Origin of the sequence: Shewanella morhuae (genome assembly GCF_900156405.1) — a bacterium.
GTDB lineage: Bacteria > Pseudomonadota > Gammaproteobacteria > Enterobacterales > Shewanellaceae > Shewanella > Shewanella morhuae.
The window spans coordinates 1-230686 of record NZ_FTNN01000007.1 but is presented as its reverse complement, the minus strand read 5'-3'; the positions used below and the strand labels follow the sequence as shown (position 1 = coordinate 230686).

The following is a 230686-nucleotide window of genomic DNA, read 5'->3' as shown; positions in this document are numbered from 1 at the left end:
TTTGCGCTTCAGTCACTGTATTGCCAAGGGCCGTTGCGCACAGGACGCGGCCACCGTTAGTGACCACGTGGCCGTCTTTTATTTCAGTACCGGCATGGAAGACTTTGCCGTTATTGTCACCAAGGCTTAGACCGTCAATCACATCAAACTTACGGTACTCATCAGGGTAACCGCCTGCGGCTAACACCACACCCACGGCGGCGCGCTCGTCGTACTCGGCTGTGACTTTATTTAACTCGCCGCGGGTGGCGGCTAAGCACAGTTCAACGATATCAGACTGTAAACGCATCATGATAGGCTGCGTTTCTGGATCGCCAAAGCGGCAGTTATATTCAAGCACTTTAGCGCTGCCATCTGGCGAGATCATTAAACCGGCATACAAAAAGCCAGTGTAGACATTGCCTTCGGCGGCCATACCATCAACCGTTGGGCGAATAACGTTATTAATCGTCCAGTCGTGCACTGCTTGAGTGACTACGGGGGCAGGCGAGTAAGCGCCCATGCCTCCGGTATTTGGGCCGTAGTCGCCGTTATCACGCGCTTTATGATCTTGGCTAGTGGCCATTGGCAAAATATTTTTGCCATCGACCATTACGATAAAGCTGGCTTCTTCGCCTTTAAGAAACTCTTCAATTACCACGCGCGAACCCGCATCACCGAACTTGTTACCGGCGAGCATGTCATCAATCGCAGCATCGGCCTCTGCTTGATTTAACGCGATGATAACGCCCTTACCCGCGGCTAAACCGTCGGCTTTAATCACAACTGGATAACCTGTGGTCGCGGTTAATTCGCGCACAAATGCTTTGGCATCGTTAATGTCAGTACAGTTTTTATAACCCGCCGTTGGAATATTGTGGCGTGCTAAAAAGTCTTTGGTGAAAGCCTTTGAACCTTCAAGTTGCGCTGCGGCTTTAGTGGGGCCAAATATCGCTAAACCTGCGGCATTGAATGCATCAACCACGCCCATCACTAATGGCGCTTCTGGGCCAACGATAGTTAATTCGATGTTGTTGGTTTGGGCAAATGCGAGCAGAGCAGGAATGTCGGTGGCGCTGATCGCCAGATTTTCAACATTAGGCTCTAAGGCGGTGCCGGCATTGCCTGGCGCCACATAGACAGTTTCAACTTGAGCCGATTGAGCGGCTTTCCACGCTAGGGCATGTTCGCGGCCACCGCCACCAATGATTAACACTTTCATGGTTAAAACTCCCACACATCGTAAAAGAAAACGCCCTAAATCATTAGGGCTAAGTTTGATTTAATTAGTGATTAATGACGGAAGTGGCGCATGCCAGTCATTACCATCGCCATACCGTGCTCGTCGGCTGCGGCAATGATTTCAGCATCGCGCATTGAGCCACCCGGTTGGATGATGCAGCTAATACCCGCAGCAGCTGCGGCATCGATACCGTCACGGAATGGGAAAAAGGCATCGGAGGCCATCACAGAGTTCACCACTTCTAAACCTTCGTCAGCAGCCTTGATACCGGCGATTTTAGCGCTGTAAACGCGGCTCATTTGACCAGCACCAACGCCGATAGTCATGCCGTCTTTGGCATAAACGATGGCGTTAGATTTAACGAATTTCGCCACTTTCCAGCAGAACATTAAGTCTTTCAACTCGCTTGCTGTCGGTTGACGTTTAGAAACGACTTTGATGTCTTCTAAACCAACCATACCCTGATCGCGATCTTGTACTAATAGGCCACCGTTAACGCGTTTGTAATCTAGGCTTTGAGTTTTCGTTGCCCACTGACCGCATTCTAATAGGCGCACATTGGTTTTTTTGGCAATCACATCTCGCGCCGCTTGGCTTACGCTTGGGGCAATAATGACTTCAACGAATTGGCGTTCCACGATAGCGCTGGCAGTCGCGGCATCTAACTCGCCGTTAAAGGCTATGATGCCACCAAAGGCTGATGTGGGGTCAGTTTGATAGGCACGGTTATAGGCATCGAGTAAATCTTTACCTAATGCAACGCCACATGGGTTAGCGTGTTTAACGATAACACACGCTGGCTCACTGAATTCTTTTACGCACTCAAGAGCGGAGTCAGTATCGGCAATGTTGTTGTAAGACAAAGCTTTGCCTTGTAATTGAATCGCGGTAGCCACAGAGGCTTCATCAATTTTGGTGTCAACGTAAAATGCCGCCGTTTGATGGCTATTTTCGCCATAGCGCAAATCTTGTTTTTTGATTAATTGGGTATTGAAGGTGCGTGGGAATTTTGAGCTTTCAACGGATAGGGAGTCTTCAGCGCATTCGTCAGTGCTATGGGCTGGAGCCCTATGCATTGGAACCATAGTACCGAAGTAGTTGGCAATCATGCCATCGTAACCCGCAGTATGCTCAAAGGCCGCAATAGCTAAGTCGAAACGAGTCGCATGGGTGGTGCTACCATTATTCGCTGCCATTTCCGCTAGTACACGGTTGTAATCGGCTGCATTAACCACAATGGTGACATCTTTATGGTTTTTTGCTGCTGCGCGTACCATAGTCGGGCCGCCAATATCGATATTTTCGATAGCGTCTTCTAAGGTGCAACCGGTTTTAGCCACAGTGTCGGCGAAGGGATAAAGATTAACCACAACTAGATCGATAGCATTGATGTTGTTATCGGCCATTACACTTTCATCAAGACCACGGCGCGCCAAAATGCCGCCGTGCACTTTGGGGTGCAGCGTCTTAACACGACCGTCCATGATCTCAGGGTGTCCTGTATAATCAGATACTTCGATAACAGGCACGCCGTTATCGGCTAACAGGCGCGCAGTACCGCCCGTTGATAGTAACTCGATACCTTGAGCGTGCAGGGCTTGGGCGAACTCGAGCATTCCGTTTTTATCTGAAACGCTAAGCAGCGCGCGACGAATGGGTCTGGCATTATTGGCAGCAGTCATTTGGGTACAGGGTCCAGTTATTTTAGTTTCAAGGATCTTTCGGAAAACAGAACGAGCTCTGTATTATTCTGCTTTCCAAAAGTCCCTTGGTTCTACTGTTTGACTTTTATCCCACCGTCAGGCGCGCACATTCTAGCGTAAAACTGCTTTTGCGGGTGTTTTTTCTATGTGATTTCACAATATTCATATCAGAACAAAGCCGCACTAATAAAGGAGTGCTGAGTAATGTATTAATTACCTCTTGACCTTGGAGTAGGCTCCAAGGTTTATACTTGCTAACATTGAACGTTGTGCTAGAAATATTCCTTACGTTACGGCGTATTTCGCAAAGGATAAACACATGTACCGTATTGGTGAATTGGCAGATTTGTGTGAGGTGAAAGCCGACACATTGAGATTCTATGAGAAGCACGGCTTACTTACGCCCTCGAGTCGTACTGAGTCTGGTTATCGGGTATATACCCAGGATGATGCTGCGCGCCTGCGTTTTATTTTACGGGCTAAAGCAGTGGGTTTTACCCTAAATGAAATCAGTGATTTACTCTCGATTGAACTCGATAAATCTAACCGGGTCTGCGCCGATGTAAAGGGCATGGTGGATATTAAATTGGCACAAGTTCAGGCCAAAATGGCGGAGTTAACGCATTTTCAAACCAGTTTACAAAGCCTGTCTGATGCCTGTTGTGGTGGGCCACGTAGTGCTGAACATTGCTCCATTTTAGAGGCGTTAGAGTCAAGTACCGAGCGAGTACGGGCAGAGTATCATTCTCATCGACATGAACATCACCATGCCCACAGTAAAGCAACCTATAAAGAGTCAGGGAATTAATTATGTTACTGAAAAATTTTATTGATCTATTTTTAGAGTCTGCTCCGTGGTTATTACTGGGCTTAATACTGGCAGGGTTATTAAAAGTATTTGTGCCCATGGCGTGGATGCAAAAACAACTGGGTGGACACGGCTTTAAAACCGTGGTTAAGGCAGCAATGTTAGGCGCTCCTTTACCCTTATGTTCTTGCGGGGTGATCCCCGCCGCCGTAGGGCTGCGACGTGCAGGGGCATCGAAGGCCGCGACTACGTCATTTCTGGTATCCACCCCTGAAACGGGCGTTGACTCGATTGCCGTTTCCTACGTGTTGCTTGGCCCTTTTATGGCAATTATCAGGCCGATTGCAGCTATTTGTAGCGCGATTGTGGCGGGATTATTGGTTGGCCGCGATGACGACGATGGTAAACCTACCACGGCTAAGTCTGCAGCTAAGATAGATAATGAAGTACCGACAGCATCTTGCTGTGGGCCTAAGGCTGAGCCTAAAGAGGTTACGGCAGAGCCAATTCAAAGTTGTTGCTCATCACCAGTAAAAGAACCCATTAAAGCGGACTCTTGTTGTAGTAGTGAGAAAAAGGCCACAATCAAAATGACGCCAATGGCGACATCTAGCTTGATGAACAGCAATGCCAGTGCTTACACCAATGTAAGTCATGTTAGCGTGATAAAAACTGAGAAAACCGGAAGCTGTTGCAGCACTGCTGCACCAGTCATGCCTGAAAAAATCGTAGTGGTGAAAAAGGGCGCGTGTTGCGACACCTCAACTAAGGTTAGTGCAGATGCGAGTGCGGTTCATCATCAAGGTGAGGCCGATAGTTGCTGTGCATCAACCCAAGATATTGCCACTGAGTTAAAGTCTGAATCGGTATTAACACGCGTTGGGATTGGTCTTAAATATGCTGCCACGGATTTAGTACGTGATACGACTCTGTGGTTGCTGGTGGGGCTATTCTTTGCCGCATTAGTACAAACCTATGTTCCTAGTGACTTTTTAGCAAAATGGGGTGATGGTATTCTGGCGATGTTGGTCATGGTGCTAATCTCGGTGCCTATGTATATTTGTGCTACGGCATCAACGCCTATTGCGGCAGGATTGTTACTTGCAGGCGTATCACCCGGCGCTGTATTGGTATTTATGATGACGGGCCCAGCAACCAATATTGCGACCTTAGGCATAGTTGCCAAAGAACTGGGTAAGCGTGCGTTATGGGGATATCTTGGTGGTGTTGTCGGCGTAGCGTTAGTCGCAGGTATGTTGGTCAATTATCTGGTGGTAACGTTTGGATTTGTAGTGATGCCACAAATAGGCGAGCACCACGAAATATTACCGGAATGGTTAGTGGCGACCTCTGGAATATTGCTCGCGTTACTAATGGCTAAAGTGATATTTGAGAAGATCCCAAGAAGCTGGCTACGCCGCAGTGATTGTTGCTCTTAGTCGACCCAATACATTCAATATTAGCGCTCAACATAGTCACAAAATTTAACGACTAAATAAAAATCCCCAGTGTTAGCGCTAACACTGGGGATTTTTATATCTAAGATTAATCTGGATGTCAGCTTATAAGAATCGATTATAAATTAGGTATATGCCAGCATTCTCACGTAATACTTTTATCGGTTCTGTGCAGAAATCCTAAGCTTAAATCAAAGCCCTTAAGTGAGTACGACTCACGGCGCCGATAAACGGGGTCTAGTGTTAACTAGTAATTTGCCGCCGAGATAAATGCTGGTCAACATGAAGCTTGCGCCTAAATACAACAATAAACCGTGCTCTATTTGCTCAAAACTTATCGCCACTAAGGGACCTATCACCGAGCCGACAGAATAACTCAGTAACATCATTTGCGCCGCCGAAACCATCTGGTTACTTGGTAAGTTGTCACAGGCTAAGCTAATTGCAATCGGGTAGAGGGCAAATGCACAGGCGCCAAGTAATATAAAACCTATGCTAAGACTCACTATTGAGTGTTGCGTTAGCAAAAATATTGCGGCAGTGCCGAGTAAACAAAAAATGGCCATTAAACCATTCTTAAGTACACGTGGAGACAAATAACTCACTAAAGGTTGTACTAACATACCGCCCATGATGATAAGGGCCATAAATAAGCCCGTTTGCTGATCCAGCCCCATATCTTGGGATACATAGATAGGTAATAAACCATAAATAGGACCTAGTAAAAAACCTGAGACTAGGCAGCCTAAGATAGCTGACTTACTCAAAGTTTTTAATGCCGACAACGAAATAGAATGCTGTTCACTGGCCTGTGGTTGTCCACGTTTTACCAGTAAAGCTGGTAAACTTGCAGCGGCTAACAAACCCATTATAACAAGATAGGGTAAATGCCCTGTAGTACCTAAGTAATCTATGGCTAATTGGCCTATGGCTGTTCCGCCGTAAAGCGCAGTCATATAAAGGCCCAATCGTTTAGCGCGTTGCTTTTGGGTATCTGCCATTAATAGCCAAGATTCAACCACGACAAAGACCCCTGCAACGGCAAACCCTGCAATAAACCTCGACAACAACCACATCCAACTTTGTGGCACTAATATCATAGCCACAACACTGCAAAGCAGGATATTAAGAAAGAGGATAAAAGCTTTACTATGACCGATTCGCGTCACGATAGATGCAATACAAGGTGCACCAAGTAGTAGGCCGAAATAGAAAATACTCGCCAGTAAAGGTGCGAGTGAGGCGTTTAGTTCGAAAAAGGTAAGCGATAACGGGATCAGGCTCATTAAATAACCAGAGGCCAATGCAAATAAACTTAAGCCAACGACGGGGACGAATATGCTGGTTTTGTGAGTAGATTGACTTAACGCGATGTTTTCCACTGTATGCCCTAAAACGGATAAAAATAAAGCGAAAGGTGCTTAGGGGCGCGACTTTAGGACTAATTTAGAACAGGGTAAAGTGAGTTAGATTGACTGTATCGGTGAATAATATTTGTGTTTGTTTTTCAGGGGGATATTGCGTTTTAAATGTGTATATTTTGAAGCGTAACTGTAACGTAGCTAGTGCTTTAGCTTATCAGCTTAGACGTGAATAAAATACATGTTGCTTGGTAGACTGCCAGCAACAAGCGTTTGATTAAAGCTTAATTTGGTCATTATCACTTTGGTGAAGATTGAAATTAGATCGAGTTCACAATTTTAAACAGTCATTCTATTACAGGTTTAGTCTGGTTTTGCTCATTCTTTATCCGTTTGAAAGTTAAAAACATAACTTTAGACCGAAAATAGGTAAACTAAGCCGCTAATTGTGAGTTTATGTGCGCTACAGCAGTAAAGAGTGTCGTTGCTCTGTAGTAAAAACACAAAATAAAGCGCTTTGCTCGGTGTGATCTATGCCCTAAATTTGCACCAAAATTAAATGGTATTAAGGTTGTAACCATGTCTGTAACACATTCAAGTACAGTTCCCCCTAATAAGTCCCCTACCAGTGATGAACTTGATAAGAAAAAAATGCTGATCCTAGCGGCAGATATTGTGCTGTTATTTGCACTACATTATGGTCTGCCCTTTGATCAAGGAGTGAATACCGGATTAGCTATTCTGGTTTTCTCTGCCATTCTTTGGCTTTCCGAAGCCATCCATATCAGTATTACTGCGATTTTAGTGCCTATTCTTGGCGTATTCTTTGGCGTATTTGAAACCAAAGAGGCGATGAGTAATTTTGCCAATCCGGTTATTTATCTCTTTTTTGGTGGCTTTGTACTGGCGGCGGCTTTGCATCATCAAAAGATTGATACTTTAATTGCGCAAAAGCTGTTGGTGGCCTCTAAAGGTAGATTAAGCGTTGCCTGCTTTATGTTGTTTGGCGTCACCGCACTGTTGTCTATGTGGATAAGTAACACGGCGACCGCAGCCATGATGCTACCGCTAGCTTTAGGTATTTTGTTGCAACTAGATAAAGCTAAATACCACAGGACCTATGTATTTTTACTGCTAGGGATTGCTTACTCGGCCAATATTGGCGGCATGGGTACTCTCGTCGGTAGCCCGCCTAATGCGATTGCTGCTGCGCAGGTAGGCCTAACATTTAGTGATTGGCTTAAGTTTGGGATCCCAACCGTTATTGTGATGCTGCCGCTAATGTGGCTAGCCTTATACTGGTATTTTAAGCCGGATCTATCTGCCAAAATTGAGATTAAGCGAGAAAATAACGCATTGACTAATCAAGGTAAATTAACCTTGATGATATTTTTTATCACAGTGTGTTGTTGGATATTTAGTGTTCCGCTAGCGGAGGCTCTAGGTGGCATTTCTCAGTTTGATACCGTGGTCGCGCTAAGCGCTGTGGTGGTATTAGCTGGCCTAGGTTTAGTCGGTTGGAAGAAAATTGAATCGACCACTGACTGGGGTGTATTAATCTTGTTTGGCGGTGGCTTAACTTTAAGTGCCATCTTAAAAAGCACCGGTACGAGCGTATTTTTAGCTCACTTTATGACAGACATTTTTGGTAGCACACATATGTCGTTATTTGTGTTTGCTGTGATTGCGTTTGTCGTAATGCTCACCGAGTTTGCCAGTAATACCGCCAGCGCTGCGTTGTTAGTACCTGTGTTTGCCGCCATTGCCGAAGCATTGGGTGTGTCACCTGTGATGTTATCTGTGATGATAGGTTTAGCGGCATCCTGTGCTTTTATGCTGCCAGTGGCAACGCCGCCCAATGCAATTGTTTATGGCTCTGGCTATATTAAGCAGTCTGAAATGGTGCGAGTTGGTATGATTATCAATATTATCAGCATGGTAGTGCTGAGTATTATTGCTCATGCATTTTGGGATATCTAAACTTACCTATTTATACGTTTATTTATTGTGCGTGCATAAAAAGTACCCCGCGAGGAGGTACTTTTTATGGCGATAGGGTGGCAACGTAGCATTAACAATAATTTTTTAGCCATTGATCGAAAGCCGATTTAGGTAAAGCCCCCGCTTGTTGCGCGAGTAACTGACCTTGTTTAAAAATCATTAATGTCGGAATCGACCGTATATTGAATTGAGCAGCCAGTGCTTGCTGCTCCTCGGTATTGAGTTTGCCAAAGCGAAATTGATGTTCCCAAGTTTTAGCCGCTTCATAAAATATAGGGGCAAAACTTTTACAGGGCCCACACCAGCTGGCCCAAAAATCGACCACTAGAGGTAACTCAGACTTATTGGCGTGGTTAGCAAAGTTTGTACTCGTGAGTTCAATCGGCGCTGGCGTAAACACACTGAGCTTACATTTACCGCATGTGGGCTGCTGCTTTAAACGTTCATCGGGAACCCGGTTTAGCGTATCGCAATGCGGGCAGGCAATAATCATGATAAAACTCCAATAACGGGATTTAAGAAGATATTGGGTTGTGTGAGCGTTATTTAAAGGGGCTAGATATTAAGCTTATTGTAAAAGTTTATTGAAAGCACCGACAAGGTTGAATGCAGCTGATACAATTCTACGCATTAATATATCGCAAATGTACTCAGTGCGATTTACAAAGAGTTCAAATAAATGACTGAATTAGAGGTTATTGACCTCACCATAGGTGAAGGTAAGGTAGCTGTTAAAGGTGCGCTCATCACCACCCAATATCGCGGTTTCTTGCAGGATGGAACGCAATTTGATTCATCTTACGACCGAGGTCAAGCGTTTCAGTGTGTGATTGGCACTGGGCGTGTGATCAAAGGCTGGGATCAAGGTATTATGGGCATGAAAGTCGGCGGTAAACGTAAATTGCTGGTCCCAGCTCATTTAGCTTATGGTGAGCGTCAAATTGGAGCGCATATCGCACCACACTCCGATCTGACTTTTGAAATCGAGTTGTTAGCAGTGCTGACGCGCGACGAGTAATACCAGTTTTTATGGATTACGCTGGATAAGCGTGAGTGTGGCAGTTGAATCAGGTTAAAATGTTACTTTGATAACGAGTGTTTTACACTGATTTAAAATCCTCCATCTTAGGGAAAGAGGTTTCTAGTGGCTTTGGATAACTCAGCAGAAAACGCGGCAGAACTCATTGAGCAGCTGCAAGCTGAAATAGCTCTGCTCAAACGTGAGAACGCGACTTTAACTGCGTTGAATCGTCGCGCCGAAGAAAAACTTTTTGCCGCGCTTGATGGCAATGGATTGTGCTTGTGGGAGCAGCATATCCCCAGCGGGAATTTAACGATATTTAATATGCGCTGGGGTGAGCTATTAGGTTTTAGTCGCGAAGAACTCGCCGCGCATATTGATAGCTGGAAAAGTAAATTACACCCTGATGATAAAGATTGGGTGATAAAAGCCTTTGATGATCATGTGAGTGGTAAAGCGGATTACTACCAAGTCATACACCGAATGCTGCACAAAGATGGTAGTGTCAGTTGGGTGTCAGATCGTGGTCGTATTGTTGAGCGCCTAGCCGATGGTACGCCGCTGCGAATGATGGGTAGTCATATCGATATTACTCAAGAAAAGCGCTATGAAATTGATTTAGCGCTTTTAGCACATAGCGATCCATTAACCAATCTTATGAATCGCCAAGCGATTTCCCAAGCATTCGATGGATGTTTGCAATCAGGGGGGCGCGGTGGATTATTCTTTATCGACCTTGATGGTTTTAAAGCATTAAATGATCACTATGGCCATAAGCTTGGTGATACTTTACTGATGCATATTGCCGATACACTTGTACTCCATGCTGGCGAATTAGCGCATATCGCCAGATTAGGCGGCGACGAGTTTGTGATATTAATGCCTACATCCAAAGTTGCAGAATTAGAAACACTCGCGCAGTCTCTACTCGAGGCTTATCGGCAGAGTTTTATATTAGAAGGCTGTGAAGTTGAGATAGGCCTGAGTATCGGTATCGATATTTTTGGCGCTAATGATAGTTTTGCTGAAAGCTGCGATCGTGCTGATGCCGCCATGTATCGCGTGAAACACCAAGGAAAACATGGATATTGTTTTTATCAATCGTCAGAATAATGATTTAAGCCTATTGATCTTGATATTACTTAACCTGAATTCGGGGATAACGAGTATCGAGCAATCTAAATTTAACAAACTAAATCAATGCTATAAATGATTAGTTTGAAAAGAAAAATCTATTTTCTGACTGAATGCGGCAAATAGGCTCGAAAAGATGCTTATTCAGCGGCTCTGCTTATCCCGAGCTCAGGTTACTTAGTTTAGATTTGATTACAGTATCTTACTCGAACAAAAAACCACCATCAAGGTGGTTTTTTGTTTTTTGTTTTTAGCTTTTCAAGCGTAGTTTCATCTGCTTATGGAGTTACAAAATTAAATGGTTGATGGCAACTGACACAATAGTTTTCAGATTTTTTGTGTACATGGTGGCACTTACTGCAATCAGTTTCGGTGTCGAAGTGGCGATTTTTATGGGGATTGGTTGGTTTTACATCCGCCGTTTTTTCCGCTAACTTCTTCGTGTTGTGGCATTGTACACATTTGAGCATCGGTACTGCTTGTCGTTCTTCGACACCATGGCAGCTGGCACATTTTAGCCCTTTCGCCATATGAGTTTGGTCGAGTAAATTGCTCTCTTTCGCGAACGCGCTGCCAGCGAAAATACCTAAAATAATAGCCAATATAATCGTTAAGTTTTTCATTTTCTGATCCCATTATTCATTTCACAGGATACCAAAATGTGAGGCATCCATTCTTGATGACTATGTGTTCTATAGTTTTGCTACATATTTACCAGCTAAATAGCCGAAGGTGTAGCAACGACCTAAAGACAAGCCAAATACCGTTAATGGGTAGTCAACGCCACCATAGAAACCTGCGCCTAGGTTACCAACAATGAATAAACCTGGAATTTCCTTACCATCAGCATCAAGTACTTGGTGGTTGTCGTTAACGAGAATACCTGAGCATATAGTGGAAATACGCATACGACGGTGAATACCGTAAAACGGTGGTTTGAGCACTGGTGCCATTTTGCTTTTAGGTTTACCGAAGTCCTCATCTTTACCTTTTTTGCACAGCTCGTTATAACGGTTAATGCTGGCAACAAAGGTTTTTGGATCACACTCTAACTTCACCGCCAATTCTTCTAATGTGTTAGCTGAATGGGTGTTGATCAAAGAGGGAAACACCCCTTTTTTCTCACCTGGAGCTTCAGGCATGTAGATTTTAAGCTCTTCAGGAGAATAGAGGTGGCCAGGCCAATCCTTTGCTTGTGTCATATAATCAGAATCAAATACTTGAGAGTAATGCCCAGCATTCTGTTCATCTTTCAAGTAGTTATTCATTAGTGACATCTCAACCTTCTCATTCACAAAGCGCTCACCTTTACGGTTTACCGCTAAGAATGGCATGTCGCACATGGAAGCCGGGCCAGCATCGAAGTCGTGTAACATTTTGGTATGCCCAACAGGTTCGATAACGCCGCCAGCCCAATAAGCCATAGCAAAACCGTCACCAGTGCGATCCATTTGTTTTCGTTCAAAGTTTTTCAGTTCGGGTATGAAGAAGTCACACATGGCTTGGTTATTTTGATAGTCACCCGAAGAGAGAATGACACCTTTCTTCGCCATGTATTTGTGATACTTACCATCACGAGTCTGAGCAATGACGCCGATGACTTTTCCTGACTCATCCTGGATTAATTGTTGTGCAGGAGTATTAAAGAAAAACTTAACGCCTGCTTTTTCCGCTGTTTTAGCTAATGCGCGGATAGCATCACCTGTGGTGTAGGGTTTAGGGCCGCAGAAAGAAGTGATAAAACTTAAACGGTCATCAGTATCAGCAATTCCGCGAATACCGTGCTGCACTTTAGTTCCTTGGTCAACAATCTGGCCGCCACCTTGTTTAACTCTATCGATAACCCAAGTGACGGCTTCACCTGAATTGTAAGCCCATTGCTTAAGAAGGCCGGGATGTGAACGGTGCGCGTTATCCGCCATCAAACGGCTGACCAAAGCTTCAATTGCAGATTTATCACTGTTTTTCAGGTCAATCCCTGAACCAGTATTTCCTTGAGATACTGGGATGGCTTGCTTTTGCAAACACGCAACGGTTGCACCACTTTCTCTGGCTGATAGAGCCGCAGGTACACCAGAAGCTCCAGCACCGACGACAACAACATCAAAGGTTTGGGTTGTTGCAATATCTTTATCAGCAATAGGTTTTGGCTTAGGTAGAAAATTGAGCGTTGCGCCGCCAATTTCGCCATATTCAGTGCCAACTTGAAGTGGTGCTGCACTCGCTGAAGCAATACCAAAACTTGCAAAGGCTAAGCCACCACTTCCAACCGCTGCTCGAGTCAGAAAACTTCTTCGAGATATACCATTTTGAAGGACGCTAGCGGTGTATTGATCGATTTCTTTTGGTTTCTGTGAATGCTCTTTACTCATATTTGATACTCCTTTGGTCCCCATTGCTAAGGTGGATATGACACCGTTAGCAATGACACTGGTTCTGGCCATAACCGCATGTGATTTGTTTGCTTTAAAAGCTAAACGTGCAGTTGTGTGAAAGTGATTAAATTCTCACTCATTAACAACATACGTTTAAATGTATGACATATGACAATAAACAAAAAGTGTTATTAATTACATCTTTGCAGTGCTTCACAAAATGCTGGAGTTTTGAGCTGTGAATATGATTCTTCTTTTTGAAACAAGCTAATGTAGGACTTCTTTATTAAATGACGCAGTGAGTTTTTCTCAGTGGGATAACTTTCTTAAATATATTGAACAAAATGAAAGATGGGTTATTAAGCTGTTTCATCGCTACATATATTTAGTGTTCCTGATTTCACTGTAGATAATTTCGGTAGCGATATCTCCGAATTATCGTAATTTCCGCATCCACTAAATAAGATACATGAAATGGCCATGGCAGGAATAAATTATAATTTATAAATTATTTTTAATCTCAGTAATTAAATCAATGTATATTTACCGCAACTTGTCATTGGAGATGGGTATTCAGCGGTGTAAAAGCTGGGTGTATCCAACAAAGCTGATACACCCGCATTAATTTTTGGTGCAGGGGGAGTTGAGACTGATGAAACTATTTACCTAAAACAAACTTATAAGTGATATATAAACGGAGATCGTCAAAGTCTTCACCTTGATCAATATCAACTAGGGCATAACGAGCTCTAAGGCCTAAGCCTGATAATGCGCCTGCAAACTTATAGGTGATTGAAAAGTTAGTTTCATTAAAGTCTTTTTCTGTACCCGTTGGAACATCATATTGAGCATAAAATGCATAAGCTTCTAATCCACTTAAGCCGATTTTTTCAAAGTCATAGGCGACTCTTAAGGCATTAACTTCTTCACCGGCTCTTGCTGATTGGTACACTTGCTGAATGACTATTTTTTCATCCCCCCAAGGTGTGAGTACAGTGTCATCTCCAGTTTTTGCATACATATAGGTGATATCCGTTCCCGCAAGTTTTGCACCTAAATGGAAACCATATTGATAGGTATCTAGCGAGCCGCCAGTTTCTTCACCAGTGGCTTGTTGAGTTAAATAAGAGGGGGTTAAGTACAGATTAGTCGCACCTAACTGAGTGGATAATTTTACTCTGGCATAGGTTTGATTAAACACATCTTCCATACGGTAATGCCAAAGTTCAACCTCAGTTTTGAGTGTTTCAAAGGGAAGTTTATACTTGGCTCCGAGAGCGTAAACTGGATTGTCTGCTACATTGGCAATAACCCCCGCTCGTGCTAATTCGCTTTGCACCGCCTCTTTTACGGATACGAAGTTATTGTCAGACCATCCCATGGAATCTGTAATATAGAGTGCTGATAAAGTTAGATTATCAACACTCTTATTTTCTGCTGAAAAGCCGCGAAAAGTTCGTGGGATCGCACGAATATCATGGGGATTCATCATTGGTGTGCGCAGTTCTTGTGCACCTAATTTGAATTGAGTATCCCACCAATTACCTTGGACAAAATACTCCTGTAAACGGTTGACATTGTCATGGTCGCCAGCGGCATCGCGAGCAACTAGGCCGTAGACATCATCTGAATCATTGGTCCAAATGGGATTTGCAGATGCGAAGCTGGTCCCAAAACTGAGACCATTCACTTTTGCGGTATTATAATAAAACAGTCCGCCAAATGACGTATCGTGTTTAGTGTTGGTCGTATTATCATAGTCACGGGTAAAATCGAATAAGCGTAATTCCCCTTTTAACGTACCTTGGCTAAACATTTGATCAATGCTGGTATCTGCTGTAGCTGGAATCGCTAGCGTAGATAGCACAAGCAAAGATAAATAAGATTTTTTCATCATCATCTTCCCTATTATTAGTAAGCCCTGATCAGAATTGCCCGATCTATTTAAAGAATTATGTTTAACGTTATTAGGTTAAATGTATGACGTATAACCAATGTCGACAACGAAGTTAGGATGAATATGAGAAACTAGTTACGAAATTCGCACAGATGTTACATGGATCAACAAATATGAATGTTTTTTAATCACTAATGTAGGAAAGAGTAGAGTACTTTTTCTGCGTTAATGCGGTTTTATGCTAGTATGGCGACACTAAGCATATTTGGAATAATCAAGTGCATATCTTCAAGCCAATTAAGCAGATAAGAGCATCGAGTGAAGTCGGGCAGCAACTGAAAAATGCTATTTTAGACGGCGGATATAAGGCTGGCGATAAACTCCCCTCTGAGCGCGAATTAATAGAATTATTTCAAGTTAGTCGCACCGTGGTGAGAGAAGCGATCAAAAGCCTTGAGGCGGGTGGATTAGTTGAGATTCGCCAAGGTGCAACAGGTGGCGCATTTGTTAAGCACTTAACCTTTGAACGCTTAAGTGATGCTTGCCAAGATTTATTTCTAATGGGGAAACTTTCCCTTCCTGAATTGTGTCAGGCACGCATGCTGATTGAGCCGCAAGTGGCTAGAATGGCTGCTAAAAATTGCACTCCAGAGCAAGCTAAAGCTTTGCAAGAGGCGAACAGTCATGAAAATGATTCATTTGCTTATCCCGAAACTGTCATGTTGCGATCTCAAGTACATTATTTGATCGCTGAAATGTCAGGAAATCGCTTTTTAGAAGCAATCGTAAAATCTTTGTTGGTTTTATTAGGTAATCAAACGACCAAGTTTCAGCCTCCGACCGATGAAATTCATCCTTTAGGCTTGCATGATGTCATTGTCGAAGCGGTTATTGCAAAAGATGGGGCGAAAGCTGAGGCCGAAATGTTTGCACACCTTGAGGATTTTAATCAGCGCCTAATTGAAGTTGAGTGTAAATATATGGATAAACACGCTTAAAGCAAAGAGCCACAACCCCAAACTTCAACTGCTGCGACTTGCTTATTTGGTGGGCCAATCCAATGACTCATAGCTTTGCATTGAATATCGCCAGATATTTGCGTGAAACACAGTTCAAAATCTCCCGCCTCAGGTGTACGGCCTAAACGTAATACCGGTAAAATGGGCAGCTTAGGCTGATAATGCCAGCTGCCATCTTTAAGATAAGCATCATCTGGGATCTCCATACCCGCGCCAGTGCCTTTAACTCTTGCTTCGACTAGCACTAAACCCAGTGGCGTGACGTTATAGTCCTCCTCCCAACGAATTTTTTCTATAGTGTGGCTCCACGCCAAAGTGAAGTGCGCTGTGGGCACTTGCGCCCACAGCGTACCTGCTAGGCCTAAACATAGACCTAGCACTGACTTACCGCTGATTTGTTAAAGACTGCTAATCTCAAAGGATTACCCTTGCTCTGCGAGACGTTTGAGTTTGCGTGCCCGTAAGCTGTGCTGCACGATGAAGAGTAACGCCAGCCCAAAGCCTATTTCATCGCTTAATGGTGTAGCAAGAATCAAACTCGCCCCTGCAAGGAAGCCAATAACCCGTTCCCACCAGTAGAGTTTTTGTAATAGATATCCGGTAAAAATCACGCCCCAAATACCGATACCGACAGTTGCCTTAAGCACAACAAACACTGTGGCTAACCAACTATCACCTTGCAGCATTAATGCGGGATCGTAAACCGCCATAAAGGGGATCACAAAACCCGCAATCGCGATGCGAATCGCCCACAGGCTGATTTTAAGTCCAGACTCCCTTGCAATCGGCGCCGCAGCAAAACAAGCTAATGCAACGGGCGGCGTGAGATCGGCCATAATGCCAAAATAGAATACAAACATATGTGACACAATCAGCGGCACACCTAAGTCAAGTAACGCGGGCGCTGCAATTGAGCTGGTAATAATGTAGTTGGGAATGGTGGGTATGCCCATACCAAGCACTAGGCAAGTGACCATAGTTAACACGAGTGATAAGAACAAGTTATCTTGGCCTACCGCCAGAATATAACTCGCGAAAGTTGAGGCAATCCCCGTAAGGGAAACGATGCCGATAATTACGCCCACTAGAGCACAAGCAATACCCACAGGCACGGCATGGCGAGCACCTTCAACCAGCGCATGTAAGCAAATAGTGAGTGTTTCTTTACCGCCTTGAATAAACCAACAAATCGCAACTAACAGTGCAATAACCCCGAATACGACTGCAATACCGAGTTGGAAAAAGCCAGCGCATAACACTCCAAGGGCGATCCAAAAAGCGATACGCATCGCCATTGATGAAAGCCGCAGCACAATGGCTGAGCCTAAAATCACTATCGATGTCAGTGCTAAACCTACCATGCCTGAGAACAGGGGTGTTCTGCCCGAAAACAGCAAATAAACCAAAATAAATAAGGGGATCAGCAGATACCAGCGTTCTTTAATCGCTGCCCAAGGGTTAGGACATTGATCTTTGGGTAAGCCACAGAGATTGGCGCGTTTAGCCTCTAAATGTACCATCCAAAATACTGAGCAGAAATAAAGCAGGGCGGGAATCAACGCCGCTTTGGCAATTTCGATAAAGGGCACGTTAATGGTTTCGGCCATGATAAAAGCCACCGCGCCCATAATTGGCGGCATGATCTGGCTGCCCATACTGGATGTCGCCTCCACGCCACCGGCAAAGGCTGAGCGATAGCCAAATCGTTTCATCAACGGAATAGTAAATTGCCCCGTTGTGACTACGTTAGCAACGCCTGAGCCCGTAATGGTTCCCATCAGTGCTGACGATACCACTGCAACTTTCGCTGGGCCGCCGAGTTTGTGGCCGAATAAGCCCATGGCAAAGTCGGTGAATAAACGGATCATTCCGGCTTGCTCTAAAAAGGAGCCAAAAAGAATAAATAAGAAAATATACGTCGCCGATACATAGGTTGGGGTGCCGTATAACCCTTCAGTGCCAAAGGCTAACTGGTTGATTATTTGATCAAACCCATAACCGCGGTGCATTAATTCACCGGGTAGGTATTGGCCAAATAAACCATAGGCCAAAAAGATGCTACAGATTATCGGGAGCGCCCAACCCATCACCCGTCTTGCGGCTTCAAACACTAATGCGATCAGTATGATACCAATCACCATGTCTGCGTCGGTCAAGTCGCCTGAGCGTTGAATTAAGTCAGCTTCGAAATACCACTGATAAGCTGCGGTTGCCATGCCTGCTAAACCGAGTAGCCAAGCCAATGGTTGCCAAGGTTGTGTTTTGCCTCTTGCGGGATAACTCAAAAAAACCACTAATAGTAAAAAGCCCACGTGGGTTGCACGTAACACTTGAGTAGACACGGGATGGAAAGCAGCGGTAATAATCTGAAAAATAGAAAAAACTAAAGCGGTATAAAACAGCGCTTTGGGCCAGTCGCCGGTATTTGCGCTGAGACCTTGTTGTGGATCACTCATATTATGCCTCACAGCATTAGACTACAGAGGCGAAAATAAGATGCCGTTAATCAACGGCATCTTAATCGCTTGGTTCGGGAATTTGTGCGCTCATTTAACGTTAAGCAAACTTACAGTGCGCCCACTTCTTTGTAATAACGCTCTGCACCTGGATGTAGTGGTATCGGCAGATTTTTTGTCGCGTTATCTAAGCTAATAGCTTTAGCGGCTGAGTGCGCGTTACCTAAGCGATCTAAGTGCTCGAACATCAGCTTAGTCATTTGATAGGCTAAATCATCTGATACGCCGCTCTGAGTCACCAGCAGGTTTTGAATCGCAACGGTAGAGACATCAGTGGTTTGGCCTTCATAGGTTGAAGCGGGGATCACGCCGTGTTGATAGGCGGGATTATTGATCTTCGCGATAACATCTTCAGGGATTTCAACAAAATTGATTGCCATCGTCGCCGCTAAATCACGAATAGCAGCCATACCTAAGCCAGAAGATTGCAATGTCGCGTCTAACTGACGGTTTTTGATTAACTCAACAGATTCGGCATAGGGTAAAAACTCGACTTTACCCATGTCTTCGTAGCTTAAACCTGCCGCTTTAAAAATTGATCTAGCATTGAGTTCAGTACCCGATTTAGGCGCGCCAACGGAGATACGTTTGCCCTTTAAATCGGCTAAGGTTTTAATGCCAGATTCTTTATTGGCGACGATTTGAATGTAGTTAGGGTAGGCCGCTGCAATAATACGGATTTTATCTAGTGGTTTTTTAAAGCCAGCATCAATATCGCCTTGATATGCAGCGGCAACAGAATCACCTAGAGCCAGTGCTAATTCTCCTCGGCCAGATTGCAGTAAATTAAGGTTTTCTACTGAGGCTTTCGTCGCCTGAACTGAGGTTTTAGAGCCTTCAATACCATTATCATAGAGTTGCGATAAGGCTACGCCAATCGGGTAATACACGCCACTGGTGCCACCAGTGAGAATATTGATAAAAGCGGGGGCAGCGGCCATAGCAGCTGCGCTGAGGGTGAATGTTACTGCGGCGCCTGCGGCTACCCATTTTTTATTAATTTTCATGATGAAATATCCTGATTTTTTATAATGTTATATAGGGTCTTTCAAGCTCGGAATATCACGGCCTGCTAAGTATAACCTCATAAATTTTGGCAAAGGTCAATTAGCCTATGGTCGATACTGATATTTTTTACGCGATTAAACGGAGGGTTCTTAGCGTTGTGATGCCAAACCATGGGGAGAAAGATGAGCACGTGGATTACATATGACTAATATTATTAACCCATAAAATAAGCTAATAAAAAGGGCTAACCTGAGGTTAACCCTATTTGTGTTACTTAAGAAAAATATCAAAAATAACAGGACACTACTTATAACAGGACACTATTTAGTGTTATCTAAGAAACCTTTAGTCACATTTTTAGCGTGTTTGGCTGCCTTTTTTTCTTTAGCAGACAGGAGTGGCTGTTTCTTCGATTCTTTACGGTTTTTTTGCTCTTTACTCATAATAAAACTCCATGTACTTTGTGGTTATTCATCAGGCTAATCATGTAAGCCGTACTCAAGTGAACCTATTCCATGATGTCCTGATTGAAGCGAAATTCTTTATGTCGAATGACCAGATTAAAAAATTACAAACATTTAAAATCATTGATAATTATCTGTGAACTATTTGCCTCAATGAGCGATTACAGCAAAATAATCTTATCACTGAATTCCGCATCTTGATCCACTCATCGCTTAGAATAATTAACGCTAATGGTAGCGCTAACTTGTATAAGAAATATGCGATCTGTAACGCTGTGCGTTTGCGTTTATCAATGTTGGCTATTTATGTATCACGCTATACCCGTGCATGATTTATCTCTCTAGGTGGTTATTCCTATTATTGAAATCTGTTTATCGGCGGCTCGATTTACCTAAAATACCGCCCAAGATACCGCGTAAGATTTGTTTACCTAATTGACTGCCGACAGTGCGCGCGGCTTGTTTTGATAGCGTTTGCGCTAAACCTTGGCGGCGTTTATTACCAAAAATCAGTTCACTGAACCAACCTTGGTCCTCTATTTTTTGGCCCGTTTGGGCGTCATTTGCTGTCGCAGTAGTATTGCTGGTGGCGTTACCTGATCGTCTTTGGTTGAGTAATTCGTAGGCCGATTCGCGGTTGATGGCGTTATCGTATTTGCCACCAATCGGACTCTGTGCGCGTACTTGTTGTAGTTCTTCATTTGTGGCGGGGCCCATGCGGCAACGCGGCGGTGCGATGAGTGCGCGTTCAACCATAGTTGGTACGCCTTTATCTGCGAGCATAGATACCAGCGCTTCGCCTACCGCGAGTTGAGATATAACCTCACTCACAACCAATTTTGGATTGGGTACAAAGGTTTCGGCCGCCGTTTTAACTGCCTTTTGATCCCGAGGAGTATAGGCTCTTAAAGCGTGCTGAATGCGATTACCTAATTGTCCGAGAATTTCGCTCGGGATATCGTCAGGAAATTGCGAACAAAAATAAACGCCTACGCCCTTTGAGCGTATAAGCCGCATAATTTGCTCAACGCGTTTTAATAAACTCGGTGGACAGCCCTCAAACAGTAAATGTGCCTCATCGATAAAAAATACCAGTTTAGGTTTTTCGGGATCGCCAACTTCGGGTAGGTTTTCAAATAACTCCGAAAGGAGCCAGAGTAAAAAACTCGAATATAAACGTGGTGTTAAAATTAATTTATTCGCCGCTAATAAATTAATGATGCCGCGACCCTGTAAATTGGTCCGCATTAAATCTTCAAGTTGCAGCGCGGGTTCGCCAAAAAAGTCTTTACCACCATCGCGCTCTAGCCCCAGTACCGAGCGCTGAATCGCCGCGAGAGATTGGGCGCTAATTAGGCCATATTTGGCGGAGATCTCTTTACGTTCTTCGGCAACTAAGGCCAACATAGCGCGTAGGTCGTCTAAATCGAGCAGTAATAATCCTTGGTCGTCTGCAAGTTGAAACACGATATCTAGAATGCTGCTTTGGGTGTCATTAAGTTCGAGGATTCGGCCTAGTAATGTCGGGCCCATTTCGCTGATGGTCGTTCGTAGCGGGTGGCCCTGAATACCCGCTAAATCCCATAGCACCACAGGGTTGGCTTCGTTTTGATAACCCTCAATACCAATTTGAGCCACCCTTTGTAACAGCTTTTCATTGGCAGTGCCCGCCATCGCAAGGCCGGAGATATCGCCTTTAACATCGGTGATAAATACTGGCACACCTTGGCGCGAAAAGCCTTCGGCTATGCTCATCAATGACACGGTTTTTCCTGTGCCTGTCGCGCCAGCAATTAACCCATGACGATTGGCATACTTAAGATTTAAGTGAGCTTGCTGCTCACCTTTTCCAATTAATAGCGTATTCAAGGGCATTCCTTATATTAACGATAGGGCTTTACGGTAGTGACTAGGGGATCTCTATTTAAGCCACTGTTGTGTGGTCAGTTATTTATATAAATATTTATCATTGAGTGTTGGCCTTAGCCTAGTTTATGTCAACATAATGAGTGAGTAAGCTTGATATCACTTGGCTAAAACCTATCACTGGTAATATGCTCGTTGCAGATACGTAATACCAATCGTATTGGCTATGTTCACGTTAACTGTGTCTGCATAGCCAATATACTATTTTCATTTGGATTATCATGGGCTTCAAAGAATCTAAACCAGCCTAAGTAGTTCGGAAGATATTTAGTTGCTACGCCCCGAAAGGTATTTATCCATAAATGCAGTCGGCTATGGTAAGCATTGACATTTTGAATATGAAAAACACCCTCTTTGACTCGCCTGCCATGACTTGCATTGAGTATCTTATGCTCTACTTTCATATCCTGAGTCATTTTTAGGTAGGAAAGAAAGCCATCGCTACACACCACTGAATCTGCAGCTATTTTATTTTCTAGCAACCCTAATAATGTGACACTATCGGCGCTATCGAGGCATTCATCGAATACCTGTTTATTTCTATCTCTGGCCACAAGGACCGCGACCCAATCGCCTTTTTTGCGTCCGCGACCAGCACAATCTCCACCTCTTTTATGGGCTTTACGTGAGAGTGTACGACTGCCTTTCTCTGAATAGCGAAATAAGGTCTCATCGATTTCAACGATACCAGATAACCTTTGCGCTTTGACTTTATTGGGTAAGGAAAGAAATTGGTGGCGCCATTTAAAGGCTGTTTTAACTGATATATTACAGCGCTTTGCGCTCTTTCTTATAGGAAGGCTGTCTAGCATGCATGTGAAGTATGGCAGCCATTTTTCTAAGAACCGCATTCGATAGAAGGGTGTGTTAATGGTGCACATGAACGTTTTATGACAAGCATGACAGCGATATCGCTGACGGCCATTAGGTTTTCCATGGCGTTTAATGTGACAGGCGTGACAATGAGGGCACTGGGGTTTGATGGTGAAATTCGCCTCAAGCATATTAATGCATGAACCACTATCAAGTTGTTGCTGTAAAAAAGAAATGAGTAAACGTTGCTGTTCAAAGGGTAACTCTGCCGCTTGTTGCTCGAGGTCTAACAAACATGAAGTCATGTCTGGAACTCCTATAGAGAGCTGCACATAATTATAGTGTAGCAACACTTAACTAAAACATAGCCAATCGTATTAAATATCTGTTCATTCAGCGGGAGTTCAACGCGCTTTAGACAAGGCGAAGGCTTGAAGGCATAGTGGTGCTCTGTCGAAAGCCTTAAATGCAGTATAAAGCGCGTTGAAACCCGCCCTTTGGGAGCCTCACAGGTATCCCACTCCCGTGTTGCATTAACTTAAAAGGGAATAACCATTTCTGCGTCAATGCGCCTCGGATTGAAATACCTGTGAGGCTCTGAACTGATTAGATATTTAATGTGACTGGTATAAGGTGTGTTATTTTACATTCACTAACGCCGCATTCACGCACCATACTGCAGCGACATAATGCGATCGTCCGTGATAAGTGCTTGAAGGTAATATATAAGCGGTTTAAAGAGTGATTTAACTAACGGTGCCATTAACTGTTTAATAAGTAACGAGAGTAAGGAGTGCTATGCGCTGGCGTGATATTGAAAGAAGCTCCAATGTGGAAGATAGACGCGGCCAGCAAATGGCGTCAGCGGGTATGCCTGTTGTTTTGTTAATGCGTTTTTTACCTTTTTTATTAAGAACTAAAATCGGCCGAGTAGTGCTACTGATTGGTGGCATTTATTTTGCTTTTCAATATTTTACTGGCGGCCTGTCACTTGACCCGAGCACTCAATCCAACTTAAGCCAAGCGCAATCAGCCTCAACAACCGCTGCCCAAGATGAAAATGCTCAGTTTGTCGCGGCCATTTTAGGCACCACCGAAACGGTTTGGGGTCAATTATTAAAAGGACAGTATAAAGAGCCCAAGTTAGTGCTTTATCGCAATATGACCTCCACAGGCTGCGGTATGGGACAAGCGCAGTCAGGGCCTTTTTATTGCCCAGCCGACAGCAAGGTTTATATTGATTTGAGTTTTCTTGATGAGCTTAAAACTTTAGGCGCCCCCGGTGATTTCGCCTTTGCTTACGTGATTGCCCATGAAGTTGGCCACCATGTGCAAAATCTGCTGGGTACTAACGCTAAGGTGCGCCAAGCACAGCAAGGTGCAAGTAAAGTGCAGGCGAATCAATTGAGTGTCGCACTTGAATTACAGGCGGATTGCTATGCGGGTATTTGGGGGCATTACGTTAACCAACAACTTAATTTACTTGAAGCGGGCGATGTCGCCGAAGGCATTGCCGCTGCCAGCGCTGTGGGTGACGATCGCTTACAAAAAATGGCGGGTCGCGCTGTACAGCCCGATGCTTTTACCCACGGCAGCTCCGCACAAAGGGTTAAATGGTTTAAGACAGGGTTTGAGTCGGGTAATCTCGCCAGTTGTAATACGTTTGCGGCGAAGTGATTTTATTTGGTATTTCAAATGTATATCAAACATAAATGCTCTGAGCTTACCTGCACGTACTTAAATACACAGCACTTAAATACACGGCATTTAAATACACTGCAGAAGGATAACTGAGTGGCCTTTAACGATACCTTTAGACTGAGTAGCCACGCGGTGATCACTAATCAACAAGGACAAGTGCTGTTGCTTAAGGCTAATTACGGTAACTTTGCTTGGGGCTTACCCGGCGGTGCACTCGAGCCTGGTGAAACTATTCATGAGGCCTTAGTGCGCGAATGCCAAGAAGAGTTAGGCTTAAGTGTGCAGGTCAACTATTTGAGCGGCGTGTATTATCACAGTGCTTATCAATCCCAAGCCTTTATCTTTCGTTGTGAACTGGTGTTGCCTGAGTTGCCTGAGTTGCCTGAGTTGCCTGATGGGCCTGAGGTAGCAAAAAATGGGGCAGAAGGCGCGCCACTGCCAATCCATTTAAGCCACGAACATTCAGAGTTTGCCTTCCACGATATCGATACCCTCAGCGCGGTTCAGCAGCAAAGAATTAACGATTGCCTCAATTTCAACGGGGCTGTTATGAGTGCAAAATTTTAATGCTTTGCCAGTAAACCGCCGGCCGTTAATCGGCTTGGGTTTGCGCGAGTAAGGTTTCTAAGCAATGTTCAGTAATACCGTAATAGGCTTTAATGTCAGCAATTTGCGCGAGGATTGCGGCGCTGTCTTTCTGATTATGTTGTGGCTTTTTCACCGCCAAAATCATCTTATTTTTATTGGTATGTTCTAGGCTGATAAATTCAAACACCTTAGTCGCATAACCATTGGCTTCTAAAAATAGCGCACGTAATGAATCCGTCACCATTTCAGCCTGTTGGCCCATGTGTACCCCATATTGCAGCATAGGTTTGAACAACTCTGGGCTGTGCATCTGCGGGCGAATTTGTTTATGGCAGCAAGGCGAACACATGATGATGTCGGCATTGGCGCGAATACCATAATGAATCGCATAGTCAGTAGCGATATCGCAGGCATGCAGGGCGATCATCACATCGGTTTGCTTTGGCGCATGGGTTCTCACATCGCCGCAAACAAACGACAATCCTTGATGATCCAGTGTTGCCGCCGTTTCATTACATAAATCGGCCAGGGCTTGGCGCAATTCTACCCCAGTCACCTGCGCATCATTGTGTAGGCTGTGGCGCAGGTAATCATGGATTGCAAAAGTGAGATAGCCTTTGCCTGAGCCAAAATCGACCACATTGATCGGTTGGTCATTCTTGTGGGGCGAGGCTTCGAGTGCTTGGCTGAAAACCTCAATAAATTTATTGATTTGTTTCCATTTGCGCGACATCGCAGGGATAAGATTATGTTGGCTGTCAGTCACACCGAGCTGAGTCAGGAAGGGGCGCTGGATATCCACAAAACGCTTTTTCTCACGGTCATGTTCTAACGGCGCCGCGACGGCTTGTTTAAGGTTATGTGTGCTGATTTGGACTTTGCCTTTTTTGCTGATCTCAAGCTGAACTTCTGCCTGTGTCGTAGCTAAGTGGGCGCTCTTAAAATCGTTACCGAGTAACAGTTTTATGTTGGCTAAGCCTTCGTCATAACTCAGGTTTTTAGTGATGTGATTCGTCTGGTGTTGATACACAAATGACAGCATAGGTTCATTTTGCAAACTAATTGGTCGAATCGTAATGCGCTGCAAGCTTTTATCTGCCCCTCGATACTTACTCAACAATAGTTTGATCAGGCTATTCTTCGCCAAGCTGTCAGCCAAAAGCTGGTAAAAATCATCAAAAGAATTAAGCGCTGAATGGGACATTATTGTTTCCGAAAAAGTAACCAAGAAAAACAGGGTGAGTATTCTAACCGCGATCCGCCGCTACCTAAAGTTATTCTCATCGAGAAGGGGGCTTGGGCAGAGCTCCGCTGCTGATTTATCTGTTGAAGTTGTAGTGATTAAGCATAGTCATTCTAGTGATGCGCTTAATTGAAGATGTAGCTTGATAGTAGGTGAGTCTGATCCATAAGTTGAAATTCGCCATTCTGCGTTGGTTATTTGCTAATGGAATTTTACCTAGACTTTTTTGAGTTTTTTAATAAAAATCAAAGTCAACGTCGTGGGGCTTCACCCCACACCCGACCAAGGAGGACTGCTCGTCCTATCCTCCTTGGATGCTCCATGACGCCCCCAACGGAGTTGAAAGCCCCTTGTGCTCATTGCCAAATTTGCTATCGCTTCCGAAGGATGCATCCCTGCACCTGCGAAAGCTAGCTCGCCATCCATGGCGAGACTCACGCAATTTGTCTATTCGCCCTGCGGCAACTCCGAGGGGATGCGTATTCCGTCGATTTTTGAGTTGTCTGATTGGTCACTTAAAGCATTAAATAGAGTTGTGGATATTCTGTTTCACGAAGAAAATCAAAAATTTTCATTCGCGCCTTGTATCCGTAAAAATTAGCAATCGGCAGTTTTGATAAACTGCTTACAAGTTCGTAGATTCAAGGATATATTGTTGATTGTTTTCATTATAAACTTCGAGAAGTCCATCCCTGTGTGTATCTTCCAAAGAGCCAATTACCTCAATGCGCTTATTTATTAACTCAGATAAACGGCAGCATTCCGCCTTCAGTACATTCAAAGCATCTGTGTAATAACGATATTCCTTGGACTCCCAAACGCTATACCTTTCCTGATGATCATGAACACATAGTATGAGAACAGCTTTTGAATATGAGGCTTCAATACCTTCAATAAACGTTGTTTTATCTCCGGACATAACGATACCTTCTATCTTGAATGCATCACTGAACTTTGGATGCCGAGCTAACGTTCCTTCAATCGAAAGATAATTTATCAGCCATTTGGTTAGCATGATATCTCCATTCGTATAATGCCTGACTAAGGGGCTGGCAACGCCACGCGTTGACAGTCCCTTTTTAGGCATATTTTATGCGTACTAAATTTTTTGTTTTAATTTACAATAATAAACAACCACTTCTTTCATATTGGCCGGTAAGTTTTTCATATTATCAATGACACATTTCAACAACTTTAGTCTTTCCTGATCGTTAGCTGTACGTTGTAACTCCTCGAGATTTTGTACATTAATGACCTTATCAAGTTCACGACTAATGACTTTGGAATTACGTTCATCAGCATACGCTTTGGCTATATCAGAGTTTAACTTACCAGCTTTGAATTTAGACAAGGTTTGCTCAAAGGGCATGGACTGTTTTGATGCGATTTCTGATAAATAAGACATCAATATGCTACGCAATTCGTCGAGTTTATCTGCATTGCCCCATTCATCTGAGGCTAATATTCTATCAACTTGTTGGAATATTGGTCTTATAACTTCTTTATTTTCCGGGGTTACAAGTTCTGAGTAAGCAACATTTTCAAAAAATATCCGATTGAAAAAGCTCTCGCTATCTGCAAACACTGAAGACGACACCAACAGTAAAATTAGGATGATCTTGTTCATTTTACCCCTAGGCACATAACGTCTTGGTATTTATGCGCTGTTTGCTGGGCATAAATCGCTTGTTGGACTTGGTCGCTGCCACATCAATGTCAATTGGTATAAATGATGCTATAGGAATCTGCTATTTTGCGTAGCGGTTTTTTTTATACAGTTTGATGGGTAATCACTTGATATCGTTTTAGCTTTATTATTCTTTGCTGGCTAGCAGAGATACGCAAAGGTTACTAGGATTAAGCACTGTCATGTAAGTGACCGTTGACGGCATGGATGCCGTCGTCGAGCCTATAGGGACATATTCACGGCGAGTCACTGGAATGACAGTGCTTAATCTTTATTTGAAGGTTATAAAGAATCTTGCTTTTTATCTAAAAGATTTAATAAGCCCCCAATTCTTTAGTTTTCTTTATCTAGCAAAGAGTTAGGCAGCCAAGCTACTCATATCTGCGTAAGCGAGATTAGGCATTGCGGCACTCTTGCAACACCAGTGCAAAGCAAGATGCGGCAACTTATCATTAGTCTTGTGGCCTCGTCTTGTGGCTCTTGTCTTGAGGATCAAACGCGCAGGCTGGTTTTCTTCTGTTATAATACCCCCTCGATTTTTTGGAGGCGAGAATGGACGTATCTTCTTTACTAGACGGCCTGAATGATAAGCAGCGTGAGGCTGTCGCGGCACCGCAATCTAGCATGTTAGTGTTGGCGGGCGCGGGCAGTGGTAAAACTCGGGTGTTGACCCACCGCATTGCGTGGCTGATGCAGGTTGAACAGCAGAGTCCGTACTCGATTCTTGCGGTGACGTTTACCAATAAAGCTGCGGCTGAGATGCGCGAGCGAGTTGAAAAAGTCGCTGGCACCAATATGGGCCGCATGTGGATTGGCACGTTCCACGGCTTGGCGCATCGCTTGTTACGCACTCATTTCCAAGATGCGGGTTTACCGCAAAGCTTCCAAATCCTCGATTCTGACGATCAAGTGCGCTTGATCAAACGTATTCTTAAAAGCCTGAATTTGGATGAGAAACAATATCCTCCACGCCAAGCTCAGGGTTATATCAATGGTAAAAAAGACCAAGGATTACGCCCTAAACATATCGATGCGGGCGGTTTTCCGCTTGAGCAGAATCTGCTAAAAATCTATCAGGTTTATCAAGAGTCTTGCGATCGTGCAGGTTTAGTCGATTTTGCTGAAATCCTACTACGTGCCCATGAGTTATGGCTCAATAAGCCGCATTTGTTGGCCCATTATCAAGACAGATTTAAGCATATTTTGGTGGACGAGTTCCAAGATACCAACGCCATTCAATATGCGTGGATCCGTGTGCTCGCCGGTCAAACTGCCAATGTGATGATAGTCGGTGATGACGACCAATCGATTTACGGCTGGCGCGGCGCTCAGGTTGAAAACTTACATAGATTCTTAAAAGATTTCCCGACGGCGACCACGATTCGCCTTGAGCAAAACTATCGCTCTAAAGGCAATATTCTTAAAGCTTCCAACGCCTTAATCGCCAATAACCCAGAGCGTATGGGTAAAGAGTTGTGGACGGATGAAGCCGATGGCGATCCGATTTCGCTCTATTGCGCCTTTAATGAAATGGACGAGGCGCGCTTTATTGTCGGCCGGATTAATGATTGGCACGAAAAGGGCGGCAATCTTGGTGATTGTGCGATTTTATATCGTTCAAACGCTCAGTCGCGGGTATTAGAAGAAGCCTTATTACACAAAGGTTTAGCTTATCGTATCTATGGCGGTTTACGCTTCTTCGAGCGCCAAGAAATTAAAGATGCCATGGGTTACCTGCGGCTGATTAATAACAAAGATGACGATGCGGCGTTCGAGCGTGTGGTTAACACGCCGCCCCGTGGTATTGGCGATCGCACTTTGGATATTTTGCGCACTACGGCGCGTCAGCATGAGTTAACCCTGTGGCAGGCGAGCGTGCGCTTGCTCGACGAAAAAGTGCTTGCGGGTCGCGCGGCAAATTCTGTACGTGGTTTCATGGACTTAATTATGACACTGCGTGAAGACACCCAAGATATGGTGCTGTATCGCATGGCCGATACAGTGATTCAAGCGTCGGGTCTTAAGGCCATGTATGAAGCTGAAAAGGGCGAAAAAGCCCACGCCAGAATCGAAAACTTAGAAGAATTAGTCACGGCGGCACGTACTTTTGAGATGCCCGAAGAGCTGGAGGACATGGGTGAACTTAATGGTTTTCTCTCCCACGCGGCGCTCGAAGCGGGCGAAGGCCAAGCCGATGCCTTTACCGATGCGGTGCAGCTAATGACGCTGCATTCTGCCAAAGGACTAGAGTTCACTATGGTGTTTATGGCGGGTGTTGAAGAAGGCATTTTCCCGAGTAAAATGGCGCTCGAAGAGGGCGATAGACTCGATGAAGAACGCCGTCTTTGCTATGTGGGCATGACCCGCGCCATGGAAAAGCTCTACATTACCTATGCAGAATCACGGCGCATTTATGGCCGCGAAGATTACGCTCGGCCATCGCGTTTTATCAAAGAAATCCCGCCAGAATATGTGGATGAAATTCGCCTTAAGGCGCAGGTTTCAACACCAATGGCAAATAATCGTTTTAGCGCCCCAAAGTCAGCGGCGACTAACGACACCGGCTTTAACGTTGGCCAACGAGTCAATCACCCTAAATTTGGCGAAGGCAAAGTGACTAACTTTGAAGGCAGCGGCGCCCAAGGGCGAGTACAAGTGAGCTTTACTGACTTTGGCAGCAAGTGGTTAGTGGTGGCTTACGCTCGTTTAGAAGCGCTTTAATGCCTGTCGTAGCCGTGATAAATACTGTTTTTGGTTACAGTCTTTTTGGCGCATATTCGCATCGGGAGAAGCATAGGTATATGATGCTACACCTGAAAATCGAGTGTAAACTTGAGCCGATATTAGGAATGGGAGTACCTAGTTAATGAATTTAAAGCAGAAGTGGGATGTGTATTCCCGTCTTACTCGAATCGACCGCCCTATCGGTACGCTGTTATTGCTGTGGCCATGTTTGATGGCACTGATGTTAGCTGCTGGAGGGATGCCCGATCTTAAGGTATTAATCATCTTTATTTTGGGTGTAGTAATTATGCGTGCCTGTGGCTGCATTATTAATGATTATGCCGATCGCGATCTGGACTCCTTTGTTGAACGCACTCGATCTCGCCCGTTAGCCAGTGGTGAAATCAGCAGCAAAGAAGCCTTGTTACTGTTTGCCATATTAGGCCTAGTGGCGTTTGGTTTAGTATTATTACTCAATGGCTTAGTCGTTAAGTTATCCGTTATTGGCATTATTCTCACCATTATTTACCCCTTCACTAAACGTATCACCAATATGCCGCAAATGTTTTTGGGCATAGTGTGGAGTTGGTCTATCCCTATGGCATACGCGGCGCAAACGGGTACGGTGCCGATGGAAGCTTGGTGGTTATTTGCCGCCAATTGGTGTTGGACTGTCGCCTACGACACTATGTACGCCATGGTCGATAGGGACGATGATTTAAAAGTAGGCATAAAGTCCACTGCGATTTTGTTTGGTAAATATGACCGCCAAATTATCGGCTTATTTCAGCTTGGCGCATTAATCTGCTTTATTGCCGCCGGTTGGAGCGCCGATCGTGGTTTGGTATATGGCCTAGGAATACTGACTTTTATCGGCTTTAGCACCTACCAACAGCTATTGATTTTTGGCCGCGAGCGCGCACCGTGTTTTAAGGCATTCCTCAATAATAATTGGGCGGGGTTGGTATTATTCACCACCTTAGCCGCCGATTATTTATTAGCTTAAGTACATAGTGGCTGTTGGGCTGTAGCTCAACAGCCACTATGTAACATCTGTCACTCTGCCGCATCAATCACTCACGCCAGATATCCCCACAGCTTTACTTGCATCAACAACTAATAATATGTGCTACTCAATGCGTGCCACTGAATGAATTGGGTGGGGCACATGATTGGCATTCATGCTTAAAAAGAGTTAAACACATCTGATATTTTGCATGTGTTGTTGACGCGATGGCTTAATTGAGTATGATTTTACTCTCTATTGAGGGAATGTTTATGGCGCAGCTAATACCATTACAATTGTTTAAGTTACTTTCAGATGAAACGCGGTTAAGTATTATGCTCTTGCTTCGTGAGGCCGGTGAACTGTGCGTGTGTGATATCACAGTTGCTATGCAACAAACTCAACCTAAGATATCGCGCCACCTTGCTATGTTAAGAGCATCAGGCTTATTACTGGATCGCCGTGACGGTAAATGGATCCATTATCGCCTCTCGCCGCATATTCCCGTGTGGGCTGCTTATATTCTTGAGCAAGCTGGCCTGTGTCAGTTGATTGAAACCAACCAACTCATTAAGCGGCTGCAACAAGGTCATTTATCTTGTCAGTAATACGCTAAAAAATTTTACAGGTACACATTCGAAAATTCATATGTGTATTCGGGTACGTTTCAAATGTATGTATAGCGGGGAAGACCATGCTACTGGCGATAACGATTTTTACGCTGACCTTAATCTTGGTGATTTGGCAACCTAAGGGCTTAGGGATTGGCTGGAGCGCCTCGATTGGTGCTGCCATGGCGCTTGCCACAGGCGCCGTGCAATTGAGTGATATTGCTGTGGTATGGCAGATAGTCTGGAATGCGACGGCCACCTTTATCGCAGTGATTATTATCAGTTTATTATTAGATAAAGCGGGTTTTTTCGAGTGGGCGGCATTGCATGTGGCCCGCTTTGGCAATGGTAAAGGGCGTTGGCTGTTTAGTTATATCATTTTGCTCGGTGCCTGCGTGGCGGCATTATTTGCTAACGATGGCGCGGCGTTAATCCTCACGCCTATCGTTATTGCGATGTTATTGGCGCTCGGTTTTAGCCGCGGTGCGACTCTAGCCTTTGTAATGGCGGCGGGTTTTATTGCCGATACCGCTAGCTTGCCGCTGATTGTCTCTAATCTGGTGAACATTGTCTCGGCAGACTTTTTTAACCTGGGTTTTATGGACTATGCCGCCGTGATGCTGCCAGTTGATCTGGTGGCAATTGTGGCGACCTTAGGTATGTTGCACTGGTTTTTCCGTAAAGATATTCCAGTTACTTACGATATTGCTAAGCTAAAGTCGCCCAATGAGGCAATTAGCGATCCGCAAACCTTCAAGGTTGGTTGGCTGGTGTTGGCGTTACTCTTGATTGGATTTTTCGCCCTAGAGCCTTTAGGTGTCCCCGTGAGTGTGGTTGCCGCTGTTGGCGCTTTGATTCTTTGGGGCGTTGCCCGTCGCGGTAAGGTTATCGATACAACTGAGGTGCTCAAGCAAGCGCCGTGGCAAATCGTTATTTTTTCGCTCGGCATGTATCTGGTGGTATACGGTTTACGCAATGCGGGCCTGACGGATTTACTGGCGAATATACTCAATACCTTCGCACAATACGGTATCTGGGGCGCGACTTTAGGCACGGGCTTTTTGACGGCATTTTTATCTTCGGTGATGAATAATATGCCGACTGTACTGATTGGCGCCCTGTCGATTGAGGCCAGCGAAGCCAGCGGTGTGATTAAAGACGCTATGGTGTACGCCAATATTATTGGTAGCGATCTTGGGCCTAAAATTACTCCAATTGGTAGTTTAGCCACCTTGTTATGGTTGCATGTGCTATCACAAAAAAATATCACTATTACATGGGGTTACTATTTTAGAGTCGGTATTGTGATGACGTTACCGATACTGTTAGTGACCCTTGTTGCTCTGGCGGTTCGTCTGTCTTTTTAACGCGGCTTTTATTGAGCATGTGACGGACTATTGTAGGCGCGCAATATTAGGTGCTGATTACAGATAGTTAACTAAATTTTGGTGAATAGAGAGAAAATCATGCAAGCAGCCAGCGTTATTCGTATTTTTCATAATCCAGACTGTGGCACCTCGCGCAATACGCTAGCGCTTATTCGTAATAGCGGTGTTGAGCCTGACATTATTCATTATCTTCAAACCCCGCCATCGCGGCCCGAGTTACTTACCTTGATTACTGCTATGGGCATAACGACAAGGGCGCTGCTGCGCGCCAATGTGGCACCTTTTGAAGAATTAGGGCTTGCCAATGACCGTTTTAGCGACGATGAATTGGTCGATTTTATGTTGGCCCATCCGATTTTAATTAATCGCCCTATTGTGGTGACTCCACTTGGCACAAGGTTATGCCGCCCCTCTGAGTTGGTGCTGGATATATTACCTAACGTACAGCAAGGTGCTTTTAGCAAAGAAGATGGTGACGCTGTGATTGATATAAAGGGAAAAAGGTTAACATAATGAATCTATTAGATAACACGCTTTCTTTAGATAACGTGTCAGCTTCAGATAACGCATCAAATAACGTGCCAGAGCCCATGCCAGCACTGAAGTCTGAGTTGTTAGACCGTCGCATTCAGGCGGCGCAATTTATGCTGTTGCCAGATGCGCATCCGCCTCGAGTGCTCATGCTATATGGCTCAGTGCGTGAACGCTCTTACAGTCGCTTAACTACCGAGGAAGCCGCACGGTTACTTACCCGCATGGGTGCTGAGGTACGGATTTTTAATCCATCAGGCTTGCCGTTAGCTGATGACGCCCCCGATACGCACCCTAAAGTGCAAGAGTTACGGGAAATGGTGCGCTGGAGTGAGGCTATGGTGTGGTGCTCACCCGAGCGTCATGGTGCTATGACCGGCATAATGAAAACCCAAATTGATTGGATCCCGCTGAGTGAGGGGGCAATTCGTCCTTCACAGGGTAAAACCTTGGCCATTATGCAGGTGAGTGGCGGCTCGCAATCTTTTAATGCCCTCAATCAAATGCGGATATTAGGTCGCTGGATGCGGATGTTCACGATCCCAAATCAGTCCTCGGTGGCGAAGGCGTGGCAAGAATTTGATGAAGCAGGGCGGATGAAACCTTCAGCCTATTACGATCGCATTGTGGATGTGATGGAAGAGTTAATGAAATTTACTCTGTTACTGCGGGGAAATGTGGATTACTTAACCGACAGATACAGTGAGCGTAAAGAAAGCCACGCAGAACTTACCGCCAGAGTGGAGCAAAAGCGCATTTAGGCTTGCGTCTACCAATACCAAATGGTTACATTTTAATATCACGATAGTATTTTTATAGCGGTGGCAACGTATTCAATGTTGTATTTGATGTAAGTCGCTAAGTTTAAACTGCGAATATTAGAATTAATCGCCAAAGGAATAAACCACCAAAGGAGGTGATATATGTCGTGTCAGTTAACCCGATTGCTAGGGATAAAATTACCGATTATTCAAGCGCCTATGGCGGGTGTTCAGGGCAGTGCCTTAACGATAGCCGTGTCGCAAACGGGCGCTTTAGGGTCGTTGCCCTGCGCCATGTTATCCCCTGAGGCTTTGCACACTGAATTAACGCATATTCGTACCCAAACGACTAAGCCCATCAATGTAAACTTCTTTTGTCATCAAGAGCCCGCACCACAAGCGGTAAAACAAGCCATGTGGCTCAAGCAACTCGCGCCTTATTTTGCTGAGCTGGGTATCCATCCTGATACGCAAGCTGCGGGAGCACAACGCGCGCCCTACACCAGTGCTCAGGCTGAAGTGTTAGCCAAATTTAAACCTGAAGTTGTGAGTTTTCACTTTGGTTTACCCAATGATGATTTGCTGCTAGAGATTAAATCTTGGGGCTCTAAAGTGATTTCTACCGCAACCACAGTGGCAGAAGCCTTGTGGCTAGAGGCGCATGGCGTGGATGCTATTATTGCTCAAGGTTTAGAGGCTGGTGGCCATAGAGGGCATTTTTTATCCGATGATTTAACTGCGCAGCTCGGCACTTTTAGCTTATTGCCGCAAATCATCGCCGCCGTTGCTGTGCCCGTTATCGCCGCAGGTGGCATAGTTGATGCCAAAACCGTGCGCGCTGCGATGGCTATGGGCGCTTCGGCGGTGCAAGTTGGGACGGCCTATTTACTTTGCCCTGAATGCACCACCAGTAAGCTTCACCGCGCCGCGCTGCAAAGTGAGGCAGCGCAGCATACTGCGCTGACTAACTTATATTCTGGTCGCCCCGCACGCGGCATAGTGAATCGCTTTATGGCTGAACTAGGGCCTATTAACCAAGCCGTACCCGATTTCCCTCTTGCAGCAAGTGCTGTTGCCGTATTGCGAAGCGTGGCAGAAGAGCAAGGATTGGATGATTTTAGCCCACTGTGGTGTGGCCAAAATGCTTCAGGCTGTCAAGCTATTCCCGCTGCAGAGCTCACAAAGTTGTTAGCTTTAGGCTTGATGGTTTAACCATCTACTTGAGTGTTTTTAAGCCAGCCTTGTATTCATTCTTGTTGCCCCAATGTATTTGATAAGTCAAGCAACTTTATTGGTTATCACTATTATGGTTTTGGCAGTTATGTATAGCTGTCATTTGTTGTATAGCTCAACTTACAGGGATGTTAAATGCTAAAAATACGCCTAAGACGCCCAGTTAAATATCGAATAGCCTTCCTCATATTGATGGTTACTGTGTATTTTATTGGGTTTAATATCGTGCCAGAACAGTTAACGCAAACAAGTGACCAGTTGTTTTTGGCTGTCGTCAGTGCACTATATTTTGTGTTGTTACCTCTGCTTTATTGGTATTGGGTTATCAAAATTGGTAAGCAAAAAAGCTGGAAAATATTAGTCATTCTAAGTTTGAGCAGCCTCATGGCTCGCCTCAGTTATCCTCCTCAAATTGCAGAGTATTTCGAGTTTGTCGCTTGGTTACGTTTCCCTATTATCGCGGTATTACTGATCATCGAATTGTACTTGATGGTGAGCATTATTAAGGGGTTGTGGCAGGCGAGAAAGGCTTCTGATGACCCAAGATTAGCGATAATTGCTCAGTATGCTGCCACAGTGGAGCAAGATCAGAGCAATGCGGTGAAACAACTAAGAGCACTTAATACTGAGGGCGCATCAAACACTGATTTACCAAAGAATCAAATGCCTGATGATAAGAAGCTGACCTTAGGTTTAATACTGGCTACAGAGCCCGCGAGTTGGTATTACGCTATCCCTTATTTTTCCCGTCGCCACCCAGTATCTATCACGCAGCTTAAGTTACTGAGTGGCCAACCTTGGCATGCTTTAGTCATCATAATGTGTTTAATCGCGGCCTCCACACTGAGTTACATGCTACTGGATGATGTGAGTCATATTGCTGCCGTATTCGTTTCTGGTTTGATCTTGTATTCAGTGGTATTAATCGCTGCCAATTACCGCATCAGTCGTTATTACTCCCTGTACCAAAAGGAAGGTAAGCTGATGATCAATAATGGTATCTGGGGTTTTATGTCGATTGATTTAACCCAGATAAATGAACTGAAATTAGGGATGTTTACGACTCATATGCAGCAACAGCAAGTGGGCGGTGCTTCAGAAATATTGACAATAGGCCGTGGCGATACCGCGAATGTGCAGCTGATTTTTAAGCAGCCCCAAACTTATTATGGTGGCATGGGCCAATTGCCAGAGTCGTTCAGTGTGGTCAACCTTATTGTGGATGATCCTCAAGTATTCGCTAATGCGCTTGGCCAAATCCACGAGTTACGAAAAGCATGCTAGGTTGGATTTATATAATAAAGGTTGCTTTGTAAGGTTTTGATTTTAAATAATTATTTTTAATATCTTATATTTAATATCTTGCACTTGATGATTTAGGTATCACAGAGTGCCATTGTGATAAGTTGCGATATCTTTGCCATTATCTACTCTCCAATACTTGTATTTTACATAGCTAAATTAGCGGTATATTGGTTTATACTCGTCGTCTAATGATTTACCGCGAGTTAAGCTCAACGGCTTAATTCAGCCGTTCCTTCAGCCTGTGCATGAGCCTATAGCACGGCTTCAAATGATTAATATCGATGGTCATAGATGTTGCTGACCTCTATAGATTTAAGGATAACGTTATGTTGTTACGTCAAATCATTGTTATGTGTCTTGCCGTTGTGAGTTTTACTGCATTTGCGGGCGATAAAGCCTATCAACAAATCACACTTAAAACCTATCCAGATCAGCAGCAAGTGACCTTAGCCAGTGTGGCGGGTGACAAGCCGATATACCTAAAGTTTTGGGCTACTTGGTGCCAGCCTTGTATGGAGCAAATGCCACATTTTGAAGCCCTGCAGAAGAAGTATCAGGACAAGATTAATATCGTCGCAGTGAACATCAATATTAATGAAGAGCAGCCTAAGATTGCTGAGGTTATCGCGCGTTTTGGGCTGACTATGCCCGTGTGGTTAGATAATGAAGGCGAGTTAGGTGTGGCTTTAGGCTTGGTCGGCACGCCCTATAGCGTATTAATTAATCGTGCGGGTGATGTGGTTTACACTAGCCATGAGTCAGACGCTAATTTAGATAAATTTATTGATATGTTAGCCAGTGGCCAAGAGTTAACGGCGCAAACAACCGATGCGCCTAATGCGGAGCAAACGGCTAAGTTACTCAAACCTTGGGTTCAGGGTGAGCATTTACTGTTTTTTACCGCAACATGGTGCGATTGGTACTTAGCCAAGAGCCGTCCTGAGATGTCTAAACAGTGTGTTGCTGTGCAAAATGGTTTAAATGATCTCGTGCAAAAACTACCCAATAAAGCCTGGCATGGCGTGGTAAATCACCTGTGGACTGACGATAAAGCACTGGCGGATTTTAAGCAGCTGTATAAAACACAAATAGACTTTAGTATCGATGAGTTAGGCGTGTTGTTTAATCATTTTAACATTCGAAATATTCCGACTTTACTCTGGGTCAAGGACGGTAAAGTGATGCAGCGTATTACTGATTTTAGCCAGCCCGAGAAAGTTGTCGAGCAGTTGTCAGTTCAATAACTCCTTTATAACGTTAGGACTTTGGCGTAATGCCGAGTATTTTCTACTTTATCATTCGTTTTTATTGTGGGAAATTTTAGCCCTATGACGCCAATTTTTAGTAATGCCGCGATTGGTCGTACCCTATTGATTTTGCTGTTGTGTGCTGGCGTGTTCTTTTTTATCGACTTTTTAGTGCCCGCCTTAGCCGCTTTGATCGTGTGTTTTTCGAGTTGGCCCCTGTATCAAAAACTATTGGTAAAATGCGGGAATCGCACTGCATTGGCGGCGACCATTGCGTTGTGTTGTATCGTGCTTGGGCTGATTATCCCGCTGGTGTTGGTATTTTCCTATGCGTTACAAGAGATTAAAACCTGGGTTGATTGGTTGGTATTTACTAACCAACACGGCTCGCCTGTGCCTGTGTGGATCAAAGATTTACCTTGGATGGGTGAGTGGCTGACCCTGCAATGGCAGCAATTTATTGGTGAGCCCCACGAATTAGGCAAAATCATCAGCGCCATCAGCGGTCAGAACTTAAGTGGCATTTCCCGTTGGGTATTGCAGTTGGGCTGGAACACGTTGGGCTTATTATTGACGTTGATTTTTATGCTGATCACCTTATTTTTTCTTTATAAAGACGGTGAACAAGTGGCGAAACAATTGGATGTTATCGGTGAGCGAGTGCTACCCGCCCGTTGGCATAGCTTTTCTCGAGTGGTGCCTGCTACGGTCAGTTCGACTGTTATTGGCATGACGCTTATCGCCATTGGTGAAGGCATAGTGTTAGGGATTGCCTATTGGATTGCCGGTGTGCCATCGGCCGTAGCATTTGGGGTATTTACCGCCTTTATGGCTTTGGTTCCCGGCGGCGCGCCCACCATGTTTACCTTAATTTCACTTTATTTGGTCGGCACTGGCGATACGACTGCGGGTGTCGGTTTGTTCCTCTGGGGTAGCATAGAGCTATTTATTGTCGATAAAACCCTGCGGCCTAATTTGGTTGGTGGGCCAATTAAATTACCTTTTTTACCGACATTTTTTGGCTTGATTGGCGGCGTAAAAACCATGGGTTTTGTCGGTTTGTTTGTCGGCCCAGTGTTGATGGCCTTGCTGGTGGCGATTTGGCGGGAATGGTTAAGGGATGAGCCTGAAATTATACAAAGTGATAAATAGGCGTGAAGCTAAAAGCTAAGGCTTAGTCTGCCATAAGGTATTTTTGCGCTCTTCGGTGTAAAACCACCAAGGTTTAGCATCTTCACCCGCCATAAAACGGGTAATGGAGATAAACACATCGATCATGCACGGGTCATGTCTCTGGCCCGTTTTGTTACACAGAGTTTGATATAGGTCGTAGGGATTTTGCCCCAGCAGTTGCTCTGGTTTATCTATACCAAGCAAACGTAAATCCGCCGCACAGGCTTTACCAATATTCGGCAAATCAGTTAATTGCTTCACCTCAGCACGCACTACTTTCGCAGGATTCATACGGATTGCCTCGTTAAAACACACGCTGAAAAGTCATTACTGCTGGATAATCGCTTGAGCGAAATAAGAGCCTGTAAATAACAGGCCCTAAACAAAGTTATAAAACTTAGGCTTTAACCAGCTTAGTGAGATCCGCTGGGCGGTAGTATACCGATTTTAGTACCTTGCCTTGGCGAACCACTTTACCGGCCATTTGCACATCTTTAGCGCATTTCGCAATAATGAAGTCGCCCTGTTGGCTGCCGACAATGTCTACACCTTGCTTGGCATAAAAGGCAATCGTCTCAGCCAGTTCTTGTTCGTTGCGGCACACTTTGCTCATATTGCTCGAATGGATTTCATCCCAGCAGCTTATAAAATCAATTTCACGGTTTTTAGCCACGCAAAGCAACAAGTCAATCAGGTAGCTGATTTCGAGCCTGTCAGTTACTGCCTTGGCACCTAAATGTACTAAACGTCCCATTAATACATAAACAGAATCGACGATGGCATCGGCTTGCTCGATACGGCTATCGGCTTCAGTTAACTCAGTGAGTTCTTCAATAATCAAGGACGTATGTAAGGTATCGGCCTTGTCATCTAATGAATTAACATCATTAACGGGCAAGTCGAAGGTGCTACGAAACTCACTGATATCACGATATAAGTGGTCATAAATAGGTTGTGTTAAGCGGGTGAGTTTCATCTGATTTGCCTTGATATAAAGAGTTTGGCGGCAATTTTAAAGAAATGCGCCGCGAAATACAAAGTTCCGCGATGGGGTCAAGCGTATAAAAAGACCCGCTGCTAATATTAGTGCAGCGGGCTTCGGTTAATTACGGGTGGTGTGTACCGAAGGAGATTTTAGTGATTAACTTACTGATTAACCTGTTGGTTATTGGCCGTACTTGGCAATCAACTGGTCTAGGTAAGGTGCTACGTCTTTATCACCCCAGTCTAAATATCCGCGAACAAAGCCCACCAGATTACCCTTAGCATCAAAAAAATACGTCGCGGGAACCACGTTTGCAGGAATGATTTGTTCTATGTTTTGCGTTGGGTCAAACCAAGTTTGGTAGTCTTTAAAATTGTGTTTAGTGAGGAACGGACGAACTTCTTTAAGATCCTCATCGATAGAGATTGGCACTATGGCAATATTTTTGTCCTGATATTGTTGCTTAAGCTGCTGCAGTTGTGGAATTTCACGTAAACAAGGTACACACCAAGTTGCCCAAAGATTGACTAACACCAGTTTGCCTTGGTGCTGCTTTAGGGTTTGAGTTTGTCCTGCCTCATCGAGGAAGGGGACATTTGGCACCCCGCGCGCGTGCTGCATTTCAACAAAGCCAGTCATTACCCTAGGTTTAGGAATGGCTTCACCGGTATCGTAAAGTTTATTTTGTAAAGAGTGGGCTTGGACTATGGTGCTTAATAGAGCAAAACCACACAGCAGCGTGAGCCTAACCAAATATCGTTTCATAGATTAATCCTCTATTTTTTAAAGAGTAGGGCGTGGTGCACTACGTTTAGTGAGCGCAAGGCAAATCCCTACACCGAGTAATAGGAACAGGAATGGCCCAAACCACAACGCCAAGGTTGAGTCTTTAAGTTCAGGCTGATAACGGATTTTTTCACCATAGCGTTGCACCATAAAATGAATAATCTCGTCTTGGCTTTGTCCTTGTTCCAGCATGGTAAATATCTGCGCTTTAAGCTCATGGGCGATAGGTGCTTGAGACTCAAATAGGCTTTGGTTGGTTGCCATAGGGCAGCGCAGCACTTTACTGATATCCATAGCCTGTTGTTGATTAGACACTTTAGCGATTGGTCGCTCTTGCGCCATAAAGAAAAATATCGCGGCTCCCAAAAATAGTGTGATAACAAGTAACCCCATTAAAAAACTGAGGTAAGGTGAGCGAAATGATGGGGTCATTAGGCAATACTCTCCTGCGGTAGTGGATTTGATGGGTTATGTAAGTTTTCGATATCTAAGGTTTTAACATCTAAAGCTTCAACATCAGATAGATAGCCAAGGCGGCAAGCGGGCCACGCCGCGATAGCACCACCTAATATCATGAATAAGGCACCAAGCCATATCCAACTCGCCAGAGGTTTATAGCTGATGCGGATAAGGTATTCGTTATCACTCAGTTGTAGGCCCATTGAAACGTAAATATCCCGCCATAGACCGTGGTCAATACCAGCATGGGACATTTCCATACCATTACTTTTAAAGGTTTGCCGTTGGGGCGTAACATAGGCTAATACTCGCTCATCTTGGGCGGCATCGCGAATACTGATATTGGCTTGGATAGCGGTAAAACTATTGGTATCAACATTTTCTGTGCTTTCATAAACCAGTACATAACCCGCTAGTGGTTTACCTTGCCCAGGTCCCATTCGAAGCAGGGCTTCTTGTTCAAAAAATGATACAGCCGTAGCGCCAGTAATCGTAATCGCCACCCCAAAATGGGCGATTAGCATCGCCACCAAGCGGCGTTTAGAAAGAGGGGTTACTGCATTGTGAGCATCAACGCTTACGGGATTATTTTTGCTGGTTTGCTTATAGCATCCTAATGCCGTCATCAGCGTGAGTAATAAACAAACCAGTAACCAAAGCGCTGCTGCAGTGCCAAGCATTAAAAATAAATGGTCCCCCTTGGCGGCTTGAAAGCTTATCCATAAGGTTAAGGCTAATACCAATATACCCGGAATGAGCAAGGGCTTAAGTTGTGCTTTTGATGCCTTTTGCCACTGGGCTAAGGGAGCGATACCCATTAACAACACGAGTAAAAAGGTGAGCGGTACAAAGATCGCATTGAAGTAAGGCGCGCCAACGGAAAGTGTTCCTAAACCGAGTAGTTCGTAGAGTAAGGGATAAAAAGTCCCCAGTAACACTGAGAATGCAGCCACCACTAAAAGAATAATGCCGAGCAACAAGAGGGTTTCTTTACTGAAAAGCGCAAAGTTGACATCTTGCCTGAAGGTATGGGCTTTGAGCGCAAAAATAAGTAAAGCGGCGCTGACAAAAAGCACGAGTAAACAAAGGATTGACATACCACGGGTGGGGTCAGAGGCAAAAGCATGCACCGACTGCACTATGCCAGAACGGACTAAGAAACTGCCGAGTAAACACAGCGAGAAAGCTAATAGACACAAGAGTAAAGTGGTGATCTTAAAGCCCTGACTGCGTTTGGTTAATATGACGGAATGCACTAACGCTGTCGCGACCAGCCAAGGAATAAAAGACGCGTTTTCTACCGGATCCCAAAACCACCATCCGCCCCAACCTAATTCGTTATAGGCCCACCATGAGCCGAAGGCATTACCCGCCGTTAAAAAAATCCACGCGAATAGTACCCAAGGTTGTAAATGCTTGACTTGGCTAGCATTAAAGTTCCCCCCTAGTAGTGATGCTAAGGCCGCTGCAAAACAAACGGTCAGCCCAACATAGCCAAGAAAGAGCATAGGTGGATGCAGTATCAACCCTATGTCCTGCAATATGGGGTTTAGATCGCGCCCTTCAATCGGAAAATCAGGTAATAAACGAGCAAAAGGATTAGAGGTAAACAGTAAAAACAGGTTAAAGCCGAGGATCACTAAGGATAAAATCGCCAGTAACCTGGCAAAATACAACGCATCCTGGTAGCGGTCACTGCTGTTAGCGTGGGTACAATCGGTTATCGATAGACGATAACTGATAATGGCGCCCCAGAGCGCAATGGCAAATACCCAAAATAACATTGAACCTTCATGGCTACCCCAAACGGCTGCGATTTTATATCCCAGCGCTAATTGACTATTAGAATGGTTGGCAACATAAGCAACAGAAAAATCATCGGTGACAAAGCAATAAACTAGGCAGAGGAGTGATGTGAATACTGCGAGAAATAATGCCCGAAATAGAATAGGACTGCATCCTAATAGGTAAGCATTATTTCGATAAATGCCGACGAATGCTATTGATGCTGATAATAGTGCAATAACAGTGCTAATAATTAGCAAAACATGTCCTATTTCTGGCAGCATTACGGTCATTTATTTATTTCCTTTGGGTTATTACACTATTTAATGGCTATAGGGCGTAAGTATTAAGTTATTGGAAAGTGTTAAGTTATTATTAATTATTAAGTCGTTATAAAGTGTAAAATATTAAGCTATTAGTAATGAATTGATGGTTGGTTAAATTGATTTTTATATTTTATGTTGGCGATTCGCTATTTTGTTGATCAAGGTTATTCGAATGCTGTTTAAAAAAATGTGATCTATTCCTTTATTAATTCCTTTATTTGTCTCGTTGAATATTTTTTAAAGTTAAAAGTTATTTTTAGATTGTTTTAGAACTAAAAATGGTGTTTTTTGTTCTAAAAAACTAACAAGTTAATTTAATTATGTTATTGATTTTTTTGATTTAAATGTGGTGCTTGTTATCTTGATTTGTTTATAAGAATTTAATGTGCTCTAGCTCTGATTTTTCATCACCGTCGTTCTTCATCATGCAGTCACTGATCAATTGTTTGTGTCGTTCCGAGAACAATTATGTTCAGTGAAAAATATAAAACTAATGATAATTAGGAGTGAATGATGAAACGATGGAAATCCAAGGCAGCATTAAGTGTGCTGTTTTGTTTAGGCACTGTCGTCAGTGCGGTAGGGTTAGCGTCTGACGCTAAGTCTGCAGGAGACGTCAAGCCCGGTTATGGCAATAAACAGCAAAGTGCCGAGGCGCAAGCTATTATGGCCAATCCCGATGTAACATTTGAATCTCGGGGTGTGAGAACCCTTCAGGATTATATCGTTCAAGAAAAAGAGTTATTTGATTTTCTGTTTGAAAATCATCCGGTATTTAAATATGCAGAAGCTGGCCGCCTAAAGGGTACTTATAAAGTCAGTGACCGTGGGGAAGAATATTTACACGGTGGTGACAGTCAAAAATATAGCCAACACCAAGAGGGTAATCGCCCTATGGCACTGCAATATCGACTTGGCGCTAAGTCGATATTGGATTTCCCTAATAAGTTTGTTGGGCCTGAAAAATGTGGTGAATGCCATGGCCCACAGTATGAAAAATGGAAACGTTCACGCCATTCTAAAACCTTACGCTTCCCTGGTAACCACCCAGAAGTCGATAACGATTTAGAAAAAACAATGTATGGCACTAAAGATACGTCGATTCTGCCAGATGGTATTACGCCAGACGCCATTTACGCCACAGTGGGAACACCAAGAACCAAATATGGCTTTATTGATGGCTATTTAGTTCGCGGTACTTACCATATTCGCGATGGTCTGCTTAAAGACGGTACCGGTACTATGGTGGCCGGTGGTAACCAATTCTCCCGTGGTTGGGCTGAATGGTTAACGCCTGAAATGGCAAAGAAAATCCAAAAAGTCGTCCCTGATTTCCCAACAACGATGGAAGGATTTGGTACCAGTGGTTCACACCAGTGGGGCATGAGCTCATACGGCGCTAAGTATGAAAAGGAGTTTTTATTCCAACCAGCTAGCTCCTATTGCGAAATGTGCCATAGCTTCAAATTTGACTTTAAAACCAAAGAAGAGTTCTTTGCTGCGTTAGGCAACCCTAAAGAACTGCAAAAACACACTGTTTCACTGGGTATTACCTGTGAAGAGTGTCATGGCGCAGGGGGTCACTTAGATGGCGGTATTGGCGGCGGCATGCCTTCAAACTGTGAGCGTTGTCACCAGCGATTCAACTTTGTTGAAGAGCTAGCCCAGACACCTCAAGGTAAAGAAAAGCTGGAATATGCCTTCAACGTGAAGATGAAGTCATCATGCCCATCTTGTGGTACTGAAGGCTCGCAAATGTTTGCCTCTGCTCACTACGACAAAGGTATGCGTTGCTCGACATGTCATGATCCGCATGAAGTCACCGATGGCGATTGGAAGGCTGGTATCACGAAACCTAAGTTAGTCAAAGAGTGTACCGACTGCCATGCTGCACAGGCTGAAATTGCTAAAAACACTAAGACGCATGGTAAGCAAACCTGTCAAAGCTGCCACATGCCAAACATGGGAAGCTGTGAAAACTTTACCGCTATTCAGGTGCCTGACATGGCGGGCTTTGATAACGTACGTAAATCCCACATGTGGAAAATTGATGTGGATCCATTACGTAAAACACTCAACCCACCAGCAGGCAAGTCACGCGAATCTTCTACTAAAGGTTGGACTGTAGCGAAAGATGAGCAGGGCCATAACTACCTCGATTTAATGTGGACTTGTGCCCGTACCTCAGTGTCAGACCACGATGTGGTTGACAACAAAGGTTGTCATAGCCAATTCCAATCAGAGTTGCCAGCCGGTCTGCATTTCAAAGACCAAATGGAAATCTACGGCAAAGTTCAGAAGTGGCAAAAGCCAGTGAAAGAAACCTTTGCACAAGTAGAGGAAGCACTCGATCGTATCGATAAGTCAATGTCAAAGGCTAAGTTATCGACAGAAGACAAAGCGCAGGTGTTGATGTTTACCGATAAAGCCGAAGAAGTCATCAAGCTCATTCGAGATGATGGTTCATGGGGTGCACACGGTGCTCGTTACTCACTCAAACGTTTAGACGCAGCTTTGACCTATGTTACTCAAGCCCAAGCCATTATTGATGCTAAAGGCCTAAGTGCAAAAAAAGCCTAGTTTAATGTAAGCCCTAGTTATCCCCGACACCTCTGGGTGTCGGGGAATTTGAGAACCAGATTATGAATACATTACTGCGTCGCAGCCTTACTCAAACCTTAGTGATCTTAGCTATGGGTATTATGGCAATGCCTGTGGTGGCGGGTGGTGGCTCTGAGATGTCCGAAGTGCCTTATAACGAAATCGAACTTAACCCAATTTCAATGATGGAAGCCGAAACATTAGTCGGGCAGCAGGAGGTTTATTTTTTTGACGTAAATACGCTGGAAATATGGGCGGATGGTTTTATCCCCGGGGCGGTTTTTTTCAATGTGCAGAATTGGAGAGAGTTACTTCCAAAGAATAAAGATGCGGTGATGGTGTTTTATTGCGCCAATCGCCTGTGTACCACCAGCAATATGGCCGCCAGAGAAACCATGAAATTAGGTTACACCGGTGTGCGGCATATGGCTGACGGCATTTTTGGCTGGCGCATGTCAGGCCGAGTCATTGAAAAGCCATAGTTAAGACAAGATTTATCGTCAGTTTAGTTTGCGGGTCAAAAAGTGAAACTCACAGGGTTAATTACTAAAGAGAACATAATATGAAAACACGTATGCCAACTTCTTTTATTCCAAAAACCGTCACAGTGGCGACCTGTGCGGCACTCTTTATTTCTATGGCAAGTTTTGCAGCGCCCAGTTTGCAAACCGATGCCGATAAAACCTCATACAGCATGGGGGCATCCATCGGTAATTACATTTCTGGTCAAGTCTATAACCAAGTTGAGTTGGGTTCAGCGGTGAATGTTGATTTGGTGGTGCAAGGTTTTATCGATGCACTCAAAGATAAACAACAACTGACCGATGAAGAAGTGTTGACCTACCTTAATCAGCGGGCTGAAGAACTGAACGCCGCTAGAACGCTAGTCGCTGAAAAACAAATGGTAGAAACCAAAAAAGCCGGCGCCGCATTTTTAGCGGAAAACCAGAAAAAGTCTGGCGTTAAGGTCACAGCATCGGGTTTGCAATATGAAGTCCTCAACCAAGGTTCAGGTAATAAACCTAAAGCAGAAGATGTTGTGACAGTGGAATACGTGGGCAAACTGATTGATGGCACTGAGTTTGAAAACACCGTTGGTCGTAAAGAGCCGACGCGTTTTGCCTTGATGTCAGTGATCCCCGGATGGGAAGAGGGGATCAAACTGATGCCTAAGGGCGCTAAATATCGCTTTGTGATCCCGGCCAGTCTTGCTTACGGCGCAGAGTCAGTCGGGGTGATCCCGCCTGAATCCACTTTGGTGTTTGATGTTGAGCTTAAAAATATTGAAACTCCAAGCGAAATGAAAGAGATAAAAAACAAAAGCATGATGCCAGGTCACAGTTAATAGTGGCTATTCGCGGTATTGATGACGATAACAGGCGCTCAGTTTAGGGGATAAAACCGTGGATCTAGGGTTAGGAATTAGCATGTGTTTGGGGCTGTTTGTTGCTTATATTTATTGGCAACACCGCCGCTTAAATCTTGCACAAGATATGGCGCAATTACCTGCCGTATCCGCTAAAGCACCTTTGTTAATGGGCGCGCTACTGGTGCTACTGACCCTAGCTATTTACAGCCAAACTGGCCGTTTTCACGATTGGAACCAAGGTAAAGTTGATGAAAATATTGACTATTTAGTCGCGGCCGATATTACCAAGGGGATTCGTTTGGTTGAAAAAGAGCCGCAAAATACCTTGGCGTTGATGTCTCTGGCACAGGCCTATAGTGCTGGTGGTTTGTATGCTGATGCGGTGCAAACCTTAGACAAACTATTACTGCTGACGGGTGAAGATGCCGAGGTGCTCGGCAGTAAAGCTAATGCGCTTTACTACCGCGATCAACGCCAAATTAGCCCTGAAACCACACAAGTGATCAATCAAGCGCTGGCTTTATGGTCTACAGAACCTCAAACACGCTTGCTACTCGCCACCGATGCCTATTTAAACGCTCGCTATAGTGAGGCCATTAGTCATTGGCAGCAATTGTTGGCAGAGCCAAGTGCTGATATCAATCGCGATACGATTTATACCGCTATAGAAAAAGCGCAAATAAAATTGAATGAAAGTGGTAGTGCATCGAGTCATTAATCACTTTGAGTAAGTGAATCATGTTTCATATTAGACCGCTAGATAGAGTTTTTTAAGTCAATATTTAACGAGGTGTGATTACCTTAAAACGTAATTATGTACAGTTTAATTCTGCATAAAGCTGTGGGATTTAAAAACTTCAGTTAGTTGGCGGCCGGATGTCATTTTTTATCAACCCTCGTCGTACAGGACTGTCCCTGCAAGGTGCCTTGACGAGGTGTTGATTCTTTATTCAACAGGAGCAATAAGATGAAGATGTACTATGGGTTACTACTGTTAATACCTTTGCTATTTAGTGGCAATAAAAGTGAGGCGACCGAGCAAATCCACCAAGCCGAGATGATCCATGAACATGACCGATGTCATTTGTGCGGCATGGTGATCACTAAATATCCTGGCCCCAAAGGGCAAGTACACCTCAAAGCCGACAAAATGGTGCCTAAATTTTGTTCTAGTCGCGATATGTTTAACTTTGCTTTGCAAAGCGAAAACAAGCGCCAGATTGATTATATGATGGTGCATGACGCCGCCACGACCCATTGGGAGCAGCCAGACGATAGTGCGTTTATCGATGCAAAAAGTGCATTTTATGTGTATGGCACGACTAAAAAAGCCGTGATGGGACCCGCGGTTGCTCCTTTTAGTACTCAGGCCGCCGCCGAAGCCTTTGCCAAAGAATATGGCGGTCGCGTGTTGACCTTCAACGACATTACATTAGAACTGTTGGCGGGTGATAAGTAGGGCTATAAAGATGAAGCTGCATCGACTCTTTATTGGGCTGTTGTGCTTTGCCTCTTGCAGTAGCTGGGCAGCGCTCACTCGGGTGACAGATACTGATTCACTGACGCTGGCGCTCGGTAAGGCTCAAGATGGTGACACTATTGTACTGGCGACAGCGGTATACAACGGATCATTTAGTGTGACGCAATCTATTCATTTAAAAGGTGAAGCTGGCGCTACTTTAGATGCACAGCGCCAAGGTAGTGCGTTAATTGTTGAAGCCGCCAAGGTGACTATTGAAGGGCTCAATATCCGTCATTGGGGGCGAGATCTCTATTATCGTGATGCGGGGATCTTGCTACAGCAAGGGGCGGATAACGTGCTGATCACCGCCAATCGCCTCGAAGGTGAGGGTTTTGGTATTTATGGCGAACACATAAATGCGCCCGAAATCCTTGCTAACAGCATTAGTGGTAATGGCGCTATTTATGTATTGGATAGGGGCGATGGTATTTACCTTAAGCATGTTACTGCTCCGAAAATTCATAATAACCAGCTTATTTTTGTCCGTGATGGCGTGTATCTGGAGTCTGTTAACCACAGCCGCATTTCTGAAAATCAATTTACCAAGCTGCAATACGGTATCCATTACATGTACACCCAAACTGACGAAGCGTGGCAAAACCAAGCCATTGCCGTTGATGGGGGTTATGCCTTAATGAGCTCAACCGATATTTATCTACACCATAATCGCGTAACTCAGGCGCGTGACTTTGGCATTTTGCTCAATATCACTGAGTCCTGCCATGTACAAGCTAACAGCGTTAGTAATATTCATAATCCTAAGGGAACCGTGGAATTAGGTAATGAGGGCAAAGGTATTTTTATCTACGCAGCGCAAAATAATCGCATTGAAGATAATGAGTTTAGTCATAGCGATACGGGGATCAGTATGGCGATGGGCGGTGAGAAAAATCGTCTGTGGCGTAATCGTATTGTGGCAAATCAAACCCAAGTAAAATACGTGGGCGACGCACAACTGGAGTGGAGTTATCAGGGGCAGGGTAACTATTGGTCGCAATATCAAGGCTGGGATTTAGATTCCGATGGCATTGGCGATCTTGTGCATCGGCCTAACGACAGTTTAGATAAACTATTTTGGCTTTATCCAGAGGCAAAATTATTAATGGAAAGTCCGGTAGTGTTGCTACTACGTTGGGTCGAGCGACAATTTCAGCCCCAAGCAACAAGTGGTATTAGTGACAGCTTCCCCTTAATGCGTTGGGGCGAGCCTGCGCAAGTTGATGGAGTTTCGCGATGAATCATCAAGCGGTTACACACTCTGCGAATAAAGCTATCTTGCATAGCGACATTGCCGTTAAAGCCATTAATGTCGTTAAGTCTTATAACCAATTTAAGGCACTGCAAAATGTGAGTTTTGATGTGTTAAAAGGCGAAGTCATCGCCCTCATTGGGCATAATGGCGCAGGTAAATCAACGTTACTTAAATTGATTTTAGGGCTTATTGCCCCCACCAGCGGCCAGATCTTCGTGCAAGGTCACAATATCGGAGCCATGAATGCACAGCAGCGTTTATCTTTAGGTTACTTACCTGAAAATGTAAGCTTTTATGACAACATGACCGCTTTGGAACTGCTGCAGTATTTCGCAAAACTTAAGGGCATCGCCCCTGCAAAAGCCAATACATTACTTGCCGAGTTTGGTTTAGAGGCCGCTAAAAATCAGCGTTTAAATACCTTTTCAAAGGGAATGCGTCAGCGCCTTGGGCTCGCACAGGCGATATTAGCCAACCCCAAAATATTATTACTCGATGAGCCAACCGTGGGTTTAGATCCCTTAGCGTCGGCATTTTTATATCAAAAAATCGCGCAACTTAAAGCCCAAGGCTGCGCCATTATCATTAGCACCCATGAGTTAGGATTAGTGCAAGATCAAATGGAAAGAGCCTTGATCTTAGGTCAAGGCCGCATGCTTGCTGGCGGAAGCTTAGCCTCTCTTAGGGCGGCAACTGAGTTACCCAGCCAAATTTTTTTACACTCGTTATCCCAAACACAGAAGCAAGAGGTGCTCAGCGAGCCTATTTTAAGTGCATGTGTGAACACATCTTCGCAGCAGGGCTTAAAGCTGACCATAGCGCCCAGCCAAAAAGCCGCGGTATTACATCATTTATTACAAAAAATGAAGCTAGTGGACTTTTCTGTAGAGCCGCCGAGCTTGCAGGATATATTTCATCACTATATGGAAAGTATTATGGGCAGCGTTTGCGATATTCCAGCGCCTATTTTATCCCCTACGGCCTTTCAAGCGGTGAGTATGACTAATGACCTTAAGCGGGAGTCGATGACATGAGTCAAACCGAGGTTTTATCGGGGGGAGGCCATTTAAGCGCCCTGAGCATTATTAGCACTATCGCCGCGAAAGAATTTAAGGATAACCTGCGTAACCGTTGGTTATGGATGATGACGGCAATATTGCTACTGCTTTCATTGAGCGTGAGTTTTATGGGCAGCGCTATATCTGGCAGCTTAACCATGTTTGAGCCTGCACAAACCCTCTCTGGATTAGTCACATTATCGGTATTTATTCTTCCGTTAGGTGCGATTTTGTTGAGTTATGACAGCTTTGTGGGGGAGAAAGAGGCCGGTACTTTACTGTTATTGTTGACCTATCCTTTAGCGCGCTGGCATCTGCTGTGTGGTAAGTTTTTAGGCCATGGTTGCGTGATGGCGATTGCCTGTATTTTAGGCTTTGGCGTGACAGGGCTAATGCTGATTTTATTAGGTGATGCTAAGGTTCAGTTAACCATAGTCAGCGGATTTACTCATTTAATCCTCAGCAGTATTTTACTATCATTAATCTTTATTTTATTAGGCTATTGGGTCAGTTTGTGTGTGCGAGAAAAAGCTAAGGCATTAGGAATATTACTTATTTTATGGTTTGTACTGGCGCTAATATATGATCTGGTATTACTTACTGTATTAGTCGCGATGGCCGACATACTTAATCGCGAGTTATTTAACATAGTGATTTTATTCAATCCTACCGATTTATTTCGCGCCTTAAATTTGATTGCTAATCCCGCTGATACGCTCGTTGCGAAAAGTAGCCTTACGCTAATAGCGCAAACAGGCCTTGGATTACCCTTAATGTATTGTTTATTTGCTGGCTGGATTATCGGCTTACTCTTTTGCTGTCATTGGGTCTTTAAACAGCAAAAAATTTAATTAGCACCTGCTACATTAGGTGGAATTAGCGCTTATTAAACAATAACTAAACTGAGTATGCAGTCACAGTATTTTATGTTGTTAAAACGTAACGTAAACCCTATTAGCTTGGTGATGCTTTGTCACTCCAGCTTATGGATAAAAACGTTGTCCTAATATGGTTGCCAATGGTTAGTGCAATCATACCTTATCAGTTTTTACTGATTTATCGGGCGCTTAACATGCATAAAATTACTGCTTATTTATTGTTAGATGAACAGGCTAAACAATTAGTCGATCAAGTGCATGGTACATCCATCAGTTTGACCTTTTCTGAAGCGGCGGTGTTGGCTTTATTGTTATCATCCCCTAATGCGATTTTTACCAAGGAAGCGCTTTTAGAGGCTGGCTGGCCTGATCGCGTTGTTGCGCCAACATCGTTAACTCAGTGCATTAGTACCCTGCGTAAAAAGTTAGAACCCTATACAGAAGTGCAGTTAAAAACCATCGCCCGCCGTGGTTATCAACTGCATGTTTCAGAGCAATCCCATGTAAAAATGTTAGCAATAAATGATGCAGACGCTATCCGTGATGCCATTGTTGGGGTATCTGCTTGGACTAAATTTGCGGGCATTGCCTTACTGTGCGTTATCTTGGCGATCGTCTGGTATGTGAGTGACCGCCATGCCATGGTTAAAAATTTGGTTAAGTGGCATGCCGATAAATTTATCAGTCTCAATATCGGTGGCACTGTTGGAACCGCGCAAATGTTCTACATTGGTGATGAGGAACATTTGCACCCGTCATTGTGGCAAAAACATTTAGCGCCTGAAGGTAATCTTGTTGACAGCATTAAGCATTTCAGTGCCTTTGTGGCAACGGATGGGCATAATTATTCGATGGCAATTTGCCCTGAGTTAGATGCCGATGCCTGTAATGGTAGCGGTATCATTAATATCACCGCGTTAGATGCAAAACCGGCAGGTTTGAATATGGCCGAGTTTATTCCGCTCAGTCAGCAAATGGAGCAACGCATTCGTTACAATCGTATTGTGTTGCCAACGGGTGATACTGCCATGGGTGAACTGCTTGAGCATAATTACCATGCGGATATTTATTTCCCTGTTGCGGGCGAGCTGTTAGTGCGTAACGATCTCAGTATGTCTCTAGTGTACGAGGGCAAAAATAAGGGTAAGTTTTATTCGACCTCATGTATCACAGATCAAGATTGCTTAACGACACCGATTAAATACACCATCCGCGGCGAGTTTGAACAGTATCAAACTGAAATCAGTAACCTTAAAGTGGATGTATTCCACGTTAAGGTGCAGCAAAAAGAGCTGACAAAGCCGGATGAAGTTAGCGCTTCTGCGATGCAGTTTTATCGTGAAATCCGTAAACACGATATCCGCGATGAAGACTTATTTTATTATCGTATCTATCAAAATGAGCAAACCGCGGTGTGGATCATTCCTCAAATGGGACAAGTGGTTGCATGGGCTCAGTACTCACAAATTAAGCTGTAACCCAGCTATAAATAATATTAAGCCGGCATCACGTCGGCTTTTTCGTCTTCATCGTTTTATTGCTGGTCATGCTAGCGTGCCTTTTTAAACGGCTAGATTAGATAAAAATCGCTATTTTATATTAATTTTTTATCATAAAAAGTGGCTTTATTTTACATCTGCGCCCACAGCCAGTTACACTGCCAAGCCATTGGGTCAAGTGATTGAGCTTAGCCAAAAGGGTGACGAGCGCTGAGCTAAATAAACTAGCTGTACAGTTAAATTAACGTGCTGTTGCCACGACCAAAATATAATAATAAAACAGAGGAGTTATTCATGTCTGATCGTCTTATTCCCGTGCTGTTACTGTCTACATCAGTACTGACAGGGCTCACAGCTTGCAATGATAGCAGCCAAGAAAATACTGCAAAAACCAGTGAAACTGCGCCTAAAAGCCAAGCCGTTGCGACTCAAATGCCTATCGGTATTAATTTGGCAGCCATGATGCCAAGCGTAAAACCTGGGGATGATTTTTATGCTTACGCCAATGGCGAGTGGATGAAAACGACGGCGATCCCGGCCGATCGTTCCAGCACGGGTGCTTTTCTGGTGGCCTTTGAAGCGACCGAAAAACATAATACTAGCCTGATTGCTAAACTGGTTAACGCGCAGCACGCCGCGGGCAGCGATGAGGCGCGTATAGCAGATTTCTACAAGGCTTACATCGATACCGCCGCGATTGACGCCGCAGGAATGAAACCTGCCGAGGCTGATATTGCCCGTTTTGAGGCCATTAGCAGCAAACAAGATTTATCTGCGATATTAGGCGCAAATTTACGCGCTGATGTTGATCCACTTAATGCAACCGACTTTTCTACCGAAAACCTGTTCGGGATTTTTGTAACCCAAGGACTCGCCACACCGGGCGAAGTATTACCCTATATTTTACAGGGCGGTTTAGGCTTACCTGAGCGCGAATATTACCTATCTGCCGATCCTAAAATGTCTGAGATTCGCACTGCTTATCGTGCCTATATTGAAACACTCCTTAAAGACGCAGGTGTGAGTGATGCTGCAGCCCGCGCCGATCGGATTTTTGCCCTTGAACACAAGATTGCCGCCGCCCATGCTAGCCGTGAAGAAAGTGAAGATTTTGCTAAATCTTCGGGCGTGTGGAGCCGCGCTGATTTTGATACTAAAGCGCCGGGCATAGATTGGGCTGCTTTTTGGGATGCCGCGCAGTTGGGTAATCAACCAAAATTTGCTGCTTACCATGCCACTGCAATTAGCGGCCTTTCTGCATTAGTGGCTTCAGAGCCGCTAAATGCATGGAAAGATTGGTTGGTGTTTCATCACATTAATAGCCATGCCGATGTGTTGCCATCAAATATTGATCAAGCTGCATTTGCCTTTAATGGCACTAAGCTTTCTGGCACGCCAGAGCAGCGAAGCCGCGACAAACTCGCCCTAAGCGCCCTTGACCAATACTTAGGGGATGCCGTAGGTCATGCCTATGTTGAGCAATATTTCCCAGCATCTGCCAAGGCAGAAGTGAGCACTATGGTGGATAACATAGTGGCAGCTTTTGGTCAGCGAGTTGAAAAATTAGATTGGATGGACCCTTCCACTAAAAAAGAGGCCTTAGCGAAAGTAGCAACTATCGCAGTGGGCGTCGGTTATCCCGATAAATGGCGCAACTACGACAGCTACGCAGTTTCTGCAACCAATGCCTACGCAAATGCCGTTAACGGCGAAAAAGTCGAATATGCCCATCAGTTAGCCAAAATTGGTAAGCCAATGGATAAAGGCGAGTGGTGGATGACCCCGCAAGTGGTGAATGCAGTGAACTTGCCGGTGCAAAATGCGCTTAACTTCCCTGCGGGTATTTTGCAGCCGCCATTTTTTGATGCTAAGGCCGATGCGGCTTACAACTATGGCGCAATAGGCGCTGTGATTGGCCATGAAATCAGCCACAGTTTTGACAACAATGGTGCAGCGTTTGACTCAACTGGCGCTATGCGTAATTGGTGGACTCCCGCTGACTTTGCCCAGTTTGCTAAACAAGGCGATGCGTTAGCCCAGCAGTTTGATGCCTATGCTCCATTCCCTGATTTGCATGTGAATGGCAAGCTCACCTTAGGTGAAAACATTGCCGATGTGGCAGGTTTAGCTGCGGCTTATGATGCTTACCATGCTTCACTCAAAGGGGTAGACGCGCCTGTGATTGAAGGCTTTAGCGGCGATCAACGCTTCTTTATTGGCTTTGCACAAACTTGGGCCACTAAAATGCGCGATGAAGCGCTGCGTGCTCGCGTTGCTACCGATGGCCATGCGCCCGGCATGTACCGCGCACTGACCGTGCGTAACTTAGATGCTTGGTATCGCGCATTTGATGTTAAGCCAGGTGATAAGCTGTATTTAGCCCCAGAAGATCGGGTTAAGATTTGGTAAGTTTACTCGGTTGATTTAAAAAATGGGAACGCTAGCGTTCCCCTTTTTTACTCAATAAGATTATTAGCGATTTTCTAGGCGGTTATAATCCAACCAGCCACTCGTTATTGGGTGGCTATCAAAAAATACTTGATTGAGTTTGTCGCTAAAGGCCCAAAATTGAGGATTAGTGCGGCGAATACCGACAAAATCGAGCAAGGCCTCGTAGTTCTTTTCGGTTTGCATTTGCTCTACTGTCGCGACAACTTTGGCTAAGTCCTGCTCTTTCACCAGCCAAAATGCCTCTGGATAACTGCCTAATAAACCATACACTAAGGTGACATCATCCTTCGCGGGTTCGCGATTATTCGCCTCATTAAAAAGACTCGAAATATTACGATGAGCGCTATTGCGAACTAAGCTGAAAACCTCGGCTTTACCTGCGTTTTCTGGCTCGACCATGATCATAGTCAGCTCAGGTAATAAGGTCGCTTGTGTGCCCTTTATTCGGCTTAGTGCCTGCAGTAATGCTTTACTATTGGCCTGTAACTGGTTGTTTTTTAACTCGTATTTATGTGGCTGAACCTTAGCGACTTTCCCCCCAAGCTTTTGATACAACTCGCCTTTTAGGTCATCGCTATAGTAGAGCACGCCAGTAGGTTGATTAAAGGTGTTGATATCGCCTGTGATAAACGCCGAAAGTTGAGTACCAGAGCCTTGATACCAATCACTTAATTGTTTACGTCTTTCTTCTTGTGGCAGTAAGGTTAAGAAGTTTGACTCTCCCTCCATGCGCAAAAAATCCATATACAGGCGAGTGAGCAGCTGGTGGCCATAGTTACCATAAACATCAAATCCTGCTACCAGTAAATAATGGATACGCTCTAACAAAGCGTAATCAATGACCCAAGCGGTTTTGGGCGTCTCGCCCACTAAACCTTTAACGACAGTCGCATTATCAAAGTGACGTAATACCGTGAGGCTAGCATTGTCATTATTACCGTCTCCATCCCAGATACTGTCAATTGTAAGGTGTTGGCCATTCTTTAATTTGTTATTTAAAAATTGATTACGTGCTCGAAGATATCTGCCTTGCTTGGCGGCATATTTGACCCAAGTGACGGCCATTGCAGAGCTTTCTTCCTCAGCAGGCATACGTAGATTTTCTAGCTGTGATTGTTGAAATGCGATGACATCGGCGCCATCGATATAATCAGGTGTAACAAAGTACACCCAAAATCTATCGTTAATCACATTGAGCGCGACCTGACCACGACACACTGGGCCTTTAATAAAGCCCATAATGGTGTCTTGGGCACGGGTTAACATAAATCGATAGCGCGCCCCAGCTGGCAGTTGAATAAAGGCCTCGAAGGGGTTAGCCGCGACACTTGGCGCGTAGCTTGGTAGTACAGTCACTTGATAATCGGCATCGATAAACCATTGTTGCCAGTTATTCAGTAAGCTGGCGTTTAAGGCGTAAGGAATATGGGTTTTATCGACAATGGTGGCTCGATAAGGCCGAAAACGATAATAGACTCGCTGCACCTTAGGATCGTCAAATGGGCGCCTGGAGGCAATAATATCAAGGGCTTGCCCTGGTGGTGTACTGGATCGCACTAGCTCGAAAAATAGCGGTTGTGCGCTTGGCTCTGTCAAAGACTCAAAATATAAATGAAAGGCAAATAAATGCTCATAGATATAACGGGCGCTTAATTGGCTTTTTAAACTATCGCCGTTTAAGAAAGTCTCCCACTGGGTGATTTCAGTTGTAAATTCAGGGCTTAGCGATGGCGAAAATGGCAGTGGTGCGCCTTGTTCGAGCCAGTGCATCAGCACTTGGTGTTCATTAGCATTCAGCGCAGGCAAGCCATAGGGCATACCTGCATACGGTTGGCTTTGTTGATATTGGTCCATTTCTTCTAGGTTGGCACACTGCTGCACTCTGTCTAGGCTGAAATCAAAACGCTTATCTAAAATCTTGTCTTCGGGTAGTGGATGCATTTGTTTAAGTGTGAGCATTCTGGCCAGTACCGAAGCTTGGGTATTCGCCTCTGGGGTTTGGTTGCGCTCGTTTAGTACGGGGTAAAAACCATGTTGGCGCCAAGTTTCGGTAGTAAAGGCATCGACAAATAGTCGGTTAGGTGTAGCTGCCACAAGGCGAGAACCTTGATAAACCTTTTCTTTACTTGCGCCGCGTTCTATACCTTCGCTTGAGGTCATTTTGAGCTGGCAAGGGGCGTCATAACAGGCATGGCAAACCACGCAGCGGCTGTTGAGAATCGGCTCAACCTCTTTTTGCACAAACTCGGCTTGTGTAATAAAGTTTTGATTTAGCTCGGCATTCTCGAGGCGTTTTTGCGGTGAGCTAGTGCCAAAAAGGCGATCAAAGTCGACTTGCGCTACGCTGGCACACCCCGCGACCAGTAGCACTGTCACCAGTAACAGCTGTTTCCATATACCTTGTATTGCAGCCATTCATTACTCCTTTGATTCACTATTACATTACCTCGCAGGCAATAATATCTCACCCGCTAATGGGCATTACTTTAGCAGAAGAGTCGCCTGAATTTAAAATCTATCATGTATTCAAGCTAATAAGCTCGGTTTACTGACGTTATACTGTTTGGCGCACTAACCTAAATTAAGTAATATAGCAGGCTATAACAGAGTGCCAGTGATGGCGGTTTTAATCGCTCAAGTATGGTTGTGGTAATAATAAAAGGGTGAAGTATGACTGCAGATAACCGCTATTTTTACCAGCCGAGTAAAGGTCATGGTCTGGCGCACGATCCTTTAAATGCCATTATAGGCCCACGGCCTATTGGCTGGATTTCATCGCGTAATGCTCAGGGACAACGCAATCTTGCGCCTTATAGTTTTTTCAATTGTTTTAATTACAAACCGCCGATTATTGGTTTTGCCAGCATAGGTTGGAAAGATAGTGTCGCCAATATTGTTGAAACAGGGGAGTTTGTGTGGAACCTCGCCACCCGCAGTCTCGCTGAGCAGATGAACCAAACCTCAGCTACATTGGCACACGGCCAAGATGAGTTCAGCTTTGCCGGACTCAATGCTAAAGCAGGCACGATTGTTAAGGCCGATTTAGTGGCTGAAAGCCCAGTGAATTTTGAATGTAGGCTGTCCCAATGTATCCAGTTAACTGCCGCCAATGGCGATAATATTGATACTTGGTTAGTGCTAGGTGAAGTGGTGGCCGTGCATATTGCCAAGCACTTACTCAGCAGCGAGGGGATTTATCAAACTGCACTCGCCGAGCCAATATTACGTGCCGGCGGTCCATCGGCGTACTATGGGATCTCTGAAGATTTGCGTTTTGAGCTACATAGACCATAAGTGTGGCGGTTTGCTTAGGTGCCGCAGGGTTTGGGGGCTAGCGTAGTTCGAGTTTTCACTCATGAGTGTTGTTATCTCATGGCTGAGCAATCCAAGGTTGAAGCTTTTTTTTAAAAGAAAATCTAAGTCGTGGGGCTTCCCCACGACTTTAAGACGTTAAATAATATTACATTTTTAAGTTAACGCTGTGCTTAATGATTAGATTAATAAATTGAAAATTACTGTTAGCTGTAGTGCCACTTATATTTAGCAAGTCACCAATTGTGTTAATTACACAATTAGGCGTCCACTTATCTAACGTATTAGTTGTACTTTATATTCATCGCAATCAGCGGTTCGCGTGAGGCTTTTTCGGCACGTAGGCGGGCAAGGTATTTTTCCCATAGATCCACTTGATGGGTGGCGAGATCGTAGAGCACTTTCCACGAGAATAAACCGGTGTCGTGGCCATCATCAAAGACGATTTTCACTGCGTAGTTGCCGACGGGTTCTATGGCACTGATGTTGACGTTTTTCTTGCGGGTGACCAGCTTTGGATTGCCGTGACCATGTACTTCAGCCGAGGGCGAGTAGACTCTGAGCATCTCGCAGCTGAGTTGATGTTGCTCACCATTGTCGAAACTGACTTCTAGAATGCGCGATTTACGTTTCAGTTTTAGATCGGTGACATTGGGCGTTGCTGTGGTCATAGGTTGGCTACCAGAAAGTGCTAGAAATAAGATAACGAATGCCTGATTACTGTAACCATTAACGGCTAAGGATACAAAGAGTATGCCTTAGCCGTGATCACAGTTTTGCCATTAGGTGGGGAGTTTGGTATTAATGGCATACTAAACTTTTACCTAAGTTCAAGTTTTACCAGTCTTACCGCTTAAAGGATAAAGCGGCTGAGATCTTCATCTTGGACTAAGTTATCTAAATGAGCGCTAACATAGTCGGCGTCGATAACAAAAGCAGAGCCTGATTTTTCCGATGCATCGTAAGAGATGTCTTCCATCAGTTTTTCCATCACAGTGTGTAAACGGCGAGCACCAATATTTTCAGTGCGCTCATTCACTTGCCATGCGGCTTTGGCAATGCTGTCGATACCCGATTCGGTGAACTCGATTTTCACGCCCTCAGTGCCCATTAACGCGACATATTGCTCGGTCAGTGATGCATGGGGTTCTGTAAGAATACGTTTAAAATCATTGGCTGATAACGCATCTAACTCAACACGTATGGGTAAACGACCCTGTAACTCAGGAATTAAATCTGACGGTTTAGACATCTGGAATGCACCAGAGGCGATAAACAAAATATGGTCGGTTTTCACCATGCCGTGCTTAGTGGTTACCGTGCAGCCTTCAATCAGTGGCAGTAAATCACGTTGCACACCTTCACGGGAAACGTCTGGGCCTGAGGTTTCGCCGCGTTTACAGATTTTATCGATTTCGTCGATAAAAACGATACCGTTTTGCTCAACCATCTCAATGGCTTGCTCTTTTAAATCTTCTTGGTTAACCAGCTTCGCCGCTTCTTCCTCTATGAGTAACTTAAAGGCTTCTTTGATTTTCATCTTGCGGCGTTTAGCAGGGGCTTGGCCCATATTTTTAAACAGGCTTTGCAGTTGATTGGTCATTTCTTCCATGCCTGGAGGCGACATGATTTCGACGCCATTTTGCGGCTGGGCAACATCAATATCAATTTCTTTATCGTCTAATTGACCTTCGCGGAGTTTTTTACGAAACACTTGGCGGGTATTTGAGTTTGAGTCGGTTTCTGCACTTTCCCAGTCATTTTTTGGCTTAGGCAACAGCGCATCGAGGATACGTTCTTCGGCGTGTTCTTCTGCAAGTTGGCGACACTTACCCATTTGCTGTTCGCGGGTAAGCTTGATGGCGATATCGGTTAAATCGCGGATGATTTGCTCGACTTCTTTACCGACATAACCGACTTCGGTGTATTTAGTCGCTTCGACTTTAATAAATGGCGCGTTAGCTAACTTAGCTAAACGGCGGGCAATTTCAGTCTTACCTACGCCAGTTGGGCCAATCATTAAAATATTTTTTGGGGTAACTTCTTGACGGAAATCAGCATCCAATTGCATCCGGCGCCAGCGGTTACGCAGGGCGACAGCAACAGAACGTTTGGCTTTTTGTTGGCCAATAATGTGTGCATCCAGCTCGTGGACAATCTCACGGGGGGTCATTTCAGACATATATTCCTCACGGGCTGTTTAGTAATTGAGTTCTTCAATTGTTTTGAATTGATTGGTAAATACGCAAATGTCACCCGCTATAGTCAGGGATTTTTCAGCGATTTCTAAGGCCGACAATTCAGTGTTTTGCAATAAGGCCAACGCCGCAGCTTGGGCATAATTGCCGCCTGAACCGATAGCGACTAAATCGTATTCTGGCTGCACTACATCACCATTACCTGTGATGATAAGCGAGGTTTCGGCATCGGCGACAACGAGTAAAGCTTCGAGTTTTCGCAGCATACGGTCGGTACGCCAATCTTTGGCAAGCTCAACGGCCGAGCGTAATAAATGGCCTTGGTGCATTTCGAGTTTGGCCTCAAAACGTTCAAATAAGGTGAAGGCATCGGCGGTGCCGCCAGCAAAACCTGCCAGTACCTTGTTGTGATATAAGCGACGCACTTTTTTGGCGTTACCTTTCATCACGGTATTGCCTAGGGAGACTTGGCCATCGCCGGCGATGACAACTTGATTATTACGGCGTACTGATACGATAGTGGTCACAATGAATCCTCTTCTGGCCCGTATGACAAATCATACGGTGGATGATGGATTAGATATGGGGATAGATGACCGTAATTCAAGTAATAGCCGCAAATGTGAAAAGAGTTTGCTTACTTTTGCATGCCTTTGATTGCAAAAGTAAGCACTTAAAACGTTATGCTTGAATTTTTAATAGGCAAATTGCAGCAGGTACACTGTCTATACCGCATTCTTGTAATGTTGCACTCATACTTTTTACAAACTCAGTTTTATGTTGCCTAACGACTTGATAAATCTGGAAACACATCACAATATCACTTTCTGATAGTCCTTTATTTTTAAAGGCAATCGCAGATAAATAGCAACGGATCATAAAACAATCGAGCACGAGTAAGCGGAATGCTTCCCAAGAGGGTTGTTGTGAGTCTAATAAAGGGAAATGGTTGTGATAAATAGAATACAAAATATAGCGTTCAAACAGTTCGGCATGGCCAGTAAGCGCCGGCGCCGCATGTTCTGTCCAAGCTTGATTTAGCGCATCAATGTGATATTCGTTTTCTTCATTACACAATGCTCTAACTGCATCATTTAGCGTGGTAAATCTTGCGCGTAACCCTCTAGAGTGCGACTGACATAATTCATTATGAACCGTGATAAACGCATGCATTTGTGGCTGAGGTGTATAAGGTAGCTTTTCATATTGCTCCGCCAACGCTCCTGATTCAGCATACAATTTTAGTTGTTGTAAACGCTTATCGAGTTCTTCAATTGGCAGAGTATTTTGACGAACTTGGTCACATACTTTGATTAATAGTCCAATTGCTAGCAATGCATGTTGCCAGCCTCCTTTCATATTCACCAATAGATCGATGCAAGATTCATGGGTTTTTTCTAACCATAGCGGGCTGGGTGATGACGACTGTTTTGTGCCACTTCTATTAGTATCAAATTGGAACGCATCAGGGTTGAATAGCACTAAACGAGCGACTTCTGGGCAAGATAAATAGAGGCTTTCATGCTTATTACCACCAATGACCTTGTGGATCCGTGGATAAGTTTTACATGTGTGGCTCAGCGCCTGCACCCCCGCTTTTGCATGGGCATCACATAGCTTTTGTTCATTAACGAATGGGCATGCACCTTGTTCATTGAGTCTTATATCGGCCCAATCATTAGCGCTTTTTTTTGTTTCAATAAAGGCCGTTTTTGCCGTTGTGGCGAGTAATGGATGTTTGATGGTGTTTTTATAGCTTTTTTTATCAAAAGATATGCGCCAATCGTTACAACAGCTGTCTTCACATTCTGGCCCAATACATTGGAATAATGTGACATAGCCTGGTTTTATGATGAGATTGTCCATCAGTAATTTCTTTATTTTTACAGTGAGTTAGATGAAATATAACAAATAAAACGGACTAATGCCAGTTTAGTCAAACAGTGTTAAACAAAGTTAAATAGCTAAGCTACAACCGTTTGTTATTGCTAAACGGATGACTTACTTATGGTTTAACGCCCTGTTTTATACACAACTGATTCGGCGCCGCGAGGTTGAGTAGAGAGTAATTATGACTTATAGGATTGAGTTCAGATTACCTAAGTGCTGCACCAGTTCTGCCATATTATTGACTTCGAGCTTTTTGATGATTTTTGCGCGGTGCACTTCAATTGTGCGTAGCGATAAAAACATCACCTCCGAGATTTGTTTGTTAGTCATACCTTGGATGAGATGAGCTAACACTTGTTGTTCTCGCTCGGTGAGTCTTTCAAACTTTTGCTGCAAGCTTTGTTGTTCGAAGTTGGTCAGACTTTCTCGCTGTGCCTTTTCAATCGCTTGGACTAATGATTTACCCGATACCGGCTTTTGAAAAAAATCGCAGGCACCTTTGCGAAATGCACTTAATGCCATCGGTAAATCACCGTGACCCGTAAGAAAGATCACTCCCAGTGGGCTTTTAGTCTCCAGTAGTTTTTGTTGTATTTCCTGCCCTGTAATTTCGGGCATACGGCTATCTAAAATAACGCAACCTGCTTGTGATAATGCACAGCGCTTGAGAAAGTCGTGGCCATTACTGAAGGTTTGCACTTGATAACCAAATTGTCTGAGCATAAACCCCAATGAATCGAGGATCGCGGCATCGTCATCAACTAAATACAATGGCAATTTGGTAAACATAGCTTTCCTGCTGGAGTTAAAGGGCATGAATAGCTTAAGCCGCAGAGGGACTTAGCTCAATTTTAAGCCTAGGTCTTGAGAGATACATCACTAAATCAGCCTTATCCTATGATCTTAATGTCGGAGTTTGGTGGCATTTCACAGCAGCAATAATGGCGGTAAGTTATGATCTTGATATGTATGACTAGGCTCTGAAAGACAAGCAACACCTATGAAAAAACATGAGCTATCGCAGCGGGTTTCACTGTTTAGCACATTGGGCTACTGGTTACTGCTGTGTTTGAGTGGGCTGGCCTTATACCATCCTAGCGTTAGCATCGCTGACGAAGCATTGAAAGAGCATCAATTTAGAGTCGGTGTGTTAGCAAATCATGGTGTACTGCAGGCCAAGCAGCGTTGGCAACCCATGATGGAATATCTATCTGAGCAGGTGCCTAATAGTCATTTTGAGGTTGTGCCCGTTGATTTTAATGGCATGCGCAGCCAGTTACTCAGTAACGATCTGCAGTTTATTGTCACCAATCCTGGGCAGTATCTGCACTTAAGTAATCATTTTCCGCTGTCTTGGCTTGCGACGATGAAAAGCCGTAAACATCAGGGCAGCACTTTTACTATCGGCGCGACGATTATCGTGCGTGCTGATAGTCCTATCCGCACTCTGCAAGATTTACGTGGACGCAATGTCGTCGCCAGCGATCCGCAAGCTTTAGGTGGATACCAAGCCGCCATGGGCTTGTTGTATAAAATGGGCTTTCTTTCTGAAGAGTTTTTTGGGCAAGTGCGCTTTCTTGGGTTTCCACTTGAACCATTGGTCTATCAAGTACGTGATGGTAACGCCGATGCCGCGATTGTGCCTTTTTGTACCTTAGAGGAAATGATCGAAACGGGTTTGGTTAATCAAGCTGATTACCGAGTCATCCATCCGAATACTCCCGCTGGATATGATTGCGAGGTCAGCACCCAGTTATACCCTAATTGGTCATTTGCGGCGGCGGATACCGTTCCTCCTTAGCTCACAATGGCAATTACCCGCGCCTTATTTGATTTGCCTGTTGACCATGTGGCCGCGATTACGGCTGACACTTTGGGCTGGACTGCACCGATAAGCCAGCTAAAAGTTATTGAATTATTTAAGGAACTGCAGCTACAGCGCGGATCGCCGCCACTTTATCAAACGGTGCATAAATGGATGGCAAAAAACAAAGAATGGGGCATTGCACTACTGTTAATTTTTATCATATCTACGATTTACCACTTGTGGCTTGAGTATAAGTTTCGCCAAAAAAGTGAATTTTTACTCAACACAGAACGACAATTAAAAGATAAAGCGCTGCAGCTTGAGCGCTTACAGAGTGCGGCGATTTTGGGGGAGATTGGCGCAGGTCTTGCCCATGAACTTAATCAACCCATTGCAGCCATCACTCAATACAGCGAAGGCGCTATGTTGCAGTTGGAGCGATTGGGGCAGGATAATCCAGAACTCTACGATGTGTTGGGTAAGATTAATGTGCAGTCTATTCGTGCGGGCGCTGTTGTACACCGCATTCGCGGTTTACTGAAACGCCGTCAGGCAAAGGCTGAACCTTTAAATATTGTACTGGTAGTGAAAGAAGCCTTAGTTTTACTGCGGCGCGAGCTAGATCGTGCTCAAATACATGCTCATGTAAACGTTCATGGAGAACCCTTTGAATTAATGGGCGATAGCGTTGGTTTGAGCCAGATGTGGGTTAACTTGATCAAAAATAGTTTAGATGCGCTAGAGCTCTGCAGTGATCATCGTGTGCGTCAATTGTGGATCGAAATTTATTATCAGCCGCATAAAATCAAAGTGTTAGTGATTGATAATGGTGAAGGACTACAAGGGCAGGCGAGCGAGTTAATGGCTTCTTTCGCATCGACTAAAGATGAAGGTTTAGGGCTCGGCTTAGCTATCTGTAAAGATGTTGTCACTCGACACCACGGCAGCATTCAAATCGAAAACTGCCAAGATTGCAGTAGTGAGGTCACCTTACCTTGGCAGCAAGGTTGCGTCGTCACGGTAGTATTGCCCAAGGGGTAAGATACTCAGATAACTTAAACCTAACGCATGGCTAACATGGTTCTGCGGCGGGCTTGCTCTAGAATAATGCCCACGGCGAGTCCGGCGGCGGCGTTGATTGCAAGGCAAGTGATAGCGGTTGATAAAATCACTAAGATACAAAAAGGTCTACCATCAATTAAGCGTTTCGACCATGCCAGTTGTAACCCCGCTATCGTCAATAAGCTGCCGAGGATAGCCATTGGAATTAAGCTTAACAACCAAGCAATATTACTGCCCCAGCAGAGGGCGATAATTAAACAACTACTGCCAAAAATTAACGGTGCAAGATAAGTACGTGCACCAAAATGATATTGCACTGTGAGACCCCCTGCGCCGTGGCACATGGCCGAGGCGCCAAAGGGCGCGAGTAATAAATTGGCTAGGCCTGAGGTTATCGCAAAGTTTTTTGGTGTGAGTTTAGCGGCATCTTCGGGGAATTTTTCCTGCGCCATCGCTGAAATCGCAATAACGGCATTGGTTAGGGTCAATGCCAGTTGCGGTAACACCAGTAAAAGGGCAGCGGAAGTCCATTCGACGGCTGTCGGCCAAGTTAACTGAAATGGTGTTGTCATTGCTTGAATATCAAGATTATTACTGATTAAGCCTGTTTGCGTGCTTGCCTGCCAAATCATCCCTGCCGCAATCACTAAAGGCATAGCAAGGTAACGTAACGGTAAAAATTTACTGACAAAGAGTAGTCCAAAAGCCCCAAAACCTAACAGCCAAAACTCACTCATCATCTTCGCGCCCATCCACATTAGCTGTAGACCGATTGCGAGTTGGATACCGACACTTACGGCTTGAGAGAGTTGTTTAGCTAACCAAGTAATCGCACCGCTAAAGGCAAGAATAAGCAGTATTATCCCCATTAACATGGCACTTGCTTGTAACATTCCAGGTGATAACCCTTGGGCAATAACCAGTGCCGCGATGACTTTCATCGGTTGTACGGGAATTGGGCGGCGGTAAAATAACGCGCTTAGGATAGCGAATAGCCCAAAACCCAAAAAGATTCCTTGGGCTGAAAATTGATTGAGGGCAATAAGCCCGAGTACCAAAGGTAAAAAAGTACCGAGATCGGCAAACGCACCGCTGGTTTCTCCAAGTAAACGGTTAAATGACTGGTTACACACTTTTTTAGGGGAATTGCCTGAGGTCATACACATTGCCGTAATTGAACACACTATAACTACGCAAAATAAGTGCCAGAAAAATAAGGTTATTCTGCTGGTAAACTGAGTGAAACTACCGCGTGGCGTCACACAGCGAGACAAACTGGGGCAGGGTAAAAATTGGCTGGGTCGAAATGTCTGTGTTTGTGTCTATTACTGCTGGGATTAACGATTAATTCAAACTCAGTTATTAGTGGTAATTCAACCACAGCAGTGACAGTTAGTGCCGTGGCGGGTTCTCTTTATTATATAACCTAAACTCGGAATAACGAGTGTCGAAAAATCTAAATTTAATAAACTAAATCAATGCTATAAATGATTAGTTTGAAACGAAAAATCTATTTAGGCTAACCAGCAATCAGATTAGTGAGTGATGGCGGGTGATTCGGTGAGATTAAGTGGTGGCTCGATGCCATAGGATTCAAATAGCCGAGTGATTTCACCTGAGGTGCGCATGTCGTCGACTATTTGGTGAACTTGTTTAGCATATTGATGCAGCGGTGACATGATCGGAATGCTGAAATAGCGGCCGTTATTGCTTATGTCGACATATTTCACCTGCTTAAATCGGGGCTCTTTAGCAAAAATTGACATTTCATGTTGTTCGGAGGTAATGACTAAATCGATGCGCTTCGCCTTCAACATATTGATTAATTGGTCATTATTATTAACAAAAGACACTTTGAGTTGTTTTTGATTATCATTGAACTGCGAACAGTAAAAAGTACCTCTAAGTGCGCCAATGATATAAGGCTTTAATTCATCGAAATGTTTAACCTCAAACTGTCGATTTTCAAGAGCAAAGTAATAGACGTAGCGCTTGTCGTATCCCAGTAGCATAGGGTCTAGGAAATCGTTGCGTTCGGGTGTCATCGAATGGACGGGAATTAGGTCGACTTGTCCTATTTCGGCTATTTTAATCGTGCGTGCCCATGGCACATTACTCCAATTTACCTTGTAACCTAGACGGGTGATGACTTCATTGATCACTGCGGCACCAGGGCCTTTGCATTCACCATTTTCGAAATAAATAACTGGGTGCCTATCGCGACAGTGTGCTTGCCAAACAACAGCAGAGGTTTCTGCCATCGCTTGGGGCAGAAATAAGCATGAAATAATAACTATCAGTATTAGCCTCATTCATCTTGCCTATTAAATGGTCAGTTTTAATTATTTGGCTGGGCAGTTAATCCGACTATCTTTTATTTCTAGTCATTGAGCCGCACCGATTCGGTTAATACAATGATTGTAGTGTTTACACATCCACTGTGCATTTTAAGTAATTATAAATACACTCTATCTTGTCGCGAAAAGATTTAGTTTTTTAATTTGGCCAAACTTTTTCCGGGACTCATTAGTTGCTGGGAAACTTATCTATCCGACTCAAGATAGGGCATTAATTGGGTTTAAGTAGCTTCAATTTTGGTTTCGGCTTAGGCAGGCTCGAATTCCGTGAGGCAAGATTTAGTGCTGGTTTGATAGAGCAGCTGATCGCTATTCATATCGTATTTGCTAAAATGACGCAGCAATAAGCTAGACGTATGGACACTATTTAATAATTGAGTTCTCTATGTTATCGGTGCCCGAAAAGAAATCGTCGTGCCCCTCGATTGGGCTGATTTAAATGCCGATGACTATGCCAGTATTGTATTGAGTATGCAGGTAAACCATGGAGGGAATGTACCTATACTGTAAAAAATCTGCGAACATAGAGGCTTAAATGCAGCTGTAAGGCTCATGAAGGCGAGCTGCTATTTTCAGGAGCTGCAATTAGTGCCTGATCATGGTTTTAGCGATTGTGCTTTATTTGATTTCATTGAACATGAGCTGAAATCTCCATTACCTCATCTGCATTAAGTCGAATATCCACGTGAAAGACATTGAAGGTAAGTTGTTTCTGGTTAAGAAATGTTAACTGCTAAGCGACCGCATTAGTACGTTAAAGCACGTTCAAATTCCCAAAAACCGTCAATCAGTTGTTCGAGTCATATGCTGTAAAAAGAAAGACATAAAAGAAGCGTGGTATCTGGCAACAAGTCGGGACGATTTATCTAGCCCTAAGTTACTGATGCAGCATGGGAAGTGTTAGGGTATTGAAACAACCTCTAGGGATATCAAGGGCTATCTCGATATTTGGGTGGCATTGAGCTAGGTTGAGCGACTGCGCCGTTCAACCCCATGATCACTAGCGTTATTGATGTTGAATATGGATCTCTTTTATCGGGCACGCAATCTCTATTCCAGCTTGTTTAAGTGCGTTGTAGAGCGCCAAGTTCACTTTGTATTTATGTTGAAAATAGTTTTGTGTCGGTACCCAGTAACGCACACCCATTTCAATCCCGACAGCATTAAAACCATTGATGCCAATATTGGGTGTGGTCTCTTGATAAACATAGGAATTGTTACTCAATAACTCAGTGATCACACTAATGGCATGTTCGGGATTTGTGCTGTAACTGAGATTAAATTGGGTTTCTACTAATTTATTACTGAAGGAATTATGTAAAATCTCGCCAACAATGTGCTTGTTAGGAATATTAATTTGTTCGCCTTCCTCATTGGTGAGAATGGTCATACCTAAATTAATACGTTTAACAACACCGCTTTCTCCTTTTATTTCAATGGTGTTACCCACGAGGAAAGGGCACGTTACTATAATCGTCACACCAGCGGCATAGTTAGCCAACATGCCTTGCAGCGCTAAACCTGCACCCAAAGAGATAGCACCAATTGCAGCAACCATAGGGGTTACGCTGATGCCGATTTTACTCAGGGCGATAATTCCGACCATAACGATGATGAGAATACGGATAAGGTTACTGACAAAATTGCTGAGAGTGATATCGACATTGTGTTTTTTGAACTGTTTAGCAACTAAGCGCGATACTTTACTAGCAACCCATAGACCGAGTAAAAAAATCAGTAAGGCGCCCACGAGTTGGAAGCTGTAGGTGACTAAAAACTCTGTGACCAGTTGATAAACACCCTGCAACTGTTGTAATTCTTGATTGATTCCTGGTGTTATCATTATGATATCCCTGTAATAAATTTAACTGTACCAGTATAGCGTACAACCCAGTACAAATACTTATTTGCCTTCATCTGTGAAGCGTATCATGTAATCGTGGTTGGTTTAATGAGCGAATAGGGTGAGTCAGGTATGCTGGCAGCTTATCCAATATAGGGAGTTGAGTGTTTATGAAAACGCTGTTGTTATGTCTATCTTGTCTATTAACCCCAATATGGGCGTTTGCTGCAAGTTATGTTGCCGGTGATGCGATTAATTCTATTACACTGCTCGATCAACATGATAAAACCGTTACAGTGACAGATGAAACCCAAGTGTTACTTTTTAGCCGTAGCATGAAAGGTGGCGATATTATTAAAGAAGCACTCACTCCTTTGAGTGATACTCAAATGCCTACTGGCTTGGTTTATGTTGCAGATATTAGCGGCATGCCTTCTTTGATTGCTAAGTTTGTTGCTGTACCACAAATGAAAGATTTACCTTTTGTGATTGGCTTAGATAGGGAGGGTGAGATCAGCCGTTTATTACCTGACACTAAAGATATGGCCACTATGATATTGCTCAATCAGCGTAAGATTGTAGACATTGCTTATTTTGACTCTAGTGAAGCCTTGAGCCAAGCGCTTGCCAAACTTAACCAATCGCAGTAATAACTCAGTTAAATTGATGCAGTGTTAGATCATCATATGTAAAATATTACAGATATAAGGCATTACATTGGCATTATTGGGCAGTGTGATGCCATCTCAAATCAGTGGCTTTATGGTGAATATTTGGGCCCGTCAGTCTACCTACCTTTCTTTCGATAATGTCATAAAAGTTAACTTCGTATTCAGTAAATCTACACAAATTTATCTAAGGGTTTATGTAGATAATTATTTGTTTTATCTTAACTTTTTTTAAAATCAAAGTTCGTCAGTATGAGTTGGAATAAAAAATTATTAATTCAGCATAAAAATTCATTGCGTAAAGCAGGGAAATATCGTTTACTGCGCACGTTTTTAAGATATTACACTCACTTTTATTTATTTGACCCCAAGGAGACTCTGGCCCAATGAGCCAATTTCAATCTATTGATGTTGCTGACTATTATGATATGGATACCTTCAAGCGTATTGAAGCGTTTGCCAAAGATAAAGCAACCCCATTCGTTGTGATCGATACTAGTATCATAGCGAAACAATACGATGACATGGTTAATAGTTTTCCTTACGCTAACGTTTATTATGCAGTTAAAGCAAATCCTGCGGCCGAGGTTTTATCTTTACTAAAAGATAAGGGATCAAATTTTGATATCGCCTCAATTTATGAGCTTGATATGGTGATGAATGTAGGTGTAACAGCCGATCGCGTTAGCTACGGCAACACCATCAAAAAACGTCAAGATGTACGTGCATTTTATGAACGCGGTGTGCGTATGTATGCATCTGACTCAGAAGCCGATCTGCGTATGATCGCCGAAGAAGCACCGGGATCGCGTGTTTATGTGCGTATTCTGACCGAAGGCACCGATACTGCTGATTGGCCGTTATCGCGTAAATTTGGTTGCCAAAACGAAATGGTTTATGACCTATTAGTGTTGGCGCAAGAATTAGGTTTAGAACCCTTTGGGATTTCGTTCCATGTAGGCTCTCAACAGCGTGATATCGGTGCTTGGGATGCTGCGATTGGTAAAGTTAAAAGCATTTTCGACCGTCTGCGTGATGAGCACAATATTACCTTGAAGATGATCAATATGGGTGGCGGTTTTCCTGCTAACTACATTGATAAAACCAACCAATTGGGTGTATATGCTGAGCAGATCACTCATTTCCTAAAAGAAGATTTTGGTGACGATTTACCGCAAATTATTTTGGAGCCGGGTCGTTCATTGATTTCTAACGCAGGAATTTTAGTCTCTGAAGTGGTACTGGTCAGCAAAAAATCCTACACAGCGTTAGAGCGTTGGGTGTTTACTGATGTGGGTAAATTTTCTGGTTTGATTGAAACCATGGACGAAGCGATTAAGTTTCCAATTTATACCGACCGTAAAGGTGAGCTAGATAAGTGCGTCATTGCCGGCCCAACCTGTGATAGTGCCGATATTATGTATGAACACTACAGTTATGGTTTACCGAATGATCTAGCGATTGGTGACCGTATGTACTGGTTAACTGCTGGCGCTTACACCACGACCTATTCGGCAGTATGTTTTAATGGTTTTCCCCCGCTGAAAGATTACTACCTGTAAGCGATTTAAATTACGATAATAAGGGCGCTTAGGCGCCCTTATTGCTATTTAGAATTGTTGTCTAGACAATAGCGGATTATTGGTGGGACTTAAGGATTTGATAAATTTCTTCTTTTAGGCGTAACTTCTTGCTTTTAAGCTCTTTCACCGCGGGATTAAAATCACTAGCAACCCGTTTTTCTAGCTGTTTAATTTCTTCATCTAAATGATTATGTTCATCGAATTTACGTTGAAAATGAGCATCCTTGGTCTTCAGGGTAGAAATTAATTCTCTGTATTCTGCAAACATCGGTATTCTCCTTGTCGTCACTATTCCACGTTAGTTGAATTTTAACCCTAGCCTTTATACTGGCTGATAAGAAGTTATTTTGCTCGAATTCTGCTCGGCATTAGATTAATACTAAAGGCTGAATTATTTAAAGTAACTATAAATCAATGGATTAGATATTATTTATCATAGGGGATGGCAGTTGAGCCTGATCTAGCTCACACTTTATCTGGCATACATTAAACTGATATCCGCAACACGAGTAAATTTGCTATCTTATGATCAGATTTATGTGTAATTAGTAATTTCATTACGATTAGACAATTACTTCTTGCCGATAATTCTGTGATCAAGTTAACCTTCACCGCTTCGATACTAGGTTAAAGTCGATTTAATAAGAATTTAATTATCAAAAATGAAAGGGGTTTTCACAATGGCTGATGTATTTCATTTAGGTTTGACCAAAGCAATGCTCGATGGTGCTACCTTGGCAATCGTGCCTGGTGATCCAGAGCGTGTAAAGCGTATTGCTGAATTAATGGACAATGCGACGTTTCTTGCTAGCCACCGCGAATATACCAGCTATTTAGCGTATGCCGATGGCAAGCCGGTTGTCGTGTGTTCAACCGGTATCGGTGGTCCATCGACGTCTATTGCGGTAGAAGAATTGGCACAATTGGGTGTGAATACCTTTTTGCGTATTGGTACCACAGGCGCTATCCAACCTCATGTGAATGTAGGTGATGTGATTGTGACTCAAGCTTCAGTGCGTTTAGATGGCGCAAGTTTGCATTTTGCACCTATGGAGTTTCCTGCGGTTGCCAACTTTGAATGTACTACCGCTATGGTTGCAGCGTGTCGTGATGCTGGCGTAGAACCACACATTGGTATTACAGCATCTTCTGATACTTTCTACCCAGGTCAAGAGCGTTACGATACTGTCAGTGGCCGTATAACACGTCGCTTTGCTGGGTCGATGAAAGAGTGGCAAGACATGGGCGTGTTGAACTATGAGATGGAGTCTTCTACTTTATTCACTATGTGTGCGACTCAAGGTTGGCGTGCAGCCTGTGTTGCGGGTGTGATTGTTAACCGCACTCAGCAAGAAATTCCTAATGAAACCACAATGAAGAAAACTGAAGTGAACGCGATTGCTATCGTGATTGCTGCGGCAAAAAAACTGCTTGCTTAAGGTTAATTAGGCCAAGCGGTGCTTCTCTGTATAGGGACAGCTCAATAAAAAAGGTGCCTCAGGCACCTTTTTTATTACTTTAAAACCGTATTGATATCGATTAAAAGTGATACTTGGCAATCACAGAGTAAGTGTCTTGATCTACGCCTTTCACGCCGTATTTATTTGTCCACAGATCGTACTCAATACCCACCAATAACTTATTGGCCTGATGATCGCCGAATAGACTCTTACCAAGGTCGTATTTTAGCTGTGGATTAAAGTGGAAGTTCTCTTCGTAGCCGTTATCATCGCTGGCAAATACCCAGTCGATAAAGCCATCGAGTACTATGTTGGCTGAACCAATAGGAATATCGATACGGAAAGCCGGGCTAAACTGCCAGCCATCGCTATTATTGCCTGTGCTCATACCCTCACGACGGTAAGTATTCAAGTTTAGGTAGGTGAAATAAGGCACGGCAACATCAATACCTAGGCCGTAAAGTAAACTGTGGACAGGACCTTCGCCTTCTTCATAGGTTAATGCCAGAGATAGATCGGTCACCGGGCCAAAGGCTATTTTTTCACCAAGAATTTTACTGGCACTGAAGCGTGGCGAAATTTCACCATAGGTTGTACTGTCCATAGAAGCGTTGTTACCTTTGAAATAGATAAAATCTTGGAAGGCAAACCAATCACCGTATTTCCATGCTCCAGCCGTTTCTAGAGTAATAGTCGCTTGTTTATCTGATGGTGCTAAATCGTAGTCTTCACCATATAACGCGGTGGCACTGAAATCCCACCACTGTACTAAATCATCGGCAAATACTTGAGGCGAAAGCATTAATGCTAGGCATAGACATGTTTTTTTCATTGTTATTTCCTGTTGTAGAGGTCGACGTCAATTCGTGTCTTATTCAATCTATTCTTTGCTCTAATGGCATGGCTTGATGGGTAAGTTCAAACCTAGCGCGATAGTACGGCAAAGTATGGCTAAAAATTGAGGGCAATATATGCAAAATCGTAGCGTTATTCAAAGTTTTTATTGAGTGTTGTTGTCAAAATCACATAATAGGCGCATGAGTTTTTTATAGTTATATTATTGATTTAAAGGTTTTTATTGTTTTTTACTTTTATAGCAAGTCTAAATTATTTTCATTTTAAAAATTGATTGTGCTGAATATTAAAACAAAATAATGACTTAGATGCGCGCGCGCGTAAGAACAGTGTTTAGCTGATAGTAGATTGTGGATTGTAAATATCGACATATTATGTCGATTACCTATAACGCTGCTGCTATAGTTGCTACATAGTGCGCTTTCATTTCAGGGGGAAATATGGCGTTTTCAAATCCGATTTTAGTGTGGGCAGTGGTAGGTTTAGTATTAATGCTGGCTGAACTGGTGGTTCCTGGTGGCGTGATTGTCTTGTTGGGAGCGGCGTGTTTAGTTGTGGCTGGCGCGTTAAGCATAGGGCTGGTCGAAGGCGTAGTGCAGAGCCTGACTTTGTGGTTTATTGCTGCAATTGTATTGTTATTGGCTTTTAGGCAAGTGACACAAAGGCTTGTTGGCGGGGATTCCCATGTGGATAACACGGATGAGGCAATCGACTTATATAATCAAATTGCACATGTAAAACAAACCATTGGTCCGGGGCAAACTACTGGGCGGGTTGAGTTCCAAGGTATTGAATGGCCAGCGCTTGGCGATGGCAGTATCATAGTTGCAGGAACTGATGTCAGAATTATTTGCCGTGAAAATATTGCTCTAGTTGTTGAGCCTGTTGCTGTAGAAACTGCCAAAAATTAAAGGATGGGAGCTATGTTTGTATTTACTTTAGTTATTTTATTTATCTTTTTTATTCTCTATAAATTAATGCTCATTGTACCGATGCGAGAAGTGCATGTTATTGAGCGTCTTGGTAAATTTCGTACAGTATTACAACCCGGATTTCACTTTCTTATTCCCTTCTTCGATCGCGTCTCCTACCGTCATGATACCCGTGAACAAGTATTAGATGTGCCGCCACAGAGCTGCATTTCTAAAGATAACACTCAACTAGAGGTAGATGGCCTTGTCTATCTGAAAGTGATGGATGGTAAATTGGCAAGTTATGGCATTGAGAACTATCGTAAAGCGGCGGTGAACTTAGCCCAAACTACCATGCGTTCTGAAATTGGTAAGCTGAGTTTGAGTGAGACTTTTTCTGAGCGTGATAGCCTAAATGAATCCATAGTACGTGAAATAGATAAAGCATCTGAGCCTTGGGGTATTAAGGTGCTGCGTTATGAGATCCGAAATATCACGCCTTCACGTCATGTTATCCACACCCTTGAAAAGCAAATGGAAGCTGAGCGCCGCAAGCGAGCAGAGATCACCTTGGCCAATGCTGAGAAAGCGGCGATGATCAATATGTCAGAAGGCGAACGCCAAGAGGCTATTAATCTTTCAGAAGGTCAAAAACAAAAACGTATAAACGAAGCTAAAGGTACCGGGCAAGAGATAGCGATTATTGCCAAAGCGAAATCCGAAGGCATGGCGATGATCTCACAGGCTCTAGCCGTTAATGGCGGTACTGATGCAATGAATATGCTGCTAAAAGAGCAGTTTATTGCTCAAGTCGGTAAAATTCTTAATGATGCACAAGTTTCAGTGGTTCCTGCGGAAATGGCAAAACTCGAAGGTTTCTTTGAGGGTATGGATCAAGTCACTCAAACAATGAGCGGCCATAATAATCTTGGCAAAGGAGCGCGATAATGAATATTCCCTTAGATACTGATTTAATTGTTATGGCAATTTGGGGACTTATCTTTGCCATTTTCGTGATTAAGTTATTTCAATCTATTCGCCTAGTACCGACGAAGTCTGCTCATATTGTGGAACGATTAGGCAAGTATCACAGTACCTTAGATGCGGGTTTCCATGCTCTGATTCCTTTTGTGGATAAAGTCGCTTTTATTCATGATTTGAAAGAAGAGACTATTGATGTACCGCCGCAGGAATGTTTTTCGAGTGATGAAGTGAATGTTGAAGTCGATGGCGTTATTTATATCTCTGTGACCGACCCTATCAAAGCCAGTTACGGCATTACTGATTATCGCTATGCCGCAATCCAGTTAGCACAAACGACAACGCGTTCAGTTATTGGGACGCTCGATCTTGACCGTACATTCGAAGAGCGTGATGTGATTTCTGCCAAAGTTGTAGAAGTTTTAGATCAAGCGGGCGCTACGTGGGGAATACGCGTACACCGTTATGAAATTAAAAATATTACCCCACCTGAAACCGTTAAAAATGCCATGGAAATGCAAGTGAATGCTGAGCGTGAACGTCGTGCATTATTAGCTAAGAGTGAAGGCGACAAACAGAGCAAAATTAACCGTTCTGAAGGTGTTAAAGCTGAAACGGTAAACCGTTCTGAAGGTGAGATGCAACGCCGAATTAACGAGGCTGAGGGTAAGGCTGAGGAGATTTTAACGATTTCTCGTGCAACGGCAGAATCGATTGAACGCCTCGCCTCTGTGATTGCCGCGCCTGGTGGTCACAATGCTTTGCGGCTGCAGCTCGGCCAGCAGTACTTTAAGCAACTCGATGGCTTAAGTCAGAAGAGTAGCCGTATTGTATTACCGGGTAATATGGTGGATTTCGATTATTGGATGAATAGCATCAGCTTAACCGAAGAAAAACCCACTTAAGATTGTTGTCTAACCGGTAATGTAGGTTTTAGTCTGGTGTAAAATAAGGTCAAACATTCTGTGTTTGACCTTATTTTTTGGTAGTAATTTGATGATTTAGTTGAGGACTAGAATTGATGATGCAGCTTCTGTTGAGTGAATAAGTAGAAGCTGCTGTCAGGGTTAGATGATTCATTAAAAATGATGTCAATAAGCTAAGCGTTCATGAATTTGAGAATGCGTGTGGGTTTCTATCAGATCTGCTATTTGGTTTTGTTCTAATTGCTTCAGTGCAGATATTTCGTCATAAATCTTATCTTGAACATCCAGTGGCATGCGGACATGCTCCATAAACATCCTAATACCTAGCATGTCGCCATTCTTAAAAAGTTGGCTAAATTCGGTGGCTTCTATCTCGATTAATGCATTCATAATACGTCACCCTGAGGTTGGATTTGTTATCGATACAGCTGTTTTGCTGTCGATTAAGAAATACGCCTTAGTTTGATCTAGGTCAATTAAACTGTATGTTAATCTTTATTAATAAATATTTTTATTGTTTATTAACAGCTATTTATATTTTTTGATGCCGAGACTATTAAAAATAGAAAATGTTTAAAACAAAGGTTGTTAAGAAGTGATTGAATGAATGGTGAGTGATGTAGGCGGCAATTGAAGTGAGATCACATTATTATTTTTCGGATAAAAAATAGCGGCAAGCGATAAATTGCTGGCCGCTATTTTTTTGAGTCATTAGCCTATGACAGTAAGCCAATATGGCATGTAAATATTATTTGGGAACGGCCAAAATCTGACAACCATTGATTCCCGCTTTTTGTAGCGTATGACGTTTACGCTCGGCATCACGTTTGCGCTCGTAGGGGCCTAAAGCGACTTTGTACCAAATACCAGTCGTGCCTTCGATTTGCCTCACCTGTGCTTCTAAACCTTGAAACGCGATCACGGCCTTCATCTCGTTCGCCTGTGACTCTTGGCGGAAAGACGCACACTGCAACTGATATAGCACGGGTGTACGGCTTGCCACAACATCAGGAATATCTACTTCAACATGTTTGTTTTCGAGTTCCTTGAGATAAGTCCATTCTTCCTTGGGTTGTGGTGGTAAGGCATGAGGATCTTTCTTCAATGGGACTACTACGGGCTCAACTACAGGCTCAGCGGTTTTCACTGGGATCGCAACTGCTTGGCGCGCGGCTTCCTTCACTTTAGGCGTAAGTAAGGTGGTTTCTTGCGGCTTAACCTTGATTTGAGCTTTCTTGACCACAGCGGGTTGTGGCTTCTCCTCTTGCGGAGCAGTATTTTTAATACTCCAGAGAAAATAGATGAAACCACCTACAGCGAGTATGGCAACAGCTATCAGCGTTAGCGGCAGCTTATTACGCTGCGCTGATTTAGATTGTGAAGGCTTGGCTCTCGATGGGCGTGTTGCGCGCACTGGGCGCGGTTTAGCGCCCGATTGCGGCCTTCTATTGGCATAATCGCGATGACTCATGACTTACATCCGCTCTAATGTTTCTATACCGAGTAGATTTAGGCCTTTTTGTAAGGTGCGGGCTGTCAGCTGTGCTAACAGTAAACGGCTATTCTTTTGCGCGTCGTTATCGGCTGCAAGTACAGGGCAAGCTTCGTAGAAGCTAGAAAAAGCCCCTGCGAGTTCATATAAGTACCCACACAATACATGCGGTTGACCTTTGTCTACAACGCGATTGAGGATTTCACCGAACTGTGCCAGCTTGTTACCGAGATCTTTTTCTTTCTCATGCTCAAGCACGATTTTAGCTTGGCTGAGATCCAAATCAGTTACACGCTTGAAGATGCCTGCAACACGGGTATAAGCGTATAGCAGGTAAGGCGCGGTATTGCCTTCAAAGCTAAGCATTTGTTCAAAGCTAAAGATGTAATCACTGGTACGATTTTTCGATAAGTCTGCATATTTGACGGCACCAATCCCAACAACGCGGGCGATTTCAGCCAAGGTTGCCTCATCCATATCAGGATTTTTACTGCGCACAAGTTCGAGCGCTCGCACGTTAGCTTCATCTAATAAATCAACTAATTTAACCACACCACCGCTGCGGGTTTTGAATGGACGGCCATCTTCGCCGTTCATGGTGCCAAACCCTAAGTGTTCTAATGACATATCTTCACGAACAAATTTAGCCAGTTTAGCGAGGCTAAAAACTTGCTGGAAATGCAGTGCCTGACGTAGGTCAACAAAATACAGTACGCGATCAGCTTTCAACACGCTTGAGCGATAACGCATTGCCGCAAGATCTGAGGTGGCATACAAGTAGCCGCCATCGGCCTTTTGGATGATAACTGGCAGCGGTTCGCCTTCTTTATTGCGAAAAGCCTCTTGGAATACGACTTTGGCGCCGTTACTTTCAGTTAATAAACCTTGGGCGTCTAAATCTTTAACCACTTGTTCAAGGTCGGCATTATAAGCACTTTCACCGTGAACATCAGCGCGGGTTAAACTCACGCCTAAACGGGCGTAAACATCATGACAATGGCTTAACGAAATATCATTAAATTCGCGCCACAGTTTATTGCAATATTCGTCGCCCGATTGCAGCTCAACGACTAATTGACGAGCGCGAGTGGCAAACTCCGCCGATTCGTCAAAACGTAATTTAGCAGCGCGATAAAAGTTTTCTAAATCAGACAGCTCTAGCTGGGCTTGCTCACCATTTTTGGCGCGGAGTTCTTCCATGTAGGCCAGTAACATACCAAATTGAGTGCCCCAGTCGCCCACATGGTTTTGGCGAATGACGTTATGGCCTAAAAATTCTAGTGCGCGCACCACACTGTCACCAATGATGGTTGAACGTAGGTGGCCGACGTGCATTTCTTTGGCAAGGTTTGGCGAAGAGTAATCGACGACAACGGTTTGCGGCGTTGGCAGTTTGATACCGAAATGCTCATCATTAAGTGCATTTTGCAATTGGTCTGCTAAGGCGCTGTCATTGATGAAAAAGTTGATAAAACCTGGGCCTGCAATTTCAACCTTAGCCACAAAAGTAGAGGCGGGTAAGGTATCAATGATCAGCTGAGCTAATTCGCGTGGGTTCTTGCCCGCGACTTTGGTCAGCATCATGGCTAAGTTAGTTGCCAAGTCGCCATGACTCTTATCCTTGGTTCGATCTACCTGAATGCGTGCTTCAAAGTCAGCAGGCACAATACCTTGTTGTTTAAAGGATTCGAGTGTTTGTTCAAGTAATGATTGGATATGTGATTTCATGGGTTCTAATCGGCACTAACTTTAAGAGTGAATACAGGGAATAACCGCATATTTTAGCCGTTTGTGGTTAGTAATTGCTATCTTCCCGATGATTTTTTATTAAATGATGCTTAAATTTTTATTAAATACGCGACTTAGAGGAGATCCTGCGGATCTCTATCTAAGCTCCAGCGACAGCGTTTAGCTTCAATGAGTTGCTCTACAAGCGGATGAATACGTTCAAACTCTTGTTGCAGTCGGTTGCGGTTCTTCGCTTGAAATAACAATTGACGCCGAAACTTACCGGCTTTTTTATCTAAAGGCGCAGGCATAGGGCCAATCACCTCAAACTCTTTATCTTGGGGTAAAAGCGCTGCAAAGGCGTTGAGGAAGTTATCGGCATCACTGGCTAAATGAGCTTCAGCGCGCACTAATACCATGTGCCATGCTGGTGGCAATAGCGCCTGCTGACGTTCTTTTAGTTGGCTACGGGCAAACTCGCCATAACCACGGTGCAGTAAATCGCGCAAAATAGGGTTATCGCTCTGGTGAGTTTGCAATAATACTGTTCCGGGTTTACTGGCGCGTCCCGCACGGCCTGCGACTTGAGTATAAAGTTGCCCAAAACGTTCAGGCGCCCGAAAATCAGCACTAAACAAGGCACCATCAACATCGAGTAGTCCCACAAGTGTGACATCGGGAAAGTGGTGGCCTTTGGCGAGCATTTGCGTACCCACTAAGATTTTATATTCACCCTTATGAATTGCAGTTAAATGGGTTTCGAGTGAACCTTTAAGGCGAGTGGTATCACGGTCGATACGCACCACCGGATGTTTAGGGAACTCTAGTTGCAGTGCCTCTGCGAGTTGTTCTGTGCCTATGCCTTGGCCCATTAGCATAGTACTACCGCATTTGTGACATTGTTTGGGGATGGCATATTGATTGCCACAATGGTGACAACAAATTTCGCCAAGGGATTGATGCACTGTGAAAAATGCATCACAACGGTCACATTCATGTAAGTGCCCACACTCGTGACACAGCAGCGCTGGTGCAAAACCGCGGCGATTCAGAAACAGTAATACTTGATTGCCTGCATCTAAATGCAGACGAATTTCGTTTAGTAATGGCACCGACATACCCGCCTTTAGTGGCAGGTTTTTAATATCGATAATGCCTTGGCGCACTTTTTTAGCCGCGCCAGCGCGTTCACCCAGTTGTAAATGATGATAACGACCGCTTAAGGCATTTTGTAGACTTTCGAGTGAGGGAGTAGCCGTACCCAATATCACTGGAATCGACTCTAAATGGCCGCGCATGACGGCTAAATCGCGGGCATGGTAACCCACGCCTTCCTGTTGTTTAAAGCTACTGTCGTGCTCTTCATCCAAAATGATAATGCCGGGATAGGCCATAGGCGTGAACAAGGCCGATCGCGTGCCAATGATGATTGCCGCTTGGCCACAGCGGGCTTGACGCCATGCTTCGAGTCTTTGATTGTCGGTTAACCCTGAGTGCAAGATGGCAACATTGACTTTAAAGCGGCGTTTGAAACGATTGATCGTTTGTGGCGTTAAGCCGATTTCGGGCACCAAAATTAACGCTTGCTTACCTTGCTTGAGGATTTCTTCAAGTACAGCTAAATAGACTTCCGTTTTACCCGAACCGGTAATGCCCTCTAATAAAGTACAGTGATATCCTTGCTGTAAGTTTAAGGTCGCAACCGCGACGGCCTGTTCTTTATTGAGTTTGTGTGGCGTTTCGTCCATTTCAAGTGTGGTACGCCAGTCCAGATTAAGCTCGGCGATTTTCTCATGGCGTGCCACCCAGCCTTTATCTTCGAGGGCTTTAAGTGCCGCTTTACTGATGTCTAAACTAATGACATCTTCTTGGGTTAAGTTGGCTGATTTTAGCAACTCGAGTAATTTTTTTTGAGCGGGTGCGCGTTTAACCGCTTCAGGCGCAATATTTTGGCCTATTTCGGTTAACTGCCAAAATTGGATTTTTTGCGGCGCCGCATCTAACCCTTTACGAAGAGCGACTGGCAATGCTTGGGTTAGCATTTGCCCTTGGCTGCAAAAATAGTATCTCGCAGCCCAGAGAGTGAGTTTATAGAGTGATTCTGGGAGTAAAGGTTTATCGTCGATAAACTCAAGCACGGACTTAATTTGCTTAGGCGCTAAGCTACATGTATCTGTGATCCCTGTAACTAGGCCGATCAATTGTTGTCGACCAAAGGGGACTTTAACGCGCACACCGATGTGCGGTGTATTAGGATAAGATTCGGGTACGCGGTAGCTAAAGGTTTGCCGCATAGGCACAGGTAACGCAACTTCGACAAACAATGACATATGCAGGCAAGTCTTAGGCAAGAATGTGGTTTAGTGTACTCAGCGCAGCAGGCTAGGGCTAGCCCTAATGATGGTTTACCAAGGATAGTTGAGAGTAAATAAATGGCTAATATCGTGAAATCATTAGGTCTACTGGCTTTAGTGTGCAGTGCGCCGAGCATGGCACAAGTTTCCCATGTGAGCATTAACAGTCGCATGTTTGAATTAGGGGGTTACCCTAAACTCAGGATGAATGTGATAGCCGATAATCAGGACATGTCGCGTTTAGAATTTGTGGTACAGCAAGCAAGCGGTGAAGAAAAGCTAATGGTTGAGGGGCTTAATCGCTTTTTAGTGTTGCTTACGGGTGTTGAGGATGTGAAGGATGACAAAGCTAGACTTTTAATCAGGGAATACCGGCTCGATCGCTGGCATGATGTCAAAAGTATCAGTTTATTTGATGGCGCTAAATCTACCTCGCTCGCCAAAACAGCAATAGTGGCAACGGGGGCTAAAACAATCACCATCGCAACAATTGCCGAAAGTACCGCCACTGTGGTTGAGCCGCCCGCCAAAGTGGAGGCTGAGGCGAGTTTACTCGCCGATAAAAGTATCATCGTTTTAAACCATCAATCTAATGAGCCCGTAGTGCCAGCCGCAGCAGGGTTTAACTTCTCTGATACTGCGCGTGGGCAAAATTCTCCCCTTGCTGCTGATAACACGCCTAAAGCTGCAACCGTTAAAACAATATCTGTAGAAACCTTGGCGACAGAGAGTATTGAGCCTAAACGAGCCGAAGTGGACAATGTGCAAACTGCGTCGCAAGCACTTGAACCTTGTCAGTTAACTTATCTTGCCGGTGAGACGCTATGGCGCACAGCCAATCGCTATGCAAGCAATTGGAACGTGAGCGTGTATGGAGCAATGCTGGCTATTTATGAGGCAAATTCTACGGCTTTCTCGAAGAATAAAATCAGCGCACTTAAGAGTAATGCGGTGCTATTTTGCCCTTCGAAAATAATTTTAGCGAAGTATTCCAATCCGCAAGAAGCAAAAGCGCTATTTGCAACGAAAGCTGCCGAAAAATAAAGCGGAAAATCGGCATAAAAAATAGACGAGTTTTAACCTCTAAACGCTCAGATAATCTACTTGTATCCGGTGTGGCTATGCTGTAATATCCTGCGCCCTAAACATATTGTTATTAACATGCATGTGGTGTCCGACTACGGGTTGGAAGAGCGACATGGCCTTACACTTTTGAGGTAACCCCAATGAAACCAGGTATTCACCCAACATACGCTATCATCACTGCAAACTGTACTTGTGGTAACGTTATCAAAGTAAACTCTACTGCTGGTAAAGATCTGCACTTAGACGTATGTGGTGCTTGTCACCCATTCTATACTGGTACACAAAAAGTTGTTGATACTGGCGGTCGTATCGACAAGTTCAACAAGCGCTTTGGTGCACTTGCTAAGAAATAATTACAATTGTAATTTTTCTAAAAAAAGGCGCCTTCGGCGCCTTTTTGCTTTTTGTCATTGGCTATTTACTATCGTTTAGTACTATTTCAAATTTGTATCAGCTATGACTCCATTCAATAAATCGCCAACTTATCAAATATCTATAATTCAAATTGTTTATTCGTCTTATTTATAACCTTTAATCGTAAAATAATCCCACTAGCGACTAAATATTGTAATTTAGCCAAAATTACAGCGATAAACATGCTGTAACCAGCATTTAATTGATGAAATATCTGTTTTTTTTCTACAAAAAAATATGAAAAATGTCACTTTATTAGAGAGGATAAGCTTATAAAACTGAGCTTAGAGGAACAATCTGAATGCTAAGGTAAAAATGACGAATATTTTATTTAAAAAGTCGCTTTATTGGCGTATCTTACCCTGACCAACAAGACTATTTATATCGCCCTTACAGAGGCGAATTAGGTGTTGGTCGACCTCACTCTCATAAATTATAAATGCCGTATTTCAGGATTTTAAAATGTTAGATATTCGTCAACAAGCACTCGATTATCATGAATTTCCCGTTCCAGGAAAAACCGCAGTTTGTTTAACTAAACCAGCCGAAACGAGTCATGATCTTGCCCTAGCTTATAGTCCTGGAGTGGCTGAGCCAGTACGTGAAATAGCGATTAATCCTGACAACGCCTATCGTTATACCAATAAAGGTAATACGGTCGCCGTGATTACTAATGGCACTGCTATCTTAGGCCTAGGTAATTTAGGTCCATTAGCATCTAAACCTGTTATGGAAGGTAAAGCATTATTATTCAAGCATTTTGCTAATATTGATTCGACCGATATTGAAATTACGCATAATACGCCTGAAGAGTTTATTAATACCGTCGCTGCAATTGCAGATACTTTTGGTGGTATTAATTTGGAAGATATTAAAGCACCAGAATGCTTTGTTATTGAACGCGAGTTGATTGCCCGTTGTAAAATTCCGGTATTTCACGACGACCAACACGGCACTGCTATTGTGACAGCGGCGGGAATGATCAATGCGTTAGAGATTCAAGGCAAGTTGATTAGCGATGCGATCTTTGTGTGTATGGGCGCAGGTGCTGCTGCGATCGCTTGTATGACTATGTTGGTAAAGTGTGGTGCTAATCGCGCTAACATTTACATGCTAGATACTAAAGGCGTTATTCATTCTGGCCGTACAGATCTTAATGAATACAAAGCACTATTTGCTAATCATACCGATAAACGCACCTTGCTTGATGTAATCAAGGGCGCAGATGCATTTTTAGGTTTATCTGGACCTGACGTGATTGGCGCTGAAGAAGTCGCGTTAATGGCTGACAAACCGGTGATTTTTGCCTGTTCCAACCCCGATCCTGAAATTAAACCAGCACTTGCCCACGCAACACGTAGTGATTTAATTATGGGTACTGGTCGTAGTGATTATCCAAACCAAGTTAATAACGTGCTGTGTTTTCCATTTATTTTCCGTGGTGCATTAGATGTGCGTGCATCATGTATTAATGATGAGATGAAAATTGCCGCCGTCTACGCGCTTGCAGGATTGGCAAAAGAAGTCGTACCAGCAAGCGTATTAAAGGCTTATCCTCAGGTGACATCATTAAGTTTTGGTGCTGAGTATGTGTTGCCCAAACCGATGGATCCACGCTTACTGCCTGTTGTCGCGCGTGCGGTTGCACAAGCAGCTATTGACTCTGGCGTTGCTGTTATTACGACTTTGCCGCAATACGCTGACTAGACAAAATGCGGCTTAAAATACAAAAAGAGACTAATTAGTCTCTTTTTTGTATTTAAGCCAACGTTAAAGTTACCGTGACTTGGTTGCCTTTTGGGTTAGGCTACTGACATAATCAACAGATAGCCTTGTTGGTTTTATGTTAAAATTGTTCAGATAATAATTATAATCCTGCAGGATAGCGGATAGATGAAATTCACTCGAATGTTAACTACAAAATTAACCAGCTTTTGGTTAATGTCTTTGGCTGCAGTTGCCTTCGTATTTATATTGAGCGCAGTGATGAGCTTTGTGCAGCTGACTTATAAGTTTCAGCAGCAAAAAGTTGCCGGACTCGAAACTATGCTGGTGGAGCATTATCAGCATCGACCAGATTGGGAGTTGGAGGCTTGGTTGCCACCAATGCTACTCGCCTATAATGCTGTAGATTTTCGTCTGAGTCGAAACGGTGAAGTGTTATTGGCTTATCAAGGTAATCTTTCTACTCAAAATGCGGTTATATATGACCATGTGCTGGAGCCTAAATCTGGCTTACATATGCTATTAACCTTGCCGCAACCCTTCGAACACTTCACGTTCAGTTGGTATGAGACGTTCATTCTATTAATCGGTATTTTTGCGGTTATCGCATTAGTACGCTTTGGCTATTTGTGGTTTTCACAGCAATTGGATGGTATTGAGGAATTAGCTTTACGCAGTCGATTAATTTTACAAGGCAAGCATGAAGAAGCACTGGCAACACCTGGAAAGGGTAAGCCAAGGCTGATTAACCGTGCGTTAACTAAATTACTGGAAGAGTTACAAGACGCACAAAAAGAGCGGGGCCGTTTTGATAAGTTTATCCGCTCTAATACCTTTCTTGATGCAGAAACCCATATAGGTAATCGATTATTTTTAACTAATCGTCTCGATGCGCTGAGCCACAATCAGTCAATGCTTGCCCATGGCGTTATTTATTTATTAGAAATGGATGATTTGGATTTATTACAACAATCACAAGGTGAAACTGCAGCGAGAGAGCTATTAAATTCGACCGTTAGTGCCATTAGTTTACTGTTACAAAGCCAAGCAAATAGCATGTTTGCTCGCCGCTCCCATAACCAATTTGCCATTGTAGTACCACAAATATCGCTTATTGAAGCCGATCAATTGGCCAGCAAGCTACTCAAAATATGTTTGAGTCAGCCTTTGCCCGAGGTCGATAATCGTGACAATTTTTTCCATCTTGGTTGCGCTTACTTTACCGCAGGGGACAATGCAACGCAGTTAATTGAAGAAGCAGATATGGCCTTAAGGGCGGCACAATTACAAGGCAATAGTAATTGGTTTATGTACGATAAAGGCGCTATTGATGAAGAATTTGCTAAAGGCTCTGTGCGTTGGCGGAGTTTTTTAGAGAATGCATTAGTACAAAAGCGTTTTTATCCCTTTAGCCAGCCGATAATCGATTCTGATGGTAATGAACATCATAAGGAGATATTTACACGGGCTCGGGATAATCAAGGGGCATTAATTCGTGCCACTTTATTTATTCCTATGGCCAATAAATGTGGCTTAATGCCGCAAATTGAAAGGCAAATTATTGAACGCGTTTTGCTGTTGTTATCGAATGAAACAAGCGTTGAAGGCGCGAATTTACCTACGAATAAAAAATCGGCACCGCAGCGTTACAGTATCAATTTAAGCTTGGATTCGTTAATGAGCCGCGCATTTTCACAATGGCTAAAAACAACACTATTAGAATATCGACATCTAACCTCGCGGTTAATCTTCGAAGTATCAGAAGATATTGTGATCCAACATCAACAAAAGTTACTTCCTAAGTTAGATATGATCCGCAAAATGGGCGCAAGGCTTTGTGTTGATCATGTTGGTGAGCAGGTTGTTGGAACTTATTACATTCGTGAATGCCATTTTGATTTAATTAAGCTACATCGATCAATTGTACGGCATATCCACATGCGCCCTGAAAACCAATTATTTATCCGTAGTTTAATTGGCGGCTTGTATCGTACTGAGGTGCAAGTTTGTGCCGAAGGCGTTGAAGTATTTGAAGAATGGCAAACATTGCAAATCCTTGGTGTCAGCGCAGCGCAGGGAATGTATTTTAGTGAACCGATAGAAGCTAAGTAAAATATCGAATTATGCGGGCTAGTTGCTACGAACGAATAGAAATAGTACATATAATTCACGTGTTTATCTATAATATATGCTAATAAGCGGCTAGACTAATCAGTATAGAAATGACACAGCTGGAAGTATTAATAGAATAATTAATACAGGGCTATAAAACATTGGATACAAGATAACAGGATGTTTAAGTAGAGGGCAAAGTTAAACCTTCAAATTCAGTTTGTTATAGGCATTTTATGGAAAAGAGTTTCATTGATCGATTCGCCTTTTGGCAGCAAAAAATGTTTCCGATCAATATTGGGGTCTATGTCTGCACCGATAAATTATGGGTATATGCGCCCGCACAAGATACTAAGATCGAGCAATGGCAATCCTTTGAGCTTAAAAGTGAGAACTGGTCTGCAGGATTTAGTGCCGTGGCTAAATCTTTTCCCAATGCACAGTTACAACTGATTTTAGCTTCAGGTCTGTATCAATTACTGTTGACCGATAAACCCAATGTCGATGTGGCTGAGTTGCCCCAGGCTTTACTGTGGTCAGTTAAAGACATGGTAACGTTACCTGTTCCGCAAATTCATTTGGATTATTTTGAGCCCCCCTTAGTCAGTAATAAAATTAACGTAGTCGTGGTGGATAAAACCAAGCTTATCAGTATGGTTCAAGCTATTCACGAACAAAATCTACAACTTATTGGGATCAGTATCGAAGAATTAGCAACGACAAATCTCTTTGATGATAATCAAGCTCGGCTAGTCGTGAGCCATAATCCCGGTCAGGAGTTGTTATTAACTGTGGTTAAGCAAGGCCAACTTTATATGCAGCGCCGAGTGCGAGGATTCACTCATTTAGATAAGGCTCTAGCAGAAGAACTTGCTTATGGTATGGCAGATAATCTCAGCTTAGAAATCCAGCGTTCGATGGATTATTTTGAGAGTCAGTTAAGGCAAGATCCCGTTTCTTCTATCGAATTACTGACTGACGGCGCAGTGGATGTATTGGCTACATTGATTTCGGAAAACTTTAATCAAAGCGTAAATGTGATCGATAAGAGCTGTGTTGGCGCTCGCATGGCGCAGCTCGCATTTGCCGAATGTTCAAGAGGTGCAGAGTGATTAAATACCGAGTTAACCTCTATACTCCCTCGTTATTACCGCCAAAACAAAAGCTGACTTTTGCTCGCTTAGGGACTTATGCCTTAAGTGTTTTACTCCTTTTGGTCGTTTGTATGAGTTATAGCTACTGGCAAGTGAGCTCTTTACGACAAGAATTGCAATTGGTAACGCAGAAAAAGCAGCAGCTTGATACTCAAAAACAAACATTAGAGGCTGAACTCGCTGCACGCAAAGCCGATCCTGCGCTGGTTGAAAGAGTAGATTTAGTGACCCAGCAATTAGAATTAAAGCAGCTGCTTATGCAAGAATTAAGCTTAAGGGCTTCCTTGACGAGTCGCGGTTTTGCTCCAGTACTTAACGATCTTGCCGTTGTAGCGGATGGCAGCGTATGGCTAAGTCATATCGTAATCAATGAACAGGACTTTATGTTTGAAGGTTTTGCTGAACATCCACAGAGTATTCCGCTGTGGGTAGATAAGCTTAAGACAACACATACCTTAAAAGGGCAGGCTTTCTCGTCGATGAGTATGGATCGTGGTGAGGATAAACCTTTGGCTTTTACCTTGAAAAGTAATAGCAAGGAGGCCACACAATGAAGCGCAAGTTAGCGCAATTAGGTCAACAGTTTGATGCGTTAAGTCGCCGAGAGCGAGTATTGATCGCGACTGCGGTGTTAGCCGTGCTGGGCATGCTGAGTTACCTGCCGCTCGAATCGATTTGGAAAACCCATGCATCGATTTCGCAGCAGCTTAAAACCTTACAGCAAGATAATGCCATTTCTACTCAACAAATTGACTTATATCAGCAGCGCATAGCCTTAGATCCTAATTTAGATTACCAACAGCGCTTAGCTTTTGTTGAACAACAAAACCAAGATTTAGATAGCCAACTCAATGAACAAATGGTGGCTATGGTACCGGCAGATTATATGCCTGAGCTACTGAGTAACTTACTTGGACAAGTGCAAGGGATTAAATTAATTAAGTTTATGTCGATAGCGCCCGTCCCCTTATTAGTGGTAGGTGAAGATAAAAAACTTAACCTCTATAGCCATGGAATTCGCTTGAGTTTAGAAGGCGATTATTTCTCTGTGCTGCGTTTTGTTGAAGCGGTTGAGGCTATGCCAGATAAGCTGTATTGGAAGCGCCTTGATTATAACGTCACGCAATACCCGCTGGCGGCTATTGAGATCGAACTATATACCCTAAGTATTAATAAGGACTTTATCAGTGTGTCTAAATAAGTCTTATATTATTAGCATGTTACTTTGCTTGAACTCTACAGCTGTTTTGGCTGAGTCGCTGCGAGATCCTACTTTGCCCGGAAAAGGCTTCACTGCGGTTACGACTACGAGTCAAACACAGGATCAGGCAATCGTCCTCAATAGCATTGTCAGTTCAGGCAACACAGCTTACGCTGTGATAAATAACCAGATATTGTCTGTGGGTGACAGTATTCAGGGGCTAAAAATCGTCAACATCACCCCCGCTTATGTGTCACTGTCCGATGGACGTAAACTGACATTGTTTCAAGCAATAATAGAGAGATAGGGAATACACCTCAGATGAAAGCGATTAAATACTTCACACCTCTACTCTCACTTTGCCTTGTGGCGTGTCAGACCACAAATAGGCCGCAACCCGAGGCGAGTAAAAATGAACTAGCCACTTCAATGGCGACAGCCACGGCATTAACAACGCCACCGCCAGCGACTATGCCAGATGCGGTGCAGCGAGAGTTGAATACCGGAGCCTTATTGTCTGGTTTAACCCCAGCCCTAGAAGCAGAGCGCCGTTTCGATGTGTCAGCCCGAGATGTGGATGCAAAGGTCTTTTTTCCAAGCTTAGTCCAAGGTACGCCCCTGAGCGTCGCAGTGCATCCCGATGTACAAGGTACGATTTCGCTCTCTTTAAAAGGCGTAACGTTAACTGAAGCGATTCAAGTGGTTGAAGATATTTATGGCTACGAAGTGAGCCGAGAAGGTCGCATTTTACGCGTATTTCCTGCTGGAATGCGCACAGAAACTTTTCCGCTGAACTATCTCTATATGGAGCGTGACGGTTTGTCGCTCACCTCGGTGAGTTCGGGCCGCCTGTCGGATAACAATAATTCAAACAGTAATAACTCAAACAGCGATAATTCAAATAATAGCAATTCGAACAATAATTCGAATAGTAATAACGGTAACAACTCCAGTAACAACGGCAGTAGTGACAGCTCTAACGGCACCTTTATTCGTTCGCGTACCAAGACTGATTTTTGGGGCGAGTTAAAAGAAACGCTAACCTCTATTATTGGTGAAACCGGAGGCGGGCGTCAGGTGGTTGTCACGCCGCAGGCGGGTTTAGTCACCATTCGTGCTTTTCCGAGTGAATTACGCCAAGTGCGTACTTTCTTAAATACAGCAGAAAGCCATTTACAGCGCCAAGTGATCCTTGAAGCTAAAATCCTCGAAGTGACCTTATCCGATGGCTACCAGCAAGGCATTCAGTGGGACAACGTGCTGGGGCATGTTGGTAATACTAACGTGAATTTTGGCACCTCAGCGGGCCCAGGTCTAAGCGATAAAATTACCTCTGCAATAGGTGGCGTTACCTCGCTTAGCATCAAAGGCTCTGATTTTACGACTATGATCAATTTCTTAGATACCCAAGGCGATGTCGATGTGCTGTCTAGCCCAAGGGTCACGGCATCGAATAACCAAAAAGCGGTGATTAAAGTGGGGACTGATGAATATTTTGTGACTGACGTTTCATCGACCACAGTGGCGAGTACAACACCCGTGACAACGCCGCAGGTAGAACTTACGCCATTTTTCTCTGGTATTGCTTTAGATGTTACTCCGCAAATTGATCGTGATGGTAACGTGCTGTTACATGTGCATCCGTCGGTGATTGATGTGAAAGAACAAACTAAAAATATTAGGATCAGTGATGCCTCTTTAGAGTTGCCTCTGGCTCAGAGTGAAATTCGTGAATCGGATACCGTTATTCGTGCAGCTTCAGGTGATGTAGTAGTGATTGGCGGCCTGATGAAGAGTGAAAATATTGAAGTGGTATCGCAAGTGCCTTTGCTGGGCGATATTCCTTTGTTAGGTGAGCTGTTTAAAAATCGCAGTAAACAAAAGAAGAAAACCGAATTAATCATTTTGCTTAAACCTACGGTTGTAGGTGTTGATACGTGGAAAACCGAGTTACAACGTTCTAAGACCTTATTAGATCGTTGGTATCCGGAAACAAATTAAGCTTCTATGTATCAGAAGCATTTTGGCCTTAGCCAAGCACCATTTTCACTGACACCCAATACCGGATTTTTTTTCGGACTATCGCCGCACGTAGAAGCTTTGCAAGTATTGCAAACCGCCCTACAAACGGGTGAAGGTTTTATTAAGGTTACTGGGGAAGTGGGAACGGGTAAAACATTGATTTGTCGTAAACTCATCAATGAATTACCGAGTAAGTTCCATTGCGCTTATTTGCCGAATCCTTACCTTACCCCAGCAGAGTTACGCTGGGCAGTGGCGAGTGAGCTGGGCCTTAAATATGCCAGTAATATCGATCAACAACAGCTCACAGGGCTTATTCAACAACAGCTTTTAGCCTTAAGTGCCCACGGGCACGCCATTGTATTAGTGCTCGATGAGGCACAGGCATTACCGGATGATAGCCTAGAGGCGCTGCGTTTATTCACGAATCTTGAAACCGAGACGCGTAAATTATTGCAAGTCGTGTTATTTGCACAGCCAGAGCTTGATGAGCGGCTTAAACGCCAAGAATTTAGACAATTAAGGCAGCGTATTACTTTTAGTTATAATCTGCGTCCATTAACACTAGACGAAACCGATGCTTATATTCGCCACCGACTAGCTATAGCTGGGCGCGCTGGCGAAGCTTTATTTACATCAAGAGAAACACGCCAAATTGCCCATGCGTCCAGAGGGATCCCCCGATTGATCAATATTCTTGCCCACAAAGCTTTGTTGTTAAGTTTTGGTGAAGGTGCTGCTTGTGTGCAAAACTCCCATATTAACGCAGCAATTCAAGATACCGAAGATGCCAGTAGCCGCAGATTATGGTCGTGGAAGTGGTTACCGTTTTTAGCGCTAATGACCCTAGTGTTTGGCCTTGGATTACAGCATTTTTTTAAGGATGTTGTATGAGCGTAATCAACAAGATGCTGCAGGATCTTGATAAGCGCCAACAAGGGCATGAACTTAGTAATGTTACCCAACCACAGGTACAGTATTTAGCCCGTTCTAACTCCTATTTTAACGGATTATTGTTCTGCGTTTTTTCACTGCTGCTAGGCGGTGGTGTTGTTTATGGCTGGCAAACCTTTATGGCAACATCAGCTGAAGCGTCGCCGACTCTTACAAATGAACACAATCCATTAATATCGATTCCAACTGCTTCTGTGCCAGTCGACAGCGTAGCTTGGAACGCCACCTCGGCAAGCCTTGATACTGTGGCGACACCGGTCAAGGTAACGACAGCTGACCGTGCTAAAATTGGCTCTAATGTTCAAATCACGACTCCAGTTATAGTCGCTGAATTAACAGCTAAACAACTTGCTGTGCCCGTGACTGATTTAGAACCTGAGACTGATTTAGAGCCTGAGCATGAACAAGAGTCAGAATCAGACATGAGCCTTGAATTTGTTGACGACATACCTGCCAAAGATAGTCGTAATCAGCCAGATAGCATATCTGCCGTAGCTGCTAATGCTGCTCCCAAAACACAGGGGAAAATGGCGGTAACAGAAGTGACGTTAACGCCACAGCAATTGGCAAATAAGCGTTTTGCGTTAGCGAACGAGGCGCAGAAGGACGGTCAACTCAACCGTGCTATTGATTATTATGAGCAAACGCTCGTGCTAGACCCTGGCATGCATGAAGCGCGTAAGCAATTGGCTGCGCTGCATTATGGACAGAATCAATTAGCTCAAGCCAGCGATCTGCTACAACAAGGCCTTATCTTATATCCGCAAGAAGTCGACTTTGCGCTGCTCCTCGCAAGGGTTCAGCAAGCTTCTGAACAGCCTAGTTTGGCACTGGTGACGTTAACGCACATACCTGATACGCACCCGCTGGCGAGACAAAAGTGGATGGCGCAGTCGGATATCGCACAAAAATCAGGCCAGTTTCCGTTGGCAGAACAAGCTTATAGGCAGTTATTACAACAAGAACCTCTACAGGCTAAATGGTGGATGGGATTGGCTTATGCGCTTGATTCGCAGCAACAATTTACCCAAGCACGCCAAGCTTATCGCACAGCACTAGGCCATAGAGGCTTATCAGCGCAGGCGAGTGCCTTTATTGAACAACGTTTAACTCAGCTAGGAGATAGCCAATGAAACCCAGATTAAAAATGCGTTTGGGCGATCTGTTAGTTCAAGAATCGATTATTACTGAAACGCAGTTGCAACAGGCGTTGGCTGAACAGCGTAATACCGGCAAAAAGTTAGGCCGTACTTTGATCGATCTACAATCGATTACAGAGCATCAATTACTGCAGTTTTTATCCCAGCAATTAAATGTGCCCTTTCTTGATATCAGCAAACTGCCAATTTCTGCAGAGGTGGTGCACTTAATTCCTGAAGTGCAGGCACGACGTTTTCGAGCTTTAGCGATTGAAGATAGAGGCGACAGTGTGCTCGTGGCGATGAGCGATCCGGCTGATTTGCAGGCACTTGATAACCTTGAAGCCCTTATTGCCCCTAAACGTTTAAAGTTAGCCGTGGCGCCCGAGCAGCAATTGCTGCAAGCCTTTGATAACTTATATCGTCGTACCGACCAAATTGCTCAGATCGCCGGTAAGCTTGAAGAGGAATACGCCGCCGATCAGATGTTCGATTTAGCCAGCCTCACCTCTGGCGACAGTGATAATGAAACCACAGTCGTTAAGTTACTACAGTCGATTTTTGAGGATGCGGTGCAAATGCGTGCCTCGGATATTCATATTGAGCCCGGTGATAAAGCCCTGCGTATTCGTCAGCGTATCGATGGTCAGTTACACGAAACGATTCTGAATGAAGTTAACATTGCTGCCGCATTAGTGTTGCGGCTTAAGTTAATGGCCGGACTCGATATTTCTGAAAAACGCTTACCGCAGGACGGTCGCTTTCAAATGGACATTAAAGGGCATCATATTGATGTGCGGATGTCGACCATGCCGATTTATCACGGTGAATCAGTAGTAATGCGTTTACTGGATCAATCGGCGGGTTTATTAACCTTGAACGAAACAGGTATGCCACCGGCTATTTTGGCGCGTATTCGTAAACAAATTAAACGTCCTCACGGCATGCTATTGGTGACGGGGCCGACTGGTAGCGGTAAAACCACCACTTTATATGGCATTCTGAGCGAGCTTAATACCGCTGATCGTAAGATTATTACCGTAGAAGATCCTATCGAATATCAATTGCCACGAATAAACCAAGTACAAGTTAACCATAAGATAGGTTTAGATTTTGCGAACGTTTTACGTACCACGTTACGCCAAGACCCCGACATCATCATGGTTGGTGAGATGCGTGACCAAGAAACCGTTGAGATTGGTCTTAGGGGCGCATTAACCGGTCACTTTGTGTTATCGACTTTGCACACTAACGATGCGGTCACCAGTGCGCTGCGTTTACTGGACATGGGCGCGGCCAGTTATTTAGTGGCCAGCGCCCTAAGAGTCATTATTGCCCAGCGTTTAGTGCGACGGGTATGTCATAACTGTGGGGTTGACTATCAACCGACCGCGCAGGAAAAGGCGTGGCTAAGTAGTGTGAGTCGTAAAGATTTCACCCATGCGAACTTTAAAATAGGCACCGGTTGCCAGAGTTGCAACGGCAGTGGTTATCGCGGCCGTATTGGTATTTTTGAGATTCTTGAGCTGGACGATAAGATGGTTGATGCCATGCGTACCAGTAATCCGCAGGAATTTGCCAGAGCGGCATTAAATAGCCCGAACTTTACCCCGCTTGCCGAGTCAGCGCTACAATATTTAAGTGAAGGCATGACGACGATTGAAGAGGTGGCTAAATTGGTTGAGGACGTGAGCGAATCACATATTCCCTTATCTAGGGATATTGTTAGTCAACAAGGCATTGAGGCGTAATTATGCCAATTTATCAATACCGTGGGCGCAGTGGTCAAGGTCAACCCGTGACGGGGCAATTAGATGCAGCATCGGAAAGTGCTGCCGCTGATATATTGCTGTCGCGAGGTATTATTCCCCTTGAGGTCAACGTGGCCAAAGTGACTAAACCCTTCTCATTGACTCAGCTTTTTGGCGGCAAAGTCGCGCTAGATGAATTACAAATATTTACTCGACAAATGTACTCGCTGACGCGTTCTGGCATCCCTATTTTACGGGCGATTGCGGGCTTATCTGAAACGGCACGTTCTCAGCGAATGAAAGATGCGTTAAATAGTATCTCTGAGCAGTTAACGGCTGGCCGACCATTATCATCATCAATGAATCAACATCCTGATGTTTTTGATTCTTTGTTTGTTTCTATGGTGCATGTGGGGGAGAACACCGGCAAGTTAGAAGACGCATTTATTCAGCTTTCGGGCTATATCGAACGTGAGCAAGAAACGCGGCGACGTATTAAAGCGGCCATGCGTTACCCCATGTTCGTATTGATTGCGATCGCGATTGCGATGGTGATCCTAAACATTATGGTGATCCCTAAATTTGCCGAGATGTTCTCACGTTTTGGCGCCGACTTACCTTGGGCGACAAAAGTGCTGATTGGTACATCGAATCTATTTGTGAATTATTGGGGACTAATGCTGGTGGCGCTTATTGGGACTATTATCGGCATTCGCTATTGGCACCATACCGAAAAGGGCGAGAAACAGTGGGATAAATGGAAATTACATATTCCTGCCGTAGGGTCGATTATTGAACGGTCAACGTTAGCGCGTTATTGCCGTAGCTTCTCTATGATGCTGAGCGCTGGGGTGCCGATGACACAGGCGTTAAGCTTAGTGGCTGATGCCGTAGACAATGCCTATATGCACGACAAAATAGTCGGTATGCGCCGTGGAATTGAGTCTGGTGATTCGGTGCTTAGAGTGTCTAATCAGAGTAAGTTATTTACGCCTTTAGTACTGCAAATGGTGGCAGTAGGTGAAGAAACCGGCCAAATAGATCAATTGCTTAATGATGCTGCTGATTTTTATGAAGGTGAAGTGGATTATGATCTAAAGAATCTCACTGCTAAATTAGAACCTATTTTAATCGGTTTTGTCGCCGTGATTGTCTTAATATTAGCACTAGGAATATATCTGCCAATGTGGGATATGCTCAATGTTGTTAAAGGTGGAAAGTAGCCCTAATGCAGAGCCAGCAAAAGGCCGATAATGATCTATTAAATATCTATGGGCGTATGATCGTTGTAGGGCTAGTGTTAGTCATTGTGGCCATTGTCGGCGCTAAGTATTTTTTGACGTTACCGCAAATTGCGACGCGTGGATTAGAGGTCGAGCATAATCGCTTTGTGAATGTGCTGGTTATGGTGCGCTCACAGTGGCTATCCTTAGGTAAGCCGCAGCAGATGCAGTTGAATTGGGAAGCGTTGGACAATATATCTAACAAAGCCGAATCCAGTGTCGTTAATATGAATGATCTCGGTTGGCCACAGCCTAAGTTATTTACTGCTCAAGGTTGTCAAGATTTATGGTGGCAGTTAATGGGGGCAGAACTTGATAATACGGACTTGGTCGCTAATTATTCGGCTCAAGATAATAGCTGTAGCTATTTGTCGTCCAATGGCGATAGTTTAGGTTATCAACTGGATTCTGGCAGCGTTACATTTTTGGCCGCACCGTAAAATATTGTTATCTCAATAGCTTTTTAAAATTGATTTAACTGTTAGAATAAAATGATTAAGCAGAGGGGCATATATGAAAACTGTGAAAACGAAACAAACAGGATTCTCACTAATTGAGCTTGTCATTGTCATCGTTATTTTGGGGTTACTTGCCGCAACCGCTATCCCTCGGTTTCTAAATGTCACCGATAGTGCTGAAGATGCCAGTGTTGGCGGTGTGGCAGGCGGTTTATCTACCGCAGTGAGTTTTGTTCGTTCACAGTGGGAAGTTGACGGACGCCAAAATAACAGTGTTATTCTTGACGGCACAGCAGTGTCTCTCGACCCGCGCTTTGGTTATCCGACGGGTATCGCAACGACAGATGCCACTGCCATGACGGATGCTAGCTGCCAAGAAGTGTTTAATACTGTGTTGCAGAGCGCACCGCGTAATGTGCTCTACACCCAAGATGCTCGCAATCAACGTTACACTGTACGTGTTATCAATGGTGCCGGTGGCAGTGCTAATGCAATTACAGGTACTACCGTTACGGGTTTAGATTTATGCGTTTATCACCAAGTGGCCTCACTTGTGCTAAACCAAACCACCGGTGTGCCAAACCCTGCGCCCAATTTATCAACAGCAGGTGTTAAAGGGGTCGTTTATAACCCTGGTACAGGTAAAGTGCTAAGCTTTACCCAAACGCCATTTACACCTTAAGCTGTAATATATAGTTTCATTTTGTATATGTTTTAAATAGCTTGATTTGAAATAAGTTAGTTTGAAATGATTTTAGTTTTAAGCGAATTAGCTTAAAAGTGGTTTAATTTAATTAGTACTCACATGAGTTCTCACTTATAAAGAAAGGTAGTTTTATATGAAAAGACAACAAGGTTTTACCTTAATCGAATTAGTTGTAGTGATCATTATCTTAGGTATTCTTGCTGTCACAGCGGCACCTAAGTTTATTAACTTGCAAGGTGATGCGCGTGCTTCTGCAATTCAAGGTATGAAGGGCGCCATTCAAGGTGCAAATAGCTTAGTTTATTCAAAAGCTGCATTAAAAGGTGAAGAGAAAAAAGCGTTTAATGATACTGTTGCCCCATCTGTAGATATTGGCACAGGAACTCCGGCTGTGACACATTACGGCTACCTACAATCCACTGCTGCAGAGTTAAAAAATGCGATGGACTTGAACATTAGTAATACAACTACTGATAAAGTAGATTGGTTTATTGTAGAGGGAGCCGATGGTTCAGCAATGGCAACTATATACCAGGCTGGATCGCCTTATGCTACAGATAGTACTAAAGAGTGTTATGTAACATATACACCAGCAACATCTACAGAAACACCTAAGTATGAAGTTAAGTCAGAAGATTGCTAATTAAATTAATACTAGAATGGCCTGCCTAGCAGGCCTTTTTTTTAGGTGAAATGCGGTTCTTATATGATTTTAAAGAAATGAGTCCGCTAAGAATTTACCGACATTTATTTGCGTTAATCATATAGTTGGCAGAAACTGAACCTAGCACTTGAAATCAGTAATTAACCCGAGTAATGCTTAAATTTCCTATGTCAAAACAGGCTGGATTTACCTTAGTAGAGTTAGTGACGACTATCATCCTGATTTCAATTCTGGCTGTGGTGGTATTGCCACGTCTATTTACCCAGTCATCCTACAGTGCCTATAGTTTACGTAATGAGTTTATAAGTGAGCTGCGTCAAGTGCAGCAAAAGGCGCTTAATAATACCGATAGATGTTTTCGTGTAATGGTTTCTAATACTGGTTATCAAGTGAGTCAATTCCCCACTCGCGCTGAAGCGGTTTGTACGGGTACTGCATTGTCACCCAATCCGCTTTATAGCCAAGCCTTTCAAGGTGGAGCTCAATTAGTACTGGTGAGCACGAATAGCACTAACTTCACTCTCGATTTTGACAGTCGCGGCCGACTCTTTCCCGTGTGTGATGGTAGCTGCATTAGCGTGACCGCCAATGATACTGTGCTGATTAATGTATCCTCTGAGGGATATATTTATGCCAACTAATTCTCGCTTATTTCTTCGCAAACAATCATCGAGTAAGGGCTTCACCTTAATTGAATTGGTGGTAGGCATGTTAGTGATTGGCATTGCGATAGTGATGCTCACCAGCATGTTATTCCCACAGGCTGATCGCGCTGCAAAAACCTTACAGAGAGTACGCAGTGCTGAACTCGCCCATTCATTGATGAATGAAATCTGGGGTAAACGCTATGACCAAAACACCAATGCCAATGGTGGTGTGCCTGCGTGTGGTAGTCCTACGGGTAAAACTTGTACCTTGGCGACTGAGTTAGGCAAAGATAACATTTCTGGAGTCGTAGAGAGTCGTAACAACTTTAATGATGTGGATGATTACAACGGCTTAAATGAAACTACAACTATGTTGAATTCGACTCAAACCTATGTTGATGCTTATCCTAACTATCGTTTAAGTGTCAGTGTGGTTTATGGCAGTGTGGCAAATACTAAGCTAGTCACCATTAATGTGACGACGCCCGACAGCGAAGTGATTACTTACAATATGGTGAGGAGTAATTACTGATGAACTCTTTATCAGCAAAGCGCATGCAAACATCCACGCGAGGCTTTACCTTGGTCGAGATGGTCACAGTTATCTTGATTCTGGGGATTCTTGTGGTTGGCGTGAGTAGTTTTATACTTTTTGGCACCCGAATTTTTGTTGAATCGAGTTCTGTTGACCAAGTGCTCAGTCAAAGCCGTTTTGCTGTGGAGCGTATGACCCGTGAATTACGCAGTGCTTTGCCCAATAGCCTGCGAGTTAATACCGATTCGCTGACCTATCAATGCATTGAATTTGTGCCTATCGAGGCCAGCACGACTTATCTCACTATGCCAATCATCCCCGCAGCTGCCGCGAGTACTGGGATAGTTATTCTAGATAATACTGCGAGTGCGATTCGCGTGAATCAATTCGCTTGGATCTATCCCTTGGTTGATGCCGATGTGTATAGCAGTGCGAGACAAAAACGATCACAGGTTAAAACGATTGCGATCTCGGATCCCTCTTTTGAGCATCAAGTGACGCTGACTTTTACTGCGCCAACACGTTTTGCCGAAGGCTCACCGCGGCAGCGAATTTATTTTGGCACTAATCCGGTAAGTTACTGTTTTGAAAAAGTCGCAGCGAGTAATGAATTACAACTACAGCGTTATAGCAGCTATAACTTCAGCACTATTCAGCCTAAACCTAATATGATGGGAGTTGGCGTGTTGATGGCGCAAAGTGTGGCAAATAGTTTAACAAATAATACCGATCAGCCTCTGACATTGACGCCATCAACCTTGGTTAATAATGCCATGGTGCACTTACAACCTAGATTTAATGTTAATGGTGAGACGTTTCAATACAGACATCAAGTGCAGGTGATTAATGTCCCTTAACTCTGGTCGTAAAACGGCATATAAACGCTCATTATCCAGACCACCGCTATCAAGAGCGTCATTACCTGCGCAGCAACGAGGTAGTGCGCTTATCATCGGTGTGTTTGTAATTACAGTGATGTTTCTATTAGCTTCTGCTCTCATTAATATTGTGCAGGACAGCGATACCGCACTCACCCAAGAAGTATGGGGCACTCGAGCCTTTGCCGCTGCCAATAGTGGCGCCGATGCGGCATTAGCTCAGTTATTTCCATTGAATGGTTCCGTTGGCATTTGCCTAGCAACCAGCACTTGGAATCCCCCTAATGTAACCGGTTTTCATGCCTGTAGTGTGACGTTGACTTGTACAGCATATGCGGTAGACGCAGTGACTCAATATCGGATCAACAGTAAAGCAATATGTGAAAGCGGCGAGACTCGTGTTAGCCGACAAGTAGAGGTAGAAGCCCGTGGTTAGATTTATAACAGTATGTTGTATTCTGCTATTTAGCTGCTCGATTCAAGCCTTTGAGAATATAGACTATGGCAAATATTTCCCCGCAGTGGTTCAAGGCCATCATGGCACAGCTAATGGCTGCGCAAATCCCGCATCCAATTTAACAATTTATAAAGGCTTTATCGATGGAACCAATGGGCAAAATCTTGCTTACTGTTCCAGTAATAAAAGCAGTAATAGTATGAGTAATAATGTCTGTGATGATGGTGCTGGTGGTACTCGTTATTGTGATATTACTGGTCAAGATATTGCTGGATTAGATTTAACGGCAGCCACAAATTTATTCCAGACAAGTAGTGGCACTACAGGCATCAGCTATGGAGAATGCCAAGCCAACGCAATACTTGGTGCAGATAATACGACTGAATTTGGCTCGGTAGTCTTAGATAAAAATAGCTGTAATTTGACATTTTCATCTTCGCACCAAACTTATAAAATAAAGAATTTAATTTTAGATGCATCTACAGTGCTTAATTTATCTGCTGGAGATTATTGGGTTGAAAACTTCACGATTACAGGTGGCACACCAGTTATCAATACCGCTGGCAATGTACGTTTTTTCGTTAAAAACCCAATTAACATATCTGGTGCACTGAAATTTAATCCTAATCGTGCCGGTGAGTTATTATTCTTTGGTTACAGTAATATTGCTTTAAATACTTCAAACATTGTAATTAATGGTTATATCTATAGCGATGCAGACGTCATTGTTAATGGGCGAAATACCATAATCGGGCGTATTACATCACGTAAACTAACGATTAATGAAGATACGGAAATAGTTAACGGGGTAAGCCTTCAACTTAATTACGGTAAGGCGACTACCGCTTCCGTCACCTTCGAACGCGCTTTTCCTACTGGTGTAAAACCTTTAGTCTTTTTAATGCCGACAATATCTACTGCAAATACTAATAATGATGTTCCATCTTCTACTTTCATCACGTCAATATCATCCACAGGCTTTACATGGCGTCAGGCCCAGCCTTCTGGAACAAATAATCCTGCATCAAATATGCAAGAAGTGCACTGGATAGCCGTTACGCCGGGGAATTATACTTTATCAGATGGTACCCCTTTGCGAGCTGGAAGTATTAATATTAATAGCGCCTTTGGCATGAATAATAATGGTTGGGCAAATATTAGCTTAGATAATAACTATTCAGTGGTACTTAATCAGATTCAGACCAATAATAATAATTGTTGGTTGACGAGTGTTACTGAGCCAGCATCCAGAGGGTTAAAGATTAATATGGATGTTTCTCAAGTGTACAAAAAATCAAATAGCCCACAATGCCAGCCTGCAAATATAAAGGATTTGGTAAATGAGTCTGTTGCTTATTTAGCTTTACCCATTGCCAAAGGTATTATTAATTTAAATGGTGCGGATGTTCGTTATCAATTCGGTACAGCAATGACCCATTCAGGGGGGGAGCAGTACCAAAACGTTAGCCGAACAATGTGCCTATAACACTGGGTTGATTGGATTTACTAATCCGCCAACGTTAGTTGCAGGCAAAAACTCTCATAATGGTAGCGACGGTGGCTGGTTAAGGCGCTGTAATCTAAGTGCAACTCAGGTCAGTATGGTCAATGACGAAGATACCTATGGCGATAATGATCGTTCTCATGCATCTGAAAATTACGGTTTTGTTGCTTTCGAGAAAGCTGCCCCCGTTTTACAATGCTTTAATGATCAATTTTCCCAAAGTCCTTTAAGTAGTGATTGGGTGGTATCGACAAGCAGTGGTACTTTCACACCATCGATTGTAGGTAATCGTTTACGCTTAACAGAAGCTAAATCCAACCAATCGACGGCATCGACTTATCAACGATTATTTCCTGCAGCCAATAACCTAGTCGAAATTCAGTTTGACCATTATGCCTACGGTGGTAATGGCGCTGACGGTATGAGTGTAGTGCTATCTGATGCTGCCATAACGCCGCAGCCGGGCGCTTTTGGTGGGCCTTTAGGTTACGGTTATAAACCTGGTATTAGTGGGTTTGCGGGTGGTTGGCTTGGTGTTGGAATTGACGAGTACGGCAATTTCTCCGGTGAAGGTGGTAGCACTAATATCGGGCAGCGCCGACAGTCAGTTGCGGTGCGTGGCTCGGGTGTAGGAACGAGTGGGTATCGTTATTTACGTGGCACTTGCAGTAACGGTACGACGAATACGGGAAGTAACTGTTTATCGCCAGCGGTGGATGGTAATAATGTGTCGCCAGCGCACAGATATAAAATCACTATCGACTCGCAGTTATCTAGCCAGTCAGTGGTCAAAATTGAACGTAATACAGGTTCGGGATTTGTGACCTTAATCCCAGCGTTCAACGCGGTGGCTGAATCTGAACAAGCGGCTGTCCCCAGTGATTTTTTATTGTCTTTAACGGGCTCTACTGGTGGTTCAAATAACAATCACGAAATTGATAATGTGCAAATATGTGCTTTAAAATCAAATCCTATAGGCACTCAAATTGATCATTTTGAGTTTGACCATACGGGTCAAGGGCTCACTTGTAATACCCAAACGGTAACGATTCGAGCTTGTGCTAATGCAAATTGTAGCCAACTTTTTACTGAGCCTCTTAGTGCCACGTTGTTACCTGACTCGATAAATGATAGTGTGTGGGTTGGTGGTAATCAAGTGAGTTTTAGTGGTGGAACAACACAATTACAACTACGGCGGAATACGCCCGGAGTGGTCACGTTAGGCGTAAAGGGTTCAAATCCTACTACTAAACCATTGAGTAAGACTCTTTGTCGGATTGGATCAGGAGAATTAAGTGGCAGTAATTGTTCGCTGGCTTTTGCTGACAGTGGTTTTATTTTTGATGTCCCTGATAAGCTAGCAAATAAGCCAGTAGACGTATTAGTTAAAGCGGTGAAAAAATCAGATGTAACTCAGCAATGTATTCCGAGCTTCCAAGATAAGACGAAGAGTCTCAGTTTTTGGAGTGACTATGTGGAACCGAGCGCTCCCATCTTATCAAAAGCAATCACAGTTAATGGCGCTTCTATTAGTGGTGTTAGTTCGGCTCCAACACCTTTTAGCCTAACTTTTGACACAAAAGGTGAAGCAACAATTTCGGTAAATTATCCTGATGCCGGCAAGTTACAGTTAGATGCTAAGTATACGGGTACGGGGGATGAGCAAGGTTTAGTGATGACGGGTGCAGATCCATTTGTCAGTGTACCGGCTGGGTTATGTGTCAAACCCGTAGATGCCAATGCTAGCTGCGCAAGCGCGAGTATGGCGTGTAATGTTTATCGTAAGGCTGGCCAATCCTTTGGCATGACAGTGCAAGCCATGGCGTGGGAGAGGGATTCAGACACAGACTTTTGTACTGGCAATTTATCTACCCCCAACTTCAGTGATAAGACTATGACACTTGCGAGCAAAGTGGTGGCTCCTGCTATCGCTATTGGTGGCCGAGATGGCGCATTAGGTGTTGCATCCTATAGTCATATAGCAAATAGCACTAATATTAATACTATTCTTAATCAAACGATTAGTGAGGTTGGCGTGTTCCAGCTTACTGCCAAAGCAAGCAGTAATTACCTCGGTGCTGCCAGTAGTTTGAATATTCCGCTTGGCTACTCAGCCAATATTGGCCGCTTTGTCCCCGATAGATTTTTGGTGAGCGAGGCATTCGTGTATCCAGCCTGCGATAGCTTTAGCTATATGGATCAATCATTCTCAATGTCGATGACATTAAGCGCACTAAATATCGCCGGCGATATAACGAAAAACTACTTTGCACCGTTTTCTTTTGCCACAGCCAAGCTTGTGGGCGAAAACATCAATAATGGTATCGATTTACAAAGTCGATTAAGCACCTTACCCATAATATCAACCAGTTGGATAAAAGGTGTAGCAAGCTTAGATAACAGTTATCGAGCGAACTTCAGCCGAGTGACACCTAATGTATTGACCAATTTGTATCAGGATGGCCCCTTCGAGTTGCTTGATATTGGTGTGCAAGTATTAGATAACGATCCACATCCTAATGGGATTAACTCGTATGTAGCCTCACCGGATATGGATGCCGCAACGACAGGAAATTGTGCGAACTGTACTGCAAAAAAAATCACCACCCAAAAACTTCGCCACGGGCGAGTGGTAATGGATAACACCTATGGCCCAGAGACTGAAATACTACGTATGCCGACGCGGGCTGAGTATTGGAATGGCAGTAGCTGGGTCTTGAATAGTGATGATAGTTGTACAGTCGTTAACGCTAGTTTGGCGTCACAAACCGATGATATTAACCTTGGCTATAGTTTTGAGCCTGATTTAGTCGCAGGGCAAAGTATTGAGCGTTCTGGCAGCATGCCAAAATTTCAGGCAGGTCAATTTGATTTGCTTTGGCGGGCGGTTACAACCAGTGGCGCGCTATATCGTGGGCAAGTTACCGCGCCTTTAGATGTGCCGAGTTGGCTTGAATGGTACTGGAATTGGAATGATATTACGCCAACAATCACGGTCGACCCTCGAGCGAGTGCATATTTTGGCCGTTATCGAGGTCATGATCGAATTATTTACTGGCGTGAGGTGGATTAGTTTAAGTCATTTATTGGCTAAAAACTGACAAGTAAAAAACGCAATGCTTAATCAGTTATTGGAGATTTATTGGACTTGGCGCGATAAATCTTAATCGTAAAATGGATGTTTTTAGTGGTTAAATTGTTGCAGCGTTGTGTGCGCTCAGGTTTTTACTGTATTTTTTTACGCCATTAAACTGTGATATGCGCTTAAATATTGTATTTTCGGTGTAGATTTGAAAAAAAATCACTTCATTAGCGATTGTTGGCCCCATCGGTCTTGTAGAATCAGGGTGGCATTGATAAAGTTAGCTGATTTTTCTTTTCTTCTGGCTCCACAGAATACAGGCTAGTTACATGTTTAAGAAGCTACGTGGCATTTTTTCTAATGATCTATCGATCGATTTGGGTACAGCGAACACATTAATTTATGTGCGTGGTGAAGGCATAGTTCTAGATGAGCCTTCCGTTGTTGCTATACGTGGTGAGCGCGGTGGCTCAGGTCAGAAATCTGTTGCTGCAGTCGGCACAGAAGCTAAACAAATGCTAGGGCGAACACCTGGCAATATCCAAGCTATCCGTCCAATGAAAGACGGTGTTATTGCTGATTTTTATGTGACAGAAAAAATGCTACAGCACTTTATTAAGCAAGTGCATAACAATAGCTTTTTTCGTCCAAGTCCACGGGTGTTAGTGTGTGTGCCTGTTGGCGCAACGCAGGTTGAACGCCGTGCAATCCGCGAATCGGCCATGGGCGCCGGTGCTCGTGAAGTTTATTTGATTGAAGAGCCAATGGCTGCTGCAATCGGTGCGGGTTTACCGGTATCTGAAGCGACGGGTTCTATGGTCGTCGATATTGGTGGTGGTACTACTGAAGTCGCCATTATTTCACTCAATGGCGTAGTGTACTCATCTTCAGTGCGTATCGGTGGTGATAAGTTTGATGATGCGATTATCAACTATGTTCGTCGTAATTACGGCAGTTTGATTGGTGAAGCTACGGCTGAGCGTATCAAGCATACTATCGGCACCGCTTATCCTGGCGATGAAGTACTCGAAATCGAAGTCCGCGGTCGTAATTTGGCTGAAGGTGTACCGCGTAGCTTTACACTGAACAGCAACGAAATTTTAGAAGCGCTGCAAGAGCCATTATCTGGCATTGTTAGTGCTGTTATGGTGGCCTTAGAGCAATCTCCACCAGAACTAGCTTCTGATATTTCTGAGCGCGGTATGGTATTAACTGGCGGCGGCGCATTACTGCGTGATTTAGACCGTTTATTAATGCAAGAAACCGGAATACCCGTAATGGTAGCGGATGACCCATTAACCTGCGTAGCGCGCGGTGGTGGTAAAGCCCTCGAAATGATTGATATGCACGGCGGCGATCTGTTCTCCGAAGAAACCTAATTTAACTTCGGTATGGGGCGGCTAATCACCGCCTTAGCTCTCCTATGAAGCCAATTTTTGTTCGTGGTATTTCAAACCAATTCCGTCTGACACTGGCAATTATATTGTCGGTGTTTTTGCTCGTGGCTAATCATCGCCTCGATCCTGTTCGACAATCTCTGGCCTCTGTTTTTAGCCCATTACAGTATTTGGCGAGTGCGCCCGGCGTTGTGCTTGACTGGTCTTCTGAAAGTTTTGCCACCCGCAATATGCTGGCGTTGCAAAATAAAGAGCTGCTGCGACAACAACTGCTGATGAGTGAGCGCTTACAGCGTTTTGAACACTTGCGCCAAGAGAATGAACGCCTGCGGGCACTTTTAGGCTCTCCTGCCTATCTTGACTCGCGTAGAATGGTGGCTGAGGTATTAGAGGTCGCCAGCGATCCGTTTCATCAATATGTTGTCCTTAATCACGGTTCACGTAGTGGAGTATTTGTCGGCCAACCGGTAGTTGATGCACAAGGGGTTGTGGGTCAAGTGGTACAAGTCAGTGAGATGACCAGTCGGGTACTATTGCTCTCTGATGTATCACATGGCTTACCCGTACGTATCACCCGTAATGATGTGCGCCTTGTCGCCAATGGTACAGGCGAGTTGGATGAGATAGAGCTGCGCCATGTAGCTAAAAGTACCGATATTCGTGTTGGTGATTTACTGGTGACATCCGGTTTAGGTAATCGTTTCCCTGAAGGTTACCCTGTTGCACGGGTGATGGAAGTGTTGACTGAAGATGGCCAAAGCTATGCTCGTGTTACTGCGCAACCGTTAGCGGCTTTAGATCGTATTCGATATTTACTGCTCATTTGGCCCGCGAGTGATTCTGGTGTGACTTTACCCAATCAATTGGTTGCGCCAGCGGCTGATCATCCTGCTGTTACTGATGAGTCTAATACCGATACAACCATTCCTGCAGTTAAGACAGTGACTCCTCAGGTTAAGCTAATCACGCCCGACACTAATGCGGCTAAACCAGTAGCATCTACGCCAGCTACTGTTAATCCGTCAGCGGAAACCGTTCGTCCTGCCACTGAGGTAAATCAATGAGTTTCCAAGCCGCCAATGGGCGCCTCATCGTTTGGGTGACATTATTTGTGGGGATTATCAGCCAGATTATGCCCTTACCAAGTGCGGTTGATGCGTGGCGACCAGACTGGTTATTGATGATTATTATGTATTGGTCTATTGCGTTACCCCATAGATACAATATTTTAACCGCATGGGTTTTAGGGCTTATTTTAGATATTTTATTGGGCGCTACCTTAGGTGTGCGTTCTTTGGCCATGTCGTTGGTCATTTATATCGCTATTTTACATTGCCAACGTTTGCGTAATTTCCCTAAATGGCAGCAATCGTTGGTGATCATGCTACTGCTCTGTATTTATCACTTAGTCATTTACTGGGTGGAATTTGTGATGCAAGAAGCGGTTTTCCATACGGATTTATTTTTGCCCGCCATTTCAGGATTAATCATCTGGCCGTGGATATTTTGGATTTTACGTCGCGTACGACGTCATTATAAGGTTCGCTAATTATGAATTTAGTGCTCGCTTCGACTTCACCGCGCCGCAAAGAGTTATTGGCACAAATTGGATTGGGTCGCCCCGAATTTAGTTTTACGCAAGTGGCTCCAGATATTGATGAAACGCCACAATTACGTGAAACGCCAATAGATTACGTGCAGCGTTTAGCGGCTGAAAAGGCCCATGCAGGACTCGCATTATGTGCTGGTATGTCACAACCTGCTGTATTAGGTTCTGATACTATCGTAGTGTTTGAAAACCAAATACTAGGGAAACCTACCGATGCCGCCGATGCTAAGCGAATGCTCAGTGAGTTATCTGGTCAACTGCATACCGTGATGACGGCGATAGCATTGGTGTATCGTAAGGATGAGTCATCCTTAACAGCAAAAACTTTAGTACGATTAGTGCAAACACAAGTGCGTTTTTGCACTTTATCCAAAGCAGAAATTGAAGCTTATGTTGCCTCAGCAGAGCCGATGGATAAAGCGGGTAGTTACGGTATACAAGGTATGGGTGGCTGCTTTGTTGCGGCAATTGACGGCAGCTATTCTGGCGTAGTGGGTTTACCTTTAGTCGAAACCCGCGAATTGTTAGCCGAGGTTGGGATCATCTGACTTAGTGTTACCGTATTACGCTTTTGACTTGAGGTTAGAATGAAGTTGACCGAGGTGGCCGGCTGTTAATCGAGCCGTCGAAGTGACTTTTTACCGTTGATGCTTTATTCGGTTTTCATGCTTAGAAAATATGTAACTTCGATTAATTAATCTAGTTTCCCGAATGGGGTGAATCGTGAATACCAGTCGCTTAAATCCAAATAAAATACAGCGCAAGATGGGTTCAGAATTACTGATCAATGTAACGCCATCAGAGGCGCGCGTTGCCTTAGTTGAGCATGGTGTGCTGCAAGAAGTGCATATTGAACGCCGAATGAAACGGGGTTTAGTCGGCAATATTTATAAAGGTAAAATCAGCCGTGTGTTACCCGGCATGCAAGCGGCTTTTGTTGATATTGGCTTAGAAAAGGCGGCATTTTTACACGCTTCTGACATAGTGCCGCACACTGAGTGTGTCGCTGATGTTGAGAAAGGTCATTTCGTTGTTCGTGATATCGCCGAATTAGTCCGTCAAGGGCAAGATATTATGGTGCAAGTAGTTAAAGATCCGCTCGGTACTAAGGGCGCCCGTCTAACTACCGATATCACTCTGCCTTCGCGTTATTTAGTATTTATGCCAGGTTCTAGCCATGTGGGCGTTTCACAACGTATTGAGCTAGAAGAAGAGCGTAATCGCCTTAAACAAATCACTCTGCCTTATGTGGATGATGACGGTGGTTTTATTATTCGCACCGCCGCTGAAGGGGTGGGTGAAGATGAATTATCCCAAGATGCAGCATTCTTGCGCCGTGTTTGGTCCAAAGTCAGCGAACGTCGTAAGCGCAGTGGCGTGTCTCTGTTATACCAAGATTTAGCATTACCGGTGCGGATTGTGCGTGATTTTGTTGGCACTGAGCTTGACCAAATTCAAGTAGATTCTCGCGGTACTTTTGCTGAGTTACAGTCTTTTGCTCAAGAGTTTATGCCTGAGATTGCGCAAAAGATTGAACATTATTCAGGCCCTGCGCCTATTTTTGATCTCTACGATGTGGAGAACGAAATTCAGCGAGCGCTGGGTCGTAAGGTTGAACTTAAGTCTGGCGGTTATCTGATTATCGATCAGACCGAAGCTATGACCACAGTCGATATTAATACTGGCGCTTTTGTTGGGCACCGCAATCTTGAAGAAACCATCTTCAATACTAATCTTGAAGCAACCCAAGCCATCGCGAGACAGTTACGTCTGCGTAATCTCGGTGGCATCATTATTATTGATTTTATCGACATGATGACCGCAGATCATAAGGCTCGGGTACTCAGTAGCTTAATCAGCGCTTTGTCTAAGGACAGAGTTAAAACCAATGTGAGTGGTTTTTCAGGCTTAGGTTTAGTTGAAATGACTCGCAAGCGTACCCGTGAAAGTTTAGAGCATGTCGTGTGCGGAGAATGCCCTGCGTGTCATGGCACAGGCAGTATGAAAACTGTTGAAACGGTTTCCTACGAGGTGTTTCGCGAGATTATTCGCTTGAATCGCGCCTACGATGCTGATGAGTTTTTATTGTATTGCGCGCCTGCGGTGTACCAAAGTTTGCATACCGATGAAAACCATCAGATTGCCGAGCTTGAGGTATACATTGGTAAGCGTATCCGTTTACAGAATGAGCCCATGTACTCGCAGTACAAATATGATGTGGTAATGATGTAGTGGCTGCGCCTTTGACTGCAAAAAAAATAAGCCGTTTTTGTTGGCAACTTTTGGCGCTGGTTTTAGTGGTGTTTGCGCTTGCAGTCAGTTTAATCCGCGGTTTGTTACCTCAAGTTGATGAGGTGCGTCAGCAACTGGCCAATTACGTAAAAAACGAATATAAAATCGATGTACAAGTGGGAGAGTTATCCGCCCATTGGCAAGCATTTGGCCCCGCTATTAATATAAATCACTTAGTTATTCCGCCGCAGGATGCCCTGCCGGTGACAGTGATAATCAAAAATGTGCAAGTAAAACTCGATTTTTGGCAATCATTGCTCACGCTGACTCCACGTATTGAAGATGTCAATTTTGATGGCGTACATGTCGCGCTAAATATAGATAAGTTAGCTGATAACAAGGCGAACGCAGCGGAGACTCCTCCCCAAATTGATTGGCTTTATGCCTTATTGCTCAAGCAACTCGATAGGTTCTCCCTTACCGACGCCACCGTGCAATTACTCAGTTTACGCCAAGAGTTTCGCCCTATTAATATTCGCCACTTAAACTGGCGCAATAATGGCGAACGTCACCGCGGTGCAGGGGAGTTGTATCTGGATAATAATGCCACTGAGCATGAATCGCTGGCATTACAGTTAGATATTAATGGTGATGGGGCAAAACCCGATAGCTTAAGTGGGCAAATGTATCTGGCTGCTACATCGTTAGATTTAGGCGAGTGGGCTTCACGCCAGAGCAACTCTTATGAATCAAACCAAAAGTTACCCTTAGAAGGCGTGGTGAATCTACAGGCTTGGCTGACGTTTGCTAATCGCAGTATTAGCTCAGCGATGGTGCATTTTGAACCTAGTTGGTTGCAATGGACGTTACAGCAATCGGCACAAAAATTTGAAATTCAGGCGGGTGATATCATTTGGCAGCCCACAGCAACTGGCTGGAAAGTACAAAGTACGGGGCTTGATTTTATCACTAATGGTGAGCATTGGCCGACGTTAACCTTGGCTGCTAAAAGCGAGAATGATCAATTTTTTGCTTATGTAAATCAACTCAACGTTCAAAATTTACTGCCTTTGTTACCGTTATTTCCGGGTGTTGATAACGAGGTATTGCACCAATGGACTGCGCTATCTCCCAAGGCCAGTATTGGGCCTATTCGATTATACCAACAAGCTGACCAGCCTTTACTTGCCAGCACAAATATAACGCAGTTACATTGGCAAAAAGTCGGCGGTATTCCTAGCACAAACCCCTTGGATATTAACTTACGCTGGCAAGATAAAAGTCTCCTGCTGTCACTGCCTGAACAGACCTATCAAGTTGATTTCGGTGATGAGTTTTCTGCGCCGCTAGTGTTTAATGGCGCGCCGATGACGGGGCGATTCGATAGCGAAACCCTAACCTTAAGCGTGCCGCAATTGCAGCTCAATAATGATGACGTTAGTGTCGACTCTGCACTGATGTTAGATTTCAGTCACGCAATCCATATGGCGCTGAGCGCGAATGTTCATATCAACGATGTCGCCAATGCCGACAAATATTTCCCCAAGAAGGCGATGGGCGAGTCGCTGGCCGAATATTTGGATACTGGACTTAAAGCAGGCCAAACCCAAGATGCGCAAGTGGTTTGGAATGGTCCATTAAATGGTTTCCCCTTTGATGATAATAGTGGCGTATTTCAGGCGGCATTTACGCTAACCAATGCTAAGTTTCAGTTTCAACCCGATTGGCCCGCTGTCACCGATTTATCCCTTAATGCCTTATTTGAAAATGCCGGTATGGATTTATGGGTAAACCACGGCAAGCTGATGGCGGTGGATGCTAGCGGCGCGCATGTTTATATTCCTGCCATTGGCGAGCAAACGCTGCTGAGGATTGAAGCTGATCTTGCCGTCCAAGGCAACGATGCAACCAAAGTGTTGCAGGCTTCGCCTTTAGCCAGTTCTGTGGGGAAAACCTTAGAGGTTGTGCAAGTACAAGGCGCTGTGACTGGCCGTTTAGATCTCAGTATTCCGCTGTATGATGGTGCCAACGAAGAGATTCGCGGTCAAATTAATTTTAATAATACGCCGGTATATATTGCGCAGCCAGGGGTGCAACTTAAGGACGTGACTGGCACCGTCGATTTTGCTAACCAAATCGTTACGGGCAAAGGGATTAATGCGCGTGTGTTTGAACAGCCGCTTAATTTAACTTTTAATACCGAGCCTAAAGGCAAGGACTTTGGTCTTAATCTTAAGCTTAAAAGCCGCTGGGATCTCAGCCGGCTACCCGCAGAGTTACATTCTCCTTTGAGTGATTTTTATCAAGGAAAAGTCAATTTTGATGGTGGCTTGACTATGCTATTTACTGAGCAAGGTTATGATATACAAGCTAACGTCACCTCAGATCTTATCGGCACGCAACTGTTACTCCCAGGATACTTTGCTAAATCCGCAGATGAGCCTCGGCCTTTGGTTGCGGAATTTGCGGGTAATCAAGATAGCACCTCGCTCAATATCAAAGTTGCCAATCATGCTGAGTTTATCGGTGGCTTTGAGGCAAGTAAGGGCGTGAATCTGAGTTATTTTGACTTACTATTAGGTCGATTATTTGATGAAGGCGAAGCCAGAAATACCGACCAAGGTCATATTCAAGCGGATCTCGGTCAGGCAACATTAGCGGATTGGCAGCCGGTGATAGACGCTTTCGTTAATAAAGAAACTGCGCCGAAAACGGGTATTTTAGTTGATGAATCGTCCCATGGGAGTCTATTTCCTAACGTGAGTGCAATTGATGCACATATCGGCCATTTCGATCTTGCTGGACAACCGCTTACCGAACTTACCTTAAATGCTAAACCTAATGAAACCGGTTGGCGCTTTAATATCCTTGCTAATGAATTTGATGGCAGTGTTGATTTTTATCCCAATTGGCGCACTCAGGGCCTTAAAGTCGTGGCGAATAAACTGTATTTATCCCCTGAGATAGCCTCGGCTGCCGAGTCTGGTTTTAGTCGTGATCAAGTGTTCACTAACTTGCCGCCCGTTGCTATTAACGTGGAAGATTTTCGTTTTCATGATAAGCAACTAGGTAAGTTAGTGTTTCAGGCGACGCCGCAACCTGACGGTTATAAAATTCAAACTCTGTCGTTAACAACCCCTAACGTGAGCTTGCAAGGCAGTGGTATTTGGCAGCAAGCTGATCAGAATCGAACTGAACTTAATGTTGAGTTAAAGGCGAAACAATTTGATCATTTATCGGCGCTCTTGGGTATCGATCCTGGAGTAAAAGAGGCGCCGCTGAAAATAAATGCCAACGTGTCTTGGCAAGGGGCTCCCTATGCGTTTTCCCTCGAAACCTTAAACGGTAAAGTGAAGTTTGACCTCGGTAAAGGTCACTTATCTGAGGTGAGTGATAAGGGCGCGCGCATCTTCTCTCTGTTTAGCTTAGATTCCCTAGTGCGTAAACTGTCACTGGATTTTACCGATGTTTTTGGTCAAGGCATGTATTTCAACTCCTTCAACGGCAATCTCCAAATTGACAATGGCGTGGTAAAAACCACGGATACCGAAATGGATGCCATTGCTGGTAATATGAAGGTGCGTGGTTTCACTAATCTCACGACAGAGAGTTTAAATTACGATATTCGCTTTGTACCGCAGTTAGCCTCAAGTGTGCCTACAGTGGTATTACTTAGCACCAGTGCTTGGACACTAGGAATAGGTGCATTTGCACTGACAAAAGTGCTTGAACCTGTGATTGAAATCATTTCAGAAATTCGTTTTCGAGTGACTGGCACTATGGCCGAACCTGTGGTTGAAGAATTGGAACGTAAGAGTAAAGAGATTGAAATTCCCGAGTCTATCCTACCGATAGTGGGTGTTGAGCGCCCTGCAGTACCGGTCGGCGCTGCGAGTCAAACTCAACCCGCAGCTAAGAAAACTGAAGCGACCGAGACACCAGAGGCGCAAAGTCAAGAGGTTAAGCCTACAGAACAGGTTGAAGAGCCTAGATCACCAGTACAGGCCCCAGCGTCTGCCACACCCGAAAAAAGCCAAGTAGTAGAGCCGATTAAACAAATTCAGGGAGGTAAGAATGCACATCAGCCTGTTGCAATGCCAGAGCAGTCGCGACGTCAGCGCCAATCTGCTGTTTATCGAATCGCAGCTTAAGGCACTCTCGCGGGAAGCCCTTAATAAAGACAATCTCCATACACCTCATTTAGTGGTATTACCTGAATGTTGTTTATTGTTTGGTGGCCACGAAAGTCAGCAACTGGCTTATGCGGGCGATACCCACAACAGTCCGCTCAAATCGGCGTTAAGTGCACTTGCAGCTAAGTATCAGGTCTTTATGGTTGCGGGTACTATCCCAGTATTAGCAGACGATGGCCGTGTCTATAGCCGCAGTTATCTGTTTGATGATAAAGGTGATACGTTAGGGCATTACGATAAACTACATCTCTTTGATGTGGATATTGCCGATGGTACAAAGCAATATCGCGAGAGCGAAACCTTCTGCCCAGGGGATCACATTAGCGTTATCGATACACCTTTTGGCAAAATTGGCCTAGCCATCTGTTATGATTTACGCTTTGCCGACTTATTTAGGGCGATGCGTCTTGCTGGGGCTGAGATCATTACCTTGCCATCGGCTTTTACTAAAGTGACCGGCGAAGCTCATTGGCAGGTGTTGTTGCAGGCAAGAGCCATTGAAACGCAATGCGTTATTCTTGCAGCGGCTCAGTGGGGACAGCATAACGAAGGTGGCCGTGAAACCTGGGGACAGAGCATGATCGTCGGTCCTTGGGGCAACATTTTGGCCCAGCGTAAAACCGGTACGGGTTGGGTACAGGCTGAAGTTGACTTAACCGAACTGCACGATATTCGCCGTAAAATGCCCGTTATGCAGCATAATCGTTTTCTTGAGCCAAGCTTGAAATAACCGTGCGCACTGGCGAGCGGCACTATCCAATTAGACCGCGATTGACATACAGAATTAGTACAACGAATTTACACTCAGAATATTAAGATCCCTTGGGATCAAAGAGAGCATCGATGCCATTTTTAGCACAAGTAGAGCAAAGTTTATTGAAGAATGGGTTAGCGTTAGATGGCCTACAGGGTTATCTCAACACTATACATCAACACAAAATCGATTATTCCGATCTCTATTTTCAAGGTAGTCGCCATGAGTCTTGGGTGCTGGAAGACGGCATCATTAAAGACGGTAGTTTCCACATTGAACGTGGTGTGGGTGTGCGTGCTATTAGCGGTGAAAAAACCGGTTTTGCTTATGCCGACGATATTACACCAGCCGCCTTAAGCGCCGCAGCAGAGGCCGCGCGTGGTATTGCTAGCGCAGGCGAGCAAACTCAAGTTCGCGCATTTAAGCGCCGTAAGGCATTAGCCTTGTACGACAGTTTAGATCCCATTGCCGCGATGGAAGAAGTCAAAAAGATTAATCTGCTAAAAGAAGCCGATGCTTTTATTCGCAGTTTAGATAGCCGCATTATCCAAGTGGTTGTTAGCTTGGCGGGCGTGCACGAAGAAATTTTAATTGCCGCAAGTGACGGTACGCTAGCGGCCGATATCCGCCCTTTAGTGCGCTTTAATTGCAGTGTGATTTTAGAAGAAAACGGCAAACGTGAGCGTGGCGGTGCAGGTGGCGGTGGTCGCCATGACTACGGCGTATTAATGGCCAGCGACGATACTGGTTTACCTATGTGTTTTGCCTTTGCTCGCGAAGCGGTGCGTCAAGCGCAGGTCAACCTCAATGCAATCGATGCGCCAGCGGGCGAAATGCCAGTGGTGTTAGGCAATGGCTGGCCGGGCGTATTGCTTCATGAAGCCGTGGGTCATGGTTTAGAGGGCGACTTTAACCGTAAGGGCAGCAGTGCTTTCAGCGGTAAAATGGGACAACTCGTTGCTTCTAAATTAGTGACTGTGGTTGATGATGGTACTTTACCTAATCGTCGCGGTTCACTTAGCATTGACGATGAAGGTGTTCCGACCCAAAGAACCGTATTAATTGAAGACGGTATTTTAAAGGGTTATATCCAAGACAAACTCAATGCACGCTTGATGGGTGTGGCACCAACGGGTAACGGTCGCCGCGAATCTTACGCACATTTGCCTATGCCGCGTATGACCAATACCTATATGACGGCGGGTGAGTCAGATCCAAGTGAGATCATTAAATCGGTCAAAAAGGGCATTTACGCCCCTAACTTTGGTGGCGGCCAAGTGGATATTACCTCGGGTAAGTTTGTATTCTCCGCATCTGAAGCCTATTTGATTGAAAATGGTGAAGTGACTCAAGCAATTAAGGGCGCAACCTTAATCGGCAATGGTCCAGAGGCGATGAGCCAAATTTCGATGGTCGGTAACGATATGGCGTTAGATCAAGGCGTTGGCGTTTGTGGTAAAGATGGACAAAGCGTACCCGTGGGCGTTGGTCAACCGACCTTGAAGTTAGATCGTTTAACGGTGGGCGGTACGGCATAGTTCAGGTTCGTCATTGTCTTTATACCCAAACAACCTGAAGAGGCTACAGTGCCTATCTTCAGGTCGCTTGGGTATATAGCTGCTTACTATGATGGATGTTATCATTCGCAAATGGAAATAGAGTAACTACTCTAGAGGTGTTAATGAAACTATCAAAAGTGGCTTGGTTATGCCTTCTATCATTGCCTTTGGCGAGTCATGCACAGCCGATTAGCTTTACCGACGCTTGGCAACAAATGCTAAAAGTGAGCGATAAGCTACAGGCGAAATCGCAGGAAGTTAACCGTGCTAAGGGTGAGCAAGAGGCTGGCGAGAGCTTAAATCTGCCCTCGTTGAGCATTAATGGTAGCTATACCCACCTTGAAAAACCCATCGAACTCGATCTTCGCGATCTCAATCCATTAGCCTCACTTGATCCTGCGACGTTACCGCCAGCTCTTGGCGGAGCACTAGCAGGTATTCCGGGGGCAATGTTTGTCACGCCTTTTACCGAGCAAGATATCTTCCGAGCTAGCTTGCAAGCCATGTGGCCAATTTATACCGGTGGGCAGATCACAGCCGCTCAAGGTATACAGGCCGCTATGGTGGCCGAGAAACAGCAAGAGTTGCAATTAGTCACGCGCGATTTATTTACTTTACTGGTAGACAGATACTACGCCGTTGATGTCACTCAGGCGTTAGTGAGCACGCAAACTGAGCTAGTAAGCTCGCTAACTAAGCATGTTGACCATGCGTTAGCGTTAGAGCGAGAAGGGCAAATCGCTAAGGTTGAACGGCTTAATGCGCAGGTTGCCTTAGACAATGCCAAAGTTAATTTAGGCAGTGCTCGCCGCCAGCACGAAATGGCAGTCATCGCTCTGTCACGCATGTTGCAGCAAAGCGATGTTGGCACGCAGTCACCTTTATTTGTTTTGCCGCATGCGCCCTCCTTAGACCAGCTTACTCAAGTGACCCTGAGCCAACATCCGGCGCTAAAATTACTCGAAGCAAAAGAGACACAAGCCAATGGCTTGGTTTCATTAGAACAGGGCAAGTATCACCCCAGCGTATTCCTGTTTGGTAATTACACGCTTTACGAAGATGACAGCCTATTTTCTCAGGTAGAACCTGATTGGATGGTCGGCGTGGGCGTTAAAGTGCCAATACTGAGCCGTGATGGTCGTAGCGGTAAGGTTGAAGCGGCGAAAAGCGCCTTATTGCAAGCCCGTTACACTAAGGCACAAACGCGGCAGGATTTAAGTCTGTTAGTGGATCAAAGTTATCGTCAATTATTACAAGCTGAAGAAGAAGTAAAAGCGCTCGATACTTCACTTGAACTGGCCACTGAAAATCTACGCCTGCGAGAAATCGCGTTTAATCAAGGGCTTTCTACGTCTATTGACAGAGTCGATGCTGAGCTGAAACTGAGCGCCGTTAACACTCAACAGCTGGCTGCCCGTTATCGTTATGTGCAAGCCTATGCTCGATTAATGGCCATTAGTGGTCAACTAGATGAATTTATTGGTCGCACCGCTGACCGCACACTGTCGCAGGAGACAAACAATGCGCGCTAACAGAATACTTGCCTTGGTGGCGTTGGTCGCATTAGGCCTTATTTTAGCCTACGGCCTTAAGTTGGCTTACAGCCCGCAGCCGAGCTTATTGCAGGGGCAGATTGAAGCGCGCGAATATAACGTATCTTCTAAGGTTCCTGGCCGCGTTGAGCAAGTGCTCGTTCGCCGCGGCGATCGTGTGGCTGAAGGTGATTTATTATTCGCTATCCACAGCCCAGAATTAGACGCTAAGTTAATGCAGGCCGAAGGTGGCCGCGACGCCGCCAAAGCGAAACAATCGGAAGCCGACAACGGCGCTCGTCGCCAAGAGATCATGGCAGCTAAAGAACAATGGCTTAAAGCCCAAGCGGCGGCAACGCTCGCTAAAACGACCTATAACCGGGTGGAAAACCTGTTCAATGAAGGCGTGGCAGCAAGACAAAAACGCGATGAAGCCTTTACCCAATGGCAGGCAGCAAAATATACAGAACAAGCGGCGCTAGCCATGTATCAAATGGCGCAGGAAGGCGCGCGCGTTGAACTTAAAGCAGCCGCCGCGGGTAATGCGCGTATGGCTGAGGGCGCAGTGAAAGAGGTTAGCGCGATTATGCAGGATAGCCAAATGCGCGCCCCCAAAACGGGCGAAATCAGCGATGTACTCTTGCAAGCGGGTGAATTGGCACCAAGTGGTTTTCCCATCGTGAGCCTGATTGATATGCAAGATGCATGGGCGGTGTTCCAAGTGCGAGAAGATCAGCTTAAAGGCTTTAAAAAAGGTCAAAAAATTCAGCTGAACATTCCGGCACTCGAGCAGGATATTGAATTTACTGTGTCGCATATTAGCGTCATGGGTGAGTTTGCCACATGGCGCTCGACCGAAAGTGGCCACGATTTTGATATGCGTACCTTCGAGGTTGAATTGCGTCCAAGCCAGCCAATTAGCGACCTACGTGTCGGCATGTCTGTTTTACTGCGTGGTGAGTAAGGGCTGTGACTGAACGCACGCCAGACACCAATACGGTGGACAATAGTCAGCAGTCACCCTCGCGCATTAGTTTTATCGCGTTGGTGCGCCGTGAGCTGCGCGCCCTGTGGCACGACCCTTGGCAATTAGCTTTAGTCAGTTATATTCCGCTGTTAGGGATTTTTTGCCTGTGGTGGTTATTCAGTGCTGGTTTGCCAAGGCAACTGCCGGTGGCGATTGTCGATCAAGATCATAGTCAACTGAGCCGTATGCTGACCCGTCAGTTGAAGGCTAATCCTGTGACTGAGCCACAAAACTTTACCGATCTCACTGCGGCTGTAACGGCCATGCAGCAGGCAAAAGTCTACGCGATTGTGGTTTTTCCCTATGATATGAAAAAAGATTTACTCACGGGTCATAAACCTACGATAGATGTGCGCTATAACAGCCAGTTTTTACTAGTGGGTAAGTTACTCTCAAGCCAAATTCAGCTGAGCCTTGGCGAAGGCTTATTGCATGTTGCGGGCTTAAAGCAGTTGGCTAGCGGGACGCCAAAATCCCAAGTGGCGGTCAATTTAAGTCCAGTCAAAAGTCAAACTACGGCGCTGTTTAACCGAAATAATAATTACATTGGCTTTTTAGTGCCGCCAGTGCTGGTGGCGCTGTGGCAGCTATTATCGATGTTAGTGATGGCTAACAGCTTAAATCGAGAGCTGCACTTAAACCCAATGAATGTCGATTCTGATACTTATCATGGCGTATCAAATGTGCTGACTGTGGCTTTTTGGCCTAAAGTGCTGGCGAAAATGGTGTTATTTACGCCGATATTAATGCTGCAAGGCGGCTTTATCCTAGTGTGGCTGTACCTGTATCTCGGATTGCCAGTTGCAGGCAGTTTAGCCTCACTACTGTTAGCGCAATCAGTGATGTTACTGGCGGTGTGGAGCTTAGTGCTATTGGTATTTGTGGTGATGCGCGATAGTGCGCGAGTGATTAGCTTTTGCACGGCCTTATTCGCCCCCGCCTTTGCCTTTATGGGGATCACGTTTCCCACCCATGAAATGCCACAATTGGCCCAGTGGTGGCGACTTATCATGCCATCGAGTCATTATATTGAGTCCCATGTGAGCGTTGTCAGTTATGGCGCTGCATTACCGAATGTGGCGAACCAGCTCAGCAGCTATTGGGGCTTTCTCTGCCTGTTGCCGGTGATTTATTTTCTATCACGTAAATTACTGCCTATTACAGTTAACGCGACTAGCGCGGTAACCGTATATGACTCTGATGCAACTCAGCCAGCAAAGGGGCAATAGGATGAATATGTGGCAACTGATGTTGACTGAACTTAAAGCCATCATTAGCGATAAAGCTATTGCGGTAACCTTATTTGGCGGCGTACTGTTTTATTCGGTGTTATATCCGTTACCTTATTTGCACCAAGTACCGACTGAACAACAACTGATCGTGGTGGATTTAGACCATTCTTCCTTAAGTCGTCAGTTGATCCGCCATGCCGATGCCAGCGCAAAAATCCAAGTGATAGGGCAAGTTGGTTCAATCACCGCAGCAAAGCGTTATATTGAGACAGCTAAATCCCATGGTTTATTGGTGATCCCAGAAGGGTTTCGCCGCGACTTATTGTTGGGTAAAGGAGTAACCTTAAGTTATGGTGGCGATGCTAGCTATTTCTTGATTTATTCTGCGGTTGCCGAAGGCTTAGTCAGTGCGGGGATGGACGCGGGCAAACAAGTACAGTTAATTGGTATGTTGGCTCAGGGGCAAAATCCTAAGCAAGCACAGCAAAGCTTAAATTCGATTCACCTTAATAGTGTGCCCGCCTTTAATCCTAGTTTAGGTTATACGCCCTATGTAGTACCTGGGCTGTTTTTGCTGATTTTGCATCAAACCTTACTGATAGGCACAGGTATTTTAGGGGCAGGGCAATGGCGCCAAAAGGGCTATTGGCAGCAGGTATCACCTGTACAGTTGATATGTGGTCGAATACTCGCCTTTATGTTGATTTATATATGTTTTACTAGCTTTTATGTCGGTTACTGTTACCACTGGTATAACGTGAGTATTCAAGCCAGTCTTGGTTTAGTTGCGCTGTGGCTATTGCCTTTTTTACTGGCAACCGCCGCTGCAGGTATCGCGATGAGCAGCTTATTTACTCGTCGCGATTTACCGACCCAAGTATTGTTGTTGATTTCTATGCCTATCCTATTTGTATCTGGTTTTGTTTGGCCGCTGGCATTGATCCCTGAACCTTTAGTGTTAGGTTCGCAGTTTATCCCTGCAGTACCCGCAATTATGGGCATGCTAGAACTCAATCAAATGGGTGCAACTTGGGCGAGTGTGATGCCAAAATGGCTACAACTCTGGGGCTTGTTTGCCGTCTTTTTTGGTTTAGCTATTTTGGGAGTTAAACGCAGAGTTAGGTTATTACAAGCGCAAGTGGGTTAGTGTTTTGGAGCCATTGATAAGCACTATCTTGCCAGTAACACGCAGCATATCTATTGATATCGACTCAACCTCTGCTCACTTGGTCGCGGCTTTCTAGCGCACTAATTCATAACGCCTAATTCATATCGCACTAGTTCAGCAGGCTGATAAGAGTATTGATCAACAGACTGAACTCATTTTCCAAAAAAATACCCGCTTGAGCGGGTATTTTTTAAGAGGAAAAGCAGCTTGCTATAGCAAGCTGACGTCAAATTTTAACTCTGATGTGTTACCACTAGGTGTTTTAACCGTGATCAATACTTGGCTATTCATTGGCAGTGCATTTTTTTCAAGAGAGAAACTCGTGGTAGCTGCATCGGCTTTATTGGTTTTGCTCACAGTAAATGGGTTATAGACGAGCTTACCTTCCGTTACTGTTACGCCAAGGGTGGTTGCTGATGGCATAATTTGATCGGCATCATCATAAAATTGAACGGTGAATTTACTACTTACCCCTGCGTTAATAGGTTTGATTGCGCTGAGATTATCCAGAATATTTTGCCCTTTACGGTCTTCATATACTTTCACGCCATCTTGCCAGAGAGTGAAGTATGCCTTTGAGCCCGACATGACCATGACTACCGCTTTGCGTACATAGGTTTTATTGGCTTGATTTAAACCACATAAATTTTCGACACATTGGGGGCCATTAAAAAGACCATCGGCGCCGGAATAAGTGACGGCAGCAAGATTATCAAAATAAGGTTCACCTGAGTCGTAGGCAAAGTTTTCGTTATCATCCCGAAAAGCGGTTGGTAAATCGCTAAAGCCGGAACTGTGGAACGTCTCAATATCTAAGCCGTTGCCACTACAGCTAACAGCTGCCCCATCTTGTAAACACGCCTTTATGATTGCGGTGCCATCGGCGGCATCAAATTGGTTGTTACCGTTAGTATCGAAGAAGGTTTCGTGACCTAAAGCATAGGCTAAAATGGTTATGCGGTGATCTGTGACTCTAGGGTTAGATGATGTCCAATTTACGCTACAGGCACCATCTAGGGTTAAGCAGCTAGGCTCTATTTGGCCACCTTCAGTAGTGAAGTTGACGGTGGTATCATTTGGCGCTGGGTTACCGAAACTATCTGAAAGTCTTGCTATAACTGTGACTTTTTCTCCGTCAATACTAGCAGCCTCAGGATTGGGATTACTGCTCGATAGGCTAAATCCAAGCTGTTGCGGTAAGCCAGTATTGATTGTCAGTTGCTCCGATTGACTAGTAATAACCTCTTTAGTATCGGCATCAACGGCTGTGGCAACCACGCGCACAGGTGTGGGCACAGTGCCCGATAACACGCGCACACTTGTGATGCCTTGGGAGTTAGTTTGGCCTTGTGCATTAGCGGTGCCATTAGCAAAACTTAAGCCGCCAACAACGGTATCAAGTTCAAAACTCACCTTTTGTTGCGCTGCAGGTTGTCCATTAGCACTGGTGACTTTAAAGCTGACTAAAGAGGATTCGTTTGAACCTGTGCCGCCCGCACCTTTGATACGAATTTGCTTAGGCTCAGCTGATTCAAAACTTAAGCTAGCAAGCGTTTGGCGTTGCAAGGTAAACGGGAAACTCGCCGTGAGTGTTTGATTGCCCACCACTGTTGTGGCAATAATCTGGTCGCTACGTTCACTATTACCACTACATTTCGTGTCTTGGAAAGTTGAACTGGCATTACCCGATAAGGTGGTCACTGGCGTATCAAGGGTCGCACTATTGTTGCTGGTGCAATCAGAGCTAAAACTAATAGAAGAAGGGGATTGTACTCGCGTAATGGTGCCATCATTAGCCACTAACACTAAACTTGCGTTCACGCCAAAACTGCCTCCGGCGCTAACCTTGTAAGTGCCATTAGTATCGGCTGTTAAGGTGCTTGCCAAGGTGTTTTCATTGAATACTGTGCCATTGAACGAGCCGAGTTTCAGCGTACCTTCTTGATTGACCGCATCTTTACTCAATACTTCATACAAACTGCTGGTTTGCAGTGATTGACCTTGATAGTCAGCGGTTACCGTTAAGGTGTTTGCCCCTAATTCAGTCGCACTTGGCGTGTAGGTCACCTGCGCAATGCCTTGGGTGTCGGTCAATGTACTGGCTGGATTAAGCGCTGCTGAACCTGCAGTAAACGTGACTTTAACGCCGTCGATGCCGTTACTTGCGCTATCGAGCAATATGGCTTGCAGTTGCACTGACTCGTCGACTTTAAAACGAGTCACTAAAGCTGAGTTGTTTAAAATACTGGCGCTGAGTTTAGGTGTTGCTGGAATTGGAGAGGTGCCATCAACAGTAGTTAAAAACTCAAAATTACGTGTAGCTGTTAGCGCCGTTGTGGAATCATTTGGGGTTGTCGTTGCAGTAATTGTCCCTGCATTGACAAGTAAATCAGGATTACTAATGATAATAATGGCTTCACCGTTATTATCGGTTAGTTTGCTACTCGGTGTTAATACACCAAGGTCTGTCGTAAAGTCGACTTTCTGATTACTGACGGTGGCGGAGCCTTTTTTTAACTTCGCGACGGCACAAAACTTTGTCTCTTTAGGAAAGCTTTGGCGTGACGTAAAACTAGCGCATTCAGTACCTGATAAGGTTGTAAAGTCGATAGACAGTTTATAGATACCGTCAGTGGCATCTGTACCACCGTTATCTTCGTCCGCAGGGCCATTACAGGCCCCAAGTCCAAATAGTCCAATAAAAAGCAAAGCTAGGCTACATAATGTTTTGCTAAGTCGCATAAGCAACATCCTTGTGAGCTGAAGTCGATTAGTCTTGAATTTCGCCGCGTAGGTATTTAAACAGTTCTTTAGATGATTTTGAATCGGTACCTTTAGCGAGTTCCTTGGTGGCTTGACGCACCAAAGTACGCAATTTTTGTCTATCTAATTGCGGATAATGCTCGACTACGGTTTGAATTTCTTCGTCACCTTGGGTCAGTAAGCGTTCACGCATTTTTTCGAACATTTGTAACTTAGCTGTCTCGTTGTTGTTTTTATTCAACACGATAGCGAGTGACGCTTTAATTGGTTCGATATCAAAATTACGCATCAACTTGCCGATATACTGCATGTGGCGACGATAAGCCTCAGTATTGACCTTGATTTTACGCGTTTGCAGAATAGCGTCGTACAAAAACTCATCCAGCTCGATTTTATCTAGCTGAGTCTTGCTCAGTGAAACAAGCTCCATACCGACTTTTTGCACGGCTTCGCTATCACGCTTGTCCGTTGTTTTGCTGCTGACATAATCTTCATCGATGTCGTAGGGCTGTTTAAAATGTTCTGAATCACCAACAATCTTCATATAGATAAAACCTCAAGTAATATACTGGCTAATAATAACATCCCCAGCTAAAAATCGCCTAGGTGAATGTGCTGATTCCGAGATTGCTGCCCGTTTTCTGTTAGACACTACGTTTTCAGCTATTTTCAGTGCAGCCACCTTATTGGCTGCGGGTTAGCACGAATAATTAATGTGAATGGGATTTGTGTTTGTTATGCTACGACCATTGCCGACAACGAAAGAGTAGCTTTGTGTCTTTAAATCGAATCGATAGTGAATTAGGCGCGCTGAAAGATGCGGTGGCCGTGGCGCTGGAATATGCCAATAAATTAGGAACGAACGCTGCCGAAGTGGCGATCAGTAAACAGCAAGGTTTGTCGGTTTCTACCCGTTTAAAAGAAATCGAAACCGTTGAATTTAATAAAGATGGTGCATTAGGGATTACGGTTTACCGCGATGGTTGCAAAGGCAGCTCATCGACGTCAGATTTGAGCCCTGAGGCGATTGCCTTAGCGGTAAAAGCGGCCGATGATATTGCCCGTTATACTTCGCCCGATCCTTTCAGTGGTCTTGCCGACAAAGCATTAATGGCAACGAAGATCCGCGATCTACAACTATATTATCCAGAAGATATTTCCCCTGATGAGTTAGCGCAACTGGCCATTCGCGCCGAAACTGCGGCGCTTGATGCCGATCCGCGTATCAATAATTCTGACGGCGCCAGCGCCAATGCCCATACGTCGGTTAAAGTGTACGGTAATAGCCATGGTTTTTTGAACGGCTATTGCAGCTCGCGTTATAGTTTGAGCTGTAGCGTTATTGGTGAAGACAGTGACGGCAATATGCAACGGGATTACGATTACACTATCGCCCGTAAATTCAGCGAGATGCTTGCACCTGAAACCGTAGGCTTAAAAACTGCCGAGAAAACCGTCAGTCGTCTTGGCGCCCGTAAAATCGCCACAACTCGCTTACCGATTTTATTAGCCCCAGATATTGCAACAGGCTTAATCGGTCACTTTATCGGCGCGATCAGTGGCGGCAGTATTTATCGTAAATCCAGTTTCTTACTGGACTCTATCAATACTCAAATATTCCCTGATTGGTTTAATATCGAAGAACAGCCGCATTTACTCGGCGCTCTAGCGAGTGCGAACTACGATAGCGAAGGCGTGGCGACTCAAGACAGACGTATTATCGACCGTGGTATGTTAGAAACCTATTTGCTGACTAGCTATTCGGCGCGCAAGTTAGGTTTAACTAATACAGGCCATGCGGGTGGGATCTATAACTGGACACTCGCCCATACGGGCCAAACCTTTGACGAATTGGTAAAAAACATGGGCACAGGCTTGATTGTGACCGAAGTTATGGGCCAAGGCGTTAATATGGTGACGGGCGATTATTCTCGCGGCGCTGCAGGTTTTTACGTCGAAAATGGTGAGATCCAATATCCAGTTGAAGAGATCACTATTGCGGGCAACTTGAAAGAGATGTTCCGCGGTGTGCAAGCCGTGAGTAAGGATTTTGATCTGCGCTCATCGATTCGTACCGGTGGTATTTTGTTATCTGAGATGAAAATCGCGGGTAACTAATGGGTATTGTTTTAGATAGCGTTTAGCTAATTTTAGCGACTGATTGTGAATGCGTTTAGCGCATAAAAAAGGGCAAGCGATGAGTTATTTCATCTGCTTGCCCTTTTTTGTGGCTTAAGGATTAATCAGTTAGCTTATACCAATCGTATTAAATATCTGTTCATTCAGCGGGAGTTCAACGCGCTTTAGACAAGGCGAAGGCTTGAAGGCATAGTGGTGCTCTGTCGAAAGCCTTAAACGCAGTATAAAGCGCGTTGAAACCCGCCCTTTGGGAGCCTCACAGGCATCCCACTCCCGTGTTGCATTGACTTAAAAGGGAATACCATTTCTGCGTCAATGCGCCTCGGATTGAAATGCCTGTGAGGCTCTGAACTGATTAGATATTTAATGTGGTTGGTATTAAAACACATAGCTTGCGCTGAGCTCGAATGAGCGGCCAGCCCCTGCAATTTGGTTAAAGCCATTGCTGTTATCGACATTAAACTCGGCAATGCTGACACCGCCCAGTGGTAACTCATAGTCGCTGTTGAGCAGGTTATTGACCGCGAAGCTGACGCTAAAATCTTGCCATTTCATACTGCTGCTCAAATTAATCAATGAGTAGCTGTCGGTTTCATTTTCGAGGCGGCGGTCATCGATACGATCTTTATTCGCCACCCATTGCCATGAAAGGCGGTTTTCCCATTGACCTAACTGATGTTGCAGCGCCAGCTCAGTTTGCAAGGGTTTGATTTGGTATAAAGGCTCATTGCCTTTATCTCGTTCACCGCGGGTCACATTTACGTTGCCTGCAACTTGCCAGTTGCCGCCGCTCGTTTCAGCAAATAGATAAAGTGCGTTGAACTTAGCGCCATAAAGATTGGCATCGAGGTTGGTAAACTTAAGCAGATTACGTTTATCTGTTGGTGTATTGCTATTAAAGCTGCCGATCACTTCTGCATCAACATAATCGGTGACGGCGGTATACCAAGCCGTGGTAGAGGCTTGCCAACGATCGCCATTATATTTATAGGCTGCGCTTAGTGTATGGGCTGTTTCAGGCTTAAGATCTGCATTACCCACATAACCATTACCATCGCCATACCAACCGATCATCTTGGTCGCCATAGCACCAAGACCCCAACTGTAGCGTTCGTACAAATTGGGTGTACGATTTTTACGAGCTAAGCCGAACTCGAGTTGTTGATTAGTCGATAATTGGTAGCGGGCCAGCAAGGTGGCATCAATAAGATTATCATCACGTTTTCTGTCCATCGCATTAAAGGCCTGTGCCGCTGCGGCATCCATATTAGGCATGCCCATCATCGGCGTTTGGCTATAGGCTTGGACCTCACCGGTGTTGGTGGTGACATACTCGTAGCGAATGCCCGCCGATAACCACCAGTTTGCACTCATATCTTGCTGCCATTCGCCATAAACGGCGGCGCGGCGGCGTTCACCATCGTTGATATTGATATAGTCATTAGGCGCCATCATAGTGCCCGGCACCGCAGGCCAAACATCATTCAGTTGATAAAGATAGAATTCTTGGCCGACTAATAACGTGCTGTTATCGCCCATTGGCAAGCGCCAGTGCAATTGATAGCTGTAGTCGTCACCCTCAGTGTTCATTGGCATTTTGCCGATTTTTTCTGGGGTGAAAAAGCCCATTTCGTGCTTCACACCATGCCAGTTGAATTGGGCACTGAACTCACCGTCATCGTCGAGTTTGAGTTGATAGCGGGCGAGGGCACCGTAACTCTTATTATCTGTCATATCCATGTATTGGTTCGGAAAACCTTGAAATGGAATATATTGGTGTGTCAGTTTGATGGCTAACTCTTGCGTATCATCACGCCATGCTGCGGTCAGCGCATGGTTTTGGGCGCGGTACAGCGTGTCTAACACTTTGTCGCCATTGCCATCTTTATAACTGTTGGCATCTTCATAGGCGCCTTGATAACTAAGGCTGACATTTTTGCTGGCCACCGTCGCTTGGGCACCGAGTAACAAGGCGTCACTCACGCTGCGATATCCTGTTGAAATATCGCCGCTATTCCACTTAATTGTCTCGCTTTCACCAAACTTAGGATTCAGGCTACTAACCTTAATCACGCCTGCAATATTGTCGCCACCGGCACTAACGGGTGATACGCCCGCAATCACTTCCGCTGTGGTGATTTGATTGGCTGAGATATAAGAAAGCGGTGGATTCATTTGGTTTGCACAAGAAGCGGTGATGTCTGCGCCATCAACGAGCACTTTGATACGATCGCCCATCATGCCATTGAGAATAGGCAAGGCTGATACACCTCCCGCTTCAGAGAAATCTACCCCTTGCCCTTTGAGTAAATTTTCAGCTGAACCGAGTGCATTACGGTTTGCGATCGTTTGGCCATGGACTGTTAAGCGTTCAATATTAGCTAATTCGCTAGCGTCAGCCATCGCGTGCGGCATAGATACTAAGCCCATCGCCATCGCGACAGATGAATACAGTATTGACGTTTTAAAGGGATGGGATAAACGCGAGAAATATACAGCCATGTGATGACCTTTCATTGATTAGGATTCATTGTACGGCATTATAATCAACCCCTTAGGATTGTAGGTGCGACATATTGTCGCAGAGATAGCATCAAGGGGAACGATGGCGGGAATGTTAAGTCGCGTACGATATTTTTAGGTTGGGAGTTGGGGCTCTATACATATCCCCATATTGGGCTATAGTGGCCTAGTTAACCAAGTGGCTTATTATTTCAACCGTTCTACGTCATCTTTGGAGGTGCAATGAACAAGCAAAATACGGTGGTCGTGACCATAGAACACGATAGTGGACGAGGCAAAATTGCCGACAATGCCTTAAAAGCATTGGTGACTAGCCCTCTGTTTCGGACTCGAACCGAGAGAGCGAAAAAGGGCAAAGGGTCATACGACCGTAAAGACAAGGCATTTAAAATGAGTAACCGAAAGGGGCATCAGCACAAGGGCGATGCCCCTTTTGACTTTCTAGGTTTGAGTTTTTGTTAGTCTGTTTTTTATCGGTTTAACTCATTGTTCTATACCCCGCTAATTCTGCCCGTTTATGCTATTTCGCCAATCTCAACTTCCGTCTTTACACTTAAATCAGCCTTATGCTTGATAGTCGTCTTTCTTCGGACTCATTAGTTTGGAATGAACTGGTACTTTTGCCTTGAGCGAGTATGGTTAATCACAGAGGTTTTTCGTAAAGGAGAGATGCATGTCAGCGCAATATCGAATCGAGCACGACACTATGGGCGAGGTAAAAGTCCCTGCAGATTGCTACTGGGGCGCGCAGACCGAGCGTTCGCGGCAGCATTTTCGTATTGGTGCTAGCGCATCTATGCCGATTGAAGTAATCCATGCGTTTGGTTACTTGAAAAAAGCCGCCGCTATCACTAATCAACAGTTGGGCACCTTAACAGCGGATAAAGCGCAACTGATTGCTAAAGTGTGTGATGAGTTAATTGCTGGTGAGCTAGATACACAATTTCCCTTAGTGATTTGGCAAACGGGCTCCGGCACGCAAACCAATATGAACGTCAATGAAGTGATTGCCTATCGCGGTCATGTGCTCAGCGGCGGGCAACTCAGCGATGCGGTCAAATACTTACACCCCAATGACGATGTTAACCGCTCACAATCCTCTAATGATACTTTTCCTACTGCTATGCATATTGCTGCCTATCGCCAAGCGGTTGAGCTCGTTTTGCCCTGCATGACGTTATTGCAGCAGAGCTTGCAGGATAAGGCTGATGAGTTTGCATCTATCGTTAAAATTGGCCGTACACATTTTATGGATGCAACACCGTTAACCTTAGGCCAAGAATTTTCGGGTTACGCGGCGCAGTTAAGTCACGCTATCGAAGCTATTAAGCACAGTCTTAAGCGCGTAGCCGAGTTAGCCTTAGGCGCGACTGCCGTGGGTACTGGGCTAAACACGCATAAGGATTACGCGGTTAAGGTGGCTGGCAATATCGCAAAACTCACAGGCTTACCGTTAGTGACTGCGCCAAATAAGTTTGCCGCGCTTGCCGCTCACGATGAATTGGTTGCGCTGTCGGCGGCCTATAAAGTCGCTGCGGTCAGTTTAATGAAAATTGCAAATGATATTAGGATGTTAGGTTCTGGCCCGCGCTGCGGCATCGGTGAGTTATTACTGCCTGAAAATGAACCGGGTTCGTCTATTATGCCGGGAAAAGTGAATCCGACTCAGGTCGAGGTCATGACTATGGTGTGCGCGCAAATTATGGGTAACGACGTTGCCGTCGGTATTGGCGGCAGTAATGGTCAGTTTGAGCTCAACGTGTTTAAGCCGATGATTATTGCTAATGTGCTGCAATCGGGGCGCTTATTGGGCGATGCCTGCCAGTCATTTAACGAACATTGCGTGGTCGGCATAGTGGCGAATGAGCCGCAGATTGCTCAGCATGTGGAAAATTCGCTGATGTTAGTTACGGCGCTCAATCAACACATTGGTTATGAAAAAGCCGCTAAGATAGCCAAAAAAGCCCATGTTGAGCACAAAACATTGCGCCAAGCGGCATTAGAGCTTGAGTTGGTGACCGCAGAAGAGTTCACGCTTTGGGTCGATGCGAATAAAATGCTAGGGCCAGATGCTTGATGTCTAATACTTCAAGTCTCAGGCATCAAATCATAGGGTTTAAATCATAGGGTTCAAATCATAGGATTAGGCGCTGATATAAATGCAGATCTAGAAACTGATTAAAGGCATTCGGAACATTAGTGCGTAAACTGTATTGAATTATAAAAAACAAAAAGCGAACCTGTGGTTCGCTTTTTTAGTAATCGCATGTCTTATATTAAGACTGGCTTAGTCTTGGGTATCAGCGTCTACCACTTCAGCCCACAGATCGTGCTCATCTGAGTGAGTAATGCGCGCACGCACTAACATACCGGCCTCAAGCTCAGTTTCACCATTGATAAACACCATGCCGTCGATTTCTGGTGCGTCGGCAAAGCTGCGACCAATGGCGCCTTCTTCGTCTACATCATCAATCAAAATGTCTAAGGTACGGCCAATGAAACGGGCTAAACGCTCGGCGCTGATTTCAGCTTGGACTTCCATAAATCTGTGGTATCTGTCTTCTTTCACTTCTTCGCTGATAAGCTCGGCGATGGTGTTGGCGACAGCGCCATCGACTTCTGAATACTTAAAGCAACCAACGCGATCCAGACGTGCTTCTTTTAAGAAATCGAGTAGGATTTGGAAATCTTCTTCAGTTTCACCTGGGAAGCCAACAATGAACGTTGAGCGGATCACTAAGTCTGGGCAGATTTCGCGCCAGCGTTGAATCGCTTCTAATTGACGGTCAACACGGCCTGGACGCTTCATCATCTTCAGGATACGTGGGCTTGCATGCTGCATTGGAATATCCAAATACGGCAGGATTAAACCTTCCGCCATCAGCGGGATCAAATCGTCAACCCAAGGGTATGGGTAGATATAATGCAAACGCACCCAAGCGCCCATTTTACCAAGGTGGCGAGCTAGGCTAGTAATGTCTTGCTTAACGGGCATACCGTTCCAAAAATCGGTACGACCACCTTTGTCTTTGCCGTAGGCCGAAGTGTCTTGGCTCACAACGAGAATTTCTTGTACGCCAGATTCCACTAAACGTTTGGCTTCATCTAAGATGCTGCCCGCTGGGCGGCTATCTAAGTCACCACGCAGTGAAGGAATAATGCAGAAAGTACAACGGTTGTCGCAGCCTTCTGAAATCTTCAAATAAGCGTAATGCTTAGGCGTTAACTTAACCCCAGTTTGTGGGATTAATGATGTAAAAGGATTGTGTTCTGGCTTAGGCACATACTTATGAACATGCTTTAACACGGCTTCGTAGCTGTGTGGTCCAGTGATTTCTAATACATCTGGATGCACTTCACGGATTTGGTTTTCTTTAGCGCCAAGACAGCCAGTTACAATCACTTTGCCGTTTTCTTCTAGGGCTTCACGTATCGCATCAAGGGACTCTTCAACCGCAGCATCAATAAAGCCGCAGGTATTGACGATAACCAGATCGGCATTGTCATAAGTATTAGTCACTTCGTAGCCGTCGATGCGTAATTGAGTCAGAATTCGCTCAGAATCCACGAGGTTTTTTGGGCAACCCAAAGATATGAAACCAATGCGATTTCCAGTAGCAACAGCATTAGTGCTGGCAGCTTCTAATGTTTTTACTGGGATATCAAGCGTGGTTGTTTGCTTGGGTTTAAAAGTTTGAACTGTCATGGTTTCTCGCTGAGGTTTAAAGCAACCTTAAAAAAGTTGGCGGATTATACCTGAAGTGATTAAAAGGTACAGTAAATTTGGCTGAAAAGTGTACAGTTGAAAGGCGAGTATATGAAGTCGTCTTTAGCCCTATTTTGTTTATGGATATAAGAATAAGCGCTAGTGCAGCATCGCAGCGTTGGGGCGCACTAAAAAATATAAATGTTTTTTATCAATATTTGTTATAAACATTAACCCTTTTGATTTTGCCCTGCGTTTATAGGGAAGTATCAGGATTAACGGTGAAGGTTGGTATCCGGTTTCTTGTTTTCGCTATCCCATGTTAACGCTGGGATTTTAGATATTATTTTTGGAGTCAGTGATGAAACAATCCTTTTTAGCAATATTCGTGGCCGGTAGTTTATTTTCTAGCATGCTGATAGCTCCCGCTGTACTGGCAGCAGAAGTTGATTTTCCACACATTGAAACGCTGGGCGTCAGTCAAATTCAAGTCGAACCCGATATGGCCGATTTGACGGTAGAAGTGGCGGTTACTGAAAAAACCGCCAAAGCCGCTAAGGATAATTCTGATGCCGCCGTGGCGAAGTTTATCGCTCGGCTTACTGCAGCGGGTGTGACTAAAGATCAAATTCAGAGTGCCAACTTAAATCTACAACCACAATACATATATGTGCAGGATAAAGGGCCTGAACTGTCGGGTTACACTGCCAGTCGCCAAATTACCGTGACAATAACAGACTTAAGTCGACTGAATACTATTTTAGACTCAGCCTTAGAAGAGGGTATGAATCGGGTAAATAATATTGCTCTAAAGTCGAGTAAAGAAGCTGAATATGTTGCCAAGGCTCGCCAAGCTGCGATTGTTGATGCTAAACAAAAAGCCGAGTCTTTGGCTAAAGGCTTTGGGGAAAGTCTCGGTAAAATTTGGCAAATCCGTTATTACGATCAACGTCCTGTGCAACCTGTCATGTTGCGTATGAATGCTAAAGCTGAAGCCATGGGGACGACTGAGAGTTATCAATACGGTCAAGTGAGCATTGAAGATAGAGTTGAAGTGATTTATAAACTGAAATAGTAAATAAAGAACGGTTATTGATATGGGCGAACCACGTAGGTTTGCCCTATCTCATTTACTTAGTTTTCAAGCTTGATTTGTAGATGTTTTTATTAATTTTTTATTTGTCAGTTAAATTGCAATGATGGAGTATAAAACTGGCAAAATTAACAATTTATCCTCACACTAACTAGCTGCCATATTAAGGAGACCGTTTATGGATTTTCCCGCACGTATAAAACAACAAACTTGTATGGATTGCTTAAGTGGCAAGTCGCTAGGATTTGAAATTAGAATGGCATTCCAGCCCATTATTCATTGGCCGAGCCGGCAGATTAGTGGCTATGAAGCCCTTGTTAGAGGCCCTGATGGGCAGGGCGCTGCATGGGTATTTGAACGAATTAATGACGACAATAAATATTATTTTGATCAGGCTTGCCGCGTTAAAGCGATAGAAACGGCTTCAAGGCTGGGGCTCGATAAGATGCTCAGTATCAATTTTTTGCCCAATGCGGTCTATAACCCTGAAACTTGTATCCGCGCGACCATTGAAGCCGCTGATATGTATGGCTTTGATATCCGAAAAATCATGTTTGAAGTGATTGAAGGCGAGCAAATCGTTGACCTTAATAAATTAATCCGTATTTTTGAAAGTTATGCCAAGCGTGGGTTTATTACGGCTATTGATGATTTTGGCAGTGGTTATGCAGATATCAGTTGGCTGGAAGCCTTACGTCCACACGTATTAAAATTGGATATGAATTTGATCCGCGACATTCATTTAGAACCCGCTAAACAGCTAGTCGTCGATGATATTTTACGCATGTGCCTTGAGCAGAACACCACGGTATTAGCTGAAGGCATTGAGATTGAAGCTGAACTTAATTATCTCGCTGCCATAGGGATTGAATATTTTCAAGGTTACTACTTTGCTAAACCGCAACTTGAGCATCTGAGTACTTTTGCTGAACTCAACTTTCATGCGCTAACGTAAAATGCGCTAGCTCTACTGTAGCGGGGCGCTTAAGTTAAGATTTATTCTATCACCGCGACTTGTGCAGTAACCGTAGATGGGCAATTGGTTGTTTCTGATGTGGTCGAACTGATATATCATGCGCCACCTAAAATTGCCCCGTGAATGTTCCGCTACTATGTCTTCTAACGCGCTCTATACCGATTTATCCGCTTATTACGATTTAATGTGCAGTGATATCAACTATCAACAGCAGAGTGCTAGCATTCATCGTTTACAACAATTCTTAGGTAATAATGGTCTTCAGCACCTTGATTTAGCCTGTGGCACGGGGTCGCATGTACGACATTTTATCGACTTTGGTTACCAATGTAGTGGTTTAGATATCAATCAGCCTATGCTTGATATGGCGATGCGCCATTGTCCTGAAGCACAGTTTAACCTCCAAGATATGACCGCTTTTCACCTTGAACAGCGCGTCGACCTAATTACCTGTTTTTTATATTCTATCCATTACAGCCAAAGTATTGAGCGCCTTAAAAGTTGTATTGCCAGTGTACACAGTGCGCTTAACGACGGTGGTTTATTCTGTTTTAACAGCGTTGATAAACACAAAATCGATAACACCACTTCGGTTAAGCATTTTACCGAGTTTGAAGCTCATCACTTTGCTTTTGAGTCAGGCTGGCATTATGGCGGTGAAGGCGAACAACAGCTTTTAAAATTGAATATTGCCAAAAGTCGCCAACCGTTTATGGCTAGTCTAGCAGACGCTTTACCACTATTTGATACACCAGATGCAGGTTTGCAAGAGATAGAACTATGGCAAGATCAACATACCATGGTCGCCACCAGTTTTACTGAGTTACAGCAATTGTTAGCCCCTTATTTTGACGTACATATTTTTGAACATGATTATGAAAAAATTGTGCCGTGGGATTGTGTATCCGGTAATGCATTATTTGTTTGCGTGAAGATTTAATCTTTTGTTGAAGGTTTGGTAACTGGACATAGCTTGCTCGTCAGTTAAATAAAGAGTTATGCCTATTTATCATTTATATTATTTCATTTTATTAATATAAATGATAAATAATATCGTTAAATGTAGCTTATTTGTTGTGTCTTTATTTTTCCTCGGAAATAGTTACAAATACATAGGCAATAAATACATTTAGACAGCGTTTAGTCGTGATAGAGTTATATGAATATGAGACTAATATAGGTCTTGGTAAGTGTTTCCTATTTAATTTGCATTAGATGTTTTTTACTCTAATTGGTTGATTTCAATTGTTTTTGGTTTGACTGTTCTTGTTTGTAAACATTAGTTAATTAAGTTTGGCATTACTCTTGTATTGTATCTAGCGTATTTAAATAATTAACTAGGAGTTCTTTATGAAAAATAACATTTTAACTTTAGCAGCTGTGATTTCTTTAGCCTCTTTTAGTGCATATTCTCATGCTGATAACATGAGCAACAGTGATGCCGCAGAAAACGGAATCTATGTCGGCGCTAACTACGGTTATTTAAAAGTCGATGGCGATGATGATTTTGATGATAATAGTGATGTAATGCAGGGGCTTGTTGGTTATAAGTTTAATAAATATCTTGCCCTTGAAGGTAGTTACATTAACTTTGGTGACTATGGTAATGGTGTAGCAAATGCCGAAACCGATGGTTATACGGCAGCTATTAAAGTTATGCTTCCGATTGCTGACCGAGTAGAGCTATATGCTAAAGGTGGTCAGTTATGGTATTCGACAGATTATGACGTCGTCGGTTTTTCTGGTAATGACGATGGCGAAGGTGTATTCGCCGGTGCCGGTGTGGCATTTAAAGTCACAGATCGATTTTTAATTAATGCTGAGTACACTTGGTATGATGCAGATATTAATGTTGATAATGTCGCCAATGGCGGAAAAACCGATACAGACTTTAATCAAGCCAGTATCGGTGTTGAATATCGTTTCTAATTAGTATTTTGTAATATTTATAGTTCAAGTGCTAATTATTAAGGCGTGACACTTAAAGTGTCACGCCTTTTTATTTTATTGTAAATTTTAGTTGGTTTCGCTTATTTTAAAATACAAAATGCCCAATGAGATTCATCAGGCGTTTTAGGTAGAACTAATAGTTAACTTATTTTAACGCTAGATACTATAAATTAATTAAATCTAAGAGAACTAGAGTAGATTAATTAGTAAGTTTCATAGGAGAAGTACCAACCATTTGACAGTGGCATATCAAAATAATAGCGTTTCATCTTATCTCTTACGCTAGCTTTATCAGTTTTATCATCATATAACTTGGGTTTTTTTAGGTTGAAATTTAAATAAAATACGTTGACTGCATTAAAAGCACCCTCACCAAAATAAATGAGTTGTAAACTACATTCTCCATCTCTCCGGTCAATATAAATAGAATCTCTTTCTAGTTGTTTTAAATTATTAGCTATAATTGGGTATTTCTTATCGTTGCTGGTAATCTCTACGATTTCTCCACTAGCAAGATCCTCAAATTGAGAACACGATTGCTTTGCTAGCTCATTATACAGAACTGAATTATCGTAATAATGTTTTATAACTTCATCATCTGTAACATTATGATGTGAACAACCTGATATTATCAATAAAATTAGCAATAACATTTTTTCCATAAAAATACCTCTAAATTCAGTTAATGTCTCTTAGTTGCAAAATACCAACAAAATCTCACTGTACCATTTTGCACGAAACACCATGTTTCTTCTTCAGAAGGTTCGCTTCCTAAATATCAGCCCCTAGCGGCAGCTCCGAGGGAGGTGAACTTCTGACGCCGCGGTGTTGACCACTACAATTAGACCATTACACCCTGCGGCAACTCCGAGGGGAGGGTGAACTTCTGTGGCCATAGTGTTTGCTGTTAAATCTAAAAGAGTTATGCCTGCCCTATCTTTCTTGAAAAGAGTAATTCATGTCCTATATTTTGTATGTCTATTAACTGATTGGGGTCAAAGTAAGCTGCACGCTACTTTATACAGTATTCAACCAATGCAGTACGACGTTTTTTCCGTTGTCCTTTTCCTTTGGTTGCATTCATCATACTTGATTTATACATAGCCAATGCACCGATTTTATTAAAGTTAGAGTTTTTATAGTTTTGATAAAATTCATGAACTTTATTTTTAATGTTAGCATCAATACCATTCGTCACACAGTAATATGAGAATGCCCAGACACCGTATAAGTGACTAACACCAGACACATTATACTCAGTAAAGTCAATGTCTAGTTTTTCGAAAAATGAAGATATATTAAATAATTCAATTTCCAATTCGACCCAATTAACCGTCTTGCTATTTGCATATTTATTATACAATGCATCAATTTCTTTTGGTGATGCTGATAATTCTTGTTTCTCGATAAGAAGAAATATAAATTCAGATACAAGTTCAATATCCTCCATTCGAGTTTTGTTTGTTATATCAAGTTGTTTATCCCAATATGTTGATTTAGCAAATTTATAGGCTAACTTTATCAGCATGGAATCATAATAGTTAGCATTTCTTAGTTCTTGCCCTGTTAATTTTTCACCGCTTCGATTTAAACGATCAAATATTTTTTCAACTGTTTTATCATCTTTAGTGTAAACATACTCAATCGGTAATGGGTAAGCCCAGAACTCGCTGAGCGCATCTTCAAAATCATCATTTTCTTCTAAATCTGAAAGGTAAAGCCCAGCTAATGCCTCAACATGAAGAGCATCATTATCATCATCTGCAGTTGCAATTTCATTATCTATAAACTTAAAGATAGAAGTTAGCCTCTGCTTTCCATCAATAACTTCAAAAGTCGTTTTACCCTGCTTATCAATATGCTCACGAAGAAAGATTGGAGGTATAGGTATGTTTTTTAAAATACTATCAACTAATAAAGACTGTTGTTCACTACTCCAAACGCTATGCCTTTGATAACTAGGTGTCATGTTAAATTTTTTTAATGTTCGCCATTCATTTAGCGAGGAAATTGTCATTGTATTTGACTTTCTTTTTAAACGAATACTCATAACACTAGCTCCTTTAAAATTTCACTGCTATCAAAATGAATGTAATTATTGAACAAACTATTTATCACGGATTCAAAATATTTATCCATTGCTGGATTGATATTTATTAAGTCAATTTCATTTGACGGTGCAATTAAAATGCTGTCAATTTCAGCGCGATCTACATGCCAATATGAAATTCCAGAAATGATCATTAAATCATTTTTGTTCATCTCTTTGATTTTAGGTTCGTATATTTGCCGCAAACTAGTATTCCAACCATTTTTAGTTCGATTGACATCGCCTGCCGGTGGGATCAAAAAAATAATAGGATTGTTAGTGCATAGATCATCATATTTAATTTTTATATCTATAGAGGAACAATCCGCTTTAAGATCTTGGTAATTAATATTGAAGCTAGAGAGTGGTAAGTCTTCTTTATATTTAAAGCTAATTGATCCATGTGGCTTGAATAATTTGAATTTGCACTTATCTCCTTTCTTTGTCATTGGAGGTAATTCGAACTCAATATTAATACTCTGTAGCACTCTTTCTAGCCATATATCATAGTTATAGGTGATAATAGTAACTTCATCTACATCCTCTGAATTATCGAGAGCGGAGAAAAATGAAGCCCATGCCCAACTATTTATATCCTCAGGCATTGAATCAATTTTTTCATTGAAATGAATGAATAAATATTTTAGGTATGACGTCAGTTCCTTATATGCTAGTAAATATTTTTGGCTTTTATTTATGCCATTTTCACCTTTCAACGCATAAACATTAACGCTTGTAACAATTTTCTCTATTAACTGAATGGTTTCATCCTTACTTAGATAAGGGCGTGCACCTAATTCCCATAAGTGAGGGGTATACTTTTTTGATAGGAACCCTGGGTTTTTATTAGATGGCCATTTTAAATAACCTCCATGTGAAAAAAGATTGCTGACATCAATGTTGTTCCATATGCTTAATGATGATTTAGAGACAAAGTTTATAAAGTCAATTGTAAATCCATTACCTAAAACCACGCAAACTTTCTTATTTTTAGACATACAATTCTATTTCACATCCAATTGAGACTTCGAGATAATAAAAGTTAATATATCAAGCTGGAAATTATTATACGATTATCGTGTGTGATTTAATAACCAGTTGCGATTGATATTACTACAAAAAAGCAAAAAAATACAATTAACTGTACTACCATTTAATTGGTTTCTAGTAGGCATTGAGCTTGGAAGTTTGACCATAATACCAACACTGTTTACGGCAAAAATTTAACGAGCCACCCATTGTTAAATTTGCAAAGTGTATGCTTGTAAAAAGGCATACAGATTGCTAGATGGGTTGGCGGGATTAAGCATTGGCATGGAAGTGACCGTTGACGGCATGGATGCCGTCGTCGAGCCCTCATGGATGAGTTTATGGCGTGTCACTGGAATGACAGTGCTTAATTATCAGCGATGTATTGGTTAAGCTCATGAATAAATCAAATAAAAAGGCGCCTAAGCGCCTTTCCTACTATTCAGTTATGGGCAAATCACCCAAAACCTCAGATTTGATCACAACTCTCTACTACACAATCAGATCATACTCATCTTTGAGTATCTTAATGATATCTGCCTTTGGATTCGCTGGCAGTGGGATTGGGGCGCCAGTCACTTTCTCAGCAACGCCGGTATAAGTGCGTGACACTTGCATCATGGCCTCAAGTGGCAGGTCATTATCACGGGCGAGGGCTTCACGCTCTGGCATTCTGTCTTTATTTAGCAATACATCAGGATCGGGAAAATGATTCAGCAGGAACTGGCGGAACCCCTCTTTAGAGTTTTCTAAAATCTTGCCATCGCGGTAGGCGGCGCCGTCCCAAATGCGTGATGAGTCTGGAGTACCGACTTCATCCATATAGATAAGCTTTGAATTACCGTCTTTGTCGGTGACATAGCCGAACTCAAATTTAGTGTCGACAAACACTTGATCAATGTCGGCCAGCGCTTTAGATATTACCTTAAAGCCGTCTTTTAACAGCTTCTCGTACAGATCAATATCAGCAAGCTTTTCAAAGCCAAAGGCTTGGTAATTGGCTTCGATGTCGGCTCGGCTGATGTTTACATCATCTTGGGCGGGCACGCCTGGGATGCCGGTTAAAATGCCCTTAGTCGATGGGGTGATTAACAGCTCTGGTAGCTTTTGATCTTTTTCTAAGCCTTCTGGCAGTGTAATGCCACAGAATACTCGCTCACCTTTTGAATAAGCGCGCCACATTGAGCCGGTGATGTACTGGCGACAAATGGCTTCAACTTTAATTGGGCGGGCTTTTTGTACTATCCATACGAACGGGTGTGGGATATCCAAAATATGGCTGTCGGCTAGGCCATTTTCGGCGAACAGTTTAAACCAATGATTAGAAATCGCGTTTAATGCCGCGCCTTTACCGGGAATACCTTTGAGGCCGCCTTCACCGTGGAAGATACAGTCGAAGGCCGAGATACGGTCGCTGATCACCATGATGGCGAGCGGAGTATCTTCAGGGACGTTGTAACCCTTAGTAGTAATTAAGCGGCGACTGTCAGCATCGGTGAGCCAGTAAACGCTGCGAACCTTGCCGCTGTGGACTGGGCTGTCGGTGCGGATAGGCAAATCGTTATTGATAGCTAATACGGAATCAGCAAGACTCATGACGAGTATTCCTTAGGGTAGAGAGTGTAGGGATTAGGTTTTTATAAGTATCGGTTTGCAGACGGGCAGTGGCGTTAGAAACAGCCAGATTCATTGCAACCGCTTTATTATTCGCGCTTGGCTTAGGGCGTAAAGCGTTCAGCCAGTTTGCGGGATTTGATGTTAAATTTTCAGCAGTAATAATCTTATTAGTGAGCGGCATTTGAATGGTATCTGCAGGAGATAATGCTTGAGGAAGAACAAACGCAAAGCAAGGTTGGCACCACATTGAGCGTGGTTCGCAGGGGGCGATTGCCGTAGTATTTTGCTCGAAAATGCTCACCATTAATCCGAGATAACCTTGTTTTAGACTGCCGCTAAAAAGTGGCAGCATTTTACCTTTTTTGACCAAATTTGCCACGGCTATTTATGTGGATGTGTGCGTTTTACAAGATAATTAGGCTATATCGTTAAACATTTCATCGGGTAAAGTGACTTAATAGCATAAAGCGGTTGTATGTTGGCGCGCAGATAGTCACACTTAAAGCCATTGTAGGTTTAATCTCTAAAATAAATAATATCAATAGGATAGGTTGGTATGGCGCCAGTTGTAGAGCCCAATACGGCTTTTAAGGGAAATGATTTTTTATCAAAACACTTTAATGGTTTGTCCGAAATAGCACAGGAGTGGCAAGGAATAGAGTTTGAAGATTGCTGCTTTCAAGATTGTCATTTTAGCGAGAGTATTTTTCGTAAGTGTAAGTTTATCGATTGCCGCTTTGTGCGCTGTAACTTGAGTTTAGTTAAAGTACCTCAGTGTCAGTTTAGTGGGGTAGAGTTTGAAGAGTGTAAATTAGTTGGCATAGATTGGACCCGCGCCGCATGGTCGCGTTTAGCCTTTGCTGCGCCATTTTCTTTTAAACAATGCATCTTGAATGACTGCTCCTTTTTAGGTTTGTCATTAGATGAAATCATCATTGAAGAATGCAAGGCCCACGATGTGGATTTTCGCGAGGGCAGTTTCAACCAAGCTAATTTCACCTACACGGATTTTAGTCATAGTCTGTTCGGTCGTAGCCAATTACTTGAAGCCGATTTTAGTGAGGCTTCCCATTACGATATCGATATTTTTAACAATAAAATTAAGGGCGCGAAATTTAGCCGCGACGAAGCGATTCGCCTACTTAATTGCCTCGATATCGAGCTAATGGATTAATCTATTGTTCGTCGTTGTATTGTTAATGTATTTCAATGGCCGTTTGATTTTGTAATACCGCCTAGTTTTACTGGGTGGTATTTTTTTGCTTGTTTTTTCCTTATCTGAGTCGTTGTTGCTTTATTTTTTTTTGGCTAGTGCTGGCTTAAAGCGCTATAGGCGATTAACGACTTAGCTGTACTCTTTTAAGTTGTTTTTTGATGTATTTTAATATGTTTTACTTATTCAAATATATCTAAAATAAAGCAATTTATTGATATTAATAATATTTCTCTGTCATCACCCGAAAGTCTGTGTTTCCTGCCGTTGATCCTATTCACGTATTTTTAGCCTTTTTTTTAATTTTAGTTGCGACAGATCACAGTCAACTTGTTGATGTGGTTTACCACAATATCCGCCTACCTCTTTTGGAATAACAATAACTGTGAAAATCCGCAGTGGATTAAATTTGTAATATCAAAGATATAAAAATATTGAAATAAAAAGTAAAAAATCAGCCAGCGAAGCGTATTGCGTTATCGCTAATCTGCGATACGAGTGGAATGAGTGTGATGGAGGTAACTATGATTGGACTTAATAGGCGAACCTTTTTAAAGGGAGTGGGGGCAAGCGGTGCAACGTGCGCGTTAGCCAGTTTGCTGCCCGGTAGCTTAGCCGCATTAGAGAATAAGCAGCTAAAGGGTATGGGCAAAGATATTACCAGTATCTGTGAAATGTGTTCGACCCGTTGCCCGATTTCGGCGCGGGTGATTGAGGGTAAAAATGTTTTTATTAGTGGTAATAAAGCCGCTAAAGCCTTTGGCGGTAAAGTGTGTGCCCGTGGCGGCGCAGGCCATAGTTTATTGTACGATCCGCAGCGTATTGTTAAACCGTTAAAACGGGTTGGCGAGCGTGGCGAAGGTAAATGGGCCGAGATTAGTTGGGATGAAGCCTACCGTTTAATTGCGGATAATTTAAATAAAATCAAAAAAGAACATGGCCCAGAGGCTGTGGCGTTCTCGTCTAAATCTGGCTCACAAGAAAAGCATTTGTTTCACCTCGCGACCGCTTTTGGTAGCCCCAATACTTTTACCCATGCCTCGACTTGCCCCGGTGGTTATGAAATTGCCGCTAAGGCCATCTTTGGTACTAAGGTTAAGCGCGATTTAAGTAATTCAAAATACATCATTAACTTCGGCCATAACCTGTACGAAGGCATCAATATGTCCGAAACCCGCGGCATGATGGCGGCGCAAATGGACAAAGGTGCCAAGCTGGTGGTGTTTGAACCAAGATTCTCAATTGTGGCTGATAAGGCTGATGAGTGGTACGCCATTCGTCCCGGTACTGATGTGGCCGTTGCCTTGGCGTTATGCCATGTATTAATTGAAGATAACCTTTATAACAAGGCGTTTGTTGAACGCTATGTTGAAGGCTTTGAAGCCTTTGCCGCTGAGGTTAAAGCCTATACGCCTGAATGGGCTGAAACGATTTCTGATGTGCCAGCTAAAGATATTCGCCGCATTGCCCACGAATATGCCGCTAAGGCGCCCCATGCCGTGGTGGATTTTGGCCATAGAGCCACCTTTACCACTGAAGAGTTTGAGATGCGCCGCGCCTTGTACGCCGCTAACGTCTTGATTGGTAATCTTGAATGTAAAGGCGGGATTTATATCGGCCAAAAACCGGCTGATTACAACAAACTCGCTGGCGAAGATGTAGCCCCCGTACTTGGTAAACCCGGCATAAAAGATATGCCTAAACCCCAAGCTAAGCGTATCGATCAGGTGGAAGAGCAATACGCCATGATGTGGACCTCAGGCGGCGTGTATCAAACCATTCTCGATGCGACATTAAGCGCTGTGCCTTATCAACTACACGGCTGGGTGATGTCACGCACTAACCCAATGCAAACCCTGACCGACAGAGCTCGGGTGGTTGAAACCTTGAAAAAGCTCGACTTTGTGGCGGTGTGCGATGTGTATATTAGTGAAACCGCCGCTTATGCCGACGTGATTTTACCTGAATCGACCTATCTTGAACGTGACGAAGAAATTGCCGATAAATCCGGTAAAAACCCTGCTTATTATGTGCGTCAACGGGTTGTTGAAACCTTAGGTGACACTAAGCCATCTTGGCAGATTTTTAAGGATATTGGCGTGGCGATGGGTCTTGGCGAGTTTTATCCATGGGAAAACATGGAGACACTGCAAATGCTGCAGGTTAACCGCGATACAGATCTACTGCGACGCATTAAAGACGAAGGTTTTGTGAGCTTTGGTAAACCGCTAATGCTACGCGATGCCAAAATGGTGGCTGATTTTACTAAGGCTTATCCAAGCGCACGGCCGATGGACGATGATGGTACTTACGCCAGCGTACTCAGCTTTAAAACGCCCAGCGGTAAAATTGAACTGAGTTCTGCCAAGGTTGAAGCGATGGCGCCGGGGCGCGGGGTGATTAAGTTTCGCGAAGTGACACTCAAAAAAGCAGATGAGTTGTACTTTATCCAAGGCAAAGTGGCGGTGCATACCAATGGCGCAACCCACAATGTGCCTATGTTGGCGAGCTTGATGTCGGATAATGCCGTATGGGTTCACCCTGTTACAGCGGGCAAGTTAGGGATCCGCAATGGCGACCCCATTCAGCTCACCAGTAGTGTGGGCACTGAAGAAGGTCATGCCTTAGTCACACCGGGTATTCGCCAAGATACCGTGTTTGCTTATATGGGCTTTGGTTCTAAAAACAAAGAGTTGGTTAGAGCGACAGGCAAAGGTATCCACTGCGGTAATTTACTTCCCCATGTTACAGCTCCCGTGTGCGGTATGACTGTGCACACCACGGGCGTCACGCTGGCAAAGCGCTAATCGGAGGCTTAAATGAACAAACGATATGTAATGGTGCACGACGAGAATAAGTGCATTGGCTGCCAAGCTTGTAACGTGGCGTGCCGCAGTGAAAATGGTGTACCCGAAGGCGTAACCCGTCTACAGGTGCGTGTTGAAGGGCCGTTTGGAGAAATGCCTAATCTGCATTTTAAATACCACAGGGTATCTTGCCAGCAATGTGAAGATGCACCTTGCGTAAAGGTGTGCCCAACGGGCGCGGCTTATGTGGGTGAAGACGGTATTATTTCTATCCACACCGATAAGTGTGTCGGCTGTATGTACTGCGTGGCTGCGTGTCCTTATAAAGTACGCTTTATGAACCCAGAAACCAAAGCGGCAGATAAGTGCAACTTCTGTAAAGACACCCGTTTAGCGCGTGGCGAAGAACCCGCCTGCGTAACGGTATGTCCAACCGATGCCTTAGTGTTTGGCGATGCTAATGATCCACACAGTGAAGTCGCCATCATGCTCAACACTAAAATAACCTATCAAGATAAAACCCACTTAGGCACTAAGCCTAGGGTATATCGCGTTCCTACCAAAAGAGGGGGGATTGGATTATGAACAATACTTGGGGCGGTATGGCGCAATATGATCCCGTCACTTGGCACTGGGTCATTGCCGTCTACTTATTTATGGCGGGGTTATCCGCCGGCAGTTTATTGATTGGCATTAGTTTACGCTGGGCGAATAATGAACTCAGCACTGGTGCTGAAAGCGGTATTCTCAAAGCGGCTGCCATTATTGGACCAGTAGCAATTAGCTTAGGTTTGGCTTGCTTAGTGTTTGATTTAACTAAACCATTCCATTTCTGGCTGATTTTAATTCACTATAACTTCCAATCTGTGATGGCTATTGGTGTACTCGCGCTACTGGCTTATTCGCCCTTAGCGTTCGCCTATGCGGTGTTAGTGCTGCGGGATGACTTACCCAAATGGGGTTTGGGTTTCCTCACTCCTGTCGCTAAGTTACTTATGCCATTTAGAAAACTGATTGAAGTGCTGCTGTTTGTCCTCGCCATTGGCGTTGGCGCTTACACTGGTTTCTTAATATCGGCGATGAATGCTTATCCAATGCTCAATACAGCGGTATTACCGGCGCTATTTTTAGTATCGGGTTTATCGGCGGGAGCGGCGGCCAATGCGTTATTGGCGTTAGTGATGTTTAAAACCGATAGCCACGATAAAACCTTAGTGAAGATGCACGGTTTAGAGTTGCCCGTAATGGCGATTGAAATCTTGCTACTGTTCATGTTGTTTTGCGCCTTGTACTTTAAAGGTGGCGCGGCGGCTGCGGCGTTGGCATCGTTAAGTTCTGGTTTATGGGCTAGCGTGTTCTGGGTAGGCGTTATTGGAATTGGCTTTGGTATTCCGCTGCTGTTTATGCTGTTACCAGCTGCGACGCGTCACACTAAGGGGGCAATGATTATGGTGGCGTGTGCTAGCTTAACGGGCGTGCTCGCCTTAAGACATTTTATTGTATATGCAGGACAAAGCTATTTAAGTTGAGCGTGAACTGGCTTTAGATATTGATAGATAAAGAAAAGCACTGATAATATCAGTGCTTTTTTATTACCAGAATGCAAAGGTATTTTACCTGTAAAGGACAACTTATTAGGCTAATAGCTCAATAACGGATTTCACCGTTAATACTAAGGCACTGATACTGCAAAGAATCAAAGTCGCCATTTTAGTCTTATCTTTATCGACTCGGCCCACTAATCGCCCCGCGACTAAATAACCTAAAATCACCGAAGGTAGCAACATTAACGACAACCACAGGTGCTTTATTTCTAATAAGCCAGTAATCGCCAGAATCCCCATGGCAATGGCAGAGCTAAAAATAAAAAAGGCAGATAGTGCAGCACGAAACTGTGAGGCATCTTTACCTGCTAACAGTATCGCCATCGGTGGGCCACCGATGGCGGCGATATTACCGAAAATCCCTGAGACGATCCCGCACCGAAAAGCGTTTTTTTATTCACTGGTAGGCTAAATTTGTACAGGCTAAGAATAACTGCTACGGCCACAATGGCGGCGATAGATAAACCTAATATGGATTGTGGCGCAAACAACAACAGGCTTGCGCCGATAAAACCACCAGGCACTCGGCCGATAAGAGCATATTGCAAGCCATTGAATTCTAAGTGGCCACGCTCGCGCATTAAGGTCAGTAGGGAGATTGTGAACCCCATTGCAATCACGGGACCAGGTACAAGCTGTGGATTGATAATATACAGTAGTGGACTGGCGACAACCGCAAGACCAAATCCAATCAGGCTCTGAGTTAAAGCACCAAGAAACACCGCTAGCGAGGCTAAGGCGAGTGTTTGCGGGTCAATCATTGAAAACATAAGTATTCCTAATACTCAAACAATCTCAAAATGTGTATTGTGTATTGTGTGTTGAGGGTATTTGGATATAAACAAAAAGGGATCGTTAACGATCCCTATTGATGAGCACTGTGATATTTGATGCGATGAATCGCTATTCCATATCTTCCCACTCGATTCCCATTTGATCCATCAACAACTTGGCTTCAGAAGGAATACTATCAGGACTGTCTTTTGACAGATCTTCATCATTCGGCAATGGCTGGCCAGTATAGGCGTGCAAAAATGCTTCACACAACAACTCGCTGTTGGTGGCGTGACGCAAATTATTGACCTGACGACGAGTTCGTTCGTCCGTAAGGACCTTAAGCACTTTGAGCGGAATAGACACAGTAATTTTTTTTACTTGTTCATTCTTCTTGCCATGTTCAGCATAGGGGCTGATGTATTCCCCATTCCATTCAGTCATTGACTCACCTGTTATAACGCTAAATTCGGGGCAGATTTTAAACTCTTACCAACAACAGTCAAATTATTGCGACTATTTCTTTATGATGCAAATAGATTTCTTTATGTTTAGACGTCTAAACGTCTTAACTCCTATTGACGATAGCGCTGGGCTTAGGTACATTTAGACGTCCAGACATCTCTATCTGTCTACCGAATTTAGGAGCCCATCCATGGCAGAGCATCAATTAGCCACACTGGCAGTGCGTCAGGGTATCGAAACTGATACCCAATATGGCGCAGTAGTGCCACCGATTTATTTGTCGACTAATTACGCCTTTGATGGTCATAAAAATCCCCGCGAATTTGATTACAGTCGTTCAGGCAATCCTACTCGCTGCATTTTAGGCGATGCGTTAGCGCAATTAGAAAAGGGTGCCACTGGCATAGTGACTTGCACGGGCATGGCGGCCATCACTTTAGTCACCACCTTACTTGGGCCTGATGACTTATTAGTTGTGCCCCACGATTGCTACGGCGGCTCGTACCGTTTATTTATCAACTTAGCAAAGAAAGGCCAATTTAAGCTAATTGTGGTTGACCAAACCGACAGCCAAGCGTTAGCGATTGCGATAGCACAAAAACCAAAAATGGTGTGGCTCGAAACCCCATCGAACCCATTATTGCGCGTGGTCGATATTGAGGCCATTGCTAAAGTGAGCCATGAGATTGGTGCGCTGGTGGTGGTCGATAACACTTTTTTATCGCCGATATTGCAACAACCCCTATTGTTAGGCGCGGATATTGTTATCCACTCCACCACTAAATATATCAATGGTCACAGTGATGTGGTTGGTGGCGCTGTGGTCGCCAAAGATGCACAAATCGGCGAAAACTTACATTGGTGGTCGAACACGTTAGGCTTAACTGGGTCGGCTTTTGACAGTTACTTAACCCTGCGCGGTCTGCGTACTTTAGCGGTACGTATTCGTGAGCATCAAGCCAATGCCCAGCGTATTGTAGCCGTGTTAACCCAAAGCCCTGTGGTGAGCAAAGTCTATTATCCTGGTCTTGCGGATCATCCCGGTCATGCTATTGCAGCCAAGCAGCAAAAAGGCTTTGGCGCTATGCTGAGTTTTGAGCTCAAGGGCGGCGAGGCCGAAGTCGTAGCTTTTTTAGGTGCGCTCAGGTTATTTAGCGTGGCAGAAAGCCTAGGTGGCGTTGAAAGTTTAGTGGCAGTGCCTGCAACTATGACCCATAGAGCCATGGAGCCGCAGGCGCGTTTTGAGGCGGGCATAAAAGAGACCCTATTGCGTCTGTCGGTGGGGATTGAAGATGCCGCCGATTTAGTTGCAGATATTCAAGCAGGACTCGCCGCGGTTGCGGTTTGTCAGTAGAGGAATAATAGATGGCACGTTGTCACTTACACAAATTTGGTGGCTCCAGTTTAGCGGATGCCGATTGTTATCGCCGAGTCGCCCATATTCTATTAACCCACGGTCATAGTGATGATTTAGTGGTGGTGTCTGCGGCGGGTAAAAGCACCAATTTCCTGTATAAATTACTGTCGTTGCGTGATGCTGGGCAATTATGGCAAGAAGAATTACAGGTCTTAATTAGCTACCAACAAGGTTTGATTGAACAACTGTTATCCAGTGAGCAGGCCCGCGATTTACGCGAGCGTTTAAGTACCGATAGATCGCAATTAGTGACTTTGTTATCACTTGAACAGCATAACGAATACCAAGTGAATTATGTGGTCAGTTTTGGCGAGCGTTGGTCGGCTCGTTTGATGGCGGCGCTGCTGCGCGAATCTGGTGTGGCCGCAAGCCATGTGGATGCCTGTTCCATTTTAATTGCTGATGAAGCCGCAGTACCGCAAATTCGGCTGCAAGAATCCCGTGCTAAAGTACAAGCGTTATTGGCAACGCACCCAAATGAGCGACTGGTTATCACAGGGTTTATCTGCGCCAACGAGCGTGGTGATACGCTATTGCTTGGCCGTAACGGCTCAGATTTTAGTGCTAGCTTAATTGCCAGCCTTGCCGATATTGAGCGGGTAACCATTTGGACTGATGTAGAAGGGGTGTTCAATGCTGACCCGAATAAGATCAACGATGCCAAATTACTGAAAAGCATGTCTCTTGCTGAAGCCGACCGTCTAGCGCGTTTAGGCTCACCAGTATTGCATTGCCGCACTTTGCAGCCGCTGTTTAATACCGAAGTGAGTTTAGCGGTGCGCTCAAGTTATGCCTCGCACACAGACTTTACCTTGATTGCACCGCACAGCTCGTCGGCGAGCGCGCCAGTAGTCACTAATCTTAATGCTGTGGTGTTATTTGGTTTTAAACTCACGGGTGACTTAGCAAGCCTATTAGATTCGTTGATCGCAGCGGGTTTAACACCATTAGCCCATTGGACGTCTGCCCATCAAAGAGTTGAGCTGGCCTATACCGCTGAAAATCAAAAACAAGTTCAAATATTACTCGACGCTCAAGAGCAAGCATTAGGGATCAGCGATCAGCAGATCAACACAGATCTCGGCCTAGTGGCATTAGTCAGTGCTGATGCTGAGCATTATCGTCGCAGTTTTGCTCGCTTACTGAGCCGTGACGCTAAACCTTTGTTTAGCGGTGACTTAAGTCTGGTGACTTTGGTACCACAGTCACAGGTCAATCTGTTAACGCAAAAGGTGCATCGCCGCTGTGCAGGCCCGCGTAAGCGCATTGGCGTTTTATTGCTGGGTGTAGGCAATATCGGTGAAGCATGGGTTGATTTATTTAAGTCGGTTTCAGTATCACTTGACCATGAACTTGAAGCTAGCGTTGAGCTAGTCGGCTTAGTCAGTTCGAGTAAAGCCTTAATAAAGCCCGCAGGGATTAATCTTGCGGCGTGGCAGAGTGAGTTTAATACTGAGGCAACGCCTTGGCAGTACGAGCATTTGTTCGAGCAGTTAGAACAGGTTAAATGTGATGAGCTGGTGGCCTTAGATATCAGTGCCAGCGCCAGTTTAACCTTGCAATACCCTGAGCTATTCGAGCGCGGTATTCATGTGGTCAGTGCTAATAAACTCGCAGGATCAGGCCCACTGCCTTTTTACCGTGAGTTAAAGCAGCAGTTAGGTAACCGTCGTTTATTTTGGCGCTATAACGCCAGCTGCGGCGCAGGTTTGCCGATTCAACATGCGCTGAATGATTTGCGTAACAGCGGTGATAGCGTTGAGGCCGTGGGCGGGATTTTTTCTGGCACCTTGTGTTGGTTATTTGAGAAATACGACACCAGTAAGCCATTTTCTGAATTAGTGGTTGAAGCCAGAGGCTTAGGTATTACTGAGCCCGATCCGCGCGACGATCTGTCAGGTCGCGATATGCAGCGTAAACTGCTTATCTTAGCCCGTGAGATTGGCCTTGAAATCGAGCTTGAAGATATTGAACTGCGCTCACTCGTACCTGCCGATTTGGCCGATATTCCCTTAGATCAATTTATGGCTCGTATTGGCGAGTTAGATAACGATTTACTGCAGCAATATGGCGCAGCGGCGGAGCAAAATAAGGTGCTCAGATATGTGGCATCTTTAGATAATAGCGGCCCGGAGTTAAAAGCCGAAGTCGGCTTGCAGTGGATTGATGTCCATCATCCCTACGCTAACTTAACCCCAGGTGATAACGTGTTTGTGATCCGCAGTGCCTTCTACCAAGGTAACCCGCTGATCATCCGTGGACCGGGTGCAGGACGCGAAGTGACCGCGGCGGCAGTGCAGTCTGATCTGACACAGATCTGTCGCGATCTGCTACAGGAATAGCCGAGTGTGATCGAAGCAGCTTACTTATTGAAGGACTCATTCGAGTCCTTTTTCATTGGCTAAAATAAATTACTGCATCGCAGCTAATAAAATCCGCGAAGTGGGCATTTTTTGACTTGACTTACATCTTAGTTTCTCTAGTATATGGACATGTAGACGTCTAAACGTCTATTTAAACTAATTCATATTAGCAAAGAGTAGCGCCAAGGGCGGTTGAGGAAATACACATGGCTTTTCATCACGCACAACATTCACAGTCGCTAAACCAAAGCTTGTCAGAGCTTAATGGCGATATTAATGTTTCTTTTGAGTTTTTTCCGCCATCGACCCCCGAAATGGAACAAATTTTATGGAACTCAATCCGCCGTTTAGAGCCACTCAAGCCTAAGTTTGTGTCAGTAACTTATGGCGCTAACTCTGGTGTGCGCGATCGTACCCACAGCGTGATTGAACGTATTCAACAGGAAACCAACCTCGTTGCTGCGCCGCATTTAACTTTAGTCGATGCCAGCGATGAAGAGCTATTAGAACTGGCTAAGCATTACTGGAAATCGGGCGTGCGTGACATAGTGGCGCTACGGGGAGACTTACCTGCTGGTAGCGCAAAACCCACCCGTTTTGCAGCTGATTTAGTACGTTTGCTGCGCTCAGTGGCCGACTTTGATATTTCTGTCGCCGCATATCCTGAAGTACATCCCGATGCAAATAATGCACAGGCAGATTTAATTAACCTTAAACGTAAGATTGATGCGGGTGCTAGCCGCGCCATTACTCAGTTTTTCTTCGATGTGGAATCTTACCTGCGTTTTCGTGACCGTTGCGTTGCAGCGGGGATTGATGTTGAAATCGTGCCGGGGATTTTACCTGTGACAAACTTTACTCAGCTGAAACGTTTTGCGGGTATGACTAATGTGTCACTGCCAGGTTGGCTACATAAACAGTTTGAAGGGCTAGAAAACGATGCGGGTACGCGTCAATTAGTCGGTGCAAACGTAGCGATTGATATGGTTAAGGTATTGTCACGTGAAGGCGTGAAAGACTTCCATTTTTATACGTTAAATCGCGCTGAATTGACCTATGCGATTTGTCATACCTTAGGTGTGCGAGTGTAGTTTGCTATAGATGTTGGGAAGGTCAGATTAAAAAACGCCGCACAATAATAATGCGGCGTTTTTGTTTTTAGGCGAATAATTGCTAGATCCTAAATTGTGCTATTAGGGTTTGTAAGCGTGCTGACAGTTGTGCCAGTTCATCACCTGCCTGCGCTGTTTGTTGTGCGGCTTGGGTTGAGCTATTGGCAATATCATTGATGTTATTTACGTTTTGATTAATTTCTGCCGAGACAGCACATTGCTCATTTGCTGCGCTGGCAATTTGAATATTCATTTGGCTAATCGTTGACACCGCATGAGTAATTGCTTCGAGAGCTTCACCTGCTTGATGCACCTGTTCAACACAATTTTGCGTCGTAGTGGTGCTGGTCTTCATAGCGGCAACGGTCGACTTGGCTTTTTGTTGCAAGACTTCAATCATCTGCTGAATTTCAGAGGTTGAGGTTTGGGTGCGACTGGCAAGAGTGCGAACCTCATCGGCCACTACCGCAAAACCTCGTCCCTGCTCTCCGGCTCTAGCGGCCTCAATTGCGGCATTAAGTGCAAGTAAGTTGGTTTGGTCGGCAATATTACGAATAACGATCAATACTGAATCAATTTCAGTGGTGTTCCGCTCTAAATCATCGATTGCGTTGGCCGCATTTGCAATCTCTTCGGCGAGGATGTTAATCGTTGCGACGACTTTTTGTACCACCAATTTACCTTGTTCAGTTGACTCATCGGCATGATTAGCGGCGTCAGCAGCATCGGTCGCGTTTTGAGCGACTTCTTGAACGGTAGCAGCCATTTCGTTCATGGCGGTGGCAACTTGTTCAGTTTCGAGATACTGACGATGCGCCATTTGCTGGGTTTCTCGCGTAATCCCCGACATTTCTTCGGCCGAGGTTGCCAGTAAATTTGTCGAGTCAGAAACCTGCGAAACGGTAGAGTGGATTTTTTCGACAAAGCGGTTAAACGCCTGTGCTAATTCGGCAATTTCATCTTTGCTAGTAATAACCATTCGACGTGTTAAATCGCCTTCTCCTTCAGCAATATCATTCATGGCAGCGGTTGTTTCTGCGATAGGGCGAGTAATACTTTTAGCGATAAACCAAGCGATACCTGTACCGACAAAGAGTGCGGCTAAACCAATTAGTAATAGCTTTAAACGAATATTAGCAATGGCTCGCTCGGTGTGGCTTCTGTCCATTGCAATATCAAGTACTCCAAATATTTGCCCTGAGTAATCTTTTATGGCGTGACGATATAGCGCGTAAGAAGTGTTGTTTAAGGTAATTTTTCGGCTGACTTTGTTGCCTTGCATGACGGCTTTAAGCTCACTAACTGCTTGAGTATCTGGTGTAAATGTAGCGCCAAAGGGTTTGAATCCATTACCTTCGGGTAATAACAAAGCAATATCTGCTTGATAGGCCTGTTTAAAGTTATCAAAGAAAGGTTGCCCAAATGACATGCCTAATTCGACTGAGCCAGTATGGTTCCCCTGATAATTCATCGGCACTAAACCACGAATACCTAAGCCTTCAACACCGTACTCCAGACCGCTTAATGAGTGTTTTTGCGTATTGGTTTCAACAATTGTTTTACGGATAGCGCTGAGATCATCGCCAAATTTCTCTGGGCGGTGTAATCGTAAAAAAGAAGTGGCAGGTGAGGTGTGAAATTGAAATTGTTGTACGTCAAATTCTTGCTTCAATTGTTTAAATATTGGCAAAGTGCGCGCAGCAAGTGCATCACGGTTTTGTTCAGCAAAGTCGCTTTGAATTTCAGGCGTTAATGAAATAATTGTTGCCATTGCCTGCGCAAGTTTGCCTGACGAAGTAATTTCAGCAACGGCGGTTTCATATAACTTTTGTAGTTCTCATTGTTCGGACTTTTCAACCTGATTGCTGAATTCTGACAGTACGAACGGCAAGATAAATCCCATCATTGCTAACAATAATAAGCAGATACCAATTACGATCCTCGAACTAATTTTTAGGTTTATCACGGTAAATTTCCCAGTTGGATATATCAATCTTATTTACTTGCCTGCAATTATAAGGATGCATCAATTGCAGATTTGCGATGGCATAAGTCATTTTAACTGATATTTTTTATTCGGGGTCATTTTGTGATCTGTAGCACACAAGTTTTTTTAATTCTAAATATTTACTTAGCAGGCTAAGTAAATATAATGCTTAGCCTGCTAAGTAAATGGATGATGACATGGATACTGAACTAGAGCGGCTTAAAGAGTTATCGCTGGCAGAAAATCTAGGGCGTTTACATCGACTATGGCGCACGGTGGCTGATATTGAACTCGCACCGCTAGAGTTAACTCATCCACGCTGGACAGCGCTCTGGAAGCTATTGCGTTTAGGTGACAATGTGAGCCAAAAAGTGCTCGCCGATGCACTCGAAATTGAATTAGCGTCTTTAATGCGCACATTAGGTCAATTAGAAGAGCAAGGGTTAGTCTGCCGCCATAGCTGTAAAAAGGATAAACGCGCAAGGATTGTGAGCCTGACGCCAGCGGGGCGTGATGTATTAACGCAAGTAGAAAAACGGATTATTCAAGTACGTAGTGAATTGCTAACGGGCATTAGTGCCGTTGAGCTTAATGAATTTGAACGCATTATTGGACTAATTAGCCACAATGCGTTAGCGAAAATGGCCACCGCGCCGGTAATAATTGAGTGAGAAAAAGATGACACCGGATCAACAATTTGCCCGCTTAGTTAAAATAGCAATGCTCGGTTTCGTGCTGATATTTGGCTATTTTATGTTTGCAGACACTGTGATGCCCTTAACACCTCAGGCTATGGCGACCCGTGTAGTGACAAAAGTCACGCCACAAATTAATGGTAAAATTCAAACAATAGCGGTAACTAATAATCAGACCGTCGTGAAAGGGGATTTATTATTCGAGGTCGATCCTGCGCCTTATTTATTGGCAGCATCCCAAGCTAAGTTAGCATTAGAGCAAGTTTGGCAAGATAACGCAGAGTTAGATGCTTCACTTTTAGCCGCTAAAGCGGATGTGAATGCCAGTATGACGACGGCGCAGCAAAAACGCAGTGAAGCTAAACGTCTTGATACCTTATATGTCACCCACGGTATTTCTTTACAGCAACGCGATCAGGCCAGTAGTGATGCTGCTACCGCGGAAGCGAATTTACTCGCGGCGCAAGCCCGTTTAGAAAAGTTAAAAGTGAGCCGTGGCGTTTATGGTGACGGCAATCTTAAAGTGCGCCAAGCACAAAATCACTTAGAACAAGCTGAACTTAACTTATCCTATACGCAAATCCATGCTGATCAGGATGGTGTGGTAACGAATCTACAACTTGAAGTGGGTAGCTTTGCTTCTGTTGGACAGCCACTTCTCGCATTGGTATCAGATAAAGTTGATATTATTGCTGATTTTCGTGAAAAAAGTTTACGCGGTATTACAGCATCTTCTATTGCTTTGATTGCTTTTGATGGTGAACCTGGTCGACTTTATCGTGCGCAAGTGAGCAGTGTTGATGCTGGGGTGAGTGCAGGGCAGTTTGATGCGAATGGCCGTTTAGCAGCACCACAAGAATCAGATCGCTGGGTACGCGATGCACAGCGTTTAAGATTGCATTTAGTGTTAGAGGGTAATGCATTAAATAACCTCCCCGCTGGAGCGCGCGCGACGGTACAACTATTACCTGAAAATGGTCTATTTAGTCTGTTAGCTAAGTTACAAATAAAAGTCATTAGTGTGCTGCATTATATCTACTAAATTTATGCTCCATGTCGGCCGCGTAATTAGGTTATTTCTAAAAAAACTGACCTAATTAATGGATGCTGCTTCCCCCTAAATACAGGGGGTTTACCCCAAGCAAGATCACTTTAAATGAGTTGCAATGTAGATGAGTACCAATCTAGGTAAGCAGCACTGTGGATATAGATTTACGATGAACACAAAATTAATACAAGGCGAGCTGTATGTTGTTATTACGCCATAGTCCACTGACTGCTAACGATTTACGCCAGTGCTTACGCATTGCGACGGGCGGTACTATTGGTTTTACCCTGTGCAAAATTTTCGGCTGGAGTAATGGCGTTTTTTTTACCGTCACACCTATGCTATTGCTTGGATTAGTACCGGTGATGAGCGGTCATGCCATGCGCCAACTATTAGCTTCATCGGTAATGGCGGGTATTGAAGTCGGATTACTCGGTGGTTTTTTTGGTAGTCATCCAGGATTAATGACACCGATCGTTTTTTTACTGTTTTTATATCGTTTTGCTGCCATGTCACGCGGTAGTTTATTTCTATTTGGTGCCAATGGAGTGCTGAGTTTGAGCATCATGCTGCATTTTGCCAGCTACCCAAATACCGATTTAAATGATTTAGTATTTAGTAATTTCTGGGCCACGGTACTCTCAGTGGCGATAGCTTATTTAATGACGGCACTTTGGCCAGATGTAGAGCCCAGAGCGGCTTATAAGCCTGGACCTAAGGCGCCACATCGGATGCGGCACGAGGCATTACTGGGGGCCAGTATTGCAACGGCCTCTTTTTTAATATTCCAAATATTCAATTTACGAGACTCTATGTCAGCCCAAGCGACAACTTTGTTATTGTTGTTTCCTATGCATTGGGATGGCGCCTTGGATTATGCCCGTAAACGTGCCATTGGTACGTTACTTGGCGTGTCATTTGGAGTGTTAGTACAGTTGTTTCTTTATGATTGGTCGGGATTATTGCTATTGATTGTGCCCTTGTTGTGGATAGGATTAATGCTATTTAGCCAAGCACACGTTAGAGAAGCCAATGGCTCAGGAGTTGGGTTTGGCGCGCTGACAACCTTAGGTATTCTATTTGGGCAATATCTCACCCCAGGCAATGATCTTATCTTTAGCGCCCTTTATCGGGTGAGCAGTATTCTTATTGCCATCGTCGCCACATTATTTATGTGTTACTTAATCCATAAAATATTGAATCGTTTTGAATCAACTCGTTTTGGTTATTAGTGTGTATTAAACTAGTGAGACCATTTTGCAGTTGATGACGGCAAAAATAAATCAATACGGTTTTTACTACATAATAAATAAGACGTAATTGTACTTTATGCTTAGCTAAAAATAAGCATAAACAATAATAACCACCTATGCTTTAGAGCTTCACCCCCTTTTAAAGGAACGCAAATGAAGATTACCACATTGGTTATTAGCCTGACGCTTGTCAGTGGCTATGCCGCCGCCTCGGATGCTCCTGTGCAACCCACAGGCGTTATGCCTCCATCAGCACAACTTTGTGTCAGCTGTCATGGCGCACAAGGTGAGGGTATTGAACCGCTTGGCCCTCGATTAGCTGGACTCTCATCAGAATACATTTCAACGCAGCTACATCATTTTCAACAGGGTATCCGCCAAAATGCCACTATGATGCCAATGGCAATGACGCTTCAAGGTGACGGGATTGAGCAAGTCGCCAGCTATTTTTCAGCCCAGCAAGTTAAGACCCCGGTTACGCCAGTTATCCGCGGTAAACAGGTTACTTTTGCTGACGATACCGCCCGCTTAGCTTATCAAGGTGATTGGTCACGTGGTTTACCAGCCTGCGTGACATGTCATGGTCCTTCTGCATTAGGTGGCGGCTTATTTCCTCGCTTAGCGGGCCAACAAGCCAGTTATATCAAAACACAGTTACTGGCATGGCAAGATGGCACGCGTAAAGGTGATGTTGATGGCATGATGGCGAATGTTGCCAACAAGCTCACCGCTGCTGAGGTTGACGCCTTAGCAACTTACTTTGCCAATTTGAAATAAGGAACCGGCCATGAAATATTCAGCAATGTTACTACTGGCTGCGATGGGATTGTTAACCGTTCAAGCGCAAGCATCTTCAACGGAACAGGTACCAGAGCGTCCTGATAAACAAGCCCCGCTGCCTTCTTTCCCTAAAATGCCAGATCAAGCCTATTTAACGCTTAGACCCTTAAGTGCAATCCCTGATGGGGCTTTTGGCGATAAGGTACGTTTAGGTTACCAGTTGTTTGTTAATACTCAGCAGCTGCGAGACAAGTATGTAGGTAACGAGCTTAACTGCGCTAACTGCCACATGGACGCGGGCCGCAAAGCTAATGCCTCACCGTTATGGGGCGCTTATTTCGCTTATCCAGCTTATCGTAAAAAAGACGATAAAGTCAGTAGCTTTGAAGAGCGCATCCAAGGCTGTTTTAACTATTCGATGAATGGTAAAGCTCCTGCTTCGGGTAGCCCTGAGTTAGTCGCTATTTCAGCCTACGCTTATTGGTTGGGCATGGGCGGCTTGATGGATGAAGCCAAAATCAGTGGTCCAGTCCCTGAGCTGAGCGATGCTGAGTTAGTGAAAGGTGCTAAGCGTGAAGACTTCCCGTTACCAGAGATACTTGCCAAGGCGATGACTGTCGAGCAGCGTGCTAACTTGCCTGGTCGTGGTTATCCTGAAATTCCAAAACCAGAACTTGCTTATTCACCTGAACGAGGTAAAGAGGTTTATGTAGCTCATTGCCAAACTTGCCATGGTATTGAGGGGCAAGGTCAAGCGATAGCAGGCGTATATGCATTGCCACCTTTGTGGGGCCCTAAAAGTTACAACTGGGGTGCAGGTATGCACAGAGTTAACACCGCTGCATTTTTCATTTATGAGAATATGCCCTTTGGTAAGAGCATGCAGCTGACTAACCAGCAGGCTTGGGATGTTGCAGCTTATATCAACTCCCACGAGCGTCCACAGGATCCGCGTAGCAAAGGTGATGTTAAACAGGCTCAAGAGAAATACCATAATGACAGTGACTATTATGGGCTGAGTGTTGATGGCAAAGTGTTAGGTACTGAGTCTTACCCTGTTTTTCCTAAAAAGTCGTAGTTGAGCCGCTCTCATTCAGTGCTAGCGTGATGAAGTTAAGCGAGTAACTGGATGGGAGGCTTATTAAATCGCCTGAGTATGTTAGTCATTGCGGCTTTACAGCCAAGGTAAATCAAAGTCGTGGGGCTTCACCCCACACCCGACCAAGGAGGACTGCTCGTCCTATCCTCCTTGGATTCTCCAAGACGCCCCTAACGGAGTTGAAAGCCCCTTGGGCATTAAGCGTCCTTATGCTATCGCGTCAGACGCTCGTCCCTGATTCGACTGACGCTATCTCGGCATCCATGCCTCGCTCACGCAACGTACGCAAATGCCTTTCGGCAACTCCGAGGGGAGGGTGAACTTCTGCAGTTTCGGTGTTGGCTGTTAATCCCAAAATAGTTATACCTGTCGCATCTTTCCTCATTAATAAGCGTGCTAACTTATTCTTTAGGATGATTTGTTATAGGAGTCAAAAACCAGATTCATTTTACTAATTGCTTTTTGGTAGATCTGTTGCTTTTGAAGCGGTGTGAGATTTTTATTTATATTAGCTTCATCTTTTTCTCCAAAAAACGCCAAAGCAAATGATCTGAAGAAAGGATCTGAAAAACTGTAAATCTTCGTCAAATTTAATTATTTCGCTAAATTTAGACGAAGATAGCTCGTCTAGAGTAGCTTCTAAATGGTTTTTTTTGAATCCGAATATTAAACTCTTTACAGTAACCAAAAAGCTCATCAATATTCCCGCAATCTTGGCCTGTATAAAATAATGCTCTTATAGTGTTTTCACCTTTATTGTGTGTGAGCGCATTATCAAATACGTGTTTTATAGTATCAGACTCTTCTTCTATATACTCTTGAACCGCTAATACTAAATCAGATTCAGTAAAGTCATAACTTTGAGATTTATGTAATGTCTCTCTGATAGCTGCACCATCACACATCAAATATGCGAGCTTATGAGCAATAGCTGGCAAGCCATTACAATAATGAGCGATTTTTTCTTTTAGTTCAGTACCAAAGATAACATTTAGAGAGTTTTCTCCTTTTGTCAGAATTTCTTTTATCTCAGAGTCATGCATTAAAGGGACCTTGATTTCGGATAATCTCCTACGCATTTCTCCATCACTTTTAACAACTTCTCGGGCAGTATTTACAGCCCCCAAAGCAATGATTTTTAAATCTGAATATTCATCCGACATATCCATGAATACTTTCATTAATTGGGAAAGTTTAATTTTATCTTCTTCATTAACCTTATGAAAATCTTCAAGTACCCAGCAGTAACCTGCAGCTCCCATCAATCTGCCAAGATTTTGTGGTGATAATTGAGGAGGTAGAATTCGTTTTTGTTTTACTCCTTTAACCTCTTCGATTCCTACGCCTAGACTAGCTTTAATTGCCAAATAATTTATTTTAAGTGAACTGCTAATTTTTGTTTTTTTATTATTAATAACTTCGTCAACATAAAACTCAGCCAATTGTTCAAAAGCATCTAGAATAATTTGTTCAAATGTAGAACCAATCATGCAGTTTGTGCGAATATGCTTATCATAAACCTCATAAAGTTTATTTTCTAGTAAAGTGGTTTTACCACTGCCCGTGTGACCATAGACAACAATCTGCATGCCAGGGGTTTCTAATGCTCGAACTACTCTTTTGTTAATTTTATTACGGTTAATAAAACTAACTCTGGCAGGTTTCGCTGGTGTAAAAACTTCCTTTAATAAGTATTGACCGATGTTCGCCACTAAACTTCCTTATTCTTTTAAATTTGTATAATACACATGTACATTACCTCATTAGACCTATAAAAATGCACATTGTTAATTATTTTTTATTGAAGAGAACTTATCAGTTTTTAGTCTAGAATACTATCTTACAAAAAGAGCTGAGCTTTACCGAGAACCACTGTTAAGCTTAGTAACAGGTATACTCGGGAATTAATGAGATTAAGCACTTGTATAGAAGTGACCGTTGGCGGCAAGGATGCCGCCGTCGAGCCCTCAGGGATGAGTCATTTCTAAATCAAAGTTGGCGTGTCACTGGAATACAAGTACTTAATCTTTTAGCAAATCAGAAAGGATACTTTATTGTATCTGACCGATAGGGGCATCGAGAATATCACTATAATGCCTAGGACATTATTAACACTTCTTTTTAAATCATAAGCAGGCGTGTCACTGGGAAAACAATGGCAATTAATGCTGCATAACTCAGCAGCTTTGCCTTGGTGGGAAACAACTCAGCTTGAGTGGCTAAAAACCGTTATGATCGCCATCTCTAAGAATAAATAACCTATGTTATTTACGAGGATATTGATGTCCAAGTCGTTACAAGATTTAAGTGTTACGGAATCGCAAATTTGCCCCCTGTGCCAAGGTGCAAATCAGTGTGCGGTGATTTTGGGTAAGGGCATTGAGGATTGTTGGTGTGCGCTGCAGGTGTTCCCACCTTTGGCCGCCTTGCAAGAGCAAGCTTTAGATGAGCCTCAGGTATTAAGTTTACAACTAGCGTCTACCGATGCATGTATTTGCCAAGTCTGTTTAAGCCAACTCAGGCAGGAGTTAAATCCGCGTTTATTTAGAACGCAAGATGAACAAAGCCCATCGAGAGTGGTCGATGGGCTAGGCTATGAACTAACGTAACGGGCTACTTAGATAGTTACTTATCAATCTTGTATTCGATTCGAACCATAGTTTGTGCGGTGACTGGTTTACCATCTTCAAACTTAGGTGCGTAGCGCCACTTATCGATCATTTTCAATGTTTCTTTTTCGAATAGCGCGCCCCCTTCAGAGTTAGTGATCTCGGGATTTTTAACAAATCCCATCTCATCGATAGTGAGATTCAACTCTACCCAGCCACTTTTTTTGCGTTGGGCATAGGACATTGGATAGTCTGGTACGGTACGGAAAATAGGTTGTTGTTCCTGTGCGTCGGCCCATGGGCGCATTTTACCGATAGCAATACAATGGGCTGTGGATTGCTCGCGTTTATTCTGACGTTCGTAAAGTTCGACTAAATAAGCGTGGGCACTTAAGGCATAGGGATGACTGAAATTAAGTGCATCAAACTGTTTAACCACTTCGAGTAATAAAGGTTCGGCTTTATTGTCATGTTTGTCTGCAAACTCAACTGCGCCAACAATATAGGTGGCCTTAACCCTCTCTAATGCATTTTCGGGTAAAATTTCTTTATAAATATCATAAGCATCGAAGACATAGTTTCTTACGTCTCGAGTGTAGAGTTCGGTTTTGGATAAGCGACTGAACGCGGCCATTTTCACATCGGCTAGAACTTTTTTATTATCAGATTTTTCTGCAACCGCCATAGCATCAAGGAAATAGTCTTTCGCTACTTTGGCTTTGGCGGCTGTTTGCGCTGCGCCAAGTAAGGGGTCGATAAGCTCAAATGCTTGCTTACCATAATGGATTTTATAGTTAGCAAGCGCGAGTTTATATAATTCATTAGCCTTGGCGGTTTGCTGAAAATGGGTTTCTATAAATGGGTTTGGCGCGACTTGATTTTCTATCGCACTGGCCCAGTTTATAGCGAGATTGGCTAAGTCGATACTATCTTTGGCATACTGAGCCTCACCGAGTTGGTAAGCCGTTTTAGCACTCGCTTCAATGTTCGCAGTATCGCCTTTTTTCACCGCGGTTTGATAGTCGCTATAGGCTTTAGCAAAGCTATTCTCAGAGGCGTGTAAGATAAAAGAGGTGCCTAAAGTGAGGGTAAGAAAGTAGGCGATTGGCAGCATTTTTCCATGCGACATAATGTATATCCTTATTATTGATGAATCTAGATGATACATAGGTGCGCGTTTTGAGACAAATTTGTTTTATTTTTGTTGTGCTTTGAGGGGGGCGAGAATAGGGGCGAGAAAAAATTGATTTGACCGATAGGCGATTCGAGTGAAGCGTAGGCTCGCCTATTGGTCTTTTAAGAGGTTATTTAGTGATAAATTCGACTGAAAACTGCCCAAGTTCGCCGTATTCAAAATGGCAGATTTGCGCCAATGGCAAGTCAAGTACGCCCGCGTAGGAGCCGGTAATCACATATTGGCCTTGAGTTAAGCCAATACCTTGGGTTGATAAAAAATTAACCAGCCAGTAGAGCCCTGCTTTAGCGGAGCCATTGGGATGAATGGCGGTTTTTTGCAGTGTGTCGCCATCTTGAATATTAACCTTGAGCTCAAAACCACTGGTATTTAAACCCTCTAGCACGTTAAGCACTGGGCCTAACCACAAGCCTTGATTAACTAAGCCATCGGCTAGGGCATCAAAATAGGTCGCTTCACTGGGCGTGTGGTAGCGGCTTTTTATCAATTCAAGCGCTAAGCGAGTGTTACCTAAAGCCGCATCGATTTCAGCTTCGGTATAAGGCGTCGCTCTTGGCGGCAAATCGCGAGCTATCTCAAAAGCCAGTTCGGGTTCGACGCGAGCCAGTTGTTGATTCGATGCATACAGTGGGCAAGTGGCCGATTGTTGATATACATCATGTTGATAAATAGGCGCAACGACAGTTTTTTCGGCAGTGGGCAGTAAGCATTTCCACGCTACGATAGGATTGTTGTCGGTAGTGCTAAATATTTCTGCCACGGCTTGTTGAATGGCGAAGGCCTGCTCGAAGTTTGTTGGCCTCAGTTCTGAGTTAAGTAAATCTCCGTTTGTGCCTGCAGCACGCCGCTTGGCGAGTTCTTTTGCGGCGGGCTTAATACACCTTTGTACTTGTTCGAGAGTGACGGTAGATAGCATTAACTTTCCTATTTAAACAGTTTGCCTATAAAGATGTGGCATAAAAGAAGGTGGCCGATAAGCCATTTTAGTCGGCCAAATATACTCGGTTAATGCTATCACTGGAAATGGCAATGTCCGTATAGATTTAAAATCAATCGCTGCAGAATTAAGGATGAGGGCTAAAACCCCAAAAACGTTAAGCGATTTAAACTCATATCGCACATATTACTCATATAACAGCAATGTCAGTTAAAGTATCCAACCTAGCACTTATCTTTCCATAATAAGAGGCTAGATATTGGCTTAACTCAGTGCCAGAATGGCAGCCCATTTCGTGGTCTCTATTGGACTCATCCGTGAATCTCAACCTTAATGCCCCACAGGCAAATAATCATGCTCAACTCGGGCTTATTTTTATCTCCGTTGCCGTGTTGTTTTGGGGCATATTGCCGATAGCCTTAAAACTATCAGGTGCTTTTATCGATCCGGTAACACTAACGTGGTTCCGCTTTCTGGTTGCGTTGTTAGTCAGTATATTGATCCAATGGAGCGCGGGCAGCCTTAAGCAATTTGCCGCGCTCGATGCCAAAGTTTGGTTAAGATTGGTGCTGGCGGGCATGTTCTTGATGTTTAATTATGTTTCTTTTGTTTACTCCCTCGATTATCTCGCGCCTGGTGCTGCCCAGCTAAATTTCCAAACATCGCCTTTCTTCTTAGCTTTTGGTGGTGTGCTATTTTTCAAGGAACGGCTTAACGCAGTGCAACTCAGCTGTTTTGCGACCTTAGCTTTAGGTATGCTGATGTTTTTCCATCCTAATTTAAACTTTTCAGCCACGAACAATCATCAAGTTTGGATTGGAGTGATGATTATTCAATTCTCGGCGTTGTCTTGGACCAGTTATGCCTTATTGCAAAAGTCATTATTAAATCGATTATCACCTGCCAATGTGCTTTTAGTGCTCTATGCCTTAGGTATTTTCGTAATGGCTCCCTTTAGCGATCTTAGTCAGTTTGCCGAGATGGACAGCTTTGAGTGGCAGATAGCGTTATTTTGCGCCGCCAATACCTTAATAGCTTATGGCTGTTTTGGACAATCAATGAAATATTGGCCGACGGCGCAGGTGAGCGCAATGTTAGCCTTAACGCCAGTATTTAGTTTTAGTGCGACAGCTATTGTGGTCGCGGTGGGCTGGTGGCCTGAAGTCTTTCATGCCGATGAATTAGATGGATTATCGCTGTTGGGGATTGGTGTAATCATAATGTCGGTGATGGTGGTTCAGTTATTACCGCTTTATCGCAATCGTCAGCTAAAGCGTATGCAAGTAATCTAACGTTTAGATAAATATTTTACCTATGGGAAAGGTCTGTGATTACACGACTCAGTGATGTAAAACTTAAAGATATCCGTGGCGTCATCTTCGATCTTGACGGCACTTTGGCGCATTCAAATCCTGATTTTTCCGGGCTGCGCCGCGAGCTAGGCATTGATTCTGGTACGGATATTTTGGCCCATGTTAATAGCCTCAGTGAAGGCGAGGTGCGTAATAAAGCATTTGAGATAGTCCATGAGTATGAAAGACAAAGCTCACTTAACGCCAGTTGGATAGATGGGGCTAAGGAGCTTATCGAATACTTACAGGCTAAATCGCTGCCATTGGCTATTTTGACCCGCAATATGCCAGAAGCAGCGCAAATCACTATCAATAAGCTCGGCATCGATATCGCATTGGTGTTAACCCGCGATGATGCGCAGCCTAAGCCGCACCCTGAAGGCATTGAGCTTATTTGCCAGCAGTGGCAATTAGATCCTGCAGATATTTTATATGTGGGCGATTATTTATTTGATCTGCAAACTGCCCAAAATGCAGGTAGCCGCTGCGCCCTTTATTGCCCCGAAACTATCCCCGATTATGCCCTTGATGCCGATATGCTAGTAGCTTGTTACCATCGTTTTATTGAAGCGTGGGCAGTGGGTGACTAGATTTTGTTAGTCTGTTTCGAACTTAGTCCCAGTGTGGGGCGAAGTCTGGATTGGCCACCCTATGATTGCGATCTAATCCAGTGATTGCCTCGATTTCCGCTGCAGATAACATGAGTTTGGCTGTTGCTAGGTTGCTGCGAATATTCTCACGTTTGGTCGATGAAGGAATCGTGGCGAATCCTTGTTGTCTTAACCAAGCGAGTATGGTTTGAGCTGTGGTGACGCCATGTTTCTTAGCAATCTGAGTAATTAACTCATCTTGTAATACAGCGCCGTAGGCAAAAGGCATGTAGCCCGTCACTAAGATATTGTGCTGCTTACAAAACTGCGTCACTTTTGTGTTAACCAAATACGGATGCACTTCTACTTGATTGGTGAAAATCACTCCTTCACCTAATATCTCAATCGCTTGGGATAACTGGGCGTTAGTGAAATTCGATACTCCAATACGGCGAGTGAACCCCTTATTTAGCATGGTTTTTAATGATAAGAGGTAATCTGCCATCGGCACGTGTTCATCCTTAAGTGGCCAATGGATTAATAGCAAATCAACATACTGGGTTTGTAGCGCGGTTAAGCTGTCAATAACGCTGGCTTCGAAACGGTTTGCGGCTAGATTTTCTGTCCAAACTTTAGTGGTGATAAAGAGTTCATCACGGGGAACGCTAGAAGCCTTAATTGCCTCGCCAACGGCGGCCTCATTTCCGTAGATTTGTGCGGTATCGATATGGCGTGAGCCCTCTTCGAGAGCCATTAGTACAGCATCAACTGCTGCTTGGTCTTTGAGTCTAAAAGTGCCAGTGCCGAGCATGGGCATAGCTAATGGATGAGATACGGTCGAGTCTATCTGTGCTTGAGTCATAATATTTCCAATACTGAATGAATGGTGATGGCGCTACTTTCGCCTATCAAGCTTTGCCAATAAAGTCGATAAAACACAAATCATATTTGCCAATATCACAATAATGCTGTGCGACTCTTTACTCATAGCCGATTTAGCCGCGTGTCTTTACAGACTCAATCTGGGCTGGATAAAATCGATAAAAGCCGAGATCCGCCGCGCCACGGTTGAGGTTTTATAATAGACGGCATTTACTTGCTCCCGTCCGACATTGGTCACGTGCTCACTTTCAAGCAATGGGACTAATCGTCCCGTGGCAATATCGTCGTTAACCATAAAGCCCGACAAACAAGCGATACCATTGCCCGATAAGGTTAATTGGCGCACGGTTTCGCCGTTGCTGGCGCGCACGTTAGGTGTAATTTGATCGATACCTTTTAAGGGCCATTGATTGAGCACTTTAGAACCGGTAAAGCCGATAAGGCAGTGGTGGGGCAGATCGCTAATATTCTTCGGTAGACCGCGCTGCGCTAAGTATGCACTAGAGGCCACAATATACAGCTTACTTTTACCCAGCGGTCTGGCGTGCAGAGTCGAGTCAGTCAGCTTGCCGATACGGATCGCCACATCGGTACGTTTCTCAATCAGATCGACAAAACCTTCATTGGAGGTGATTTCAAGCTCGATATCGGGATAGGCTTGCTTAAATTCTTGCACTAAGGGCACGATTTGATGCAGTACGAAAGGGCTCGCTGCATCGACTCTTAAACGACCTTTAGGGCGCTCACCACGGGCGACGAGATCTTCTTCGGCCTGCTGCAGCGTTTGTAATCCTATACGTACCGCATCAACAAATTGCCGTCCCTCGTTGGTGAGTTCGACTCGGCGCGTGGTGCGGTTGAGTAGTGTCACTTGCAGTTGGCTTTCAAGGCGAGTGATCGCCCGCGATACCCGTGCGACTTGAATATCCAGCGCCTCGGCAGCCGCCGAAAAGCCACCAGTATCTACAATCGTCAATAAAATCTGCAAATCATCGGATCGTGTTAGCACTTAGTTGTCTCCAAGTTTAAAGGTGATTAACTACGCTTATAGCAAAAATCATTTGTAAAAATCACTCTTTTTAGCAATAACCTTTGTGGTCATGATAGCCCCATCTGAACGTGAGTCGAGTGTTAGCTCATCAATATTCGCTCACAGACGCTTTAACTTAACTGGATAAACACTATTATGCCCTTAGCTTTACTCGCATTGACGCTCAGCGCCTTTGCCATCGGAACCACAGAATTTGTCATAGTGGGTTTACTCCCAACTATGGCGCAGGATTTGAATGTCTCACTGCCCTCAGCGGGTTTATTGGTGAGTTTGTATGCCCTCGGTGTGGCGATTGGCGCACCTGTGCTGACGGCATTAACGGGTAATTGGAATCGTAAAACAGTTTTGTTATCAGTGATGTCACTGTTTGTGCTTGGTAACTTGTTGGCATGGCAGGCGCCGAGTTATGAAACCCTAATTGCCGCGCGGATCCTGACAGGGCTGGCCCATGGGGTATTTTTTTCAATTGGATCGACTATCGCCACCGGCTTAGTTCCCAAAGAAAAAGCTGCGAGCGCGATTGCCATTATGTTTACTGGCTTAACCGTTGCCTTAGTGACTGGCGTGCCGTTGGGGACGTATATAGGCCAGACGTTTGGCTGGCAGTCGACCTTTTTAGCGGTGGCTTTACTGGGCTTTATCGCCTTAGTCGGCAGCGCATTTTTAGTGCCAAATAACCTAAAGCAAGCTAGCGCAGCCCGAATACTTACGCAGGTCAAAGTATTGGGTGAGCCGAGATTGTTATTAGTGTTTGCGATTACTGCCGTGGGTTACGGTGGCACCTTTGTGGCGTTCACTTACCTTGCGCCGATTTTGCAGCAAGTTACAGGTTTTAATGCCAGTGCGATTGGCGCCATCATGTTGGTTTACGGTGTATCCGTTGCCTTTGGCAATATCTGGGGCGGAAAGATGGCCGATAAAATGGGTCCAGTAAAAGCCCTGAGCTATATCTTTGCAGGTCTCGCCGCTGTGTTGTTGGTGTTTAACTTTACCGCAGGTAACCCGATTATGGCTGTGTTGACCATCTTAGTTTGGGGCGCGTTTGCCTTTGGTAATGTTCCAGGTTTACAAGTGTATGTGGTAAAACTTGCTGAGACTTATGCTCCCGATGCGGTTGATGTAGCTTCAGGTTTAAATATTGCTGCTTTTAATGTTGGTATCGCTTTAGGCGCGTGGGGCGGAGGGATAATCGTGACCAACTTAGGCTTAATGCACACTCCTTGGATTGGTGCGCTGGTGGTATTTAGTGCGCTGTTACTCACTCGTGTCAGTGGCTATTTAGATACCCAATCAAGCCAAGTTGAAAGCCGCGTGGCCTCTCAATAAGTCCTGTTTAGCGATTAGCAGAAAGTAAAAGGGCTTTCATTAACAGTAATGAAAGCCCTTCTGTTGTCTTATCTACGGAGTTTGAGTCGAATAGCGTTTTACAGATTTAGTTAGTCGCGTTGTTAGCGGCGGCTGCATCTTGCTTATCTTGTTTCAGCCCCAAGCGCACGCTATCTAATATGGCAATTAGCCAGCAGAGGATAAACCCGTACATCAGCTTATCTGCACCATCACGAATGGTTGCGGTGGTTTGCTTAGTCACTTCGGCCGCAATTACTCCCATATCCAGCGGTAAAACACCGGTTTGAATATCAAGCGAGATAACTTGTGCGACTTGCATCACTTGTTGCAGCAACAAACCAAGGCTCAGTATTGCTAATACAAAAAACACCAAAGCACTGCGTTTATGTTGCAGGTAAAAATGGCCGCTGCCGGGAGCAACTAAGGCGGATAATAAGCCGGCGGTAAGGGCTTTTTTCATGGTGGGTGCTTGTTCAAGTCGTTAAGCCTGTAAGGCAATTAGACACTAAGCATGAGGTTCGGTAAAGTAAATTTAAGCCAACAAAAAAGGAGCCTAGGCTCCTTTTTTAGTCTCTAGCTTAAGCTAGATTAGTCTTCACGTGGTTTACGTGGCTTACGCTCGCCGGCAGGTTTGTCTGCACGTGGTTTGCGATCCGCAAATGGCTTGTCACCCGTCGCAGCAGCGCGAGGCTTACGGTCGCCAGCTGGGCGGTCACCCGTTGGACGATCGCCACGTGGTTTACGGTCACCAGAAGGACGGTCTGAACGAGCACTACGGCCTGAATCAACAAAGACTTGATCACCAGCTTCGCGGATGTTCAATGGCTTGCCACAAACACGGACTTTACGTAGGTGTTGTAACACGTCTTTTGGCATGCCGTCTGGCAGGTCAACAGTGGTCACTGCATCGTAAAGTTGGATTGCGCCAATGTAACGGCTGTCGATGTTAGCTTCGTTCGCGATAGCGCCAACGATGTTACCCACACCTACACCATTCTCACGACCTACGTCGATCACGTAACGGCACATTTTCAAATCTGGGTTGTCTTTCAACGCTTCAGCACTGCCTAGGCTCGCTGGCATTGGACGCGGTTCGCGACTTCTGCGCTCACCACCACGGTCACTTCCGCGGTCGCCACGATCACTGCTACTACGTTCAGTGCGCTCACTGCGTTCATCACGAGCACGTTCTTGAATGGCTGGCAATTGCAGAGGACGCTCCTGCTGAACTTGCTGTAATAATGCAGCGGCTAGCAGATCAGTATCGACTTCTAACTGTTGGCACAATTGAGCAACAGCTTCTTTCATGAAATCTAAATCACCGTTGATTGTTTCGGCCAGTTGCTCACCTAAGCGAGACAGACGACGTTCTGCAACAGTCTCTGGGCTTGGAATTTTCATCGGTGAAATGCGGCTGTTAGTTGAACGCTCGATAGTGCGCAGCATGCGCATTTCACGGCTAGTCACAAACAGGATCGCCATACCAGTACGGCCAGCACGGCCTGTACGGCCAATACGGTGTACATATGCTTCAGCATCATACGGAATGTCGTAGTTAACTACGTGACCGATACGCTCAACGTCAAGACCACGGGCGGCAACGTCAGTTGCGATTAGAATGTCTAATTTGCCACGTTTCAGTTGATCAACTGCGCGCTCACGGGCTTGCTGATTCATGTCACCATGTAGAGGTGATGAAGCATAACCACGAGCTTCTAACTTTTCAGCTAACTCAACACATGAGTTACGAGTACGGACGAATATGATGACACCTTCAGTGTTTTCAACTTCTAATACGCGTACTAATGCTTCAAGTTTATTGTGTTGTGATACTTGTACAAAACGCTGTTCGATTGACTCAACCGTTGTTTGGCTTGATTCAATGCGCACATGTATTGGATTGCGTAAGTATTGGTTAGCAACACGCTTAATTTGCTCTGGCATAGTGGCAGAGAATAACGCTAACTGGCGCTCGCTTGGCGTGTGCTCAAGGATCCATTCGATATCATCGATGAAGCCCATTTTTAACATTTCATCGGCTTCGTCAAGTACAAGTGCTTGTAACGAATCGAGTTTCAACGTGCCGCGACGCATATGGTCCATAACACGACCAGGCGTACCAACAATAACCTGTGGGCCACGTTTTAGGGCATTCAACTGTTGTTGCATGCTTTGACCGCCGTAAATTGGCAGCACGTGAAAATTCTTCATGAATTTGGCATAGCTACTGAAAGCTTCTGCAACCTGAACCGCTAATTCGCGCGTTGGCGCTAATACTAGAATTTGCGGTGTAGTTTGGCTGGTGACTTTATTTAGCAGGGGTAAAGCGAAGGCGCCAGTTTTACCTGTACCTGTTTGCGCTTGACCTAAAATATCTTTGCCAGCCATAAGTGGATCAATACTGGCTGATTGGATTGGCGTTGGTTTTTCATAACCTAGCTCGTCAAGAGCACGCAACAAATTCTCGGATAGGCCGAGTTCACGGAAAGTTCTTTCATCGGATGACATTGGGTTGTAGCCTTGTGGATGCGCGCGCGAAATGGCGCTTAAAGTTGCACAGACAGAAAATCAACCCCGTGTCGATTTCCCGCGAAGGACGGATTATAGCAGCATAGAAGCCACTTTACCAACCTGAGTCACACTTTTTACGTTGTTTACTGCATTTTTTTCGTTGAAACTGAGCAAGAAACGCGCCACTTCCCATTAATTCTTTAAATATTCGGCATTTAATTGAATTAGTTCAAATGCTGATTCAGTCACCGCGGCTAGAAAAGTGATGTCGATTGTCGCAACGGTATCCTCAGGCGTGTGATATTGCCGATGGATTGGCACGCCTAAATATAACCAAGGGATATTCGCTTTATTGAACGGATAATGATCCGACACTTGCAACCAATTAGTATTTTGTATGCTGCGGCCAATGGGCTTGGGGTGGCTCAATTTAATGCATAATCGGTTTTGTTCACTCAAGAGCGGTTTGAATTGGTTGAACTGATTGAAGTTGCGACTACCTTCGAGATAAATAGCATAGGGTCTACTTGGGTGGCTTACCATGTCGAGATTGAGCATTAATTCAAATGTTGCCTGTGGCAAACGGATTTTGAGTTGCTCGACCAAGGCGGTGCTGCCATAGAGTCCGGGTTCTTCGGCATCCGTCGCGACAAACATCAGATTTACATTAGGCAAAGTATGGGTTGGCAAGCTCTGTTGCTGTTGCCAGCGAGCGGCAATGGCTAGCATTGCTGCCACACCCGAAGCGTTATCATCGGCGCCGTGGTAAACCTGACTACCGCTCATGCCTAAATGATCATAATGAGCAACAACAATACGCCATCTGTTGGTCGGCATTTGTGCCATGGCGATAGCGATCACATTGGCGCCGCTGTTTAGGGTGAAAGGTGTGTGATACTCAAATGGCACTACAAAGTCGGTCCCCCAAGGTTGTAAACCTAATGCTTGAAATCTCTGTTTTATATAGTCACGACTTTTAGCCGCGCCTTGGGTTTGGGTTTTTCTGCCCTCGAATTCTGCTGAACTGAGTTTGGTGACTGTCGCTTGCAGCTCGCTAGGGTTAGCCCACGTCAGTTTGAGCTCGCTTGGCGCACAGGTTTCCAGTGAATTAGCACAACCACTGAGATTTGCGCTAACCAAGCAGACAAGTATGAACATACTAAGGCCTTGCAACTGATGGCCTAAAATACGTGCATTCTTGAGATTAGCCAGCTGTTGGCGAATGCGATGGTCGTTGAGTAAAGGCGATATGCTTATATAGCTGGCTTGATACAGGCTTAGAAAAATACGATGAGTGACAGGCCACTGAATGCTATCGCGCATGGATGATGCTTGTCCTTATGGATGAAACCTTCATCTGAAGATGGCTTCATCTTTGCCTAAAGCTGAGTTTAATTCAACCTGTGTTAAATGTAGCGAAAGCCTAAGCGTATTTGAATGTAACTGGGGAAGCGTGTAATTGAGTAATTTGAGTTAATCACTAACAATCATCAGCAAAAAATCAGCAAAACGTGGGCTCACAAAAAAGCGCAGAGCCGAGGCAACTGCGCTTTTTTATTCTTATACAAACAGCTGGCTTTTAAGCCTTAGCTTTATTGGCCTTTGCCATTTCAATATCCCGTTTTAGCAGCGGCTTTAAAAAGCGTGCCGTGTGGGAGGTTGGATGCTCAGCCACTTCTTCTGGTGTGCCTGTGGCTAAAATCATACCACCACCACCACCACCTTCTGGGCCTAAGTCGATAATCCAATCCGCCGTTTTGATCACGTCCAGATTATGCTCAATCACCACAATGGTGTTGCCGTGGGATTTAAGACGATGCAATACGTCAAGCAGCAGTTGGATATCAGCAAAGTGTAAGCCAGTGGTTGGTTCATCCAAGATATACAAGGTTTGGCCTGTGTCACGCTTAGATAACTCTTTGGCAAGTTTCACCCTTTGAGCTTCACCGCCCGACAGCGTGGTCGCACTTTGACCAAGGCGCACGTAGGATAACCCCACATCCATCAAGGTTTGCAGCTTACGGGCAATGGCAGGTACGGCATCAAAGAACTGACGCGCATCTTCCACTGTCATTTGCAGTACTTCGTGAATATTCTTGCCTTTATAGCGTACTTCTAAGGTTTCGCGGTTATAGCGCTTACCTTTACAGGAATCGCAGGGCACATACACGTCGGGTAAGAAGTGCATTTCTACCTTGATTAAACCGTCGCCTTGGCACGCTTCGCAGCGGCCACCTTTAACGTTAAAGGAGAAGCGGCCGACTTGATAACCTCGGGTGCGCGACTCTTGAGTGCCTGTAAATATTTCACGGATAGGAGTGAAAATACCCGTATAAGTGGCGGGGTTAGAGCGCGGTGTGCGGCCAATTGGGCTTTGGTCAATATCGACCACTTTATCGCACAGCTCCATGCCTTCGATACGATCATAGGGTGACGGTTCATCCACAGTCGCGCCGTTAAGCATTCTATGGGCAATTTTGAAGAAGGTATCGTTAATTAAGGTCGATTTACCCGAGCCAGACACGCCCGTCACGCAAGTGAACAAACCAATCGGAATGGTTAAATCAACATTACGCAGGTTGTTGCCACGTGCGCCAAATAACTCAATCACTTTAGTTTTGTCGAATGCAATACGCGGCGTATCGATATGAATACAGCGTTTACCGGAAATATATTGTCCAGTCACCGACTCTTCACAGGCGATGATTTTTTCAATCGGGCCGTCGCAAATTACTTCACCACCATGTACGCCAGCGCCGGGGCCGATATCAATCACGTGATCCGCCATACGAATCGCATCTTCATCGTGCTCAACCACAATCACAGTGTTGCCTAAATCCCGCAGATGGATCAGGGTTTGTAGCAGGCGTTCATTATCCCGTTGATGCAGGCCGATTGAGGGTTCATCGAGCACGTACATCACACCAACAAGTCCGGCGCCGATTTGGCTGGCGAGTCGAATACGTTGGGCTTCACCACCCGAAAGGGTTTCTGCCGAGCGTGATAGGCTCAAATAATTGAGGCCGACGTTAACGAGGAAACCTAAGCGATCGCGGATTTCCTTTAAAATCTTTTCAGCGATTTGCGCTTTTTGGCCGCTAAACTCGACGTTCTCGAAGTAGTTTAAGGCTTCGCCAATCGACCAAGTGGTGAGTTGCGGCAGGTTAATGTCGCCTAAAAATACGTTGCGGGCTTCTTCACGCAGGCGCGAGCCACCACAGCTTTGACAGGCTTGGGTGTTGATAAACTTGGCTAATTCGTCACGTACCGAGTTACTTTCAGTTTCACGATAACGCCTGTCCATATTATTTAAAATGCCTTCGAAGGGGTGATTACGTACCACCACATCGCCGCGATCGTTGATGTACTTAAAGGCAATGCTGTCTTTGCCTGAACCGTACAGCACGATTTTACGGACTTTTTCGCTCAGCTGCTCGTAGGGCACTTCGACATCGAACTTATAGTGGTCAGCGAGTGAACTAAGCATTTGGAAATAATAGAAGTTGCGTCTATCCCAACCACGAATTGCGCCGCCAGCCAATGAAAGCTCGGTATTGCTGATCACGCGCTCTGGGTCGAAAAACTGTTGTACGCCTAAACCATCACAGGTTTGGCATGCTCCGGCTGGGTTGTTAAAGGAGAAAATTCTTGGCTCTAATTCCGCCATAGAATAACCGCAGTGCGGACAGGCAAAGTTAGCTGAGAATATCAGTTCTTCGCCTTTTGCTTTACCAGTACCTGTGTCGTCATCCATGGTGGCCACGGTCGCGATACCGCCAGAGAGTTCGAGCGCGGTTTCAAAGGATTCGGCCAAACGTTGCTTGATATCATCACGCACTTTAAAACGGTCAACGACCACTTCAATGGTGTGTTTTACGTGTAAATCTAAGGTTGGCGGATCGGTTAAATCACACACCTCGCCATCGATACGTGCACGGATATAACCCTGCGCCGATAGGCCTTCAAGCAATTTAACGTGCTCACCTTTACGGGCGTTGACCACAGGCGCGAGCAGCATTAAGCGGCTATCTTGGGGCATTTCGAGCACTTTATCGACCATCTGGCTGACGGTTTGCGCCGCCAACGGTTGATTGTGCGTCGGGCAACGCGGCTCGCCTACTCGGGCGAACATCAAACGCAGGTAATCGTAAATTTCGGTAATTGTGCCCACAGTTGAGCGTGGGTTATGTGAAGTAGACTTTTGTTCGATGGATATCGCAGGGCTTAAGCCTTCGATATGATCAACATCGGGCTTTTCCATCAAACTTAAAAATTGGCGAGCATAGGCAGACAGAGACTCGACGTAACGTCTTTGGCCCTCGGCATATAAAGTATCAAAAGCAAGGGAGGACTTACCGGATCCCGATAAGCCCGTGATGACAATCAGTTTATCCCTAGGGATAGTCAGGTTGATATTCTTGAGATTGTGGGTGCGTGCGCCGCGTATTTCAATCTTATCCATCTATCGCTCTAATGCCATATGCTTAAAAAAAATGAGCACAAGTATCGCACAGATCGGCGGCTGAGTTTAGTTGATTCTGTGATCTGCACCAATCCTAGGCTAGTCGTGGTTTTTAATCGGCTGAGTTAAGCAGAGGTTAGGTTCTGAGTGGATTAATTAAGATTAATGCCGTTGTTGCGCACTGACTCACAGGACAAATGTGAGCACTATGTTAGACTTGCTTATCTGTGCCTGAGTATTGAATTGGGCTGAAAAACAAAGGCATTAACCCGAGTGTGAGCACGATTACGGATAATATAGGTCTGTGATTATCGGCAGAAAGCGAACGATATCAGTAGTGGGTTAAGCCACTATTTCCTTTTGAGCAAATCCTTTTGGGTGTGGTAACATGCGCCCCTTAAAAGACTTCAATCCAGGGCAAAATCATGGGTAACAACGGACTTTCGGGTACGGAAAAAAAAGTCGCGTTTTCTTTAGCCAGTGTATTCGGTTTACGCATGATGGGCTTGTTTATGATCATGCCCGTCTTTGCACTTTATGGTCAGCACCTCGAAGGCTTCTCGCCGCTGTGGGTGGGTATTGCCATCGGTGCCTATGGTCTGACTCAAGCTGTGTTGCAAATCCCCATGGGGATTTTATCTGACAAATATGGTCGCAAGCCGATAATCCTTATCGGCCTTGTGCTGTTTGCCATTGGTAGCTTGATAGCCGCCAATGCCGATTCGATTTATGGTGTGGTGTTTGGCCGCGCAGTGCAGGGCATGGGCGCGATTGCCGCCGCCGTATTAGCGCTGGCGGCAGATTTAACTCGCGATGAACAGCGTACTAAAGTCATGGCGATTATTGGTATGTGTATTGGCGCCTCTTTTGCGCTGTCCTTACTGGTTGGGCCGATTGTGGCGCAACATGTGGGTTTATCTGGTCTGTTTTACCTTACGGCTATTCTTGCTGTGTTGGGTATGTTGATTGTGCAGCTTTTAGTGCCGAATCCGATAAGCCATGCGCCTAAGGGCGACACGCTAGCTACGCCAGCTAGACTCAAGCGCATGTTAACCGATCCGCAGTTGTTTAGACTCGATGCGGGAATTTTTATCCTGCATTTAGTGTTAACTGCGGTATTTGTGGCTTTGCCGCTGGATCTTGTCGATGCCGGTTTAGTGAAAGAAAAACACTGGATGCTGTATTTTCCTGCTTTTGTGGGGGCGTTTTTCCTGATGGTGCCGTTAATCATCATCGGTGTTAAGCGTAAAAATACTAAGGCCATGTTCCAAATCGCCCTCGTGATCATGATAGTGGCATTACTGGCAATGGCCGCATTCGCTAGCAACCTTTGGGTATTGAGCTTTGCCGTTGTGCTATTTTTTACCGGCTTTAACTACTTAGAAGCTTCATTGCCCAGTTTAATTGCTAAATTCTGCCCTGTTGGCGAAAAAGGCTCGGCCATGGGTGTCTATTCCACCAGCCAGTTTTTAGGGGCTTTTTGTGGTGGTATGCTGGGCGGCGGCGCTTTCCAATTAGTGGGCGCGGTTGGGGTATTTATTGTGGCCGTGATCTTAATGTCTATCTGGTTATTCCTGACATTAGGCATGGAAAATCCTGTGCTGTTAAAGAGCTACACCTTAGAAGCTGAAGTCAAAGACAAGGCGCAGGCGCGGGATATGGCGGCGCAGTTATCGCAGTTGATGGGTGTGGTTGAAGCGATCGTCGTACTGGATGAAAAAGTCGCGTACTTAAAGGTTGATGAGCATTTCGATTTAAGAGAAGCACGAGCTGTGTTAGGCTCTGCTCAATAATATCTGGGTCTGCCGTGTGGTATTTGGGGAAGCTGATTTTCCTCTATGGCGACACATATAAACAACATACTGAATTAATAGATTATTTAAAGAATCGCAGGAGATTTCAATGGCCAGTCGTGGTGTTAACAAAGTAATTTTGGTTGGCAATTTGGGACAAGATCCAGAAGTGCGTTATATGCCAAACGGTAATGCCGTCGCTAACATCACAGTTGCGACCAGCGAATCGTGGAAAGACCAACAGGGTCAGCAGCAAGAACGTACAGAATGGCACCGTGTGGTTCTGTTCGGCAAATTAGCTGAAATTACAGGTGAATACCTACGTAAAGGTTCACAGGTTTACCTTGAAGGTAAACTGCAAACCCGTAAGTGGAAAGATCAAAGCGGTCAAGACCGTTACAGCACTGAAGTGGTTATTGATCAAAGCGGTAGCATGCAAATGTTAGGTAGCCGTGGTCAAGGTGGCCAAGCTCAAGGCGCGCCAATGGGTGGCGGCATGCCACAAAATGCAGGTTATCAGTCTGCACCACAACAAGCGGCACCTGCGCAAAATCAATATGCGCCAGCGCCTCAAGCTGCGCCTGCTTACCAAGCGCCAGCTCAGCAACAATATGCTGCGCCAGCACCTACCCAGCAGCAAGGTTATGGTCAACCGCAGTCCCAACCACCACAGCAGGGTGGTTATGCGCCTAAGCCACAAGCCGCTCCAGCGCCAGCTTATCAAGCACCGGCAGCACCAGCACAGCGCCCAGCACCGCAACCTCAGCAAAACTTCACTCCAGATTTGGATGATGGCTGGGATGATGATATCCCGTTCTGAATGACATAGAGTAATTATTGTTAAGTAATTCTTAATCTAGTCTGATTAACTGATTAGTTTTACAAGCTATAAATGAAAAATTAAGCCCTTTAAGTGTGTAAACATTTGAAGGGCTTTTTCGTTTTATGTGACTTTGTGTTTTTGTAAAATCGCATAATTTTAAAAGTTGTGAAGATAAAAGTTTGTAGCTACTCTTATTTTGTCAACAAGGGTGGTGCAATGAAAATAGAGCTAGTCACACACGAAACGGGCGAACAGATACCAATGATGCTGGTATGCCAGTTGTCTTATCTAATGAGTTTATTCTTGCCAGACGCTCCCTCAGTGCAAATACATTGGTTCGGAATTTAAGAGAGCTATCAGTGCTCTATCGCTGGCTCAGTGTAGTGGTCAGCGTTGATAAAGCCCCGTTAGAGGGAGTTGAACTGCCTTCTAATACTGAAACTGCTAAAATCCTCCGGCCGTTTGATAAAGATATTCCGCCTTCTGGGAGGGGGTAGAGCACCATGAATATTGAATGGGATGTTGTGCGGGGAAAAATAAAGTTTTTAGTTGTAATGTTTAGGCCTTACCAAAGTGTTAAGTCTATAACTCTACAATTCACTCTTAGGCGCTCTCGGGATACTGGATTGCCACAAAGTTGAGCACTATGACCGGCGTGATATCCAGAACAAAATTGTTGCCGAGCTAAATCCTATTGCTTCAGACAGGGTCGTCGAATGATGACGATTACAATCAAGCTGATTGTCTAAAATGGAGGGCAATACTTGAGCCGGTTCACCTCGTTCTCTTCAAAACTGAAAATGGACAACGGGATGAAGAACACACAGTGATGTAGTATTCATTAAAAACCCTAGGCTTACAAAAAAAGCTTCAATGCGGGATTAATTAGGATAATGTATTCTTGGATATAAAATTTCTTGGAATTGCTGTGCTAACTCTTAAAGCACAAAGCACTTTTTCTAAATGTAAGTAGTCAGATGGAGGTTGCATTGAACGTTCCTCTTCAAAAGAAAACTGAGGCTGGAGTGCTGTACACTCGTATACCTGTGATTGAATCCAGGTTAACGGAACTTAGCTCTCTTTCAGATAGAGATTTGGTAAAACTGTGTAAACAAAGTAGGGCACATCCGCAATACGTTCCCAGTGAATGCCTTCTTTACTTCGTTCGACGCTGCGTAACAACCCCATCCCTTTTTGAACAGCTCTTCACGGTTCTTTCCGAACGAATTCTTAGGAAACTTCCGAGGCCTGAATGCCAAGGTGGAAACACCATATCAATGACGAATAGCGATATCAGAGAGGGGGTGTATGATCGTTTCATTGAGATGCTTTTGATCGACAAAGCTGGTTACGAGGAGCGATTGGACATGTTCGAAGTGCGTTTTGACTTGGCTTTATCGAGATTAAAAACAGACGCTCAAAGGAAATCTTATCGGGCTGAGAATAGAAATACCGATTTGGGATTTGATGATGATTCAGCCGACCTTAATTCAGAAGTTGAGATTGCATCTGAGGGGTTTGATCCTTTTGAGGCAACAAATATCGATAACTATCTTTACCGTTGTAGGCTTGATGCAGCGATTGAGGCTCTACCTGGACTACAGAAAAGAATTATTGAAATGACCCGATTAGATATTCCAATAGACTCGATAGACCCAAATGAGGTGACTATTTCCAAAGCACTCAATAAGGCCGAAAAGACCATTCGTAATCAAAAAAAGAAGGCACTTGCAAGTCTTCGTATACTGCTTCAAGGGGACCTATAATGACAGGACTTTCACCTCAAGCATCCTTGGAAGAGGTACTAGAGTCATTCTCTATAGAGCATGATGTAGGTACAGCTACCTTGCAAAAATATCTTACTGCATATCCAGTATTTTATAATGAAATCATTGATCTATCTCGAGAAATGGCAAGAGCATTAGCGGAGGATGAGGAACCACTATCCGATTATGATCGCTGCTTGATCCGTTCGGCCGTCACACGCATCCAAAATGCTCCAGGAAAAACGATAATAGATCCATTCGCTGATCTGTCAGCTCAAAAAATGCGTGATATCTCCAAAGCACTAAACTTACCTCGACAGGTACTCATGGGATTTAGGGAACGAACTGTAGCTGTTGGATCAATTCCTCAGCGATTTTTGAGCAGATTAGCTGAACTGCTGCAAAGCAGTGTACAGCAGCTGACAACCTCACTTGAACAACCGCCCATGGAGGTTGCAGGAAGCTATAAGTCCGAAGGGAAACCGTGCAATGTCGAGAAGATTTCTTTCGAACAGACCCTTCGAGATGCTGATCTGTCTGAAGAGGATATCACTACCTTAATGGAAGAGGACATTTAACGTGCAAGCCGTGGAATTGGCCCGCGAGGCCGCTGCTGTTCTACATGATCAAGCTGTAGCTGCCGGACATGACCCATCGAAACCATACGAGTTTGCTGTTGCAGAGGCGGACAGAAGAGGCTTTGACGTAGAGAGCATAAAGAAAGGCTCACCTAGCCTCAGAGGCGCGCGAGCACGTTTCTTCCCAATGGAGAAGTTCATTCTCCACGAAAAATGCACAACCCTTTTTGAACAAGCGTTCCTAGTTGCCCATGAAATCGGTCACGCTGAACTTGGCGACGGCATTGAAGAGGATGACCAAGGTTATACTATAGACCCAACAAGAACCTCAGAAGCTTCTCCAATGGGGGTTGGGCGGGTTGTAGACTATAGTCGCAGGCAGCGTCGAGAGGTCCAAATGGATCTATTTGCGCGTGAGTTTCTGCTTCCCCGGCATGTAGTAAAAACGCTTTATCTGAATGGGATGAGTGCGTTAAGTATTGCAGAGAAGCTTGGTGCACCATTCGATGTGGTTGCGCAACAGATCTTTGATGCATTGTTACTACCCCCACCTTTACCTGAAGATACAGAGCCCGCGATTGAATACCCATTGAATGCAGAGCAGTATAAAGCAGCCGCCCATCGAGGCCCGGCCTTTCTGCTTGAGGCTGGGCCTGGTACGGGTAAGACTCAGACTCTAGTGGGACGGGTAAAAGGATTGCTTTCCGATGGCGTAGATCCACGAAAAATTCTTTTGCTGACGTTCTCTAACAAAGCTGCGGGAGAAATGGCTGAAAGGATCGCTCGCATTGACACGAAAGCTGCGGCTGCAATGTGGATTGGCACTTTCCACTCATTCGGCCTCGACCTGATTCGTCGATTTCACGACGAAATGAATTTGCCGCTCGACCCTCGACTGCTGGACCGGACGGAAGCAGTAGAACTGCTAGAACATGAGTTTCCTGTATTAGATCTGGTTCATTATCGCAATCTTTACGATCCAACCCGGATGATTGCTGACATCCTCACCGGCATTTCTCGTGCCAAGGACGAGGTAGTCGATGCAAATACTTACCTCGCGTTGGCACAGGCCATGCGCGATAGAGCTGTTGGTATTGAAGATATAGCAACGGCAGAAAAAGCCATTGAAGTCGCCAAAGTATACGGCACTTACGAAACCCTCAAAAGGCAGGCTCGATGCATTGACTTTGGGGACTTGGTTTCATTGCCAGTGACGCTTCTTGAAGAAAATGAAGCCATTCGATTTCACATCCAATCCACTTATGAGCACGTTCTAGTCGATGAATATCAGGATGTGAACCATAGTAGCGTACGACTGCTAAAAGCCCTTTGTGGCGATGGCGAAAACTTGTGGGTGGTTGGAGACGCTAAGCAGTCAATCTATCGCTTCAGAGGCGCTTCGTCATTCAACATGACTCGTTTTGGGAATGAGGATTTCCCAGGCGGGTTGCGATATCGTTTAAAAACGAACTACCGGTCCGTACCTGAAATAGTGTCGGCATTTTCAAATTTTGCGCTGAATATGGCTGTAGGGGATGCTGACAGTGGCTTAAATGCAGAACGGACAAGCGATGCCCAGAAACCTGAGCTACGTTGCGTAGATCAAGGATTTCTTCAAACGCCTTCTATTGCGGACGCGATAAAGGAGATGCAGAACTCCGGTTACAAATACAGTGATCAGGCAATCCTGTGCACAGGCAATGAGAAGCTTTCAGAAATCGGGCAACAACTCGAGCTCTTAGGCATCCCTGTGCTTTACTTGGGAAGTGTATTTGAGCGCCCCGAGATTAAGGATTGGCTGACACTGCTCTCCCTCTTAGTAGACCGTCGTGCAATGGGCTTAGTGCGAATAGCTTGCCTGCCTGAGTTTACAATGTCACTAGATGATGTTGGCAGTATTCTTACACATCTGCGTGAAGATGAAACCGGAAGTGACTGGAAAACCAAAATCGATGACTTCCAGATCTCAGACGATGGGCGCACAGCCTTAGTTCGGCTTGTCAAAACACTGAGCGGCTTTAGCGCAAATGACTCTCCCTGGAGCGTGCTGGCGACTGTACTTTTAGACAGGACGAGAATCGCGGCCCGTATGGCAATATCAACGGACCGCAATATCCGTTCCCAATGCATTGCAACTTGGCAGTTGCTCAATTTTTTACGAGCACAACCCTCCAGTGGTGAAGGGGTATTTATCACACGTACATTAGATCGTATCCGCCGTTTGGTTCGGCTAGGGGATGATCGCGATCTTCGGCAGCTTCCGGCGGCAGCACAAAGCATTGATGCCGTGCGCCTCATGACTATTCATGGAGCAAAGGGGCTCGAATTCCCTGTAATTCACGTACCCGGCATGAACGCGGACACTTTACCAGGTAATACGCAGAAGCAGATTTGCCCACCACCCAATGGGATGATTGCGGGGGGGGGATCCAACGCCAAGGAGCAATTTAATCTGGAGTATAAGGCGGAAAGAGAATGCTTATTCTACGTTGCCTTATCCAGAGCTGAAGATCGGGTATTTCTCTATACTACTACGCGAAACGCTGCTGGTAGCGCCCGAAAGTTATCCGACTTTTTAAACCGTATTGGACCCAGCTTGGTTCAAAATAACGTGAAACCTCTACATGCGGTAATCGAAAAACCCGAATCATTACCAGTGGACTGGGTTGTCAGCGGAGACCTAGTTCTAAGTGGTGCTCAGATTTCCCTATATGAGTCCTGCCCTCGCCGTTTCTTCTATACACACATTCTCCAAATCGGAGGACGACGTACTCCAACGCCATTCCTAAAGATGCACGATGCAGTTCGTAATGTATTCCAAGAGTTGGTCAACACCGCCCCCATAAAAATAACTGACATAGAAGACCGAGTCACGCAGGCATTTGCTGTCGAAGGCCTAGCTGAACACGGTTACGCCTCTGAATTTAAGTCACTGGCTATTGGTATGGTTAGTTATTTCGCTTCGATTAGGGAAGGCCACAGCTTTGAAGCAACTTGTGCCTTTACAATGAAGTTTGGGGAAACCGCTATCACCGTACAACCTGACGATGTATTGGTTTATCCAGATGGACGCAAAACATTTCGCCGGGTGAGAACAGGACATAAAAGAGATAAAGAAGAATTTGACTTAGGCGCGGCTGCCTTTGTACTCGCAGCACGACAGGCTTTTCCTGATGCAATAGTGGAGCTAGTACACCTTTCTGACCAAACAGTGACCCCAATCGTTCTGACCGCTAAGCAGTTGGATAATAGGCATAAAAAAATCCTTAACACCCTTGACTCAATAGCTAAAGGAGTCTTTCCAGCAGAATCATCATCTCGAGTATGCCCCTCCTGCCCGGCATTTTTTGTCTGCGGATTAACTCCAGCGGGTGTGTTTCAAAAAAATCTTAAAAAAATTTACCGGTCTGATTGACCTGCATCGATTTAGTAGTAGAGCCAGACACCGTCTGGCTAAACTCAAAAGGTGATGCAAAAATGAATACTGGAAATATATACGATATTGATGATGTTGGAGAAGCAATTCGCGAAGGACGTGCACTGCGTTCGGCACGTGCCTACCGCATCATGTTTGCACAAGAAAATCTAACTTTTCGCGCAATTGAGGTCAATGATCCTGTACCCCTTGGTCGTCAAATCCTTATTGCTGCAGGTTTACGTGCTAACGATGATTATAGCCTGTTTGCCATTTTGGAAACAGGGGATTTCGAAGACTTACGTCTTGATGAACCTTTCGATTTACGAGGTCGTGGCGCAGAGCGTTTCGTGGCCTTCCAGACCGATCGCGATTTCAAACTTACAATCAATGAGAGTCAAGTATCATGGGGCAAGCCCGCAATTTCAGGCTCCGCGTTATACGACCTCGCGAAACCCAGTGACGGAGATGCCGTTTTCATGGTTATTCGTGGCGGAAACGATCGCCAGATTGAACCAAACGAGGCCGTAGACCTTACCACCCATGGAGTTGAGCACTTCATCACTGCGCCAAAGCGCAAACCGAAGATTGACATCGTAGTTAATGGTCGCGAAGTCCAGGTATGTGATAGTCACCAAACTTTCGAGCAGTTAGTCGCTATCGCTTACCCAGGTGAAGCTCCAGCACCTGAGATTGTGTACTCAATTACATATCGCTGCGTGGCCTCAAAACCACATAGTGGTGAATTGGCCTCTGGTGGTTTTGTTGAAGTAAAAAATGGGAGCGTGATCAATGTCAGCCGCACCATTCAATCTTAATAGCGACCTTAAGCGCTTACGCGAGGAAGGATACTACGTACAAATCGTGGGTGGCTTCTTGGTGATGCGTGAAGTGCCGTATGTTAACGCGCAGTTAGAAATTAAGACAGGCACACTCATCTCAAGCCTTTGCATGTCTGGAAACGTAACTCAAAAGCCAGAACCGCACACGATTCACTTCGATGGAGACTATCCGTGTACATCCCAGGGTACACCTATCCAAGCTATTGCACATCAGAGCGTAGCGGTGGATCTGGGACATGGGTTGAGTGCTCAGCACATGTTCTCCAGTAAACCCGGGCCTGAGGGTTACAGCGATTATCACCAGAAGATGACGACGTACGCGACAATCATTTCTGGCCATGCAGCTAATCTCAGACCTGACGCTACTCCGCGTGTGTTTAAAAATCCCGACGATGAGGATGGCTGCGCATTTAACTATCTGGAAACTGCTTCAGACCGGGTGGGAATAGGGGCGTTGACCGCACGACTAGAAGGTCAGCGTATCGCTATTCTTGGTACTGGTGGAACAGGATCCTATGTGCTGGACCAGTTGGCGAAAACGCCAGTGAGCGAGATACGTCTCATCGACGGTGATGATTTTCTTCAACACAATGCTTTTCGTGCCCCTGGCGCACCGTCGATCGATATTCTCCGTGAGGTACCAAAGAAGGTGGATTACCTGGCGGGTATCTACAGTAAGATGCACCGCCATATCGTGCCACATGCGGTGCAGATGAACACAGATAACCTCCACCTTCTGGATGGAATCAACTTCGCTTTCCTTTGCATGGACGCAGGCGAGCCGAAGCGCCTAGCGGTACAGAAGCTAGAGGATATGGGAGCATCCTTCATAGACGTGGGAATGGGCCTCGAGCTGGTAAGCGGCTCGCTTGGTGGTATTCTCCGTGTGACGGCAAGTACTCCCAATAAGCGCGATCACATTCGTAAGCGCGTGTCTTTCGAAGGTGGGGGAGTAGAAAATCTTTACGCTTCAAATATCCAGGTCGCTGAACTAAATATGATGAACGCGGCACTTGCCGTAATTAAATGGAAGAAACTCCTCGGCTTTTATCGTGACCTAGAAAACGAACATCACTGTTCCTATACGACCGACGGCAATATGCTGCTGAATGGTGACTCGCTATGATTCGTCATAACCAGCTTACCCCCTGCTTTGTAAAGGGGGTACCGCGTATACTTGAACCTGGAATTTTGTACGTTTCAATGGAATACGGTACTGTGGTTCACAGTTGCTGCTGTGGCTGTGGCCTTGAAGTTGTGACGCCTCTGACCCCAACAGACTGGAGACTTACCTTTGATGGCGAAGCAATTTCGCTTTGGCCATCGGTCGGCAACTGGAATCTGCCCTGCCGCTCACACTATGTGATTCAGGGTAATCGAGTCATAGAGGCTGGGCCTTGGAACAAGGCTCAGATTGATGCGGAGAGGCGTCGCGACAAAGCTGCGAAGGCGAGCTACTACTCACAAGCTGAGTCGATTAGAGGTCCTGAAGAGTTGAAACAGAAGCCTATCAACGTCCTCGCAAGAATGATGGCCATTAAGGAAACCATTTGGGCTAAGTTGCGTCGATGGTTGGGTTAGGGCTTTAAAATTCATTCAGTTGCTAGGACTGTATACTCGGCACGTTTCGACTACCGTATTCGTTACGCAGTATAATTGTGTAATCTGTTGAAATATATAAACAAAAAGTCAATTATATTAAGTGGGTTAAAAATTTTGGACGAGTAATACGCCCCCAAAAATAGAAGCTGATCAACCTAGGGAAGGTACGAATAAGTCCGTGATATGAGATCATGATGTTCATCCGGAGCTGCACTCCAGGGGGCATCATGAGTCATCAACTCACCTTCGGCGACAGTGAATTCAGTAGTAAGCGTCGCCAGACTCGAAAAGAGATTTTCCTCTCCCGCATGGACCAATTGCTGCCGTGGCAAAACATGATGGATGTCATCGAGCCGGTTTACCCCAAAGCTGGTAATGGTCGTCGACCCTATCTGCTGGAAACCATGTTACGTATTCACTGTATGCAGCATTGGTACAACCTGAGCGATGGCGCGATGGAAGATGCTCTGTACGAAATCGCCTCCATGCGCCTGTTCACCAGGTTATCTCTGGATAAAGCCTTGCTGGACCGCACCACCATCATGAATTTCCTCCACCTGCTGGAGCAGCATCAGCTTGCCCGCCAATTATTCAAGACCATCAATCACTGGCTGGCCGAAGCCGGCGTCATGATGACCGAAGGCACCTTGGTCGATGTCACCATCATTGAGGCCCCCAGCTCTACCAAGAACAAACAGTAGCAACGCGATCCTGAAATGCATCAGACCAAGAAAGGCAATCAGTGGCACTTTGGCATGAAGGCCCACATTGGTGTCGATGCCAAGAATGGTCTGACTCACAGTCTGGCCACCACCGCAGCCAACGAGCATGATCTCAATCAGTTAGGCAACCTGTTGCATCGAGAAGAAAACTTGTCTCAGCCGATGCTGGATACCAAGGGGCACCCCAGCGCGAGGAGCTGGCCGAAGTGGACGTGGACTGGCTGATCGCTGAGCGTCCTGGAAAAGTAAGAACCTTGAAACAGCATCCGCGTAAGAACAAGGTGGCCATCAATATCGAATACATGAAAGCCAGCATCCGGACCAAAGTAGAATACCCTTTTCGCATCATCAAGCGGCAGTTCGGCTTTGTGAAGGCCAGATACAAGGGGCTGCTGAAAAACGATAACCAGTTGGCGATGTTATTCACCATGGCCAACCTGTTTCGGGTGGACCAGATGATTAGTCAGTGGGAGAGATCTCACTAAAAACCGGGGAAGCGCCTGAAATGGCGAATAAACGGCCAAAATAGGCTGGTTCGAGGCGTGTGTGGGAGAAAAAGTCAGTTCAGACACGAGAAATTTTAGCCAACGAATCAGTTGGGAAGACATAACCCGCTTATTCACACCATCCCTAGATGTACTAGATCAAGTGCCCAATCTATAAATGTCTGATCGTGTATGAGTCTGTGCATTCCATGTGATAGTTACATCTGTACACTTTTCGGATTTAGAACAACGTTACTTTAACTTTCACATGTGAAAGTTAGCGAGTTACAGCTTAAAACCCTGATTGAACCATCCGGCAGATCGACATGAAGGCGAAATCTTCCACCTCCACCTCCTGCTGATGCAACAAGCTGCTTCAGTCTTTGTAGGCTATCGATCGTGCAGTTATCAATGTGGCAGCCTGCATCAGCCCCGATACGTTCTAGTAACTCGATTAAATGGATATGGATTAGCTATTTTGAAGCTGTTTCCTGAGCAGAATCAACGAGATTTTGAGGTTGCTCTGCAATAATATCTTCTAGTGTTTTGCCCATCTTTTGCTCTTTTGGGGTTGAGCCGCAAAACTTTCACATGTGAAAGTTTTTCTTAGAACCTCATGTTTGGATAGTTTAACCCACTCATAAGTGAATCATCATACTTCTCATCCTATTCTTTGCTTAGGAAAACTTGTCTTTTGCACCTTAAAAGGGCAGTTACAGAGTTATATCCTTTTTGGTCCCTGTCATACTCTTTACTCACTGTCAGCGCTCGCTGGCTATAGCGGTAGCGGGCCCTAAACAGCAATACCTTACCCTCAGGAGGTTATCTCCCAAGGTACTCCTCCATAATCACAGGAGATAAGCATGGCCAACCGGGTATTCTAAGACCCAGTTGGCGTTTTGTTGATTAGGTGCTGTCGCCGAAAGTGTCAAGATGCTATCTTTACGCTCAGCGGCGAACACTCCATAGTTCTTGCTCAAATTGTTGACAATATTTGAGTTTAACTTAACAAAGTTGGCTTTTTTTACAATAAAAGGCAATTTTTTTAATAGCTTGAATGGCTTTTTGCATGCTTTATGTGAACTGCCCTTTTAATTTAGACGTATCGAAGTGTTAAGACGGTATCGTCTTAAATGAACAAAGCCACGCGAGTCGTGGCTTTGTTGTTTTTAGTCTTTATGCCGTGAAGCATGGGTTAGGTCGTTCAACTCTTTACCTCGCTTGTTCACATGATGATACGTTTGAGATAAAACCTAGAACGTATAATCAAAGTTATAACGCATGCCGATCATGATTTGGTCATTGGTGTCACGGTAGTCGTAATCGGTTTTTTGATATTCGATAAAGGTACTGAATGTGGGGGTTTTATGCCATTCAAGCGTGCTGTTGTAGGCATTATAGGTGTTAGATGTCGCATCGTTGCCACCATCATCATATTTAGACACACCTAGCTTAACTTTATAGCTTTCGTTGATGTCGTAGCTTGCTACGACGTCAAGAGTGGAGCCATCGACGTCACCTTTGTCTATATCTTGATAGGCAGCGGCGAGGTATAAAGAATTGAAGCTCTTTGCTAGGGTCACACCTATGGTATTTTCATCTACGTAGCCGATCTGTGTCTCTGGACAGGTTTTAACAGATTCGGTTAGTTCTACTCGGCATTGTTGATGTTCTTTGTTGTAATATGCGATAGCGACGTAGATAAAGTCAGTTTTGTAACGAACACCGGCGTTGACAAAGTCGCTACCACTGTTACCACCTTTATCGCCATCAAATTGTCCATCGGCCGAGAATAAGATATCGCCGAATTCTTTACGATAGGTTACTAGGTTGTTTAGTCTGAATGGGCTCGCGCTGTCATAGGCAAGAGGTGTTCCTGAGCGGTTAAATATATCGACCGGATCAGAAATAATTTCTTGGGTGACGGCTTGCTTACCGATAGCGAACCGACCAAAGAATCCTTCAATACCAACATAAGCTTTGCGTGCGTCGCCAAAGTCGCCGTCGTTTTGGATTTCGACTTTAAATTCACCTTTGGCAAAAGCAGTTAAACCATTACCAAGATCGTGCTCTGCAGCAAAACCAATCCGCGAGTTAGCGTCACCCACATCCCAATCTTCGTCTGAATTTAAGTTGCTCACCCCAAATGTAGGGCGTAAAGAACCATAAAAATTAAACTGAGTATCTGATGATGCAGGGGTTGAGGCGGTGCTTTCTTGGGTTTCTAGCGTCGCAAGTCTTTGTTGTATTTGTTGTAATTCAGCCCGTAACTCATCATTTGTCGCAGTATCATTAGCTTGAGCGGCGAATAGAGGGGCGGTAAAGCTCAGCATCATCATTGCTGCTGTTACTTTTGATAACTTCATTGATATTTCCTTACATAACAACTACTAACGCTCTACTAATGGTTTTGTTATCCATAAGGCAGTACTGCATAGTAGTAAGGATGCGCACGTTTGATTGTGCTGGGTTCGGGATCTTGCTGAAATGAAAGATCCCGCATGTCTTTACTGGTAAATAATTTTTGCCAGCCTAATTTTGGAAAATGCTTCCCCCATCCCACCAAGTGGCAGGATCGATGAAGGCGTTCGCATTAGAGTATGGTTGCGGCCATTTTCCGGCGTAGGTAAGCAATTTGCTGCATGTGCGGCAAATCTTTGGGGCAATTATCTTGGCAGCCAAGCAATGTCATACAGCCAAATACGCCGTCTTGATTACCGATAACATGGTAAAAATCATCCGCAGTACGAGCGTCTCTGCTATCCATTTCGAAGCGAGCAATTTTCATCATACCAACCGCACCGACAAAGGTTTCACGCATTTGTTTGGTGGCGCAGGCAGATACACAAACCCCGCATTCAACGCAGCGTTCTAGCTCATAAATACGTGCAGCTTCTTCGGGGGCCATTGGGTTTTCGAGGCGATGCATGTCGTGATCATCGGCTTTAGGATGCAGCCATAGTTTTAATCGTTCGGCTAATTCACGCATAAATTTACCCGTGTTAACGGATAAATCACCAATCAGTTCAAAGCCAGGTAATGGCATTAAAGTGATTTCACCATCGGGGTAATTTGCCGTTAGCGTGCGACAGGCAAGGGTTGGAAAACCATTGATCACCATGGCGCAACTGCCACAAATACCCGCGCGGCAAACAAAGTCGAATTGCAATGAGGGATCTTGTTGTTCACGCAGTTGATTGAGTGCGATAAACACTGTCATACCGGGTGTTTCAGTCAACTGATAACGCTCCATCTTCGGCTTGTCTTGGCCATCTTGTGGATCGTAACGGAAGATATTAAAGCTGATTTGACGGCTCATAATGGTTTGTTTCCTACCGGTTGAGATGGCATGGTTTTTAAAGTATCAGTGAGACGCTCGTTGCGAGGTTGCAGATGGCTTGGCAACTCAAATGGCATCAATGCGTGCTGAAGCGTGTGTCTATCAGGGTTGTCGCCTAAGCTTGCGATTACTTCATTGATCTGTTGCACGCGCTTTTCTGTGTCTGGGTGAGGGATGGTGTTATCGTTACCATAGCCTCGGTATCCCGGTGGTAATTCCATTTTCATTACATCGAGTGCTTCGTAACGCAGCACAGGTTCCAGTGACTCGGCGTCTGGCCAAGTTGCTAGTGTGCGGTTTAGCCAATCTTTATCGTTGCGTTGTGGGTAATCTTCCCGTGAATGAGCACCACGACTTTCTGTCCGAGCAGCAGCGCCGCAGGCAACAGTTAAGGCGACTCTTAACATACGGGTGACGCGTAGTGCTTCAACTAACTCTGGGTTTGAGTGGCGTTTTTTACATTTAAGCCCCAGATTTTTTGAGCGAAGAAGTAAGTCTTTTAATTCTTTAATGGCTTTGTCTAGCTCTGTGCCATTTCGGAAAATACCAACGTAGTTCATCATGATCCGTTGCATTTCTTTTTTCAGTTCAAAGGGGTTTTCGGTACCATTGCCATCAACGAGGTCATCGATTTCACTTTGTAACTTAGCGATGCATCGCTCGGTGAGTGCAGTATCGATTTCTAGGCTGTTTTGCTCACAAAAATCAGCGACATATTTACCAATAATCATGCCGCCAACTACTGTTTCAGCGACCGAGTTACCACCTAGGCGATTAAAGCCGTGCATGTCCCAACAGGCAGCTTCGCCGACACTGAACAATCCTTTGAGCTGTGGACTTTCGCCAGTGGCATTAGTGCGTACGCCGCCCATAGAATAATGCTGGGTAGGTCTTACTGGGATCCAATCTTTACAGGGGTCGATACCCAGAAAATACTCACAAATCTCTTTTACTTCGCGCAAGTTGGTTTCGATATGTTCGCGGCCTAACAGGGTGATATCTAGCCATAGATGCGGGCCGTAAGGGCTGTCAACGCCTTTACCTTTACGCATGTGCTCTGTCATGCGGCGCGAGACCACATCACGGGAGGCAAGTTCTTTTTTCTCTGGTTCGTAATCTGGCATAAAGCGGTGACCGTCTTTATCACGTAAAATACCGCCATCACCACGACACCCTTCAGTGGTCAAAATACCCGCTGGTACGATGGCGGTAGGGTGAAACTGTACCGCTTCCATGTTGCCTAAAGTGGCAACGCCGGTGTCGAGTGCTAATGCTTGACCAATACCTTCGCAGATAGTGGCGTTGGTGGATATTTCATAAATTTTACCGTAACCACCGGTGGCGATTGTGGTGGATTTAGCCACATAAGCACGTAGCTCGCCGGTGATTAAGCAGCGTGCGATTACGCCATGGCAACGCTTACCGTCATGGATTAGCGACAGCGCTTCAATACGCTCGTGTACTGGAATACCCATTGATATGGCTTGGTTATCTACCGCATACAGTAAAGAGTGACCTGTGCCATCGGCGGTATAACAGGTACGCCATTTCTTGGTGCCGCCAAAGTCACGGGCATTAATTAGGCCGTGAGCTTCTTCAGCTTCATTGAGAGTGACTTTTTGCGCGTTCATGATGACTTCACGCGGGCCAGCAGAAATCCGCGACCAAGGCACGCCCCAGTTGGTGAGTTCGCGAATTGCTTTAGGCGCGCAGTGGGTAAACATGCGCGCTACATCTTGGTCGCAGCCCCAGTCGGAGCCTTTTACTGTGTCTTGGAAATGCACATCTTCGTTGTCGCCCATGCCTTTGACTGTGTTACCAAGGCTGGCTTGCATACCGCCTTGTGCTGCGGCGGAATGTGAACGTTTTGCGGGAATTAACGATAGCACTAAGGTATCGAGTCCGCGTTCTTTGGTGGCAATGGCGACTCTCAGGCCCGCGAGTCCGGCGCCAATCACTAATGAGTCTGTATAAATAAGTTTCAAATGAGCTCCTTATCTAATTATCTAGATAACATTCATAGATTTATCATTGCGCTCCTCGGCATAAATGCGCTGCAACTATGTCTCGAGGAGGATCCGTATATTGTTTGTGTTGCCCTACAGGCTAGGTGCGCCGATAGCGCTAGCTTGTCTGTTGTTATTAATTGGGAATAAACGGTTGCACCGGCAATACTAATTCCATACCAATATTGATATAGGTCACTAGGCTTAATGTGCCTAAACATAATAAATAGACGATCAATACATGGGCTATGGTGCGGATAAGTGGGCGGTTACTGCTCACACCCCATTTTAAGATCACTCGATATAAGCCAACGATGCCGTGGAATAAAACGATTGGTAGAAACACCACGTATAAGAGCCAAGCGTTATCGTGGTAAACCCGTTCAGCCGAAAGGTGAGGGCCAATCTCTGGGTTTAAAATCATGGTTGCAAGGTGGGCTGACACTAAGAAAAAGAGTAAAAAACCAGTAATCATCTGCCAGAACCATAATTGGGTATCTTTATGTTTGATACTCGACATGAAGCCACGCATTGCACGCCATTGGCCCAGTTGTGTGGGAAAGCGGCGTAATGCGGTGGCAGCATGTATCGCAACAATCACGAGCATAATCACTGAAATGATCTTGGTTACAATCGGGAAGCCATGATCAGTCGAACTAAACATGCTGCCTTCTAAGAATTGCACCATGTGAAAGAAGGTTTCTTTCCCTAATAAAATGCTCGCCTCAAAATGCATATGAAATAAGAGGAAAACACCCAATATAAGCCCAGTTATACTTTGTAAGCAGTCTGCTTTAGCCGACCAAGCTTGCCCATACGGCCCACCATTAATGGCGGTAGGAACACGCGTTTTCGCTGACATTAATTCACTCCTTACTAGATTTGTCATAGTGTGGATACCCCTGCACTACTTCAAAACTACTCCTTGAAATACAGATTAAAAGAAGAGGGCTAAGCCATTTGTTAGCATCACCCTCGATAACTTTTGGCAATATGGCGCTATAACATCATGCCGCCAAATAGGAACGCTAATGCCACACTGGTAGCAATTGTCACGACGCCTGGAATGAGGAAAGGATGGTTAAACACCGCCTTACCAATTCGAGTTGAGCCGGTATCATCCATCTCAACAGCGGCGAGTAAGGTGGGATAAGTCGGCAGTACGAACAAAGCACTTACCGCGGCAAAAGAGGCCACTGCAGTTAAAGGACTCACGCCAATCGCTAGCGCCGCAGGCATCAATGCTTTGGTGGTCGCGCCCTGTGAATAGAGCAACATAGAAGCAAAGAACAAGGTTACCGATAATAACCAAGGCTGGCTTTGCAGTAAGTTACCAGCAAGGTCTTTGATTTCATTAATATGATTAGAAACAAAAGTATCACCCAGCCAAGCCACACCTAATACGCAAACACAGGCAGACATGCCGGATTTAAAGGTGCCAGCATTGGAGATTTCACTTGCGTCGAGTTTACAAAAAATGGTGATAGCCGCAGCAGCTGTCAGCATCAACACCATAATGGCGGCATCGCGTGGCAGAACAGGGTTAACAATTAATCCTACTTTGTCTGAAATTGCAGTGGCATAAACCATCACAGCCGCAATCGCCATAAGGAAAATCATTACTGAACGTTTAGCACCGGGTTTAATATCAATCTGGGTTTTACCGCGTGTTTTAACTAAGCCTTTAGCTAAACGATCTTGATAGATTGGATCGTCCGCAAGCTCTTTGCCCATTAAGTTAGCGATGACAGCACCAACCATACAAGCAAGAAAAGTGGATGGAATACATACGGCTAACAGCACTAAGTAATCGACACCAAAGGGATCTAAGATGCCAGAGAAAAACACTACCGCTGCTGAAATAGGTGAGGCGGTAATGGCGACCTGTGAAGCGACTACGGCGATAGATAAAGGACGAGAAGGACGAATACCTTGCTCTTTTGCGACTTCGGCAATAACAGGTAAGGTGGAGAATGCGGTGTGGCCAGTACCCGCAAAGAGTGTCATAAAGTAAGTCACAACGGGGGCCAAAAAGGTGATTTGTTTTGGATGTTTACGTAATAGTTTTTCAGCCAGTGACACTAAGTAATCCATCCCCCCCGACACTTGCATAGCTGCAATGGCGGTGATTACTGACATAATAATGAGGATCACATCAATGGGGATATTTCCCGGTTTGAGTCCTAGCCCTGCGGTCAGTATCAGTACCCCGACACCACCCGCAAAGCCGACACCCATGCTACCCATCCTAGCACCTAGATAAATCGCTCCGAGAACAATTGCTATCTCTAATATAATCATAGTGTTAACTCTTTTTTTTGTTTTTAATTACCATAGCCTAGTTCAGTGTCAGTTGTGCATAGGCTTATTGTTGAATTATTGAGTTGGGCTGGGGAGTGTTCCCCAGCCACACCTAGTTACACTTTGGTTTTGCTGATATTTTTCTTTGGCTGATATTTAGGATGCATCAGATTTTCAACAGAGAGGATGTCATCCAGTTCTTCAACTGTTAATAATCCGCGTTCGAGTACCACTTCACGGACGTTTTTACCCGTTTGAGCACAAATCTTGCCGATGATGTCACCTTCATGGTGGCCGATGTACGGGTTAAGGTAAGTCACGATACCTATAGAGTTGAGTACGTGATTCATACAGATTTCTGGGTTAGCCGTAATACCTTCAACGCATTTTTCACGCAGGGAGATACAGGCATTACCCATTAAACTGAGTGACTCAAACATCGCTTGGCCAATCACAGGCTCCATCACGTTAAGCTGTAACTGACCCGCTTCAGCGGCCATAGTAATGGTGATATCGTTACCGACAATCTTGAAGGCAACCTGATTCACCACCTCAGGGATCACAGGGTTAACCTTGGCAGGCATGATGGATGAACCCGCTTGCAGTTCAGGAAGATTAATTTCTTTAAGGCCCGTGCGTGGACCTGATGACAGTAGGCGTAGGTCATTACAAATTTTGGACATTTTAATCGCCATACGCTTAATCGCACTGTGTAACATAACGTAGGCACCGCAATCTGACGTGGCCTCGATTAAATCTTCTGCTGGTACATAAGCACGGCCAGTAATTTCTGCCAGACGTTTAATGGCAAGTAAGGAGTAACCCTCTGGTGTATTAAGACCCGTACCAATGGCTGTGGCACCTAAATTCACTTCTAACAATAATTCTTGGCAACGGGTGATAGATTTAATTTCTTCTCGCAACGTAACTGCAAAGGCATGAAACTCTTGGCCTAATGTCATAGGTACAGCATCTTGTAGCTGGGTACGGCCCATCTTTAAGATAGTTTTAAACTCTGTGGCTTTAGTTTCGAAGGCTGCGATAAGGTCAGTTAATGCATCCAGTAGGATGTCGGTGCTGTTGATGACCGCAATACGGAAACCTGTTGGATAGGCGTCGTTGGTCGATTGACACTTGTTGACGTGATCATTGGGGTTGATGATATCGTAACGGCCTTTTTCTAGGCCCATGATCTCCAGTGCAACGTTGGCTAATACCTCATTGGTATTCATATTGACTGAAGTGCCAGCTCCACCTTGATAGACATCGACCGGAAATTGATCAACAAATCGGCCTGTTGTCAGTATTAGATCGCACGCTTCAATAATTTTGTCAGCTATTTCAGGACTTATTGCGCCTAATTCGCTATTAGCCATGGCTGCCGCTTTTTTAGTTAGCATCATGCCACGGACTAATTCAGGTACATCGGAAATTTTTTGATTACTCAGCTTAAAGTTTTCGATGGCACGCAATGTGTGTATGCCGTAATAAAATTCATTGGAAACTTCTTTAGTGCCCAATAGATCTTCTTCGATCCGTACGCTATTAGTATCTTTCATTTCATCCTATCCAATCCAGTTAATAGTAAGATATATCTTCGAGTATTAATTTTTAGCTGTGTATATCAGTACGCTTAACACATTAAAAATAAAACCGAAAACATGAAGGAGAATCGTCTCCTTGACTATCGATACAAATCTTAACTCTTTAAACAAATAATAATTAGGATGATGATCACTTAACTCATTGAAATAGAGTATTTGTTTTGTTTGTTAGAGAGGCATCTCAATTCGATGATCTAGTGTGAGCTATTACTTTTTGATGCTAATTAGATAAATAATTGTTATTTGGTTAACAAATTTAAAAGGTGTATATATTAAAGCGAATTACACTCTAAATTAATCATATTGAATTTAAGGTTGGTAGCCTGGTATCTGTTTATGTTTTTTTGAAATTTATTGTTGTTTTTAATAATAACATGACGTTCTATTTAATATTGATGTTGATTTTTTTGCTGTATTATTATTTAACTTTAGTGAGAGTTATCACTGTGAGACTTAAATAATGGTGCACACTATGGCTGGGTTTACTATTAATAAAAGGATATAAGCATGAATGTTTCGATGCGTAAGATTTTACTCTCCATCAGCTTAGGGTTATTTCTCTCCTCTGCGGCGCAGGCACTGCCACAGGTACGTATTATTGCCACGGGAGGCACTATTGCGGGGGTAGGCCAATCGGCGACAGGCTCTAATTATCAGGCAGGAGAAGTGGGTGTTAATAGTTTGATTGTGGCTGTACCTGAAATAAAGCAACTCGCGGATATTCAAGGTGAGCAACTGGTTAAAATCGGTTCGCAGGACATGAATGATAAAGTGTGGCTTGCGCTTGCTAAGCGGATCAATATTTTACTGGCTGACAAAGATGTCGATGGCATAGTCATTACCCACGGCACCGATACTTTAGAAGAAACCGCTTATTTTTTAAATCTAACCGTAAAGAGTGACAAGCCCGTGGTACTGGTTGGCGCAATGCGTCCATCAACGGCGATGAGTGCCGATGGTCCGATGAATTTGTATAATGCCGTTGCGACTGCTGCTAATCTCGAATCGAAAGGTCGAGGTGTATTAGTGGTGATGAACGATATGGTGCTTAACGCTCGCGACGTCACTAAGACCAATACCACAGGAGTACACACCTTTGCTGCGCCTAACTTTGGTCCGCTTGGCGTTATCCATAACAGCAAGATTGAATACATGGGCAAAACTGAGCGCCAACATACAACTCAAACGCCTTTTGATGTTAGTAAACTTGATAAATTACCACAGGTTGGCATCGTTTATAACTATGCCAACGCCAGTGATTTACCAGCCAAAGCCATGATTGAGGCGGGTTTTGACGGTATCGTTAGCGCGGGTGTGGGTAACGGAAATATGTACCAATCAATATTTGATACGTTAGCAAAGGCGAGTCAAAAAGGTGTGTTAGTAGTGCGTTCTAGCCGAGTACCCACAGGAGCCACCACGCTGGATGCTGAGATAGATGATGCTAAATATGGTTTTGTGGCATCGGGTAATCTTAATCCACAAAAGTCTCGAATTTTATTGATGTTGTCTTTAACGCAAAGCAAAGATCCACAGCAGATCCAACGTTGGTTTCAGCAGTTTTAGCATTTCAGCTGAGTACTAATACTCAATGATATTGATGTTTTCTAGATAAGCCAGCGGCAACAACCGACTGGCTTTTTTATCGTCCGAACTTGAAAGGGATGTTGTCCTGCAAAGTTGCTATTGATTTACACATACTAAGCTGACGTTTAAATCTGCAATCACAATCTAACTTTATACATAAAAGATCTTACTCTACATCGATATGTCGATTTTAGGCCTTGTGAGATAGAAGGAGACAAGGTTTATCAAAGTTATACAAGAAAAATATAATAGAAAATGGTACCTAAAAATATCAGCTAGATTTGGCTTTTTAGAGTTTAGCAATTTAAGAACATGTAGTTTGCAGTGGCTATGCTTAATGTTTTGGAGAATAAACGTTAATTTACACAGTAAAGTTATGGATAGATATTATGAGCCTAAAAGCGGGGTCGTTATTCTATGCACTCGTATCATAGTGATCTTACTCTTAAAGAAGGTGTTATAAACTTACATCACCACGCCATGTTTAAGTTATTGATTTTAATTTAATTATTTCTGATTTGATTATGGTTCTGTTTTTGGCTAATCGGTGGTGCGCATTTGTTGGTTTATAGGGTCTTCACCTACAAAAAAGTTAGCTTATTATTGGGTATTACTATTCAGCGATTATTCACTTTCAGTACAGCATAAGGTATTGGTTTTGTGACATAAAGCTATTTTAAGTTTATATTGCCGCTTTATTTTATTTGAAACTTGGGTATGTATTTCCTAGGTTTCTTATTTGATTTTTGGGGGGAAGTGCGAATTTTAATGAATAATTTCAAGGTTATTAGTTTGATGCGTCAGTGGTTACTGCTGGCATTATTAAGTGTGGCGTTGCCGCTACAGGCGAGCGAAGAGCCGCTGTGGATGGGGACAGCTGACTTGCCAATGAGCGGGCGAGTCCATACCGGTGAACTTGCCAATGGCATGCGCTATTTATTAGTGAGCAATAAGACGCCAGAGCAGGCCGTTATAGTGCGCATGCGGGTGGACGTAGGCTCAGTGGTGGAGTCTGATACCGAGCAGGGGTTAGTGCATTTTCTTGAACACATGGCCTTTAATGGCTCGACGGGTTTGGCTGCGGGGGAGATGATCCCGACATTGCAGCGTCTTGGTCTGAGTTTTGGCGCCGATACCAATGCTGTGACTGAGTTTCAGCAGACGGTTTATCAATTCAACTTGCCAAGTAATAGCCAAGATAAAGTCGATACCGCTTTGTTTTTAATGCGCGAAATTGGCAGTAATTTATTACTCGACCCGGCGCTTATCGAGCGTGAAAAAGCTGTGGTATTGGCTGAACTGCGTGAGCGCAGCGGTGCGGATCTGGAGAATTACCGCAGTCAATTACAGTTTTTAATGCCAGATACACTGTTGTCAAAGCGCTTACCTGTGGGTGAGGCGAACAGCATCAAGAATGCTACTCGCGAGATGCTGCTGTCTTTATACCAAGGTTTTTACACGCCCTCACGCACCACCTTAATTGTGGTGGGTGATATCGAGGTAGCCGCAGTTGAACAAAAGATAAAACAGCAGTTTGCCAGTTGGCAGGCCGCGCCTTTGGCGGCGAAGGTTAAGCCGCAAGCGCTAGGCACTGTCGCAGAGCGTCAACGCGTCGATGCGGCGGCATTTTTCGATCCTAGCCTATCGACCTCGGTTTCACTCGGTATGCTCAAGCCTATGGCATACCCTGCCGACAGCCCTGCCGTGCGAGAGCAGGAAATACTGCTCGAACTCGCCCACGGCATCTTGTATCGCAGAATGGAGTCGCAGCGACTGCACAGCCAAGGTTTATCTGGCGTTAGCCTGCAGGTTGGGGATCAATTTGATATCGCCTATGGCACTCAAATGGGCTTAGGTACGCAGGAGAATAACTGGCAAGAGGGTATAGCAATATTGGAGCAAACCCTGCGCCAAGCACAAGAGTTTGGTTTTAGTCAGCAGGAAATTGACCAACAAATCAAACGTATGCACAAAGAGTATCAGCTCAGCGCAGCGGGTAGCACTACTATCCACAGTGTGAATATTGCCGAGGGGTTAGTGTATTCGGTCGCGGAAAATCGCGTGCCTGTAGAGCCTGAGTGGCTGCTGGCATTTTTTGAGAAAATACTGCCGACAGTGACGCCGCAAAAGCTAAAGCAAGTGTTTAATCAGACATGGAATGCTACGCCGTATCTGTATCTGACGAGCAATAAGCCCATTGAAAATGCTGAAAAACAGCTTATCGCTAGCTATGAGAAAAGCCGCAAACAAGCCGTGAGTGCGCCAGCATCTAAGGTTATTGACGAGTTTGCATACACTCAATTTGGCGAACAAGGCAAGTTAATCACCGATAGTCGCGATGCCGAAACGGGCATTCGCCAGCTACAGTTTGCCAATGGCGTACGCCTTAATCTTAAGCCTACTGACTTTAATAAAGGCACTACTTTGGTCAGCCTCAACATAGGCTTTGGTGAAGTGCCATTCCCTGAGTTAGATGGCTTATCTTATCTGTTTAACAGTGCGTTTGTGCAGGGTGGACTCAAGGCCCATGATTATGAAAGCCTGCAGGAGATTTTTGCTGGGCAAGATATTTCCATCAACCTAGGCGTGCGTGAGCAGAGTTTTGGCGGTGAGATCAGTACCAATGCTGCAGAACTGCGCACGCAGCTCGGTTTAATGACGGCCTTTTTGATTGAACCCGGCATGAATAAGCAGGCTGAGCAATTGTTCCGCGAGCAAGTGATTGCCGAGCAGCAAAGTCTCCATAGCAACCCGCAAACTGAGTTTTCTAATCAGTTTGCCCGCATCTCCCACAGTGGTGATAAACGTTATGGTTATGGTGAACCGGAAGAAATTTTAAAACGTCAGTTTGCAGAGCTGGCACCGAGTTTCCATTCAGCCGTCGAGCAAGGAGCAATTGAAATCGCCATAGTGGGTGATTTCGACGAAGCCAGCGCCATCGCCGCTGTGGCAGAAACCCTCGGGGCAATCAAACGCAGCCCCACTGAACATGGTCAATCGTTAGTGCCTATGTTCCCGAAAGTGCCTGCTAAGATGACGTTAACACACTATGGTCATCCAGATTCAGCAGCGCTTGCCATGGTGTGGCCAACAACTGATATGACTCACCTAAGCCAACACGCTGGACTGGGATTGTTGGAGCAAGTGCTCAGCATCCTATTAACGGAGAACGTGAGAGAAAAAGCGGGCGCGAGTTATTCACCATCGGCCTTTTCTTACAATGATCTCAATGCCAGCGGTTATGGTTATCTCGGTCTATTTAGCGTGACGACTCAAGCCATGTTGCCAACGGTTTCCGAGTATTTCACCGCTGCAGTTAACCAAGTGAAGCAGCCGCAGGGGATTAGCGAGGACTTACTTAACCGAGCCCGCCAACCAGTGCTTGAATGGATGCAAGCCGCGCCGCAGAGCAATGGTTTCTGGTTAGATTTGGCGTCAAATGCCCAGAGTTATCCCGGACGCTTTGCAGCTTTCAAACAAAGACAAGCGTTGGCGCAGAAGATGACACCGGTAGAGCTCAGTAAACTGGCACAGCAATATTTGCAAAACGAAAACAGTTTAACGATTCGAGTTCTTCCAGCCCCTTATCAGTAAATATTGGGTTTATAGAATAGTAGATTGATAATAGAGTGCTTTATCCCCTGTGGTAGTAAACTACGGGGGCTATGTTGTATTGCTTATGCCCTTCTTTGCCGATTATGTTAATAGTGCGCTTAGCATTAATTCATAAACAAGTTCGATCTTGTTTTAATGGTAGAAATAAGAAACCCATATATTTGAAATAAAAAATGCCGTTCACCTAAGGTGAACGGCATTTTAGTATCTCTAGCTGGCAGTGTTATTTTTTGATAACTGCTACTTAAGTTTATTCTATTATTTTCAACTCTTGGCCAGGCTTAATGATGCTCTTGGCATTAAGCTGGTTCCACTTCATTAAATCTGCCAGTTTAACCTTATTTTTACGAGCAATTTTATCCAACGAATCGCCAGATTTTACCTTGTAGGTTGTCGCTTTTGCCGCAGGTTTTTCAGCTGGTTTTGAGGTGGCGGCTTTAACCTTGGCTGATGATTTGCTGCTGACTTTTGTATCAGCCCTCGCGTTGGCTTTACTGCTGCTCGCTTTAGCAGGTTCAGGCTCATTGTCATTTGCGACCATCGGCGTTAATAGCGTGAGCTCTTGACCAATTTTGAGGCGGTCGGAGGTCAGGTTATTCGCTTGTTTTAATATTTTTACTGACATATCAAATTTAGCCGCAATAGAGCCTAGGCTATCGCCAGATTTGACTGTGTAGCTTTGGCTGTCATAGCGTTTTTGAGCGTAGAGTTTATCGTGATTCTCTTGATACTGGCCTATGTTTTCCAGAGGTAGAGCGATTTGGTATTTCCCTTTACTTGGGATCACTCCCTGGCGAAAGCCTGGATTATAGATTTTAAACTCTGCCTTGCTCAGTCCTGCAGCATCGGCTATCTGACCAATATCCACACCATTGGGAGCGGGAACACGATCTAAAAAGGGGCGATTATCAATCGTGGGTATTTTTAGGCCGTAATGATTTGGCGCACGAATAATTTGAATAAATGCCAGCCACTTAGGTACTGTTTGTACGCGTTTAGCTGGAATGCCCAGTGACCAAAAATCTGTAGGTTTGCCCTTGGCTTTGTTTTTGTCTATGGCGGCTTTAATTACCAGTTCGCCGGTGTTGTAGGCGGCAACTGCGTTAATCCAGTCTTTATCTAGGGTGTCGTATAAGTGCTGTAAATAGTCGAGTACGGCATCAGTAGATGCGAGTGCATCTTTACGGCCGTCGTAGGCAGAATTAATGGTTAAGCCAAAATTACGCCCAGTGGCGGGGATCATTTGCCACAGTCCAGCTGGACCATTGGCTTGAGCCAGCGGATTGTAACCACTCTCGACAATCGGTAATAACGCCAATTCTAATGGCATGTTGCGCGCTTCGAGTTGACTCACAATATAATATAAAAAAGGTTCGGCGCGTTCACCCACTTGATTCATAAATCTTTGTTTGTCATCAAAAAAATTACGCTGCTTGCGTACTTCGGCATCATCATGGACGTCAATCGTATTCGCATGTTGAATTTTTGCCCACACATCGCTGTATTGCTCAACGACTGGCGGTGGTGTTTTGGCCGCGTGTGGTGTTGCGTTGCTCAGTTCTGGCTGAACATTGTCTGTTGAGGTATTGAATTCTGTTGCTGATGGGCTTGCCGATGTTGCAGCGCAACCTGTTAGTAGGGCCATCAGCATAGTCAGCATGAGCACTGTGAAAGAGTGCGTTTGGCGAAATGGTGTCCGCATAATAGTCCTGTAATTGAGTAGCCTAGCATTCCATATTGAGGCACATGCTAATCTGTTTTCACGTTTCTGGATAGATCCACACGGTTTTGACGCCAACCCAAGACCCGTTTGGGTGCTGATATTTCGTTTAGATTTACCAGTGGATACGCTACTATAGCCGCGTTTTTTCATTGACTTGGGTAATACAGTGCAGACGTTAGCGCAATTAAGGGCAGGGCAGTTACAGGGGATCACCCGTTTACAATTGACTGAGAACTTAACTGAGTTTCCTCGGGAGATTTTTGACTTAGCCGATACGCTTGAAATTCTCGATTTGTCAAATAACCAACTGAGTACATTACCCGATGATTTACACCGTTTATCGCGCTTAAAGATCATTTTCGCTTCTAATAATCGCTTTGATCATTTGCCTGAGGCATTGGGACGCTGTGCAAATTTAGAGATGATTGGCTTTAAGGCGAATCAAATCACCACAGTTGCAGCAACAGCATTACCCTTACAAACTCGTTGGTTGATTTTAACGGATAACCAGATTGAGACGCTGCCTGCGGCTATGGGGGATTTGCATCGCTTACAAAAGCTAGCCTTAGCGGGCAATCGATTAACGACTCTGCCGGAGTCGATGGAGCATTGCCGTAACTTAGAATTAGTGCGCTTATCTGCTAATCAACTGCAAGCATTGCCCACTTGGTTACTCAGTCTGCCTAAGCTCACTTGGCTCGCCTTTGCGGGTAATCCGTTTAGCCATACATTGGTAGACCCCCATAGTGATGTGACGACCGTGGCTAACGTGACGCTGGCTGATATTAAGTTAGCAGAACAGCTTGGCGAAGGTGCGTCGGGAGTGATTTATCGCGGTGATTGGATTAATCAGGCCATGATAACCGCAACCGGTACGGCACAAATTGCGGTCAAACTTTTTAAGGGCGAAGTGACTAGCGATGGCTACCCTGCCGATGAGCTTGATTGCTGCCTTACAACTGGCGATCACCCAAGTTTGATTAAGGTTGTGGCGCATATCAGTCAAAAAGACCAGTTAGGTATAGTCATGGAGCTCATTCCTCCTGGATTTAGCAACTTAGGTTTGCCCCCTAGTTTGCAGACCTGTACCCGCGATACCTTTAAAGTCGGCACTCAATTTAGCGTGGATGAGGTCGTCAAAGTCGGCCATCAACTAGCAGATGCAATGGCGCACATGCACGCCAAACAGGTGAGTCACGGCGATGTGTATGCCCATAACATTATGGTTAATCGGCAGATGCAGTTGTTATTTGGTGATTTTGGTGCGGCGTCGAACTTAGGTAATTTATCGGCAGTAGCGCGTTTAGCGATACAGGCCATTGAAGTACGTGCGCTAGGCTGCTTGATTGAGGATCTCTTGGCCTATGTGGATACGCAAATATGCCTTGATAAGTATGCCAAGCTCGGTGCGATTAAAAGCCGGTGTATGCTGGAAGATGCTCACCAACGTCCCAGTTTTATTGAAATTAAACATCAACTTGAAAACTGTTGATTAATTGTACAATGCTGCCCACCTTACATTTGTTGGTATTTTGTTGTTTTTATTTTGCCTATGTGTGATTTAAGTTTTGGCTGTTGCCCATATGGTTAACTTATTGTTTTATTTGAATGTGTGATGGCATTTTTACTGGCGCTCACTCGGACTATGCCTATAGGCTGTATACCCAAATAATCTCAAAATGCTGAAATAGCCACTTTAGGTGATTTGGGTAAATCTTGGGTTCAATCCGGTGAGCTGCTGTCGGATAGGATGTCCGTTGAATAGTCAAAACGATAGGTTTCATTAACTATGCTTACACAACTAGCGACTACACAAGTGCGTACTGCTTGCGATATTTCATTAACACACCACTCCCATCAGGATTTAAAACCCACCTTATTCGCTCCTGTAACCTTTTTTATAACCAGTCTGCTAGCTTTAAGCTCCTTAACGGCGGTGGCGGCTGACAAGGTTGATATTATCCCGGTTACCGTAGAGGCGGTAAAAGAAACCGCCTTTGACGATACCGTGAAAGAAGTCGGTAAAATCAATGCCATCGATTCAGCCGTACTGAATTTTAGTGCCAGCGAAAAAATTAGCGCGATTCACTTTAACCATGGCGATAAGGTTAAAAAAGGGCAAATCATTGCCGAGCTAGATAACGTTAAAGCTAAGGCTGATTTAGATAAGGCCAAAAGCACGTTAGCCTTGGCTAAAACTAAGCTCGAACGCATTGAAGATTTGTTGATTAAAGAGCCGTTTGCACTTGCCAAGCAAGATGTGGATGAGCTGAGGGAAAATGTTAATCTGGCCGATGCCGATTTTAGGCAAAAGCAAGCGGTGATGAACGATTACTTGATCAAAGCTCCCTTCGATGGCCAGTTAACCAGCTTTAGTCAGTCTATTGGAAGCCAAATTGGCGCAGCGACTGCATTAGTCACCTTGTATAGCCTACATCCCGTCGAAGTCCGTTATGCCATTAGCCAGCATGATTTTGGTAAGGCGAAAAAAGGCCAAGAGGTTGATGTCACCGTGGAAGCCTACGGCGATAAAACTTTTACGGGAGTGGTGAATTATGTGGCACCCGCCGTCGACAATAATTCTGGCCGAGTGGATATTCACGCCACCCTCGAAAACCCCGAATTTAAACTTGCCCCCGGTATGTTCGCCAATATCAAACAGTACTATAGCCGTGGTATCAAACGTTTATTAGTACCGCAAAATTCGATTATTGCGAATAATGCCGAGCGCTTTGTTTGGTTAGTGCGCGGCGATAGCGCAGTCAAGCAAGTGGTTAAACTCGCGCAAAATACTAACGACGGTTACGCAGTGGTCATCGAAGGTTTAGCTATAGGCGATTTGGTCGTGAAAACTGGCATGCAAAATATTAAGTCCGATAGCCAGATCAAAGTCGTGCAAGATAAGAACTTTAAAGATAGCCAGCCTGCTTCAAAGGCTGAGTCAGCATCTAAACCCAAAGATGAGCCAATACCAGCATCAAAAGCTGACTCAAAAGCTGGTTCACACAGCAAATCAACTGCCGCGGCAAACGCGAACTCGGTGACCGAGGAGGCTGAATAATGCGTTTACCCGAAGTCTGTATCCGTCACCCTATCTTTGCCTCGGTTCTGAGTATCATGGCGATATTGCTGGGATTAATCGCCTTTCAAAAACTCGATATTCAATATTTTCCTGAGCATACTACCCACTCAGCTTCTGTTAATGCCTCGATTGCAGGAGCGAGTGCCGATTTTATGTCGAGCAATGTGGCCGATAAGCTCATTGCGGCGGCTTCGGGTATTGATAAGGTCGATACTATGTCGACCGACTGTAGCGAAGGGCGCTGCTCGTTAACGATTAAATTCAATGACGATACCAGTGATATCGAATACACCAACTTAATGAATAAGTTACGTAGCAGCGTTGAAGGGATCAACGATTTCCCCCAGAGCATGATAGATAAGCCCACAGTTACCGACGATACCTCGGCAACAGATGCTGCGAGTAATATCATCACCTTTGTCAACGCAGGCGGCATGGAAAAGCAGGCTATGTATGACTACATTAGCCAACAGTTAGTACCGCAACTTAAGCAAGTTCAAGGTGTTGGTGCTGTATGGGGGCCGTATGGTGGTTCACAAAAGGCGGTGAGAGTTTGGCTTAATCCTGAGCAAATGAAGGCGTTAAACATTAAGGCCGCCGATGTGGTGGGCACCTTAGGTGCTTATAATGCCAGTTTTACCTCGGGGGCAATTAAGGGTAAGTCGCGGGATTTCTCAATTAATCCGTTGAATCAAGTTGAAACACTGGATGATGTGAAAGATTTAGTGATCAAAGTCAGCGAGGGCAAGATTATCCGCGTGGCCGATGTTGCTGATGTGGTAATGGGTGAAGAAAGTCTGTCGCCGAGTATGTTGTCTATCGGTGGGCACAGTGCGATGTCACTGCAGATTTTGCCTTTGAGCAATGCAAACCCAGTGACAGTCGCGGTGAACATTAAGGCTGAAATTGCGCGCATGCAACAGCATTTACCCCAAGGATTAGAAATGACCTTGGCCTATAATCAGGCTGACTTTATTGAGGCTTCTATTGATGAAGGATTTTTTGCACTGATTGAGGCGGTGATTTTAGTCTCTTTGGTCGTAGTGTTATTTTTGGGCAGCCTACGAGCGGCATCAATCCCGATTATTACCATTCCTGTGTGTGTGATTGGGGTGTTTGCAGTGATGTCGGCCCTAGGTTTTAGCATCAATGTGTTGACCATTCTGGCGATTATCTTGGCCATTGGCTTAGTGGTGGACGATGCCATTGTGGTGGTTGAAAACTGTTATCGGCATATTGAAAACGGTGAAACACCCTTTAACGCGGCGATTAAAGGGTGTCAGGAGATTATCTTCCCCATCATTGCCATGACGCTAACTTTAGTGGCGGTGTATTTACCGATTGGATTGATGTCAGGGTTAACCGCTGATTTATTTAGACAATTCTCCTTTACCCTAGCCGCTGCAGTAATTATCTCTGGCATGGTAGCGCTAACATTATCACCGATGATGAGTGCGTATCTTATCAATACCACAGCGCAGCAGCCGCAATGGTTTAACCGAGTCGAAAATGCGCTACAGCAATTAAATCATTTATATATTAAAGAGCTGGAAAAGTGGTTTGCCCGTAAACGCTTAATGTTCGGTGCCGCTGTGGTGCTTGTCGGTCTTGCCGGTATCGCTTACTGGCAATTACCTAAAATACTGTTGCCTGCGGAAGATTCTGGCTTTATCGATGTGGCATCGAATGGCCCTACAGGCGTGGGGCGTCAGTATCACCTTAATCACAATGCTGAGCTTAATGGCGTGATGGATGATCATCCTGCCGTTGGCGCGAATTTGTCCTATATCGAGGGCGAACCCGTGAACCATGTGCTGCTTAAACCTTGGGGTGAACGCAGTGAAAATATCGATGATGTTATTAATGACTTGATGACTAAATCGAAGGCAAGTGTTTCTGCCTATAACATGTCCTTTAGCATTCGCTCAGCCAATAACCTCAACATTGCCAATAATCTACGTTTAGAGCTGACAACCTTAGATCGTAACAAAGATGAACTCAACGCTACTGCCGCCAAAGTGCAAAAACTACTCGAGGACTATTCTGGAGTGACTAACGTGGATAACTCTGTGCTGCGTGATCAGCTGCGCTACGATTTATCTATCGATCGCAACGCGATTATTCTTTCGGGCGTGAGTTATGGCGACGTGACAAATGCGCTTTCAACCTTCCTTGGCTCGGTAAAGGCGGCGGATTTACATGCCACAGATGGCTTTACCTATCCAATACAGGTACAAGTCAACCTAGACAAACTTAGTGATTTCAGTGTGTTGAATAAGCTTTATGTCACCTCCGAATCAGGACAAGCCTTACCTTTATCGCAATTTGTGTCGATTAAGCAAACAACGGCAGAATCTAACATTAAAACCTTTATGGGCCTTGATAGCGCCGAGCTGACGGCAGATATTATGCCCGGGTATTCTACCGACGAAATTAAAACCTACTTAGACGAGCAATTGCCATTGTTACTCAATGATGCACAAGGTTTTAAATACAATGGGGTGGTGAAGGACTTAATGGATTCACAAGCGGGCACTCAGTCGTTATTTTTGTTAGCACTGGTGTTTATCTATCTGATTTTGGCCGCGCAGTTTGAAAGCTTTGTCGATCCCTTAATCATCTTACTGACGGTACCCTTGTGTATTGTTGGCGCATTGCTGACCTTAACCTTGTTCGGCCAGAGCATGAATATCTACTCTCAAATTGGTCTACTCACCTTAGTGGGACTGGTAACAAAACACGGCATTTTGCTGGTGGAGTTTGCAAATAAGCAACAGGCTCAAGGTTTGAATGCGATTGAAGCGGCGCTCAGCAGTGCTAAATCTCGTTTAAGACCAATTTTAATGACCTCGCTGACGATGATTTTAAGTGCGATACCTTTAGCACTGGCTTCAGGACCTGGCTCCTTAGGTTTAGCCAATATTGGTTTAGTGTTAGTTGGTGGATTACTGACAGGCACTTTTTTCTCGCTATTTGTGGTGCCAGTGGCCTATGTCGCAATGGCTGAACTTAAAGAAAAAGATGTACTCGCTAAATTACGCTTAGCCTAAACCGTGTGTGGCTAAATCTAAAGAGTTTAACTCAGTTTTAACTCTGATTTAGCCACGCAGAAAGGGCTGAAAGTGATGTGGTCGGGTAAACGGCATTACTCTTGATGATATCTATTCGGTTTGCTGTGCTGATTGTTACGCCAGTGGGCTGAAATTTATCAAAAATGGGTAATAATGATGGCTATTTGGTTTGAAATTACGCTAGCTTAAGCGTATCAAGATACACATCTATCATATCGATAATTGGACTCATACGGTTAATCCATCACAATCTGTTATTAAGCAAAAGTGCCATCCTCAAAGGAGCTTTTATGTCAGCTTTACCCAGTGATTACACCCATATTCATGTTGAGCAACCCGGTAGCCCTGAGGTGATGCAGCTATCACGCTCACCTTTGCCTGTACCTGGTGCGGGCCAAGTCTTGATCCGTGTGCATGCGGCAGGGGTGAATGGGCCTGATATCAAACAAAGGGTCGGTGCTTATCCACCGCCACCAGGGGCATCGCCTATTATTGGGCTTGAGGTTGCTGGGGATATTTGTGCCCTTGGTGACGGCGTGAGCCAATGGCAAATTGGCGACAAGGTTTGTGCCTTAGTGCCGGGCGGTGGTTATGGTGAATACGTGCTCACCTATGCAGCCCATTGTTTGCCTATTCCAACTGGCTTTAGCTATGTGCAGGCCGCTGCACTGCCCGAAACCTTTTTCACCGTATGGGGCAACCTATTTATACGTGCGGGGCTAAAAGCCGGTGAAACTGTGCTGATCCACGGCGGCTCTGGCGGTATTGGCAGTACGGCAATTCAGCTAGCCAGTGCATTAGGCGCGAAGGTTATTGCCACCACAGGACATGATGAAAAACGTGACTATTGCTTGAGCCTAGGCGCTGATGAGGTGATTAACTATCGTACTCAGAACTTTGTTGAACCTGTGATGACGCTGACCCAAGATAAAGGCGTTAACGTAGTATTTGATATTGCCGGTGGCGATTTTATTAACCTCGATTTACAAGCCTTAGCGATGGACGGACGTATGGTGTCGGTGGCAATGCAGCGCGGCCCTAAGGCTGAGGTAGAAATTTTTCGGTTAATGGCAAAGCGTATTATGTGGACGGGTTCAACGCTCAGACCACAAAGTGTAGAGGCCAAAGCTGCCATCGCCGCTGAATTATTTGAAAAAGTATGGCCATTATTAAATGCCCATAAAATAGTGCCGCATATTTTTGCCACTTTTCCATTAAGTGATGCGGCTAAAGCACATGCTTTGATGGAGTCAGGTGAGCACCGTGGAAAGATCGTTTTAACCTTAGTGTGACGATAAAATAAACAGACCAGTCGATAATCACTGGTCGATTAGTGCGCGCTTTGATGATTTTACGATAAGAATAAAACTTGCCGTGCCGTTTTTTTCGGCTAAAGTCGTTAAGGGCAACTTCTTTTCAGCACTTTGATTGAAATTAATGCAAAATAAGTGAAAATTTCATGGTTTGAGGCATTGATTCTCGGCAATTTTCTGTAAAAATACCTACTTGAAAACGTCAGATATTTTCCGGCGCTATTAGTGGTTTAAAGCAATTGATGTTTAGCTTATTCAACCTAAAAAACTCATAGTGTATGTGTTGATTTAAGGGTATTGGCATATATGTATAACACAGCAAAGAAACAGATTTGGTATGGTGAGCTGAGAACATCGAAAGGCAACGTGATTGTCGTCCATGATAATCAGTTGCCTGAAGCCTCTCCCGGCCGCATCTACTTATATAACACTGATCGTGATGCGATTATTGAGTATGTAGAAGATATCGTTAAAGGGAATCTCTATGACTTGGATGATGCAGCGTTAAAAGCGGCTGAGACTAAGTTTAGTGGTGTATGGAAGGCGGCGCGAGCCGAATTCATGAGTAAGCATCAAGCCCGTATTGACCTCAACAATGTTAAGGAAACTGCGCCTGCACGTAAGGCAAAGCCTGAAGTTGAACCAGAAGTTGAAGCCGATGCCGTTGGTGTTGATTTTGATGATGATTGGAGCGACAGTTTTGATGATTAACACTGAGTCTGCGACCTAAAAACTCAGTGAATGTAAGGAATAAAATAAGCACTATTTTATTCCTTACCATTTTATGTACTCAGGTTTTATATACTCGCCACAATATTTCTTACTATTAAAACCCGCACTGACGACCTCTATTCGCTCACTATGATGTGTTAATGTCTGGCCGTTATGGCTTATTCATCTTTTCATAACTTGCACGTTAGCCATTATTAAGTTGTTATTTTTATACAATAACTTAATTATCTATTCGCCCCGCGCCCGCACTGGCGGAACATAAATAGACAGTGGCATCGATACCGGTTTTATCTAAAAACTCACCCTCAACTGCTGCAACAACGGCATCGGTCAGTTCATGATCAACTAAGGCCACCACGCAGCCATCGGTCATGCGTATGCCACCACGATCGCCAATCACTTGGCTGACAATCTCAACTAAGGTATCAAATTCAGGTAGGGTAATTTCAAAGTCATCACGCAGTGAAGCATGGGACTGTGCCATTAAGTGACTTAATTTTTTGATATTATTTTGCTCTAATGCGCGCGCAGCGCTTTGAGTGCGGAGGTTCTCAGTGATGACGTGTCTGGCACGGCGATATAACACTTCATTTATATCAGCCTTTGCACTTTCTAATCGGCGCAAATCGAGGTGACGTAGCGCATCTAAACCAAAGTATTCGGCCGCCTGTGCACATTCGTCACGGCGCTGTTGATTGGTAGCGGCTAAACGTTGCTTCTCAATATGTGCGTCAATGATGATAAGACTTAAGTTTTCAGGAATGGGTATTGCTTCACTATCAAGATCTAAACAATCGATTAGCAGTGCATGATCTTGCTCGCCCATGGCGCTGCACATTTGATCCATAATACCGCAGGCAGAGTCTATGTATCTGTGCTCGCCGCGCTGTGCAAGTTGTGCCACTGCCATTGGAGATAAATGCAGTTGGCTGGTATCACTGATAGCCGTGCCAAAAGCAACCACCAGCGCTCCCGATGAGGATAAACCTGCCGCCAGAGGTACATCGCCCACAATCGCTAAATCTAACCCTTTAGCTAATAAGCCCGTTTGCGCCATTGCCGCCGTTAAACCCTTAAGATAATTAACCCAACCGTCCTGTGGATCCATATTACTTTCATGGCCGAAATTCCATTCTTTAATTTGCCCCGGAAATGCATCGGCGACGGCACGAAATTTAGTGTCATCTCGGCGTTTAACGGCAATAACTGTATGAAAGTTAATAGCGGCTGGGAGTACAAAACCGTCATTATAATCTGTGTATTCACCGATCAGATTGACGCGTCCAGGGGCTTGGTATAAATCATCGGGTTTAGTACCAAAGGTTTGGACAAATAACTTAGTGGCGCGCTGCGCAGGGTTTGACATGCTGTGAAAAATTCCAAAAAGCTGAGCTAATTTCGTTCTTATCTTCGATTTATATCACGACTGAGTCGGCTATGTAACTGCGATTTAGTGATGAAAAAACGATAGGTAATAATGTAAAAACCGATACAGGTAGCGAATGTGTCATCAATAGAGCGCTGATTTTTTTACAGTGTATTGATTTGTAAAGATTTGTAATTTATTAGTTAGCTGCCGTACAAGATTGCAGAGGTGTTAACTGCAAGTCTGTACGGCAAACTATTGAGTCGTTTTAATGCAATAAAATATTTATTTGAGCTTAACTATGGGTCACAGTATTAATTTTAGGATCAGTGACTTGCACAATATCTTCAGCCAGCGGTCGTTGTGGCGCATTTTTTTCAGAGTTCTTTAGTAGCTCAGTAATGACATGGTCAACAAAACCAGCACCCGCGGCTTCGTATAAGTTATAAACACTGTGCACACCTAATTCTCTGAGTGCTGTGGCGTCATCACTGTACTGTACGATTGCACTGATTTTGCCTTGATAATCGAGTTTTTTTAGTTGCTCGACCGCAAACATATTTCCCGTATGGTGAGGCATTGCGAGCAGCACTAATTCAAGATTTGGCGCTTTATCCAGTTTTTCCCAAAAGTCGGTATCCGCTGCATCACCGCGCACAACATTACGGCCTTTGGAACGATGCAAATCAACTAAATCTTGCTTGTGTTCAATACCGAGAATCTCACCGTCAAATTGCGCTCTGAGTTCATCGTAGGCGCCGCTACCAATACGGCCCATACCTAAGATTAAGAAACGCGGATTGCCAATGGCGATAGGTCTGTCTTCTGGATGCAATGGGCGTTTTTCAAGTCTAATTAAGCGTTGCTGGAACCGTTGATAGATATCACCGACAGTGGCGTTAAGCGGTGCTGCGAGTAAAAAGCTAAAACTTAATGCTACGGCAATAATCACTAGCCACTCAGGTGGGAGCCAACCTTTATGGGTCGCAACCGCGGCAACAATTAAACCGAATTCACTGAAGTTACCTAGGTTAAACGAGCCCAACATAGAGGTACGTGAGCGCAGCTTAAAGCGGGTAAGAAGATAGACAAACATTAAAATCTTAAGCGGTATCAACAACACTAATAGCGCTGCGAGGACGACATCCAATACCGTTGGTAATCCGTTAAGCCCTATGGTTAAAAAGAAGGCCACAAGAAATAGCTCTTTAAAGTAGAACAGTGATTTGGCTAGCTCGGAGGACTTTCTATGGCCTGCAAGCAAAATACCAATGATCAGTGCGCCAAGATCGGGTTTTAAGCCAACGGATTCAAATAACCAAGCACCTACCACAAGCGCCATGACTAAACCAAATAATACTAAAAGTTCACCGTGGCCGACACGGTCGAAGATTTTGTAGATAAGCGGTCTAGCAAACGGAAGTAACAATAGTGCAAAGGCCCATACTGAAGGGACATCGCCCTTAGAAATGGTTAAAAACAAGACGGCGAAGATATCCTGCATAATCAAGATACCAATGGCAACGCGGCCGTAGAGTGATTGCACATCACCCTTATCCTCTAAGACTTTGACCGCAAACACTGTGCTGGAAAAGCTTAACGCGAAAGCAATTAACGTCAGTTGTCCTAAGGTTAAACTGGTCAGTTGGCTTAACCCCACCAGACCTAATAGTTTAAGAATCGGTACGAAAATCAACATTGAGAGCATTAAATGTATGCTCGATCCCGCCCATACTTCGGCTTTAAATAGGCTACGGATATCCAGCTTTAAGCCGATGGCAAATAAGAGGAGTGTGACACCAAGATTGGCGAGCTCTTGCAATAATGGCAGGCTTTCTTTATCTATCCCGAGTACAAATAGTACAAAACCTGCCACTAAGTAGCCGATAAGTGGTGGGAGTCCTATTCGGCTGACCAGCATGCCGCAAATAAGTGTGATGATGAGGATGCCAGGTTCCATAAAGCTCTAATCCAAAAAGTCCAAAATACTCAGTGATTGTATAAGAAATCTATGACACTTGAACAAAAAAACGGACTTTTAATGAAAAAAGTCCGCTTTTTATTGGTGTTGCGGCAAATAGCCTGTCGGTTAAATGAGTATGAGCGACCTTGCCCACACATTTTATGCCGCAGCGATGATGTTAATCAGTCGTGGCTATTTAACCAGATGATCTAAATGGGCAGCAAAATCTTTAGGGCCCATAAAGCCAGTGACACGTAAATCTTCCCTTTGCTCACCCTGTTCGTTAAACATCAATAAAGTTGGCAGGCCAAGTACATGGTATTTTTCGAGCAAAGCTACATCCACCTTGTCGCTCTTGGTCACATCCGCTTGTAGTAGTACGATTTTATTCATGCGGGCTAATACTGCGGCATCTTTGAAGGTAATGGCTTCAAACTCTTTACAGGCCACACACCAATCGGCGTATAGATCCAGCATCACAGGCTTACCTTGCGCGCTAGCAGCGGCGATTTCATGCTCAAGATCTTCAATCGACTTAATGCGCTTAAAGCCATGGGCTTCTTCGGTGGTTGCCGTTGTGCCTACGGGATTATGATTAAAACCAAAGTGACCCATAACAGCTTGGAATCCGTAGGAGAAACTCGCCAGTAGCATCAGAGTTAATAGCACTGAACGCACCGTTTGTTTCCAATTAAAGGGGCTGAGTTTGTTTTGATGCATCAAGTAGCCGGTGAAACTCACGCCCCACAGTGACCAGAGCACATCGGATATTACACCAGTCCAAATACGACCAAGCATTACAATAGACACAGCAATCAGCAAGAAGCCGAAGACAGTTTTGATGATGTCCATCCAAGCGCCTGCTCTAGGTAATAATTTACCGCCTGAAGTCCCGATAATAAGTAGTGGTAAGCCCATGCCCATACTCAATACATATAAGGCTAAGAAACCTTGGAGTAGGTCGCCAGTTTGGGCGACATAAACCAGTGCGCCAGACAGTGGTGCGGTTGTACAAGGTGATGCAACAAGACCGGAAATCACTCCCATAAAGAATACGCCAACTAAGTTGCCGCCTTTTTGGTTGTTTGATACTGAGTTCATCTTCTGCTGCCAGCTTGATGGCAGTTTTAAATCATAGAGGCCAAACATTGATAAGCTGAGTACAAAAAACAAAATGGCGAGTACCACTAACACCGATGGGTGTTGCAATGCCGCTTGATATTTAAGCCCTGCCGATGCTACCACTAAACCCAAGATAGAGTATGTAATCGCCATGCCTTGTACGTAAGCCATCGAGAGCGTGAAGGCTTTTGCGGTGGAGAGTTTTTGCCCTTGGCCAACAATAATGCCTGACAAAATCGGGTACATGGGGAACACGCAAGGGGTTAATGCTAGGCCGACTCCTAAACCAAAGAAAATCACTAAAGTCCAAATCAAGCTGTCGTTTGATAGCATTTGGCTTAACGTATCTTGTTGAGTAATCGGTTGCGTATTAGTTTTATCATTAGCGCTTGGCTCTGCGATTGCAGCTGATTCTGTTGCTTTGGCTCCCGCAATTAAACCGTCACTGGCCGCGACTGCTTTTAAAACGACTTCACGTTTTGTTGGGGGGTAACACAATTTACCTTCGGCGCAGCCCATAAAGGTGACTGTGAGCGTGGCATTCTCATCGGCTTGTTTTAGACCTACGGGAATATCCACATAGGTGTAATAAACTTCTTGTTCGCCGAAATACTCATCGTTATGGGGCTTGCCCTTTGGTAGCGCAATTGTGCCTAACTCAGCGCCATTGACGCTAAATTTAAGCTTGTCGCGGTACATATAGTAACCGTCGGCAATCACCCAATTGAGTTTGACCTGATTGCCTTCTTGCTTGAAATCGAAGGCAAAGGCTTGATCGACCGGCATCAATTCTGGTTCACTCTTCATGAAGTCGAATTTATTACCGAAAACTCCTTCACTGTGGGCTAAGGGCGTGAGGAGCAATAAAGACGTAAAAATAAGGCTGAGTAGTTTTTTCATGGCTGCGTGTTGTCTTTTATCCAATCTAAGTAGGCTGGTAACCCGTGGGTCACAGGCACGGCAATAATTTCGGGTACTTGATAAGGGTGAAGCCTAAGCACAAGTTGTTCTAACTCGGCATATCGACTCTGCAAACATTTAATCTGTAAGCTAAATTCTTGTGTTTCACAGATTTTATCTTCCCAAGTATATATGGAACGTATCGGAGCTGAGATATGCACACAAGCGGCAATACGTGATTCAATTAACGCCCGTGCTAAGCTATTAGCTTGTACTTCATCGGGACAGGTAGTGCTAACGACTAAATACTGATGCTGCATACTGTTAGTTTTCATTTCTTAAGGCGCTTAAAATTCACTTAAGCTAACTCCGTTAAGCTACTTTACGTGTTTTAATGGTCTCATACATTAGCGCGTTCACAAAAGAGTGAGCTAAATAGCAGTTGTTTGTCTCCTGTAGAGACTGCATTGATTGCGTTAGCTTGAATTAAGACCGGATAGTCCCCATTTAGTTTACAGAAATAGTCAGATAAAGCTGAGGTCGGTATGTTTTTTATTATTTTTTTACTGTTTGTGCTGATCCCGGTCATTGAACTGTCGGTACTTATTCGTGTGGGTGAGGTGTTAGGCACTTGGACTACCATAGGTTTAGTGCTGTTTACTGCAGTGCTTGGAGTTTCTTTGGTCCGTAGCCAAGGATTAAGTACGTTAATGCAAGTACAGCAAAAACTCGCCCGTGGTGAAGCACCGGGGCAAGAAATCGTTGAAGGTATGATGTTAGCGATGGCAGGAATTTTACTTGTGATCCCCGGTTTTGTGACTGATATCATAGGATTGTTATTATTGACGCCGCTCACCCGTAAGCCAATTGCGGCACTGTTATTTAAGCGTATGCAATTACGAGTTGTTGCAGGTTTACAGGGTGGCTTTCAAGCGGGGCAAAGTCCCTTTGGCCCTAAGCCGCAGGATCCATTTAGCCAAGCACCATTTGATGATAGTGCTAAAAAAGACGGTAATGTGTTTGAGGGCGATTTTGAAGATAAGACCGAATATAACGTCGATGCTAGTGATATCAAACCGACTAGCCATCAAATCACGAATAAACCGATAGACACAGACCTTAACAATAAATGACCAACCAGCTCCTGTTATCGAGACTGGTCGGCCGCGCCGGGAAGCATTTGGGATAAAGCACGGAGTCGGTCTGTAGGGTAATGGTTAAATAACCCAGTCCGCATGGCCGACTCGAATAACAGGGCGTGAAGATAGCAGTAAAATTAGTTGCAATAAACGGAATGCTTTGGGAACATCAGTCTCACATAATGAGATTGAGTTTAAGGTAAAAATGAAGACAGAGGACTTGGCGTTATTTCACCGAATTGCTGAAACCGGTAGTTTGATTGAAGCGGCTGATTTACTTAACTTACCTAAATCGACTGTCAGTCGGCGTTTGCAGGCCTTGGAAGATGAGCTGAACATTAAATTATTCCACCGTCAGAGTCGCTCTATGACGCTCACGTCGGCGGGCAGTCATTTCTACCAGCGTTCGCAGAATATTTTGGCTCAGCTCGACGAAACCCTATTCGAAATGACTAACGACGATGCTGAACTAAGTGGACATTTACGCATTCAAATGTTCCCTATCCACAGCATGAAAACCTTAATGCAAGCCATTTTTCGCTTTATGGATATGCATCCTAAACTTACGTTAGAAGTGATCCACAGTTCAGAATCGGTCGATATGGTCAAACACAATCTCGACGTCGCCTTTGTGGTTGAGCCGGCTTTAGACACCTTAGATTTAGTGGTACGCACAATATTCACCACCGAACTGCGTTTTTATGCCAGCCCGCAATATCTAGCCGCACACGGAACGCCCACAACGCCTAAAGAAATTGAATCCCATAATGTGTCGTTATTTCGCTTATCAAATGGCAAAATTTTCAATGAATTATGGATAGGCTCAGAGCAAGAAGTGAAAGTGAAAGGCAACTTCTGCTCGAACAGTGTTGAAGTAGCCGTTGAGTTTGCACTGCAAGGGCGCGGTATCGTTTATGCACCGGCTGAAGTGGTTGCCGAGCACCTTGAGAATGGCGAGCTAATCACGTTATTACCTGAGATAGAAGCTTACCTAGGTGAGTGCTTTTTAGCTTATCCATCAAGGCGTTATGTTAGCTTGGCCAGCAGGCGTTTTATTGATTATATTATGCAAGAGTTAGCCCCTAATGGTGTACCAACCAATATGAGTACTGAGGTAGACAAGCGCCGAACGTGTAACGCTTCTAGAAAAGCGTTTTCAGAGGATGTTCAGCTTTTTCCCTAGCATCGAGCTAACGTATTATTGCCCCCTGTTATGACCTAAGTTAGCGTTATGCCTCATTAAGCGTGTGGGCGGCGCTGATCTTTGTCGGCTCAGAAATCCGCAGTGCTAACCAATAACAGGCCGCTCCCATTAAAATATTCGTGATGGGTAACGCCAGCAATAAACCTTTTACATCGCCAATATACGATCCCAATGCCGCCAGTGGCAGCATCAGCAGCACTAAACGGCATAGATTAATGACTAATGAACTCATCGGTCTATGGTAGGCATTGAGCGAGGTTGCGACAATAATCACCATCCCTAATGGCCCATAAGCGCAGGGCAACACTAAAATGTAAAAACTGAGCCACTCGATGACCAGCGGATCGGTACTGAATAAATGCGCAATAGGTTCGGCTAAAAAAATCAGTGGAATATAAAGTAAGGTCTGAAAAATAAAGATAAATTTTATCGACAACAATAGCGCTGCTTTTGCCCTGTGTGGTTGCCCTGCACCTAAATTTTGCGCGATAAAGGGCATTAAGCTCGACGACAATGCCATCACCACGATTAATAATACCGACTCTAAGCGAGTACCCGCACCAAATGCCGCCACTGCGCTGTGATCGATATGTGCCAACATCGCCATAATAATGGCATTGGCTAATGGATTGATTAGGTTCATCAAGGCTGCAGGTTGTGCTATATGGGCTAAGGTGCTCCAGTTAGCACGCATTCTATCGATATCAAAAGTGGTCCATTCGAGCATTTTACGCTTAACAATCAATAGATATCCCGACAAAGATAACGCCACTAACCAAGCTATAAATGTTGCAATCGCCGCGCCTTGAATTTCTAAACGTGGAAATGGCCCAATCCCAAAGATGAGTAAAGGATCGAGGATCAGATTGATAATCGCCGCCAGCGTCATAATCATCGCGGGGGAGCGGGTATCGCCAGTGGCACGTAATCCTTGGTTACCTACCATGAGTAATACCAGCAGCGGCGCACTGACATACCAAAAAATCATATAGTCGTGGATCAGCGGCAAGCTATCATCGTTGGCGCCGAGCAGGCGAAATAACGGCGTAATAAAAATGCTACCAAGAGCAGCTAAACTGGCAATTAAGCTAAAGGTCAGCAGCAAGGCATCATGTAAGAACACTTTTGCCTTATGGGCGTTTCCCGAACCGATAAGCCGACCTAAATTAGTTGATACCCCTGCGCCAATCCCAATAGCAATACTAGATATCACTAAGGTCACCGGAAAAGTAAAGCTGATGGCTGCTAAGGCTTCGGTGCCCAGTTGGCTAATAAAAAAAGTATCAGCAAGGCTGAAACCTAAAATGGTCATAATGCCAATTAAGTTGGGGAGGCTCATGTTGAGCAGTACACGACCAATTGGCGCGGTGAGCAGCCCGTGTCTGTCTTTCATGGAGAAAATAGTGCCTTATTAGCAAGCGGAGGCGAGATTCTAGCAGGATTGTGCTCACTTGAAAAAACTGACATCAAAAAATTGAAGTTTTTTTTGTAAATGCCCTTGGATCTGGAGAGCATCAGCCCCATATCTCACACATGAAAGGAGCAGGCTAACGTGCCTGTTTTTTTAATCACAAATCGGCTCGTTTGTAGGGCATCAAATCATTAGGAGAGTTCATAGATGAATATTCGTCCATTACATGACCGCGTAATCGTTAAGCGTTTAGAAGTTGAATCAACCTCAGCCGGCGGCATAGTACTGACTGGTAGCGCTGCTGAAAAATCAACACGCGGTGAAATCCTCGCTGTGGGCAATGGCCGTATTTTAGAAAATGGCACAGTTAAACCACTGGATGTCAAAGTGGGCGACGTAGTGATCTTCAACGAAGGTTATGGCGTGAAGAAAGAAAAAATTGACGGTCAAGAAGTCTTGATCCTGTCAGAAGCTGACCTGATGGCAGTAGTGGGTTAATCCTCAGCATCAATTCGACATTCCAATTAATCATTAAAAAATTTAAAGGATAATCAAGATGGCAGCTAAAGAAGTTGTATTTGGTAACGACGCACGCTTAAGAATGTTGGCTGGCGTAAATATTCTAGCAAACGCAGTTAAAGTGACGTTAGGCCCTAAAGGTCGTCACGTGGTATTAGATAAGAGCTTTGGCTCACCACTGATCACTAAAGACGGCGTATCTGTTGCCAAAGAAATCGAATTAGAAGATAAATTCGAAAACATGGGCGCGCAAATGGTCAAAGAAGTTGCTTCTAAAGCCAATGACGCTGCCGGTGATGGTACTACTACTGCAACCGTACTGGCTCAAGCCATTGTTGTTGAAGGCTTAAAAGCCGTTGCAGCCGGTATGAACCCAATGGATCTTAAGCGCGGTATCGACAAAGCGGTTATTGCTGCTGTGGCCGAGCTGAAAAATCTATCTCAAGAATGTGTTGATTCAAAAGCGATTGCGCAAGTTGCCACTATTTCTGCTAACGCGGATGAATCTATCGGCGAAATCATCGCAACTGCGATGGAAAAAGTCGGTAAAGAAGGTGTGATCACTGTTGAAGAAGGCCAAGCGCTTGAAAACGAATTAGAAGTTGTAGAAGGTATGCAGTTTGATCGTGGCTACCTGTCTCCTTACTTCATCAACAAGCCAGAAACTGGCAGCATTGAGTTAGACAGCCCATATGTACTGTTAGTAGACAAAAAAATCTCTAACATTCGCGAACTGTTACCGATTCTTGAAGGTCTAGCAAAAACTGGTAAGCCATTGCTTATTATTGCTGAAGACGTTGAAGGTGAAGCATTAGCTACGCTAGTGGTTAACAACATGCGCGGTATCGTAAAAGTAGCCGCAGTTAAGGCTCCAGGCTTTGGCGATCGTCGTAAGGCAATGCTACAAGACGTGGCAATCCTGACTGGCGGTACTGTTATTGCTGAAGAAATCGGCCTAGAGCTTGAAAAAGCGACCCTAGAAGATTTAGGTACGGCTAAGCGTGTTGTGATCACTAAAGATAACACCACCATCATCGATGGTAACGGCGAGCAAACACAAATTGCTGCTCGTGTAAGCCAAATCAAGCAACAAATTGAAGAATCAACTTCAGACTACGACAAAGAAAAACTGCAAGAGCGCATGGCTAAATTAGCTGGCGGCGTTGCAGTAATCAAAGTTGGCGCAGCAACTGAAGTTGAAATGAAAGAGAAAAAAGCCCGCGTTGAAGATGCACTGCATGCAACTCGTGCAGCAGTAGAAGAAGGCGTAGTACCTGGCGGCGGTGTTGCTCTGGTTCGCGTAGCTTCTAAAATTGCTGAAGTTGAAGTATTGAACGAAGACCAAAAACACGGTGTGGTTATCGCACTGCGTGCAATGGAAGCGCCACTGCGCCAAATTGCGACTAACGCAGGTGAAGAAGCGTCAGTTGTTGCGAACACAGTGAAAAACGGTAGCGGTAACTTCGGTTACAACGCTGGTAACGACACCTACGGTGACATGTTAGAAATGGGTATTCTTGACCCAACTAAAGTGACCCGTTGTGCGTTGCAATTCGCTGCATCAATCGCAGGTCTGATGATCACAACTGAAGCAATGGTTGCTGAAATTCCACAAAACTCTGCGCCAGATATGGGCGGGATGGGTGGCATGGGCGGAATGGGCGGCATGATGTAATTTTTGCTGGTCTAAAATGTTGATTACGGCGTTGCTGCTCGCTCACATACAAACAACGTATGCTACGCTCACAGCGCCTTGTACTGAACGTTTTATCCTGCGCAAAAATATCTGCGGTCTTTAGCTTAATCGCTTAAACCTAAATTCTTGTAAGAGAAAAATGAAAACCCCGACTCGGGTAACTGAGTCGGGGTTTTGTTTTTGGTCTGGTAATAGTGGTTAGACTGTCCCATCATTCTTAATTGTTTTTAAAAGCAAAATCAAAGTCATGGGGCTTCACCCCACACCCGACCAAGGAGGACTGCTCGTCCTATCCTCCTTGGATGCTCCATGACGCCCCTAGCGAAGTTACATGCATTGGTTAGTAGCTTCGTGCTTATTCGAAAATCGCTAACGCTTCCGATGGTACATCCTGTACCCCGAAAGCTACGCAGACGTCCTGTCTGCGTCACACGATTATCTTCAACGCCCTTCAGCAACTTCGCAGGGGAGGGTGAACTTCTGTAGTCTCGGTATCGCCTGTTAATCTCAAAAGAGATATGCTTGTTCCATCTTTGTCTGTATCCGATCTTTGACCGCAACACCTTTTAGAAAATTTAACAATGGGTGGCTTGTTAAATCTGATGAGATTACCTTCTGTTATTCTTTACTTCCTCAAAAAATGTCGCCAAATCTTCGATGTCTTGATTTAGTTCGTCAATGTCAGGCATAGGAACAACACCAGCATTAGCTGGGTTATCATGGGCATCAAGGAAACCACAACACTTGTCATAGATGGCTGTAATAAAAACTATTTCTCGCTCGCTAACTTTCAGTAGCTTAGCGATCATTGTTACTCGAACATCCCTACTGAATCGTTGGACAATATCACCAATCAACCATTCCTCAATGAGTCGCTCTAAAGTGGTTCGCAGCTTCCCATAGACGTACCTTGCTTTCTCTTTATATTCTTCCTCTATGAAGTTCTCAAAATCTTTGCAGTATTTTCTTACATCAACAATTTGTTGGCGTAGGAACTTTATCCGGTCTTTTGTGGACATTGCATCCCATGGTAAACGACCTACAGGGAAACCAGAATAGGAGCCTTTTTGAGCAATATGCACTAAGTTAAACGAAGTCTCTGGTGCAGCTTCCCTCAACATGACTAAAAATGGTAAATCGTGAGTTAGCACAATCACTTGACGGTGTAGAGATTCCTTGGCTATTCGTTTTGCAAACAACCTACGCCACTTGTGATCTAGTGAGTTTACTGGGTCATCAAAGATAATTGCTGACTTACGACTATCAATTGTTAACTCGGACATAAAGCCTGCCAAAGCAATACATTTTTGCTCACCTTCACTGGCAATATCTGAGATTTGTGTAGAGGCAATATTCGAAATAGCTAGCTTCAATTTCTGTTCCCCTGCCGAACCACGAGTCTTAGTTTCGACAGAAAAAGCTTTAAAACCTAGTGCAGATAACTCGCTTTCAAACACACCTTTTAACTGACCAATTGCACCTGCATTACTCAACACTGATGTAAATGAAGTTATTTTCGTAAGTACAACACTACCTAGAGCATTTTGAAAAATCTGAAAAGTATGCAGTCTGTTGATTTCATTTAAGACTAATTGTTTCTGTTGGCGTATTGTTTGCCGATCTACTAACTCCAATAGTCTTGAATTCATTTCTGTGAGTGACTTAGCTAAAAATCCATCATCAGCCACACTTTCAATCTTAGCTTTGAGAGAGTCCAACTGAGCTTTCAGCCAGTTTGGAACACTAAGGATTAATGATGGATGGATAAAGCATGGATTGGTTGCTAGGACAGCTTGTTTGCGATTGATTAATTGTCCCATTAGTTCACCTAAAGCATTCATAACCTCAGGTTTAACGGCTTCAATTTCAGTTAGAATTCCAGAAAAAGGCGATAAATCGAAAGACAGGTTTTCAATAAAATTTATTCGAGCTTGATATGCTTGGGTTGCTTTCTGAGCTTCAACTTGAGATTGATCTTGTATGTACTTGTGGAATGCCTTCATACGCTCAGCTGTTGCAGTATCTATAACCTGCAAACAAGTTGGGCAATTCTCTCCTGTAGCTGGAGGAAAGGAACCATTTTGGCTAGTAATAAAGCCTTCAACATGCCTCCACATCTGTTTCCAAACCTCAGTACCAATTCCCCCAATAGGTAAACCTGTGAGAGTCGTTTGTCTTATGACTTCAGCTGCTGCAATTTTGGATTTATGTTCATCATACAATCGACCTATTTCGCTCAAGCTACCGTCACTAAGTTGAGATACCAAATTATTAATAAATTTATATAAGGGTTCTCGATGACCATACTTCCCTGCTAGCTCCCTTTTCAATTGGTCTGGTGTCTTGCCTGTTAACTCGAGGATCTCTAGCTTCAAGGGTTCTATTTGAGCTATTTCTTCATCTGTTGCACAGTGTGAAGTGGTCAACTAAATTTGGCCACGGCTTTAGAATCTTCCCAAAATCTTCGCTCTGATTCATTTGGGCTTAATCCTGCATTGTAATGATGTGGCCTGACTTGGCTGTAATAACCAATAATATAATCAGTCACATCTTGTTTAGCTTCCACAAAACCCTTATAGCCTTGCGTTGGCACCCATTCCGTTTTTAAACTTCTGAAAAATCGCTCCATTGGCGCATTATCCCAGCAGTTACCTCGGCGGCTCATGCTCTGAGTTATTTGATATTTCCACAGCCGTTGACGGTATTTAAGGCTAGTGTAATGACTGCCTTGG

General features: G+C 44.5%; 182 protein-coding genes and 4 pseudogenes (1 of these 186 cut by a window edge). 115 read left to right on the top strand and 71 right to left on the bottom strand.

Features of this window, described 5'->3' with window-relative positions; translation table 11 throughout:
• Window positions 1-1201, bottom strand: the 5' portion of a protein-coding gene (gene purD / locus BW947_RS10700; protein ID WP_076499446.1) for a phosphoribosylamine--glycine ligase. It extends 98 nt beyond the left edge of the window; the window shows 1201 of its 1299 coding nt (coding positions 1-1201); its start codon is at window positions 1199-1201; its stop codon lies off the left edge, out of view.
• 71 nt (window positions 1202-1272) lie between these two features.
• Window positions 1273-2904: a bifunctional phosphoribosylaminoimidazolecarboxamide formyltransferase/IMP cyclohydrolase gene (gene purH, locus BW947_RS10695; protein ID WP_076499444.1), complete on the bottom strand. Its 1632-nt coding sequence runs from the start codon at window positions 2902-2904 to the stop codon at window positions 1273-1275.
• A 340-nt stretch (window positions 2905-3244) separates the two neighbouring features.
• Here purH and zntR point away from each other — a divergent pair, with 340 nt between their 5' ends.
• Both zntR and BW947_RS10685 read left to right on the top strand, forming a co-directional pair.
• On the top strand, window positions 3245-3733 hold the full coding sequence (gene zntR / locus BW947_RS10690; protein WP_076499442.1) for a Zn(2+)-responsive transcriptional regulator: 489 nt from the start codon (window positions 3245-3247) through the stop codon (window positions 3731-3733).
• A 2-nt stretch (window positions 3734-3735) separates the two neighbouring features.
• Window positions 3736-5172: an SO_0444 family Cu/Zn efflux transporter gene (locus BW947_RS10685; RefSeq protein ID WP_076499440.1), complete on the top strand. Its 1437-nt coding sequence runs from the start codon at window positions 3736-3738 to the stop codon at window positions 5170-5172.
• A gap of 233 nt (window positions 5173-5405) precedes the next feature.
• Here BW947_RS10685 and BW947_RS10680 read toward each other — a convergent pair whose 3' ends face one another.
• Window positions 5406-6572 carry an MFS transporter gene (locus BW947_RS10680; protein WP_076499438.1) on the bottom strand — a complete coding sequence of 389 codons (1167 nt, stop codon included), beginning with the start codon at window positions 6570-6572 and terminating at the stop codon, window positions 5406-5408.
• Between the two features lie 558 nt (window positions 6573-7130).
• Here BW947_RS10680 and BW947_RS10675 point away from each other — a divergent pair.
• A complete protein-coding gene (locus tag BW947_RS10675; protein ID WP_076499436.1) occupies window positions 7131-8531 on the top strand; it encodes a DASS family sodium-coupled anion symporter in 1401 nt (466 codons plus the stop codon).
• Window positions 8532-8622: 91 nt separating this feature from the next.
• Here the strand turns inward: BW947_RS10675 and trxC are convergent, their stop codons facing one another.
• On the bottom strand, window positions 8623-9045 hold the full coding sequence (trxC, locus tag BW947_RS10670; protein WP_076499434.1) for a thioredoxin TrxC: 423 nt from the start codon (window positions 9043-9045) through the stop codon (window positions 8623-8625).
• A 186-nt stretch (window positions 9046-9231) separates the two neighbouring features.
• Between trxC and BW947_RS10665 the strand changes: the two genes are divergently transcribed.
• A complete protein-coding gene (locus tag BW947_RS10665; RefSeq protein WP_076499432.1) occupies window positions 9232-9570 on the top strand; it encodes an FKBP-type peptidyl-prolyl cis-trans isomerase in 339 nt (112 codons plus the stop codon).
• Between the two features lie 132 nt (window positions 9571-9702).
• Window positions 9703-10686 carry a sensor domain-containing diguanylate cyclase gene (locus tag BW947_RS10660; RefSeq protein WP_076499473.1) on the top strand — a complete coding sequence of 328 codons (984 nt, stop codon included), beginning with the start codon at window positions 9703-9705 and terminating at the stop codon, window positions 10684-10686.
• Between the two features lie 299 nt (window positions 10687-10985).
• Here BW947_RS10660 and BW947_RS10655 read toward each other — a convergent pair whose 3' ends face one another.
• From BW947_RS10655 to BW947_RS10645, 3 genes are all read right to left on the bottom strand, one after another.
• Window positions 10986-11330, bottom strand: a complete 345-nt coding sequence (locus BW947_RS10655; RefSeq protein WP_076499430.1) for a cytochrome c3 family protein — start codon at window positions 11328-11330, stop codon at window positions 10986-10988.
• A 69-nt stretch (window positions 11331-11399) separates the two neighbouring features.
• Complete coding sequence (locus BW947_RS10650; protein WP_076499428.1) at window positions 11400-13079, bottom strand: FAD-dependent oxidoreductase; 1680 nt, start codon at window positions 13077-13079, stop codon at window positions 11400-11402.
• 661 nt (window positions 13080-13740) lie between these two features.
• The gene (locus tag BW947_RS10645) at window positions 13741-14979 is read right to left on the bottom strand and encodes an OprD family outer membrane porin (RefSeq protein ID WP_076499426.1); all 1239 of its coding nucleotides are present in this window, start codon (window positions 14977-14979) and stop codon (window positions 13741-13743) included.
• 278 nt (window positions 14980-15257) lie between these two features.
• On the opposite strand from BW947_RS10645, the gene BW947_RS10640 reads away from it, so the two are divergent.
• Entirely contained in the window at window positions 15258-15977 is a 720-nt protein-coding gene (locus tag BW947_RS10640) for a FadR/GntR family transcriptional regulator (RefSeq protein ID WP_076499424.1), read from the top strand.
• Here the strand turns inward: BW947_RS10640 and BW947_RS10635 are convergent.
• The 6 genes from BW947_RS10635 to BW947_RS10615 all read right to left on the bottom strand — a co-directional run bounded on the left by BW947_RS10635 (window position 15974) and on the right by BW947_RS10615 (window position 23030).
• On the bottom strand, window positions 15974-16378 hold the full coding sequence (locus BW947_RS10635) for a DUF1850 domain-containing protein (RefSeq protein ID WP_076499423.1): 405 nt from the start codon (window positions 16376-16378) through the stop codon (window positions 15974-15976). The genes BW947_RS10640 and BW947_RS10635 overlap by 4 nt on opposite strands.
• A gap of 42 nt (window positions 16379-16420) precedes the next feature.
• Entirely contained in the window at window positions 16421-18454 is a 2034-nt protein-coding gene (locus BW947_RS10630) for a TRAP transporter permease (protein ID WP_076499421.1), read from the bottom strand.
• 110 nt (window positions 18455-18564) lie between these two features.
• Window positions 18565-19521 (bottom strand): TAXI family TRAP transporter solute-binding subunit, encoded by a 957-nt coding sequence (locus tag BW947_RS10625; RefSeq protein WP_076499419.1) that lies wholly within the window; start codon window positions 19519-19521, stop codon window positions 18565-18567.
• A gap of 321 nt (window positions 19522-19842) precedes the next feature.
• Window positions 19843-19965 (bottom strand): hypothetical protein, encoded by a 123-nt coding sequence (locus BW947_RS18980; RefSeq protein WP_107885087.1) that lies wholly within the window; start codon window positions 19963-19965, stop codon window positions 19843-19845.
• Window positions 19966-20358: 393 nt separating this feature from the next.
• On the bottom strand, window positions 20359-21855 hold the full coding sequence (locus BW947_RS10620; RefSeq protein WP_076499417.1) for a helicase HerA-like domain-containing protein: 1497 nt from the start codon (window positions 21853-21855) through the stop codon (window positions 20359-20361).
• Between the two features lie 227 nt (window positions 21856-22082).
• Entirely contained in the window at window positions 22083-23030 is a 948-nt protein-coding gene (locus BW947_RS10615; protein WP_076499415.1) for an IS1595 family transposase, read from the bottom strand.
• A gap of 493 nt (window positions 23031-23523) precedes the next feature.
• On the opposite strand from BW947_RS10615, the gene ypfJ reads away from it, so the two are divergent.
• Window positions 23524-24402, top strand: a complete 879-nt coding sequence (ypfJ, locus tag BW947_RS10610; protein ID WP_076499413.1) for a KPN_02809 family neutral zinc metallopeptidase — start codon at window positions 23524-23526, stop codon at window positions 24400-24402.
• Window positions 24403-24519: 117 nt separating this feature from the next.
• Window positions 24520-24993 (top strand): NUDIX hydrolase, encoded by a 474-nt coding sequence (locus tag BW947_RS10605; protein WP_076499411.1) that lies wholly within the window; start codon window positions 24520-24522, stop codon window positions 24991-24993.
• 25 nt (window positions 24994-25018) lie between these two features.
• On the opposite strand, the gene BW947_RS10600 is transcribed toward BW947_RS10605, so the two are convergent.
• Window positions 25019-26218 (bottom strand): class I SAM-dependent methyltransferase, encoded by a 1200-nt coding sequence (locus BW947_RS10600; RefSeq protein WP_076499409.1) that lies wholly within the window; start codon window positions 26216-26218, stop codon window positions 25019-25021.
• A gap of 463 nt (window positions 26219-26681) precedes the next feature.
• On the opposite strand from BW947_RS10600, the gene BW947_RS18725 reads away from it, so the two are divergent.
• Entirely contained in the window at window positions 26682-26858 is a 177-nt protein-coding gene (locus BW947_RS18725) for a hypothetical protein (protein WP_159436985.1), read from the top strand.
• Between the two features lie 24 nt (window positions 26859-26882).
• Here the strand turns inward: BW947_RS18725 and BW947_RS10595 are convergent, their stop codons facing one another.
• Entirely contained in the window at window positions 26883-27272 is a 390-nt protein-coding gene (locus BW947_RS10595) for a hypothetical protein (RefSeq protein ID WP_076499407.1), read from the bottom strand.
• Window positions 27273-27356: 84 nt separating this feature from the next.
• Window positions 27357-27884 (bottom strand): hypothetical protein, encoded by a 528-nt coding sequence (locus BW947_RS10590; protein ID WP_076499405.1) that lies wholly within the window; start codon window positions 27882-27884, stop codon window positions 27357-27359.
• 612 nt (window positions 27885-28496) lie between these two features.
• Between BW947_RS10590 and uvrD the strand changes: the two genes are divergently transcribed.
• The 10 genes from uvrD (at window position 28497) to BW947_RS10530 (ending at window position 39902) form a co-directional block, all read left to right on the top strand.
• Window positions 28497-30665 (top strand): DNA helicase II, encoded by a 2169-nt coding sequence (uvrD, locus tag BW947_RS10575; RefSeq protein WP_076499403.1) that lies wholly within the window; start codon window positions 28497-28499, stop codon window positions 30663-30665.
• Window positions 30666-30810: 145 nt separating this feature from the next.
• Complete coding sequence (ubiA, locus tag BW947_RS10570) at window positions 30811-31674, top strand: 4-hydroxybenzoate octaprenyltransferase (RefSeq protein ID WP_076499401.1); 864 nt, start codon at window positions 30811-30813, stop codon at window positions 31672-31674.
• A gap of 272 nt (window positions 31675-31946) precedes the next feature.
• Window positions 31947-32282, top strand: a complete 336-nt coding sequence (locus BW947_RS10565) for a metalloregulator ArsR/SmtB family transcription factor (protein ID WP_076499471.1) — start codon at window positions 31947-31949, stop codon at window positions 32280-32282.
• An 86-nt stretch (window positions 32283-32368) separates the two neighbouring features.
• Window positions 32369-33652, top strand: a complete 1284-nt coding sequence (locus BW947_RS10560) for an arsenic transporter (RefSeq protein WP_076499399.1) — start codon at window positions 32369-32371, stop codon at window positions 33650-33652.
• A gap of 99 nt (window positions 33653-33751) precedes the next feature.
• Window positions 33752-34186 (top strand): arsenate reductase (glutaredoxin), encoded by a 435-nt coding sequence (arsC, locus tag BW947_RS10555; protein ID WP_076499397.1) that lies wholly within the window; start codon window positions 33752-33754, stop codon window positions 34184-34186.
• Window positions 34186-34965, top strand: coding sequence for an arsenical resistance protein ArsH (arsH, locus tag BW947_RS10550; RefSeq protein ID WP_425272275.1), 780 nt, complete (start codon window positions 34186-34188; stop codon window positions 34963-34965). The genes arsC and arsH overlap by 1 nt, the downstream gene beginning before the upstream one ends.
• 162 nt (window positions 34966-35127) lie before the next feature.
• Window positions 35128-36177, top strand: coding sequence for an NAD(P)H-dependent flavin oxidoreductase (locus BW947_RS10545; protein WP_076499395.1), 1050 nt, complete (start codon window positions 35128-35130; stop codon window positions 36175-36177).
• A gap of 156 nt (window positions 36178-36333) precedes the next feature.
• Window positions 36334-37482 (top strand): hypothetical protein, encoded by a 1149-nt coding sequence (locus BW947_RS10540; RefSeq protein ID WP_076499393.1) that lies wholly within the window; start codon window positions 36334-36336, stop codon window positions 37480-37482.
• A gap of 347 nt (window positions 37483-37829) precedes the next feature.
• Window positions 37830-38747: a TlpA family protein disulfide reductase gene (locus BW947_RS10535; RefSeq protein WP_076499391.1), complete on the top strand. Its 918-nt coding sequence runs from the start codon at window positions 37830-37832 to the stop codon at window positions 38745-38747.
• An 84-nt stretch (window positions 38748-38831) separates the two neighbouring features.
• Entirely contained in the window at window positions 38832-39902 is a 1071-nt protein-coding gene (locus tag BW947_RS10530) for an AI-2E family transporter (RefSeq protein WP_076499389.1), read from the top strand.
• Between the two features lie 15 nt (window positions 39903-39917).
• Here the strand turns inward: BW947_RS10530 and BW947_RS10525 are convergent, their stop codons facing one another.
• The 5 genes from BW947_RS10525 to BW947_RS10505 all read right to left on the bottom strand — a co-directional run bounded on the left by BW947_RS10525 (window position 39918) and on the right by BW947_RS10505 (window position 44231).
• Window positions 39918-40214, bottom strand: coding sequence for a helix-hairpin-helix domain-containing protein (locus BW947_RS10525; RefSeq protein ID WP_076499387.1), 297 nt, complete (start codon window positions 40212-40214; stop codon window positions 39918-39920).
• A 106-nt stretch (window positions 40215-40320) separates the two neighbouring features.
• On the bottom strand, window positions 40321-40899 hold the full coding sequence (locus BW947_RS10520) for a nucleoside triphosphate pyrophosphohydrolase family protein (protein ID WP_076499385.1): 579 nt from the start codon (window positions 40897-40899) through the stop codon (window positions 40321-40323).
• Between the two features lie 189 nt (window positions 40900-41088).
• Window positions 41089-41673 carry a TlpA family protein disulfide reductase gene (locus BW947_RS10515; RefSeq protein ID WP_076499383.1) on the bottom strand — a complete coding sequence of 195 codons (585 nt, stop codon included), beginning with the start codon at window positions 41671-41673 and terminating at the stop codon, window positions 41089-41091.
• An 18-nt stretch (window positions 41674-41691) separates the two neighbouring features.
• The gene (locus BW947_RS10510; RefSeq protein WP_076499381.1) at window positions 41692-42126 is read right to left on the bottom strand and encodes a cytochrome c-type biogenesis protein; all 435 of its coding nucleotides are present in this window, start codon (window positions 42124-42126) and stop codon (window positions 41692-41694) included.
• Window positions 42126-44231 carry a heme lyase CcmF/NrfE family subunit gene (locus BW947_RS10505; RefSeq protein ID WP_076499379.1) on the bottom strand — a complete coding sequence of 702 codons (2106 nt, stop codon included), beginning with the start codon at window positions 44229-44231 and terminating at the stop codon, window positions 42126-42128. The genes BW947_RS10510 and BW947_RS10505 overlap by 1 nt, the downstream gene beginning before the upstream one ends.
• Window positions 44232-44777: 546 nt before the next feature.
• Here BW947_RS10505 and sirA point away from each other — a divergent pair.
• The 10 genes from sirA to BW947_RS10455 all read left to right on the top strand — a co-directional run bounded on the left by sirA (window position 44778) and on the right by BW947_RS10455 (window position 56852).
• Window positions 44778-46844, top strand: coding sequence for a dissimilatory sulfite reductase SirA (gene sirA / locus BW947_RS10500; protein ID WP_076499377.1), 2067 nt, complete (start codon window positions 44778-44780; stop codon window positions 46842-46844).
• A 62-nt stretch (window positions 46845-46906) separates the two neighbouring features.
• Window positions 46907-47347, top strand: coding sequence for a rhodanese-like domain-containing protein (locus tag BW947_RS10495; RefSeq protein WP_076499375.1), 441 nt, complete (start codon window positions 46907-46909; stop codon window positions 47345-47347).
• 80 nt (window positions 47348-47427) lie between these two features.
• Entirely contained in the window at window positions 47428-48210 is a 783-nt protein-coding gene (locus BW947_RS10490) for an FKBP-type peptidyl-prolyl cis-trans isomerase (RefSeq protein WP_076499372.1), read from the top strand.
• 58 nt (window positions 48211-48268) lie between these two features.
• A complete protein-coding gene (locus BW947_RS10485; protein WP_244153240.1) occupies window positions 48269-48952 on the top strand; it encodes a tetratricopeptide repeat protein in 684 nt (227 codons plus the stop codon).
• Between the two features lie 249 nt (window positions 48953-49201).
• On the top strand, window positions 49202-49693 hold the full coding sequence (locus tag BW947_RS10480) for a nitrous oxide reductase accessory protein NosL (RefSeq protein WP_076499367.1): 492 nt from the start codon (window positions 49202-49204) through the stop codon (window positions 49691-49693).
• Between the two features lie 10 nt (window positions 49694-49703).
• On the top strand, window positions 49704-50993 hold the full coding sequence (gene nosD / locus BW947_RS10475; protein ID WP_076499364.1) for a nitrous oxide reductase family maturation protein NosD: 1290 nt from the start codon (window positions 49704-49706) through the stop codon (window positions 50991-50993).
• Window positions 50990-52042 (top strand): ABC transporter ATP-binding protein, encoded by a 1053-nt coding sequence (locus tag BW947_RS10470; protein ID WP_083948173.1) that lies wholly within the window; start codon window positions 50990-50992, stop codon window positions 52040-52042. The genes nosD and BW947_RS10470 overlap by 4 nt, the downstream gene beginning before the upstream one ends.
• Window positions 52039-52917, top strand: coding sequence for an ABC transporter permease subunit (locus BW947_RS10465; protein WP_076499361.1), 879 nt, complete (start codon window positions 52039-52041; stop codon window positions 52915-52917). The genes BW947_RS10470 and BW947_RS10465 overlap by 4 nt, the downstream gene beginning before the upstream one ends.
• A gap of 221 nt (window positions 52918-53138) precedes the next feature.
• Window positions 53139-54422 (top strand): winged helix-turn-helix domain-containing protein, encoded by a 1284-nt coding sequence (locus tag BW947_RS10460; protein WP_076499468.1) that lies wholly within the window; start codon window positions 53139-53141, stop codon window positions 54420-54422.
• Window positions 54423-54737: 315 nt separating this feature from the next.
• The gene (locus BW947_RS10455; protein ID WP_076499358.1) at window positions 54738-56852 is read left to right on the top strand and encodes a M13 family metallopeptidase; all 2115 of its coding nucleotides are present in this window, start codon (window positions 54738-54740) and stop codon (window positions 56850-56852) included.
• Between the two features lie 63 nt (window positions 56853-56915).
• Here the strand turns inward: BW947_RS10455 and BW947_RS10450 are convergent, their stop codons facing one another.
• Window positions 56916-59309, bottom strand: coding sequence for a fatty acid cis/trans isomerase (locus tag BW947_RS10450; RefSeq protein WP_076499345.1), 2394 nt, complete (start codon window positions 59307-59309; stop codon window positions 56916-56918).
• 255 nt (window positions 59310-59564) lie between these two features.
• Here BW947_RS10450 and BW947_RS10445 point away from each other — a divergent pair, with 255 nt between their 5' ends.
• Window positions 59565-60188: a flavin reductase family protein gene (locus BW947_RS10445; RefSeq protein WP_076499342.1), complete on the top strand. Its 624-nt coding sequence runs from the start codon at window positions 59565-59567 to the stop codon at window positions 60186-60188.
• Window positions 60189-60490: 302 nt separating this feature from the next.
• Here BW947_RS10445 and BW947_RS10440 read toward each other — a convergent pair whose 3' ends face one another.
• From BW947_RS10440 to BW947_RS10420, 5 genes are all read right to left on the bottom strand, one after another.
• A complete protein-coding gene (locus BW947_RS10440) occupies window positions 60491-60877 on the bottom strand; it encodes a gamma-butyrobetaine hydroxylase family protein (protein ID WP_076499339.1) in 387 nt (128 codons plus the stop codon).
• A gap of 182 nt (window positions 60878-61059) precedes the next feature.
• Window positions 61060-62388 (bottom strand): ATP-dependent protease ATPase subunit HslU, encoded by a 1329-nt coding sequence (gene hslU, locus BW947_RS10435; RefSeq protein WP_076499336.1) that lies wholly within the window; start codon window positions 62386-62388, stop codon window positions 61060-61062.
• A gap of 18 nt (window positions 62389-62406) precedes the next feature.
• Window positions 62407-62931: an ATP-dependent protease subunit HslV gene (hslV, locus tag BW947_RS10430; RefSeq protein WP_076499334.1), complete on the bottom strand. Its 525-nt coding sequence runs from the start codon at window positions 62929-62931 to the stop codon at window positions 62407-62409.
• 154 nt (window positions 62932-63085) lie between these two features.
• On the bottom strand, window positions 63086-64270 hold the full coding sequence (fliB, locus tag BW947_RS10425) for a flagellin lysine-N-methylase (RefSeq protein ID WP_076499332.1): 1185 nt from the start codon (window positions 64268-64270) through the stop codon (window positions 63086-63088).
• Window positions 64271-64480: 210 nt separating this feature from the next.
• Window positions 64481-65083: a response regulator transcription factor gene (locus tag BW947_RS10420; protein ID WP_076499329.1), complete on the bottom strand. Its 603-nt coding sequence runs from the start codon at window positions 65081-65083 to the stop codon at window positions 64481-64483.
• A 211-nt stretch (window positions 65084-65294) separates the two neighbouring features.
• Between BW947_RS10420 and BW947_RS10415 the strand changes: the two are divergent.
• Window positions 65295-67142: pseudogene (locus BW947_RS10415) on the top strand (sensor histidine kinase).
• Window positions 67143-67162: 20 nt separating this feature from the next.
• Here the strand turns inward: BW947_RS10415 and BW947_RS10410 are convergent.
• The 3 genes from BW947_RS10410 to BW947_RS10400 form a co-directional block, all read right to left on the bottom strand.
• Entirely contained in the window at window positions 67163-68323 is a 1161-nt protein-coding gene (locus tag BW947_RS10410; RefSeq protein ID WP_076499326.1) for a putative sulfate/molybdate transporter, read from the bottom strand.
• Between the two features lie 375 nt (window positions 68324-68698).
• Window positions 68699-69475: a substrate-binding periplasmic protein gene (locus tag BW947_RS10405; protein WP_076499324.1), complete on the bottom strand. Its 777-nt coding sequence runs from the start codon at window positions 69473-69475 to the stop codon at window positions 68699-68701.
• Window positions 69476-70526: 1051 nt separating this feature from the next.
• Window positions 70527-71363, bottom strand: a complete 837-nt coding sequence (locus tag BW947_RS10400; protein WP_076499322.1) for a mechanosensitive ion channel family protein — start codon at window positions 71361-71363, stop codon at window positions 70527-70529.
• A 170-nt stretch (window positions 71364-71533) separates the two neighbouring features.
• On the opposite strand from BW947_RS10400, the gene BW947_RS10395 reads away from it, so the two are divergent.
• Together BW947_RS10395 and BW947_RS10390 are read left to right on the top strand one after the other, a co-directional pair.
• A complete protein-coding gene (locus BW947_RS10395) occupies window positions 71534-72013 on the top strand; it encodes a hypothetical protein (RefSeq protein ID WP_076499321.1) in 480 nt (159 codons plus the stop codon).
• A 404-nt stretch (window positions 72014-72417) separates the two neighbouring features.
• Window positions 72418-73593, top strand: a complete 1176-nt coding sequence (locus BW947_RS10390; RefSeq protein ID WP_076499319.1) for a type III PLP-dependent enzyme — start codon at window positions 72418-72420, stop codon at window positions 73591-73593.
• A gap of 76 nt (window positions 73594-73669) precedes the next feature.
• Here BW947_RS10390 and BW947_RS10385 read toward each other — a convergent pair whose 3' ends face one another.
• Window positions 73670-73882, bottom strand: coding sequence for an HP1242/YdcH family protein (locus BW947_RS10385; RefSeq protein WP_076499317.1), 213 nt, complete (start codon window positions 73880-73882; stop codon window positions 73670-73672).
• 412 nt (window positions 73883-74294) lie between these two features.
• Here BW947_RS10385 and udp point away from each other — a divergent pair, with 412 nt between their 5' ends.
• Window positions 74295-75053 carry a uridine phosphorylase gene (udp, locus tag BW947_RS10380; RefSeq protein WP_076499315.1) on the top strand — a complete coding sequence of 253 codons (759 nt, stop codon included), beginning with the start codon at window positions 74295-74297 and terminating at the stop codon, window positions 75051-75053.
• Window positions 75054-75153: 100 nt separating this feature from the next.
• On the opposite strand, the gene BW947_RS10375 is transcribed toward udp, so the two are convergent.
• Window positions 75154-75906 carry an outer membrane protein OmpK gene (locus BW947_RS10375; RefSeq protein WP_076499313.1) on the bottom strand — a complete coding sequence of 251 codons (753 nt, stop codon included), beginning with the start codon at window positions 75904-75906 and terminating at the stop codon, window positions 75154-75156.
• A gap of 463 nt (window positions 75907-76369) precedes the next feature.
• Between BW947_RS10375 and BW947_RS10370 the strand changes: the two genes are divergently transcribed.
• Genes BW947_RS10370 through BW947_RS10360 form a run of 3 tightly spaced genes read left to right on the top strand, consistent with a single transcriptional unit; the run spans window position 76370 to window position 78726 of the window.
• Window positions 76370-76840: an NfeD family protein gene (locus tag BW947_RS10370; RefSeq protein ID WP_076499310.1), complete on the top strand. Its 471-nt coding sequence runs from the start codon at window positions 76370-76372 to the stop codon at window positions 76838-76840.
• Window positions 76841-76852: 12 nt separating this feature from the next.
• Window positions 76853-77788 (top strand): SPFH domain-containing protein, encoded by a 936-nt coding sequence (locus BW947_RS10365; RefSeq protein ID WP_076499308.1) that lies wholly within the window; start codon window positions 76853-76855, stop codon window positions 77786-77788.
• Window positions 77788-78726, top strand: coding sequence for an SPFH domain-containing protein (locus BW947_RS10360; protein ID WP_076499305.1), 939 nt, complete (start codon window positions 77788-77790; stop codon window positions 78724-78726). Before BW947_RS10365 ends, BW947_RS10360 begins: the two co-directional genes overlap by 1 nt.
• A 186-nt stretch (window positions 78727-78912) precedes the next feature.
• Here BW947_RS10360 and BW947_RS10355 read toward each other — a convergent pair whose 3' ends face one another.
• The 4 genes from BW947_RS10355 to priA all read right to left on the bottom strand — a co-directional run bounded on the left by BW947_RS10355 (window position 78913) and on the right by priA (window position 84297).
• Complete coding sequence (locus BW947_RS10355; RefSeq protein WP_076499303.1) at window positions 78913-79137, bottom strand: hypothetical protein; 225 nt, start codon at window positions 79135-79137, stop codon at window positions 78913-78915.
• Window positions 79138-79495: 358 nt separating this feature from the next.
• The gene (locus BW947_RS10350) at window positions 79496-80218 is read right to left on the bottom strand and encodes an SPOR domain-containing protein (protein ID WP_076499301.1); all 723 of its coding nucleotides are present in this window, start codon (window positions 80216-80218) and stop codon (window positions 79496-79498) included.
• Window positions 80219-80221: 3 nt separating this feature from the next.
• Complete coding sequence (argS, locus tag BW947_RS10345; RefSeq protein WP_076499298.1) at window positions 80222-81967, bottom strand: arginine--tRNA ligase; 1746 nt, start codon at window positions 81965-81967, stop codon at window positions 80222-80224.
• 134 nt (window positions 81968-82101) lie between these two features.
• The gene (gene priA / locus BW947_RS10340; protein ID WP_076499296.1) at window positions 82102-84297 is read right to left on the bottom strand and encodes a primosomal protein N'; all 2196 of its coding nucleotides are present in this window, start codon (window positions 84295-84297) and stop codon (window positions 82102-82104) included.
• Window positions 84298-84399: 102 nt separating this feature from the next.
• Here priA and BW947_RS10335 point away from each other — a divergent pair, with 102 nt between their 5' ends.
• From BW947_RS10335 to BW947_RS10175, 34 genes are all read left to right on the top strand, one after another.
• Window positions 84400-85365, top strand: coding sequence for a FimV/HubP family polar landmark protein (locus BW947_RS10335; RefSeq protein ID WP_076499294.1), 966 nt, complete (start codon window positions 84400-84402; stop codon window positions 85363-85365).
• 182 nt (window positions 85366-85547) lie between these two features.
• Window positions 85548-85760, top strand: coding sequence for a 50S ribosomal protein L31 (gene rpmE / locus BW947_RS10330; RefSeq protein WP_076499292.1), 213 nt, complete (start codon window positions 85548-85550; stop codon window positions 85758-85760).
• A 523-nt stretch (window positions 85761-86283) separates the two neighbouring features.
• Window positions 86284-87528: a malic enzyme-like NAD(P)-binding protein gene (locus BW947_RS10325; protein WP_076499290.1), complete on the top strand. Its 1245-nt coding sequence runs from the start codon at window positions 86284-86286 to the stop codon at window positions 87526-87528.
• Between the two features lie 186 nt (window positions 87529-87714).
• A complete protein-coding gene (gene csrD, locus BW947_RS10320; RefSeq protein WP_076499288.1) occupies window positions 87715-89658 on the top strand; it encodes an RNase E specificity factor CsrD in 1944 nt (647 codons plus the stop codon).
• 236 nt (window positions 89659-89894) lie between these two features.
• Window positions 89895-90770, top strand: a complete 876-nt coding sequence (locus BW947_RS10315; protein ID WP_076499286.1) for an MSHA biogenesis protein MshI — start codon at window positions 89895-89897, stop codon at window positions 90768-90770.
• On the top strand, window positions 90767-91366 hold the full coding sequence (locus BW947_RS10310) for a fimbrial assembly protein (protein ID WP_076499284.1): 600 nt from the start codon (window positions 90767-90769) through the stop codon (window positions 91364-91366). The genes BW947_RS10315 and BW947_RS10310 overlap by 4 nt, the downstream gene beginning before the upstream one ends.
• Window positions 91363-92013, top strand: coding sequence for an MSHA biogenesis protein MshJ (locus tag BW947_RS10305; protein WP_076499281.1), 651 nt, complete (start codon window positions 91363-91365; stop codon window positions 92011-92013). Before BW947_RS10310 ends, BW947_RS10305 begins: the two co-directional genes overlap by 4 nt.
• A complete protein-coding gene (locus BW947_RS19050) occupies window positions 92000-92320 on the top strand; it encodes an MSHA biogenesis protein MshK (RefSeq protein WP_076499279.1) in 321 nt (106 codons plus the stop codon). Before BW947_RS10305 ends, BW947_RS19050 begins: the two co-directional genes overlap by 14 nt.
• A 14-nt stretch (window positions 92321-92334) precedes the next feature.
• Complete coding sequence (gene mshL, locus BW947_RS10295) at window positions 92335-94014, top strand: pilus (MSHA type) biogenesis protein MshL (RefSeq protein ID WP_076499277.1); 1680 nt, start codon at window positions 92335-92337, stop codon at window positions 94012-94014.
• 6 nt (window positions 94015-94020) lie between these two features.
• Window positions 94021-94929, top strand: coding sequence for an ExeA family protein (locus BW947_RS10290; RefSeq protein ID WP_076499276.1), 909 nt, complete (start codon window positions 94021-94023; stop codon window positions 94927-94929).
• On the top strand, window positions 94926-96122 hold the full coding sequence (locus tag BW947_RS10285) for a tetratricopeptide repeat protein (protein WP_076499274.1): 1197 nt from the start codon (window positions 94926-94928) through the stop codon (window positions 96120-96122). The genes BW947_RS10290 and BW947_RS10285 overlap by 4 nt, the downstream gene beginning before the upstream one ends.
• Window positions 96119-97879 carry a GspE/PulE family protein gene (locus BW947_RS10280; RefSeq protein ID WP_076499271.1) on the top strand — a complete coding sequence of 587 codons (1761 nt, stop codon included), beginning with the start codon at window positions 96119-96121 and terminating at the stop codon, window positions 97877-97879. The genes BW947_RS10285 and BW947_RS10280 overlap by 4 nt, the downstream gene beginning before the upstream one ends.
• Before the next feature lie 2 nt (window positions 97880-97881).
• On the top strand, window positions 97882-99102 hold the full coding sequence (locus BW947_RS10275; protein ID WP_076499269.1) for a type II secretion system F family protein: 1221 nt from the start codon (window positions 97882-97884) through the stop codon (window positions 99100-99102).
• Window positions 99103-99107: 5 nt separating this feature from the next.
• A complete protein-coding gene (locus BW947_RS10270; RefSeq protein ID WP_076499267.1) occupies window positions 99108-99602 on the top strand; it encodes an MSHA biogenesis protein MshF in 495 nt (164 codons plus the stop codon).
• An 82-nt stretch (window positions 99603-99684) separates the two neighbouring features.
• The gene (locus BW947_RS10265) at window positions 99685-100302 is read left to right on the top strand and encodes a prepilin-type N-terminal cleavage/methylation domain-containing protein (RefSeq protein WP_076499466.1); all 618 of its coding nucleotides are present in this window, start codon (window positions 99685-99687) and stop codon (window positions 100300-100302) included.
• 157 nt (window positions 100303-100459) lie between these two features.
• Window positions 100460-100969, top strand: coding sequence for a type II secretion system protein (locus BW947_RS18975; protein WP_076499265.1), 510 nt, complete (start codon window positions 100460-100462; stop codon window positions 100967-100969).
• Window positions 100970-101142: 173 nt separating this feature from the next.
• On the top strand, window positions 101143-101631 hold the full coding sequence (locus BW947_RS10255; RefSeq protein WP_076499263.1) for a type II secretion system protein: 489 nt from the start codon (window positions 101143-101145) through the stop codon (window positions 101629-101631).
• Window positions 101621-102169, top strand: a complete 549-nt coding sequence (locus BW947_RS10250; RefSeq protein ID WP_076499261.1) for a type II secretion system protein — start codon at window positions 101621-101623, stop codon at window positions 102167-102169. The genes BW947_RS10255 and BW947_RS10250 overlap by 11 nt, the downstream gene beginning before the upstream one ends.
• On the top strand, window positions 102169-103029 hold the full coding sequence (locus tag BW947_RS10245) for a PilW family protein (RefSeq protein WP_076499259.1): 861 nt from the start codon (window positions 102169-102171) through the stop codon (window positions 103027-103029). The genes BW947_RS10250 and BW947_RS10245 overlap by 1 nt, the downstream gene beginning before the upstream one ends.
• Entirely contained in the window at window positions 103019-103486 is a 468-nt protein-coding gene (locus BW947_RS10240) for an MSHA biogenesis protein MshP (protein WP_076499257.1), read from the top strand. The genes BW947_RS10245 and BW947_RS10240 overlap by 11 nt, the downstream gene beginning before the upstream one ends.
• Entirely contained in the window at window positions 103479-104993 is a 1515-nt protein-coding gene (locus BW947_RS18720; RefSeq protein ID WP_159436984.1) for a hypothetical protein, read from the top strand. The genes BW947_RS10240 and BW947_RS18720 overlap by 8 nt, the downstream gene beginning before the upstream one ends.
• A 7-nt stretch (window positions 104994-105000) precedes the next feature.
• Window positions 105001-108084 (top strand): DUF6701 domain-containing protein, encoded by a 3084-nt coding sequence (locus tag BW947_RS18715; RefSeq protein ID WP_244153239.1) that lies wholly within the window; start codon window positions 105001-105003, stop codon window positions 108082-108084.
• Window positions 108085-108422: 338 nt separating this feature from the next.
• A complete protein-coding gene (locus BW947_RS10230; RefSeq protein WP_076499255.1) occupies window positions 108423-109472 on the top strand; it encodes a rod shape-determining protein in 1050 nt (349 codons plus the stop codon).
• Between the two features lie 44 nt (window positions 109473-109516).
• Window positions 109517-110554, top strand: a complete 1038-nt coding sequence (mreC, locus tag BW947_RS10225) for a rod shape-determining protein MreC (protein WP_076499253.1) — start codon at window positions 109517-109519, stop codon at window positions 110552-110554.
• Window positions 110551-111039, top strand: coding sequence for a rod shape-determining protein MreD (gene mreD / locus BW947_RS10220; RefSeq protein ID WP_076499245.1), 489 nt, complete (start codon window positions 110551-110553; stop codon window positions 111037-111039). The genes mreC and mreD overlap by 4 nt, the downstream gene beginning before the upstream one ends.
• 2 nt (window positions 111040-111041) lie before the next feature.
• Entirely contained in the window at window positions 111042-111647 is a 606-nt protein-coding gene (locus BW947_RS10215; RefSeq protein WP_076499243.1) for a Maf family protein, read from the top strand.
• Between the two features lie 217 nt (window positions 111648-111864).
• Window positions 111865-113331 carry a ribonuclease G gene (gene rng, locus BW947_RS10210; protein ID WP_076499464.1) on the top strand — a complete coding sequence of 489 codons (1467 nt, stop codon included), beginning with the start codon at window positions 111865-111867 and terminating at the stop codon, window positions 113329-113331.
• On the top strand, window positions 113331-117482 hold the full coding sequence (locus BW947_RS10205; RefSeq protein ID WP_076499241.1) for a YhdP family protein: 4152 nt from the start codon (window positions 113331-113333) through the stop codon (window positions 117480-117482). Before rng ends, BW947_RS10205 begins: the two co-directional genes overlap by 1 nt.
• Window positions 117406-118254: a carbon-nitrogen hydrolase family protein gene (locus BW947_RS10200; protein WP_076499239.1), complete on the top strand. Its 849-nt coding sequence runs from the start codon at window positions 117406-117408 to the stop codon at window positions 118252-118254. The genes BW947_RS10205 and BW947_RS10200 overlap by 77 nt, the downstream gene beginning before the upstream one ends.
• Window positions 118255-118367: 113 nt before the next feature.
• Window positions 118368-119816, top strand: a complete 1449-nt coding sequence (gene tldD / locus BW947_RS10195) for a metalloprotease TldD (RefSeq protein ID WP_076499237.1) — start codon at window positions 118368-118370, stop codon at window positions 119814-119816.
• A 143-nt stretch (window positions 119817-119959) separates the two neighbouring features.
• A complete protein-coding gene (locus BW947_RS10190) occupies window positions 119960-121369 on the top strand; it encodes a TolC family protein (RefSeq protein ID WP_076499221.1) in 1410 nt (469 codons plus the stop codon).
• The gene (locus tag BW947_RS10185) at window positions 121359-122333 is read left to right on the top strand and encodes an HlyD family secretion protein (RefSeq protein ID WP_076499219.1); all 975 of its coding nucleotides are present in this window, start codon (window positions 121359-121361) and stop codon (window positions 122331-122333) included. Before BW947_RS10190 ends, BW947_RS10185 begins: the two co-directional genes overlap by 11 nt.
• A 65-nt stretch (window positions 122334-122398) precedes the next feature.
• Entirely contained in the window at window positions 122399-123625 is a 1227-nt protein-coding gene (locus BW947_RS10180; RefSeq protein ID WP_244153244.1) for an ABC transporter permease, read from the top strand.
• 1 nt (window position 123626) lies between these two features.
• Window positions 123627-124775 (top strand): ABC transporter permease, encoded by a 1149-nt coding sequence (locus BW947_RS10175; RefSeq protein WP_076499217.1) that lies wholly within the window; start codon window positions 123627-123629, stop codon window positions 124773-124775.
• 231 nt (window positions 124776-125006) lie between these two features.
• Here BW947_RS10175 and BW947_RS10170 read toward each other — a convergent pair whose 3' ends face one another.
• A complete protein-coding gene (locus BW947_RS10170; protein ID WP_076499214.1) occupies window positions 125007-127538 on the bottom strand; it encodes an Ig-like domain-containing protein in 2532 nt (843 codons plus the stop codon).
• Between the two features lie 28 nt (window positions 127539-127566).
• Window positions 127567-128103, bottom strand: a complete 537-nt coding sequence (yjgA, locus tag BW947_RS10165; protein ID WP_076499212.1) for a ribosome biogenesis factor YjgA — start codon at window positions 128101-128103, stop codon at window positions 127567-127569.
• A gap of 230 nt (window positions 128104-128333) precedes the next feature.
• On the opposite strand from yjgA, the gene pmbA reads away from it, so the two are divergent.
• Window positions 128334-129677 (top strand): metalloprotease PmbA, encoded by a 1344-nt coding sequence (gene pmbA / locus BW947_RS10160; RefSeq protein WP_076499211.1) that lies wholly within the window; start codon window positions 128334-128336, stop codon window positions 129675-129677.
• Window positions 129678-130076: 399 nt separating this feature from the next.
• Here pmbA and BW947_RS10155 read toward each other — a convergent pair whose 3' ends face one another.
• The gene (locus BW947_RS10155) at window positions 130077-132200 is read right to left on the bottom strand and encodes a TonB-dependent receptor (RefSeq protein ID WP_083948175.1); all 2124 of its coding nucleotides are present in this window, start codon (window positions 132198-132200) and stop codon (window positions 130077-130079) included.
• Between the two features lie 243 nt (window positions 132201-132443).
• On the opposite strand from BW947_RS10155, the gene BW947_RS10150 reads away from it, so the two are divergent.
• Window positions 132444-132683 carry a ribosome alternative rescue factor ArfA gene (locus tag BW947_RS10150; protein WP_076499201.1) on the top strand — a complete coding sequence of 80 codons (240 nt, stop codon included), beginning with the start codon at window positions 132444-132446 and terminating at the stop codon, window positions 132681-132683.
• Window positions 132684-132894: 211 nt separating this feature from the next.
• On the top strand, window positions 132895-134298 hold the full coding sequence (gene fumC, locus BW947_RS10145; RefSeq protein WP_076499198.1) for a class II fumarate hydratase: 1404 nt from the start codon (window positions 132895-132897) through the stop codon (window positions 134296-134298).
• Window positions 134299-134508: 210 nt separating this feature from the next.
• Here fumC and rimO read toward each other — a convergent pair whose 3' ends face one another.
• Window positions 134509-135927, bottom strand: coding sequence for a 30S ribosomal protein S12 methylthiotransferase RimO (gene rimO / locus BW947_RS10140; RefSeq protein ID WP_076499195.1), 1419 nt, complete (start codon window positions 135925-135927; stop codon window positions 134509-134511).
• A gap of 361 nt (window positions 135928-136288) precedes the next feature.
• Here rimO and BW947_RS10135 point away from each other — a divergent pair, with 361 nt between their 5' ends.
• From BW947_RS10135 to BW947_RS10120, 4 genes are all read left to right on the top strand, one after another.
• Window positions 136289-137002, top strand: a complete 714-nt coding sequence (locus tag BW947_RS10135; RefSeq protein WP_076499193.1) for an oxidative stress defense protein — start codon at window positions 136289-136291, stop codon at window positions 137000-137002.
• Between the two features lie 196 nt (window positions 137003-137198).
• A complete protein-coding gene (locus BW947_RS10130; protein ID WP_076499191.1) occupies window positions 137199-137975 on the top strand; it encodes an EAL domain-containing protein in 777 nt (258 codons plus the stop codon).
• A 157-nt stretch (window positions 137976-138132) separates the two neighbouring features.
• On the top strand, window positions 138133-138936 hold the full coding sequence (locus tag BW947_RS10125) for a class I SAM-dependent DNA methyltransferase (protein WP_076499189.1): 804 nt from the start codon (window positions 138133-138135) through the stop codon (window positions 138934-138936).
• A 410-nt stretch (window positions 138937-139346) separates the two neighbouring features.
• Window positions 139347-139925, top strand: a complete 579-nt coding sequence (locus BW947_RS10120) for a porin family protein (RefSeq protein ID WP_076499187.1) — start codon at window positions 139347-139349, stop codon at window positions 139923-139925.
• A 224-nt stretch (window positions 139926-140149) separates the two neighbouring features.
• On the opposite strand, the gene BW947_RS10115 is transcribed toward BW947_RS10120, so the two are convergent.
• The 3 genes from BW947_RS10115 to BW947_RS10105 form a co-directional block, all read right to left on the bottom strand.
• Complete coding sequence (locus BW947_RS10115) at window positions 140150-140608, bottom strand: hypothetical protein (RefSeq protein ID WP_076499185.1); 459 nt, start codon at window positions 140606-140608, stop codon at window positions 140150-140152.
• A 350-nt stretch (window positions 140609-140958) separates the two neighbouring features.
• Entirely contained in the window at window positions 140959-141996 is a 1038-nt protein-coding gene (locus BW947_RS10110; protein ID WP_076499183.1) for a DUF262 domain-containing protein, read from the bottom strand.
• Window positions 141993-143033 (bottom strand): hypothetical protein, encoded by a 1041-nt coding sequence (locus BW947_RS10105; RefSeq protein ID WP_083948169.1) that lies wholly within the window; start codon window positions 143031-143033, stop codon window positions 141993-141995. Before BW947_RS10105 ends, BW947_RS10110 begins: the two co-directional genes overlap by 4 nt.
• A 283-nt stretch (window positions 143034-143316) precedes the next feature.
• Here BW947_RS10105 and BW947_RS18710 point away from each other — a divergent pair, with 283 nt between their 5' ends.
• Window positions 143317-143457: a hypothetical protein gene (locus tag BW947_RS18710; RefSeq protein WP_159436983.1), complete on the top strand. Its 141-nt coding sequence runs from the start codon at window positions 143317-143319 to the stop codon at window positions 143455-143457.
• Between the two features lie 99 nt (window positions 143458-143556).
• Here BW947_RS18710 and BW947_RS10100 read toward each other — a convergent pair whose 3' ends face one another.
• On the bottom strand, window positions 143557-144660 hold the full coding sequence (locus tag BW947_RS10100; RefSeq protein ID WP_076499181.1) for a phosphoribosylaminoimidazolesuccinocarboxamide synthase: 1104 nt from the start codon (window positions 144658-144660) through the stop codon (window positions 143557-143559).
• Window positions 144647-145033 (bottom strand): hypothetical protein, encoded by a 387-nt coding sequence (locus BW947_RS10095; RefSeq protein WP_076499179.1) that lies wholly within the window; start codon window positions 145031-145033, stop codon window positions 144647-144649. The genes BW947_RS10100 and BW947_RS10095 overlap by 14 nt, the downstream gene beginning before the upstream one ends.
• A 204-nt stretch (window positions 145034-145237) precedes the next feature.
• On the opposite strand from BW947_RS10095, the gene BW947_RS10090 reads away from it, so the two are divergent.
• The 4 genes from BW947_RS10090 (at window position 145238) to nrfD (ending at window position 150230) form a co-directional block, all read left to right on the top strand.
• Window positions 145238-145855: a pentapeptide repeat-containing protein gene (locus tag BW947_RS10090; RefSeq protein ID WP_076499176.1), complete on the top strand. Its 618-nt coding sequence runs from the start codon at window positions 145238-145240 to the stop codon at window positions 145853-145855.
• Between the two features lie 563 nt (window positions 145856-146418).
• Window positions 146419-148701, top strand: a complete 2283-nt coding sequence (phsA, locus tag BW947_RS10085) for a thiosulfate reductase PhsA (protein WP_076499173.1) — start codon at window positions 146419-146421, stop codon at window positions 148699-148701.
• A gap of 12 nt (window positions 148702-148713) precedes the next feature.
• A complete protein-coding gene (locus BW947_RS10080) occupies window positions 148714-149286 on the top strand; it encodes a 4Fe-4S dicluster domain-containing protein (protein ID WP_076499170.1) in 573 nt (190 codons plus the stop codon).
• A complete protein-coding gene (nrfD, locus tag BW947_RS10075; RefSeq protein ID WP_076499167.1) occupies window positions 149283-150230 on the top strand; it encodes an NrfD/PsrC family molybdoenzyme membrane anchor subunit in 948 nt (315 codons plus the stop codon). The genes BW947_RS10080 and nrfD overlap by 4 nt, the downstream gene beginning before the upstream one ends.
• Window positions 150231-150335: 105 nt before the next feature.
• Here nrfD and BW947_RS10070 read toward each other — a convergent pair.
• Window positions 150336-151075: pseudogene (locus tag BW947_RS10070) on the bottom strand (sulfite exporter TauE/SafE family protein).
• Between the two features lie 133 nt (window positions 151076-151208).
• Window positions 151209-151523, bottom strand: a complete 315-nt coding sequence (metJ, locus tag BW947_RS10065) for a met regulon transcriptional regulator MetJ (protein WP_076499165.1) — start codon at window positions 151521-151523, stop codon at window positions 151209-151211.
• Window positions 151524-151734: 211 nt separating this feature from the next.
• Here metJ and metB point away from each other — a divergent pair, with 211 nt between their 5' ends.
• From metB to metF, 3 genes are all read left to right on the top strand, one after another.
• Entirely contained in the window at window positions 151735-152898 is a 1164-nt protein-coding gene (gene metB, locus BW947_RS10060) for a cystathionine gamma-synthase (RefSeq protein WP_076499162.1), read from the top strand.
• A gap of 11 nt (window positions 152899-152909) precedes the next feature.
• Complete coding sequence (locus tag BW947_RS10055; protein ID WP_076499160.1) at window positions 152910-155303, top strand: bifunctional aspartate kinase/homoserine dehydrogenase II; 2394 nt, start codon at window positions 152910-152912, stop codon at window positions 155301-155303.
• A 227-nt stretch (window positions 155304-155530) separates the two neighbouring features.
• Window positions 155531-156415 (top strand): methylenetetrahydrofolate reductase, encoded by an 885-nt coding sequence (gene metF / locus BW947_RS10050; RefSeq protein WP_076499157.1) that lies wholly within the window; start codon window positions 155531-155533, stop codon window positions 156413-156415.
• A gap of 82 nt (window positions 156416-156497) precedes the next feature.
• Here metF and BW947_RS19045 read toward each other — a convergent pair.
• Window positions 156498-158399: pseudogene (locus BW947_RS19045) on the bottom strand (methyl-accepting chemotaxis protein).
• Window positions 158400-158620: 221 nt separating this feature from the next.
• Here BW947_RS19045 and slyA point away from each other — a divergent pair.
• The 5 genes from slyA (at window position 158621) to BW947_RS10020 (ending at window position 163277) form a co-directional block, all read left to right on the top strand.
• Entirely contained in the window at window positions 158621-159094 is a 474-nt protein-coding gene (gene slyA, locus BW947_RS10040; protein WP_076499154.1) for a transcriptional regulator SlyA, read from the top strand.
• Between the two features lie 7 nt (window positions 159095-159101).
• Complete coding sequence (locus BW947_RS10035) at window positions 159102-160160, top strand: HlyD family secretion protein (RefSeq protein WP_076499151.1); 1059 nt, start codon at window positions 159102-159104, stop codon at window positions 160158-160160.
• A gap of 209 nt (window positions 160161-160369) precedes the next feature.
• Window positions 160370-161398: a DUF2955 domain-containing protein gene (locus tag BW947_RS10030; RefSeq protein ID WP_076499458.1), complete on the top strand. Its 1029-nt coding sequence runs from the start codon at window positions 160370-160372 to the stop codon at window positions 161396-161398.
• Window positions 161399-161572: 174 nt separating this feature from the next.
• Window positions 161573-162196 carry a c-type cytochrome gene (locus tag BW947_RS10025; protein WP_076499149.1) on the top strand — a complete coding sequence of 208 codons (624 nt, stop codon included), beginning with the start codon at window positions 161573-161575 and terminating at the stop codon, window positions 162194-162196.
• A gap of 10 nt (window positions 162197-162206) precedes the next feature.
• Entirely contained in the window at window positions 162207-163277 is a 1071-nt protein-coding gene (locus tag BW947_RS10020) for a c-type cytochrome (protein WP_076499147.1), read from the top strand.
• 629 nt (window positions 163278-163906) lie between these two features.
• Here BW947_RS10020 and BW947_RS10010 read toward each other — a convergent pair.
• Complete coding sequence (locus BW947_RS10010) at window positions 163907-165010, bottom strand: hypothetical protein (RefSeq protein ID WP_076499144.1); 1104 nt, start codon at window positions 165008-165010, stop codon at window positions 163907-163909.
• Window positions 165011-165580: 570 nt separating this feature from the next.
• Here BW947_RS10010 and BW947_RS10005 point away from each other — a divergent pair.
• Window positions 165581-165907, top strand: a complete 327-nt coding sequence (locus BW947_RS10005) for a cysteine-rich CWC family protein (protein ID WP_076499141.1) — start codon at window positions 165581-165583, stop codon at window positions 165905-165907.
• A 16-nt stretch (window positions 165908-165923) separates the two neighbouring features.
• Here BW947_RS10005 and BW947_RS10000 read toward each other — a convergent pair whose 3' ends face one another.
• The gene (locus BW947_RS10000; RefSeq protein WP_076499139.1) at window positions 165924-167036 is read right to left on the bottom strand and encodes an energy transducer TonB; all 1113 of its coding nucleotides are present in this window, start codon (window positions 167034-167036) and stop codon (window positions 165924-165926) included.
• 175 nt (window positions 167037-167211) lie between these two features.
• On the bottom strand, window positions 167212-168018 hold the full coding sequence (locus tag BW947_RS09995) for a hydratase (RefSeq protein WP_076499137.1): 807 nt from the start codon (window positions 168016-168018) through the stop codon (window positions 167212-167214).
• Window positions 168019-168356: 338 nt separating this feature from the next.
• On the opposite strand from BW947_RS09995, the gene BW947_RS09990 reads away from it, so the two are divergent.
• Window positions 168357-169331 (top strand): DMT family transporter, encoded by a 975-nt coding sequence (locus BW947_RS09990; RefSeq protein ID WP_076499135.1) that lies wholly within the window; start codon window positions 168357-168359, stop codon window positions 169329-169331.
• Between the two features lie 35 nt (window positions 169332-169366).
• Entirely contained in the window at window positions 169367-169981 is a 615-nt protein-coding gene (locus BW947_RS09985) for an HAD family hydrolase (RefSeq protein ID WP_076499134.1), read from the top strand.
• A gap of 22 nt (window positions 169982-170003) precedes the next feature.
• On the opposite strand, the gene dkgB is transcribed toward BW947_RS09985, so the two are convergent.
• Window positions 170004-170843 carry a 2,5-didehydrogluconate reductase DkgB gene (gene dkgB / locus BW947_RS09980; protein ID WP_076499132.1) on the bottom strand — a complete coding sequence of 280 codons (840 nt, stop codon included), beginning with the start codon at window positions 170841-170843 and terminating at the stop codon, window positions 170004-170006.
• A gap of 147 nt (window positions 170844-170990) precedes the next feature.
• A complete protein-coding gene (locus BW947_RS09975; RefSeq protein WP_076499131.1) occupies window positions 170991-171872 on the bottom strand; it encodes a LysR family transcriptional regulator in 882 nt (293 codons plus the stop codon).
• Between the two features lie 177 nt (window positions 171873-172049).
• Here BW947_RS09975 and BW947_RS09970 point away from each other — a divergent pair, with 177 nt between their 5' ends.
• Window positions 172050-173240, top strand: a complete 1191-nt coding sequence (locus BW947_RS09970) for an MFS transporter (RefSeq protein WP_076499129.1) — start codon at window positions 172050-172052, stop codon at window positions 173238-173240.
• A gap of 106 nt (window positions 173241-173346) precedes the next feature.
• Here the strand turns inward: BW947_RS09970 and BW947_RS09965 are convergent, their stop codons facing one another.
• The 4 genes from BW947_RS09965 to uvrA all read right to left on the bottom strand — a co-directional run bounded on the left by BW947_RS09965 (window position 173347) and on the right by uvrA (window position 180234).
• Window positions 173347-173721, bottom strand: a complete 375-nt coding sequence (locus BW947_RS09965) for a DUF6677 family protein (RefSeq protein ID WP_076499127.1) — start codon at window positions 173719-173721, stop codon at window positions 173347-173349.
• Between the two features lie 128 nt (window positions 173722-173849).
• Window positions 173850-175769: a DEAD/DEAH box helicase gene (locus BW947_RS09960; RefSeq protein ID WP_076499126.1), complete on the bottom strand. Its 1920-nt coding sequence runs from the start codon at window positions 175767-175769 to the stop codon at window positions 173850-173852.
• A 195-nt stretch (window positions 175770-175964) separates the two neighbouring features.
• Window positions 175965-177095, bottom strand: a complete 1131-nt coding sequence (locus tag BW947_RS09955) for a M28 family peptidase (RefSeq protein WP_076499124.1) — start codon at window positions 177093-177095, stop codon at window positions 175965-175967.
• Window positions 177096-177351: 256 nt separating this feature from the next.
• Window positions 177352-180234: an excinuclease ABC subunit UvrA gene (uvrA, locus tag BW947_RS09950; protein ID WP_076499123.1), complete on the bottom strand. Its 2883-nt coding sequence runs from the start codon at window positions 180232-180234 to the stop codon at window positions 177352-177354.
• A gap of 425 nt (window positions 180235-180659) precedes the next feature.
• Here uvrA and BW947_RS09945 point away from each other — a divergent pair, with 425 nt between their 5' ends.
• The 9 genes and pseudogenes from BW947_RS09945 to BW947_RS09900 all read left to right on the top strand — a co-directional run bounded on the left by BW947_RS09945 (window position 180660) and on the right by BW947_RS09900 (window position 192260).
• Window positions 180660-182027, top strand: coding sequence for an MFS transporter (locus BW947_RS09945; protein ID WP_076499121.1), 1368 nt, complete (start codon window positions 180660-180662; stop codon window positions 182025-182027).
• A gap of 109 nt (window positions 182028-182136) precedes the next feature.
• Window positions 182137-182847 (top strand): single-stranded DNA-binding protein, encoded by a 711-nt coding sequence (gene ssb / locus BW947_RS09940; protein ID WP_076499120.1) that lies wholly within the window; start codon window positions 182137-182139, stop codon window positions 182845-182847.
• A 1280-nt stretch (window positions 182848-184127) separates the two neighbouring features.
• Window positions 184128-184616 carry an RNA polymerase sigma factor gene (locus tag BW947_RS18825; protein ID WP_208606971.1) on the top strand — a complete coding sequence of 163 codons (489 nt, stop codon included), beginning with the start codon at window positions 184128-184130 and terminating at the stop codon, window positions 184614-184616.
• Complete coding sequence (locus BW947_RS09925; RefSeq protein ID WP_076499116.1) at window positions 184616-185194, top strand: hypothetical protein; 579 nt, start codon at window positions 184616-184618, stop codon at window positions 185192-185194. The genes BW947_RS18825 and BW947_RS09925 overlap by 1 nt, the downstream gene beginning before the upstream one ends.
• A gap of 1 nt (window position 185195) precedes the next feature.
• A complete protein-coding gene (locus BW947_RS09920) occupies window positions 185196-188609 on the top strand; it encodes a UvrD-helicase domain-containing protein (protein ID WP_076499115.1) in 3414 nt (1137 codons plus the stop codon).
• Window positions 188610-188671: 62 nt separating this feature from the next.
• Window positions 188672-189427, top strand: a complete 756-nt coding sequence (locus BW947_RS09915; RefSeq protein WP_076499113.1) for a multiubiquitin domain-containing protein — start codon at window positions 188672-188674, stop codon at window positions 189425-189427.
• The gene (locus tag BW947_RS09910) at window positions 189402-190577 is read left to right on the top strand and encodes a ThiF family adenylyltransferase (RefSeq protein ID WP_076499112.1); all 1176 of its coding nucleotides are present in this window, start codon (window positions 189402-189404) and stop codon (window positions 190575-190577) included. The genes BW947_RS09915 and BW947_RS09910 overlap by 26 nt, the downstream gene beginning before the upstream one ends.
• Window positions 190574-191032 (top strand): ubiquitination-like system serine protease family protein, encoded by a 459-nt coding sequence (locus BW947_RS18885; RefSeq protein ID WP_076499110.1) that lies wholly within the window; start codon window positions 190574-190576, stop codon window positions 191030-191032. Before BW947_RS09910 ends, BW947_RS18885 begins: the two co-directional genes overlap by 4 nt.
• Window positions 191033-191280: 248 nt before the next feature.
• A pseudogene (locus BW947_RS09900) lies at window positions 191281-192260 on the top strand (IS5 family transposase).
• A gap of 1253 nt (window positions 192261-193513) precedes the next feature.
• On the opposite strand, the gene BW947_RS09885 reads toward BW947_RS09900, so the two are convergent.
• From BW947_RS09885 to aspA, 6 genes are all read right to left on the bottom strand, one after another.
• Window positions 193514-194626: a porin gene (locus tag BW947_RS09885; RefSeq protein WP_076499105.1), complete on the bottom strand. Its 1113-nt coding sequence runs from the start codon at window positions 194624-194626 to the stop codon at window positions 193514-193516.
• A 227-nt stretch (window positions 194627-194853) separates the two neighbouring features.
• Window positions 194854-195579 (bottom strand): fumarate reductase iron-sulfur subunit, encoded by a 726-nt coding sequence (locus BW947_RS09880; protein WP_076499102.1) that lies wholly within the window; start codon window positions 195577-195579, stop codon window positions 194854-194856.
• Window positions 195576-197585: a fumarate reductase flavoprotein subunit gene (locus tag BW947_RS09875; RefSeq protein WP_076499098.1), complete on the bottom strand. Its 2010-nt coding sequence runs from the start codon at window positions 197583-197585 to the stop codon at window positions 195576-195578. Before BW947_RS09875 ends, BW947_RS09880 begins: the two co-directional genes overlap by 4 nt.
• A gap of 157 nt (window positions 197586-197742) precedes the next feature.
• Window positions 197743-198468 (bottom strand): fumarate reductase cytochrome b subunit, encoded by a 726-nt coding sequence (locus BW947_RS09870; RefSeq protein ID WP_076499095.1) that lies wholly within the window; start codon window positions 198466-198468, stop codon window positions 197743-197745.
• Between the two features lie 137 nt (window positions 198469-198605).
• A complete protein-coding gene (locus BW947_RS09865; RefSeq protein ID WP_076499093.1) occupies window positions 198606-199907 on the bottom strand; it encodes an anaerobic C4-dicarboxylate transporter in 1302 nt (433 codons plus the stop codon).
• 116 nt (window positions 199908-200023) lie between these two features.
• The gene (gene aspA / locus BW947_RS09860) at window positions 200024-201466 is read right to left on the bottom strand and encodes an aspartate ammonia-lyase (protein WP_076499090.1); all 1443 of its coding nucleotides are present in this window, start codon (window positions 201464-201466) and stop codon (window positions 200024-200026) included.
• Window positions 201467-202018: 552 nt separating this feature from the next.
• Here aspA and ansB point away from each other — a divergent pair.
• Entirely contained in the window at window positions 202019-203077 is a 1059-nt protein-coding gene (gene ansB, locus BW947_RS09855; protein WP_076499088.1) for an L-asparaginase 2, read from the top strand.
• An 816-nt stretch (window positions 203078-203893) separates the two neighbouring features.
• Window positions 203894-206692, top strand: a complete 2799-nt coding sequence (locus tag BW947_RS09850; protein WP_076499456.1) for a M16 family metallopeptidase — start codon at window positions 203894-203896, stop codon at window positions 206690-206692.
• Window positions 206693-206963: 271 nt separating this feature from the next.
• Here BW947_RS09850 and BW947_RS09845 read toward each other — a convergent pair whose 3' ends face one another.
• A complete protein-coding gene (locus BW947_RS09845) occupies window positions 206964-208415 on the bottom strand; it encodes a LysM peptidoglycan-binding domain-containing protein (protein ID WP_076499085.1) in 1452 nt (483 codons plus the stop codon).
• 187 nt (window positions 208416-208602) lie between these two features.
• On the opposite strand from BW947_RS09845, the gene BW947_RS09840 reads away from it, so the two are divergent.
• From BW947_RS09840 to BW947_RS09820, 5 genes are all read left to right on the top strand, one after another.
• A complete protein-coding gene (locus BW947_RS09840; RefSeq protein WP_076499082.1) occupies window positions 208603-209928 on the top strand; it encodes a leucine-rich repeat-containing protein kinase family protein in 1326 nt (441 codons plus the stop codon).
• 297 nt (window positions 209929-210225) lie between these two features.
• Complete coding sequence (locus BW947_RS09835) at window positions 210226-211497, top strand: efflux RND transporter periplasmic adaptor subunit (protein WP_083948165.1); 1272 nt, start codon at window positions 210226-210228, stop codon at window positions 211495-211497.
• Complete coding sequence (locus BW947_RS09830) at window positions 211497-214568, top strand: efflux RND transporter permease subunit (protein ID WP_076499079.1); 3072 nt, start codon at window positions 211497-211499, stop codon at window positions 214566-214568. Before BW947_RS09835 ends, BW947_RS09830 begins: the two co-directional genes overlap by 1 nt.
• 311 nt (window positions 214569-214879) lie before the next feature.
• Window positions 214880-215881: an NAD(P)H-quinone oxidoreductase gene (locus tag BW947_RS09825; RefSeq protein ID WP_076499077.1), complete on the top strand. Its 1002-nt coding sequence runs from the start codon at window positions 214880-214882 to the stop codon at window positions 215879-215881.
• 327 nt (window positions 215882-216208) lie between these two features.
• Entirely contained in the window at window positions 216209-216613 is a 405-nt protein-coding gene (locus BW947_RS09820; RefSeq protein ID WP_076499075.1) for a hypothetical protein, read from the top strand.
• A 241-nt stretch (window positions 216614-216854) separates the two neighbouring features.
• On the opposite strand, the gene galK is transcribed toward BW947_RS09820, so the two are convergent.
• The 4 genes from galK to cutA all read right to left on the bottom strand — a co-directional run bounded on the left by galK (window position 216855) and on the right by cutA (window position 222305).
• Window positions 216855-218000: a galactokinase gene (gene galK, locus BW947_RS09815; protein WP_076499072.1), complete on the bottom strand. Its 1146-nt coding sequence runs from the start codon at window positions 217998-218000 to the stop codon at window positions 216855-216857.
• A gap of 295 nt (window positions 218001-218295) precedes the next feature.
• Complete coding sequence (locus BW947_RS09810) at window positions 218296-219960, bottom strand: cation:proton antiporter family protein (RefSeq protein ID WP_076499070.1); 1665 nt, start codon at window positions 219958-219960, stop codon at window positions 218296-218298.
• A 195-nt stretch (window positions 219961-220155) separates the two neighbouring features.
• Entirely contained in the window at window positions 220156-221985 is a 1830-nt protein-coding gene (locus BW947_RS09805; RefSeq protein WP_076499068.1) for a protein-disulfide reductase DsbD, read from the bottom strand.
• On the bottom strand, window positions 221982-222305 hold the full coding sequence (cutA, locus tag BW947_RS09800; RefSeq protein ID WP_076499454.1) for a divalent-cation tolerance protein CutA: 324 nt from the start codon (window positions 222303-222305) through the stop codon (window positions 221982-221984). Before cutA ends, BW947_RS09805 begins: the two co-directional genes overlap by 4 nt.
• A gap of 225 nt (window positions 222306-222530) precedes the next feature.
• Here cutA and BW947_RS09795 point away from each other — a divergent pair, with 225 nt between their 5' ends.
• Entirely contained in the window at window positions 222531-223118 is a 588-nt protein-coding gene (locus BW947_RS09795) for an FxsA family protein (protein WP_076499065.1), read from the top strand.
• 211 nt (window positions 223119-223329) lie between these two features.
• Window positions 223330-224307 carry a LysR family transcriptional regulator gene (locus BW947_RS09790; RefSeq protein WP_076499063.1) on the top strand — a complete coding sequence of 326 codons (978 nt, stop codon included), beginning with the start codon at window positions 223330-223332 and terminating at the stop codon, window positions 224305-224307.
• A gap of 46 nt (window positions 224308-224353) precedes the next feature.
• Here the strand turns inward: BW947_RS09790 and BW947_RS09785 are convergent, their stop codons facing one another.
• Window positions 224354-225721, bottom strand: coding sequence for an MATE family efflux transporter (locus BW947_RS09785; protein ID WP_076499061.1), 1368 nt, complete (start codon window positions 225719-225721; stop codon window positions 224354-224356).
• A gap of 225 nt (window positions 225722-225946) precedes the next feature.
• Between BW947_RS09785 and BW947_RS09780 the strand changes: the two genes are divergently transcribed.
• Together BW947_RS09780 and groL are read left to right on the top strand one after the other, a co-directional pair.
• Window positions 225947-226237 carry a co-chaperone GroES gene (locus BW947_RS09780; protein WP_006086113.1) on the top strand — a complete coding sequence of 97 codons (291 nt, stop codon included), beginning with the start codon at window positions 225947-225949 and terminating at the stop codon, window positions 226235-226237.
• A gap of 58 nt (window positions 226238-226295) precedes the next feature.
• Complete coding sequence (groL, locus tag BW947_RS09775) at window positions 226296-227933, top strand: chaperonin GroEL (protein WP_076499060.1); 1638 nt, start codon at window positions 226296-226298, stop codon at window positions 227931-227933.
• A 629-nt stretch (window positions 227934-228562) separates the two neighbouring features.
• On the opposite strand, the gene BW947_RS09770 is transcribed toward groL, so the two are convergent.
• Together BW947_RS09770 and BW947_RS09765 are read right to left on the bottom strand one after the other, a co-directional pair.
• Window positions 228563-230380, bottom strand: a complete 1818-nt coding sequence (locus BW947_RS09770) for an AAA family ATPase (RefSeq protein ID WP_076499059.1) — start codon at window positions 230378-230380, stop codon at window positions 228563-228565.
• The coding region (locus BW947_RS09765; protein WP_143562229.1) for an integrase core domain-containing protein at window positions 230377-230686 on the bottom strand (310 nt) is incomplete at its 5' end. The genes BW947_RS09765 and BW947_RS09770, both read right to left, overlap by 4 nt.

What these genes read in the sequence shown, in the direction of transcription:
- purH (WP_076499444.1), bottom strand. Translation starts at nt 2,904, where the DNA reads ATGACTGCTGCCAATAATGCCAGACCCATTCGTCGCGCGCTGCTTAGC.
- zntR (WP_076499442.1), top strand. Translation starts at nt 3,245, where the DNA reads ATGTACCGTATTGGTGAATTGGCAGATTTGTGTGAGGTGAAAGCCGAC.
- BW947_RS10685 (WP_076499440.1), top strand. Translation starts at nt 3,736, where the DNA reads ATGTTACTGAAAAATTTTATTGATCTATTTTTAGAGTCTGCTCCGTGG.
- BW947_RS10675 (WP_076499436.1), top strand. Translation starts at nt 7,131, where the DNA reads ATGTCTGTAACACATTCAAGTACAGTTCCCCCTAATAAGTCCCCTACC.
- trxC (WP_076499434.1), bottom strand. Translation starts at nt 9,045, where the DNA reads ATGATTATTGCCTGCCCGCATTGCGATACGCTAAACCGGGTTCCCGAT.
- BW947_RS10665 (WP_076499432.1), top strand. Translation starts at nt 9,232, where the DNA reads ATGACTGAATTAGAGGTTATTGACCTCACCATAGGTGAAGGTAAGGTA.
- BW947_RS10655 (WP_076499430.1), bottom strand. Translation starts at nt 11,330, where the DNA reads ATGAAAAACTTAACGATTATATTGGCTATTATTTTAGGTATTTTCGCT.
- BW947_RS10650 (WP_076499428.1), bottom strand. Translation starts at nt 13,079, where the DNA reads ATGAGTAAAGAGCATTCACAGAAACCAAAAGAAATCGATCAATACACC.
- BW947_RS10645 (WP_076499426.1), bottom strand. Translation starts at nt 14,979, where the DNA reads ATGATGAAAAAATCTTATTTATCTTTGCTTGTGCTATCTACGCTAGCG.
- BW947_RS10630 (WP_076499421.1), bottom strand. Translation starts at nt 18,454, where the DNA reads ATGAGTGATCCACAACAAGGTCTCAGCGCAAATACCGGCGACTGGCCC.
- BW947_RS10625 (WP_076499419.1), bottom strand. Translation starts at nt 19,521, where the DNA reads ATGAAAATTAATAAAAAATGGGTAGCCGCAGGCGCCGCAGTAACATTC.
- BW947_RS18980 (WP_107885087.1), bottom strand. Translation starts at nt 19,965, where the DNA reads ATGAGTAAAGAGCAAAAAAACCGTAAAGAATCGAAGAAACAGCCACTC.
- BW947_RS10615 (WP_076499415.1), bottom strand. Translation starts at nt 23,030, where the DNA reads ATGACTTCATGTTTGTTAGACCTCGAGCAACAAGCGGCAGAGTTACCC.
- ypfJ (WP_076499413.1), top strand. Translation starts at nt 23,524, where the DNA reads ATGCGCTGGCGTGATATTGAAAGAAGCTCCAATGTGGAAGATAGACGC.
- BW947_RS10600 (WP_076499409.1), bottom strand. Translation starts at nt 26,218, where the DNA reads ATGTCCCATTCAGCGCTTAATTCTTTTGATGATTTTTACCAGCTTTTG.
- BW947_RS18725 (WP_159436985.1), top strand. Translation starts at nt 26,682, where the DNA reads ATGGCGAGACTCACGCAATTTGTCTATTCGCCCTGCGGCAACTCCGAG.
- BW947_RS10595 (WP_076499407.1), bottom strand. Translation starts at nt 27,272, where the DNA reads ATGCTAACCAAATGGCTGATAAATTATCTTTCGATTGAAGGAACGTTA.
- BW947_RS10590 (WP_076499405.1), bottom strand. Translation starts at nt 27,884, where the DNA reads ATGAACAAGATCATCCTAATTTTACTGTTGGTGTCGTCTTCAGTGTTT.
- uvrD (WP_076499403.1), top strand. Translation starts at nt 28,497, where the DNA reads ATGGACGTATCTTCTTTACTAGACGGCCTGAATGATAAGCAGCGTGAG.
- ubiA (WP_076499401.1), top strand. Translation starts at nt 30,811, where the DNA reads ATGAATTTAAAGCAGAAGTGGGATGTGTATTCCCGTCTTACTCGAATC.
- BW947_RS10565 (WP_076499471.1), top strand. Translation starts at nt 31,947, where the DNA reads ATGGCGCAGCTAATACCATTACAATTGTTTAAGTTACTTTCAGATGAA.
- BW947_RS10560 (WP_076499399.1), top strand. Translation starts at nt 32,369, where the DNA reads ATGCTACTGGCGATAACGATTTTTACGCTGACCTTAATCTTGGTGATT.
- arsC (WP_076499397.1), top strand. Translation starts at nt 33,752, where the DNA reads ATGCAAGCAGCCAGCGTTATTCGTATTTTTCATAATCCAGACTGTGGC.
- arsH (WP_425272275.1), top strand. Translation starts at nt 34,186, where the DNA reads ATGAATCTATTAGATAACACGCTTTCTTTAGATAACGTGTCAGCTTCA.
- BW947_RS10545 (WP_076499395.1), top strand. Translation starts at nt 35,128, where the DNA reads ATGTCGTGTCAGTTAACCCGATTGCTAGGGATAAAATTACCGATTATT.
- BW947_RS10540 (WP_076499393.1), top strand. Translation starts at nt 36,334, where the DNA reads ATGCTAAAAATACGCCTAAGACGCCCAGTTAAATATCGAATAGCCTTC.
- BW947_RS10535 (WP_076499391.1), top strand. Translation starts at nt 37,830, where the DNA reads ATGTTGTTACGTCAAATCATTGTTATGTGTCTTGCCGTTGTGAGTTTT.
- BW947_RS10530 (WP_076499389.1), top strand. Translation starts at nt 38,832, where the DNA reads ATGACGCCAATTTTTAGTAATGCCGCGATTGGTCGTACCCTATTGATT.
- BW947_RS10525 (WP_076499387.1), bottom strand. Translation starts at nt 40,214, where the DNA reads ATGAATCCTGCGAAAGTAGTGCGTGCTGAGGTGAAGCAATTAACTGAT.
- BW947_RS10520 (WP_076499385.1), bottom strand. Translation starts at nt 40,899, where the DNA reads ATGAAACTCACCCGCTTAACACAACCTATTTATGACCACTTATATCGT.
- BW947_RS10515 (WP_076499383.1), bottom strand. Translation starts at nt 41,673, where the DNA reads ATGAAACGATATTTGGTTAGGCTCACGCTGCTGTGTGGTTTTGCTCTA.
- BW947_RS10510 (WP_076499381.1), bottom strand. Translation starts at nt 42,126, where the DNA reads ATGACCCCATCATTTCGCTCACCTTACCTCAGTTTTTTAATGGGGTTA.
- BW947_RS10505 (WP_076499379.1), bottom strand. Translation starts at nt 44,231, where the DNA reads ATGACCGTAATGCTGCCAGAAATAGGACATGTTTTGCTAATTATTAGC.
- sirA (WP_076499377.1), top strand. Translation starts at nt 44,778, where the DNA reads ATGAAACGATGGAAATCCAAGGCAGCATTAAGTGTGCTGTTTTGTTTA.
- BW947_RS10495 (WP_076499375.1), top strand. Translation starts at nt 46,907, where the DNA reads ATGAATACATTACTGCGTCGCAGCCTTACTCAAACCTTAGTGATCTTA.
- BW947_RS10490 (WP_076499372.1), top strand. Translation starts at nt 47,428, where the DNA reads ATGAAAACACGTATGCCAACTTCTTTTATTCCAAAAACCGTCACAGTG.
- BW947_RS10480 (WP_076499367.1), top strand. Translation starts at nt 49,202, where the DNA reads ATGAAGATGTACTATGGGTTACTACTGTTAATACCTTTGCTATTTAGT.
- nosD (WP_076499364.1), top strand. Translation starts at nt 49,704, where the DNA reads ATGAAGCTGCATCGACTCTTTATTGGGCTGTTGTGCTTTGCCTCTTGC.
- BW947_RS10470 (WP_083948173.1), top strand. Translation starts at nt 50,990, where the DNA reads ATGAATCATCAAGCGGTTACACACTCTGCGAATAAAGCTATCTTGCAT.
- BW947_RS10465 (WP_076499361.1), top strand. Translation starts at nt 52,039, where the DNA reads ATGAGTCAAACCGAGGTTTTATCGGGGGGAGGCCATTTAAGCGCCCTG.
- BW947_RS10460 (WP_076499468.1), top strand. Translation starts at nt 53,139, where the DNA reads ATGCATAAAATTACTGCTTATTTATTGTTAGATGAACAGGCTAAACAA.
- BW947_RS10455 (WP_076499358.1), top strand. Translation starts at nt 54,738, where the DNA reads ATGTCTGATCGTCTTATTCCCGTGCTGTTACTGTCTACATCAGTACTG.
- BW947_RS10450 (WP_076499345.1), bottom strand. Translation starts at nt 59,309, where the DNA reads ATGGCTGCAATACAAGGTATATGGAAACAGCTGTTACTGGTGACAGTG.
- BW947_RS10445 (WP_076499342.1), top strand. Translation starts at nt 59,565, where the DNA reads ATGACTGCAGATAACCGCTATTTTTACCAGCCGAGTAAAGGTCATGGT.
- BW947_RS10440 (WP_076499339.1), bottom strand. Translation starts at nt 60,877, where the DNA reads ATGACCACAGCAACGCCCAATGTCACCGATCTAAAACTGAAACGTAAA.
- hslU (WP_076499336.1), bottom strand. Translation starts at nt 62,388, where the DNA reads ATGTCTGAAATGACCCCCCGTGAGATTGTCCACGAGCTGGATGCACAC.
- fliB (WP_076499332.1), bottom strand. Translation starts at nt 64,270, where the DNA reads ATGGACAATCTCATCATAAAACCAGGCTATGTCACATTATTCCAATGT.
- BW947_RS10420 (WP_076499329.1), bottom strand. Translation starts at nt 65,083, where the DNA reads ATGTTTACCAAATTGCCATTGTATTTAGTTGATGACGATGCCGCGATC.
- BW947_RS10410 (WP_076499326.1), bottom strand. Translation starts at nt 68,323, where the DNA reads ATGACCTCAGGCAATTCCCCTAAAAAAGTGTGTAACCAGTCATTTAAC.
- BW947_RS10405 (WP_076499324.1), bottom strand. Translation starts at nt 69,475, where the DNA reads ATGAGGCTAATACTGATAGTTATTATTTCATGCTTATTTCTGCCCCAA.
- BW947_RS10400 (WP_076499322.1), bottom strand. Translation starts at nt 71,363, where the DNA reads ATGATAACACCAGGAATCAATCAAGAATTACAACAGTTGCAGGGTGTT.
- BW947_RS10395 (WP_076499321.1), top strand. Translation starts at nt 71,534, where the DNA reads ATGAAAACGCTGTTGTTATGTCTATCTTGTCTATTAACCCCAATATGG.
- BW947_RS10390 (WP_076499319.1), top strand. Translation starts at nt 72,418, where the DNA reads ATGAGCCAATTTCAATCTATTGATGTTGCTGACTATTATGATATGGAT.
- BW947_RS10385 (WP_076499317.1), bottom strand. Translation starts at nt 73,882, where the DNA reads ATGTTTGCAGAATACAGAGAATTAATTTCTACCCTGAAGACCAAGGAT.
- udp (WP_076499315.1), top strand. Translation starts at nt 74,295, where the DNA reads ATGGCTGATGTATTTCATTTAGGTTTGACCAAAGCAATGCTCGATGGT.
- BW947_RS10375 (WP_076499313.1), bottom strand. Translation starts at nt 75,906, where the DNA reads ATGAAAAAAACATGTCTATGCCTAGCATTAATGCTTTCGCCTCAAGTA.
- BW947_RS10370 (WP_076499310.1), top strand. Translation starts at nt 76,370, where the DNA reads ATGGCGTTTTCAAATCCGATTTTAGTGTGGGCAGTGGTAGGTTTAGTA.
- BW947_RS10365 (WP_076499308.1), top strand. Translation starts at nt 76,853, where the DNA reads ATGTTTGTATTTACTTTAGTTATTTTATTTATCTTTTTTATTCTCTAT.
- BW947_RS10360 (WP_076499305.1), top strand. Translation starts at nt 77,788, where the DNA reads ATGAATATTCCCTTAGATACTGATTTAATTGTTATGGCAATTTGGGGA.
- BW947_RS10355 (WP_076499303.1), bottom strand. Translation starts at nt 79,137, where the DNA reads ATGAATGCATTAATCGAGATAGAAGCCACCGAATTTAGCCAACTTTTT.
- BW947_RS10350 (WP_076499301.1), bottom strand. Translation starts at nt 80,218, where the DNA reads ATGAGTCATCGCGATTATGCCAATAGAAGGCCGCAATCGGGCGCTAAA.
- argS (WP_076499298.1), bottom strand. Translation starts at nt 81,967, where the DNA reads ATGAAATCACATATCCAATCATTACTTGAACAAACACTCGAATCCTTT.
- priA (WP_076499296.1), bottom strand. Translation starts at nt 84,297, where the DNA reads ATGTCATTGTTTGTCGAAGTTGCGTTACCTGTGCCTATGCGGCAAACC.
- BW947_RS10335 (WP_076499294.1), top strand. Translation starts at nt 84,400, where the DNA reads ATGGCTAATATCGTGAAATCATTAGGTCTACTGGCTTTAGTGTGCAGT.
- rpmE (WP_076499292.1), top strand. Translation starts at nt 85,548, where the DNA reads ATGAAACCAGGTATTCACCCAACATACGCTATCATCACTGCAAACTGT.
- BW947_RS10325 (WP_076499290.1), top strand. Translation starts at nt 86,284, where the DNA reads ATGTTAGATATTCGTCAACAAGCACTCGATTATCATGAATTTCCCGTT.
- csrD (WP_076499288.1), top strand. Translation starts at nt 87,715, where the DNA reads ATGAAATTCACTCGAATGTTAACTACAAAATTAACCAGCTTTTGGTTA.
- BW947_RS10315 (WP_076499286.1), top strand. Translation starts at nt 89,895, where the DNA reads ATGGAAAAGAGTTTCATTGATCGATTCGCCTTTTGGCAGCAAAAAATG.
- BW947_RS10305 (WP_076499281.1), top strand. Translation starts at nt 91,363, where the DNA reads ATGAAGCGCAAGTTAGCGCAATTAGGTCAACAGTTTGATGCGTTAAGT.
- mshL (WP_076499277.1), top strand. Translation starts at nt 92,335, where the DNA reads ATGAAAGCGATTAAATACTTCACACCTCTACTCTCACTTTGCCTTGTG.
- BW947_RS10290 (WP_076499276.1), top strand. Translation starts at nt 94,021, where the DNA reads ATGTATCAGAAGCATTTTGGCCTTAGCCAAGCACCATTTTCACTGACA.
- BW947_RS10285 (WP_076499274.1), top strand. Translation starts at nt 94,926, where the DNA reads ATGAGCGTAATCAACAAGATGCTGCAGGATCTTGATAAGCGCCAACAA.
- BW947_RS10280 (WP_076499271.1), top strand. Translation starts at nt 96,119, where the DNA reads ATGAAACCCAGATTAAAAATGCGTTTGGGCGATCTGTTAGTTCAAGAA.
- BW947_RS10275 (WP_076499269.1), top strand. Translation starts at nt 97,882, where the DNA reads ATGCCAATTTATCAATACCGTGGGCGCAGTGGTCAAGGTCAACCCGTG.
- BW947_RS10270 (WP_076499267.1), top strand. Translation starts at nt 99,108, where the DNA reads ATGCAGAGCCAGCAAAAGGCCGATAATGATCTATTAAATATCTATGGG.
- BW947_RS18975 (WP_076499265.1), top strand. Translation starts at nt 100,460, where the DNA reads ATGAAAAGACAACAAGGTTTTACCTTAATCGAATTAGTTGTAGTGATC.
- BW947_RS10255 (WP_076499263.1), top strand. Translation starts at nt 101,143, where the DNA reads ATGCTTAAATTTCCTATGTCAAAACAGGCTGGATTTACCTTAGTAGAG.
- BW947_RS10250 (WP_076499261.1), top strand. Translation starts at nt 101,621, where the DNA reads ATGCCAACTAATTCTCGCTTATTTCTTCGCAAACAATCATCGAGTAAG.
- BW947_RS10245 (WP_076499259.1), top strand. Translation starts at nt 102,169, where the DNA reads ATGAACTCTTTATCAGCAAAGCGCATGCAAACATCCACGCGAGGCTTT.
- BW947_RS10240 (WP_076499257.1), top strand. Translation starts at nt 103,019, where the DNA reads ATGTCCCTTAACTCTGGTCGTAAAACGGCATATAAACGCTCATTATCC.
- BW947_RS10230 (WP_076499255.1), top strand. Translation starts at nt 108,423, where the DNA reads ATGTTTAAGAAGCTACGTGGCATTTTTTCTAATGATCTATCGATCGAT.
- mreC (WP_076499253.1), top strand. Translation starts at nt 109,517, where the DNA reads ATGAAGCCAATTTTTGTTCGTGGTATTTCAAACCAATTCCGTCTGACA.
- mreD (WP_076499245.1), top strand. Translation starts at nt 110,551, where the DNA reads ATGAGTTTCCAAGCCGCCAATGGGCGCCTCATCGTTTGGGTGACATTA.
- BW947_RS10215 (WP_076499243.1), top strand. Translation starts at nt 111,042, where the DNA reads ATGAATTTAGTGCTCGCTTCGACTTCACCGCGCCGCAAAGAGTTATTG.
- rng (WP_076499464.1), top strand. Translation starts at nt 111,865, where the DNA reads ATGGGTTCAGAATTACTGATCAATGTAACGCCATCAGAGGCGCGCGTT.
- BW947_RS10200 (WP_076499239.1), top strand. Translation starts at nt 117,406, where the DNA reads ATGCACATCAGCCTGTTGCAATGCCAGAGCAGTCGCGACGTCAGCGCC.
- tldD (WP_076499237.1), top strand. Translation starts at nt 118,368, where the DNA reads ATGCCATTTTTAGCACAAGTAGAGCAAAGTTTATTGAAGAATGGGTTA.
- BW947_RS10190 (WP_076499221.1), top strand. Translation starts at nt 119,960, where the DNA reads ATGAAACTATCAAAAGTGGCTTGGTTATGCCTTCTATCATTGCCTTTG.
- BW947_RS10185 (WP_076499219.1), top strand. Translation starts at nt 121,359, where the DNA reads ATGCGCGCTAACAGAATACTTGCCTTGGTGGCGTTGGTCGCATTAGGC.
- BW947_RS10175 (WP_076499217.1), top strand. Translation starts at nt 123,627, where the DNA reads ATGAATATGTGGCAACTGATGTTGACTGAACTTAAAGCCATCATTAGC.
- BW947_RS10170 (WP_076499214.1), bottom strand. Translation starts at nt 127,538, where the DNA reads ATGCGACTTAGCAAAACATTATGTAGCCTAGCTTTGCTTTTTATTGGA.
- yjgA (WP_076499212.1), bottom strand. Translation starts at nt 128,103, where the DNA reads ATGAAGATTGTTGGTGATTCAGAACATTTTAAACAGCCCTACGACATC.
- BW947_RS10155 (WP_083948175.1), bottom strand. Translation starts at nt 132,200, where the DNA reads ATGGCTGTATATTTCTCGCGTTTATCCCATCCCTTTAAAACGTCAATA.
- BW947_RS10150 (WP_076499201.1), top strand. Translation starts at nt 132,444, where the DNA reads ATGAACAAGCAAAATACGGTGGTCGTGACCATAGAACACGATAGTGGA.
- fumC (WP_076499198.1), top strand. Translation starts at nt 132,895, where the DNA reads ATGTCAGCGCAATATCGAATCGAGCACGACACTATGGGCGAGGTAAAA.
- rimO (WP_076499195.1), bottom strand. Translation starts at nt 135,927, where the DNA reads ATGACAGTTCAAACTTTTAAACCCAAGCAAACAACCACGCTTGATATC.
- BW947_RS10135 (WP_076499193.1), top strand. Translation starts at nt 136,289, where the DNA reads ATGAAACAATCCTTTTTAGCAATATTCGTGGCCGGTAGTTTATTTTCT.
- BW947_RS10130 (WP_076499191.1), top strand. Translation starts at nt 137,199, where the DNA reads ATGGATTTTCCCGCACGTATAAAACAACAAACTTGTATGGATTGCTTA.
- BW947_RS10125 (WP_076499189.1), top strand. Translation starts at nt 138,133, where the DNA reads ATGTCTTCTAACGCGCTCTATACCGATTTATCCGCTTATTACGATTTA.
- BW947_RS10120 (WP_076499187.1), top strand. Translation starts at nt 139,347, where the DNA reads ATGAAAAATAACATTTTAACTTTAGCAGCTGTGATTTCTTTAGCCTCT.
- BW947_RS10115 (WP_076499185.1), bottom strand. Translation starts at nt 140,608, where the DNA reads ATGGAAAAAATGTTATTGCTAATTTTATTGATAATATCAGGTTGTTCA.
- BW947_RS10110 (WP_076499183.1), bottom strand. Translation starts at nt 141,996, where the DNA reads ATGAGTATTCGTTTAAAAAGAAAGTCAAATACAATGACAATTTCCTCG.
- BW947_RS10105 (WP_083948169.1), bottom strand. Translation starts at nt 143,033, where the DNA reads ATGTCTAAAAATAAGAAAGTTTGCGTGGTTTTAGGTAATGGATTTACA.
- BW947_RS10100 (WP_076499181.1), bottom strand. Translation starts at nt 144,660, where the DNA reads ATGAGTCTTGCTGATTCCGTATTAGCTATCAATAACGATTTGCCTATC.
- BW947_RS10095 (WP_076499179.1), bottom strand. Translation starts at nt 145,033, where the DNA reads ATGCTGCCACTTTTTAGCGGCAGTCTAAAACAAGGTTATCTCGGATTA.
- BW947_RS10090 (WP_076499176.1), top strand. Translation starts at nt 145,238, where the DNA reads ATGGCGCCAGTTGTAGAGCCCAATACGGCTTTTAAGGGAAATGATTTT.
- phsA (WP_076499173.1), top strand. Translation starts at nt 146,419, where the DNA reads ATGATTGGACTTAATAGGCGAACCTTTTTAAAGGGAGTGGGGGCAAGC.
- BW947_RS10080 (WP_076499170.1), top strand. Translation starts at nt 148,714, where the DNA reads ATGAACAAACGATATGTAATGGTGCACGACGAGAATAAGTGCATTGGC.
- nrfD (WP_076499167.1), top strand. Translation starts at nt 149,283, where the DNA reads ATGAACAATACTTGGGGCGGTATGGCGCAATATGATCCCGTCACTTGG.
- metJ (WP_076499165.1), bottom strand. Translation starts at nt 151,523, where the DNA reads ATGACTGAATGGAATGGGGAATACATCAGCCCCTATGCTGAACATGGC.
- metB (WP_076499162.1), top strand. Translation starts at nt 151,735, where the DNA reads ATGGCAGAGCATCAATTAGCCACACTGGCAGTGCGTCAGGGTATCGAA.
- BW947_RS10055 (WP_076499160.1), top strand. Translation starts at nt 152,910, where the DNA reads ATGGCACGTTGTCACTTACACAAATTTGGTGGCTCCAGTTTAGCGGAT.
- metF (WP_076499157.1), top strand. Translation starts at nt 155,531, where the DNA reads ATGGCTTTTCATCACGCACAACATTCACAGTCGCTAAACCAAAGCTTG.
- slyA (WP_076499154.1), top strand. Translation starts at nt 158,621, where the DNA reads ATGGATACTGAACTAGAGCGGCTTAAAGAGTTATCGCTGGCAGAAAAT.
- BW947_RS10035 (WP_076499151.1), top strand. Translation starts at nt 159,102, where the DNA reads ATGACACCGGATCAACAATTTGCCCGCTTAGTTAAAATAGCAATGCTC.
- BW947_RS10025 (WP_076499149.1), top strand. Translation starts at nt 161,573, where the DNA reads ATGAAGATTACCACATTGGTTATTAGCCTGACGCTTGTCAGTGGCTAT.
- BW947_RS10020 (WP_076499147.1), top strand. Translation starts at nt 162,207, where the DNA reads ATGAAATATTCAGCAATGTTACTACTGGCTGCGATGGGATTGTTAACC.
- BW947_RS10005 (WP_076499141.1), top strand. Translation starts at nt 165,581, where the DNA reads ATGTCCAAGTCGTTACAAGATTTAAGTGTTACGGAATCGCAAATTTGC.
- BW947_RS10000 (WP_076499139.1), bottom strand. Translation starts at nt 167,036, where the DNA reads ATGTCGCATGGAAAAATGCTGCCAATCGCCTACTTTCTTACCCTCACT.
- BW947_RS09995 (WP_076499137.1), bottom strand. Translation starts at nt 168,018, where the DNA reads ATGCTATCTACCGTCACTCTCGAACAAGTACAAAGGTGTATTAAGCCC.
- dkgB (WP_076499132.1), bottom strand. Translation starts at nt 170,843, where the DNA reads ATGACTCAAGCACAGATAGACTCGACCGTATCTCATCCATTAGCTATG.
- BW947_RS09970 (WP_076499129.1), top strand. Translation starts at nt 172,050, where the DNA reads ATGCCCTTAGCTTTACTCGCATTGACGCTCAGCGCCTTTGCCATCGGA.
- BW947_RS09965 (WP_076499127.1), bottom strand. Translation starts at nt 173,721, where the DNA reads ATGAAAAAAGCCCTTACCGCCGGCTTATTATCCGCCTTAGTTGCTCCC.
- BW947_RS09960 (WP_076499126.1), bottom strand. Translation starts at nt 175,769, where the DNA reads ATGTCATCCGATGAAAGAACTTTCCGTGAACTCGGCCTATCCGAGAAT.
- BW947_RS09955 (WP_076499124.1), bottom strand. Translation starts at nt 177,095, where the DNA reads ATGCGCGATAGCATTCAGTGGCCTGTCACTCATCGTATTTTTCTAAGC.
- uvrA (WP_076499123.1), bottom strand. Translation starts at nt 180,234, where the DNA reads ATGGATAAGATTGAAATACGCGGCGCACGCACCCACAATCTCAAGAAT.
- BW947_RS09945 (WP_076499121.1), top strand. Translation starts at nt 180,660, where the DNA reads ATGGGTAACAACGGACTTTCGGGTACGGAAAAAAAAGTCGCGTTTTCT.
- ssb (WP_076499120.1), top strand. Translation starts at nt 182,137, where the DNA reads ATGGCCAGTCGTGGTGTTAACAAAGTAATTTTGGTTGGCAATTTGGGA.
- BW947_RS18825 (WP_208606971.1), top strand. Translation starts at nt 184,128, where the DNA reads ATGACGAATAGCGATATCAGAGAGGGGGTGTATGATCGTTTCATTGAG.
- BW947_RS09925 (WP_076499116.1), top strand. Translation starts at nt 184,616, where the DNA reads ATGACAGGACTTTCACCTCAAGCATCCTTGGAAGAGGTACTAGAGTCA.
- BW947_RS09915 (WP_076499113.1), top strand. Translation starts at nt 188,672, where the DNA reads ATGAATACTGGAAATATATACGATATTGATGATGTTGGAGAAGCAATT.
- BW947_RS09910 (WP_076499112.1), top strand. Translation starts at nt 189,402, where the DNA reads ATGTCAGCCGCACCATTCAATCTTAATAGCGACCTTAAGCGCTTACGC.
- BW947_RS18885 (WP_076499110.1), top strand. Translation starts at nt 190,574, where the DNA reads ATGATTCGTCATAACCAGCTTACCCCCTGCTTTGTAAAGGGGGTACCG.
- BW947_RS09885 (WP_076499105.1), bottom strand. Translation starts at nt 194,626, where the DNA reads ATGAAGTTATCAAAAGTAACAGCAGCAATGATGATGCTGAGCTTTACC.
- BW947_RS09880 (WP_076499102.1), bottom strand. Translation starts at nt 195,579, where the DNA reads ATGAGCCGTCAAATCAGCTTTAATATCTTCCGTTACGATCCACAAGAT.
- BW947_RS09870 (WP_076499095.1), bottom strand. Translation starts at nt 198,468, where the DNA reads ATGTCAGCGAAAACGCGTGTTCCTACCGCCATTAATGGTGGGCCGTAT.
- BW947_RS09865 (WP_076499093.1), bottom strand. Translation starts at nt 199,907, where the DNA reads ATGATTATATTAGAGATAGCAATTGTTCTCGGAGCGATTTATCTAGGT.
- aspA (WP_076499090.1), bottom strand. Translation starts at nt 201,466, where the DNA reads ATGAAAGATACTAATAGCGTACGGATCGAAGAAGATCTATTGGGCACT.
- ansB (WP_076499088.1), top strand. Translation starts at nt 202,019, where the DNA reads ATGAATGTTTCGATGCGTAAGATTTTACTCTCCATCAGCTTAGGGTTA.
- BW947_RS09850 (WP_076499456.1), top strand. Translation starts at nt 203,894, where the DNA reads ATGCGTCAGTGGTTACTGCTGGCATTATTAAGTGTGGCGTTGCCGCTA.
- BW947_RS09845 (WP_076499085.1), bottom strand. Translation starts at nt 208,415, where the DNA reads ATGCGGACACCATTTCGCCAAACGCACTCTTTCACAGTGCTCATGCTG.
- BW947_RS09835 (WP_083948165.1), top strand. Translation starts at nt 210,226, where the DNA reads ATGCTTACACAACTAGCGACTACACAAGTGCGTACTGCTTGCGATATT.
- BW947_RS09830 (WP_076499079.1), top strand. Translation starts at nt 211,497, where the DNA reads ATGCGTTTACCCGAAGTCTGTATCCGTCACCCTATCTTTGCCTCGGTT.
- BW947_RS09825 (WP_076499077.1), top strand. Translation starts at nt 214,880, where the DNA reads ATGTCAGCTTTACCCAGTGATTACACCCATATTCATGTTGAGCAACCC.
- BW947_RS09820 (WP_076499075.1), top strand. Translation starts at nt 216,209, where the DNA reads ATGTATAACACAGCAAAGAAACAGATTTGGTATGGTGAGCTGAGAACA.
- galK (WP_076499072.1), bottom strand. Translation starts at nt 218,000, where the DNA reads ATGTCAAACCCTGCGCAGCGCGCCACTAAGTTATTTGTCCAAACCTTT.
- BW947_RS09810 (WP_076499070.1), bottom strand. Translation starts at nt 219,960, where the DNA reads ATGGAACCTGGCATCCTCATCATCACACTTATTTGCGGCATGCTGGTC.
- BW947_RS09805 (WP_076499068.1), bottom strand. Translation starts at nt 221,985, where the DNA reads ATGAAAAAACTACTCAGCCTTATTTTTACGTCTTTATTGCTCCTCACG.
- cutA (WP_076499454.1), bottom strand. Translation starts at nt 222,305, where the DNA reads ATGCAGCATCAGTATTTAGTCGTTAGCACTACCTGTCCCGATGAAGTA.
- BW947_RS09795 (WP_076499065.1), top strand. Translation starts at nt 222,531, where the DNA reads ATGTTTTTTATTATTTTTTTACTGTTTGTGCTGATCCCGGTCATTGAA.
- BW947_RS09790 (WP_076499063.1), top strand. Translation starts at nt 223,330, where the DNA reads ATGAAGACAGAGGACTTGGCGTTATTTCACCGAATTGCTGAAACCGGT.
- BW947_RS09785 (WP_076499061.1), bottom strand. Translation starts at nt 225,721, where the DNA reads ATGAAAGACAGACACGGGCTGCTCACCGCGCCAATTGGTCGTGTACTG.
- BW947_RS09780 (WP_006086113.1), top strand. Translation starts at nt 225,947, where the DNA reads ATGAATATTCGTCCATTACATGACCGCGTAATCGTTAAGCGTTTAGAA.
- groL (WP_076499060.1), top strand. Translation starts at nt 226,296, where the DNA reads ATGGCAGCTAAAGAAGTTGTATTTGGTAACGACGCACGCTTAAGAATG.